Origin of the sequence: Stutzerimonas stutzeri (assembly GCF_013522825.1) — a bacterium.
GTDB lineage: Bacteria > Pseudomonadota > Gammaproteobacteria > Pseudomonadales > Pseudomonadaceae > Stutzerimonas > Stutzerimonas stutzeri_AK.
Genome location: NZ_JAAMQZ010000001.1, coordinates 1 through 229,979 on the forward strand (window position 1 = coordinate 1; position 229,979 = coordinate 229,979).

Below are 229,979 nucleotides of genomic sequence, written 5' to 3' on the forward strand. Positions count from 1 at the left end.
TTGTTAAAGAGCGTTTCGATCAAGCCTTTCGTCTCAACCGAGGCCGCGCATTCTACAGCAGCCTTGTATCTCGTCAAGCTGTTTTTGAAGAATTTTTCTTTCTTCTCAACCGCTTATGCTGTCGATCGACTCAGCGTCTCTCGTCAGCGGGAGGCGAATTCTACAGCGTTCAAAACCGCTGTCAACCACCTCTTTCAACCGCTTGCGATCGAACCGACCGAAGCACCAACAGGACTCAACCACCATCCTGTCAGCCCGGCGCATTCTACTTGAATTTGCCGTCCGTGCAAGCCCTTATTTTTAGCTAACTTCTTGATTTACAAGAGGTTTTTCCAAGGGCCTGCGCCGGAGAAGGTGCGCATTATAGGCCCACAGAACGAGCCGTCAAGCGCTTATTACCGTCTAAAGTGATTCGACTCCTCTAGCATCAAACCATAAACATATGGCGGCGCACTGGATGCGACGAGATCAGCTTTCAATACGCTTGTGCCGACGCATCAGGAACTGCACCGGCCCGGATGCTGCATAGGCCAGGAAGATCAGTAGAAGTACACGGGGCGGGTCACTGAAGACAACTGCGAAGACCAGCACTACAACAAGGATGGCCACGAACGGCACCCGCCCCTTGAGATCGAGATCCTTGAAGCTGTAGTACTTGATGTTGCTGACCATCAGCAGCCCGGCTGCCGCCACCAGCAGCGCAAACAGCATGACCAGCGCCAGAGGGAGATCCACACCTTTTACCCCCACCTCATCCAGCGCCCAGACAGCCCATACCGAACCGGCCACCACACCGGCAGCCGCCGGACTGGCGAGCCCGATGAACCAGCGTTTGTCGACCTTACCTATCTGAGTGTTGAAGCGGGCCAGACGTAGCGCAGCACAAGCGACATAGATGAATGCCACGGTCAGCCCGACGTTGCCCAGCTCGGACAACGCCCACTCGTAGGCCAGAATAGCCGGCGCCAGACCAAAAGCCACCATATCGGAAAGCGAGTCATACTCTGCGCCGAAGGCACTCTGGGTATTGGTCAGGCGAGCCACGCGCCCATCGAGACCATCAAGTACCATCGCCACGAAAACGGTTGCCGCAGCGACATAGAAATTGCCGTTTATTGCGGTAATGATGCAGAAGAACCCGGCAAACAGATTGGCGGTAGTGAACAGATTGGGGAGCAGGTAAATACCGCGATGGCGAACTTTGCGGCCTTCGGAGTCCTGGATCTCTTCGACATGCTCATCGATAGGCAGCAGACTTTCCGGCTCGACTGGCTTGTTCGGCTCTTCGGGATGCTCACTCATGTAAATTCACCTTACTGCAGGTTTGAATAAATTCGACAGACCCCGGCACAGCCGGTTCACCTTGCCACCAGCAGCGTTTTATACCAGATTGAACCCGAGCCTAACGAAAGAACGCGGCCCAGGCCGCGTTCTTTCTCAAGCAGAACCGCTATCAGTTCTTGCTCTTGTCGACGATCTTGTTGGCAGCGATCCAAGGCATCATCGCGCGCAGCTTCTCGCCTACCACTTCGATGCCATGGGCAGCGTTGTTGCGACGATAGGCAGTCATCGATGGGTAGTTGGTAGCACCTTCGCTGATGAACATCTTCGCGTACTCACCGTCCTGAATGCGCTTCAGCGCATTGCGCATGGCGGCACGGGATTCGGCGTTGATGACTTCCGGGCCGGTCACGTACTCGCCGTACTCGGCGTTGTTGGAGATCGAGTAGTTCATGTTGGCGATGCCGCCTTCGAACATCAGATCGACGATCAGCTTCAGCTCGTGCAGACACTCGAAGTAGGCCATTTCCGGTGCATAACCGGCTTCGACCAGGGTTTCGAAACCAGCCTTGACCAGCTCGACACAACCACCGCACAGAACGGCCTGCTCACCGAACAGGTCGGTTTCGGTTTCGTCCTTGAAGGTGGTTTCGATGATGCCGGTACGACCGCCGCCTACGCCGGAAGCATAGGATAGAGCAACGTTCTTGGCGTTGCCGGAAGCATCCTGGTAGATGGCGATCAGGTCAGGAATACCGCCGCCCTTGACGAACTCGGAGCGGACGGTGTGGCCCGGAGCCTTCGGCGCGATCATGATCACGTCGAGATCGGCGCGCGGCACGACCTGGTTGTAGTGAATGGAGAAACCATGAGCGAAGGCCAGGGTTGCGCCCTTCTTCAGGTTCGGCTCGATTTCGTCCTTGTACAGACGGCCCTGGAATTCGTCCGGGGTCAGAATCATCACCACATCGGCGGCAGCAACGGCAGCAGCGACATTATCGACTTTCAGGCCGTGGGCCTCAGCCTTGGCGACTGAAGGCGAACCGGCGCGCAGGCCAACGGTGACGTCGACGCCCGAATCCTTCAGGTTGCAGGCATGTGCATGACCCTGGGAGCCGTAGCCGATGATTGCGACCTTCTTGCCCTGGATGATGGAAAGATCACAGTCTTTGTCGTAGAAAACTTTCATGGAATTACCCCAGTTACTGGCCGTTCGGGCCATTCGATAAAACGTGTTTAGATGCTCAGCACTTTGTCGCCACGGGAAATCCCGGTGACACCGCTGCGCACGACTTCCAGGATCGATGCGGTACCGACGGCCTGGATGAAACTGTCCAGCTTGTCGGTCGTACCGGCCAGCTGGATGGTGTAGACGTTGGTGGTGACGTCGACGATCTGCCCACGGAAGATATCTGTGGTGCGCTTGACCTCGGCACGCTGCGCGCCGGTAGCCTTCACCTTGATCAGCATCAGCTCGCGTTCGATGTGCGCGCTTTCAGACAGATCCACCAGCTTGACCACTTCGATCAGCTTGTTGAGGTTTTTGGTGATCTGCTCGATCACCTCCTCATGCCCGACAGTCGTCAGGGTCAGGCGCGACAGCGTCGGATCCTCGGTTGGTGCAACCGTGAGGCTCTCGATGTTGTAGTTACGTTGCGAGAACAACCCAACCACGCGAGACAGGGCGCCCGGCTCGTTTTCCATCAACAGGGAAATGATGTGTCTCATGATCAGGTCCGCTCCGTCTTGCTCAGCCACATGTCGCGCATGGCACCGTCTTTGATCTGCATCGGGTAGACGTGCTCGCTGGTATCAACGGCGATATCGAGGAATACCAGCCGATCCTTCATGGCAAAGGCCTCTTCCATTTTCGGCTTGAGATCCTTCAGATCGGTGATACGCATGCCAACGTGCCCATAGGCTTCAGCCAGCCTGACGAAGTCAGGCAGCGACTCCATGTAGGAGTGCGAGTAGCGGCTGTTGTACACCATGTCCTGCCACTGGCGGACCATGCCCAACGCACCGTTGTTGAGGTTGATGATCTTCACCGGCAGGTCGTACTGCAGGCAGGTCGACAGCTCCTGGATGTTCATCTGGATACTGCCCTCGCCGGTAACGCAGGCGACATCAGCGTCGGGGAAGTTCAGCTTCACGCCCATGGCTGCCGGCAGGCCGAAGCCCATGGTGCCAAGGCCGCCCGAGTTGAGCCAGCGGTTGGGCTTGTCGAACTTGTAGTATTGGCAGGCGAACATCTGATGCTGACCAACGTCCGACGCCACATAGGCCTCGCCCTTGGTCACTTCGCAGAGCATTTCGATGGCGGCCTGCGGCTTGATGATGCTGCCGTCGCCCTTATCGTAGGGGAACAGGCCACGGTTGCCGCGCCACTCGTCGATCTGCTTCCACCAACTGGCGACCGTCTCGGAGTTCGGCGCCTGGCCGATTTCCTTGACGATGGCGACCATCTCGGTCAGTACGCTGCCCACAGGACCAACGATCGGAATGTCGGCCTTGATCGTCTTCGAGATGGACGCCGGATCGATGTCGATGTGGATGATCTTGGCGTTCGGGCAGAACTTCGCCGCGCCATTGATCACACGATCATCAAAGCGCGCACCGACCGCCAGAATCACATCGGAATGGTGCATGGCCAGGTTGGCGGTGTAGCTGCCGTGCATGCCGAGCATGCCAACGAACTGGCGGTCGCTGCCCGGATAGCAACCCAGCCCCATCAGGGTGTTGGTCACCGGCAGGTTGAGCATCTTCGCCAGTTCGGTCAGCTGTGCGGAAGCCCCACCCAAGACCACGCCGCCACCGGCGTAGAGAATGGGCCGCTTGGCCGCCAGCAACAGTTCCGCCGCCTTGCGGATCTGCCCGGAGTGACCGCGCAGCGCCGGACCGTAGGAGCGCAGCTTGGCCTTCTTCGGATAGACGTATTCGTACTTCTCGGCCGGGTTGGTCATATCCTTCGGAATATCGACGACCACCGGACCAGGACGCCCGGACTCGGCGAGGTAGAACGCCTTCTTCATCACTTCGGGGATTTCCGAAGGATGCTTGATCATGAAGCTGTGCTTCACGATGGGCCGGGAGATACCGATCATGTCGGTTTCCTGGAAGGCATCGGTGCCGACCATGTTGCTCGGAACCTGACCGGAGATGACCACCATCGGGATCGAGTCCATGAAAGCGGTAGCAATGCCGGTGATGGCATTGGTCGCACCAGGACCGGAGGTCACCAGCACCACGCCGGCCTTGCCGGTCGCCCGCGCATAGCCATCGGCCATGTGGGTGGCGGCCTGCTCATGACGAACCAGGATGTGCTCGATGGACTTTTCCTTGAAAAGCGCATCGTAGATATGCAGAACGGCACCACCCGGGTACCCGTAGATGTACTTAACGCCTTCGTCGCGCAAGAAGCGGACGAGCATTTCAGCGCCGGATAATAATTCCACGTTGTTCACCTCTAAAACGCCAGATAGCCGCTCCGCGCCGGACCGGCCAGAAATAGGTTTTACTGCTCAGCAGTGCATGAGCGACGGTGGTCGCCGACTACGTCAGCTACTGACTAAGCAAGTACCAGGAAAGCCCCAAAGTATTGCGGGACGCTCCTCCCAGCGCGAGGTAACGCGTTGCGGGTGTAGCAAGTCGGTGCGGGTAGGCACCTTGATATGGTTGATCGAAGACAGGCTCGTGCAATGTCCTCGCAACAGCAAGCATGGAATTGTTCGGATTAGACCGTGCCAAGTCAAGCCTGCTGTTGTCTTCCGACTGTTTTCAGCTGTGATCCAGCGCAGAATGAAGGACCGGAAGTTTTGCGTATAGTACCGCCCTGATAATGCCTCCACAGAAGGGATAAGCATGCGTTCGACTATTCTCGCGGGCTGTCTGCTGCTCGCACTGAGCGGCAATGTCATGGCCGGCCAGATCTACAAATGGGTGGATGCACAAGGCGTTACGCATTTTGGCGCGCAACCGCCTCAGGATCAGGCCGTGGAAATGCTCAATACTGCTGCACCGCCACCCAAACAGGCGCCTGTGGTACCTGCCGAGACTGAAAGAACTGGCGAGGCCGAGCAGCGCGACATTGAGCGCCAGGTCAAAAAACAGGTGGCCGAACAGAACGCCCAGCGCCAGCAATACTGCACGACACTGCGCACGAACCTGGCACAACTGCAGAACAATCCGCGGGTGCGCGTAGAGGAAGAGGGAGAAGTGCGGCGCATGAACGAAGAAGAACGCCAGGCGCGCATCCTCGAAGCCAAGCGGAAAATCGCCGAAACCTGCGACTGAGTTGAATCAGATTCGCCAGCTCCGCCAGTCGGCAAGCATCATCTTTCGCCGCGAGCGATCAGCGAATCAAACTTTGTCAGCGCCTCAAGCAGGCCGGCAACCCTTGATGGAGAATCCCTGTAGACCACCTCCGCCATCGCCAGAATGCCCGAAGCGGCTGGCAATGCCGCGCCACTTTCCAGGATCGCCTTCATGCGCGGCAGAAAAATCCACTGCAACCACTGCTCGAACGACAGCGTATCCACACAGAATGGCTCACGACTGGCAAGGGCCTGCGGGTCAGGCGGCAGGGCTTCCCATGTCCCCAGCGCGCGCAACTCTCGCTCGATCAGCAAGAGTTGCTCGGCCAGCTCCGGCGCCCGGCCATCCATCACAACGAAACCCTGGCGCGCTCGCGCGCCTGCGCAGCTCCGGCGGCATTGCCCTGACGCTCGCGTGCCTGCGCGATCAGTTCCCAGAGACTCGCCTGCAGCGCCGGGCGATCACCCGCGTAGCTCAGCCCCCGCCGGGCGAGCTGCTCAGCCTGCACGGCATCGCCCTGAGCAAGGCGCACCTCGGCCAGGCGGTAAAGCACTTGCGGCTCGCGGGGTGCGATGCGCTGGGCACGTTCGAGGCTGGATGCGGCCCCGTTGAGGTCGCCACCGCCCTGTTGCTGCTGGGCCGTGGTCAGCAGCGCCAACACCGGACCGTCGAGCCGCTCATCGGCAGACAAGCCTCCGTTCGAGGGGATGCCGCTGGGCATTGATTGGCCCTGCACCGGAGCCTGAGGCGCAGGCACGGGAGGCGTCCATGGCTCGGACACACCGGGTACCGGGTCAACCGAACCGCTGAAGGTGGCATCAGGCGCGGGAAAGGTCTGCAGGGGGGCCGAGTTCTGCTGCGGCACCATGACCATTACCCCCGAATCCTCAGGCACAGGCTGCATCCCCGGCGCAGACACAGGCGCGCCACCCGTACGGTAGGCTTGCCGCGCCGACACTTCCTCGGAGACCGGCGCACCGGAGTCGACCACAGGTATCGCGCCCCGATCGACTGTTGCACAGCCCTGCGCCAGCGCTGCGGCTATCAGAACGACCATCCATCGCTTGTTGCTCAACATTCGAACCTCATAATCGTTTCATGCAGCCAACAGTATTGTTTCATGCGCCAGATGTGGCTCAGCGCAACCAGCCGCGAACCCAGTCCATGACCGACTCGGCAGGCGCCTGAATACCACAACCAGGTCCCGCGGCTGGCTCACTGCCACGAATATAGGGCATCTGTACCGCACCAGGGCAATTCTCAGCCGTACCCTGCCCGGTTTGTGCATCGATCCAGGCCATGACGACATTTTCCGGCATGGGCATTTGCAACGGCAGCGGATCGGCGCGACGCATGAAGTCGGCCCACACCTGCAAGGCACCCGTAGCGCCTGTCAGCGAAGTCTTGCCGTTGTCGTCACGTCCCAGCCAGACCACTGCCAGCAGGTCCTGACTGAAACCTGCGAACCAACTGTCACGCGAATCATTGGTGGTACCGGTCTTGCCTGCCAGCGCCAGCGACCTGGGTATCTGGTTGTAAGCCGAACGCCCGGTGCCTTCGAGCATGGCGCGCTGCATGGCGTACTGGGTCAGATAGATCGCACCGGCATCGAAACGCTGCTGAATCTTGAACGGGTAGCGACTCAGCGGCTCGCCATCGGCCGCAACGACGCTACGGATGGCTCGCAACGGCGTGTTGAAACCACCATTGGCGAGCGTCTGGTACATGTCCGCCACCTCGATAGGACGCAACCCGCCCGCCCCCAGCAACATCGAAGGATAAGCCGGCCACTGTGGCGAAGCCCCCAGCCGCTCGAGCGTCTTCAGAACATGCGGCACACCCAGATCCAGCCCCAAGCGGGCCGTGGAGAGGTTGTAGGAATTGGCCAGAGCCTGGTAGAGGTAAACCGCACCGTGGGCGTTACGCCCATAGTTCTGCGGTCGCCATACCTGGCCATCGGCCCCCTTGACCGAGAAGGGCTCATCTTCCAGCAGGCTGGTCAAGGTGTACTGGCTGGGCTTCTCCAGGGCCGCAAGGTAAATCGCCGGCTTGATCAGCGAGCCGATGGGCCGTGAGGCGTCCAGCGCCCGGTTGAAGCCAGCAAAACCTGGTTGACGACCACCCAGCATCGCCTGCAGCTCGCCGGTTTCCGGATTGGTCACCAGCATCGCCCCCTCGACACCTTCGGCGGCCTTGCCGAGCCGCTTGAGCGTCTCGGTCATGGCTCTCTCGGCTTTCATCTGCAAAATCGGATCGAAGCTGGTGAAGACACGCAAGCCTTCCTCGGTCAGGTCCTCGTCGCGATAGTCTTCACGCAGCTGGCGTTTGACTACATCGAGAAACGCCGGATAGGAGCTGTCGGCCAGACTGCCACGCGGCGTCACTCCGAGCGGCTTCTGCTTAGCCGCAACCGCTGCCTCGGAACTGAGCACCTGCTGCTCGACCAGCAGATCGAGAATCAGATTGCGCCGTTCCAGCGCACGCTCCGGATGCCGCCTAGGGTTGTAGTACGTCGGCCCCTTGACCATGCCGACCAGCAGCGCGACGTGCTGCACCTGCAACTCAGCCAGTGGTCGACCGAAGAAATACTGGCTGGCCAGGCCAAAGCCGTGGATAGCCCGCCGGCCATCCTGACCGAGAAAGACCTCATTGAGGTACGCTTCGAGAATCTCCCGCTTGTCGTAGTGCAGCTCCAGCAGGATCGCCATCATCGCCTCGGTGCCCTTGCGGCTGAGGCTGCGCTCATTGGTCAGATAGAAGTTCTTGACCAGCTGCTGAGTCAGGGTACTGCCGCCCTGACGCACCCCGCCGGCGGTCAGGTTGACCCAGGCGGCACGAGCGATGGACTTGGGCGAAACACCGAAATGCTCGAAAAATTCTCGATCCTCGACTGCGACCAGGGTTTCCACCAGATAAGGCGGCGCCTGCTCCAGCTTGATCAGGATGCGATCCTCGTTATGCGCCGGATAGAGGCCGCCGATCACCAGGGGTTCGAGTCGCGCCACCGGCAGTTCGGCATTGTTGGCACGGGTCAGGCCCGCCACGAAGTCGCCGGAGAAACGCACCCGGATACGCTGCGATTCCTCGACGCCCTCGTAGAAATGGAACCCCCGGGTATGCATCTCGATGGTATTGCCGGCAACCGAAACCACGCCTGGCCCATCGATCGCACGTTCACGGCGGTAACCCAGCGCATCGAGCTCCGTGAGGAAGTCATCCTTGTCGAGTTTCTGTCCGACGAAAAGCTCCAGCGGCCTTGCGAAGACCGTTGCAGGAATGGTCCAGCGCTTGCCGGAAAACTTTTCCTGAACCACCGCATCGAGATAGACGGCCACGCCGGCGAGGATCACCAGCGCCACAAGAAACAGCTTTACGGCCCAGCCAAGCCAGGGCCGGAAGCCGCCGGATCGGCGCTTAGAGCGGGAACGAGGAGAGCGTACTTTAGTCATGGCGGCGGATTATACGCACTTTGATCTTCGGGGAATGCGGCCTCCTGGCGGTTTGCAGGTCACTCCCGGATGGACATAATGGTGCGTTTTCAGACTGTGTGAGCTGCGTTCCGATAACCACACGTCCCGCACACCATACTTACAAGGAATGACCGTGAGCCAAGCACTGATCGCCGCATTGCAGAATCCGGCCCTCTATTCCCATCCGGTCGACGGCTTCCGGGTCATCGAAACACACATTTCATGGGTCATCCTGACCGGCACCTACGCCTACAAGATGAAGAAGCCTGTGGATTTCGGCTTTCTCGACTTTACCGACCTGGCTTCCCGCAAGCATTTCTGCGAGCAGGAACTGCACCTGAACCAGCGCATGGCGCCTGACCTGTATGTGCAGGTTCTGCCGATAACCGGCAGCATCGAGGCCCCGATTATCGGTGGTGACGGCGAACCCATCGAGTACCTGCTGCAGATGCGCGAATTCCCGCAGACCCAGCTCATGGCCGAAGTGCAGGCGCGCGGCGAGCTGACCGACGCCCACATCGACGCCCTGGCCGAGCAGATCGCCCACTTCCACCTGGACATTCCGCAGGTGCCCGCAGGACACCCGCTGAACAGTGCCGAGGCGATCGTCGCGCCGATGCGGCAGAACTTCGAGCAGATCCGCCCCCTGCTGACCGAACAGGCCGACCTGCAACAGCTCGATGCGCTGATCGACTGGACGGAAACCAGCATCGAGCGCCTCTATCCCTTGCTGGAACAGCGCAGCCAACAGGGCTTCATTCGCGAATGCCACGGCGACCTGCATCTGGGCAACGCGGCCCTGATCAACAACCAGGTGGTGCTGTTCGACTGCATCGAATTCAACGAACCCTTCCGCCTGATCGACATCGCATCCGACGCCGCCTTCCTGGCCATGGATCTGGAAGACCGCGGCCTGAAATGCCAGGCGCGCCGCTTCCTCAATGGCTGGCTGGAGCGCACCGGCGATTACGCCGCGCTGGAACTGATCAACCTGTACAAGGCCTACCGCGCCCTGGTGCGAGCCAAGGTCAACCTGTTCCGGCTGTATCAGGAACAGGATGCCGTCGAGCGCAAGGTCATCGTCCGTCAGTACCGCGGCTATGCCAACCTGGCCGAAAGCTACAGCGCGATTCCGTCACGCTTCCTGGCCATCACCCATGGCGTTTCAGCCTCTGGCAAAAGCCATGTGGCCCTGCGCCTGGTCGAAGCGCTGGGCATGCTGAGACTGCGCTCGGATGTGGAACGCAAGCGCCTGCATGGCGAGCAGCAGGAGCGATCCGGCGAGCTGGATACCGGCATCTACAGCGCCGAAGCCGGCGAAGCCACCTACCGGCGGCTGCACACACTGGCCGAAGCGGCGCTGAATGCGGGCTTCTCGGCGGTGATCGACGCCACCTACCTCAAGCACCAGCAGCGACAGGCTGCCTGGCAAGTCGCAGAAGCCACCGGCGTCCCTTTCCTGATCATCGATTGCGAAGCCCCCGATGCGGTCATCGAACAGTGGCTTGCGCAGCGTCAGGCCGAGGGCGGCGATCCGTCCGACGCAACCATGGATGTTGTCAGGGCACAACAGGCCTCACGCGAACCCCTGAGCGAAAGCGAGCAACTGCTCAGCCGGCGGCTCGATACGCCCGATGCCGCCAGCCTGGACAATCTGCTGGCCGCCATTCGCCAGCGGCTGCCGGGGCTCTGACAGGCCGCGGCAGAACAGCCGCTGACCGAAGCAGCAACCACAACCCATCACCCTCGCGGGCAGAACCTGGCGTGGCTTCTATACTTGCGTAGGCCTGTCTGCGCGAGTGGGTCGTGGGCAGCTTTGAACGGCGGTGCTGGCTTTGCGGGCCGCTCCACTTCCTCACCGGCCACCCGGTCGATAAGGACGCCATGCACGACGAATTGCTGACGCTGAAAAACCTCGGCAAGACCTCCGCACAATGGTTGCACGCATCCGGCATCCATACCTTGGAAGATCTCCGCCGCCGGGGTGCGGTCGACGCCTATCAGGCGGTCAAATCTCGCGGTTTCAGCGCCTCTCGCGTATTGCTCTATGCCATCGAGGGCGCACTGCGCGACACCGATTGGAAAGCGCTGCCTGCCTCGGTCAAGGATGAACTGAATCAGCATCTGAACACTTCCAGGCGCCCCAACAAGAGCTAGCTCACAACCTGCACGCGATGCAATTTACTCCTCCCCAGCGTGGCGCTTATTGTTGGCACGCCCACCGCTCCCCTTTGTGAGCTCGTTTGTTCAAGGATTACCGTCATGTATCTACTCGGCGAACAACCCGCCTACGCCGATCGCCTGATAAACCGTCTGCAGGAAATTCCCGCCCAGTTGCTGGAAGGCCTGCCACCATGCGGCGAGGCGATTGAAATCGGCGGCTCCGAGGACCTCAGCACAGAACTGCCCGGCCAGCAGCTGTTCATCATCGAAAGCGGGCTGCTGCATGCACTGGTCGATGAGCGACCTTTGTTCTATCTACAAGAAGGTGACCTTCTGGGACTGCGTCAGGGCACAGAGTTTCCCGACTGCCGCTACCGCAGCGATGAATCGATTCGCCTGACCCCCTATTCACGCAACGCCGTATTCCGCCATATCCATGCCGAGCAGCGACGCCAGGAACTTTTTACCCAATACCTGATTGGTCAGACAGCGCTGCTCTGCGATGCACTGGCACGCCTGAAGCAGCCGGAGATTCAAACTGCGATGGGCTTCCAGCACTTCGCGGCGGGCCAGGCACTGATTATCCAGGGCGATGATGCCGAGCATGTCTTCATCATCATCGAAGGTCATGCCGACGCAATTGTCGACGGGCAGAAGGTTGGCGACGTACAGCGCGATGAAATCTTCGGGGCGATGGCCGTGTTCACGCACGAAAAACGCAGCGCCACCGTTATGGCCACGACACCCTGTACGGTCATGGTGATTCCCAAGGACCAGTTTCTCAGCCTGATGCAAAGCAACCCGAAGATCGCCCACAGCCTGATCGAAAGCATGGCTCGACGTATCGACCTGCTGAACAAGGAAGTCACCCAGCTTCGGCTGCCCATCACTGGCTGAGACCAGCTTTCAAAAAGCCGGATTATTTTCAAAATCGCCCATTGACACCGAAATGAGAATTGTTATTATTATCGCAACTGATCGCGAGGTCAGCCGGTAAGTTGAAGGGTCCAGGCAGTCGATCTTTCAGGTTATCTCCTCATCAGGCTAATCACGGTTTTGACCCGGCTCTTGCCGGGTCTTTTTTTTTATCTGCGCGAATCAACCCGCCTTGTCACGCCACTTCGCACAGTGATCCTGCTGCGGCTGTGACGGCGTGAACCAGACGAAGTCAGCCTGCTCGGCCCGCACTGTTTCTCCCACTTCAGCAAGCATCAGCACACGCAGGTCACGCATGCTTGCCTGCCCCTGCAGATACAGCGGCACCCCGAGATCACGCCGGACATGAAAGGCGCCTGCCAGCAACATCGCAGGTTTTGGCGCGGCAGCCAATTGCTGCGCCATGCGCTGGTCACGCTGCTGCTGCACGGCAAGCATCGCCGGCAACTGCGTTTCGGGCAGCATCTGGCAATGCGAGGCCCGAATCTGCTCCAGCAAGGCCGTCTGCACATCCGGTGCAGCTGGGGCGCCGGTCAATGACGGAACCTCGCGATAGATGCTGGATATCTCGGCTCGGTCCAGATTCGCCTGCAACAGCGGATAAGACTGTGCCAGCCCATACTCCACCAGCGGCGCATAGAGCGCCCAGTCCCAGCCCTGTTGCCAGCCCAGCGCGGCAGGCAGATCGGCGGGCCGCTCGCCTTTCCTCATGGAGCGCTGCACCTGGGCAACCTTCTGCTGCTGATCCGGGTTGAGCATCTCCAGCAGGACACTGCCCTGCTCGCGCTGCTGCGCCAGGGCCTGCAGCAGCCAGAGCTGCAGTGCATGATGGTCGGGATTGTCATGGCGCTCCCCCACCAGCACGTGATCGCTGTCGGCCAGTTCGGCCAGCAGCTGTTGCGGAGTGAGTGACGCGCCGTTGCGCAAGTCGATGATCACGCCCAGATCGGCATGCTCCAGCCCCTCGGGGCTCTGCCATGCGGGCAGCGGTGCAACCGACTGGCAGGCGGCAAGCACAACCATTACCAGAAGCAGTAGAAATCGCATCAGTATTCCTCGGCGGACAAAGGCAGCATCGGCAGGTGAACTCGAAAACCACGATATCGACGCTGATCCTGCCTGAAAAGACCAGCCTGGGTAATAATCGCAGCCCAACGGAGGAAACCTGCATGATTCGTTTATGCGCAACCGGCGAGCTCGCCGAAGGCCGCAGCAAAGGCTTCGAGGTCGGCGGCCTGCGCCTGTTCGCCGTGCGCAAGGATGGCGTCGCCTACGTCTATGAAAACCGTTGCCCGCACCGCCAGATCCCGCTGGAGTGGCTTGCGGACCAGTTTCTCGACAGCAGCGGCAGCCTGATCCAGTGCGCGACCCATGGTGCGCTGTTTCTGATCGACAGTGGCGAATGCGTCGCCGGCCCCTGCGCCGGCCAGTTCCTGCGCGCGCGCCCCTGCAGCGAACGCGACGGAATCATCTGGTTGCCATAGTGCGACGCTGCGCCCAAGCGACCATTCGCCTCGTTAGGTATCATGCCCCCATCGTTGCCTGCGAGATGACCATGCGCCGTTTGCTGAGTCTGTTGATCCTGCTGTTCGCCCTTCCCGCCACCGCAAGCCTGTTCGACAGCCGCCCAAGCTCCACGCTGGGCGGTCTGAACAACAGCGCCGACTTTCTCCCGGTGCATGAAGCCTTCCGCCTGAGCCTGGTGGATGCCAACTCGGAACGAATCCAGCTGCGCTTCATCGGTGCCGAAGGCTATTACCTCTATAGGCACCGGTTCCAGTTCAAGACCGACGAGGCCAGCGTGATCATCGGCGAGGCACGGCTACCGGCAGGCGTGCAGAAGACCGACGAGTATTTCGGTGAAATCGAAGCCTACTACGGCGTCCTCGATATCGACCTGCCGGTACAGAACCCCGACAACCGCCCCTTCACACTTCAGGTCGGCTATCAGGGTTGCGCCGACAAGGGGCTCTGCTACCCGCCGGAAACGCAAACCTTCCAGATCGCCGCGGACGGCACCCCGGCGGTCGCCGGTACCCGCAGCGATAGCGACAGCGCCGACACCCTGTCCTGGCGTTCGGTGGCACTGTTCTTCCTCGCCGGGCTGGGCCTGACCTTCACGCCCTGCGTACTGCCGATGCTGCCGATTCTTTCCGGCGTGGTGCTGCGCGGCCAGACCGGCGGCATGCGCAGTTTCCTGCTGTCACTTGCCTATGTCCTGCCGATGGCGGGCGGCTTCGCGGTGCTCGGCGCACTGATGGGCGTGTTCGGCGCAGAGCTGAATCTGCAGGCACGCCTGCAGTCGCCCTGGATACTGGTGCCGTTCGCATTCTTCTTCGTACTCTTTGCGCTGGCCATGTTCGGCCTGTTCGAACTGCGTCTGCCCCAATTCCTGAGCAGCCGCCTCGACCGCCTCGCCGGCAACGCCAAGGGCGGCTCCTTCATGGGCGCCGCGCTGCTGGGCACCGTTTCCAGCCTGCTGGTATCACCCTGCGTATCCGCGCCGCTGGCTGGTGCGCTGCTCTACATCAGCGCCAGTGGCGACGCGCTGGGCGGCGGACTGAAACTCTTCGCCCTGGGCCTGGGCATGGGCGCACCACTGGTTCTGTTCGCCACCGGTGGCGGCGCGCTGCTGCCCAAGAGCGGCCCGTGGATGATCACGGTACGTAACGTCTTCGGTGTACTGCTGCTTGCCGTGGCGGTGTGGATGCTCGAACGCGTGCTACCGGGGTCGCTGGCGCTGGCCTTGTGGGGACTGCTCGCCGCCGGCGCGGCGCTGTTCCTCGGCACCCTGGAATTGACCAGCAAGACACCCCGGCAGAAGCTCGCCCAACTGCTTGGGCTGGTCTTGCTGGTCTACGCCCTGGCAGCCTGGGTCGGCGCACTGCAGGGGGGCTCCGATCCGTTGCGACCACTGCCACGCGCCACACTGGCGGCAGGCGGCGGAGTCATCGAGGCCGAAAGCTGGCATACCCTCTCGACAACTGCCGCGCTCGACGCGCAACTGCAGGCCGCACGCGCCGCCGGCCAGCCACTCATGCTCGACTGGTACGCGGACTGGTGCATCAGTTGCAAGGTGATCGAGCGCGAAGTATTCGCCGATCCGCTGATCGCCCCGCGCCTGGCCGACTACCGCCTGATCCGCTTCGACATCACCGACAGCAATGCCGAGCAGCGCGCCCTGCTGGATCGCTACAAGTTGTTCGGCCCACCCGCCGTGCTGTTCTTCGATGGCAACGGACAGGAAATGGACGAAATCCGCGTCGTCGGCGAAATCACCGCCCGGCAATTCGCTGAACGCCTGAACCGCGCTGACGCCTTGCGCTGACAGCGAACAGCAATCCCTGCGGCAAACTCCAGCCATAATGCGGGCATTTACGCCGATTGCAGCATGACTGGACAGTCAACCCCCGCTTCATGCATAGTTTTTCCCCTTTACGGGTCGGCCCGCCTTTCAAGCGGCACGACCGCGCATAACAACAAGGAACATACATGGCGACCTTTCTGGTCCTTCATGGCCCGAATCTGAATCTGCTCGGCACCCGCGAACCCGGTGTTTATGGCGCGGTGACGCTGGCGCAGATCAATCAGGACCTCGAACAGCGCGCCCGCGACGCCGGCCATCATCTGCTGCACCTGCAATCCAATGCCGAATACGAACTGATCGAACGCATCCACGCCGCGCGCAGCGAAGGTGTGGACTTCATCCTGATCAATCCGGCGGCATTCACGCATACCAGCGTCGCGTTACGTGACGCGTTGCTGGCAGTGAGCATCCCATTCATCGAAGTGCACCTGTCGAACGTGCACAAACGTGAACCTTTCCGCCATCACTCCTACTTTTCGGATGTCGCGGTAGGTGTGATCTGCGGCCTTGGCGCCAGCGGTTATCGGCTGGCATTGGAGGCCGCCCTGGAACAACTCGCTGCCTCCTGACGGGCCTGCGCACAAGCATGCCGGGGCTCGACAAGCGAGCGGCAATACCCTTCGAACTTACCTGGGAGTCAACGCTTCATGGATATTCGCAAAGTCAAGAAACTGATCGAACTGCTGGAAGAGTCCGGGATCGACGAACTGGAGATCCACGAGGGCGAAGAGTCGGTACGCATCAGCCGCCACAGCAAGCAAGTGGCCATGCAACAGCCGATCTACGCTCAGGCGCCCGCAGCCCCGGCTCCGGCGCCTGTTGCTGCCGCGCCGACCGCTGATGCCGCCCCGGCCGCACCGAAGCTGAACGGCACTGTCGTCCGTTCGCCGATGGTCGGCACCTTCTACCGCGCTTCCTCGCCGGAAGCCAAGCCGTTCGCCGATGTCGGCCAGAGCGTCAAGAAAGGTGACATCCTGTGCATCGTCGAAGCCATGAAGATGATGAACCACATCGAGGCTGAAACCAGCGGCACCATCGAATCCATCCTGGTGGAGAATGGTCAGCCGGTCGAATACGACCAGCCGCTGTTCACCATCGTTTGAACCGCGGAGAGCCAGCGATGTTGGAAAAAGTACTGATCGCAAACCGCGGTGAAATCGCCCTGCGGATCTTGCGAGCCTGCAAGGAGCTGGGCATCAAGACCGTCGCGGTGCACTCCACCGCCGACCGCGAACTGATGCACCTGGCCCTGGCGGATGAATCCGTCTGCATCGGCCCGCCCCTTGCCACCAATTCATATCTGCACATCCCGTCGATCATCGCCGCGGCAGAGGTGACCGGTGCCACCGCCATTCACCCCGGCTACGGCTTTCTCGCCGAGAACGCCGACTTCGCCGAACAGGTGGAGAAGTCCGGCTTCGCCTTCGTCGGCCCGAAAGCTGAAACCATCCGCCTGATGGGTGACAAGGTGTCTGCCAAGGACGCCATGATCAAGTCCGGCGTACCCGTGGTACCCGGCTCCGACGGCCCGCTGCCGGAAGATGAGAAGGAAGCGCTGCGCATCGCCCGCGAAGTAGGTTACCCGGTGATCATCAAGGCCGCTGGCGGCGGCGGTGGTCGCGGCATGCGTGTGGTGCACAAGGAAGAAGACCTGATCAAGTCGGCCAAGCTGACCCGCACCGAAGCCGGTGCTGCGTTCGGCAACCCGATGGTCTATCTGGAGAAATTCCTTGGCAATCCGCGCCACGTGGAAGTCCAGGTGCTCTCCGACGGCCAGGGCAACGCCATTCATCTGGGCGACCGCGACTGCTCACTGCAGCGCCGCCACCAGAAGGTCCTGGAAGAAGCGCCAGCGCCCTTCATCGATGAAAAGGCCCGCGCCGAAGTGCTCAAGCGCTGCACCGATGCCTGCATCGAAATCGGCTATCGCGGCGCCGGCACCTTCGAGTTCCTCTATGAAGACGGTCGTTTCTACTTCATCGAGATGAACACCCGCGTGCAGGTCGAGCATCCGGTCACCGAGATGGTCACCGGCGTGGACATCGTCAAGGAGATGCTCAGCATCGCCGCCGGCAACAAGCTGTCGATCAAGCAGGAAGACGTGGTCATCCGCGGCCATTCGCTGGAATGCCGGATCAACGCCGAAGACCCGGAGAAATTCCTCCCGAGCCCCGGCAAGGTGAAGCACTTCCACGCACCGGGCGGCAACGGCGTTCGCGTCGACTCGCACCTGTACAGCGGCTACTCGGTTCCGCCGAACTACGACTCGCTGATCGGCAAGCTGATCACCTACGGCGCCACGCGCGAAGAAGCCATGGTGCGCATGCGCAATGCGCTGGACGAAATCGTCGTCGACGGCATCAAGACCAACATCCCACTGCACCGGGATCTGGTTCGCGACGAAGGCTTCTGCAAGGGCGGCGTGAACATCCACTACCTGGAAAAGAAACTGGGTATGGATAAGCACTAAGCACCAGCCGAGAAAAACGCTGAAGGCTGGAAGGCCGGACGAAAAAGCGGATAATCCCGCCACCTTTCGTTCAGCCTTCCAGCCTTCAGCCGTTTCTAGACGAGAATTTTATGCCCTGGTTACAACTTCGCCTCGCCATCGCCCCGGAACAGGCACCCGCCCTTGAAGATGCCCTGCTGGGCGTCGGCGCGGTATCGGTGACCTTCATGGATGCCGAGGACCAGCCCATCTTCGAGCCGGACCTGGGCACCACGCCGCTGTGGTCGCATACCCACCTGCTGGCCCTGTTCGAAGCCGACGTGAATGAAAGCGATCTGCTCGTGCATCTGCAATTGCTGACCGGCGGCGAACTGCCCGATTACCAGTTGGAACGCATCGAGGATCAGGACTGGGAACGCAGCTGGATGGATAACTTCCAGCCCATGCGCTTCGGTCGTCGCTTGTGGATCGTCCCCAGCTGGCACACCGCGCCCGAACAGGATGCGGTGAATCTGCTGCTCGATCCCGGCCTGGCCTTCGGCACCGGCACCCACCCCACCACGGCGCTCTGCCTGGAATGGCTCGATGCCCAGCAGCTATGCGGCTTGCAGGTGCTGGATTTTGGTTGTGGCTCGGGCATCCTGGCCATCGCCGCCCTGCTGCTGGGTGCCGAGCAGGCCATCGGTACCGACATCGATATCCAGGCCATCGAAGCCTCGCGCGACAATGCCGGACGCAACGGCATCGACCCGGCACGCTTCCCGCTGTACCTGCCCGAACAGCTGCCGAGCGGTCAGGCCGACGTGGTAGTCGCCAATATCCTCGCCGGCCCACTGGTGGAACTGGCGGGGCAGATTGCCGAGCGCGTCAAACCCGGCGGTCTTCTGGCCCTGTCCGGAATCCTTGCCGAGCAGGCCGAAGAGGTTCGCGCAGCCTATGCGGCGCAATTCGATCTCGACCCCACCGCTGAAAAAGACGGCTGGGTACGGATTACCGGCATTCGTCACCACTGAGCCTCACGGCAGTGACGGGCAACACGCACCACCACTGCCGTTCGACGATATGCATGCGCTAGACTAGCGAGCATTCTTCGCCGGACCTGCGCATGACCAGCTTCGTCACCCAATGCCCGCACTGCCGTACCAGTTTTCGCGTCAGCCGCGCCCAGCTCGCTGCTGCTCGGGGCGTGGTGCGTTGTGGCGCCTGCATGGAGCTTTTCAATGCGGCCCAGCAACTGAGCGACGAGGACAAACTGCGCGCCAGCGCCGCAGAGACGCCAGCCCCGGCGCCCGTCAGCGTGCCGGTCCAGCCTTCGGCGCCCTCGAACAGCGAAGACGATACCCTGTGGATTCACGACGACCTCGATCTGGACAATCTCGACCTGGACGAGGAACTGGCCAGGCTTGAGCGTGAAGAACTGGAGCTGGCCCGCGAACTGCTTCAGCTGGAACAGACACAGCCCCACACCGCGTCACCGGATGATGATGAAGCCTGGGCCGAACGGCTTCTTGGCGCAGAAACGACACAGGCACCCGTGCCCGCCCCGGTTTCCCAGGCGCTTCCCGAGCCGGACATGGAGACGGCGAAGGCACCACCTGACACCGTCATGCCCCCTGCTACGCCGCTGGATACAGCACTGCCACAGCCAGCGGAGCGGCTGGAGCCCTCACTTTCCGAGCCCGAGGAAGCAGACTCCGGATGGCCTGCCGCCGACTCAACGCCAGCGACGCAAGCTCATGCGCGCGAACGCAAGGATCGCGACGCGCCACTGTTCGAGCTTGAAGACGAACCCCTGCAGCTCGACTGGGAGGCCCGCCGCCACCCCTGGGGCCGCTGGCTGGGCTGGGGCGCACTGAACCTGCTCGCCCTGCTGGCGCTTGCAGGGCAATACGTGTTCTATAATTTCGACGAGCTGGCGCGCCAGGATCAATACCGCCCCTGGCTTGAGCAGCTGTGCCCGGCATTGGGCTGCGAGCTGCCATCGCGAGTCGATATCGATCAGATCAGAAGCAGCAACCTGGTCGTGCGTAGCCATCCCGACTTCACTGGCGCGCTGATAGTCGATGCGATCATTTACAACCGCGCCTCCTTTGCCCAACCCTTCCCGCTGCTGGAAATGCGCTTCACCGATATCAGCGGACAGGTTCTGGCAAGCCGTACCTTCAAGCCTGGCGAATACCTCTCCGGAGAACTCGCCGGCCAGCGCCAGATGCCCTCGCAGATCCCCATCCATATCGCCCTCGACATCCTCGACCCTGGCACCAGCGCGGTGAGCTACAGCCTGGCCTTCCACTCGCCGGAATAGCAGACGGGCCGTCGCGAACCTGGGCAACCCGCCGCTCATCGCCCGAGCGTGACAAGCCGGCCTTCGGCTATAAGCTGATGACTGTTCAGATTTTGTTCAACGCATGCTTTAACCTGCCATGCAGAGCGGGTATTATGCACACCCTTTTTTACACCCGATCGCAGGCTCCAGGCAGGGAATCTTCATGTCAGCGGTACGCATCGGTCCTTATATTCTTCCGAATCGATTGATTCTCGCGCCCATGGCCGGCGTGACCGATCAGCCGTTCCGCCAGCTGTGCCGACGCCTGGGCGCCGGCCTGGTGGTCTCGGAAATGGTGACCAGCGACGTGCGCCTGTGGAACAGCCGCAAGTCACGCCTGCGCCTGCAGCATGATGGCGACCCCGAGCCGCGTTCGGTACAGATCGCCGGAGGTGATCCGCAGATGCTCGCCGAAGCGGCCCGGCGCAATGTCGAACTGGGCGCACAGATCATCGACATCAACATGGGTTGTCCGGCGAAGAAGGTCTGCAACAAGGCGGCCGGCTCGGCCCTGATGAAGGACGAACTGCTGGTTGCGCGGATTCTCGAAGCCGTGGTGACAGCCGTGGATGTTCCGGTGACGCTGAAGATTCGCACCGGCTGGGACAGACAGAACAAGAATGGGCTCGGGGTGGCACGGATCGCCGAACAGTCCGGTATCGCCGCGCTGGCCGTACATGGCCGTACCCGCGCCGACCTTTACACCGGCGATGCCGAGTACGAAACCATTGCCCGCATCAAGCAGGCCGTATCGATTCCGGTATTTGCCAACGGGGATATCGACTCGCCGCTCAAGGCGCGCCAGGTGCTGAAGGACACCGGCGTCGATGCGCTGCTCATTGGCCGCGCAGCACAGGGCAGACCGTGGATTTTTCGCGAAATCGACCACTTCCTCGATACCGGCGAGCTGCTGCCTGCGCCGGGCCTGGATGAGATCGAGCGGATACTGCTCGATCATCTGGACGCGCTGCACGCCTTTTATGGCGAAGTAATGGGCGCGCGTATCGCGCGCAAGCACGTCAGCTGGTATCTCGCAACACAACCGGGGGCACGGGAATACCGTAGCCGATTCAATCGTTTGGAAAACAGGGACGCGCAGTGCGCCAGTGTTCGAGCCTTCTTCGAGGAACGCCGAACCAGCCCTGACTCAGGGGATGAAACAGGGGTGGCCGCATGACGCTGTTGAACGAAACACTGGCTATTGGAACCACATCCGTGAGCGACAACGTAAACCTCAAGCAGCATTTGAATACACCGAGCGAGGCAGGCCAGACCCTGCGCGGCAGTGTCGAGAAAGCGCTGCACAACTACTTCGCCCATCTCGAAGGCGCCGATGTCACGGATGTGTACAACCTGGTGCTCTCCGAAGTAGAGGCGCCCTTGCTGGAAACCGTGATGAACTACGTCAAGGGCAACCAGACCAAGGCCTCGGAATTGCTGGGCCTGAATCGCGGCACCCTGCGCAAGAAACTCAAGCAGTACGACCTCCTTTAAAAAGCCGCTGGAGGCTCAAGGCCGGAAGCTGGACGACCAAGCGACACCCTCGTTCCGCCTCCCGCCTCCAGCGTTGTCTACCTTCCGATGGAAACCGTGATGACCGACCAAACTCTCCGCCTTCCCGTGCGTCGCGCACTGATCAGCGTGTCCGACAAGACCGGCGTTGTTGAATTTGCCCGTGAACTCGCTGCCCTTGGCGTCGAAATCCTTTCCACCGGCGGCACCTTCAAGCTGCTGCGTGAAAACGGTATCGCCGCCGTCGAAGTGGCCGACTACACCGGCTTTCCGGAAATGATGGATGGCCGGGTCAAGACCCTGCATCCGAAGATCCATGGCGGCATCCTCGGTCGCCGTGACCTCGACGGCGCGGTCATGACCGAACACGGGATCAACCCGATCGACCTGGTGGCGGTCAACCTCTATCCGTTCGCCGCCACCGTGGCCAAGGCCGGCTGCACCCTGCCGGACGCCATCGAGAATATCGATATCGGCGGCCCGACCATGGTTCGCAGCGCCGCCAAGAACCACAAGGACGTCGCCATCGTGGTCAACGCCGGCGACTATGCCGGTGTCATCGAGAACCTGCGCAACGGCGGCCTGAGCTATGCACAGCGTTTCGATCTGGCGCTCAAGGCCTTCGAGCACACCGCCTCCTACGACGGCATGATCGCCAACTACCTGGGCACCATCGACCAGGCGGCCGAAACGCTGTCCACCGAGGGCCGCAGCCAGCTGCCGCGCACCTTCACCACCCAGTTCGTCAAGGCGCAGGACATGCGTTACGGCGAGAACCCGCATCAGATCGCGGCCTTCTACGTCGAGCACGCCGATGAAGCCTGCGTCGCCACCGCGCGCCAGCTGCAGGGCAAGGAGCTGTCGTTCAACAACGTGGCCGACACCGATGCCGCGCTGGAATGCGTGAAGAGCTTCGTCAAGCCCGCCTGCGTCATCGTCAAGCACGCCAACCCCTGCGGCGTCGCCGTGGTGCCGGAAGACGAAGGCGGCATCCGCCAGGCCTATGAACTGGCCTACGCCACCGACAGCGAATCGGCCTTCGGCGGCATCATCGCCTTCAACCGCGAGCTGGACGGCGAAACTGCGCGCGCCATCGTCGAGCGCCAGTTCGTCGAAGTCATCATCGCCCCGAGCGTCAGCCAGGAAGCCCGTGAAATCGTCGCCGCCAAGGCCAACGTGCGTCTGCTCGAATGCGGCCAGTGGCCAGCCGAGCGCGCGCCGGGCTGGGACTTCAAGCGCGTCAACGGCGGCCTGCTGGTGCAGAGCCGCGATGTCGGCATGATCACTGCGGACGACCTCAGGATCGTCACCCGCCGCGCACCCACCGAACAGGAAATCCATGATCTGATCTTCGCCTGGAAAGTGGCCAAGTTCGTCAAATCCAACGCCATCGTCTACGCCAGGAACCGTCAGACCGTAGGTGTCGGCGCCGGCCAGATGAGCCGTGTCAACTCCGCCCGCATCGCCGCGATCAAGGCCGAACACGCAGGCCTGCCGGTGCCGGGCGCGGTCATGGCCAGTGATGCCTTCTTCCCCTTCCGCGACGGCATCGACAACGCAGCCAAGGCCGGCATCAGCGCCGTGATCCAGCCCGGCGGTTCGATGCGCGACGAAGAAGTCATCGCCGCCGCCGATGAAGCCGGCATCGCCATGGTGTTCACCGGCATGCGCCATTTCCGCCACTGATCGTAAAAAGCCGCTGAAGGCTGATGGCTGATGGCTGGACGAAAAAGCGACACCCTCGTCCAGCTTCCAGCCTCCAGCCTCCAGCCCAACACAGGGTTATAACAATGAACGTATTAGTGATTGGCAGCGGCGGACGAGAACATGCGCTGGCCTGGAAGGTAGCGCAGGACCCACGGGTCAATAAGGTTTTCGTCGCCCCGGGCAACGCCGGCACGGCAACCGAAGCCAAGTGCGAGAACGTCGCCATCGACGTACTGGCCATCGAGCAGCTGGCGGACTTCGCAGCGCAGAACGTGCAGCTGACCATCGTCGGCCCGGAGGCGCCGCTGGTCACAGGCGTGGTCGATCTGTTCCGCTCGCGTGGCCTGGACTGCTTCGGCCCCACCGCCGCCGCCGCACAGCTGGAAGGCTCCAAGGCCTTCACCAAGGACTTCCTCGCCCGTCACAGGATTCCCACCGCCGACTACCAGAACTTCACCGACGTCGAGCCGGCCCTGGCCTACCTGCGCGAGAAAGGCGCGCCCATCGTGATCAAGGCCGATGGCCTGGCCGCCGGCAAGGGCGTGATCGTCGCCATGACGCTGGCAGAAGCCGAAGAAGCGGTGCGCGACATGCTCTCCGGCAACGCCTTCGGTGATGCCGGATCGCGGGTGGTGATCGAGGAATTCCTCGACGGCGAGGAAGCCAGCTTTATCGTCATGGTCGATGGCGAAAACGTGCTGCCGATGGCCACCAGCCAGGATCACAAGCGCGTCGGCGACGGCGACACCGGCCCCAACACCGGCGGCATGGGCGCCTACTCGCCCGCCCCCGTGGTCACTGCCGACGTTCACCAGCGGGTGATGGACGAAGTGATCTGGCCAACCGTCAAGGGCATGGCCGCCGAAGGCAACGTCTATACCGGCTTCCTCTATGCCGGCCTGATGATCGACGGCAACGGCGCGCCCAAGGTGATCGAGTTCAACTGCCGCTTCGGTGATCCGGAAACCCAACCGATCATGCTGCGCCTGCAGTCCAGTCTCGTCCTGCTGGTCGAGGCCGCGCTGGCCAAGGCGCTGGACAAGGTCGAAGCGCAGTGGGACCCGCGCCCCAGTCTTGGCGTGGTACTGGCCGCCGGTGGCTATCCAGGTAATTACGCCAAGGGCGCCGTGATTCACGGCCTGGATGCCGCCGCCCAACTGGAAGGCAAGGTCTTCCATGCCGGCACCGCGCTGCAGAATGGCGAAATCACCACGGCAGGAGGCCGAGTGCTCTGCGCCACCGCCCTGGGTGAAACCGTTTGTGCAGCCCAGCAGAGTGCCTATGCTCTCGCGGCCCGTATCGACTGGAATGGCCATTTCTATCGCCACGACATCGGTTACCGTGCAATCGCGCGCGAGCAAGGCGAAAGCTGAAGTTCCGGCAGGCCAGGTGCGCAACGGTCGATTCCCTTTACCGTTGCGCGCATTACAGCGCCAGTCCCTCACGACTATAATTTGTCGCCAGACCAATGAAGGGACTTCAACCGTGCATCGACTCCGGGTAGCCGTTGCCTTTACCTTCAGCCTGCTCCTGGCTGTAGCAGGCGCTTACCCCGCTTTTGCCGGTACCGAAACGCAAGAGCCTACTCAGCAGGCTGCCCCGCAGAACTGGCGGTTGCTGGTCGACCAGTCGGGGCAGCTCACGCTGAACGAAATACTGGATCAGCGAAGCCTGTTCCAGCGCATCGAAAAACTTTCCCATAGCGCCCCGGCAAGTGATCAGGCCATCTGGCTGCAGGTCAGCCTGCCGACTTTCGCCCAGCCCCACTGGCTGTGGCTGTTCGCCCCGCGCGTGCAATATCTGGATTTCTATCTGCTACGTGACGGACAGCTCGAACGCCATGTCGAAACCGGCGAACTGCGCGCCCCGCAATCACGCCCTTTGCCCGCGCGCGCCTACCTGTTTTCCCTGCCCAATGACGGCCAGCCCCGCGAAGCCTACATTCGCCTGAACTCATCGCATCCAATCATGGCCTGGTTCCAGACCCTCGATGAACGCGGGCTGGTCGAGCAGGCACGCCCCGCCTACCTTTTCGGCGGTCTGCTCAGTGCGCTGGCACTGCTGCTGCTCTATAACCTGCTGCGTTTCGCCCGCACCACCAGCTACAGCAATCTGGGGCTTGCCGTACTGCATGGCGCATTGCTGGCGTGCGTATCGGCGAACCTCGGGCTACTGGCGCTATGGCTGCCAGGGCTGCTGCACAGCCAGGCGCTGATTGCCGATATCTCGGCCCTGATTGCCTGTATTGCCTTGCTGGCCTTCACCCTCGACTTCTTCAGCCAGCGCCGCAAAGCCTGGTTCAGCCGCCTGCTCGCGCTTGAACTCGGCTTCATCAGCGCGCTGGCGGCAACCATCGCTCTCACCCAGCAGCTCTGGGTCAGCTGGTTGATCTGCGCCACGATACTGCTCAGCGCAGTCAGCGTCACCCTCATCGCCCTGCAGTACTGGCACCAGACACCGGCGCGCCTGCTGCTGGCGGGCATGCTGCTGTTCGACGCCGGCTTCATCTTCATGCTGCCCATGCTGCTCGGCTTCAATCAGCTCGATCCCGACTGGTTGTCCGGCGTGGTATTCAGCGTGGCAACAGGTGCCGGTCTGCTCTTCAGCCTTGCCGCACATGAACAGCAGCGCCAGATCCAGGCCAGCCACCGCACCCGGCACACGGCCGAGGCCGTCACCAGTGCCGAACAGAAGACCAAAGCCGATTTCCTCGCCAGTATCAGTCATGAAATCCGCACGCCGATGAACGGCGTGCTCGGCATGAGCGAGCTGCTGCTCGACACCTCGCTGTCGGCCAGGCAGCGCGACTACGTCCAGACCATCCATAGCTCCGGCAATGAACTGCTCAACCTGATCAACGAAATTCTCGACGTTTCCAAACTGGAGTCCGGGCAGATCGAACTGGACGACGTACAGTTCGATCTCAATGCGCTGATCGAGGACAGCCTGGGTATCTTCCGCGCCAAGGCCGAACAGCAGAAGGTCGAGCTGATCAGTTTTATCCAGCCACAGATGCCGCATATCGTTGCCGGCGATCCGACACGCCTGCGCCAGACGCTGCTGAGCCTGCTGGAAAATGCTTTCAGGCAGACCGAGGAAGGTGAAGTTCTGCTGGTGGCCGCAATGGATGAAGCCGACGGCCAGACCCGCTTGCGCATCACCGTTCAGGACAGTGGCCGTCCGCTGGAAGCCCAGGAGTGCGAGGCCCTGCTCAATGCCGAGCTGGACAGCCGCGACCTTCTCGCCGCGACCGGACATGGAGGGCGTCTCGGGCTGATCGTTGCGCGGCAGCTGGTGCAGTTGATGAATGGCGAATTCGGCATCCAGACCGGCGATGTCACCGGCAACACCCTCTGGATCAGCCTGCCGCTTACCGCCAAAGCACTGGAGCAATCCGGCAGTGACCTGAATGGTCCGCTCTTGGGCGCGCGTCTGCTGGTGGTGGACGACAACGAGACCTGCCGCAAGGTGTTCGCCCAGCAATGCAGCAGCTGGGGCATGGAGGTCACCGCCGCCGCATCAGGCAAGGAGGCGCTGGCCCTGCTGCGCACCAAGGCCCATCTGCATGAGTATTTCGATGCGGTGCTGCTCGATCAGGACATGCCCGGCATGACCGGCATGCAGTTGGCCAGCAAGATCCGTGAAGACTTCAGCCTCAACCACGACATCCTGCTGATCATGCTCACCGGCATGAGCAGCGCACCCAGCAAGATCATCGCGCGCAACGCCGGCATCAAACGCATCCTCGCCAAACCCGTGGCCGGCTATACCCTGAAAGCCACCCTGGCCGACGAACTCGCTAGCCATCGCAGCAGCGTGGCACGCCCTTCGCCCCGCGCCGGGAGAGCACTTCCGATACCCAACGACTTCCGCATTCTGGTGGCCGAGGACAACAGCATTTCCACCAAAGTCATCCGTGGCATGCTGAACAAGCTCAACCTCAAGCCCGATACCGCCAGCGACGGCGAACAGGCACTGGCAGCCATCAAGGCACAGCCCTACGACCTGGTCCTGATGGACTGCGAAATGCCGATTCTCGACGGTTTCCAGGCCACCGCGCAGCTACGCGCCTGGGAGGCCGCAGAGAACCGCCCACGCACGCCAGTGGTCGCACTCACCGCGCATATTCTCAGCGAGCACCGTGAACGCGCACGCGAAGCAGGCATGGACGGGCACATGTCCAAACCGGTGGAAATGTCCCAGCTACGCGAACTGATCGAGTACTGGGCTGCGATCAGGGCCGCCACGAATCGTACGCCCCACCCCTGAAGGCAATCCTTCTATGGTGCCGGTAAGGATCTGACGTCACTGATGACAAACAGACTTTCCGGCTGAGCAGGCATTCGAGACTCATCCATGTGCAGATCCTGAGCGGGAACCGTGTAACTCATTCGACGCGTCAGCATGCGCAAAGCGCTCGTCAGCAATGCGATCGCCAGGGGCTCACCTGGACAGCGATGCCCAGTCGCAGCATCACCGCCCCCCTGGGTGATGAAATTGAAAGCGCCCCCCTTCCATTCGGCGAAGCGCTCGGGGCGAAACTGCTCGGGCTGCGCCCAGAGTCTGGCGTCTCGATTGGTGCCATACAGGTCCAGCAGCACGCGGGTGCCCTTGGGGAATCGATAGCCTTTCCATTCAAAGTCCTCGCGCACGCGCGCCGCGGTGAAGGGAAAGAATGCGTGGAGACGACGGACCTCCTGGGCAAAGGGTTCCAGCGCCGCATCTTCCTGCTGTAAACGTTGGCGCCATTGCGGATGTGCCAGCAATTCCAGCGCCGCATAAATGATAAAACGCGCCACCGCCACGGTCGGCCTCAGCAGGTTAAGCATTTCCACAGCCGCAATCCGCTCATCCAGCGGCTGTCCATCCGGCCCGAGATGCCGGGCAACGACGGCCAACGCCCGGCCTTCATCGATCGACAGCCCCCCGTCGCGTACCTGCGCAATCAGCCCGGCCATCCATCTTTCGGCTTCCTTGCGGGCCTTTCGCGCGTGCCAATGGCGGGCGCCGACACCACCCGCACCGTCGATCAGCGCAGCCAACTGATCTCGACGTGTTTCCAGCTCCGCCGGACCGAGTGGAACGCCCGCCCATGTGCATACCGAACGGGTAAGGATTGCTTGCACCTCGGGCAGCAACGTGACGTGATCACAGCGTTGCCACATCCCGATGGCGGCTTGCCAGTTGGCCTCGTTCATTCGCACCAGTTCGGCGACCGCATCGGGGTTGAGCAACGACATGAACAGCTGCTTGCGATGCCGATGAGCAGAGCCGTCGAGGCCCTGCACCCCTCCCTGGCCAAACAGTGTTTTCTGCAACATGCGTGGGGCGGCATGCTCACGCTTGAACAGCTGCTCGTCGTAAAACAGCCTCGCCGCCTCTTCGCCGCTCATGCAGATAGTGTTCTGCAACAGCAGCCGGACCTGGAACAGGTCCGATTGCAACCGCTGACAGCGACTCGGAATGAATGAATAACCTTCACGAAGCAACGCAATCGAACTTTCGACGCCCGGGCTGTGGGGAATATCAGGCATAAACCACCTCGGCAAAGAACGGCAACTGACCAATAGACAGCACCCAGCAGCTTCGGGTGCCTCAACCGTCCGCTTGCATGAAATGAACAAAATGCGATGTCCACTGCCGATAAGAAACGAACACCGTATTATTCCGCGGCCAGATCACCTATTGCCCGAGCCCTGCTTCGAGGCGAATAACCATCGCCAAGGAGCCCATGCATGATGAAGAGAAGCGATGCCGCCTGGACCCTGGTCGGCATCACTGCGGTACTGCTTTGCGGCTATCTGCTCTATCAGGAAATTCGCACGCTCTCGCTGGCCGAGCTCGCCGAAAGCCTCGCGGCCATCAGTTACCGCAACTGGCTGCTGGCAGGGCTGGCAACCCTTGGCGCCTATGTCGCGCTCGCCTGGTACGACCGAATAGCCATCGCCCATCTGGGCAAGCGAATCTCCTGGTGGTTCATCACCCTCTGCTCGTTCACCACCTACGCCCTGGCGCATAACATAGGCGCATCGGTGTTTTCCGGCGCGGTCGTGCGCTACCGGGCCTACCGCAGCAAAGGGCTCACGCCACAGGAGATCGGCGTGCTGATCGTATTCTGTTCGCTGACCTTCTTCCTCGGCACCCTGCTGGCCGGCGGCGCAGTCCTGGTTCTGAAGCCTGAACTGCTGAACCGACTCATCGATGTGCAACCCTGGGTATCGACCGCCATCGGCCTGTCTCTGATGTCCCTGGTCGGGCTCTACGTGACAGGCGCCTGGCGGCAGTTGGCGCCGTTTCGCATCGGCAAATGGCGGATCGAATACCCGCGCCTGCCGATCGTCGGCAAACAACTGATTGCGGCCCCGCTTGAGCTTGTCTGCGCTGCCGCAATCATCTATTTCGCACTCCCCGCAGCGGAAAATCCCGGCTATCTGGTGGTGCTCGGCGTGTTTCTCGCCTCCTTTTCGCTGGCCCTGCTCTCTCATGCACCGGGCGGGCTTGGCGTGCTTGAAGTGACCTTTCTGGCCGCGCTTCCGGAGCTGGACACCGCCGACGTCCTGGCCGCCTTGATCGTCTTCAGGGGCTTTTACCTGATCCTGCCCTTCGCCCTGGCGATTCTCGTCGTCACGGTATTCGAAACCACCCAATGGGCGGAGAAGCGCAAGCGGGGCTCGACACCCGGCCCGTAACGGAGCCGTTGAAAACGCAGGTCTTTAACTGATTGTCACGGAACAGCACATTGGCCCTATAGCCAAGCTCTCAGCGACAGGCGATGATTCCGCCCTTAATCGAAACGAACCGACCCAGATGACCGACTCACATACCCGCCAGCCGACCGAGCACAAGCCCCGCCCCCTGATCGACCTGCTGATAAGCATCCTGATCCCTTCGCTGATTCTCATGAAGCTCAGCGGTGAAGGGCGACTGGGGGCAGACGGCGCACTGGTGCTGGCGCTGGCATTCCCTCTCGGCTGGGGCCTTTTCGAGCTGGTGAAATATCGCAAATTCAACTGGATCGCCCTGCTGGGGCTGATCAGCGTGCTGCTGACCGGCGGCATTGGCCTGTTGCAGCTGGACCCGCAATGGCTGGCCATCAAGGAAGCGGCCATCCCCGGGATCATCGGTATCGCCGTACTGGGCTCGACCCGTACGCGCTTTCCGCTGATCCGCACGCTGCTCTACAACCCCAAGGTGCTCAACGTCGACAAGGTTCACGAGCAGCTCGAACGCAACGGCCAGACGGCTCACTTCGAGATCCGCCTGTTGCGCGCCACCTACTTTCTCAGCGGTACCTTCTTCTTTTCGTCCTTCATGAATTACGTGCTGGCCAAGTGGATCGTCAACAGCCCGGCCGGCAGCGAGGCCTTCAATGCCGAACTGGGCCGCATGACCCTGCTCAGCTACCCGATGATCGCCATTCCCAGCATGGCGATGATGATGGCGATCTTCTATTACCTCTGGCGCACCATCCACGGGCTGACCGGGCTGCGCCTGGAAGAAATCATTGCCACTGGCGCGCAGGACGGACAATCCGACAAACAGCCCTGACTGCCTAATAGAGCAGGGCGATCGGGCTATGGCGTCATTCTGCGATGGGCGTTCGATAAAAGCGCTGGAGGCTGGACGAAAAACGCCATGTGCGCTCGAACCTGGATCGCTTGTCGTTCAGCCTCCAGCTTTCCAGCGCTGTTTTCAGCTCTTTGGCGCATAGCGCGGAGGCTGATTTCAACGCGGCATGATCGGGCGCAGTAATCTGTAAACGCCCTCTCAGAACCTGTTCAAAGTCTCGCGAGCTAGAGCAATGCAAGGCAAAAACAGGCGAGGACGCGGAGTTTACAGCTGTAAATGAGTAGTCCGAGCCTGTTTTTAACGCAGCAGTGCCGACGCGCAGCAGACTTTGGACAGGTTCTCACACCGCCATCAGCCACATCCACAATGGCAAGGTGGCAGCCGACAGCAGAGTGGACAGAAAGACCGCCGAACTGACCGCGCGGGTATCTTCTGGATTGGCCACGAAGGCCAGTACATTGACACCACTCGGGCAGGCGGCCAGCAACACCAGCACCGCACGCGCTTCCTGGCCCAGCCCCGGCAGCAGGCCGCTGAAATACCACACCAGCAGCGGAAAGACGCCCAGCTTGACCAGGGTCAGCACCAGCGCAGCCATATTGGGACGCAGGCGATAACGCGACAGACTGAGCCCCAGCACCATCAGCGCACAGGGCAATGCCGCCTGGGCCAGCCAGTCGGCCATACGCCAGAGCGGCTGCGGCAGATCCAGATTGGAAACGTTCAGCGCCGCCCCCAGCAGTAATCCGACGATCAGCGGGTTGGCCAGGTTCTTCAGCAATGATCGGGCACTGACCTTCTGCCCCGAGCCGAAGGCACTGTAGAAGCTCTGCAGTGAAAACAGAATCAGGCTGTGGAACACCAGAATGGCGAAGACATAGACCAGGCTCGCCGCACCCAGCAGGGTGGTTACCAGGGGAATTCCGACAAGCACATTGTTCGAATAGGCGGCAGTCAATCCCAGTGCGGACGAGCGCCCGAGCAAACGGTGGGTAACCAGCCCGACTACGGCAAAGACCGTCAGCACCGGGCCGAAATAGGCCAGCAACAGCATCGGCGACATGCCATCGCCCAGCTCGGCCCGGGCGATGCCGGTGAACAGAATCGCTGGCATGAACAGCTTGAAGGTGATGTTGGCAAGGCCGGTCGCCGCCTCACCGGCGAGCCAGCGCCGCCAGCCCAGCACATAGCCGAGCATGATCAAGCCAAAGATAGGCACAATCGCCTGAAGTACGCTCACACAGGATTCTCCACAAACGACGCGGCCCAATGTCACGCCGCAAAAAGGTCGCAAGAATACCCCGCGCCGGGGGTGAGATCACCTGATGGCGATGACGTCGGAATGCATTGCCGGCCCGCACTGGCCTTCAGGAGTTCGCCGCAGATACCCTGTGTCCGGCCAGCGTGTCGAGCACACTGGCCAGGTCGTCATGCCAGTTCCGCAGGGCGATGTCGAAGGTCTGCTCGAACTTCGTGCAGTTCAGCACCGACCAGGCCGGTCGGCGCGCAGGCGTGGGGTATTGCACGGTAGTGATTGCCGACACTTGCGGTATTTTCACCAGCAGGCCCCTTGCCGCAGCCTGACGAAAGATCTCCTGTGCGAAGTCGAACCAACTGCACGGCGGATGACCGCTGTAGTGGTAAAGCCCCCAGGCAAGAGTGCCTTTGTGCGCATAGCGCTGAGCCAGTTGCAGCAGGACCTCGGCAAGGCTGCCAGCCTGGGTGGGGCAACCGAACTGATCGGCAACCACCGACAGCGCATCGCGCTGCTGCCCGAGACGCAGCATGGTCTTGACGAAGTTGTGCCCGTGCACGCCATACACCCAGCTGGTGCGCACGATCACATGCCGCTCCAGAACCGCCTGGATCGCGACCTCCCCTGCCCGCTTGCTGGCGCCATAGACACCGGTTGGCGCCACCGGATCGGTTTCACGATAGGCCTCTGGCGTGGTTCCGGAAAAGCCCGTCTCGCCGGAAAACACATAGTCGGTGGAGATATGCAGCAAGGGGATATCGGCCTGTCGTGCAGCCTCGGCCAGCCGGGCCACGCCATCACGGTTGACCGCATAGGCCTGTTCGGCCTGCGTCTCGGCATTGTCGACGTGCGTATAGGCGGCAGCGTTGATGATCAACCCCGGCCTGAACTGACCAACCAGTTCCTCGATCCGATGGCTATCGGTGATATCCAACTGTTTCCGAGTCATGCCCAGCGCCTCGAGACCGTACACGCGGGCTCGGTCTACCAACTCGTGGCCGACCTGGCCACTGGCACCGCATACAAGGATTCGCATCGGGTCATCACCTCATCGAGAGCTCGTCAATAATGGCGAGCTCGGAATTGTAAAGCAGATTCGATTCACGCTCATCAGGCCGCGCTATGCGCTCAAAGAGCCGAAAACAGCGCTGGACAGCTGGAGGCTGAACGACAAGCGATCCAGGTGCGAGCGCACATGGCGTTTTTTCGTCCAGCCTCCAGCGCCTTTATCGAACGCCCATCGCAGAATGACGCCATAGCGCGATCGCCCTGAAGTACCGGCCTAGTGCGGTCCGTGCCTCGTTCAGGCCCGTTTTGAAGGCATTTGTTCCCAGGCAGCAGGTAATTACAGGGGCTGTTTCGATAGCCGGTGAAACTCGCGACCTGCAGTGCGGCCAAAACAGGAACAACCGGAGTCATCATCACGAATCCGCACGAGGATCGATGTCATGCCCAGAGGCGATAAATCCAGCTATACGGATAAGCAGCAGCGCAAGGCCGAGCATATCGAACAGAGCTATGAAGAGCGTGGGGTAGCGCCCAAGGAAGCCGAGGCGCGCGCCTGGGCCACCGTCAACAAGCAATCCGGTGGCGGGGAGCGCAAGGGCAGCTCGGGACAGAAGAAAAGCGAGACGGCCAAGCGCGCCGACCGCAAGGACTCGGCCCATCGCGCGGCACAGACCCGCACCGGCGCCTCCCCCAACAAGGGCTCGGCACGGGACAGGCAATCCGGCAGCACCTCGCTAACCGATCTCAGCCGCGACGAACTGATGCAAAAGGCCCGTGAACGCGATATCCGGGGGCGCTCGAAGATGCGCAAGCATGAGCTGCTGCAGGCGTTGAGCTGAAAGCGAGCCAGGGTCGATGATCACCTAGCAGGTCGGGTCACGCTTCACCGACCCGACAGGCGAGCGGCCAGGCGCGTTAAATGCTGAGGTGTCAGGCATGAATTGTCGGATTACGCTTCGGATCGTCGGATTACGCCTTCGGCTAATCCGACCTACAACAGGCTGCGCCTCGGATATTCGCGGCTGAAGCCGCTCTCACAAGGGATTCCTCTCACGGGCTCGCAACGGCTATTAACGGGGACAGAGCCTAAAAAAAAGCCACCCGAAGGTGGCCTTGAAAAGGAAAGAGAGTACTGCTCAGCCGGCGGCTGCCGGGCGCATGTAGGAGATCGGCGCGGTCTGGGAGTCATCGAAGGTCACCATTTCCCACGCATCCTTCTGTTCCATCAGGGTGCGCAGCAAGCGGTTATTCAATGCATGTCCGGATTTGAAGCCGCGGAATTCACCGATCAGGCTTGTGCCCAGCAAGTACAGGTCACCAATTGCATCGAGAATCTTGTGCTTGACGAACTCGTCCTCGTAACGCAGGCCATCTTCGTTCAGCACCTGGTCTTCGTCGACCACGATCGCATTATCGACACTGCCACCCAGAGCCAGATTGTTCGAGCGCAGGAATTCGATGTCGCGCATGAACCCGAAAGTTCGCGCACGGCTGACTTCCTTGACGAAGGAAGTGCTGGAGAAATCCACGCTGGCAGTCTGGGTACGACCCTTGAATACCGGATGGTCAAAATCGATCTCGAAACTCACCTTGAAGCCTTCGAACGGCAGAAAGGTGGCGCGCTTGTCGCCGTCTTCCACCGTGACTTCACGGATGATGCGGATGAACTTCTTGGGGGCGTCCTGCTCCTGCAGGCCAGCCGATTGGATCAGGAATACGAAAGGACCAGCGCTGCCATCCATGATCGGCACTTCCGATGCCGACAGTTCGACATAGGCATTGTCGATGCCAAGCCCGGCCATCGCCGAGAGCAGATGCTCCACCGTGTCGACCTTGACGTCACCGCTGATCAGTGTCGTCGACATGGTGGTCTCGCCGACATTTTCGGCCCGCGCGGCAATCTGTACCGGCGGATTGAGGTCGGTGCGGCAGAACACGATTCCAGTATCCACAGGTGCCGGCTTCAGGGTCAGGTAGACCTTTTCCCCCGAATGCAGGCCGACGCCCGTGGCGCGAATGATGTTCTTCAAGGTGCGTTGTCTGATCATGGCTTGGTTTCGCTAGTGCGCTGTTGCGAATGGTTTCCAACAAAGGCGGCGATCATAGCAGAAGCCTACTTTGCTGAATACCAATCACGGCGATAGTCCTGATAAACCCAATCAATCAGCCTGACGACGCAGGAAAGCTGGAATATCCAGATAGTCGAGATCCTCCTGGGGATTCAGCTTGGCCGCGGTAGCGGCGGCATGGGCCTGGTTGCGCATGATGGTCGGGCGGTCCAGGTCACGGTAGTTCACCGCAGCCTGATCCTGGCGCGGGGCCGGCGCGGCTTGCGACGCGACAGCGGCAGCCTGCACGGTATTGTCCACGACCTTGACCGGCTTTTCGTTGCGCGGGCCAAGACCGGTCGCGACCACGGTGACATGCAGCTCGTCGGTCATTTCCGGATCGATCACGGCGCCGACCTTGACGGTGGCTTCGTCGGAGGCGAAGGCCTCGATGATTTCACCAACGGCGGCGTACTCGCCCAGGGACAGGTCCAGACCGGCGGTGATGTTCACCAGGATGCCGCGCGCGCCCTGCAGGTTGACGTCCTCGAGCAGCGGATTGCGAATCGCCGCCTCGGTGGCTTCACGGGCGCGGTTCGGCCCGGTGGCGCAACCGGTGCCCATCATCGCCATGCCCATTTCACCCATGACGGTCTTGACGTCGGCGAAGTCGACGTTCATCAGGCCTGGACGCTGCATGATGTCGGAAATGCCACGCACCGCACCGGTGAGAACGTCATCGGCCTTGGCGAAAGCGGACAGCAGGCTGGCGTCCTTGCCGAGGATGGTCAGCAGTTTTTCGTTGGGAATGGTGATCAGCGAATCGACGCACTCGGACAGCTGACGAATGCCCTCGTCGGCGACCTGCATACGGCGACGCCCCTCGAACGGGAACGGACGGGTCACCACGGCAACGGTGAGAATGCCCATTTCCTTGGCCACCGAAGCGATCACAGGCGCCGCACCGGTGCCGGTGCCGCCGCCCATGCCGGTGGTGATGAATACCATATCGGCGCCCTGCAGCACCTCGGCGATGCGCTCGCGGTCATCCATCGCAGCCTGACGGCCGATGTCAGGATTGGTACCCGCACCCAGGCCCTTGGTAATGGCGGAACCCAACTGCAGTACGGTCCGCACTTCGATTTTCTTCAGCGCCTGAGCATCGGTGTTGGCGCAGATGAACTCCACGCCTTCAACGTTGTTGCGCACCATGTGGTTGACGGCATTGCCGCCGCCTCCGCCTACGCCAATCACCTTGATGACTGCACTTTGCGGGGTATGATCTACGAGTTCGAACATGTCCCTCTCTCCTTCCAGCTTTCTAGTTGTGGTACTGCCGCACTGCTCAGAAATTGCCCTGGATCCAGCTTTTCAGCCGCTCCACGACAGATGGTTTGGTTTCTTCGGCGAAGTTGCCGAGACCGGACATGGAGGTGCCATCGGTCTGCTTGCGCATGCCGTACAGCAACAGGCCCACGCCCGTTGAATAGATGGGGTTGCGGACGACGTCCGTCAGTCCCTGGAAACTGTGCGGCGCGCCCAGGCGCACCGGCATGTGAAAGATTTCTTCGGCCAGCTCGACGGCGCCTTCCATCTTCGCCGTACCGCCGGTGAGAACGATGCCCGCCGGCACCAAGTCCTCGTAGCCGCTGCGGCGCAGTTCGGCCTGGATCAGGGTGAACAGCTCGTCGTAACGCGGCTCGACCACTTCGGCCAGTGCCTGGCGCGAGAGTTCCCGTGGTGGCCGGTCACCAACGCTGGGCACCTTGATGGTTTCACCAGGACCGGCCAGTTTGGCCAGTGCACAGGCGTAGCGGATCTTGATCTCTTCGGCGTACTGCGTGGGTGTGCGCAGCGCCATGGCGATATCGTTGGTGACCTGATCGCCGGCGATCGGGATGACCGCGGTATGGCGGATCGCACCCTCGGTGAAGATGCAGATATCGGTGGTGCCACCGCCGATATCCACCAGGCAGACGCCCAGTTCCTTTTCGTCGTCGGTCAGCACCGCATGCGCCGAGGCCAGCTGTTCGAGAATGATGTCGTCCACTTCCAGACCGCAGCGGCGCACACATTTCTCGATGTTCTGCGCGGCATTCACCGCACAGGTGACCACATGGACCTTCGCCTCCAGACGCACGCCGGACATGCCCAGCGGCTCACGGACGCCTTCCTGGTTGTCGATCACATAGTCCTGCGGCAGGGTGTGCAGCACCCGCTGATCAGCCGGGATGGCGACGGCCTGGGCCGCATCCAGTACGCGCTCCAGGTCCGCATTGCTGACCTCACGGTCGCGGATGGCGACGATGCCGTGGGAGTTGAGGCTGCGGATGTGATTGCCGGCCAGGCCGACGAACGCCGAGTGGATACGGCAGCCGGCCATGAGCTGGGCTTCCTCCACCGCGCGTTGAATAGACTGCACGGTGGATTCGATATTGACCACCACGCCCTTCTTCAGGCCGCGTGAGGGATGGGTACCGATCCCGACGATCTCGAGCTCGCCATCGGGCGTCACTTCGCCCACCAGCGCCACCACCTTGGAGGTGCCGATATCGAGACCGACGATCATCTTGCCGCTTTGCACGCTAGACATGTGTTTCATTCCTCAATTCTTCGCAACGACGGATAGATCCGCCGCAGTCGGACTCGGCTCGTGCCAGGCCACGGCCAGGCCGTTGGCATAGCGCAGATCGATCCGCGCAATTTTTTCGCTCTCCTGCGCCAGCGTTTGCTGGTAAATGGCAGTGAAGCGACGCATTTTTTCGATTATCTGATCCCTGCCCAGCAACAGCTCGATACCCTGACCTGTCGTCACGAACCAGCTGCCGCGCGCGCGCAACTCCAGGCGCTCGATGGAAAATCCCAGAGGACGCAACATCTGGCTGAGCATCTGGTACTGCTGCATGACGCGCTGCTGGGCCCGCTTCGGACCATGCAAGTGCGGCAGGTGTTCATAACGGGCCAGGTCACTGGGCGTAAAAGCCTGACCGCTGTTGTTCAACAGTGCCTCCTCGCCCCAACGGGCGATGGGCAGGTGTTCCTCCAGACGTACCGTGACCTGATCCGGCCAGACCCGACGCACCTCGACATGGGCTATCCAGGGCATCTGTTCAAGGTCGTGGCGCAAGCCATCCAGATCAACCTTGAAGAAGCTGGCTTCGACGAACGGCGCCATGCGCTCCTGCACGGTCAACTGATCGACATAGGTCAGGTCACCCCGAACGCTGACCTTGGATATCGGTCGATCGGCATAGGGCGCCAGACGCTCGGCCAGCTCGTAGAGTCCGACAGCCAGCGCCATCAGCAGTACCGGCCAGAGGATGCGTTTCACTGCACCCAGGCTCGGACGCGGCAGACGCGCCGACAGTGGCTCACGCTGCACCAGACGGCTCGCGCCACGCTGCACCGGCTTGCGCGTGGCGCGACCGCTGGCGGGTTGCGAGTGACGCAGCGTGGTAATCATGGGTCAGTTCCCCGCCATGCTGGCATCGAGAATCGCCAGCACCAGTTGCTGGAAATCCAGTCCGGCGGCGCGTGCGGCCATCGGCACCAGACTGTGATCGGTCATGCCCGGAACGGTGTTCACCTCCAGCAGCCAGAACGCGCCGGCGGCGTCCTGCATGACGTCCACCCGCGCCCAGCCGCGAATGCCCACCGCCTCACAGGCGCGCGCGGTGAGCGCCCGCAGTTCCTGCTCCTTGTCCGCTTCGAGGCCGCAGGGAATGCGGTACTGGGTATCACTGGCCAGGTACTTGGCGTCGTAGTCGTAGAATGCGTGCGGCGTGCCCAGCCCGATTGGCGGCAGCACTTCGCCGCGCAGCGTGGCGATGGTGAATTCCGGGCCCTGGATCCATTGTTCGACCAGCACCTGGGCGTCATAGACGCTGGCCGCTTGCCAGGCCTCGATCAGCTCGGCAAGGCCAGCGACCTTCGCCATGCCGATGCTGGAGCCTTCATGGGCGGGCTTGACGATCAGCGGGAAGCCCAGACTGTCAGCCGCGGCCCGGCAATCGGCTTCGCTGGCCAGCACGGCATGCCGTGGCGTTGGCAGGCCGAGGCTCTGCCAGACCTGCTTGGTGCGCAACTTGTCCATGGCCAGGGCCGAAGCAAGGATGCCGCTGCCGGTGTAGGGAATCCCCGCGCATTCGAGCAACCCTTGCATGCTGCCATCTTCACCGCCACGCCCATGCAGGACGATGAAGGCGCGGTCGATGCGTTCGCGACCCAGTTGCTGCAGCAGATCGTCACCGACATCGATACCGAAGGCATCGACGCCCGCCGCCTGCAAGGCCGAGAGCACGGCCGCGCCGGACTTCAAGGAGACTTCGCGCTCCGCGCTCTTGCCGCCGTAGAGTACGGCGACCCGGCCAAATGCCTGGGGATCACGGGTCGATTGCAGGGCAGTCATTCACTCTTCCTCGCGGCGCTTGTAGCGACAAACAGGGGGCTGTTGAGCAGCTGTGGAGCCAACCCGCCGATATCGCCGGCGCCCTGGCACAGCAGGATGTCGCCGGCACGCAGCAGCGGCTTGACCAGCGGCGCCAGCTCGACGCCACGCTCGATATAGATCGGATCGAGCTGGCCGCGCTGGCGAATGCTGTGGCACAGGCGACGGCTGTCGGCGCCGGGAATCGGCTCTTCGCCCGCCGGGTAGACCTCCATCAGCAGCAGCACATTGGCCTCGGCCAGCACCTGGACGAAGTCCTCGTAGAGATCGCGGGTACGACTGAAACGGTGCGGCTGGTAGACCATCACCAGCCGGCGCTCCGGCCAGCCGTCACGCACGGCCTGGATCACGGCGGCGACTTCGCGAGGATGGTGGCCGTAGTCGTCGACCAGCATCACGCTGCCGTCTTCGACCGGCAGCTCGCCGTACACCTGGAAGCGCCGACCCACGCCACCGAACTCCGACAGCCCCTGAATGATGGCGGCATCGTCGATACCTTCATCGGTGGCGATGGCGATGGTTGCCAGTGCGTTGAGCACGTTGTGCTTGCCCGGCATCTTCACCGATACGTCGAGCGGCTCGCAGCCGGCGCGCAGCACGGTGAACCAGGTACGCATGCCTTCCTGGCGGATGTTGATGGCGCGCACGTCGGCATCTTCGCTGACACCGTAGGTAGTAGTCGGTCGGCCAATCTGCGGAAGGATTTCGCGCACCACCGGGTCGTCCACGCAGAGCACCGCCAGCCCGTAGAACGGCAGGTTGTGCAGGAACTCGATGAAGGTCTTCTTCAGCTTGCCGAAGTCGCCGCCGTAGGTACTCATGTGGTCGGCGTCGATGTTGGTCACCACCGCGACCATCGGCTGCAGATGCAGGAAGCTGGCATCGCTTTCGTCCGCCTCGGCGATCAGGTAGCGGCTGCTGCCCAGCTGCGCGTTGGTGCCGGCGGCGGTCAGGCGACCACCGATGACGAAGGTCGGATCGAGCCCACCCGCGGCGAATACCGAAGCCAGCAGGCTGGTGGTGGTGGTCTTGCCATGGGTACCGGCCACGGCGATGCCGTGACGGTAGCGCATCAGCTCGGCGAGCATTTCCGCACGCGGCACCACCGGAATGCGTTGCTCCAGCGCCAGCGCCACTTCCGGGTTGCTGGTATTGACCGCGCTGGACACCACCAGCACGTCGGCGCCGGCGACGTTGCCCGCCTGATGGCCGATAAAGATATGTGCGCCGAAGGTCTGCAGGCGCTGGGTGCTGGGCGACTCCCTGAGGTCGGAGCCGGACACCTCATAGCCGAGGTTGAGCAGCACCTCGGCGATGCCGCACATGCCCACCCCGCCGATGCCGACGAAATGAATGCGGCGGATACGGCGCATACGCCGCACTTCGGCCTTGACGGCGGCTGGGGACTTAGCCATTGGCCACCTCCAGGCAGATATCGACCACGCTACGGGTGGCATCGGGCCGGGCCAGCCGGCGTGCAGCGAGCCCCATGGTCTTGAGTGTTTCCGGCTGCATCATTACCTCGGTCAGCTGCGCGGCCAGCGCGGCAGCATCGGTCTTTGCTTGAGGGAGAAGAACGGCAGCGCCTTCCTTCGCCAGATATTCGGCATTGCGGGTCTGGTGGTCGTCGATGGCATGCGGCAGCGGCACCAGGAACGACGGCAGCCCGGCGGCGGCCAGTTCGCAGACGGTCAGCGCGCCGGCGCGGCAGATCACCAGGTCGGCCCAGGCATAGGCCTGCGCCATGTCCTTGATAAACGGGGCGACCTCGGCCTCGACAGCGTGCTCGGCATAACGCGCGCGGGTGATCTCGGCGTGCTGCTTGCCGGCCTGGTGGAACACCTCGGGGCGCAACGCCTGCGGCACCTGCGCCAGCGTGGCGGGCAGCAGCTTGTTCAGCGGCTCGGCGCCCAGACTGCCGCCCAGTACCAACAGACGCGGGCGACGGCCAGCCAGCGAATCGCGGGGCGTTTCCAGGAACAACTCCACGCGCACCGGATTGCCGGTGGTACGGCGCTTGTCGCTGTTCGCGAAGGTATCTGGAAAGGCTTCGCACACGCGGCGGGCAAAGGGCAGCAGGCTGCGGTTGGCGGTGCCGGCGACGGCATTCTGCTCATGGATGATCAACGGCACACCGGCCAGCTTCGCCGCCAGCCCGCCCGGCCCGGTCACATAGCCACCCAGCCCCAGCACGCACACCGGTTGCAGTTCACGCATCACCCGGCGCGCCTGCCAGAGCGAGCGCAACAACTGGAACGGGGCCTTGAGCAGGGAGCCGAGCCCCTTGCCACGCAGGCCGCTGACCTCGATCAGGTGCAGCGGCAGCCCCGCCGCCGGCACCACTTCGTTCTCGATTCCGCGCGGCGTGCCCAGCCAGTGAACCTGATAGCCACGGCTCTGGAATTCATGCGCGCAGGCCAGCGCCGGGAACACGTGCCCGCCGGTGCCGCCGGCCATGATCAGGACGTTAGCGGCCATGGGCGGCCTCCTTTTTCCTGAGCGCAGGCGCTTCGGCGAAATCCGCCTCGTTGAGCTCGGTATCTTCGCTGCCCAGCACCGTGCGGCTTTCCCACTCGATACGCAGCAGCAGCGCCATGCTCGCGCAGGTCACCACCAGCGAACTGCCGCCATAACTGAGGAACGGCAGGGTCAGTCCCTTGGTCGGCAACAACCCGACGTTCACCCCGACGTTGATCAGGAACTGACCCAGCCAGAGGAAGGCCAGCCCCCAGGCGACATAGGCCGCGAAGAACTGCCGCGAGCGCTCGGCGGCCAGCCCGATATACAGGGCACGTATGCCGACGAAGGCGAACAACGCGATGGTCAGCAGCGCGCCGACCATGCCCAGCTCTTCGGCCAGCACGGAAAAAACGAAGTCGGTATGGGCTTCAGGCAGGTAGAACTGCTTCTGCACACTGTTGCCCAGCCCCACGCCCAGCCACTCGCCACGTCCGAAGGCGATCAGCGCCTGGGTCAACTGGTAACCGGCGCCGTACTGATCGGCCCAGGGGTCGGTGAAGGTAATCAGGCGCTGCAGGCGATACTCCTGGGTCTGTACCAGCACGAACACCGCGCCCACCGCCAGCAGCACCAGCAGGCTGAAGCGGATCAGGCCGACGCCCCCCAGAAACAGCATCGCCACCGCCGCGCCCATCATCACCACGGTGGCGCCGAAATCGGGTTCCAGCAGCAGCAGCGCGGCCATCGGCATCAGCACCAGGAACGGCTTGAAGAACCCCCACAGGCTTTCACGCACTTCCTGCTGACGACGCACCAGGTAGCCGGCGAGATAAACCACGACGAAGAGTTTCGCCAGCTCCGAAGGCTGCACGTTGAAAGCGCCGAAGCCAATCCAGCGCATCGAGCCGTTGACCTCGCGGCCAATGCCGGGGATCAGCACCAGTATCAGCAGCGCGAAGGCGGCGAGCAGCAACATCCAATCGAACCGCTGCCACACGGACAGGGGCACCAGCAGCACCGCCGCCGCCGCGCCCAGACCCAGCACCAGATAAACCAGATGGCGGATCATGTGGAACATCGAGTTGCCGGCGTTGACCGCGGCAACCTCGGACGACGCCGAGGTGATCATAACCAACCCCAGCCCCAGCAGCCCCAGGCAGCCGGCGAGCATCGGGAAGTCAAGGTCCAGGCCACGACGGCTGAACAGCGGCGAAGGCGCACTACGCAGGAAGGCAAGCATCAGTCGAGCCCTCCTACCGCAGCAGCAAACAAACGACCGCGCTCCTCGAAGTTCCTGAACATGTCCAGACTGGCGCAGGCTGGCGACAGCAGCACTGCGTCGCCGGGCCGGGCGCTCAGGGCCGCATGCTGCACCGCCTGTTCGAGCGACTGCACCCGCTGAACCGGCGCCGCGCCGTCGAGCGCGTTCGCCAGCAGCCCGGCGTCACGGCCCAGCAGAATCACTTCCCGACAGTAACGCGCCACCGGAGCATGCAGCGCGGAGAATTCCGCACCCTTGCCATCGCCGCCGGCGATCAGTACCAGCTTGCCGTCGATATCGCTGCCCAGGCCGTCGATCGCCGCCAGCGCGGCGCCGACGTTGGTCGCCTTGGAGTCATCGTAATAATTCACGCCCCCATGCTCACCGACCCACTGGCAGCGGTGCGGCAAGCCGCCGAAGCGGCGCAGTGTCTCCAGCATCGGCACGAACGGCAGGCCCACGGCATGGCCCAGCGCCAGTGCGGCGAGGGCGTTGGACTGGTTGTGCGCGCCACGCATCTTCAACTCGCGCGCGGGCATCAGGGCCACGAACTGGAAGGCCAGATGCTTCTCGCCGTTTTCCTCGATCAGCCCGAAGCCCTTGAAGTCCGGCTTGCCGAGCCCGAACGACCAGACCGGCACCTCTTCGCCTACCAGCGGTCGGCTGAGACGGTCGTCACGGTTGATCACCACCTGACGCGCGCCACGGAAGATCCGGTGCTTGGCCTGATGATAGGCCGGCAACCCGGCGTAGCGATCCATGTGGTCTTCGCTGACGTTCAGGCAGGTCGCCACTTCGGCATTCAGCTGCTCGGTGGTTTCCAGCTGGAAGCTGGACAGTTCGAGCACATAAAGCTCGACATCCTCGCTGAGCAGATCCAGCGCCGGCGTACCCAGGTTGCCACCCACCGCCACCTTGCGTCCGGCGGCCTGGGCCATTTCGCCGACCAGCGTGGTCACGGTGCTTTTCGCGTTGGAACCGGTGATGGCGATGATCGGCGCACGGGCCTCACGCGCGAACAGTTCGATATCGCCGGACAGCTTCACGCCGCGGTCGGCGGCAACCTGCAACGCGGGCGTGCTCAGCGCCAGCCCCGGGCTGACCAGCAGTTCGCTGGCGCGGCAGAGAAACTCGACATCCAGCTCGCCGCAACGCACCTCGATTTCCGGGTACTGCGCCTGGAGAGTGGCCAGCTCCGGCGGGTTCGCGCGCGTATCGACGACGGCGAACGGCTGCCCTCGGCGCGCCAGGTGGCGTACCACGGACATGCCGCTCTTGCCGAGGCCGACAACGATGCGGAACTGGTCGGAAGCGATCAGCACTCTCTATTACCTCAACTTCAACGTGGCCAGGCCGACCAGCACCAGAATCACGGTGATGATCCAGAAACGGACGATCACCCGTGGCTCGGGCCAGCCCTTGAGTTCGAAATGGTGATGAATGGGCGCCATGCGGAACACGCGCTTGCCAGTCAGCTTGAACGAAGCGACCTGGATCATCACCGACAGGGTTTCCATGACGAACACGCCGCCCATGATGAACAGCACCACCTCCTGGCGAACGATCACCGCAATGGTGCCCAGCGCGGCACCGAGGGCCAGCGCCCCGACGTCGCCCATGAAGACCTGCGCCGGATAGGTGTTGAACCAGAGAAAGCCCAGGCCCGCACCGATCAGCGCACCGCAGAACACGATCAGCTCGCCCGCGCCCGGTACGTAGGGAATCAGCAGGTATTCGGCAAAATTCACGTTGCCCGACAGGTAGCAGAAGATACCCAGGCCACCGCCGACCATCACCGTCGGCATGATCGCCAGGCCATCGAGGCCGTCGGTGAGATTCACCGCGTTGCTCGAACCGACGATGACGAAATAGGTCAGGACGATGAAGCCGATGCCCAGCGGAATCTCGATATCCTTGATCAGTGGCAGGATCAGGGTGGTCTCCACCGGCGTCTGCGCGGTCATATAAAGGAAGACCGCCGCGCCAAGGCCGAATACCGACTGCCAGAAATATTTCCAGCGGCTCGGCAGGCCGCGCGAATTCTTCTCGATCACCTTGCGGTAATCGTCCACCCAGCCCACCGCGCCGAACAGCAGCGTGACGGCCAGCACCACCCAGACGTAGCGGTTGGACAGGTCGGCCCAGAGCAGCGTACTGATGGCGATGGCGCTGATGATCAGCGCACCGCCCATGGTCGGTGTGCCAGATTTGGACAGGTGCGATTGCGGGCCATCGGTGCGCACCGACTGGCCGATCTGGCGCATCTGCAAGGTGCGGATCAGCCAGGGGCCCATCCACAGCGAGAGCACCAGGGCCGTGAGCACGCCGAGAATTCCGCGCAGGGTCAGGTACTGGAAGACCGCGAAGCCCTTGTGGAACTGTTGCAGATACTCGGCGAGCAGCAGCAGCATCAGTGTTTCTCCATGGCAGTGTCAGCCAGCGCGGCGACAATCCTGTCCATCGCGGCGCTGCGTGATCCCTTGATCAGAATGGTGGTATTGCCCTGTTCTGCGCGTAGCGCCTCGATCAGGCTCTGCTGATCGGCAAAATGACGACCGCCGGCACCGAACGCTTCGACCGCATGCTTCATCAGAGGGCCGATAGCCAGTAGCGCGTCGACCTTGCCGGCGGCGTAGCGGCCCACATCGGCATGGCTCTGCTCGGCCCAGTCGCCCAGCTCGCCCATGTCGCCCAGCACCAGCAGGGTGCGCCCGGAAAAACCGCCCAGCACATCGGTGGCCGCACGGATGGAGGCCGGATTGGCGTTGTAGCTGTCATCGATCAGACGCACGCCGCTGCCGAGCACCTGCGCCACCCCGCGACCCGCGACCGGCTGCAGGGCCTGCAGGCCGGCGACGATATGCGCCGGCGCGACACCCAGCGCATGCGCCGCAGCGGCGGCGGCGAGGGCGTTGGCGATATTGTGCTGCCCGAGCAGATTGAGCTGCACCGGCAGCGAGGCGCCCGGACCGACAAGGGTGAAATTCGGACAACCACGCGCGTCCCGACTGATGACGGCGGCATGGAAGTCGGCTTGAGCATCCTGCAGGGCAAAGTTCAACACGCGCTTGCCGGCAGCCCGCCGTTGCCACACGGGCCAGGCCGGATCATCCCGGTTGAGCACGGCAATGCCCTGCGCGCCCAGGCCGTCGAGAATCTCGCCCTTGGCCTCGACGATCCTTTCCGGTCCGCCGAACTCACCGACATGGGCGGTGCCGGCGTTGGTAATCAGACTGACATCCGGGCGCGCCAGACTCACCGTATAGGCGATTTCCCCAAGGCCCGAAGCGCCAAGCTCGATGACGGCGGCCTTGTGCTGCGGCGCCAGTTCGAGCAGGGTCAGCGGCGCGCCGAGGTCATTGTTCAGATTGCCGCGCGTGGCCAGCACCGCGTCGGCGCCATAAGCCGCACGCAGGATGCTGGCGAGCATTTCCTTGACGCTGGTCTTGCCGCTGGAACCCGTGATGGCCACCAACGGCCCGGCAAAGGCGGCACGGTTCAGCGCCCCCAGCTGGCCGAGGGCAATGCGGGTGTCGGCGACCACCAGCTGCGGCAGCGCCACATCGACCACAGGCCGTTCGACCAGCGCCGCGACCGCGCCCTTGGCGGCGACTTCGGCCAGATAGGCATGACCATCGAAACGCGGCCCGCTCAGGGCAATGAACAGCTGCCCCGGCTCGATGGCGCGGCTATCAGTGCTGACGGCGGCAAACGCCACGTCATCGCCTGTCAGCTCAGCGGACAGCGGCGCGACCAGCTCGCTCAGGCGCAGGGCTTCAAGCATGGGCATTCTCCCAGGCGGCCAGGGCCTGCTCGGCCTGTTCCAGATCGGAGAAAGGCAGGCGCTCGCCCTTGATCTCCTGGTAATTCTCGTGCCCCTTGCCCGCCAGCAGCACCACGTCATCCAGGCCACGGCCGGCGATGCAGCTGGCGATGGCCTCGGCGCGGCCCGGCTGGAAGAGCACCTGGTCCGGCGCAGCGAAGCCGGCGCGAATCTCGTCGAGAATCTGCTGCGGGTCCTCGTTGCGCGGGTTGTCGTCGGTCACCAACACCCGATCAGCCAGGCGCTCGGCCACTTCAGCCATCAGCGCACGCTTGCCGCGATCACGCTCGCCACCGCAGCCGAACAGGCACAGCAATTGCCCGCGCGTATGCGCACGCAACGCGCCGAGCACCTTCTCCAGGGCATCGGGGGTGTGCGCGTAATCGACCACCACCAGCGGCTTGTCGCCGCCGCCCAGCCGCTGCATGCGGCCAGCCGGCCCTTCAAGCTCGGGCAGCACGGCGAGAATCTCGTCCAGCGGATAATTCATGCCCAGCAACGCGCCAATCGCCGCCAGGGTATTGCTGAGATTGAAACGCCCCAGCAGCGGGCTGCGCAGTGAGCGCTCGCCCTGCGGCGTGACCAGCCGCGCATGAACGCCATCATCGTCCAGTTGCGCCTCGGGGCAGTAGAGATAGGCGTCAGGATCTTCCAGGCTGTAGGTAATCAGGCGCGATTCGCCTTTTTCCGCCGCCAGCGTACGGCCAAAGGCGTCATCCAGATTGATCACCCGGCAACTCAATCCCGGCAACCTGAACAGCCCGGCCTTGACCTCGCCATAGGCCTCCATCGAGCCGTGATAATCGAGGTGGTCGCGCGACAGGTTGGTGAAGACCGCGACATCGAACGCCAGAGCAGTCACACGCCCTTGCGCCAGGCCGTGGGACGACACTTCCATCGCCACCGCCCGCGCGCCCTGCGCACGCAGATTGGCCAGGTTGGCCTGTACGCCGATGGCATCCGGCGTGGTGTGACGTCCCAGCTCCAGCTCGCCATGAAAGCCGGTGCCCAGGGTGCCGATGATGCCGCAACGCTCGCCGAGGCGATCCAGAGCCTGGGCAATCAGGTAACTGACGCTGGTCTTGCCATTGGTGCCGGTCACGCCGACCAGATGCAGGCCGCGGCTGGGCTCGCCATAGAAGCGCCCGGCAATCGCCGACAGCTGCCCGGCAAGATTGCGCACCGACACCAGTTCGGCGCTCGCGGCGGTCATCGGCTGCGCACCTTCGGCCTCGAAGGCCACCGCCGCCGCGCCGCGGGAAATCGCATCAGCGATATGCACGCGACCATCCTGCTGCAGACCGGGCACGGCCAGAAACAAATCGCCTGGTCGAACCTTGCGGCTGTCCAGAGTCAGTTCGCGAATCAGCGTGGCGCTGTCGGCCTGTGGCAATAATTGATTCAACGGCATTGGCATCAGATTCGCCCTCCCTTGCCCTTGGCTGCTTCGGCGGTTTGAATCTCCGCCGCTGGCGGCAGGTTGTCCGGGGTGATATTCATCAGGCGCAACGCACGGGCTGCGACCTTGCCAAATACCGGCGCAGCGACGAGACCGCCGTAGTAACCACCCTCGCTGGGCTCATCTACCACGACCACCACGGCAATACGCGGATTGGAGACGGGCGCCACACCTGCGAAAAACGCCCGGTAGGCGTCTTTGGTATAGCCTCCGGTTCCAGAGACCTTTTTCGCCGTGCCGCTCTTGCCGCCGACGTGATAGCCCGGAACCCTGGCGCGCGAACCACCGCCGCCCTCTTCCTCGACCACCGCCTGCAGCATCTTCAGCACTTTGTTGGATATGTCCCTGTCGATGACCTGGACCCCGGCTTGCGGCTGATCCAGGCGCAGCAGCGACAGCGGCACGTTGCGACCGTCGTTTCCGAGCATGGCGTAGGCGTGGGCCAGCTGAACGGCTGTCACCGACAGGCCGTAGCCATAGGCCAGGGAGGCGGTTTCGGCGTCACGCCACTTGCGATGATTGGGCAGGTTGCCGACACGCTCGCCCGGAAAGCCGAGGCCGGTGGATTGGCCGAAACCCGCCTGTTGCATCACCGCGTAGACAGGCTCGGCGCCGATGTCCAGGGCGATCTTGCTGATGCCGACGTTACTCGACTTCATCAGGATCCCGGTCAGGTTGAGCATGCCGCCGCGCGATACGTCGCGAATGGTGTAGCGCCCGATACGCATCCAGCCCGGCAGGGTATTGATCACGGTTTCCGGCTGGTATTTGCCGGTGCCAAGCGCCGCGGCAATGCTGAACGGCTTGACCGTCGAACCAGGCTCGAACACATCGATCAGCGCACGGTTGCGCATGGCCGCCGGCTGCAGGTTGCGACGGTTGTTGGGGTTGTAGGTGGGCTGGTTGGCCATGGCGAGCACTTCGCCGGTATGCACGTCGACCATCACCAGGCTCGCCGCCTTGGCGCCGTATGCCTGCACCACATTGCGCAATTCGCTGTGCGCCAGATACTGCAGGCGCAGATCGATGGACAGTGCCAGGGCCTTGCCGGCCTTGGCATTCTGAACCACCTGCACATCCTTGATCAGCCGACCGCGACGATCCTTGAGGACCTGGCGCTTGCCGGGTACACCAGCCAGCCATTCTTCATAGGCCAGCTCCATGCCTTCGCGCCCGCGATCATCGATATCGGTAAAACCGATCACGTGGGCAGCGACTTCGCCAGCCGGATAGAAACGACGGAATTCTTCCTGGGCATAGACACCGGGAATGTTCAGGTCCAGCACACGCTGCCCCTGCTCCGGCGTCAGGCCGCGCACCAGGTAGATGAATTCGCGCCCGGCCTGCTCCTGCAGGCGCTTCTTCAGCACACCTGCATCCTGGCCCAACGCTCTGGCAAGTTCGTCCCAGCGAGCCTGGGCGTCCTGCAATTCACGCGGATTGCCCCACAGTGTGGTCACCGGCGTACTGACGGCCAACGGTTCGCCATGACGGTCGGTGATCAGCCCGCGATGGGCCGGGATCGGGATATGCCGCACGCTGCGCGCATCGCCCTGGCCCTTGAGAAATGCCTGATCGAGCACCTGCAGATCGACGATACGCCAGGCGATGGCACCCACCATCAGCGCGAGCAACGCCAGGACGATACGAAAACGCCACGGATAGAGCGCGCCCTGAAGTCTCACTGAGACACCAGCCTGACATCAGCCGCTTCGGGGACATGCATTTTCAGTTGCTCAGTGGCCAGCGCTTCGATGCGGCTATGGGCCGTCCAGGTGCTCTGTTCGAGGATCAGTCGCCCCCATTCGGCCTGCGCCTTGTCACGCGCGCTGAGTTCGCCGTACAACTCATTGAGCAACTGGCGATTCCAGTGCGCGCTGTAAGCAACCAAAATGGCCGAAACCAGCACGGCAACGAACAGCACCAGCATCGTCATGCTGCCGCCGGGCATCGCCCGACCCAGGCGGCTCATCGCAATTTCTCCGCAACACGCATCACTGCACTGCGTGAACGGGGATTGGCCCTGACTTCTTCGGCCGAAGCGTACTGTGGCTTGCCGAGCAACTTCAGGCGCGGGATGAACTTTTCCGGAATGATCGGCAGATCGCGCGGCAGGGTATCCGCCTCGCCCTTGGCATGGCGCCGCATGAACTGCTTGACGATGCGATCTTCCAGCGAATGGAAGCTGATCACCACCAGCCGGCCACCCACCGCAAGCGCTTCGAGGGCGGCGTCGAGACCACGCTCCAGGTCGCCCAGTTCATTGTTGATAAAGATACGCAGGCCCTGAAAGGCGCGTGTCGCGGGATTCTTGCCCTTTTCCCAGGCGGGATTGGCGACGGTCAGCACCTGCGCCAGATCTCCTGTGCGCTCGAAGGGCTTTTCCAGCCGACGCTGCACCACGGCACGCGCCATGCGTCTGGCGAAGCGTTCTTCACCGTAGTCCTTGAAAACACGGGCGATCTCTTCCTCGGGCGCGCTGGCGATCCACTCGGCGGCACTGATGCCGTGATCAGGGTTCATGCGCATGTCGAGCGGGCCATCGTTGAGAAAACTGAAGCCTCGCTCAGGGTCATCGAGCTGCGGCGAAGACACTCCAAGGTCCAGCAGGATGCCGTCAAGAGTACCCGTCCAGCCCCGCTGCTCCATTTCTTCGCCCAGTTCGGCGAAACTTCTTTGCACAACGACAAAGCGGCCATCTTCGGCCGCCAGTGCTTGCCCCGTAGCGATTGCCAACGGGTCCTTGTCGAACCCTAGCAAGTGGCCATCAGACCCAAGCTGCTGCAAGAGCAGCCGGCTATGCCCACCCCGCCCGAAGGTTCCGTCCAGATAGCGACCACCCGCGCGCACGGCGAGCGCCGCGACGGCCTCGTCGAGCAACACGGTCACATGCTTGTAGCTGCTGGTCTGGCTCACAGGATTAGCTCACGCAATGCTTCCGGCAAGGCACCGGGTTGTTTGATGGCCGCCAGATCCGCATCTGCCTGTGCGTTCCAGTCGTCCTCGTTCCACAAACTGAATTTGTTCAGCTGGCCGACCAGCATGGCCCGCTTGTCCAGCCCTGCGTGCTCGCGCAAACGCGGCGGCACCAGTACACGGCCATTGCCATCCATTTCCAGGTCCACCGCATTGCCGATCAGCAGACGCTGAAGGCGGCGGCTCTCTTCGTGCAGCGACGGCAACTCGCGAAGCTTGGCTTCGATTTGCTCCCACTCGGGCAGGGGGTAGATACACAGGCAGGGATCGACAGCATCGATAGTGACAATCAACTGGCCATCACAACGCGAAACGAGCTCGTCACGATACCGGCTGGGCATGGCTAGCCGCCCCTTGGCATCGAGACTTATTGCGTTTGCTCCGCGAAACACGGCTGCGCTTCCCCTGAAATCAGCTATCCATACCCATAAATATCCACTTCATTCCACTTTTCACCACTTATGCGCACTATAGAAATGCAGCAGCCCCACCGTCAAGGTGAGCCGCAGGGGAAAAACCCTTATGTGGCGGGAATTTAGGAGGCAATCACGAGGCAGGCGCCAAATCGCAGACGAGCGAAAACCAACTTTTTCAGGCAGACCAAAAGCCTGCACTCAGAAGTTAAAGTGCTTTCTCAAGAGCAATACTTTTTTGGACTAGAAACGAGGGGATTCTGGAAGTGAATCGGAGAGTCGATCTGTAAGCCGGGTTCTGTCGAGGACAGCCATTCCTCTACGACAGCCATCACTGACTGCCTCTAGCAACCTACCCGGATCCAGCGCGGGCCACGCCAATGGATCCCTATTTGGTCTTGCTCCAAGTGGGGTTTACCTAGCCACGGACTGTTGCCAGCCGCGCGGTGCGCTCTTACCGCACCTTTTCACCCTTACCGGCGCCGAAGCGCTTAGGCGGTTATTTTCTGTGGCACTTTCCGTAGGCTCGCGCCTCCCAGGCGTTACCTGGCACTTCGCCCTATGGAGCCCGGACTTTCCTCCCTCCCTTTTTGCGGAACAAAAAGAGACAGCGACTGTCCAATCGACTCTCCGAGCGCTAGGGTACTTGGCCAGCCCCCGCCCCGCAAGCTGATAAATCCTCCGATCACAAGCGATCGCGCTATACGCTCAAAGGGCCGAAAACAACGCTGGAAAGCTGGAGGCTGAACGACAAGCGATCCAGGCTCGAGCGCAAATGGCGTTTTTTCGTCCAGCCCCCAGCGCTTTTATCGAAGGACCATCGCAGCATAACGCCATAGCGTGATCGCCCCGCCTCCGATCAGCTCTAGCCCTTTTCCTGCAAAGCCAGCTGATACAGCAGGTTCTTGCGAACGCCGGTGATCTCGGCAGCAACGGCGGCGGCGCGCTTGAGTGGCAATTCCGCCAGAAGCAGCTGCAGCACACGCCGGGCGTCGGCATCCACCGCATCATCCCCCTCGGGCGCCTGCCAGCCACCGACCACCAGCACGCATTCGCCACGCTGCTGATTGCTGTCAGCCTCGACCCAGGCGCGCAGCTGCGCCAGCGGCAATCCCTTGAGGGTTTCGAAGGTCTTGGTCAGCTCGCGCCCAAGCACCGCAGCCCGATCCTCACCGAATACAGTTTCCAGGTCCTGCAGGCATTCCAGAATGCGATGCGGCGCCTCGTAGAAGATCAGGGTTCGCGGCTCTTCGCGCAGGTGTTCCAGCCGCGCGCGACGCGCCGCCTGCCTGGCCGGCAGGAACCCCTCGAAGATGAAGCGATCGGATGGCAGACCCGCCGCCGAAAGCGCCGCGACCAGCGCACAGGCGCCGGGCACCGGCACGACACGCACGCCTGCCGCCCGCGCCTGCCTGACCAGATGGTAGCCAGGGTCGGAAATCAGCGGTGTTCCGGCATCAGAAACAAGCGCCACATCTTCCCCAGCCAGCAGCCGCCCGATGAATCGGCCACCCTCGTCCCGCTCATTATGCTCATGGCACGCCGCCAGCGGCGTGCCAATGCCGAAGTGCTGAAGCAATCGCGCCGAGTGACGGGTATCTTCCGCTGCAATCAGCGCCACCTCTCGCAGTATGCGCAGCGCCCGCGCACTGATGTCTTCGAGATTTCCGATCGGCGTGGCAACGACATAGAGCACGCCCGCGGTGGAATTCACGGCATCTGCTGCAGTCACAGGGCGTACCTCACATCACGAAAACGGGCATTGTAGCTCGTTTGACGGCCACAACATCGCGGTGCCGGCAGGGCTTGGGTACAATCAGACGTTCTTTGCCGGTGTTTCCAGGAATGATCACATGATGGCTCGCTTACGCCCGATTCTCTTCATCTGCCTTGCCGCCATCCTGTCGGCCTGCGCCAGTTCGCCCGAGTCGACATTGGGTAAGTTGCCTCGCACGCCCCAGGCTTCGACGCAGCAGATGTTGGAGGAAGCCGATGCCAGCGATCCGGCCAGGGCCGCCTTGCTGCGCCTCTCCGCCGCCGACCAGAGTATTCGCCAGGGCAACCCTGCCCAGGCCCGCCTGATTCTGGAACAGGTCGCAATCGAGCAGCTGCCGCCGGCCCAACAGATTTTCGCAAGCACTCTGAGCGCAGAGCTGGCACTGGCCGACAACGACCCGCAGCGTGCACTGCAGGCCCTGCAACATCCGGCCTTCGAACGCCTCGGGGAATTACCCATCGACCAGCAGCTTCGCAGTCAGCTGACGCGCGCGCAGGCACTTGAAGCCAATGAGCAGCCCCTCGATGCCGCTCGCGAGCGAACCTTTGTCGCCCCCCTGCTGAGCGGGGAAGCCGCGACGCAGAACCATCAGAAAATCTGGTCGCTGGTCTCGGGCCTGCCGACCAGCCAACTGCAGCCTGTGGCCGATCAGGATCTGTCCGGCTGGCTGTCGCTGGCAGCCATGCTGAAGCAGTCCGGCACACTGCCCCAGCAGCAACGGGCCATCGATACCTGGGTGCAGCAGAACCCCAGTCATCCGGCTGCGCTACAGCTACCAGAAGCCCTCGTAACACTGCGTGAACTGGCTGATCGCCCGCTGTCGCACGTCGCCCTTCTGCTACCCATGGACGGCCCACTGGCCAGCGTCTCACGCGCCTTGCGCGACGGCTTCCTTGCCGCCCACCTGGAAGCAGGCCAGGAGCTGAAGATCGAGCTGTTCGACAGCACACGCATCACCTCCATGGACGCCTTCTATCAGCAGGCCGCTGCATCCGGCGTGGAACTGGTGGTTGGCCCGCTGGACAAGACCCTGGTGCGGCAGCTCGCCGACCGTGACCAGCTCCCGATTACCACGCTCGCACTCAACTACAGCGATGCCGACCAGAAACAGCCGCCACAACTGTTCCAGTTCGGCCTGGCCGCCGAAGACGAAGCCCGCGAGGTCGCTCGCCGCGCCTGGGACGACGGCCATCGCCGCGCCATCGCCCTGACGCCCCGCGGCGACTGGGGCAATCGCGTGCTGGATGCCTTTCGCCGGCAATGGCAGGAACAGGGCGGCACGCTGATTGCCGCCGAGCCCCTGGCCGAACCCGTCGCGCTCGCCAACCAGATCGCCGACATGCTGCAAGTACGTAACAGCACAGGCGGCTCCAGCAGCAGTCTGCAAGCACAACCCACACGCCGCCAGGACGTCGACTTCCTGTTCCTGGCCGCCACCCCACAGCAGGCCCAGCAGGTCAAACCCACCCTGATCTTCCAGTACGCCGGCGACCTCCCGGTATACGCCACGTCCCACCTGCATGCCGCAACGGACAATCGCAGCCAGTACCTTGATCTTGAAGGCATCCGCTTCACCGAAACCCCTTGGCTGCTGGACGCCCAACTGCCCCTGCGCCAGCAGATCGAGAACAAATGGCCGCAAGCTCGCGGCAGCCTCGGACGGCTTTACGCGATGGGCGCCGACGCCTACTTGCTGGCACCACGCCTGAACCAGTTGCTGGCACTCCCGGAGACGCAGCTGGACGGATACTCCGGCACGCTCAGCCTGACCCCCGGTCAACGCATCGAACGCCGCCTGCCATGGGCCGAATTCCGCGACGGCACGGTCCAGCCCCTCGGGAACACGCTGCTTGACCAGCACTGACAAACAGACCAGCGGACGCCAGGCCGAAGACCGCGCGCTGCGCCATCTGGAACAGCAGGGCCTGCGCCTGCTGCAGCGCAACTGGCTGTGCCGCTGCGGCGAGCTTGATCTAGTCATGCTCGATGGCGATACAGTAGTATTCATCGAAGTTCGCTACAGACGCCACAGCGCCTGGGGTGGCGCCCTGGAAAGCATCGACCGGCGCAAACAGCAGAAGTTGATCCGTGCGGCTCAGCTGTTCCTGCAGAAGGAAAGTCGCTGGTCCGGATACCCGTGCCGCTTCGATGTCATCGCAATCGAAGCGGTCAGCAACACAGCGACACCCAACTGGCTCCGCAACGCGTTCGATGCCTGACAGGCTGTTGGATAGTTTTAGCGCCGGAGCAACTCGTTTCCGCCATGGCCATACGCACAGCCCGACACTTGAAGGTCAACACATCGATGGATATGCAATCCCGTATACGTCAGCTTTTTCAGGCCAGTATCGAAACCAAGCAGCAGGCGATGAACGTACTCGCCCCAAGCATCGAGCAGGCCGGACAGGTGATGGTCAATACACTGCTCAGCGAAGGCAAGATACTCACCTGCGGCAACGGGGGCTCGGCTGGCGATGCCCAGCACTTCTCCTCCGAACTGCTCAACCGCTTCGAGCGCGAGCGCCCCAGTCTTCCGGCGATAGCCCTGACAACCGACAGCTCCACGCTGACCTCCATCGCCAACGACTACAGCTACAACGAAGTCTTTTCAAAGCAGATCCGTGCACTCGGCCAGCCGGGTGATGTACTGCTGGCAATTTCCACCAGCGGCAACTCCGCCAACGTGATTCAGGCAATCCAGGCAGCCCATGACCGCGAAATGCTGGTCGTTGCCCTCACAGGCCGCGATGGCGGCGGCATGGCCTCGCTGCTGTTGCCGGAAGATGTCGAGATTCGCGTGCCAGCCAAGGCCACTGCGCGCATTCAGGAAGTGCACCTGCTCGTCATTCACTGCCTGTGCGACCTGATCGACAACCAACTGTTCGGGAGTGAAGAATGAATCCGCTCCGCCCCCATCTGCTCGTACTCGCCCTGTGCATTGTCGCCACCGGCTGCAGTTCGGTTCTGACCGCCACACGCGACACCCCGATCGATGACAACCGGGGCACCCGCACCATCGGCAGCAAGATCGATGATTCGCTGATCGAAACCAAGGCCGCAGTGAACATCGCCAAAGCCCACCCTGATCTGGATAAAGGCTCGCATATCGTCGTGGCCAGCTACAACGGCGTCGTACTGCTCGCCGGCCAGACACCTCGCAGCGAACTGAAGCAGACCGCCGAACAGGCGGCAGGCTCGGTCCAGCGCGTCAAGCGCGTGCACAACGAAATACAGGTACTGCAGCCCTCATCCGCCCTGGCCCGCAGCAACGATTCCTGGCTCACGACCAAGATAAAAACCCAGATGCTGGCCAATCAGGACATTCCGGGCTCGCGCATCAAGGTGATCACTGAAAACGGCATCGTCTACCTGCTGGGCCTCGTTACCCGCCAGGAAGGCAACCGTGCGACAAGCGTGGTCCAGGGCGTCTCCGGTGTGCAGCGCATCGTCAAGCTGTTCGAATATATCGATTAGCGGAAAGTCGGACAGAGTCAGGGAGTGCTTTACCCAAGCCCGTGCCAAGCTTTCCTCTGACCCCACCTCCGCTCGTCGGGTCGGTGAAGCATGACCCGACCTACGTGCCGCGGCTTATTTGACGACCTTCAGACTGGGCCGCCCCGCCGAAGCCGGGCGAGGCGCAACGCCAGCATCCGGTGCGGAAGCGCCATCGTCTGGCGTATCGTCACTGGGCGGCTCGATCTCGAACACCATCCCCTGCCCGTTTTCCCGCGCATAGATCGCCATTACCGCAGCAGCCGGCACATGCAGGCTGTGCGGAACGCCACCGAAACGACTCTCGAAACTGATCGCGGCATTGTCCATCTGCAGATGACGCACGGCACTGGGCGCAACGTTCAGCACGATCTGCCCATCACTGGCGAAGCCTGCGGGCACCTGGACACCGGGATACTCGACATCGACCAGCAGATGCGGCGTGCAATCGTTATCGACGATCCACTCGTACAGCGCCCGGACCAGATAGGGACGACTTGAATTCATAGCAACCTCTCTTGGCAGACCCTTGAAACACTACCTGCTAGCGCATGCTGCGTTCAACGGTCGATAGACTGGCCTGAAAGGCCTCACGGGCAAAGTTTACTTCCATATAGTCGAGCAGCGGCTTGGCCGCCTTGGGCAACTCTATCCCGAGCGCGGGCAAACGCCAGAGGATCGGCAACAGGCAACAATCCACCAGGCTGATCTCGTCGCTCATGAAATAGGCTTTCTCGGAAAAGATTGGCGAAACCCCCGTGAGGCTTTCACGCAACTCCTTGCGCGCCTGCTCCCGCGCCTTCTCGGTGGTTCGCCGATCAGTCACGAGATCCACCAGCGCACACCAGTCACGCTGAATTCGATGCACCAGAAGCCGGGTATTGGCCCTTGCCACCGGATAGACCGGAAGCAACGGCGGATGTGGATAGCGCTCTTCCAGATATTCGCTGATCACGCCTGGCTCATATAGCGCAAGGTCACGATCCACCAGTGTCGGAACACTGGCGTAAGGGTTCACTTCACTCAACCTGACCGGGCAGTGAGCAGGGTCGACATCGACTATCTCGACGTTTACACCCTTCTCGGCAAGCACGTAGCGCACCCGATGCGAATAATGATTGGCGGGATCGGAATAGCAGACCAGTCGATTGGTCGCAGCCATAGCGCCCTCCTGATGGGATTTCATGAATGCAGAAAAGCGCGCGCGCCCAATAGGGCGCGCGCAGGGTTGTAGCAGAACAGCGGAGGATCAGTGAACGTCTTTCCAGTACTCGCGCTTGAGCAGATAGGCGAACACGAAGAAGACCGCCAGGAACAGCAACACATAGGTGCCGATGCGCTGGCTTTCCAGCTTGACCGGATTGGCCGAGTAGGCCAGGAAGGTCACCAGGTTCTTGATCTTCTCGTCGTACTCCGCCTCGGTCAGCTCGCCAGTACCGGGAACGACTGTCAGTTGCCCGCAATCCTCATGAGTGATCGGCGTGCCGGTCAGCGGATCGAACTGCTTGCGGCCCTTCTCGACGACCTGGACCTGCTTGCAGGCTACCGACTCGCCTTCAGGCAGCGCGCTTGGCAGAACCTGACGACCCTGCAGCGGCGCCAACACGTGGGGCATGCCTACGCTCGGGAATACCGTGTTGTTGTAACCGTAGGGACGCGCCGGATCCACATAGAAGCCGCGCATGTAGGAATACAGCCAGTCGTTGCCACGCACGCGCGCAACCAGCGTCAGATCCGGTGGAGCCGCGCCGAACCAGACCTTGGCGTCATCAGGCGACATACCGGTCTTCATGTGGTCGCCAAACTTGGCATCGTTGAAGACGATGTTGTCCATCATGACATCTTCAGGAATGCCCAGATCGGTGGCCACACGCTCGTAGCGCTGATACTGCGCGCTATGACAGCCCATGCAGTAGTTGGCGAAGGTCTTCAGACCATCCTGCATGGCCGCCTTGTCGGTCAGATCGATCTCGACCTTGTCCAGAACGACACTGGGGGCAGCGGCAAAACCGAATGCCGGCACCAATGCAAGAATCAATGCAGCAAATTGCTTTTTCATCAGCCATCCACCCTTTGCGGAACTACTTTGGTCTTCTCGAGCTTGGTGTAGAACGGCATCAGGATGAAGTACGCGAAGTAGATGATCGTACAGATCCGCGATACCAGGGTCCGCTCAGGAGTCGGAGAGAGCACACCCAGCACGCCGAGGATGATGAACGAGATGCAGAACAGGATCAGTGCGACCTTGCTCATCCAGCCCTTGTACTTCATGGACTTGACCGGACTGCGGTCCAGCCAGGGCAGCACGAACAGCACGGCGATCGCGGCACCCATGGCGATCACACCCATGAGCTTGTCGGGAACGGCGCGCAGAATCGCGTAGTAAGGCGTGAAGTACCAGACCGGCGCGATGTGTTCCGGCGTCTTGAACGCGTTCGCCGGCTCGAAGTTCGGTTTCTCCAGGAAGTAACCACCCATCTCCGGGAAGAAGAACACGACGGCACAGAAGACGAACAGGAAGACCACTACGCCGACGATGTCCTTGACGGTGTAGTAGGGATGGAACGGAATGCCGTCCAGGGGCACGCCCGCTTCATCCTTGTTCTTCTTGATATCGACGCCCAGCGGGTTGTTCGAACCCACTTCATGCAACGCCAGAATGTGCAGCACGACCAGACCGAGAATCACGATCGGCAACGCGATGACATGCAGCGCGAAGAAGCGGTTCAAGGTGATGCCGGAGATCAGGTAGTCACCACGGATCCACTGGGTCAGGTCGTCGCCGATCACCGGGATGGCGCCGAACAGCGAAATGATCACCTGGGCGCCCCAGTAGGACATCTGCCCCCAAGGCAGCAGGTAGCCCATGAAGGCTTCGGCCATGAGGGCCAGGTAGATCATCATGCCGAAGATCCACACCAGCTCGCGCGGCTTCTGATAGGAGCCATAGAGAATGCCGCGGAACATGTGCAGGTACACCACGACGAAGAACGCCGAAGCACCGGTGGAGTGTAGATAACGCAGGATCCAGCCGTACTCGACATCACGCATGATGTATTCGACAGAAGCGAAGGCGCCTTCTGCAGACGGCTCGAAGCTCATCGTCAGCCAGATACCGGTGAGAATCTGGTTGACCAGTACCAGCAAGGCCAGGGAGCCGAAGAAGTACAGGACGTTGAAGTTCTTCGGTGCGTAATACTTGCTGAGATGGTCTTCCCACATCTTGGTCGCGGGGAAGCGCGCATCAACCCATTCCATGAACTTGCTCATCACGCGCTCTCCTGATCCACGCCGATGACGACTACAGCGTCAGTCTCGTACGAATGAGGGGGAACCGGCAGGTTCAAGGGTGCAGGCTGCCCCTTGTAGACGCGGCCAGCCATGTCATATTTCGAACCATGGCAGGGGCAGAAATAGCCACCAAGCCAATCGGCACCCAGATCAGGCGCCGCCACTTCCGGCCGGAAAGACGGAGCGCAACCAAGGTGCGTGCAGAGCCCGACCACGATCAGCAGCTCCGGCTTGATCGAACGAACCTGAGGATCGACATAGGTCGGCTGCTCGGACGCTTCGGAGTTCGGATCGGCAACCGTATCGGTGAGCTTGCCCAGATTGGCAAGCGCCTCCTCGGTACGGCGCAGGATGAATACCGGCTGTCCGCGCCACTCGGCGACCATTTGCTGGCCCGGCTCGACCTTGCTGATATTCACCTTAACCGGTGCTCCGGCCGCCTTGGCCTTGGCACTTGGGAACCACGATCCCACAAACGGGACCGCGGCTCCCACCGCTCCTGCAGCACCCACTACCGAAGTAGCGGCTACCAGGAAGCGACGCCGGCCAGCATTCACGCCGTCATTGCTCATTCAGTCGTCTCCCATCAGTTTCTTATGGCCTACCGAAAGCAGGCGTCTACTACGTGCGTCTACCGAAAAACTAGGCCGCGAAAAAATTCGCCAAATGGTAAAGAAAACCCCCTCGCATGACAAGGCAATAAGCCGTCACACCTCAGCTGCAAGCCCCTAAAACCGGGACCCCACGCACGCGACACACTGTCGCAGGAGAAAAAATCACCCATAAAAAAAGCGCCCAGATTCTTGCGAAACTGGGCGCTTTTCTTGGAAGCCTGAATTAGCGCTTCGAGTACTGCGGACGCTTGCGCGCCTTACGCAGACCGATCTTCTTACGCTCTACTTCGCGAGCATCGCGAGTAACGAAGCCAGCCTTGCGCAGAGCAGGACGAAGAGTCTCGTCATAATCCATCAGTGCACGGGTAATGCCGTGGCGAATAGCGCCAGCCTGACCACTTACACCACCGCCCAGGACGGTAACGTAGATATCGAACTTCTCGACAGTCTCGGTCAGCTCCAGCGGCTGACGAACGACCATGCGAGCGGTTTCACGCCCGAAGAAGTTGTCCAACTCGCGGTTGTTGATGGAAATCTTGCCAGTACCGGGGCGCAGAAAGACGCGCGCGGTTGCAGTCTTGCGACGGCCAGTGCCGTAATTTTGAGTCGCCGACATAGTGAACTATTCCGTTAAATCTTCAGTTCTTGGGGCTGCTGAGCGGTATGCGGATGGCTGGCACCCTTGTACACCTTCAGCTTACGATACATGTCGCGACCCAGCGGATTCTTCGGCAGCATGCCTTTTACCGCGGTCTCGATCACACGTTCTGGCGCCTTGGCGATCAGCTTCTCGAAGTTGATCGACTTGATGCCACCCGGGAAACCGGAGTGGGAGTAGTACATCTTGTCGGTGGTCTTGGCACCGGTAACACGCACTTGCTCGGCATTGATAACGACGATGTAGTCGCCGGTATCGACGTGAGGGGTGTATTCCGCCTTGTGCTTGCCACGCAGGCGGCTAGCGATCTCGGTTGCCAGACGACCCAGGGTCTGGCCGGCAGCGTCGACGACGAACCAGTCGCGCTTGACGGTTTCCGGTTTAGCAGTAAAAGTCTTCATTCGTTATAGCCTCAGGGGCCGCCCTGAAAATAAGACGGCGAATCTTACTGAATGGTGCTCGTCCTGGCAAGACCAGGACAGCCGGAAACAGACGCTATCGGGGGCTCGGGTCAGCGCGTCCGCTACGGCAGTGATTTGGCAGGCTAGGCATCCCCTGCCTTGGTTTTGTGTCGGCGGGCTAGGCATCCCCAGCGACAGGCTGCGGAATTATCCCGATTACCAGCGAAATAGCAAGCAGCTTCGACCTGCGCAACGCCAGAACATGACAGCAGCGCACAAATACCATCGCCCCGACGGTTTTCTATCCCCAGCAGCAGCTTTCCTCGCACGAACCAGTTCCCGCACGATCGGTCACAATTGCACCACTTATGATCCGTCCACTATCGATAAAGCTCCGCGACGAGGAGAAACAAGGATGATTGCCGCCGAACTGCTCGCACCGTCCAGCCTCTTTCTGGGCTGGCTGCTCTATGCAGCCGGGCTGGCCTGGGCATGCATGCGAGCACCCTGGGTGGAGCTTTTCAGCGATACCCGCCGCCAGCACCTGATGTGCGGCGCGATGCTGGCGATCTTCCTGCTCTGGCTGGTCCGCCGGGATTTCGATTCCGGGCTGTCGGTACACTTCATCGGCCTGACGGCGGTGACCCTGCTGCTGGACTGGCCCCTGGCAATCCTCGCCGCCTTTATCGCCCAGGTCGGCCTGACCCTGATCGGCCATCAGCAGCCAAGCGCGCTGGGCCTCAATGGGGTGCTGCTGGTATTGATCCCGGTTGGCGTCACCTATCTGTGCGCACTGCTGGTCGAGCGCCTGCAGCCACGCAATCTGTTCATCTATATATTCTTTTCGGGCTTCTTCGCCGCAGGTCTGGCAGCGCTGTTCTGCATTCTGGCCGGACTCGGCATCCTGCTGTTCGATGGACGCTACCCGATGCCCCCCTGGCTCGATGACTTCGCCGGCTTCATCTGGCTGCTGATGTTTCCCGAAGCCTTCATCAACGGCACCGTAGTCAGCGCACTGGTCGTGTTCTACCCGGACTGGGTGGAAAACTTCAATCGAAGCCGTTACCTGCAGGCGCCGCCCTGGAATGATGAGTAGGAATCAGCGAGCTGGCGATGCTTACCGCCAACTCGCCCATACGGCAGAAACACCTTTGGCAGGCCGTCAATGCCGGCGTGGCGGCACATCGCCCGAGAACACATCGTCTTCCAGCTCGTCGCCGGGGATCACGTGCTCCTCCGAAGCCCAGGCGCCCAGGTCGATCAGCTTGCAGCGATCCGAGCAGAAAGGCCGGTTCGGGCTCTGCGGCCCCCACTCCACCGGCGCACGACAGGTTGGACATTCAACTACGGCAGTACTCATTCCTGACCTCCTCGCAGCGTCAGATAGAAATTGTGCAGGCGCTCGACCTCAGCCTTCAGCCAGCTCATGTCACTATCATTGAGCAGCACGTCATCGGCATGACGCAGGCGCTCTTCGCGACTGGCCTGAGCCTTGAGGATGGCACGAATCTGCTCTTCGCTGGCCTGATCGCGCCGGGCGGCACGCTGCAGCTGCAGCGCCTCGGGCACATCGACCACCAGCACACGGTCGGCCTGGCGGTATTGACCGGACTCGATCAGCAGCGGCGAAACCATGATCGCATAGGGCGACTGCGCCCTGGCCAGATGCTCGGCAATCTCCTGACGAATCAGCGGATGCAGCAACTGCTCGAGCCACTTGCGCTGCTCCGGGTCCTCGAAAACCAGCCCGCGCAACACCGCCCGATCCAGGCTTCCATCCGACGCGAGGACGCTCTCACCGAAGCGCTGCGCAATCAGCCCCAACGCCGGCCTGCCGGGTTCGACGACCCAGCGCGCCGCATGGTCGGCATCCACCCAGTGCACGCCGAGCTCGCCGAACGCCTCGGCCACCGCACTCTTGCCGCTGCCGATACCGCCGGTCAAACCCAGCACCCATGGCTTCTTCGTCGGACTCATCAGCACATCATCCAGCCAAAAAACGACGCGCAGTAGTAACGCCTTGCAGGGACAGATGCAACAGCCTGCGGAGTCGCCACTCCAGACTCTCCTCGACACATGTGCGCTCGAAAGACAGGCGTCTCTTATTCCAGGTCCACAAGCCGAGCAGCCATCTTCTGCTTGCTGTCCAGTTGAAAGAACAGCGCGGCGGCCAGCATCGACATGCCGCCGATACACAGAAAGGTCATCTGGAAGGCCTGCAGCACGGCCTCGCCATCGCTACCGGGAAGGGTAAAGCCGCCCAGCAAGGCCCCGGCGGCAGCGACGCCGAGACTCATGGACAGCTGCACCACCACCGACAGCAGGCTGTTGCCGCTGCTGGCGTCCTGATAGCTGAGCCCGACCAGGGTAACGGTGTTCATCGCCGTGAACTGCATCGAGTTGACCATGCCGATCAGGCTCAGGTGCAGCAGCAACAGCAGCGTGGGCGTAGCGGCATCGATGGTGGCCAGGCTGGCGATGAGGCCACCCAGCAGCAAGGTGTTGCCAATGAGGATGCGCCGGTAGCCGAGGCGATCGATCAGCGGCTTGGCCAGCGGCTTGATCAGCATGGCGCCAAGCGCCAGCGGAATCATCATCATCCCCGCCTGCGCCGGCGAATAGCCCAGCGCCACCTGTAGCAACAGCGGCAGCAGGAAGGGCAGCGCGCCACTGCCCAGCCGAGCGAACAGATTGCCGAAGATGCCTACGGCGAAACTGCGGGTACGGAACAGCGAAGGACTGAACAGCGGTTTTTCGATATGCCCGGCACGCAGCCAGTAGGCGGTCAGACAGGCAAGGCCGATGACGATCAGAAGCAGCACGCGGGCATGCGGCATATGCATTTCGCCCAGACCTTCCAGCGCGATGGTGATCAGCACCATCGCCGCCCCGAACAGGATGAAACCGAAGGTATCGAAGCGTATCCGCTCGGCGCTTTTCAGGTCGGGCATGAAGCGAAACGCCGCGATGCCGCCCAGCAGCCCCACCGGCAGGTTGATCAGGAATATCCAGTGCCAGGACGCATACTCGACCAGCCAGCCACCCAGTGTCGGACCGATCAGCGGGCCGACCATGCCAGGCAACGCGATAAAGGTCATCACCCGCACGAACTCGCTGCGCGGATAGGCACGCAGCACCACCAGACGCCCCACCGGCAGCATCAGCGCCCCACCCATGCCCTGTATCACACGCGAGATCACCAACTGGTTGAAGCTGGTGGACATCGCGCAGAACAGCGAACCGAGGGTGAACAGCACGATGGCGGAAAAGAAGATACGCCGCGTGCCGAAGCGGTCCGCCAGCCATCCCGACGCCGGGATCAGCAACGCCACGGTCAGCATGTAAGCGATGACCACGCCCTGCATGCGCAGCGGATCCTCGGCCAGATCCCGCGCCATGGCCGGCAGGGCCGTGTTGAGAATGGTGCCGTCGAGGGTTTGCATGAAGAACGCGATGGCGACCAGCCACGGCAGCACCCGGGCGGTGCGGGCGTCCAGCACAGCGGTTTGAGGCATGGGCTTCCCTGATTGAAAAATACATATGGTAGGCCGCGAGCCAGCTCGACACACAGCTCATTTCCGCTCGCGGCGCTTTCCTGAACGCCGCCGCGCGGTCTGATGAACCGGCTCGCAAGGGTGTGACAACTTAACGCAGCGGGATGCTCGTAGCCCTTTTCATCCGCACGCTTGAGCCTGCCGAGCCTTCACCTCAGAGCAGACCCGCCCTATACGTAACAAAGTATTTCCGTCAGAATTGACGCGAATCATTATCGTTAACCCTTGCGGATGCGAGTCTTGCTTCGTCATTCATAACGCTCCTTACGGAGGCTACATGCGTATTCCCGTTACCCTCGCCATCGCATCGCTGATGCTGACGCCCCTCGCCCAGGCCAAGGAATATCCCATCGGTGAACCACAGCAATGCGGCGGCATGGAAGTCGGCGCAGTGTACCTGCAGCCGGTGGAGATGGAGCCGGCTGGCATGATGCGCGCCACAGCCGAATCCGACATCCATCTGGAAGCCGACATCGCCGCCACCGAAGACAACCGCAACGGCTGGCAGGAAGGCAGCTTCGTGCCCTACCTGAACATCAAATATTCGCTGAGCAAGAAAGGCTCGGACGAGAAGATCGAAGGCGACTTCCACCCGATGGTGGCCAACGACGGCCCGCATTACGGCGACAACGTCAAGCTGATGGGCCCCGGCAAGTACCAGCTGACCTTCACCATCCTGCCGCCGGGTGGCGATCACGCCATGTTCGGTCGTCATGTCGACAAGGAAACCGGCGTCGCGCCCTGGTTCGAACGCTGCGAGCTGAACTACGAGTTCACCTACGCCGGCATCGGCAAGAAAGGCGGCTATTGAGCCGGAGGCCAGCCATGCGACGCGCCCTGTTGCACCTGCTGCCCCTGTTCGTCGTCGGCTTTGCCGGCGGCGCCCAGGCTGGCCTGCCCACTTACGAGCTGACCATCCGCGACGGCCATTTCGAGCCGGCGACCCTGGAGGTGCCGGCCCGTCAGCGCTTCAAGATCATCATCAACAACGCCGGCAGCGGCCCCACCGAGTTCGAGAGCACGCCGCTGCGAGTGGAAAAGGTCCTCTCCGCCGGCGTCACCTCGTTCGTCGTGATTCACCCGCTGAAACCGGGCCGCTATCCCTTCTTCGACGAGTTCCACATGGATCTTCCCGAAGGGGAAATCATCGCCAAGTAGTCCCTGTGGCCTGCACGGCTGCGGCCTCGATAGCGAAACCGAGCCCGCCATCAGGCCACCCGACAGGAGAAGCGCCATGGGCCAATCCATGTTCATCGTCTGGCGCGAAAGCGTCGAGGCCCTGCTGGTCATCGGCATTCTGCACGCCTGGCTGAGCCAGCAACCGGATAATCGCCATGCGTTGCGCATGCTCTGGGGTGGCGTGGCCGCCGGGCTTGGGCTGGCGACGCTGCTGGCCTGGGGCATTCTCAGCGCTGGCGACTGGCTGGCCGGCCCGGCGGGCGAATGGTTCCAGTGCGCCATGCTGCTGGTGGCCAGCCTGCTGATCCTGCAGATGGTCGGCTGGATGCACCACCACGGGCGCGACCTCAAGCGCAGCCTGATCGACAACGCCAGCGCACACCTGAGCCAGGGCAGCGGCATCGGCCTGCTGGTGCTGGCTATGCTCGCCGTGGCCCGCGAAGGGAGCGAGACGGTGGTGTTTCTCTATGGCATCGGCCATCAGCAGCAAGGCACGGACCTGATCGGTTTCGCCATCGGCGGCGTGCTTGGCTTCGTCCTCGCGCTGCTCAGCTACGCCGCACTGCAAGCCGGCAGCCGGCTGTTTTCCTGGAAGCGTTTCTTCAAGGTCAGCGAAGCCCTGTTGCTGCTGCTCGGCGCGGCCCTGCTCATGGCCGGGCTCGACCGCTTCAGCGGCCAGTTGATGGGCATGGACATTCCGGAAGTGTTCTACAGCCTCTTCGGCGATCCGCTCTGGGACACCTCCGCCCTGCTCGATGACGGCGGCCCCCTGGGCAGCACCGTCGCGGGGCTCACCGGCTACCGCGCCATGCCATCGCTGGCCGCCGTGGCGCTGATGGGGCTGTACTGGCTGGCCGTCTGGGCCTGGTTGCGAGCGAAACCGGAGGCTCGTCTGGAGGCTCGCGTCGCATGATCACCAACGCTCCCTGGCTGGCGCGCGTCGGTGACCTGCTGCGCCAGCATGCCAAGGCCATCCGGCTGATCCAGTGGCTGGTAGTCGGCTTTTATCTGATCCTGCTGCTGGTGCCAGCCGTCCTCTCACTGCCGCCGTCCGAGGCGCGCATGCTCGACAACATCACGGTGTTCGCCCAGTTCCTGTTCTGGGGACTCTGGTGGCCCTTCGTGCTGCTGTCGATGGTGTTCTTCGGTCGCCTCTGGTGCGGCGTGCTCTGCCCGGAGGGCTCGCTCAGCGAATGGATCAGCTGGCGCGGGCTGAACAAGGGTACGCCGCGCTGGATTCGCTGGAGCGGCTGGCCGACCGTCGCCTTCATTCTGACCACCGTCTATGGCCAGCTGATCAGCGTGTACGACTATGGCCGGGCCGCGGCGCTGATTCTCGGCGGCTCGACCGTGGCCGCGATGCTGGTGGGCTTCCTCTACGGACGTGGCAAGCGCGTCTGGTGCCGGCACCTGTGCCCGGTGAGCGGCGTGTTCAGCCTGCTCGCGCGCCTGGCGCCGGTCCACTACAAGGTGGACGAGGAGCGCTGGCAGGCCAATCAGGGGCCGCACCTGCCCACACCCAACTGCGCGCCGCTGATCGACATCCGCCGCATGCAGGGCAACAGCGACTGCCACGCCTGCGGTCGCTGCAGCGGCCAGCGTGGTGCCGTCGCCCTCGCCGCTCGTTCGCCCAATGAGGAAATCCTTATCGTCGGCGGGCAATCGCAACAGGGCCATTGGGACAGTACCTTGCTGCTGTTCGGCATGATCGGCCTGGCGATGGGCGCCTTCCAGTGGACGGTCAGCCCCTGGTTCATCACGCTCAAGCAGACCGCCGCCGAATGGCTGGTGGATCGCGATATCTTCTGGCCGCTCGAAGCCAACGCGCCCTGGTGGCTGCTGACGCACTATCCGCAGGCCAACGATGCCTTCAGCTGGCTCGATGGCGCGGCGATCCTGAGCTATATCGGCGCCAGTTCGCTGGTGATCGGCGGCGCGCTCTGGTTGCTGCTGCGTGGCGCGGTACGCCTGATGAACCGGGGCGACAACCTGTTCCACCACCTGGCGCTGACCTTGACGCCACTCGGCGGGGCCGGGCTGTTTCTCGGCCTCTCGGCGACGACCATCAAGCTGTTGCGTTATGAAGGTTTCATCCTCGCCTGGGCGCAGCCAACCCGAGCGCTGATGCTGGCCGGTGCGGTGGCCTGGAGCCTCTACCTGGCCTGGCAGGTGATCAGCCGCCACGGCGCCAACGGCCTGCGCCGACTGACCGCCCTTGCCTGTGTGGGCCTGGGCAGCGCGGTCGTCGGCTATGGTTGGTATCTGCAGTTCTGGGGCTGGAGCTGAGGTTCGCGGGATCGAGCCATGCCCTGCTCAACCGCGCAATACGAATGATGGAAACAGCTTGCCCATGCGCTCCCACAGACGCAGCTGATCATGGGGGGCGCGGCTGTCCGGCAGGCTCTCGTCGAGCATCCGGGCGGTGCGCACGCATTGCACGACGAAGCGCTCGACGCCTTGCCTGCGCAGGCGCTGGGCCATCTGCCAGAGCCGATCGGCATCGAACAGGTGCCAGTGCACGGTGGTGCGGCATTCATGGGCGACGCCGCTGTCGAGCAGATGCTCGAGGCTTTTCCAGTTGGCCTGGCCGCTTCCCTCCACACCGGTGATCAGCGTGCTGTGCTCCGGCAGGGCCTTGATGTCGAAACCCACCCAGTCCACCAGCGGCAATACCTGGCGAAACAGCCTGGGTTTGATCCCCGCGCTGTGCAGGCCGATCTTGAAGCCCATGGCGCGCACCTGGGCAATCGCCTCGGGCAAGGCCAGCTGCAGGGTCGGTTCACCACCGCTGAAGACGACCGCTTCGAGCAGGCCGACGCGCTGTTCGAGGAAGTCGATAATTTCCTCCCAGGATCTTTCCTGCGCGCCGCAGGCCGGAATCAGCTGCGGATTGTGACAGTAGCGACAGCGCCAGCCACAACCCTGGCAGAACAGCACGCAGGCCAGGTGATCGGGAAAATCCAGTGTGGTCAGGGGGACCAGCCCCCCGACCCGTAACGTCGCGATCACGCAACCGCTGCCTGCGCGGCGGCTTCGGTGAAGTGCTGCCGCTCGCGGTGCTCGGACTGCTTGCCGGGATTGAACGCGGCGACCGGGCGGTGATAACCCATGACGCGGGTCCAGACCTCGCAGCGCTGGCGCTGGGCTTCGGGTAGTTGAATCGTTTGCTTCATGGTGCTCACTCCGTTGGGTTGGAAAGGGTTCAGGCGCAGCAACTCTGCTGTTTCTGCAGCAGTGCTTCGTCGCACTTGGGACAGAATTCGTGTTCGCCACTCAGGTAGCCGTGCACGGGGCAGATGGAAAAGGTCGGCGTGATCGTCAGATAGGGCAGACGGAAACGCCCGAGCGCCTTGCGCACCAGGTTCTTGCAGGCCTGTGTCGAGGAAATCTGCTCGGCCATGTACAGGTGCAATACGGTGCCGCCGGTGTAGCGGGTCTGTAGCTCATCCTGCAGCGCCAGCGCCTCGAAGGGATCGTCGGTAAAACCCACCGGTAGCTGCGAGGAGTTGGTGTAGTACGGCGCCTCGTCGGTGCCGGCCTGGAGGATGCCCGCAAAGCGCTTGCGATCTTCCTTGGCGAACCGGTAGGTGGTGCCTTCCGCCGGCGTGGCTTCGAGGTTGTAGAGATGACCGGTTTCTTCCTGAAAGCGCACCAGCACCGCCCGCACATGGTCCAGCAGTTCAAGGGCCAGCGCCCTGCCCGCAGCCGTATGCAGGCCCTCGGCATCCTCGCTGAAGTTGCGAACCATCTCGTGCAGACCGTTCACGCCAATGGTCGAGAAGTGGTTGCGCAGCGTGCCCAGGTAGCGCTTGGTGTAGGGATACAGTCCGGCATCCATGTGATGCTGGATGACCTTGCGCTTGACCTCGAGGCTTTCCTTGGCCATTTCCAGCAGTGCATCGAGGTGTTCGTACAAGCCGCGGCGATCGCCCTGATGCAGGTAGCCCAGGCGCGCGCAGTTGATGGTCACCACGCCGAGCGAGCCGGTCTGCTCGGCGGAGCCGAACAAACCGCCGCCACGCTTGAGCAGCTCGCGCACGTCCAGCTGCAGGCGGCAGCACATGGAACGCACCTGGTTGGGCTGCATGTCCGAGTTGAGGAAGTTCTGGAAGTACGGCAGGCCGTAGCGCGCCGTCATCTCGAACAGGCGGTCGGCGTTTTCGCTGTCCCAGGGAAAGTCGTGGGTGATGTTGTAGGTCGGAATCGGGAAGGTGAACACCCGGCCCAGGCCATCGCCGGCCTGCATGACTTCTATATAGGCGCGGTTGATCAGTTCCATCTCCGCCTGCAGCTCGCCATAGGCGAAGGGCATCTCCTCACCGCCGATGTAGGGAATCTGCTCGCGCAGGTCCTCCGGGCAGACCCAGTCGAAGGTCAGGTTGGTGAAGGGCGTCTGCGTACCCCAGCGCGACGGCACGTTGAGGTTGTAGATGAACTCCTGGATGGCCTGGCGGATTTCGCCATAGCTCAGGTTGTCCTTGCGCACGAAAGGTGCCAGGTAGGTATCGAAGGAGCTGAACGCCTGGGCGCCGGCCCACTCGTTCTGCAGCGTACCGAGGAAATTGACCATCTGCCCCAGCGCGCTGGACAGATGCTTCGGCGGCCCCGCCTCGACCCGTCCGGGAATGCCGTTGAAGCCCTCGTTGAGCAGCGAACGCAGCGACCAGCCGGCGCAGTAGCCGGCCAGCATGTCGAGGTCGTGGATGTGCAGGTCCGCCTCGCGATGCGCGGTGCCGATCTCGGGGCTGTAGACCTCGTCCAGCCAGTAGTTGGCGGTGACCTTGCCGGACACGTTGAGAATCAGCCCGCCCAGCGAATAGCCCTGGTTGGCGTTGGCCCGCACGCGCCAGTCCTCGCGGGAGAGGTACTCGTTCATCGAGGAGGCGACATCGACGATGGCCTTGCGGTCGCGGCGCAAACGCCCATGGCGCTCGCGATAGACGATGTAGGCACGCGCGGTGGCGTAGTGGCCAGCCTCCATCAGCCCCCGTTCGACGGCGTCCTGCGCCTGCTCGATCTGCACCACCCGCTGCGGCAACCGCAGCACTACCCGGGCAGCCAGCGCCTGTGCCGTTTCGGCATCGAATTCACCGGTGGCATGTCCCGCCGCCTTGATCGCCTGCACGATCTTGCCCAGCTCGAAAGCCACCAGCCGTCCATCGCGCTTGCGCAGCGAGACCGGTTGATGCAGTTCGGCGACTTCGTTCATCAGACCCTCCAATGCACTACATATAGATTAATTAAACTAAAAAACCACAATATGCTGTGCACATTAGAAGATCATGCCTCGGTGCGAATTGACCATGGTCAATTCGCACCAGGCATTTTCAAACCGGGAGTCCGGTCATTTCGGCAAGCAATCTTGTCAGCGGTCAAGGAGCAATGGGCGCCGGGCCTTTTAGGATGCAGCCTCGAACAATCCTGGACTCGCGCCGGGAGGGAGAAACCATGCTCACCGAAACATCTCTTGTTGCGGAGCTGCGCCGCCACCACCTGTTCAGCCGGCTTCCCGAGGCTGCGATGCAGGAAGTCTGCGCTTCGGCCAATCTCCGTCGCCTGCCCGCCAGCACTGTGCTGTTCCATCAGGGTGACAAGGCTGATCGGTTCTACTTTCTGTTCAGCGGCCAGGTGAAACTGCATCGTGTGGTGTGCGACGGTCAGGAAAAACTGGTGGAAATCATCCGCAGCGGCGAGTCCTTCGCCGAAGCCCTGCTGTTCACCGGTACGCCCAACTACCCGGTCAGCGCCACGGCGCTCAAGGCCAGCCTGGTCGCCAGCCTGCACGGCTCGCACTACCGACGCATGCTCGAAGAACATCCGAGCATCTGCCTGGACATCCTCGCCACCCTGAGCATTCGCCTGCACCAACGCCTCAACGAAATCGATACCCTGACGCTGGCCAACGCCAGTCACCGAGTGGTGCGCTTTCTATACCAGGCTCAGGAAGGCGAGAGCGGTGTGGTCACCCTCGACGTGCCCAAGCGCCTGATCGCTTCCAAACTCGGTATCCAGCCGGAGACCTTCTCACGCATCCTGCATCGGCTGATCGAATCAGGAATGATCAACGTCCAGCGTCGACGCATCGAGATCCTCGACAGCCAGGGTCTGGCCGCCTATCAGGAGTGAACGCGGCACATTGCCGCAGCGTTCTTGATAGCCGTCAAAGCAGGCAGGCGAGGTCGGCAACATACTGCCCTGGACTCGCACCCGAACAGGAGAACGCCATGACCAAGACTCCCCGCCTGCCTCTGGTGTATTCCTGCTCCGGCTGCTCCAACGTGGCGCAACTGGCCAACACCCTCGCGGTACGTCTCGACCGCGCCGGCATTGCGGAAATGTCCTGCATCGCCGGTGTCGGTGGCCGGGTCGGCTCGCTGGTCAACAAGGCCAACTCGGGACGCCCCATCCTCGCCATCGACGGTTGCCCGATGCATTGCGCACGCGCCTGCCTGGCGCAACATGACGTCATCGCCAACGTCCACATCACCCTCAGCAGCTACGGCCTGCGCAAGCGCTACCGCGAAGATTGCAGCGAGGAGGAAACCAACGCGCTGTTCGAGGACATGAAGAGCATCATCGCCAGCGACCGCATGCAGCCCACACATCGCCTGCATTCGGTCTGAGTGCCTGAATATTGATTCGCGGGCGTGGCCCGCTCCACATGGGACGTGCACCTGCGTAGGAGCGGCCCATGGCCGCGAAAGGAACCGCGCAGACGGTCGCCTCAAAAAGCAGGTTCGTGCCGACACCTGACGGGAACATAGCCACGCTATACGGCTGCGGGCTGCGCTCGGCCTGCCTGCGCCACTTCCTCACCCGCCCCTTGCAGAATCTTCCACAGCCAGGGCGGCAGCATGTCCGGGTCGAGACTGTCGATCAGGTTCTTGATCGCCAGCCCCAGTTCGGTGTCGCCCTCGATCACCAGGCGACGACGGAAGAACAGGGTGTCGGGGTCCTCCTGGCGGCTGGCGAGCAGCAGGAACTCGCGCCAGTTGCCACGGATGGTCACCTGCACCGGCGCCTGCTCGGCAATGCGCAGCTTCTGCCGGTCGCAGCTCAGGCACCAGCCCAGCTTGAGGTCGGCCACTTCCAGGCGCATCCAGTTGCCTTCCAGCACCTCGAAGGCGCCATCGGCCAGCGGCTCGGCGAACACCTGATTCAGGCTGCGTTCGAGCGCGATGCGCTGCAACGTGAAGGGCGTGCGCGCCGCCAGCGGCAGCAGGTGCTCACCCAGTTTCAACAGCTGTGCACGTGGCTTCAGCATAGCCCGGCCTCCTCTGCGCGCAGCATGCCCGGCTGGCCGTGCCAGTAGCCGTTGCAGCCCTCGACCGCGAGCGGCGGCAGTGCCCCCTTGCGCACCGCATCGAATGCCGCGACCACCTCGCTCATGCCCGAGGCACGCGGGCTCAGGCGCAGCAGGTCGGCGCCGCTGGCCACCAGCGCCGGGTAGTCGGCCAGCAGGTTGCTGACCGAGGCCGACATGGTCTGGATGCCATTGATGGTGAACAACGCCTCGCCCTCCTGGCTGAGCAGCGGGATGCCTTCCGGGTAGTTCTGGCAGCAGAACTGGCAGTCGTCCTTGGGGCGGTTTTCCGCACGCGCGGTAAAGCAGCGCGCCGAATACGCCAGGGGCAGATGGCCGTAGGCGAATATCTCGATTTCCGGCGGCGTCACCTCGATGCTCGCCAACTGCTCGCGGGCGCTCCTGATCATCGCCCCGGACATCTCCACCGGCGGCACCCAGCGGTACATGCCGCTCTTCACCAGCTCGGCCAGCGCATGGCCGTTGTAGAGATTCAGTGCCGGGCCGCCGACGAAGGGCAGGCGCTTTTCCGACAGGTACTGCACCGCGCCCATGTCGTTGGCTTCGACCAGCAGCTCGCCGTTGTCGCACAGGCGCTTCAAGCCGGACAGCTCCGAGGCGGCTTCGATCAGGGTCAGCCCGGACAGCACGATCTGCGCCGACGATTCCTGGGTCAGCTCCCGGCCCAGCCCGATCCAGTCATCCAGGCCCAGGTCGCGACGCTTGGAACAGACGGTTTCCCCCAGGTAGATGACATCCAGCGGCAGGTTGGCCATGTCGGCGTAGAAGTTCAGCGTCTGCTGACGATCCCAGTAGAACAGCCCGGGGCCGAGACTGAGTTTCATGGTTGGCTCCTCGTTCATTGCCAGGCCCGGTGGTAAGCGCCCAGGGTGGTTTGCGAGCCTTCGGAGAGGCCGTCGAGCACCTCGCGCCAGCCCGGCTGCACGGCATAACGCTGCGGCGCCTGCAGGTAGGCATCCAGCGCGGCGCGCCAGACACGGGTGACCTGCTCGACATAAGCCGGACTGCGCTGGCGCCCTTCGATCTTCATCGCCGTGACACCGATGGAGGCCAGCTCGGGAATCAGGTCCAGGGTATTGAGGCTGGTCGGTTCTTCCAACGCATGGAAACGCTCGCCATTGACCATGAAACGGCCCTTGCACAGCGTCGGATAGCCAGCCGATTCGCCCTCGGCATAACGGTCGATCAGCACATTGTTCAGGCGCGAGGTCAGGCCTTCCGGCTCCTCGCTCCAGCGCACGGCCTTGGCCGGCGAGCAGACGCCGCAGAGATTCGGCGACTCGCCGGTGAGATAGGACGACAGATGGCAGCGGCCCTCGGCCATGATGCACAGGCTGCCGAAGGCGAACACCTCGATCGGCACCGGACTGCTCGCCGCGACCTGCTTGACCTGCTTGAGCGACAGCACCCTCGGCAGCACGGCGCGCTTGATGTTGTAGCGCTGCTGATAGAAGGCCAGCGCCGCAGCATTGGTGGCCGAGCCCTGGACCGAAAGATGCAGGTTGAGCTGCGGGTGACGCTGGCTGGCGTAGCCCAGCACACCGGGGTCGGCGGCGATCAGCGCATCCATACCCATGTCCGCCGCCTGATCCACCGCACGCTGCCAGCGCTTCCAGCCATCGGGCTGGGCGTAGGTATTGACGGCGACATAAAGCTGCCGACCCTTCTCGCGGATCAGCTGCAGGCCCTTGTCGAGCTGCTTGTCATCCATATTGAGCCCGGCGAAATGGCGGGCGTTGGTGTCGTCTCTGAAACCGACATAGATGGCATCGGCGCCCTGCTGGACGGCGGCCTTGAGCGCGGGCAGGCTTCCTGCCGGACAGACCAGGTGCATGGCAACTCCTAGACAATCGGATACATGCGCGCCACGCCACAGGCGACGGCGGCTTTCCGGGGCTGAAAGGAAACAGCCGGCAGTCTAGGTAGATGCCCTTCGGGCAACATTGACAAACATCAAGGAGGAGACCCGTGCAGGAAGCTGAAAGCCCGCCCACAGGTCTGTAAGGCGCACACGGACCAATCTATAGGAGTAGGTCGAATTAGCCGAAGGCGTAATCCGACGGGCAGACTCACAGACAACCATAGAGCCATGGACGGACACGGCTTTCGCTCATAGGCTGTCTGATCGTGCGTTCGTCGTGTCGGTGAAGCATGACCCGACCTACGATACGACCTGCTTCTCGTCCAGCCTTCCAGCCTCCAGCGCTCTTATCGGCTCTTGTGCCTATACCCCTTCATCCCCCTGAAACTCTTCCGTCGCGCGGGCGACCATCTGCCGCCAACTGCCGGATTCCTCGGCCAGCAGGCGCATGGCTTTCAGGCTGGCCTCGAAGGCCGCCCGGTAATGCAGCGGCTGGTTCTCGCTGACCGCAAGGTCGGCGTGCGCCTGCGCCTGCATCAGCAGCGCCTCGAATTCCTGTTGATCCAGAGCCATGAGCTGTCCTCTTCTTGTTATAGAGCTGAAGGATAGACCCTGGCGCAGTACCGACCATTCCCGACAAGCGACACACGGCGCGCAGCCGTCATCACTTCAACTTCAGCCGCCGCGCCAGCTTGTGCAGGTTGCTGGGGTCGACGTCCAGCAACCGCGCGGCCTGCGCCCAGTTTTCGCCGCTGGCCTCCAACGCCCGGATGATGGCCTGGCGCTGGCTGGCATCGACCGCTTCGCGCAGCGGGACAATCGCCATGTCATCGGGCAGCGGCGTCTCGACGGCCCGGGCCAGTGGCGTCAGGTGAGAGCTGTCCAGATCGAGCAGGTCAGGCTCCAGCGTGAGTATCTCGCTGCGCGAGGCACCACGGCTGAGCAGCCGCAGCGCGGCCCGGCTGATCACATGTTCCAGCTCGCGCACATTGCCCGGCCAGGCATAGGCCAGCAGCGCGCGTTCGGCAGCCGGTGACAGGCGCATGCTGCGCAAGCCCAGCCGTGCGCGGTTCAGTTCGAGAAAGTAGCCGGCGAGGATCAGCACGTCGTTGCCGCGCTCGCGCAGCGGCGGAATCGGTGCCGGATAGACCGACAGGCGATGATACAGGTCAGCGCGGAAATTCCCGTCGCGCACGCTTTCGCGCAGGTTGCGGTTGGTCGCGGCGATGATCCGCACATCCACCTGGCGCGGCTTGTCGGCGCCCAGTCGCTGGATTTCGCCATTCTGCAGGGTGCGCAACAGTTTCGCCTGCACCGTCAATGGCAGCTCGCCCACTTCATCAAGCACCAGGGTGCCGCCATTGGCCGCATCGAAACGCCCTGGACGATCCGTGGTGGCGCCGGAAAACGCGCCCTTCATATGGCCGAACAGCTCGCTTTCGGCCAGCGATTCGGGCAACGCCGCACAGTTGACCAGCACCAGCGGCTTGTTGCGTCGCCGTGAGTGACGGTGCAGCCAGCGCGCAAACAGCTCCTTGCCGACGCCGGTTTCACCCAGCAACAGTACCGGCAGCTCGGAGTCGGCCACCACTTCCAGTTCGCGCAGCAGCTCGGCAATCACCCGGCTCTGCCCCAGGATCTCGCCATCGGCAGGCATCCGCATGGTTTCCAGCACATCGCTGCGCGCCAGCCGCAGGCCACGGTTTTCATGTTCCAGCCGGGTGATGCGGATCGCCGCTTCGATCACCAGCGTATAGCGCTGCAGATCGCGCCGGGCATCATCGTCGAAGGTTCCGGCATGCAAGGCATCGAGCGTCAGCGCGCCCCACAGCTTGCCCTCCACGTAGAGGCTGACGCCCATGCAGTCATGCACCGGCAGCGGCTCACCGACATGCTCGTCGAGCAGGCCGTCATAGGGATCGGGCAGACGACTGTCGGGCTCGAACCAGGCCGGCTCACGCTGCGCGAGAATGGCGGCGAGGCGCGGATGCTGGGCGACGACGAAGCGCCGCCCCAGCGCCTCCTGCACCAGCCCGACGGCTGCCAGTGGCCGCAAGGTATCGTCATCGAGTCGCAGCAGCACCACAGCACCACAGCGAAAGCGCTCGTGCAGGGTATGCACCAGCCGTTGCAGGCGAACCGCGCTGGGCAACTCGGCGACAAGATCGGCAAGTAGCGCTTCTTCCATCATGGTCATCTATACCCTCAAGGTTTTTATAACCCTATATCGCTTCGGTATTTTCCACCATGCTTATTTTTATTTTCTTGTTTAACAACAAGTTGGCAATGGCATGCCGATTGCGATGATGAGGTAAAACTTCAACCCGGAAACGCCTCATGACCACTGCACTGACCGAGCAAACCCTGGGCAATCTGGCCTGTCTGATCCCTGGCGCTACCCGCGTATTTCGCCAGTACAAGCTGGATTTCTGCTGTGGCGGCAACACCAGCCTGCACGATGCAGCCCTGCAGCGTGATCTCGATGCCCAGGTGATCGCCGCCGAACTTGCCTTATTGAGCCGGACGTCCGACAACGAGCCGGACTGGCGCAACGAATCGGCAGGCACACTGATCGAACACATCCTCGAACGTTTCCATGAGCGTCACCGCGAACAGTTTCCCGAACTGATCCGCCTGGCCAGCCGCGTGGAACAGGTTCATGGCAACAAGCCCGGCTGCCCGCTCGGCCTCGCCGAGCACCTGTGGGACATGCAGCAGGAACTGGAAAGCCACATGCTCAAGGAAGAACAGATTCTCTTCCCGATGCTGCGACGCGGCATCGAAGTCCCGCAGACCCACGGCCCCATCGCGGTCATGCGCTACGAGCATGACCAGCATGGCGCCGCGCTGGCTCAACTGGCGGCACTCACCAACGACATCACCCCGCCGGCCAATGCCTGCAATACCTGGCGCGCCCTGTATCGAGGGCTGGAAGAACTGCGCGACGACCTGATGCAGCACATCCATCTGGAGAACAACATCCTGTTTCTGAAGACCCCAGCACACTGAGACCCAGCGGGTCACACCGCTCGTGATTCGAAAAACCGGAGGCGATATGAAAGCAGTCATCCAACCTTTGGCCTGGGGCCTGGCGCTGGCTTCGATCCTGGCGCTGGCCAGCGGCGTCGCGCTGGACGTGGTCATCAGCACTGCGCACGCTACGCAAAGCCATCACGACCATGCCAGCCCAGCTGCCGCACCTGCGGCGACCGGCGAGCAATGGGCGACCGACGCGCCGTTGCGCGAAGGCATGACGCGCCTGCAACGCAGCGTCGAGGCGGCCCTGGCCGGTAATCCCGCGCAGCCCATTGGCGAAGCAGAAGCCATCCAGTTGCAAAAGGATGTCGAGACGCACGTCTCGTACCTGCTTGAGAACTGCCAATTACCCGAGCAGGCCGATGCCGCGCTTCACGTGCTGCTGATCGACCTGCTGAAGGGCGCCGAAGCACTGTCCGAGCCGGCGGAGCGCGAACAGGGTATCCAGCGCATCCTCGCCAGCCTGCATCAATACCCCGAGCTGTTCGCGGCGCCGCACTGGAGCGAGCCGGACAGCCACAGCCATTGAGCAATTTCTCAATCCGGTCCAGGCCAGATCGCTATCCAGCGCAACACTGGCCTGTATCAATAAGAAAGCCCGTATTGTTGGGCTAGTCTTCACTGAGTGCTGCCTTTCGGATTGCCCAAGACGATCCAAAGGCATACCGTTCGGGTACGAGCAATCTGCGCCTCACCGTTAATGAAGGTGTATGCGGGTTGCCAATTATTAGAAACAGGATGCCTTGCATGGTGCTTCATCGCGTACACAACCAGATCCTTCGCAGCCACCATCTCTTCGAGCCGCTCAATGACGAGCAGATGGATGAGTTGATGAGCTCCAGCCAACTGCTCAATCTGGACAAGGGCGACAACCTGTTCCACCAGGGCGAGCCGGCGCACTCCTTCTATTTCGTCATCTCCGGCGCCATCAAGATCTACCGGCTGACGCCTGACGGGCAGGAGAAAGTCTTCGAAGTCATCGGCAACCGCCAGACCTTTGCCGAAGCCATGATGCTGATGGACACACCCAACTATGTCGCCTCGGCGCAAGCCGTCTGCCCATCGCAGGTGTACCGCTTCTCCAACACCGCCTACATGCGCCTGCTGGAAGCCAACCAGCGACTGTCCTTCGCCCTGCTCGGCAAGCTGAGCGTGCGCCTGCACCAGCGCATCAATGAGATCGAAACACTGTCGCTGAAGAACGCCACCCACCGTGTGGTGCGCTACCTGATGACGCAACTGGCACGCACCCGCGATGGCAGCAACAGCTTCGAGTTGCCGATGGCCAAGCAGCTGATCGCCGGCCACCTGTCGATCCAGCCGGAAACCTTTTCGCGCATCATCCGCCGCCTGATCGATGAAGCCGTCATCACCCAGGACGGTCGCCAGATCACCATTCTCGATCCCCAGCGCCTCGAACTGTTCGAGTGACAGTCCGGCAGTCAGCCGACGTTGCAACTGCGGTTGATTACCGTCAACCGTGATTGCACGGTCGGCATGGCAAGCTCGCATTGATCGATGAGGACACCGCCATGCCCAAGTGCCTGTACTGCCAGCAAGACAACCCGCCCAGGGATACCGAATGCGGCACCTGCGGCATGCCCCTGCCCGAACATGCCGACAGCGCACCGGAACGCCGCCAGCGACGCTTCCTGTGGTTCTGCATCGGCCTGACGGTATTCTGCGGCGCGATGATCCTCTGGCTGCCGCGCGGCAGCATTGGCTAACAGCCGTCACGCCTTCCTAGCCACCGCTGGCGCACGGCTGCTCAGGCCTGAGACGAGATTATTTCGCTTAAACATTTCTTATGGCTTTATGAGTAGTCATTTAAACTACTTTCATATCAATTTAATCAATACGAGCCGCTCATGGATATCGATCTCGCCCGCACCTTTCTCGAGATCATTCGCAGCGGCAGCTTCATCGCCACCGCCGAGCGCTTGCATATCACCCAGACAGCGGTCACCGCGCGCGTGCGCAGCCTGGAGCTGCAGCTCGGCTGCCGCCTGTTCACACGCAACCGTGCCGGCGCACGACTGACCAGCGATGGCGAGCGTTTCGTCGCCTATGCCACGCAACTGGTACAGACCTGGGAAACCGCAAAGCGCGACCTGCCGCTGCCACGCGGTTACGACAAGCTGCTGTCGCTCGGCGCCGAAGTAAGTCTGAGCAACCCACTGATGCTTGCCTGGGTGCAGCGGCTGCGCCAGGCGCTGCCCGATCATGCCCTGCGCAGCGATGTGGCCAGTGATAACGAACTGCAGAAGAAACTCGAACTCGGCGCCCTGGACGCCGCGCTGGTCCATCAGCCAGCCTACTGGCCAGGCCTGCAGGTCGAGCAGGTGCTGGAAGAAAAGCTGATTCAGGTCGTGCAGTCGGTCAATCCCGAGCCTTACATCTATGTGGACTGGGGACCGGCCTTTCGTGAGCGGCACGACCTCGCCCTGCCGGGCAACATGCGCTCCGCACTGTCCTTCAGCCTGGGTCCGCTGGCGCTGCAATATCTGCTGCAATGCGGAGGGCGCGGCTACTTCCGTACCCGCGTGGTGCAGCGCTATCTGGATGAAGGCATTCTCAAGCGGGTCGAGCAGGCGCCGGAATTCAGCTACCCGATCTATCTGGTGTATGCGCGTGCGGCGCAATCGCCGGCCCTGTTCAGAGCCATCGAACTGCTGCGCGAAGTGGCCGAGGACGATTACGACTGGTCACGCTGGAACTACGAAATCTGAAACCCTCCGACAGATCACTGCAAAGGCTCTGTTGAGGATGGATGCGGCCCTGCAGGAGCGGGCCATGCCCGAACAAGTCCACGCCTCGCTGCGGAACCCTTCACGAGCATGGCCTGTTCCTACGGGATTTCAGGGCACATAGCCCTTGTGCCCCTGCAGCCGTCGATCAATCGGGCAGGTGCTTGAGCCAGTTCCGATAGAGCGCCGCGATCAGATCGGTCTGGGTGATCATGCCCACCAGTCGCTGCTGTTCATCCACCACCGGCAGGCAGTGCAGCCCCCGGTCGGAGAGCAGGAACACCAGATCGACCATGTGTGCATTTTCACGCACCGATACCACCGGGCTGCTCATGATCGCGCGCAGATGGACGCCGCGCAGAAACTTCAACTGACCGAACTTCAGGCGCGCCGACGCCGGCCTGAAATGCTTGAGCAGATCGACCAGAGTCACGATCCCAACCAGCGTGTGGCTGTCGCCCTCGAGCACCGGCAGGGCATGCAGGCGGTGCTCGCGCAGCGTCTGCCAGGCACGCTGGATGGTGCAGCCCGGCGTGCCCCAGTACAGGTCGCGGGACATGATGTCGGCGGCGGTGATCTCGCCCATGCTGCGCCGCAGCGCATGTTTCTCGGTCTGCTTGATCAGCTGCGCAAGGTCATCGCGGGTAATATCCACATACTCGCCGAAATCCTCCAGTGCCCGCTCGACATCATCCTCGCTGAAGCTCATGCGCTCGCTGGGCAGCGCATCCCGGGTGTGATGGGAATTGCCCTTCTGTGGCCTGGCCTTGGGATAGGGATGCCCGGTCAGGTTGTTGTAGATCAGCGCCACCGCAACCAGCAGAAACGAGTTGAACGCCACCGGATAGAGCAATGCATAGCCGGACGCCGCGATCTGCGGGCCGCCTACCACCGCCACCAGCGCCAACGCAGCCCCTGGCGGATGCAGGCAGCGCAGACCGAACAGACTGGCGATCACGAGCCCCGCGGCGATGCCGGCTGCGGCAACCACTGGCATGCCGCTGGCACCCAGCGCCACACCGATCAGCGTCGCGATCAGGTTGCCGGCGATAACCGCCCACGGCTGGGCAAAGGGACTCGACGGGGCAACGAACAGCAGCACAGCGGTCGCTGCCGCAGGCGCCGCCAGCGGCAGCATGGTGGCTGCGCCGAAAACCCAGGCGCTGAGCGACATCACCAATGCCAGCGCCACGCCGACACCCGCCGAGGCACGCAGCCATTCGATTGGCCGGGCGATCAGGGGTTCGGGCACAAAGGATCGACACCAGTCGAAGAGGCGTTCTTGCATGAATTCAACTATGGGATTTGAACGGTAGAGGGCGTAGCTCGCGAAAAAATGTCCTTCCCTGGACCGCGTACTAGCAACGCTTCAAGACCTGGCTGGCGCGAGGAGCAGACACGCCAGCCGAGGGATGCGTCGATTATCGGCATGCCTAACAATGAGCGCAAATGAATAGTCTTGCTTATTTATAGCAATATCTTTGTTGCAAACAGGGCAATTCCTGTTTCGCTCAGTGCACAGGGAGCCCGGGGCGAACGTATCGCCAAGCATGGCCGAATGATCCCGGCCCTACGGGTGGGACCGTGGCGGTTCGCCAAGTCACGTTTCAGGTGAATGCAGGCTCCGCCTGGGCGCTCGCCTCATGCTCGCGCACCACGGTGGCCACGATACGCATCACCTCCAGGTTGGCCTCCTCCATCCGACCGAGGCAGGCGAGGGTCTCGTCCAGCGCCTGGCGGCTGCAGGCCTGGATCGCCTGTTGTCCCTGAGCATGCACGGCAATGTGCGGGCGCTCGATCTGCCGGAAATGATCCTGCTTATGCATGCTGCGATTCGCCTCGCCGTAATACCAGCGACCGAAACGGCATTCGTGTTCGTCCGGCAGCGTCGGCGCGTTCTGCCGGGTGGAGTCCAGAACGTAGTTGTACACCACGAACTTGAGCGAAAGCTCGTCCAGGTTCGCCAGTTCGATACCGGCGCGAAACGACGAACTCTCGATGCCCTGACGCATGCTGCCAGCCAGCTGGTAGAGCCTCTCCATGGCATCGACCGCCATTTCCGTCGTGCGGCTGAAGCCCTTCGCCATGCCGCTTTGCGACTGGATATAGTCATGGACGTTGGCGGTTTCCGCCTGGATCTCGCCGATCTTGCGCACGATGTCGCCAGTGGCCAATGCCGTCTTTTCGGCCAGACTGCGGATTTCACCAGCCACCACCGCAAAACCGCGCCCGGCCTCCCCAGCCCGCGCCGCCTCGATGGCTGCGTTCAGGGCCAGCAGATTGGTCTGGCTGGCGATACCGCTGATGAGATCGACGATGCCATTGATTTCTTGCGAACGCCCGGCAAGGGTGTCGACCTTTGCCGAAGCCTGGTTAAGCCCGTCTTCCATCTCGGCGGCCCTGCCCTGCAACTCGCCGAAGTGCTTCTGATTGCTCAAGGCCGCGTCAGCGACCTGCTCCGCTCGCGCATGGTTCTCGCCAAGCTGCCCGGTGAGGTATTCGAACGAGTCCCCCAGGTGAGCGACGGAGGTGCTGAAGCGAATCAGATTGCCGGCAACGCCACGATAATAGTCGAGTTGCTGCTGGCTATCCCGGCTGCTCGTCCTGGCTGTTGCCAGTTGCTCCTGCAACACGGCGATACGGGCAGCCTGTTCGTCACAGGTCGCCTGCAGGGCGTCGCGCTCCTGCTGTAACTGCCTTGCGGTCTTCTTCCACTTGAACAGCATGCTCGCTCCTGGTTGGAGGGGGATTAGTCAGCGGCTGGTTTCAACGCTGCCTGGTCGAGGGCAGTGATTGCAAACGCCCTTTCAGCTTAGGGTGTAGCCGTTATCCACCACCCAGTCCTGACCATAGACGCCACGCGCGCCCTGGGATAGCTGAAACACAATCACATTGGCCACCGCAGCCGATTCCAGAAAATGCCCCGGCAGCAGGCGCTTGCCCACGCCTTCGGCGACCTGCTCGAACTGCTCATCGCTCAACCCCAGGGTGCCCCAGATCGCCGTCGCGGTCGGACCCGGCGAGACAATATTGATGCGCACATCCATCGGCGCGAACTCCACCGCCAGCGTGCGCGCCTGTGCAAGCAGCGCAGCCTTGCTGGCGATATAGGCGGCCAGCCCCGGGAAGGTGCTGCGTATCAGAAAGGTGCCGATGAATACCACCGAGGCCGGTTTGGCCAGCTCATTGCGCAGCGCCCCGAGGGTATTGAGTGCGCCCGCGCCGTTGACGGCCCACTGGCGGTCGAAAGCGCTCATGTCGAGGCTGTCACCCAGTTCGGCGATACCGGCATTCGGTACCAGATAGTCCACCGGACCAAGCTCGGCTGCGCGCCGGGCCAGTGCGTGCAGGTCATCCTTCGAGGTGACATCACCCGCCAGCCAGTGCAGCTGTTCGGCATAGGTTTCCAGCAACGGGCCCAGCCCGCCCAGGCTGCGCGACATCGCCAGCACGCGGGCGCCGCGCTGGAGCAACGCCGCACACAACGCCAGGCCGATGCCGGAACTGGCACCAGTGATCACCGCGAGGCGATCCTTGAATTCGTTTTTCATACTTCGTCTCCGATGCCGGCATTTTGCCGAGCCGCAGGCTGCCCTCCCGCGCTGGAAGGGCAGCAGTTTTTTCCGATAACGGCCATAGGCCAGGAATGATTTGCCTGATGATCAGCCCGGATGGCCATCGACGCGCGCCGACACCAGCATCGGTGCATAGCGCCAGACGTAGAGCGCCAGTGCCACGGCCCAGCATGCCGCTGCCAGCCAGAGCGAAGCCAGCGGCCAGAGGGTCGAGAAGAACACCCGCGACAATGCGCCCAGGTTGAACAGTACGAAGGCCCAGACGATACCGGGTGGCAGCTCCAGGGGCCGCCCGGTATGACCAAGCGTGACACGTGCGATCATCGCCAGGATCAGCCCGCTCATGGCACCTACACTCAGGGCATGCAGCGAGGGGCTGGGATTGCTCAGCAAAGCGAAGTTCCACAGCGCCAGCCCCACTGTCGCGACCACCAGCCACAACATCGCCAGATGCAGGGACCACAGCAACGGTACGCCCCAGATCCCCTTGTCATACCAGCGCAGCAGACGCAGCAGATGCCCGGCACCGATAGCCAGGAACAGCAGGCCGGTCGCCGCGTTCTGTTGCAGGGCGATTCCACTCGCATACAGCACGGCGATCAGCGCGCTGCCCACCAACAAGCCGACATCCAGCCAGACCCAGGGCTTCACACCTTCGACACGACCCAGGCCACGATGGGTGAAGAACGGAATGACGCGTCCGCCGATCAGCGTCATCAGCGCCGCGACCAGCCAGAGCGCAGCCAATACCCCCTGCCGCTGCAGGCCATCGTTGCCCAGCGCAATGCCGGAAAACACCAGCACCTCGGCGCCGATCATCAGGCTCAGTACGGCCACGATGGGATAGTTGCGCTTCTGTCTGACCACCCAGAGCATGCGCGCCATCAACACCAGCACACCGAGCAGGAACAGCAGGTTGAGCGGAATCAGCAGAACCAGAGGCAAGCCCAACAGCCAGCTCAGGCGGGCAGCCAGCCAGACACCGGCAAGAACCGCCAGCCGGTTGCCGGAAACCCCTGGCTGGCCGGTCCAGGTCTGCCCGGCCGTGAGCAGAAAGCCTGCGACGATGGCCATGGCAAAACCGAACAGCATCTCGTGCCGGTGCCAGGCCAGCCAGCCGCTCGTAGGCTGAAAGCCCGGCCACAGGCCAGTCCAGGCAGCAATCCAGAGCGGAATGGCGAGCATCGCGAAAATGCTTCCGGCGAGAAAGAACGGGCGAAACGCGAGTCGCCACACAGGCGGAATACTCAAGGCTTTTCGCCGATCGAGAACTTGCACAAGGCCTCCTGAACACTTCTTCTGCATCGGGCAGCGAACACTGCGCCGCACCTGATAATGAAAGCTGCCACGATTACGACAGCCAGGTTTACTTTCTACAGCTTAGGGGGCTTCGACAGACTTGATTGCAATCAGATTTTTCAAGAGAGGGCGCTCCAACGACGAGCGGCTACGAAGCGCTTCGTCCTGGAGTCCGTTGGCCTGAACGAGAATGCGAAAGTGATTGCCCGCCCCCTTTCCCCATCCTCCCCTGTCCGCATCAAACCTTTGCCAGAAAGGAAAATATCTTTGCCGCAAGGGGATTTCGCCATCTCCCTCTGCCCTCGGCATCACCGCCCTCAAGCAGTGATGTCAAGATAATGTCATGCAGGCCTGAAGGCGCCATGAATAAAACAGCGCCCACCACACAAGCGACAACTTCATATTCATCGGACAGGTGCAGTATCCATGCGAATCAGAACCCAACTGGTGGGGGGCTTCGGTCTGCTGCTGGCGCTTATGGTCGGCGTTGCGGTAGTGGCCGACCGGGAAGTCAGGCTCATCAATGCGACCATGAGCGAAATCACCGACATCAACGCGGTCAAGCAACGTCAGGCGATCAACTTTCGCGGCAGCGTTCACGACCGCGCGATCGCCTTCCGCGATCTGGTGTTGCTCGATGACGAAGACCAACTGCAACGCACCCTGACGCAGATCCAGCAACTGACCGCCATGTATGACGAAGCGGCCCGGGAGCTGGACGGCATTTTCACCGCTTCGAGCGGCCACCCGGAAGAACGGGCCTTGCTGGAAGCGATCAAGGCGGTCGAGCAAAAGACTCTGCCCATGCTGGCCAGCATCCTGGCCGGTTACGATGCAGGCAGCCTGTCCGCGGCTTCGATGGTGCTGACCCGCGACGCCAGCCCTGCCTTCAGCGAATGGCTGGCGGCCATCAATCGCTTCATCGACTGGCAGGAACGCAAGAGTCAGCTTGAAACCCGCAAGGTCCGCAGCGTCGCTGACAGCTTCACCGTGCTGATGGTGGCCTTCTGTCTCATCGGCCTGTTGATCGGCATCACGGTCGCCTACCTGATCACCCGTTACCTGCTACGCAGCCTCGGCGGCGAACCGGCTGAAGTGGCCGAAGTGGTGCATCTGATCGCCGACGGCAACCTGCACGTGAAAATGCAGACCGATTACGACGAAAGCATCTCGGCAGCGGTCATCGACATGCAGACCAAGCTGCGCGAGATGGTCATGCAGATCGCCACGGCCAGCGCGGACATCAACTCTCAGATCGATCATCTGGGCGTTTCCTCCCGCCAGGTACTGGTGTCTGCACAGGATCAGGCCGCGCTCGCCAGCGCCTCTGCGCAAAGCCTGGAGCGGATGAGCCAGAGCATCGAAGAAGTGTCGCTGATCACCCGCCACACCGAAGAGAATTCCGAAAAGGCCACGCAGTTGGCGGCCAGTGGCGTCGAGCTGGTCCAGGCAGTGGCCAGCGAAATGGACCTGGTAGCCCGCACGGTGGCGGACTCTTCCGAACGTGTCGGCGCGCTGCAGCGCCGTTCCGAAGAAATCTCCGGAATTGCCGGCGCCATCCGCTCGATCGCCGACCAGACCAACCTGCTGGCACTCAACGCCGCCATCGAGGCCGCACGCGCCGGCGACAGTGGCCGCGGTTTCGCCGTGGTGGCCGACGAGGTGCGCCAGCTGGCTCAGCGCACCACCAGCGCGACCGAGGAAATCGCCGAGATGATCGTGCAGATCCAGAACGAGACGCGCGATGCCGTAGCCGCCATGCAAACGACCGGCCCGCAGGTATCGCACGGGCTGGAGCTGGCCAACCAGGCCGCCGAGCGCCTGGAAGACATCCGCAACCAGTCAAACGACTCGCTGAGCAACGTGCGCGACATCGTCCGGGTAACCGAGCAGCAGGTGGCGGCCATTACCGAAATCACCAGCCACGTCGAGCGCATTTCCAGAATGTCCCACGAAACCTCGGCAGCTACTCAAGGGAACGCCAGGGCCACTGAAACGCTGGATCGCACGACCAAGGGGCTGGAGGCGGAAATTCATCGCTTCCAGATCGACTGAGACCTGAGCATGCCGGATCACTGCCTGCTCTTTCACCTGCATGGCCTGCAGGCGCTGCGCGAAACCATGGGTGTAGCCGCCACCGAAGCGGCCACCGCGAAGCTGGACAACGCCCTGCCGGCCATGCTCGACGCCTTGCTGCAGCATCATCGCATCGAGGCGCTGCCGCAAATCCCCGGCCTGCGCCAGGCCAGTGGGCACGCCCCTTTCGCTGCGCTGCGGGTGCCGACTTGCTGAGCGACGATGATTTCGCACGGAGCATTCTGGCGGCGGCCAATGTCCAGGGCGCCGTATTGATGCGGAATATTTTCGGCACGGCCACGGCGCGCCTCGCCGGCCTCGAAGGCAGCCTGCTGCACGGCGCCGACGCCACGGCACTGCGCGCAGGCGAAGCATGCGACGCCCACGGACCGGAGCGTGAAGCCGTCTGCGACGCCGACGAACGCTGCCTGCACGAACTGCTCGACGGCAGCGGCCCGCGCATCTTCCTGCAGCCCCTGGTGCGTCTGCGTGATCGCCGTCTGCTGGGCTTCGAGGCACTGGCGCGCGGCCCGGCGGGCTCCGGACTGGAACGCGCCGACCGGCTGTTCGATACCGCCTACCGTTGCGGCCTCGGTCACGAACTCGAAAAGGCCTGTATCCGGGCCGCACTTGCCTGGCGCAAGCATATCGCCGCGGATCTGCTGCTCAGCATCAATGTCAGCGAACCGGTGCTGGCCGCGTCCGATGTGCAGACCCTGCTGGCACGTCCCGGCGTGCTCGTGGAACTGACTGAACACTTGCCGCTGGGCCAGGCGGCAAAACTGCTCCCGACCAGGGACCGGCTGCATGCCAGCGGCGCGCAGGTAGCGCTGGACGATACCGGCTGCGGTTTCGCCGATCTGCAGGCCGCACGCGAACTGCGGCCCGACTTCGTCAAGCTCTGCATCACCATCGTCAACAGCCTTGGCGAAAGCCCCGCCTTGCTCACCGAGCTGCGGGAGACGCTGGCGACCCTGCACGCCTTGGGCTGCCGAATAATTGCCGAGGGCGTGGAACGGGAAGATACGACGAGTCTGCTGGCCGAACTGGGCATCGAGTATGTACAGGGCTGGCACTTCGGGCGCCCCGCCCCAGCCGCCGAGGCGCTTGAACGGTGGTCGGGCCTGGCATAGCCCGGCCCTATCGGAAGACGCTCCGGCTACCTGAGGAGCGGCAAGAACAATTATGAAAGCCAAAGGGTTGTAGTGCTCGAATGAACCTGCTCACACGCTTCACCATCAAGATCCGCCTGATCGTCCTCGTCGTCTTCGCCGCTTTGCTGCTGATCGCCACCGGCCTGCTGGGATTGACCGGCATGGGCAACTCGAACGACTCGCTCCGCCACATGTTCAGCCACAAGCTGGAGCCCACCGGCCAGATCGGCCAGATTCTGGAGATGATCCATGGCAACCGGGCGCAATTGCTGCTGGCCTTGCAGCATGACCCTTCCGGCCACTTCGAGAGTCTGCATGACCACCCGCTCGACATGCACTTCGAGATGATCGAGCGTAATATCGCGGCCATCAACGAACGCTGGCAGCACTTCATCACTAGCGACCTGAGCGCCGAGGAACGCAGGTTGGCCGAGGATTTCGCGGCCAAACGCCAGGTGTTTCTCGACGAAGGCCTCAGACCTGTCATCGCCGACATGAAGGCAGGCCGCTTTACCAGCGGCAACATCACCCTGCTGAAAGTCGCCAACCCCACCTTCGATGCAGTCTCCGCAGCCGGTGCGCGTCTGCTGCAACAGCAATTGCAGGATGCGCAGACGGAATACGAAGGCAGCCTGGCCAAGTACCAGTTCATCCGTAATGTCGTACTCGCCCTGACAGCGTTTGCCATCGGCCTGACCAGTTTGCTGGCCTGGGCCACCATTACCGGCATCACCCATGCCGTGAAAAGAGTCGACGCTGCCAGTGCCCGGATGGCCGAAGGCGACCTGACCGCCCGCATCGACTATGACGGCCAGGATGAGCTGGCTCATATCGCGACCTCCTTCAACCACATGGGCGAACGCTTTCAGGCCATGGTGCGCCAACTGGCCGACGCCACCAGCCAGCTGGCAGCCGCCGCCGAGGAAACCTCGGCCATCAGCCTCCAGACCAGCGGCAACCTCCATCAGCAGCAACTGGAAACCGATCAGGTCGCGACCGCCATCAACGAGATGAGCGCCACGGTGCACGAGGTAGCGAGCAATACCTCCGGCGCGGCGCACAGGGCCCACGAAGCGAGCCAGGAAGCGGACACCGGGCGCAACGTGGTGACCGGCACCATAGAGGTCATCGAGTCGCTGGCCGGGCAGATCGAGGGCGCCGCCAACATCATTCATCAGCTGGAGGAACACAGCGAACGCATCGGCTCGGTGCTGAGCGTGATTCGCGGCTTCGCCGAGCAGACCAACCTGCTGGCGCTCAACGCCGCCATCGAGGCCGCACGCGCCGGCGAACACGGTCGGGGGTTCGCCGTGGTTGCCGATGAGGTGCGCAAACTGGCGTCACACACCCATGACTCGGCGGTGGAGATTCGCGCAGTCATCGAACAATTGCAGAAAGCCGCCGACGAAGCGGTGGCGGCTATGGAGTCGAGCCGCGACATGGCCAGCTCCGGGGTCGAGCAGGTTACCCGAGCCGGCGCCGCGCTGGACAACATCACTCATGCGGTCACGGCCATCAGCGATCTCAACGCGCAGATCGCCACAGCCGTCGAGGAGCAGAGCGCGGTGACAGAAGAAATCAACCGCAACATCACCAACATCAGCCAAATGTCTGAACAGACCACCGAGGGCGCGCAGCAAACGGCTGGCGCCAGCGAAGAACTGGCGCGCCTGGCAGAACGCCTGCAGGGACTGGTAGGGCAGTTTCGTATCTGACTCCTCTACTGCGCAGTCACATCTGGTCTGCGGCCAACCGAAAACGATACCGATAACGAACAGGCCCCAGCGCTTATCCATGGACGCTGGGGCCGTAACATATTCAACCTCAGGTGAATCATGAAACTATGCTGGAGTCGGGACACAACCTCGGAAAAGGAAATTCTGCGCCTGAAGCAGGCCCTGTCGGAGGCTACCGCCGCGCTTGAAGCCGCCAACCTCCATGTCGAAGAGGCAGAGCGCTCGGCTTCGCTGTGCCGGGCGGACAGGCAGAAAGTCGCCGATCTGGTCACTCATCTCGCAACCTTCTCCCAGACCCTGGAAAAGACCCAGGCTTCGCTTGCCGGCATGGCCTCCAGCATGAGCGAGGAGAAGCAGCGCGCCGTCAATGTCCAGAGCATTTCCCTGGTCAGCCGCCAGGCCATCGACTCGATCGCGGTCGATCTGAAGACGCTCGCCGGGACTTCGCATGAGGCCTCGCTCCAGGTCGGAGAGCTGGATATCCAGGCGCAGAAGGTCGGCGGCATCCTGCAGATCATTCGCGAGATCGCCGACCAGACCAACCTGCTGGCGCTGAATGCGGCCATCGAGGCGGCGCGTGCCGGCGATGCCGGGCGGGGTTTTGCCGTGGTCGCCGATGAGGTACGCAAGCTGGCTCAGCGCACGGCGGAAGCCACTGCGGAAATCACCACGCTGGTGGAAAAGATCCGCGGTGACAGCGCTCAAAGCCGCGACCAGATTTCCATCCTGGCCAAGCATTCGGCCACCTTCAGCCAGGACGGCCAGGCGGCGGCGGAAACCATGCGGCAATTGCTGGAGATGTCATCGGCCACCGAGCTGACGGTCTCCGCCTCGGCGCTGCGCAGCTTCTGCGAACTGGCCAAGATGGACCACCTCATCTACAAGTTTCGCGTCTACAAGGTGCTATTCGGTATCAGCCACGATGAGGAAGGCAGTTTCGCGCCCCACACCCATTGCCGCCTCGGCACCTGGTACTACCAGGGTGAAGGCAAGAACCTGTATGCCCATCTACCGGGCTATCGGGACATCGAGCAGCCCCACCGGATCATGCATGACGCCGCTCTCGCCGCGCTGCGCGCCAACGCCACGGGCGATAGCACGGCGACGCTCAAGGCGGTCGAGAACATGGAAAGCGCCAGCCTTGAAGTGCTCGACGGGCTTGAACGCATGGCGATGAGTGGCGAAACCAACCCCGGCTTGCTGCACCATACCTGACAAACCCACATGGGAGCGGGCCATGCCCGCGAAGCGATGCCGACCATCCGCGCGGCTCCATTCGCGGCCAAGGCCCCTCCAACAGCCCGTGCGCACCGCATACCCTGTGGGAGATTCTATGTCAACGACGGCCTCACCTCCTGTGGTTGGTAGGCCGTCTGCGTCTGCATGAGGGCAAAGGCAATTCGGGCGAGTTTGCGGGCCAGGATGGTCAAAGCTTCGGTTTTCTTCAGTCCGCGTGCTAGATAGCCCAGATAGATTTCCTTCCATCGTTTGGTGCGGGCTGCAGACATGGCGGCGTTGTGCAGTAGCCGGCGGATCTCCGGATCACCTTGCTTGGTCAGCTTCCGTCGACCGCTGTAACGGCCAGACTCCTTGAGCCGCACGTCCAGTCCCAGAAATGCGATGAAGGCGTCGCTGTTGCGAAAGTACCCTCGCAGAAACGCCAGGTTCAGCGCTGCAGCAGTCAGAGGCCCAATACCCTCGATGGCTTGGCAGCGCTTGCTCTGTTCCTTCAGGCCGGCCTCGTCCAGAGTTGTCTGAATCGCCTTCTCCAAACGCCGCTCCAGGACGGCCATACGCTTGAGGACCGGCTTCAGTGCATTGGCCAGTGTGCGGTCCTGAGAGAAGCTCTGACGCAGCGATGTCGCGCTACGAACGAGCGTTGCCCGACGATGTAACAACGTCTGCAAGCGGCAGTACGCCTTGCTCGGCGGTTGCCAGGGATCCAGTTGAGTCTGCTCATGAGACAGGTAACGGGCCAACAGTTGGGCGTCGCTACGGTCGTCCTTGTTTCGCCCACCAATGCCCTTGCGATAGTTGCTCAGGCGGAAGCCGTTAATGACGTAAATCCGGTGCCCCTTGGTATGAGCCAGGGTCGCAACATCCATGTGGTAGATGCCTGTGGCTTCGATAGCGATGGCGCAGCACCCAGGTAGAGTCTTGAGCCAGGCCTTGATCGTGCGACGGTCATTGGCTAGCTCGAACACCTCACCAGACCGCGTATCGCAGACGCTCAGCGTCTCCTTGGCCACATCGATTCCGATAACTGCAACTTGGCTTGTCATGGCGCTCTCCGACGGGGAAGATGAAGATCACCTGTCGGGGCTCACAATGGCGCAGGCTTGCCGGTATTGTCGGTATGAGCAGCCACTCAATCCGATGGATTCCTTATCGGCGCTTGTCGTGAGCGCGTGGATGGGGGAAGTCTCCCACCGTCTGGCTTGCAGAAGCGGACTTTGTCCCTCCACCCCCGACAGGCTCCTACCCTAACGCCATACAAGCGGACTTGTCCGCGAAGAGATGCCCGAACCATCCGCGCGGTTCCGTTCGCGGCTGAAGCCGCTCCCACAGGCCGCTTCCCGCAGGCCGCTCACAGATGCGTGTCTATTTGACCTCGTGCTTGACCGGCTCGGGGGTGCTTTCTCCTTCGCTTACCGATTTGCGAAAGCCGCTTATGGCGCCGCCCAGGTCCGATCCCAGGCCACGCAGGCGCTTGGTGCCGAACAGCATGACCACGATCAGCAGGATGATCAGAAGCTGCCAGATGCTGATACCCATCATTTCATTCACCTCATCGAGTTGTCTGTAATCGCTCAGTGACCGGCATGGTCATGTTCGTGATCGGGCGCTTCGTGCCCCATCCGCTCCATCTGCTGCATGTGCTCCATGTGTTCTTCGTGGCTCATATGCTCCACGCCCGAGGCCTCCTGCAACACCGCCTGGTCGATTTCCTCGAAGCGCAGCACCCGCCCGCCGTGCTCGTCGGCCAGTTTCCGCGCGGCGGCCTCGTCGGCGAAGGAAACCAACACTGCGCCCATGGCGCCCTTGAGCTGGGTGCCGGCGACATACCAGGCCGTCTTGGCGTCGATCAGATAATCATCATCGGGATGCTCCCAGCTGCCATGGGCCATGTCGTGCACATAGAGCCTGGCATCGAGCACGCGGTTCTCCGGCTGCAGCCACCAGCCGATCATTTCGCCGGTGGAGCAGAAGTTCTTCACGCTGCCCTTCTCCACCGCCTGCCCCTTGGCGCCGGGGAAGTCGAGCACGACCATGCCGCAGACATGGCACTCGTCATCGGCGTGGAAGCCCACCGGCTCCAGCGACTGCCGGGGTTGCTCGCTCTCGCCGCATCCCGCCAGTCCCAGCATCAGCAGGGCGACCAGCACGCCAGCAGCCTTTCCATACATCGCTTTCATCATCGTTCAGTTTCCTTCAGCAGCTCACGGGATCAGGTCAGCCGACGGCGGAACACGCCATAGGCGGCCAGCAGCGAAACACCAACCCATACCAGCAGGCACAGCCAGAGCGCCGCCGCCGGCATCGGCAGGTCACTGCCCAGCGACAGCACGCCCATGGCGTTGCCGCCTTCGAAACCAGCCAGGTTGATCAGGCGGTAGATATCGGCGGGGTTGAGCAGCAGCAGCCAGGGCAGCAGTTCGGGGCTGAACTTGCCCTCGCTGAGCACCAGCAGCGCCAGCAGCACCAGGTCGAAGACCAGCACGAAAAGGAACCAGACGCCCAGTGCCAGGCCCGCGGCGCTGGATTTCTCGCTGACCTTGCTGCTGATCACGTAGGCCAGCGCCAGGAATACCCAGCCCAGCAGCGTCGAGGAGATCATGAAGCGACCGAAGGCCCAGACCAGCATGCCCAGCTCGATATCCTCGACCAGCAGCCCGATCGCCACGGCGGCGCAGCCGAAGCCGATCAGCACCGCCAGCGCCAGAATCAGGCCGTGGCCGACGAACTTGCCCAGCAGAATCTGTCCGCGCCCCAGCGGATAGGTCAGCAGCAGCATCAGGGTGCCGCCCTCATCCTCACCGACGATGGCGTCATAGGCCAGCAGCAGCGCGATCAGCGGCATGAGGAAAGTGGCCAGGCTCGCCAGGCTGGCGATGGTCGCCGGGATCGAGGTGAAGCCCAGTTGCCCCGACGCCGCCGCGCCCAGCCAGGCGATGCCGACTGCGAGCACGGCGAACAGCAGACTGATCGCCAGCAGCCAGCGGTTGCGCAGGCCATCGCTGAGTTCCTTGCGGGCAATATTCCAGACCTGATTCATACAGTGCCCTCCGCAACCCGCACGTCACCGGCGCGTTCCATGTAAAAGCGATACAGGTCCTCCAGCGAAGGCTGGTGGATCTCCACATCATCAGGCTCGCTTTCGCCGAGCAGCTCACGCAGCAACGGCAGCTTGTGGCCATTGATGGCGATCACCTCGACGCCATCGGCGCCATGGCGCTGCGCCGCATGGCCGGCGGCGGTCCAGCGCTCCAGCCAGGCCTCGCTGTGGCTGACACCGCTGGCGCGGATGCGCGTCGGCAAACCGGCTTCGCTGCGCAACTGCCTGATGCTGCCAATGGCCTGCATGCGCCCCTTGGCGAGGATCGCCGCACGGTTGATGTGCGCTTCCACGCCGGGCAGTACGTGGGAACAGAGAATCACACTGGTGCCGCTCTGGCGCAGACGGTCGACCAACTGATAGAGGTCCTGAGTGGCTATGGGATCGAGGCCCACCGTGGGCTCGTCGAGCAGCAACAGTCGCGGCTCACCCAGCACGGCCTGGGCCAGCCCCAGGCGCTGGCGCATGCCCTTGGAATAGGTTTTGACCCGACGATCCGCCGCATGAGCAAGGCCGACCTGTTCGAGCAAATCATCGACCTGGCCCAGTGGCGTGCTTTTCAGGCGGGCGAAATGGCGTAGGGTTTCGCGACCGGTCAGCTGCGGATAGAAGGTCACGTTCTCCGGCAGATAGCCCATCTGGCGGCGCACGTCAGTGGTGCGCGGATCGCGCCCCAGCACCTGCACCTGCCCCTCGCTGGCCTGCAACAGGCCGAGGATCAGCTTCATGGTGGTGGTCTTGCCGGCGCCGTTATGGCCGAACAGCCCCAGCACCTCGCCTTCACCCAGGCTCAGGTTCAGATCATGCAATACGGTCATGTCGCCATACCGCTGGCTGACGCCCTGAATCTCTACAGCACTCATGAGTTGGGCTCCTGCGTTGTGTTCATCAGTTTCTCGGTAGGCAGTTTCATCAACGGATGGCTGTCCTGCACCCCCGGCGACTTGATCACCGGAAAGGCGCGTTGCACCCAGCGCAGCACTTCGATGCTGGGGCTGTTCATCAGCAGGCGCACCTGCGGGTACATCCACAGCAGGCGGTCGACGTTGTCGTTGGGCTCGTAGGGAATATCGCCCAGCCCGTCTTCGTTGCGATCCCAGCCCAGGTAGTCGCTCCAGTAGTTGCCGCGCCCGTCGACCGACCATTCCTGGGTGCGTATGGCGACATACTTGACCTGCTGGACGTTACCGACGAAGGCGTTGCCGGTGATGCGGTTGTCTTCGGAGCCTGCGGTCAGGTGGATACCCAGATCGCTGCGCTGGAAGTGATTGTTCTCGATGATGTTGAACAGCGAGTTGTAGATGAACAGCGCCTTGCCCTCGCCACCGCTGATCATGCTGTCGCCACCGGTGTCGCCACGCTCGACATCGGTGACGAAGTTGTCACGCAGCACCGAATAGGTGATGTAGTTCATCAGGATGCCGTAGTTCTGATCCTGCTCGGAGCGATTACCGATCACCGTCAGCTTGCGGCTCTGCATCAGCGCGTAGCCGGTGCGGGTGCGGCGCGTGACGTTGCCGATCACCCGGTTGTCGTGGGAGAACATGTAGTGCACGCCGTAGCGCAGGTCCTCGAACAGGTTGCGCTCGATGCTGTTGCCGTTGGAGTTGTCGATGTAGATGCCGTCACGCGTATGCCAGACATGGTTGTCGAGCACGCGGGCACCCTTGACGGAAAACAGGTGAATGCCGTTGCCGCGGTCCTGAGAGCGCAGGCTCAGCTCACCTTCGATGCGGTTGCCTTCGATCAGCACATTCTGATTGAGCTCGCTCCAGATACCGAAGCCCGCGCCCTGCAGATGGTTGTTGCGGATCACCGCACCAGTGGCGGTGGGTTCCAGAAAAATCGCCGCATTCATGTGGGTCAGGTCGCGGCCCGACTCGCGCAACTCGCAGCCCTCGATGGTCACGTCCGGCGCACGCACGGTGAGGACATTGCCCCGGTCCTGTCCGCGAATCACGGCTCCCGGCGCACAGACGAGCGTCATTGGCTGGTCGAGCAGAAATTGTCCGCTGTATTCGCCGGCGGGCAGCATCCAGCGATTGTCACCCTCTGCCTGCAGCGGCAGAGCGGTAATGGGTTGCGGTTCCGCCAGAGCGGTGCCGCTGGAAAGTATCAGCGCCAAAAGCGCCAGGGGTAGGGTAGCCTGAAATCCGAGCACAGCTAATTACCTTCTTCAGCATCCAGGCGAATAATGCAGCACGGCGACCCTGCAAGAGTCGCCGTGCTGGAAATCGTGGGGCCGATTCGGCGCAAGAGCGTATCGCGCGCCAAACCATTCCCCACGAGTACGGCCCTTGCGTCAGGCCGGTTCGACCATCATGCGACCGACCATTTCCATGTGCAGTGCATGGCAGAACCAGCTGCAGTAGTACCAGTGCAGACCGGGTTTGTCAGCGACAAAGGTGATGGAAGAGGTCTGCTGCGGGCTGATCTCCATGCTCACGCCATGGTTGACCATGACGAAGCCGTGGGACACGTCCTCGATCTGGTCGATGTTGGTGATGACCACGGTGACTTCGTCGCCCTGCTTGACGGTGAACTCCTGCACGCCGAAGGCCGGTGCCATGGAAGTCATGTAAACCCGGACCTTGTTGCCGTCGCGGATGACCTTGTTGTCGGCAGTGAGGTTGATACCGTCTTTCTTGGCCATCTCGACAGTCGGGGCGAAGAACGGGTCGTTGCGGTCCCAGATCTTCTTGGTCTTGATCTGGTCGCGACGGGCCATGATGCAGTCGTGCGGCTCGGCATAGGTCGGGCCGTCATGCACCAGCTTCATTTCATCGCCGGAAATGTCGATCAGCTGGTCGTTTTCCGGGTGCAGCGGGCCGGTCGGCAGGAAACGGTCCTTGGAGAACTTGGACAGTGCTACCAGCCACTTGCCATCGGCTTCGCTGGTTTCACACAGCGAAGCGTGCAGGTGACCCGGCTGATAGTGCACGTCGAGTTTCTGCTTGATGTAGTTGACCTTCTCGCCCTTGTAGGCGCGCACGGCTTCTTCCATGTTCCACTTGACCACCTGGCTGTCGATGAACAGCGTGGTGTAGGCGTTGCCGCGACCGTCGAAGGTGGTGTGCAGCGGGCCGAGGCCCAGCTCCGGCTCACCGACGACCACGTCACGCTCGTCCTTCAGCTTGTCGGCGAACAGGTCGGGCAGCATGCTGATGGCGATCAGCGAGCAGGTTGGCGACAGCTTGCCGTTGGCGATGAAGTACTTGCCATCGGACGAGGTGTTGAGGCCGTGGGGGTTCTTCGGTACCGGCACGTAACGGGTGAACTTGCTGTTCTTGCCGTCTTTCTTGCGGCCATCGAGCACTGGCGTCTTGGAGTCGCCCAGTGTGATGAAGTCACCCGCCTTGACCGCAGCCTCGGCGGCGTGAATATCGAACACCACCACCCAGTCGCGCTCGTTGCGCATCATGCCGCCCAGGTCGAAGGCACGCTCCGAGTTGTAGCAGGTGGCAGCAGTGAAGCGACCGGTGTAGTCCATGTCGGTGTTGTCGAGGTTGCCATCGACGATGATCTGGAACGCCATCTCCATGCTTTCCGCATCGATGGCGTTGTACATGGTGTAGCTGTTCTCGTCCTGCAGATCGAAGACCTTGCCATCGTTCGGGTGCGGAATGATGAACTCGGCGTTGGCGAACACGTACTTGGTGTGCGGAACCTTCTGCAGGCGCAGACCATGGATCGCCTGCACGTTCGGCACGGTGATCATCTTGTCGCACTTCATGATGTCCAGACGGATACGCGCAACGCGGCTGTTGGCCTTGTCGTTGATGAACAGGTACTTGCCGTCGTACTTGCCGTCGGTCATGGAGATATGCGGGTGGTGGCAGTCGCCGTTGAGGAACTTGGCGCTGTCGCCCATGATGTGGCGGCTTTCGTTGGTCAGGCCCCAGCCGGTAGCCGAATCGACGTTGAACACCGGGATACGCATCAGCTCGCGCATCGACGGCACGCCCAGTACGCGCACTTCACCCTGGTGGCCACCGGACCAGAAACCGTAGTAGTCGTCCAGTTCGCCTGGGCCGACATGGATTTTCTGCTTGGACTCCTTGACCGCCTGTGCCCAGGACTCGCGGGTCATTACCGCGCCGCCGAGAGCCGTGGCAGCGACTGCCGCACCGGTTACCGCGCTGGCGCCGAGGAAGCCACGGCGGCTCAGGCCGAGCTTTTCGGGCGCTTGCGGAGTGTTCTTGGAATCTTTTTCGCTCATGGGGTTTCGCTCCTTTGGGACATCTTCAAATACAGGTCTAACAACCAGTTTCGAGCGGCTCGCAGAGGCGCGCTCAGGGTTCCACCACTTGCACGGGGATCAACTGCGGTGCAGCTGGGGCCTTCTTGTCACGCCGGGCGCGCTTGTTCTTCGCAATCAGCGGCGGACACTTGTTCTCGTTGTGATAGGTCATCTGGCAGTCCAGGCAGTAATGGCATTCGTTGTGGTTGATATGTCCATCCGGATGGATCGCCTGCACCTCGCATTCGTTGGCGCAGATCTGACAGGGGTTGCCGCACTCTTTACGCCGCTTGAGCCAGTCGAACAGGCGGAAGCGGCCGGTGATCGCCAGCCCCGCGCCCAGCGGGCAGACGTAGCGGCAGTAGACCTTGCGGGTAAAGATATTGATCACCAGCAGGAACACCGCGTAGGCGACGAACCACCACTGGCGGTCGAACTTCAGCGTGATGGCGGTCTTGAACGGCTCCACTTCGGCGGCCTTCTCGGCCAGCATCATCGATTCCAGCGAGATGCCGAACAGCACCAGCAGCACGATGTACTTGATGGCCCAGAGCCGCTCGTGAACGCCGAAAGGCAGGTCGTACTGGGGAATCTTCAGCTTGCGCGCGGCTTCGTTGATCAGCTCCTGCAACGCACCGAAGGGGCACAGCCAGCCGCAGAACACGCCACGCCCCCAGAGCAGGATGCTCGCGGCGGTGAACACCCAGAGGATGAAGATCACCGGGTCGGTCAGGAACAGCTCCCAGCGGAAGTCCTGCACCAGCGCATGGACGAAGGTCAGCACGTTGACCACCGACAGCTGCCCCAGGGCATACCAGCCGATGAACACCACGGTGAAGATCAGGTAGCCATGGCGCAGCATCTTCAGGAAATTGGGGTGCTTGGCGAACTTGTCCTGCATGAAGAGGATGACGGTCAGCAGCGTCAGGGCGACCAGGATCACGCCGATCTGGAAGCTCTTCTGGTACCAGATGTTGACCCACAGCGGACGGTTGGCTTCCTCGATGGCGGCCAGTTCCTCGGCGGTCAGCGGCGGACGCTCGAAGTAGGCCTCGGGCAGCAGGTAGGGCATTTCGAAACTGGTGAAGATGCTCTCGATCGGACCGACCTGGCGGCGCACCAGCAGCTCCAGGTTCCAGGCCGAGCCTGGATCGAAGCGGTACTGCTCGCGGGCGATGAAGATCGCCATTTCGAAGAACCCCGGCATGCCCTCGGCGTAGACGTCGGACAGACGGATGAAGTCCAGGTCGCGGAAGCTGATGGTGTCGCCGAACTGGCGCAACTGCACCCGATCGAAGATGCCGCCACGCACATAGCCCGAGCCCTTGAATGAATATTCACCGTTGGCCAGCACCGCGAAGGCGTGCTCGCCCGGCTTGAGTTCCTTCATCAGTTCGCCGTACTGGCGCTCGCCCAGCAGGTTGCGACCGATAGTGGGCGGGTTCAGATGGGTGGCATAGAGGTCGATGAAGGTCTCGTCACGCTGCTCCGGCGCGGCCACGTCGATGCCTTCGGCCTCGGTGCCGATGAAGGCGTCGTCCACCTGGCCACGGGTCAGATGCATACGGCGAATGGCGCCGTTGCCGGTCAGTTCGGTCCAGCTGCTCGGCTGATAGAGGTCTTCGTTGACCAGGGCGATCTTCGGTCGCGCACTGGCGCCAGCTGCGACAAGGCCCAGGTCCACGGCTACCGTGTGCGCGGCGCGCATGACGATCTCGTTGATCACCATCACCGTCACGGTGGCGCCGGTCACAGCGTCGATGGTCACCGCGCTCTTGTCGCTCGAACGACCGACCACCACCCGCTGATCGACCTTGATGCCGGCGTAGTGGGCGTTGAAGTCGTGCACCTTCTGTTCGGGAATGCCGATCAGCACGATGGGCTCGTGGTGTTCGAGCATGTAGGCATCGACGATGGCGCCCGCCGGATCGAGCAGGATCTGCATGTTGATCGGCTTGCCGGAGTAAGCCGGCATATCGGTGACGCGGATACTCTGGAAGGCATAGCCGTAGACGGTGCCGACACCATCGGCAAGGGTACGCACCTGATATTCGCCCTCAGGCTCGGAGACATGCGTGGCCTGTGGGAAGAACTCTGCGATGCGCTGCTGCTCGGCCTCGTACTCTCTGGCCTGCAGCGTCAGGCTGGTGAATATCAGGAACACTGCGACCAGCAGATGCTTCCCCCAATTGCCAATAAAAGCAGACGCACTACACAGGGGCTTCATAAACTCCACTTCCAGCAGAAATGTTCGGGGCATGGTAGGTGACGCAAGTAGGGTTTACCCTTGATTGCAATCAACCCCAGCAGCGGAAAGATGATTCCATTGAGCCACATCAATGAAAGCGCAGACGCCGCACCAGAGCGTCCCACAGATTCAATGAAGACTAGATGTTATTGACTGATCGTCCAGAGGTTCAGTGGCGTCCAGGTACTGCCTGAGGGTGTCGAAGTCACCCATTTCGGCCAACCCCGTCACCCACAGCGCGAACGATTGGTAGCGCGGCTGCTGTCGCTGCAGGTTCTCGGCCCATTCGATCAGGTCGCTCATGGCCCCCATCGCCACCAACTGCTCCAGCTCGGCCAAAACCTGCGCCGACGGCGCATCCATGTCCTCGACGGGCGCCGCAACCGACACCTGCACGTGGGCCGATTCCGCCTGGACATCGAGCAGCCGTGCCAGGGTGCCGTGCAGCTCGCCCAGGCTGATCGGCTTCAGCAGGCTGGCATCGAAGCCCTGATCGGCCTGCAACTCCAGCGATTGCATGGTCTTTTGCGTAGCCGAAAGCAGCACGACAGGCACGCCTGGCCAGCGTTCGCGCACGGCGGCCAGTACCGCGGCGCCATCGGCGCCAGGCATCAGGTAGTCGGTCAGCACCAGGGCCGGACGCTCGCAGCGGGAGTCGCGCAGGTGATCGATGAAAGTCTGGCCATCGTCGGCGTCATGCACCACGAATCCGGCCCGGCTGAGTTCGCCGACCAGCAGCTCGCGGATTTCCGGACTGTCTTCCACCACCCAGAGAGGACGACCATTACCCGCCAGCGCTGGCGAGGCATAGGCCGTGTCGAGCAGTTGCGGCGCAGCCAGGTCACGCTCGCTGCCCACCGTCAGCGCCAGGCCGATGGTCACGCGGGTCCCCTCGCCCGGCGTACTGCACAACTGCAGCTCGCCACCCATGCGCCTGGTCCATTCATCGACGATCGACAGCCCCAGCCCGGCGCCTTCGATCGCCACATCCCCAATGCGAAAGAAAGGCTTGAACACCTCCGCCTGATTCTGCGGCGCGATGCCGCAACCGTTGTCGCGGACACAGAATTCCAGGCGTACCTGCTCCGGGTGCGTATCGAGGCGCCGACAGTCGACCTGCAGCTCGACCCGGCCATTGCGGGTGAACTTGGCGGCATTGCCCAGCAGGTTGAGCAGCACCTGACGCACACGCTTGCCGTCCGCCAGCAGCACCGGCGGCAGTTCGTCGCGGATGTTCAGCACGAAGCTGTTGCCGTTGCTGGCCGCCAGCACATTGGCCTCAAGCGCGACCTCATCGAGCAAACCGTGGATATAGAGAGGTGCGATCTCAAGGCGGTCGCTGGATGCGCCACAGGCATACTCGATCAGATCGTTGATCAGGCTGAGCATACGGGTGGCGCTGCGCAGGATGACGCCGACGTTATGCCCCATTTTGGTCGGATCGAGATGCAACAGCTGGGCATAGCCGATGATCGAGGTCAGCGGCGAACGCAGGTCGTGGCTGACCCGAGCGAGAAATTCCGACTTGCCGCGATTGGCCTCGTTGGCTGCAAGCAGGGCCTTGTGCAATTCCAGCGTACGCTGGGCTACCGTCTCCTCCAGCCAGGCATTTCGCTGGCGTTCGCTGGCGAGCGACTCGCGCTGCCATTTGCGCTCATCACGGCGCTTCTGCAGGGCGAACACGGCAATGATGCCAAGGATGGTGCCGATCTTGATAATGATGGCTCCGGTGCCGAAAAGCGCCGTATAGCCCAAGTTCATCAGGTAACTGACGACGAACACCAGACTCTCGGCCCAGTTCAGGGCGAACAGCAGCAACAGTATCTGCCGACAGGGCTCGCCCTTGAGGCGCACGGCCAGCAGCGACAGCGGCCAGAACAGCAGGATCGCCGAGATCACGCCAGCCGCCGCGCCCCTGGCCGTATTGGCTTCGAGCAGCGGCAGTATCGGCACCAGCAGCAGGGCCGTGCCAACCAGCGCCAGATGAATCGCCCGCCACGAACGAAGTCGCCAGAGGTCCAGCAACAACAGCGACGCCAGCAGGAAGGCGGCATTCGACAGAACGCCGAAGCTCGCGCGAAAGAAGAGACCATGCTCGGCCCAGGCGCTGAGGAAATGGAAGGTGATGTAGCCCTCCTTCTCCGCCTCGAAGCCATAGGCCAGCACGACCCAGACACCCAGCAAGGCCTTGCGCTCATCCAGCTGCAACAGCAACACCAGCAGCAGGGTCAGCACGCAGGCGAGCAGTGCCGCATGCAGCACACGGCCATCGCTGTTGTTCTGGATGAAAGCCACCGGCTCCCAGACGTCCAGCGCGACATAGGGCCGGCTGTCGCTGTGCAGGCGCAGCAGCACCTGCCGGGTTTCCCCCGGTGCCAGCGTCAGTGGAAAGATCGTCCGCGCCAGGGGCACCTCGCGCTGCGCTATCGGCTGGGCCAGGCCACCCAGTTGCAGCGACTCCACCGCCATGGCGTCGGGCCGCAACAGCATCAGCTGCACCTCGCTGAGCCGCCAGGGCATGACCTCCAGCCAGCGCGTCAGGGGCAGGTCGCTGCCGTTGTGCAGGGTTCCACGCAACCACAGCGTGGAAAACCGGCGTGGCGCCGCCAGGTTCTGCGGTGTGGCCGGTTGCCAACCTTCGGCCCTCAGCGCCTGTATCGGCTGGAGAGGAGCCGACGCATTTTCTTCGAGAACCTGCAGATGTTCGAGAAAGCTGGCACGGCTTTCGACCCTGGCCAGATCCAGCCCCTCCGGCGCGGGACTCGCCCATGTCGAGGCTGCGCAGAGCAACAGTAACGCGATCAGCAGTTTGCTAGACGCACTCACCCAAGCTCCCAGCCAGACGTGTCTGACGAAATTTCCTGGGCGAGACGCCGAAACGCTCCTTGAAGGCCGTGGCGAAGTTGGCACCACTGGTATATCCCACCGTGAGGCCGATGGCCTGCACGGCCAGGCTGGTCTCACGCAGCAATATGCAGGCCTGCTTCATGCGCTCCTCGCGCAGATACTCGAAGACGGTGACGCCAACGCACTTTCTGAAGGCCTCGTTGAGCCGCTTGCTGTTGGTACTCACCCGCCCGGCCAGTTGCTGCAGGTCGGGCGTATCGGCCAGCGATCTGAGCAAATGCATGCGCGCGGACTGGAACAGGATGTTGTCCAGATTCGATGCGCCGTCAGCGGGATATTCCGGCGCCTCTTCTTCGCTCGCCGCCCCAGCCGTGACGCGCGCGCGAAGGTGTATCGCCAGGCGCAGGCGCACTTCCTCGAAATCGAAGGGTTTGCTGACATAATCCACCGCACCGGCAAGCAAGCCCTGCACCCGCTGCATCGGCATCGCGGCGCCGGTGAGGAAAATCACCGCGATATCACGCATCTCGGGATCGGCCTGCATGATCCTGCAGGCGCTCAGGCCATCGCATACCGGCATCTGCACATCCATCAACACCAGATCGGGTCGAATCAGCCGGACCTTGCGCAGGCAATCCTGGCCATCACTGGCGAGATAGACGCGACAGCCCTGCTCTCGCAGATAGCTTGCCAGCAGCAGGCGCTCGGCCTCCACATCATCGACGACCAGGATGCGAGTGCCTTGCAGGACGTCCAGCCTGAAAGAAATATGCTCGGTGCTCATGGGTCCATTTTTGTCTTTTTTTCACCCGTCCAATAAGACTGCGGACAGTTTTTTCCCGGCAGCAAAAGACCATTCCCCCGACAGCAAAGGCACGGCAATCCCAGCGCGGCAGAATACGTCTACCCCCTCTGGAAAGCTGGCTAGCAAGGTGACTACCAAGGGCAAGGCAGGGATGTTTTGGCGACCGTCGAGTCTGTTAGTGGCTATATAATGGCGCAGGACGAGACGAAATGTCGCAACAGCTTTCGCTTTCAGAAATCCCGGCGGATTACTCGTCATGCTCAAACGTATCGAAGTCTCCGAAGTCGTCATCGGCATGTTCATCCACAAGCTGTGTGGCTCCTGGCTCAAGCATCCCTTCTGGAAAGGTCGCTTCCTGGTCGAGACCGAAGAACAGCTGCAACTGCTGCGCCGTTCGGCAGTGGCCCAGGTCGTAATCGATACCGACAAGGGCCTCGATGTGCCTGCGCCAATGACCAGCGCCGAACAGGTGCCGCAACCACAGATGCAGGAGGCGCCAGCGCCGCAACAGCCTCGCCAGGTCAATCGGGAACAGACATCGTTCATCGAAGAAGCCCGTCGCGCTCAGAAGATCTGTGAAAACACCAAGGCCGCCATCAGCGAAATGTTCGCCGATGCCCGCATGGGAAAGGCCGTCAAGGCGGAGAATGCCTCCGCGCTGGTGGAGGAGATCAGCGACTCCATCCACCGCCACCCACATGCCCTGATCAACCTGGCGTGCCTGAAAACCGCCGACGACTACACCTACATGCATTCGGTAGCGGTATGCGCGCTGATGGTCGCCCTGGCTCGCCAGCTGGGCCTGGACAATGAGCAGGTGCGTATCGCCGGCATTGCCGGGCTGTTGCACGACGTCGGCAAGATGGCGATCCCGGATGCCATCCTCAACAAGCCGGGGCGCCTGAGCGACGAGGAATTCCGTATCGTGCGCGAACACCCGCAAGCCGGTTACCGGATGCTGCTGGAAAGTGATCAGGTCGATCCGCAGGTGCTGGACGTGGTCCTGCACCACCACGAGAAATACGACGGCAGCGGCTACCCGAGCGGCCTGGCGGGGGAAGAGATCAGCCTGCTCGCACGTATGGGCGCGGTGTGCGATGTCTACGACGCGATCACCTCCAACCGCGCCTACAAGGCTGCCTGGGACCCTGCCGAATCGATCCACCGGATGGCTCAGTGGAAAGGTCACTTCGACGAGGAGCTGCTGCAGGCATTCGTCAAGGCCATCGGTATCTACCCCATCGGCGCACTGGTGAGGCTGGAGAGCGGTCGCATCGGCGTGGTGCTGGAACAGCACCCCACCTCGCTGCTCAAGCCCAGGGTCAAGGTGTTCTATTCGGTACGCCTCAGGCAACCGATTCCCATCGAGGTCATCGACCTGGAAGCGCTGGCGGGCAAGGACCGGATCGTCTGCCGCGAGCCCGCCGAGGACTACGGCGACTTCGAGGCGCTCACCTGTGACGACAACCATGCAAAAGCCTACGCCTGAGCGAGCCGCATGCAGCCTCGACAGCCATGAAGGAAGACCGCTCATGCTCTACGAAGCCCTGTTCGAGCATATGCGCGAAGGCGTCATCATTGCCGACAGCACGGGCGCAATCCTGCGGGTCAACCCGGCCTTCAGCCGCCTCACCGGCTACAGCCAGCACGATGTGCAGGGCCGGCGGCTGCAGATCCCGCATAGCGCATTGCAACCGGCACAATGCCATAACCAGATCTGGCGCGAACTGGAAGAGAAGGATCAATGGTCCGGGGAGTGCAGGGGACGGCACAAGGATGGCTACGAATATGAGTCGCACCTGCTGGCACGGATCGTTCGCACTGCCTGCAACCAGATAGCTCACTACCTGCTTTTTCTCAGCGATTTTTCACAGCTCAAGGACCGGCAGAAACGGCTGGAGCGCATCGCCCATTACGATCCGCTCACCGAACTGCCGAACCGGATACTGCTGACCGAGCGCATGGATCGCGCCCTGCTGCATGGCAAGCGCCAGGGCAGATTCGTGGCGGTTGCCTTTATCGATCTGGATGGTTTCAAGGCTGTCAACGACACCCACGGCCATGAACGAGGCGACCGGCTGCTGCAGATCATCAGCTCTCGCCTGAAGGCTGTTCTGCGTGAAACCGACACCCTGGCGCGCTTCGGCGGCGACGAGTTCGTTGCAGTGCTGGCCGACCTGCAGCAACCTGGTGATTGCCGCACGGTTCTCGAACGCATGATCGAGGCAGCCCATGAGCCGGTGCCCGTGGGCGAGATCATCTTCCGGCTTTCGGCGAGCATCGGCGTTGTCCTCGTGCCGCCACACAGCGAGCTATCCGAACAGTTGATCAAAAAGGCCGACCAGGCCATGTACCAGGCCAAGCGCGCCGGCGGGAATCGCTACTGCATCAGCAGCGAATCCCTGCGGGTACCCGCTCCGCTCAGTGGCGACCCGGCGGTGTGAGGTAGGCCGCCGAGGCACCACGACTGGCTTCGCTGGCCTTGATTTCCATCCTGGCGATGCTGCGCAGATGCACCTGGTCGGGACCGTCGGCAAAACGCAGGGAGCGTCCACCAATCCACATGTCCGCCAGCGGCGTGTCCGGCGTCAGGCCCATGGCGCCGTAGACCTGAATCGCACGATCGACGACCTTGGTGTGCATGCGCGGCACCAGCGCCTTGATCATGGAAATCTCCTTGCGCGCGGCCTTGGCGCCGACCTCGTCGATCATCCAGGCGGTCTTCAGCACCAGCAGCCGCGCCTGCTCGATCTCGATACGCGACTCGGCGATCCAGTCGGTGATGTTGGCGTATTGCTGCAGGTATTTGCCGAACGCCTTGCGTTCCTGGCAGCGCTCGACCATCAGCTCCAGCGCCAGCTCGGCCATGCCGATGGAACGCATGCAGTGATGGATACGGCCCGGCCCGAGGCGTGCCTGGGCCATCATGAAACCGTCGCCCTCCTTGCCCAACAGGTTGCCAGCCGGTACCCGCACGTTCTTCAGCAGCAGCTCGCAATGGCCTTCCGGGGCGATGTGATTCATCACCGGAATGTTGCGTACCCGCTCCACACCGGGTGTGTCGAAGGGCACCAGGATCATGCTCTGCTGGTGATGAGTGTCGGCGTCGGGATCGGTCTTGCCCATCACGATCAGCACCTTGCAGTTGGGGTGCGCGGCGTTGGTGATGAACCACTTGCGCCCGTTGATGACGTAATCGTCACCGTCGCGGCTGATCAGCGTCTGGATGTTGGTGGCGTCGGATGACGGCACGTCCGGCTCGGTCATGGCGAAGGCCGAGCGAATCTCGCCTTCAAGCAGGGGCTTTAGCCAACGCTCGCGCTGCTCAGGCGTGGCGAACAGGTGCAGCAGCTCCATGTTGCCGGTGTCCGGCGCATTGCAGTTGAACACCTCGGAGGCCCAGTGCACGCGCCCCATGATTTCCGCCAGCGGCGCGTATTCCAGGTTGCTCAGACCCATGCCCGGCTCGTCCTCGCGCAGCGAGGGCAGGAACAGGTTCCACAGTCCTTCGGAGCGCGCCAGCGCCTTGAGATCGTCCATGAAGGATACGGGATACTGACCGGCGGCGACCTCGGCCTGCCAGGCACCGATGCGCGGCACGATGTGCTGATCCATGAACGTGCGCAGCTGCTGACGCAGTGCCTCCACACGCGGGCTATAGGCGAAATTCATGCGATACCTCTGGGGTTCGGGTGGATGCAGCCACCTTAGCCCCCGACCCCGGAAACGCAATGAAAGTACAGCCGCTGAATCAGGGCCAATAAACGACACGATGGCCCACGCACACCGCATATCCTGCAGGAGCGGGCCATGCCCGCGAACCGATGCCCGGCGCCCCGCTACCAGCGCAGGTAGAACATCGCCTTGGCCAAAACCACGATGCCGATCATCTGCAGAAAAATCGCCCAGTGAATGGCCCGATAACGTGCCGGCGTCATCCGTCCACTTCTCAGCAGCATGGCCACCGCGCCGAAGGTGAAGAAGACACCGATGGCGAGCAGGATCTTCAGCGTCAGCAGCGTGCCGAAACTGCTGGCGAAAGGATCGGCAAGCAGATGCCGATGATGCCAGGCCAGGCCGATACCCGCCCCGTAGACGAACAGCACCACCCAGTGCAACACCACCCGCAGCCGCGCACCCACCGCCTTGTCGACGCGCTGCATCAGGTCCGGCTCGATCTGTTGCCGCACCCTGGCCAGCACGGCCACCTCGACGAACAGCGCGCCGATGAAAAAGATCGCAGCCAGCAAATGAATGACATGCAACAGGGAATAACTCATCTCTGCCCCTTGGGTTGTTCAGGCGGTCAGCCTAGCAGAGCCCGGCCTTCTGTCACCGACTGCCTGAGCAAAGGCTCAATGACTCACCCCCGCCAGGCGGCTGCCGTCACGCTCGACCCGCTGGCCGACCTCGAAGCCATCGGCGGAGGTCCGCAGGCGGCTGGTGTTGCCCTGCTCATCCTTGAGTACATAGAGGTTATGCTCAAGCCCCGCCACGTCCTGCACACCCTGCCCGGCGAAATAGCCCACACCAGCCCCCACCAGTGCGCCAATCGGACCGCCCGCCGCCGCGCCCAGCATGAAGCCGCTGAGACCACCGAACCCGCCACCCACCGCACGGTCTTTCTGTACGGATACCACTTCGTCGGCACTCGCCAGGGTGCTTGCCAGCAGCAGTACACTCGCCATCATGATCGACTTGTTCATGCGAAACGCTCCTTGAAAGATTGGGAATTGCACTCCAGGTCTTTCACGAAGCGTGCCGTCGTTTCTGTTGACACAGATCAACAGGTTAGCCGCACAAAAGTACTATCGACCCTTTCTGAAAGGGTATTTATGACAATCACCAGAGTATTTTTAACCCTGGATTTTCAAGTATTGGAGGCCAGCCATGATCCACTGCAAACGCGCCTATGAAAGCCCAGCTGCGGATGATGGTCGGCGAGTGCTGGTGGACCGCCTCTGGCCGCGCAACTGCCGCAAGGAGGCGCTGCAGCTGGATCAATGGCACAAGGAACTGGCGCCTTCCAGTGAATTGCGCCGCGCCTTCAAGACCGGCGATCTGGGCTTCGAGACCTTCCGCGAACGCTACCGCCAGGAGCTAGCCGCACATCCCGAGCACTGGTGGCCACTGCTGGGCATTGCCGGGCAGGAGCGCCTCACGCTGGTCTATGCCGCACGCGACGAACAGCAGAACAACGCCCAGGTGCTGGCCGAATGGCTGGAAGAACAGCTCGACCGCTACGGCGAGCAGAGTTCGCCGACGTGCTACGCCGGCAGGCGGTTATCCTGAAGCGATTCGGCCCATGCGGTTGAACGTCAGATTCATCTTCGACGTTTATCCAAGCACGCGAACTTTATCTCGCTGGTCGCTTCTACTGACGACACTCGCACAGCCGGCACACCCATGAACGAAGCCGCCCCGTCAGCCACACTGACCGACTGCCTGGTGGTTGGCGCCGGGCCGGGTGGCCTGACTGCCGCGCTTTACCTGGCCCGCTTCCATCGCGATTGCCTGGTGGTGGACGCCGGCGCCAGTCGCGCCTCACTGATCCCCCGCTCGCACAACTATCCGGGCTTCCCGCCCGGCATTTCCGGCGATGCCCTGCTGGCCCGGTTGCGCGAGCAGGCGACCGGCCATGGTGCGCGGATCGAGCGCGGCCACGTGGAGCGGATCGAACCGCATGCCGAAGGATTCACCGCGCACTACGACGGTCGCATCTGTATCGCCCGCCGCATCATTCTCGCCACCGGCGTCGAAGACACATTGCCGCAGATGCCCGACGCGCGGGCGGCCATCGCCATGGGCAGCCTGCGCCTGTGCGCCATCTGCGATGGCTATGAGGTTCATGGCGACAATGTCGCGGTCTACGGCGAGGCCGAAGACACCATCCGCCATGCCGTTTTCCTGCGCACCTTCACCGACCGCGTCACCGTGGTGGTCCACGGCGACCCGCGCGCCTGCGAAGAGGCCATCGCACTGGCGCGCCATTACGATATCCGGCTGATCGACGACTGCGTCGAAGCCCTGCGCCCCTGTCCCACGGGCATCGAACTGGTTACCCGCAACGGCGACGTCCATCATTTCGACATCATCTACCCCAACCTCGGCGCACGTGTTCGCTCCGAACTGGCGACAGGCCTGGGCGCGGCCTGCGACGAACAGGGCGCGCTGATCGTCGATGCCCGCCAGCAGACATCGGTAGCCGGCCTCTATGCCCTGGGCGATGTCGTGACCGGCCTCAAGCAGATGAGCGTCGCCGTCGGGCAGGCCGCGCAGGCCGCCACCGCCGTGCACAACAGCCTGGAAAGCAATCCCTGGGGCGGCCCGTGCCGATAACGCGCCGCGGCGCACAAGGCGAATGCCATCAATCCGGCGAGCAGGCATACTGCGAGCCTCGACCAAAGCCCGAACAGCATGCGCATACACGTTACCTTCATCGACCGCATCGGCATCACCCAGGAGGTTCTCGCCCTGCTGGTGGCGCGCAACCTCAACCTCGATGCCGTGGAAATGGTGCCGCCCAACGTTTATATAGACGCCCCTGCGCTCGATGCCCATGTACTCGACGAGCTGCGCCAGGCGCTACGCGACGTGCATGGAGTACAGGACATTCAGGTGGTCGGCATGCTGCCCGGACAGCAGCGGCGCCTGCAACTCGATGCGCTGCTGCTGGCCATGTCGGACCCGCTGATGGCGGTCGATGGCGACGGCAAGATCCTGATGGCCAACCCTGCGCTGATCAGCCTGGTGGGGCTCGACCCCGAAGGCCGGTTCGTTGGCGAGCTGTTCGATGCGCCTGAACTGCAGGCCGCGATGCTCAAGCAGGGCTTCCGCCTGCCCATGCGCGAAATCATCTTCAACGGCCAGTCGCTGCTGATCGACGTGATGCCGGTTGCCGAAACACTCGTCACAGACGGAACACAACCGGCAGCCGGCGCACTGCTGACACTCTATGCACCCAGCCGGCTGGGCGAGCGCCTGGCCGCGCTGCACCCTCACCATGCGGAAAGTTTCGAGGCGTTGCTGGGCGACTCCACCCCCATCCGCACGCTCAAGGCCCGAGGCGTGCGCGTGGCAGCCCTCGATGCGCCGCTGCTGATCCAGGGCGAAACCGGCACCGGCAAGGAACTGGTCGCCCGCGCCTGCCACGCCGCCAGCCCGCGCAGCAATGCGCCCTTCCTGACGCTCAGCTGCGCAGCCCTCCCGGAAAACCAGGCCGATGGTGAGCTTTTCGGTTACGCACCCGGCACGGCAAACGCCAGCCAGCGCAGCGGCAAGCCCGGCCTGCTGGAGTTGGCCAACGGCGGTACGGTGTTCCTCGACGAAATCGCCGAGATGTCGCCCTACCTGCAGGCCAAGCTGATGCACTTCCTCAGCGAGGGCAGCTTTCGTCGAGTTGGCGGCGAGCGCGAGATACGCGTCGATGTACGCATCCTCAGCGCCACCCACCGCAACCTGGAACAGCTGGTCGGCGACGGCGCCTTCCGCGAGGACCTGTTCTATCGGCTGAACGTACTCAACCTCAGCGTTCCGCCGCTGCGTGAACGCAGCGAGGATATCCTGCTGCTGGCGCGACATTTTCTACTGCAGGCCTGTACCCAGATCCAGCGCCCGCCCTGCCGTCTGGCACCCTCAACCTACCCGGCGCTACTGGGCAATAACTGGCCCGGTAACGTGCGGCAGCTGCAGAACATCATCTTTCGCGCCGCGGCGATGTCCGACAGCAGCATGATCGGTCTCGACGATCTGGATATCGCCAGGACCCGCCTGGCATGTCGGGACGATGAAATCACCAGCCTCAACGAGGCAATGGAAGCCTTCGAGCGCTCGATTCTGGAAAGACTTCATGCAAGCCATCCCTCCACCCGATTGCTGGCGACCCGGCTGAAAAGCTCGCACAGCGCCATCGCCATGCGCCTGCGCAAATATGGTATCGGCAGTCACAGTTGAGGTTGCCGTAAACGTCACCGTCGGAAACATTTACTCATTCATTGTCCGTAATCGCCTCACCAGTACGCGAATTTGCCGAATCACCTGTATCGATTCCAATACATCGTACCGAAATGAGTACGGCAGTCTGGAAGCCGAACATCGGTGCTGGATACGGTTGTTGTATCGAATTCGTTACAGGGCGATTACAAAGCGCGACCAGGAGAATTCATAACCCATTGTTAAACGGACTATTTATTTAAAGCTGGCACCGGTATTGCGTTGTTAGAGAGACTGGAGCCGGAAGGCAACCGCGCTGCCTAGCGAGCAGAGCACCATTTGCCAGCCGGAACCTCAAAAATGGGTGCCTTGTCTTTCGCACACCGACATGCCGTAAACCAAAAAATACAAGCGGAGTCGACATGGAATTTCTGAATAATCTGGTCAACCAAATCAACGCGCTGGTATGGGGACCGCCGATTCTGGTGCTGATTCTCGGCACCGGGCTGTTCCTCATGATCATGCTCAAGTTCATGCCCTGGCGGACCATTCCCCGTGGTTTCCGCCTGATGTGGCAGGGGCGCAGGAACGAGCCCGGCGCCGACGGCGAGATCAGCCCCTTCCAGGCGCTGATGACCTGCCTGGCGGCTACCGTTGGTACCGGCAATATCGCCGGTGTCGCCACTGCCATCTTCCTCGGCGGGCCGGGTGCGCTGTTCTGGATGTGGTGCACCGCCTTGGTGGGCATGGCGACCAAGTACTGCGAAGTGGTACTGGCCGTGCATTACCGCGAGAAGGACGACCGTGGCGAGCATGTCGGCGGCCCGATGTACGCCATCAAAAACGGCCTGGGCAAGAAATGGCTCTGGCTCGGCGGAGCTTTCGCCATCTTCGGCGGTCTGGCCGGTTTCGGTATCGGCAACATGGTACAGGTCAACAGCATGGCCCATGCCATGGAAACCACCTTCGGCGTGCCGATGTGGATCACCGGCGTGGTCTCGATGGCCATTGTCGGCCTGGTGATCCTCGGCGGCATCAAGCGCATCGGCAAGGTCGCGGCAGCATTGGTGCCCTTCATGTGCGTGGCCTACATCATCGCCGCCCTGGTGGTGCTGGCAGTCAACTTCGAGGCCATCCCCGGCGCGTTCGCGCTGATCTTCAAGTCCGCCTTCAACCCGGTGGCGGCCACTGGCGGCTTTGCCGGTGCGGCGGTGATCGCGGCGATCCGCTTCGGTGTTGCGCGCGGCATCTTCTCCAACGAAGCGGGTCTGGGCACCGCCGGCATCGCCCAGGCGGCAGGCACCAGCAACAGCCCGGTGCGCTCCGGCCTGATCGGCATGCTGGGTACGTTCATCGACACCATCATCATCTGCTCGATGACCGGCCTGGCGATCATCTGCTCGGGCGTCTGGACCAGCGGCGAGAGCGGCGCAGCCTTGTCGGCGGCGGCCTTCGAGTCGGCGATGCCGGGCTTCGGCGGCGCCATTCTGACCATTGCGCTGGTGGTCTTCGCCTTCACCACCATTCTTGGCTGGAGCTACTTCGGTGAGAAATGCTGGGAGTTCCTGGTAGGCACCAAGGCGGTCTGGCCGTTCCGGGTGATCTGGGTGCTGGCCGTGCCCTTCGGTGCGATCGCTCAGCTGGACTTCGCCTGGCTGGTGGCCGACACCCTCAACGGCCTGATGGCGATTCCCAACCTGATCTCGTTGCTGATGCTCAGCCCGGTGGTGGTCAAGCTGACCAACGCCTACTTCGCCGAACGCAAGACGCAGGAAGCGCTCGCCAGCATGCCCCGCTGAACAGCGTCTAAGCTGATGGCAGCCCCCGGTCGCTGGGGGGCTGCCATTCTCATTCAGCGAGCGCCCTTCATGTCTCTGAGCACCTTCGATCTGTTCAAGATCGGTATCGGCCCCTCCAGCTCGCACACAGTCGGCCCCATGAACGCCGCTGCGCGGTTTGCCGAAGGGCTGAAACGCGATGGCCTGCTGGCCGCCACCGAACGTGTGCGCATCGAACTGTATGGCTCGCTCGGCGCCACCGGCAAGGGCCATGGCAGCGACAAGGCAGTGATCCTCGGCCTCGAAGGCGAACAGCCGGAGCAGGTCGATACCACCCGCATCCCGAAACGGCTGGCGGCGATCCGCGACAGCGGCAGCTTGCGTCTGCTGGGCGAAAAACCGATCCACTTCGTGGAGCGGGAGCACCTGATGATGATCCGCAAGCCGTTGGACTTCCATCCCAACGGCATGGTCTTCCGCGCCTTCGACGCCGCCGGGCTGCAACTGCGCAGCCGCGAGTACTACTCGGTGGGTGGCGGTTTCGTCGTCGATGAGCAGGCGATCGGCAGCGACCGCATCATCGAGGACCGTACGCCGCTGCCCTTTCCCTTCCACAGCGCCCGCGAGCTGCTGGCGCTGTGCGACGAGTACGGCCTGTCGATCAGCCAGCTGATGCTGGCCAACGAAGCGGCCTGGCGCCCGGAAGCGCAGACCCGCGCGCGGCTGCTGCAGATCTGGCAGGTCATGCAGGACTGCGTGAGCGCCGGCTGCCACACCGAAGGCACGCTACCCGGCGGACTCAAGGTCGAACGCCGCGCCGCCAGGCTCTACCGCCAGCTCAGCGCAAGCCCGGAAGCCAACCTGCGCGACAGCCTGAACGTGCTCGACTGGGTCGATATCTATGCGCTGGCCGTCAACGAGGAAAATGCCGCTGGCGGTCGGGTGGTCACCGCACCGACCAACGGCGCCGCCGGGATCATTCCCGCGTTGCTGCACTATTACGTGCGCTTCGTACCCGGCGCCAGCGACGACGGCGTGGTGCGCTTCCTGCTCACCGCCGCCGCCATCGGCATGCTCTACAAGGAGAACGCCTCGATTTCCGGCGCCGAGGTCGGCTGCCAGGGCGAGGTGGGCGTCGCCTGCTCGATGGCCGCCGGCGCACTCTGCGAAGTGCTCGGTGGCACCCCGCAGCAGGTGGAGAACGCCGCCGAGATCGGCATGGAGCACAACCTCGGTCTCACCTGCGATCCGGTCGGTGGCCTGGTGCAGGTACCTTGCATCGAACGCAACGCCATGGGCTCGGTGAAGGCCATCAACGCCGCGCGCATGGCCCTGCGCGGCGACGGCAGCCACTTCATCTCGCTGGACAAGGTCATTCGTACCATGCGTCAGACCGGCGCCGACATGAAGAGCAAATACAAGGAAACCGCCCGCGGCGGGCTGGCTGTCAACATCATCGAATGCTAGGGTCCTGTTGCCCCGGAGCGGTAAGTGGCGGCGCGAGAGAAAGGCTCGCCACCGGGCCGCTGTTTTACCTATGCTGTCGAACCTGCATTGCCAACATAACAATACCGAATGCCGATGAATAACGGCCCAGAGCCACCCAGTCCGAAGAACACCCAGCTGGCCCGAAGCACGCTGGACTATCCCGTGGTGGGCATCGGCGCCTCGGCGGGCGGCCTGAAGGCGCTGATGACCTTCTTCGAGCACATGCCCAGCGACTGCGGCATGGCGTTCGTGATCATCCTGCACCTGTCGCCCCGGCACGAAAGCAGCGCCGACAAGATCCTCCAGAACGTCACGCGGATGCCCGTGCGGCAGGTCACCGGGCCGGTGCCCATCGAGCGCAACCACGTCTACGTGATTCCGCCGGCGATGGACCTGTCGATGAACGACGGTTACCTGCGCCTGCAGCAGCCCACCCGCGCGCGCGGGCCGCAGGTGGCCATCGACCTGTTCTTCCGCGCCCTGGCCGACGTGCACCACACCCATGCCATCGGCATCGTGCTGTCCGGCAGCGGTGCGGATGGTTCGGTCGGGCTGTCACGCATCAAGGAACAGGGCGGCGTGACCCTGGCGCAGAGCCCGGAGGATGCCGAGCATGACTCGATGCCCCTGCGCGCCATCGAAACCGGCATGGTCGACATCGTGCTGCCAGCGGCGGAAATGCCCCAGCGCCTGATGGAACTGGGCGGCAACCTTGAATCACTCATCGCCCGCAGCCACCCGATGCCGCAGCCTGGCGAAACCGGGCAGGCCGGCACGGACCAGAGCCGGACCGAAGACGAGCCTGCGCGCAGCCAGTCCCGCCCCAACGAACTGGCGTTACGCGAGATCCTCGAACTGCTGCGCAGCCGGACCGGCCATGATTTCCGGCATTACAAGCAAGCCACGGTGCTGCGGCGCATCGAACGCCGCCTGCAGGTCAACGCGCTGCACGACATGCCCGCCTATGCCAGATTCCTGCGTGCTCGGCCCGAGGAAACCACCGCGCTGCTGGCGGACATGCTGATCGGCGTGACCAACTTCTTCCGCGACCGGGAGGCCTTCGAAGCGCTGGAGCGCGACGTCGTCCCGGCGCTGTTCGAGCAGAAGGCCGAAGCCGAGGACAAATCCCTGCGGATCTGGGCCGTCGCCTGTTCGAGCGGCGAGGAAGCCTACTCGCTGGGCATGCTCTTCGCCGACCAGACGCAGCTGAGCGAGCCCAACAGCGAAATCCAGCTGCAGCTGTTCGCCACCGACATCGACGATCGCGCCCTGGAAACCGCGCGCACCGGCATCTATCCCGAAGCCATCGTGACCGATGTGCCGCCCAGCCGCCTGCGCCAGCATTTCATCAAGGAGGCGGGGCACTACCGCATGCGCAAGGAGCTGCGCGAGCGCATCCTATTCGCCCGCCACGACATCCTTCGAGACCCGCCCTTCTCCCGGCTCGACCTGATCTCCTGCCGCAACCTGATGATCTACCTGGACCGGAACATCCAGGTCGAAGTGCTGCGCATGTTCCACTTCGCGCTCAACCCCGGCGGCTACCTGTTCCTCGGTAGCTCGGAGACCGCCGACGCCTGCAGCCAGCTGTTCGAGCCGGTGGACAAGAAGAACCGCATCTACCGCGCCAGGAACCTGGGCTCGGGGGTTCGCACCAGATCCGCCTACCCTTTCCAGGCACTGGTCAGCGCCCCTGCTCGCAAGGCGCCACTCAGACAGCAGCCTAACGGCGACCGCAAGCGCTCGTTCGCCGAGGTGCACCAGCGTGCCCTCGAACAGTACGCCCCGCCCAGCGTGATCATCGATCGCAAGTCGGAAATCGTGCACATGTCCGACCGCGCCGGGAATTTCCTGCGCTACGTCGGCGGCGAGCCCTCGCTGAACCTGATCACCCTGGTCCATCCGCAGCTGCGCTCGGATTTGCGCACCGCGCTATGCCAGGCCAGCCACACCGGCAAGAGCGTCGAGGCGCGGCGGGTGAAGCTGGAGCGTAACGACCGGCACTGCTACGTGAACATGGTGGTGCGCCCCTTCCAGGACAACGAAGCCGGCGACGAGTACATGCTGGTGATCTTCGATGAAGTCGAAGATTGCATGGACGGCAGCACGCTGGAAAATCCCGACCTCAAGAACAGCGTGCTACTCCAGCTGGAAGCCGAACTGCAGCAGACCAAGGAACAACTGCAGGTGACCATGGAGCACTCGGAAACCGCCAGCGACAAGCTGCGCGCCTCGAACGAGGAACTGCAGGCGATCAACGAGGAGTTGCGTTCGGCCACCGAGGAACAGGAAACCAGCAAGGAAGAGCTGCAATCGATCAACGAAGAGCTCACCACGGTCAACTTCGAACTCAAGACCAAGGTCGACGAAACCAGCAAGATCAACGACGACCTGCAGAACCTGATCTCCTCGACGGACATCGCCACCCTGTTCGTCGACCGCGAGATGCGCATCAAGTGGTTCACGCCGCGGGCACGGGACATCTTCAACGTGATCGGCGCCGACGCCGGGCGCTCCCTGCTGGACATCACCCACCGCCTCGATTATCCGCAGCTCTACCAGGACGCCACGCACGCCTTCGAAGCGCTGCATCTGGTCGAGCGCGAGATCTGCAACCGCGACGGCGACCACTGGTACCTGGCGCGCTTCCTGCCCTACCGCACGCTGGATGACCGCATCCAGGGCGCCGTGCTGACCTTCATCGACATCACCGATCGCCGCCTGGCCGAAGAACAGCTGCGCGCCGGCGAGGACCATCTGCGGCTGCTGGCGCAGAGCACCAAGGGCTATGCGCTGATCACCATGGATTGCGACGGGCTCATCACCAGCTGGAATCGCGGCGCCGCCCATATCTTCGGTTACCGCGAAGAAGAAGTGATCGGTCGCAACATAGAGATCATCTACACCGAAGAGGACCGCCTGCTCGGCATAGCCGAAGCCGAGCGCAAACGCGCCCTGGAACAGGGCCAGGCCACCGACGAACGCTGGCACATGCGCCGCGACGGCACCCGGTGCTTCTTCAGCGGCCTGGTCAATCCGCTGGTGAACAACGACGGCCAGACCACCGGCTTCGCCAAGATCGCCCGCGACGTCACCGACGACCGGCAGCGCAGCAACGACCAGCAGAACGAGCTGCAGATCATCCAGGCGGCCAATCAGAAGAAGGACGAGTTCTTCGCCGTGCTCTCCCACGAGCTCAAGCACCCGCTCAACCTCATCCAGCTCAATACCGACCTGATCGCGCGCTCCCAGGCGGCCAAGAACATGCCGAACCTGCTCAAGGCCACGCAGGCGATCCAGAGCGCGGTGCGCAGCCAGTCACGGATCATCGACGACCTGATGGACGTCTCGCGCATCCGCACCGGCAAGCTGAAGCTCAACCTCTCCACGCTGAAATACCAGGATGTGCTCGCCAGCATCGAGGCGGTGTTCGGTCCGCTGGCCCAGGCCGAGGGCGTCACCTTCGAAAGCTTCAGGCCGGAGCAGCCGGTGTTCGTTCGCGCCGACCTGACGCGGCTGGAGCAGATCATCTGGAACCTGCTGAACAACGCCTGGAAATTCACCAAGGCCGGCGATCGCATCTGCATGGAACTCGAGCGCGATGGCGACCAGGCGCGGCTGAACGTGATCGACACCGGCGAAGGCATAGCCGCCGACTTCCTGCCCAAGGTATTCGACATGTTCGGCCAGGCCGATATGCAGCACGCCCAGCGCTCCAAGCACGGCCTGGGCATCGGCCTGGCGCTGGTCAAGCAACTGGTCGAGGCGCACGGCGGTCGTATCGAGGCCTTCTCCGAAGGGCTTGGGCGCGGTGCGCGATTCAGCGTCTGGCTGCCGATACACCTGCAGACCGAACTAGCCCTCGGCGAACAGGCCAACACCAACGAGCTGGGCGCACTGGTCGGCATCGACATCCTGCTGGTGGACGATTCGGCGGAAATCCTCGCCACCCTCTGCGAACTGCTGGAAAGCGAAGGTGCGAACGTGACCACCGCCGACGGCGGCGGTCGTGGCATCGAACTGGCCAGGCAGTCGCGCTTCGATGTGATCATCTCCGACATCGGCATGCCGGACATCGACGGTCACAGGATGATGAGCGAGATACGCAGCGACAGCCTCAATGCCGGCACCCCGAGCATCGCCCTGACCGGCTACGGCACCCTGCGCGACGTGGAGAAGGCCCAGGCCGCAGGCTTCACCTTGCACCTGCGCAAGCCGATCGACCTGCAGGCGCTGATCGACGCCGTGACTCAGGCGGTGCATTGAGCTGACCGCAGCCGCCGGGAGGGCCGCCCTCGTCGCAAAGCTTTCAGGACGTGCAACCCGACCCACCGATGGTTCCCGCGCTCCCGCGTGGGAGCGATCGAAATCTCCCTAGAGGTTCTCAGGCTTCCTTGCCAATGCCGTACTCACGCAACTTGTTGGCGATGGTGGTGTGCGACACGCCGAGCCGCTTGCCCAGCAGGCGGCTGCTGGGGTGTTGTTTGTGCAGGCTTTCCAGCACCGCCTTTTCGAAACGACCGAGGATGACAGCCAGGTCGCCGTCCAGCGAGAAGTCCCCCAGCGGCTGCGCCGCGCCGTAGCCCGGCAGGCGAATGTGCTCGGGCTTGACGGTGCCGCCCTCGCACAGCGAAACCGCCTGGAACAGGGTGTTCTCCAGCTGGCGCACATTACCCGGCCAGTGATAGCCGGCCAGCCGTTCCAGGGCCTGTGGCGAAAGCGTCGGCAACGGGCAGCCGATCTGCCGGCTGGCCTGGTCGATGAAGTGCAGCGCCAGCGGCTGCAGGCCGTCCAGGCAGTCGCGCAGCGGCGGAATATGCAGCGACAGCACGTTGAGACGGTGATAGAGGTCCTGGCGGAATTCACCCTTGGCGCACAGCTCGGACAGGTCCACCTGGGTCGCACAGATTACCCGCACGTCGAGATAGACCTCCTCGTCGCTGCCGACCCGGCGAAAGCCGCCATCCTGCAGGAAGCGCAGCAGCTTGGCCTGCAGTCGCGGGCTCATCTCGCCGACCCCGTCGAGAAACAGCGTACCGCCGGCAGTGAGTTCCAGCAGGCCCAGCTTGCCCTCGGGCCGCGCGCCCTCGAAGGCGCCGGGGCCGTAGCCGAACAGCTCGGTCTCGGCCATGGATTCGGGCAACCCGGCACAGTTGAGCGCCATGAACGGCGCCTGTCCGCGCGGGCTGGACAGATGGCAGGCGCGCGCCAGCAGCTCCTTGCCGGTGCCGGTCTCGCCCTCGATCAGCAGCGGTGCGTCCAGCGGCGCCATGCGCCGCGCCTCACGCACCACTGCGGCCATCACCCTTGAGCTCTGGAAGATGCTGTCAAAGCCGCGCAGTTCCTGCTTGCGCACGTTGTAGATGCGTTCGCCCACCCGGTCGGCGCGATGCAGCGTCAGCACCGCGCCGGCCAGCGCCTCGCTGTCGTCGTGTTCGGATTGCAACGGCGCGATGTCGGCGAGGAACACGTCACCCTTGATCTTCACCCGCAGGCCGTTGATCCGCGCCTTGTTGGCACGCACCAGCTCGGGCAGGTCGAAATCCTCGGCGTAGCGCGACAGGCTCATGCCCGGCACCTCGTCCACCCGCACACCAAGCAGCTGCGCCGCCGTACGGTTGGCCGCGACGATGGCGCCGGTCATGTCGATGGACAGCACGGGAAAATCCAGCGCCCCGAGCAGCGCGTTGAGTTCCAGCGAATGCCGCTCGCTGGGCATGAGTCCGACCTTGCGCACCTCGAATACACCAGGCAGCGCCTCGATCTTTGGCCGCAGCGCCTGCAGCTGCAGGTTCATCAGGTTCGGGCAATACAGATAGATGGCGTTGCCCTGCTCGCCACCCACCTCGCCGCGAGCCACGTTGATGCCGTAATCGACGAGCAGGTTGAGCATGTCGCGCAGGATGCCGACGCGGTTCTGACACAGGACGCGAATACGCATGGCGTAGACCTTTATTGTTGTTATGGCGACCGATACGAAGCGAAGGTCGCAAATTTTCGTCAAGAATATTTGACGACTTCGAGCACCGCCAGGGCGATTTGTTCAGGGCATGGGCAATACGTAACGCATTTCTTACAGAATCGACTGATGCACAGCGGCAAAATGCCGCAGCCACCCTCTCCCAAACGGCCCGGCAACGGGTTCGAATGGGGCATCCCAGAACAACAACGATGCCTCACAGACGCGGCCAGCCGCGTCGACCGGGAGAGCTCAGATGAAAACCACGCGATACGCCGCCCGCGAGCCGGACGGCTACGGCAACATCCACTACCCCGAGCGTGAGCACGAGGTGTGGAACACCCTCATCGAGCGCCAGCTCAAGCTGCTGCCGGGACGGGCCTGTGCCGAGTACCTGGATGGCCTCGACCAGCTCGCCCTCCCCCACGAGCGCATTCCGCAGCTGGACGAAATCAACCGCGTGCTCGCCGCGACCACCGGCTGGCAGGTGGCGCGCGTGCCGGCGCTGATTCCCTTCCAGACCTTCTTCGAGCTGCTGGCAAGCAAGCGCTTCCCCGTTGCCACCTTCATCCGCACGCCGGAAGAACTGGACTACCTGCAGGAGCCGGACATCTTCCACGAGATCTTCGGCCACTGCCCGCTGCTGACCAACCCCTGGTTCGCCGAGTTCACCCATACCTACGGCCAGCTCGGCCTCAGCGCCAGCAAGGAGGAGCGCGTCTACCTGGCGCGCCTGTACTGGATGACCATCGAATTCGGCCTGGTGGACACGCCAGCCGGCCGGCGCATCTACGGCGGCGGCATCCTTTCTTCGCCGAAGGAGACGCTCTATTGCCTCTCGGACGAGCCCGAGCATCAACCCTTCGATGTGGTCGAAGCCATGCGCACGCCATACCGCATCGACATCCTGCAGCCGGTGTACTTCGTCCTGCCGCAACTGCGCCGGCTGTTCGACGTGGCTCACGAGGACATCATGGCCCACGTGCGCAACGCCATGCAGCTGGGCCTGCACCAGCCGAAATTCCCGCCGAAAGCCGCGTAGGGTGGAAAACTGCGAAGCATTTTCCACACGTAGGTTCGGCCGCCACTAACCCGTAGGGTGAATGACGCCGATGGCTCATCCACCGTCCACGACGAGGCCTCTTCACAATGTGGCAGACCTGACGCGTGGACAAGCCTGCGGCGTTGTCCACCCTACGCTGCTTGACTCTTATCAACCTCATCACAAGGACCGATCATGACTTCTCTCAACCAAGCCCATTGCGAAGCCTGCCGAGCCGATGCGCCGAAAGTCAGCGATGACGAACTGGCCGAGCTGATCAAGCAGATCCCCGACTGGAACATCGAAACCCGCGACGGCCACATGGAGCTGGAGAAGGTCTTCCTGTTCAAGAACTTCAAGCACGCGCTGGCCTTCACCAATGCCGTCGGCGAGATCGCCGAAGCTGAGGGCCACCACCCGGGCCTGCTCACCGAATGGGGCAAGGTCACCGTCACTTGGTGGAGCCATTCGATCAAGGGTCTGCACCGCAACGACTTCATCATGGCCGCGCGCACCGACGAAGTGGCGAGCAAGGCGGAGGGTCGCAAGTGAGGCATTTCGGTCAGGTCGAACGGGTACCCGGCGACCCCATCCTGGGCCTGCTCGACGCCTATCGCGCCGATCCCAATCCGGCCAAGCTCGACCTGGGCGTGGGTGTCTACAAGGATGCCGAGGGCATCACGCCGATCCCCCAGGCGGTGAAACTGGCCGAACAGCGTTTGATCGCCACCGAGCTGACCAAAAGCTACATCGGCGGTCATGGCGACCCGCTGTTCGGCGAGCAACTGCTGCGCCTGGTGCTGGGCGAGCATTCGCCTGCACTGAGCGAAGGTCGCGCCGGCTGCACCCAGACGCCGGGCGGTACCGGTGCACTGCGGCTGGCGGGGGATTTCATCGCTAGATGCCTGCCGGGCCGCAGCCTCTGGCTCAGCGACCCGACCTGGCCGATCCACGAAACCCTGTTCGCCGCCGCGCGCCTGCCGGTGCGGCATTACCCCTACGTCGGGGCCGACAATCGCCTGGACGTCGCCGGCCTGCTCGCCACGCTGGCCGAGATTCCGCCCGGCGACGTCGTGCTGCTGCATGCCTGCTGCCACAACCCGACCGGCTTCGACCTGAGCCACGACGACTGGCGCCAGGTCCTGGAAGTAGTGCGCGCACGCGAGCTGCTGCCGCTGTTCGACTTCGCCTACCAAGGCTTCGGCGACGGGCTAGAAGAAGATGCCTGGGCCGTGCGGCTGTTCGTCGAGGCGCTGCCGGAAGTGCTGATCACCAGTTCCTGCTCGAAGAACTTCGGCCTCTATCGCGAACGCACCGGCGCGCTGGTCGCCATCACAGCGGACGCCTCATCGCTGCAGGACGTGCGCAGCCAGTTCGCCGCGCTGGCGCGCAACCTCTGGTCCACGCCGCCTTCCCACGGCTCCGCCGTGGTGGCTACCATCCTCGCCGATGAACAGCTGCGCCAGCTCTGGCAGCGCGAAGTGCAGACCAAGCGCCAGCGCATCGCGGGGCTGCGCCATGGCCTGCTCGAAGCGCTGCAGCCTTACGGACTGGCCGAACGCTTCGCACATATCGGCGCGCAGCGCGGGATGTTTTCCTATACCGGACTCACCGCGGCCCAGGTGCGACGCCTGCGCAGCGAGGATGCGGTGTATCTGGTGGAAAGCGGCCGCGCCAACGTCGCCGGGCTGGATGCCGAACGGCTGGACGACCTCGCGCGTGCCATCGCCCGGGTGGTTTCGGACTGAGCAGCCCAGCGCCGCAGCCGCTACAGCCTCAGATGCGCGCCCGCACCTGCTTGGGGCTGATGCCGAACTGCCGCTTGAAGGCCGTGGCGAAGTTGGCCGGGCTGTTGTAACCGGCCAGCCAGGCGGCCTCGTTCACGCTGACGCCATCGCGCTCCAGCGCCTGACGCGCCTGCAGCAGACGCCGTGTGCGCTGGTACTCGAACAACGTCATGCCATGCAGCGCACGGAACTGGCGCTGCAGCGTGGTGGCATTGACGCCCATCTCCCGGGCGATGCGCTCCTGCGTCCAGTCATCCGCCACGCCGCTGTCGAGCAATTCCACCAGCCGCTGCACGCGCTGATGCTCGTGCGGGCGCAGGTCGCCGCTCGGCAGCGTGTCGCCAAGGCTGACCAGCGCTTCGCAAGTGATATCCAGCGCCCGGCTTTCCAGGTACAGACGCTCTAGCAGCGGATCGTAGCCGGGCGGATTGAGCATCTGCTCGGCCAGGGTCAGCAGGCGCGCCGAGGGTTGCCAGGCGCGCGGCGCCAGGTGGCTCTGCATGAAGCGGTGCGTCGTGCCGCCGATCTCGGCTCCGGCGGCCTCGAACCACTCAGGCGTCAGGCTGATCACCAGTTTGCGGATGTGTCGGCCGCGCCGGGCCTGGCGGCGGAACAGCACCGGCTCGTTCATCGCCAGGGCCACCCCCTCGGGACGGCAGCGGCGGTCCGGCCGACCGAAAGTGAGCGGCAGGTCGCCGTAACTCACCTCGCTCTGCCCGTCGAGAAACAGCACGAACGACAGGCGCGGCCCGACGACGCTCTCGGTGACGAAGTCCTGCAGCTCCTCGTAATCCGACCAGTGCAGCGACAGCCCGTCGCGCAGTTGCAGCCAGCCCACCCGACCATAGAACAGGCGATCGTCGTCGGGCCGCGCCAGGCGCAGTCCCGGCTGGCTGGTGACGGGCAACTCGTCGCGGCGGATGAGGTGATCAGGCTGCTGCATGGCGCATATCCCCGGCAATGGAAGATCGCAAAGCAAATGTTGGCTCGCGCAAAGGCTCGGCCCACGGCGTGGTGGCAGACTACGCGCCGTTACATCTTGATGCAAATCATTATCATTATTGCGATTACGGGGACAGCCGCCAACCTGCCCCGCCACCCGCGACAGGAGCCGCCGCATGGACAGAACCACCCGCCCCTTCCTTTCCCATCGTTCCCGGCACTGGTTGCTCGTCGGCCTGCTCGCGCCCTTCCCGCTGAGCGCCCTGGCGCAGGGCGTCGTGCCGCAAAACGAGCCGGTCCAGCTGGAAAGCATCACCGTCGAGGGCAACCGCCTGTACGACATGCCATCCTCGGAAGAGAGCGGCGGCTATACGGTGGAAGCGGCGACCGTGGGCACCAAGACGCCCGCCGCGCTGCGCGACATCCCGCAGTCGATCACGGTCTACACCGACGATTACATCAAGGACCGGCAGTTCGTGAACCTCGACGACCTGGCCAAGTACACCGCCGGCCTGCGCACCCTGACCAACGACAGCGGGCGTTCGTCGATCTACTCGCGCGGCTACGAGTACGATGAATTCAACATCAACGGCCTGCCCGCACCCATGGCCAGTATCAACGGCACCGTGCCCATGCTGGCGCCGTTCGACCGGGTCGAGATCATGCGCGGGCCATCCGGGCTGTTCAACAGCACCAGCGAGATGGGCGGTATCGTCAACATGGTGCTCAAGCGCCCGACCCGTGATTTCCAGGGCAGTGTCACCGGGCGCTACGGCAGCTTCGACACCAGCTACCTGGAGACGGACCTCTCGGGTGCGCTGACGCCCTCCGGCAACGTGCGCGGTCGCACCGTGCTGGCCCAGGCCGACACCAATGGCGAGGTGGACTACAACGCGAACACCGCGCAGAACTACTACGGCGCCCTGGAGTTCGATCTGAGCGACAGCACCATGCTGTCGCTGGCCCTGCTGCACCAGAAGAAGGACATCACGCCGCACAATGGCTACCCGACCGACGCCTCCGGCAATCTGCTGAACCTGGACCGCGATACCTTCCTCGGCGCGGACTGGAACCATTTCGACGGCAGGACCACCGATCTCATCAGCGAGCTGACCCACCGCTTCGACAATGGCGGCTTCGGTCGGGTCGCCGTGCGCAGCTCGCAGCGTGACACCGAGTTCTACTACGCCTTCACCGGCAGCGCCGCGAATGCCGCCGGCAACGCCACGCTGACCAGTACCGCCCGCGACGTCGAGCAGGATGCCCTGGCCCTGGACGCCAGCTACAGCCAGCCGTTCGAGACCTTCGGCCAGGTCAGCGAGTTCGTCGTCGGCACCGACTACAAGCGCTACGACACCGACTACCGCGCCGGTGCCGCGGCCTCGTCGCTCGGTTCGATCGACGTCAACGACCCCGCCTCGTCCTCGATCCCCAAACCGGCCGTCAATTACCGCCAGCGGGTGACGAGCGATGAGAAGGAGTTCGGCCTCTATTCCAAACTGACCTTCCGCCCGGTGGAGCGCCTGGCACTGATCGGCGGCGCCCGGGTCAGCTGGTTCGATGGCGACACCAGCACCACGACGCTGGCCAACGGCGCCCGAACCAGCGGCGACGTGCGGGAAAACGCCAAGTTCACGCCCTATGGCGGGCTGGTCTTCGACCTGGACCCATGGCACTCGCTGTATGCCAGCTATTCCAAGGTGTTCAAGCCGCAGACCAACGTCGACGTCAACGGCGACATCATCGACCCACGCGAAGGCGAACAATACGAGGTGGGCATCAAGGGCAGCTACTTCGGAGGCGCGCTCAATGCCCGGCTCTCGCTGTTCCAACTGACCGACGAGAACCGCGCGGCGCGTGACCAGAACAACCTCAGCGGCACCTACTACCTGTCGATCGGCGAAGCCCGCATCCGCGGCGGCGAAATCGAAGTCAGCGGCAACCCGCTGCCGGGCTGGGAGCTGATCGGCGGCTACACCTACATGGACACCGACATCATCAAGGGTGACGCCAACGCGATATTCGAGCTGATGCCGCAGAACCAGTTCTCGCTGTGGAGCAACTACGAGCTGCAGGGCGGCCCGCTGGCCGGGCTGGGGCTGGGCGCCGGCATCACCGGCATGAGCCACTTCCAGACCGCGACTGGCATCGAAGCCCCCGGCTACGCCGTGATGGACGCCAAGCTGTCGTATCCGCTCACGCCCAAGCTGACCGCCACGCTCGACGTCAACAATGTCTTCGACCGCGAGTACCATTCGCGCGTGGGATCGGCCACCACCTTCAATTTCTACGGCCCGTCGCGTACCGTCCTGGTCGGCGCCCGCTACGAATTCTGAAGCCAACCCGAGCCGCCGACGTCCCATGAAGCCGGCGGCTTCGCCATGGAGAACAGCCATGCCCCAGTTCCACGCCGTGGTCCCCACGCCACGCGCCTCGCGCAACATGACCCGCCTGTGCAAGCACTTCGCCCACAAGGGCGAGGTGGAGATCGATGAAACCCACGCGCAGGTGGCGTTCGACTTCGGCGCCTGCCGGATGCGCGCCGAAGCCGATCGCCTGCTGATCGACTGCCAGGCCGAAGCCGGTCAGGCGCAGGAGCGGCTGCGCTTCGTCATCGCCGATCACCTCGAACGCTTCTCCGGCGAGGAAGCCCTGCAGGTCGTCTGGCAGGACGGCCCGCTGCCAGTCGCAGGCAGCGCCCTGCCATGAAGCGGCTCGCCCTGGCGACCCTCGCCGCACTGGCTACGCCCCTGGCGCCAGCAGCCGCACTCCAGGACTGGCAGCCGGTGACCCTGCCGCAGGCCGAACAGCGCATCCTGCATTCGACGCATACCGGTCGCGACTACCGCATCTTCGTCTCGCAGCCACGGCACACACCACCACCTGGCGGCTATCCGGTGCTCTACGTGCTCGACGGCAACGCCCTGTTCCCCGCGCTGGCGATCCAGGCCCAGGCACTGGAGGACCGCCCCGACCCGAAGCTGCGCCAGTCGCTGCTGGTGGTCGGCGTGGGCTATCCGGGCAATGCGCTGTACGACCTCAAGGCGCGCGCCAGGGACTACACGCCCGCCGCCGAGGATGGCCAGCGCCTGCCCGATCGCGAGCCGTCAGCCCACGGCGGCGCCGAGCGCTTCCTGGACTTTCTCGAACACGAACTCAAGCCGATGATCGCCGCGCGCCATCCGGTCGATGCGCAGCGCCAGACGCTGTTCGGCCATTCCTATGGCGGGCTGTTCACCCTCTATGCGCTGCTCAACCGACCGCAGGCGTTCAACGGCTACGTCGCGGCAAGCCCGTCGATCTGGTGGTATCAGGGCTATATCGAACGCACGCTGGCAACCTTCGAAGCACGCGCCCGGCAGCAACCGCTGGACGCCCGCCTGCTGCTCACCGTCGGCAGCGCGGAAGAGCCCGCCGCAGACGACCCGCTGACCGACCCACGCCAGCGCCACATGGCCGAGCGGCGCATGATCGGCAACGCGCGGGACCTGGCCGAACGACTGGAATCCACACCGGGACTGAAAGTCGGCCTGCGCATCAACGCCGGTGCCAATCACGGCACCAACGGGCAACTCAGCAGTGTGCAGGCCCTGGAGCTGGCGAGTTCAGGATTGGGGAGCGAGACGAAGGCGGAGAATTGATCGGTTACTGGGCTTAGCGAAGCGCCGGGAGGGTATCGGTTTCGCGGCGTGCGCTAGCCTTGCCCCATCGCACCATGCGAGGTGCCACTCGCCAATTAATGCGCGAGCGTCCGCTCCCTATATCCGGAAGCTGCCTACCAGGTGCTTCAGCCGCTCGGCCTGCTGTTCCAGGTCGTTGCAGGCGCGCAGGGTGGATTGCAGGTTCTCCACGCCTTCCTGGTTGAGGGTGTTGATCTCGGTGATGTCCATGTTCAGCGACTCGATCACCGAGGTTTGCTCTTCGGTTGCCGTCGCCACGGACTGGTTCATGCCGTCGATCTCACCGATTCGCTGGGTGACTTCGCCCAGGCGTTCGCCGGCCCGGTCGGCAATGCTGACGCTGTCCTCGCTCTGCCGCTGGCTGGCGGCCATGTTTTCCACCGAGGCATGCGCGCCGACCTGCAGTTCTTCGATCATCTGCTGGATTTCCTGCGCCGAACTCTGGGTGCGATGGGCGAGGTTGCGCACCTCGTCCGCCACCACCGCGAAGCCCCGGCCGGTCTCGCCTGCCCGCGCGGCCTCGATGGCGGCGTTGAGGGCCAGCAGGTTGGTCTGCTCGGAAATGCCCTGGATCACTTCGAGGATGTGGCCGATGTCCACGGTCTTGGCATCCAGCGCTTCGATCTCGGCGCTGGACGCTCTGATCTTCTCGGACAGCTCGCGCATGGCGGCGATGTTCTGCTGGACGACCTCGCGCCCGTCCTCGGCATCCTGGCGCGCGCCGCTGGCCTGTAGCGAGGCGTCGGCCGCGTTGCGCGCGATTTCCTGGGCGGCGGCGCCCAGCTCGTTGATGGCCGCTGCCACGCTGTTGGTACGGCTGGCCTGCTCGTCGGAATTGACCATCGAGGCATTCGAGGCGTTGAGCACGCGTTGCGCCACTTCGTGGACCGCCTGCGTCGCCGACGAGACCTCGCGAATCGAGCCGTGGATACGCTCGACGAAGCGGTTGAAGGATGTCGCCAGTTCACCGAATTCGTCGCGCGACTGCACATCGAGCCGACGGGTCAGGTCGCCCTCGCCTTCGGCGATGTTGGCCATGGCGCGGCCCATGTCGGTGAGCGGACGCATCAGCACGCGGATGAGCATGCCCAGCGGCACCAGGATGAAGACCACGGCAACCGCGGTCACGATCAGCGCCGAGGTACGGAAACTCGTCAAGCTGGCATAGGCCTTGTCGCGGTCCAGGGAAATGCCGACGTACCACTCCACCGAGGGCAGGCCGGTGACCGGGCTGAAGCTGAGAACACGGGCATTTCCATCAAGGCTGGCCTCGCTGTAGCGACTGTCCAGACTCGGCGTTTCCTGCGGATAGGCCTCGCGCAGGTTCTTGCCCACCATGTCCTGGTCGGGGTGCACCAGAACGTCACCTCTGGCGCTGATCAGAAATGCATGGCCCATGCCGCCGAAGTCCAGCGCATTGATGATCTCGATCAGCGTGTCGAGGGCGAGATCGCCGCCGACGACACCCAGCGTCTGGCCATGGCTACGCACCGGTGTGGCGAGCGTCATGACCAGGCCACCCAGGCCGGCGTCGGCGTAGGGCTCGGTCAGGGTCGAGCCGCCAGCGGACACCGCGTCCTGATACCAGGGCCGTGTACGCGGGTCGTAATCGGTCGGCAGCTCTTCGTCTTCGGGCCGCATCAGGTACTGGCCTTCGACGCTGCCAAAATAGGTGAACAGGAACGTCTCGGTGAAGGCCTTCTGCTCGAACAGGCGCAGGACGCGCCGGGGATCGCTGTCGTTGCCGACGGTCTGCGCCGCGCCTTCGATCAGCAGGAGGCGACCGCTCAGCCAGTTCTGAATGTTGTCCGCCGTGATATCGCCCATCGCCTTCAGGTCGCTTTCGAGACCTGCACGAATGGTATTGCGCTGCTGGTAGTCGTTGTAGAGCGTGAACAGTGCAAACGCAGCGGTTACCACCAGACACGCCGCCAAGAGGATCTTCTGGCTGAACTTGAGACGACTGAACATGGGAGCCCCCGCATACAAACCGATCCGTGTGGTGGCTCCTGCCGACAGTTCTTCCCTGGTTCCAAACTCTTCGGCCGCTCTGGGGATAGCTTTAAAGATCACGTATTACCAAATATTCACAGATTTGATATTTCACGCCTCGGATACAAAAAAACCAGCCGCATACGCGGCTGGTTTTCTGAACAGATGCGGATCAGCTATCAGTCAGGGCCGGCAGCCCCCGTGGCCGCAAGGCCTCGCCAAGCACCGTCAGCAGACCAATTCCGGCAGCGATCCAGTACCAGCGCTGCAGCGGGTCGAAGCCCAGCCAGCCGAGGGCGTGCAGGAACACCATGAGGATCAGCACCGGGCAGACGTAGCGCACCATGTACAGCCATAGCGCGTAGCCGGTCGGCGACAAGCCCAGTTCATCGCGCATGATCTGCGAGCGCAGGCAGTAACCGGCGAGCACGGCGATGAAGATGCCCCCCAGCGGCATCATCCAGCGCGAGGTCAGGTAGTCGAGCCCGTCGAACACGGTGGTCCCGAACAGTTTCCACTCGGCGCCGACGTTGAACGAGAGCATCGCCAGCAGGCTGATGGTCAGCAGCACCGCGCCGGAACTTGCAGCGGCGCGCCTGCGGCTGAGGCCGTATTTCTCGTTCAGATAGGCGACGGTGGCCTCGATCATGGAAATCGCCGAAGTCAGCGCCGCCACCGAGACCATGGCGAAGAACAGCACACCGAAGGCAGTGCCGAAGGGCATCTGCTGGAAGGCCAGCGGCAGGCTCATGAAGATCAGCCCCGGCCCGGCACTCGGGCTCATGCCGTTGGCGAAGATGATCGGGAAGATCGCCAGGCCCGCCAGCAGCGCGACGCAGGTATCGGCAATGACCACGGTGAAGGTGGTCCGCGCGATAGACTGGTCATCCGGCAGGTAGGAGCCATAGGTGAGGATGGCGCCGGAGGCCAGGCTCAGGGTGAAGAAGGCATGCCCCAGCGCGGCCAGCAGTGCTTCGCCGCTGAGCCTGGAGGTGTCGAAGCTGAACAGGAAGGCGAAGCCCTCATCGAAGCCGCCACTGGTGAAGGCATAGCCGACCAGGATCAGCAGCATCACCGCCAGCCCCGGCATCATCCAGCGGAAGGCCCGTTCGACCCCGGCCTGCACGCCCTTGCCGACGATCCACAGCGTCAGTAGCGCCACCAGCACGCTCCAGCCGCCGAGCGCCCAGGGGTTGGCGTTGTGCGTCTCGAACACCTGTGCCAGCCCCTCGACGCTGCTGGCCGCCAGCGAGCCGTCGAGCATCTTGACCGTGTAGGCGAAGGCCCAGCCGGCCACCACCACGTAGAAGCAGAGGATCATGAAGCCGGCCAGCATGGCCATGGTTCCGACCAGCTTCCAGGCCGGATTGCCGTTGTTCTCACGCACCACCCTGGCGATGGCGTCGATGGGACTGCCGCGACCGCGCCGACCGATGGCGATCTCGGTCATCATCAACGGGATACCGATGGCGAAGATGCAGGCCAAATACATCAGAACGAAGGCGCCACCGCCGAATTCGCCGGTGATGTAGGGAAACTTCCAGATATTGCCCAGGCCCACCGCCGAACCGGTCGCGGCCAGGATGAAGCCCCAACGGGACAGCCAGAGGTTTTTCGGTTTTTCACGAGTCATGCGTCACCTGCTTGTTTTTATCTGTGACGGATCGAACCCGCCGCGTTCGTGGCGCGACGGAGTGCACGCAAGGTTGTGGGTAATTCGGTTCGCGGTGTCCTCATGGGTGTTGATGCGCGAAAGCGCAGCCGCTCGCGCGCAGGTCCATTCAGTTCGCGTCTGGCTGCACCTCCGGAGCGGCATTAGCGAAGGCTTCCAGCACCTCGCAGCGGGCAACCCGCGCGAGGATGCGCGGATAGGCATCGAGCGGGCAGTCGAAGCGGCGGGCGTTGTAGACCTGAGGCACCAGGCAGGCCTCCAGGTAGCCGGGGCGCTCACTCATGGACAGGCCGTCGCGGAAGTCGGCCAGCTCCTGCTCCACGGCAGTCAGGCCTTGAGCAACCCAATGCCGGTACCAGGCGGCCTTCGCCTCGTCATCCACACCCAGTTCGCCTGTCAGGTACTGCAGCACGCGCAGGTTGTTCAGGGGGTGGATTTCGCAAGCGATATGCAGGGCCAGGGCGCGCACGCGGGCACGCTCCAGTGGATCGGCCGGCAGCAGCGCCGGCACCGGAAATACCTCGTCGAGGTATTCCAGGATCGCCAGCGACTGGCTGATGCGCGCGCCACCGTTGCCCTCGTCCACCAGCAGCGGCACCAGTTGCTGCGGGTTGAGGGCGCGGTACGGCTCGCCGCGCTGCTCGCCGCCGTCCCTGACCAGGTGCACCGGCACCTGCCGATAGGCCAGGCCCTTGAGGTTCAGTGCGATGCGCACCCGATAGGCGGCGCTGGAGCGCCAGTAGGAGTAGAGCGTCAGCTCAGCGCCCATAGCGCTCGACCTGCTGATCGATGGCACCGAAGATGCTCTGCCCGGCTGCGTCGAACATCTCGATGCGCACCCGGTCGCCGAACGTGAGGAACGGCGTCTTCGCCTCGCCGTGCTCGATCATTTCGAGCATGCGCTTCTCGGCCAGACACGAGGAACCGGCGCTGCGGTCGTAGTTCGACACCGTGCCCGAGCCGATGATGGTGCCGGCGCCCAGCGCACGGGTGCGCGCGGCATGGGCGACCAGGGTCGGGAAGTTGAAGGTCATGTCGGTGCCGGCGTCCGGCTGGCCGAACAGCTCGCCATTGATGTGCGAGACCAGTGGCCGGTGCACCTTGCCGTCCTTCCAGGCTTCGCCCAGCTCGTCCGGCGTCACCGCCACCGGCGAGAAGCTCGACGACGGCTTGCTCTGGTAGAAGCCGAAGCCCTTGGCCAGCTCGCCGGGGATCAGGTTGCGCAGCGACACGTCGTTGACCAGCATCAGCAGCTGGATATGCGAGGCCGCTTCGGCCTGCGTCGCGCCCATCGGCACATCGCTGGTGATCACTGCCAGCTCGCCTTCCAGGTCGATGCCCCAGGCCTCGTCGGCCAGACGGATCGGGCTGTGCGGCGGGATGAAGGTATCGGCGCCGCCCTGGTACATCAGCGGATCGTGCCAGAAGGATTCCGGCATCTCGGCGCCGCGCGCCTTGCGTACCAGCTCCACGTGGTTGACGTAGGCGCTGCCGTCGGCCCAGTGATAGGCGCGCGGCAACGGGCTGTGGCAGGCGCCCTGGTCGAAGGCGAAGGCCAGCGCCTCCAGGCCGTCGTTGAGGCGTTGGTAGACCGCCTCCAGCTTCGGCCTGCAGGTGTTCCAGTCATCCAGCGCCAGCTGCAGCGTGGCAGCGACCTGCGGCACCTTGACGGCGCTGGCAAGATCGCGCGAGACCACGACGAGCACGCCGTCGCGGCCCTGGTTGAGGGATGCGAGTTTCATCAGGATTCCTTGCCCGGCGCACGCCAGGAGTTGACGTATTCGGGAACATCGACGGCGGCGGCCGCCTCGCCGATCTCCAGCGCGCGGCGGGTATCGATCATCACCGCGACCTCGTCGGCGAAGGTCGCCGGGTCGGTATTGGCCTTGTTCAGCGCCTTCGGATGCGGCCCGTGGGGGAAGCCGCAGGGATGGAAGGTCACCATGCCCTGCTCGATGTTGTCGCGGCTGAAGAAGTTGCCGCGGTGGTAGAACAGCACTTCGTCGTAGTCGTCGTTGTTGTGGAAGAACGGCACCTTCAACGCACCGGGATCGGTCTCCACCGGGCGCGGAGTGAAGGTGCAGACCACGAAACCGTTGGCGACGAAGGTGGTGTGCGCCGACGGCGGCAGGTGGTAGCGATGGCTCACCAGCGGGCGGATGTCGCGCCAGTTGAGCCGCACCACGGTGTTGTCGCCATGCCAGCCGACCACGTCCAGCGGGTTGTAAGGGTAGGTTACGGTGGTGATCTGGTTGCGCCGCTTGATGCGGATCTGCCAGGGGTTCTCGTCCTGCTGCGCGCGGAAGGCGTCGTCCAGGCGCGGATGGTCGAGCACGGCGGGGTCGAATATCGCGTGCGGGCCGACCAGGCCTTTTTCCGGCAGCTGGTAGGCGCCGTCGGTGTTCTCGATCAGCAGCATGAACACCGGCTCGCTGGCCTCGATGCGCCATGCGGTGCCGCGCGGGACCATCAGGTAGTCGCCGTCGCGGAATTCCAGGTGGCCGAAATCACAGTAGAAATGCCCGGCGCCCTCGTGGATGAACAACAGGTCGTCACCATCGCTGTTGCGCACCAGATGGCGCATGGCGCCGTTGGTCTTCCACAGGCGCAGCCTGATATCGGAATTGTGCAGCGCCAGCGGCGCCTGCAGCGGGCAGTCGCCCTCGCTGGGAATGTGGTTGAGGTTGAAGGCGTGCGGGCGCAGCGGGCCTTCCCAGTCGATCCAGCCGGTCGGCGGATGCTTGTGATGCAGGTGCGAAGCCGGGCCGAAGAAGCCTTCGCGGCCCATTTCGCGCTCGAAGGTGCCCTGCGGAAAATCGCAGTGCGCCTGACGCGAGCACTGCCCTTCGCGGATGGGAAAACTGATCCATTTGCGGCTCATGTGGCTCTCCTCGTGATGTCTGGCTCCGGGCTTATTCGTCGGCCTTGATCACGCCACGGCGCAGCTGGTCTTCCTCGATGGATTCGAACAGCGCCTTGAAATTGCCCTCGCCGAAGCCCTGGTTGCCCTTGCGCTGGATGATTTCGAAGAAGATCGGGCCGATCACCGTGTTGGTGAAGATCTGCAGGAGGATGCCGTCATCGCCCGACGTACCGACGCCCGGCGCGCCGTCGATCAGCAGATTCAGCTCGCGCAGCACTTCGGTGGGCTCGCCATGGCCGGCGACGCGGCTATCGACCTTCTCGTAATAGGTGTCCGGGGTGCTCATGAAATCCACGCCGTTGGCGCGCAGGCGCCGAACTGTCTCGTAGATATCGTCGGTACTCAGGGCGATGTGCTGGATGCCCTCGCCGTGGTACTCGCGGATGAATTCCTCGATCTGCGACTTGTCGTCTGCCGACTCGTTGATCGGGATGCGGATCTTGCCGCAGGGCGCGGTCATCGCTCTTGAAAACAGCCCGGTGAGCTTGCCCTCGATATCGAAGTAGCGGATCTCGCGGAAGTTGGCGATGCGCTCGTAGAAGCCGGACCAGACGTCCATCTGCCCACGCATGACGTTGTGGGTCAGGTGGTCGATGCATTGCAGGCCGACGGCATTGTCGTTCGGCGTGCGTCCTTCGATGAACTCGAAATCAACGTCGTAGATGCTCTTGTCACCGTAGCGGTCGACCAGATACAGCAGCGAACCGCCGATGCCTTCGACGCAGGGGATGTTCAGCTCGCCGAAGTTAGCATGGCTGCCCACCAGTGTCGCGCCCTGGGATTCGACGTAGGCGGCGGCCTGGGCGGCGTTCTTCACGCGGAAGGCCATGGCGCAGGCGCTCGGCCCGTGCTTTTCGGCAAACTCGCGGACATGCCCGGTGGGGCTGCCGTTGAGCACGATGTTGATGTCGTGCTGCTGAAACAGCCAGACGGCCTTGGAGCGGTGCCTGGCGGTTTCGGTGAAGCCCATCTGGGTGAACAGCGTGCGCAGCTGCTGGATGCCTTCATCGTTCGGCGCGGTGAACTCGACGAACTCGAAGCCGTCGGTGCCGATGGGGTTGTGCTGCTCGATCTTGGTCACGGCGTTCATCTCGCCTCCTGTTGTTGTTTTGGGCTGACCAGGGCGCATAACCCTGCAAGGTGTCGCAGCCATCACAAACCAGCCTGACTACGGTAACAAGCGTCAAAAACGGCCCTATGGCCCGGTCATCAGGCGCAGATGCGTCAGCTTTTCGTTACACGGCCAAAACCACGCCGGGCCGTGGCTGCAGCGCTTTCCAGGCGTAACGAAAAGCTGACAGGGCGATGCGACAAGCTGCCGCACCCTGATCAGAGCAAGGCGCGCAAACCCGCCGCTACCGGCCTATGAGCGTCGGTTTGGCGGGCGCCCCCACAAAACCAGCTCAGTGCAGCGGCAAGCCAAACACACACGACCCGCCAGCTGGCGGGTCGTGAGGTTTGGCTGGGCTGCGAGCCGGAAGGCGCCTGGGGTCAAGCGTGCAGACGCAGCGCCTCCGGCTGGCCGCCCGCTTCGAGCCGTTCGATGGCCAGGCGCTCGGCGATGACCGAGGTCGGCTCGCCACTGGCGGTGGAGCGGGTGAAGATTTCCCTGAGCGTGTCGCCGATGCTGCGTACATGGCTGTCGATCTGCGCCGCGCTGCCGCCGCTGCGCTGGTAGTAGACGTCGATGATGCCGCCGGCATTGATCGCGTAGTCCGGCGCCCAGAGCTGGTTGCGCCGCTGCAATGCTTCGCCGATGGCCGGCGTGGCCAGCTGGTTGTTGGCGGCGCCGGCGATCACCGGCGCGCGCAGCAGCTCCAGGGTCTGTTCGTTGAGGATGCCGCCCATGGCGCAGGGCGCGAACACATCGACGTCCAGGCCGTAGATATCTTGCGGACGCACCACATGCGCGCCCAGCTCGTCCATCGCGCGTTGCAGGTTGGCCTCGAAGACATCGCAGACCCACAGCTCCGCACCCGCGGCCTTGAGCCGGCGCGCCAGGCCCAGGCCGACATGCCCGACGCCCTGGATCGCGACCTTCAGCCCGGCCAGGTCATCACGCCCGAGGCGCTGGCGTACCGCCTCCTGCAGGCCGGTGAACACGCCGAGCGCCGTCGAGGGCGACGGGTCGCCGCTGACGATGCTGCCATCCAGGGTGGTACGCGACGCGGCACCGGCCACGTGCCGGGTGCGCTGGGCGAAGGTCTGCATTTCAGCGTCGCCGGTGCCCGAATCGGCGGCGGTGATGTAGCGTCCGCCAAGGCTTTCGACGAAATCGCCCATGGCATGCAGCAGCGCCTGGCTCTTGCCGGTGTGCGGATCACCGATGATCACCGCCTTGCCGCCGCCGAGTGCCAGGCCGGCCAGCGAGGACTTGAGCGTCATGCCGCGCGACAGCCGCAGCACGTCGCGCAGGGCCTCGTCCTCGCTGGCATAGGGGAACATTCGGCAACCGCCCAGCGCCGGCCCGAGGCGGGTATCGTGGATGGCGATGATGGCCTTGAGACCCGACGCCTGGTCATGGCAGAAGACCACCTGTTCGTGCTGGTCGAAATCGGGATGAGCGAATACGGACATGGTTACCTCGCTGGTCGTTGTCTGGCCCGGCTCCGCGCTCCGGAGCCCTGCATTTGTGACATCCCCATGCTCCGGCGTGGGGACGTCACCGGGGATGCTCCGCGTCCTGAACACTGGAGCGCTCTACAAGCGGTTCCCACGCAGGAGCATGGGACTATCAGCCTTCAGTGGCGCACCCACTCACGCCGCCGGCTGGAACAGCCGCACATTCTGCACCTCATCGCCCCTGTCGAAACGCTCGCGCAGCAATTTTTCCTGCTGCCGCACCTTGGCGATGGCGCGCTCCTTCACCGGGCCATAGCCGCGGATCTGCTCGGGCAGCGCAGCGATAGCGACGGCGGTGCGATAGTTGGTGGGCTTGAGTCGGGCCAGCAACTCATCCACGGTCTTTTCGTAATCGGCGATCAGTTGGCGTTCGACGCACCGATCATGCCCATAGCCGAACGGATCCAGCGGCGTCCCGCGCAGAAAGCGGAATTTCGCCAGCACGCCGAAGGCATCGAGCATCCACGGACCGAACTCGCGCTTGCGTGGCTCGCCGGTCTTGGGGTCGATCCTGGCCAGCCAGGCCGGCGCCAGGTGGAACCGCAGCCGGTAGTCGCCCTCGAACTGCGCCTCCAGTTGCTGACGAAACGCGGGGTCGCTGTACAGCCGCGCCACCTCGTACTCGTCCTTGTAGGCCAGCAGCTTGAAGTAGCAGCGCGCCACCGCCTTGGACAGTGCCAGATCGTCCGCCGTATCGGCCTCGCGCACGCGCTCCACCACCTGACGATAACGTCGTGCCAGGCCGGCGTTCTGGTACTGGGTAAGGAAGTCCACGCGCCAGTCGACGATCTCTTCCAGGGTTCTGCGGATCGGTTCGACCGTTTCCAGCGGGCGCGCCAGCTGCTCCACCTCTTCAGGCTCCAGCACCGCACGCCGGCCCCAGCGGAACGCCTGGCGGTTGAGCTCGGTGGAGGTGCCGTTGAGTTCGATGGCCTTCTCGATGGCCTCGGCGGTAACCGGCAGCAACCCCTGCTGATAAGCGAAGCCAAGCAGGAACAGGTTGGTGGCGATGCTGTCGCCCATCAGTCGCGTGGCCAGCCGGGTAGCGTCGACGAAATGGGTCTTGTCGGCGCCGACCGCATCGGCGATGGCCTGGCGCATGGCCTCGCCGGGCACTTGGGCATCGGGGTTGCGGGTGAACTCGGCGGTGGCCGATTCATGGCTGTTCACTACGGCGTTGCTGATCTGCTCGTTCAGCCGTGTCAGCGACTCATCGCCAGCGGCGACAATCAGGTCGCAGCCCAGCAGCAGATCGGCTTCACCGGCGGCGATGCGCACGGCGTAAATATCACTCTGCTTCGCCGCGATGCGCACATGGGTGGTCACCGGACCGAACTTCTGCGCAAGGCCCGCCTGGTCTAGCACCGTGCAGCCCTTGCCTTCCAGATGCGCAGCCATGCCGATCAGTGCGCCGAGGGTGGTCACGCCGCTGCCGCCAACGCCGGGAATCAGCACGTTCCAGGGCCGCTCCAGCGAGGGATGTTGCGGCTCGGGCAGCGCCGCCGCCTCGATGCCGTGGCCCACCGCCTCGGGCTTGCGCAGCTGGCCGCCATGCACGGTGACGAAGCTCGGGCAGAAGCCCTCGACGCAGGAGTAGTCCTTGTTGCAGGCGTTCTGGTCGATCTCGCGCTTGCGCCCCAGTTCGGTCTCCAGCGGCGACACCGACAGGCAGTTGGATTTCTCGCCGCAATCGCCGCAGCCCTCGCACACGGCGGGGTTGATGAACACGCGCTTGGCCGGGTCTTCCAGCTTGCCGCGCTTGCGTCGCCGGCGTTTCTCGGTGGCGCAGGTCTGGTCATAGATGATCACCGAGACACCCTTGAACTCGCGCAGCTCGCGCTGCACGGCGTCCAGCTCGCGGCGATGGTGGAAGGTCATGATGGGCGCGAAGCCGTCGCGGCTGGGGTATTTGTCCGGCTCGTCGCTGATCAGGGCGATACGCTTGACACCTTCGTCGAACACCTGCCGGCTGAGCTGATCGACCCGCAGTTCGCCGTCGATGGGCTGGCCGCCGGTCATGGCCACGGCGTCGTTGTAGAGGATCTTGAAGGTGATGTTGACGCCCGCCGCCACCGCCGCGCGTAGCGCCAGGCTGCCGGAATGGAAGTAGGTGCCGTCGCCAAGGTTCTGGAACATATGCGGGGTGTCGGTGAACGGCGCCTGGCCGATCCAGTTGACGCCCTCGCCGCCCATCTGGGTGAAGGTCTCGGTGCGCCGGTCCATCCACTGCACCATGTAGTGGCAGCCGATGCCCGCCGAAGCACGGCTGCCCTCGGGCACCTTGGTCGAGGTGTTGTGCGGGCAGCCGGAGCAATAGTGCGGCGTGCGCACGGTGCTGTAGCTGCGCGCGGCGAGGGCCTTTTCCTTGGCATCGAGGAAGGCCAGCCGCGACTGGATCATCTCGCTGGTGAGGATGGGTTCCAGGCGTTTGGCGATGACGCGGGCGATCATCGCCGGGGTCAGCTCGCTGAGGTTGGGCAGCAGCGAACGGCCCTGCTCGTCGAACTCGCCGACCACTCGCGGGCGCTTGTCCACTGGCCAGTTGTAGAGCTGGCCGGTGAGCTGGTCCTCGATGATGCTGCGCTTCTCCTCGACCACCAGGATCTCGTCCAGGCCACGGGCGAATTCGTGCACCGAGACGGGCTCCAGCGGCCAGCTCATGCCGACCTTGAGCAGGCGCAGGCCGATCTGCGCACAGAGTTCTTCGTCCAGGCCGAGGTCATTGAGCGCCTGGCGCACGTCGAGGTAGGACTTGCCGGTGGTGATGATTCCCAGGCGCGGACTGGGCGAATCCAGCATCACCTGGTTGAGGTTGTTGGCGCGGGCGAAGGCGCGCGCAGCGTAGATCTTGAACAGGTTGAGACGCTTTTCCTGGGCCAGCGGCGGGTCCGGCCAGCGGATGTGCACGCCATCCTCGGGGAGCTGGAAATCCAGCGGAATGCGCGTCTGTACCCGCAGCGGATCGACCTCCACCACGGCGGAGGAATCGACGTTCTCGGCGATGGTCTTGAGCGCCACCCAGCAGCCGGAATAACGCGACAGCTCCCAGCCGATGATGCCGTAGTCGAGGATTTCCTGGACGTTGGCCGGGTTCAGCACGGGAATCGAGGCCGCGATAAAGGCATGCTCGCTCTGATGCGGCAGCGTCGAGGACTTGCAACCGTGGTCGTCGCCGGCCAGCAGCAGCACCCCGCCGTGGGGCGAGACGCCGGCGGCGTTGGCGTGCTTGAAGACGTCGCCGGCACGGTCCACCCCCGGCCCCTTGCCATACCACATGGCGAACACGCCGTCGTATTTCGCACCGGGAAACAGGTTGGCCTGCTGACTGCCCCAGACGGCGGTGGCGGCCAGTTCCTCGTTCAAGCCCGGCTGGAAATGGATGGCGTGCTGCTTGAGGTAGTCGCGGGCGTCCCAGAGGCTCTTGTCGAGCCCGCCCAGCGGCGAGCCGCGATAACCGGAAATGAAACCACCGGTGTTCAGGCCTCGGGCCTGGTCACGCTGGTGCTGCAACATCGGCAGGCGGGTCAACGCCTGGGTGCCGGTGAGGTACAGATGACCGGTCGCAAGCCGGTATTTGTCGTCCAGACGGATCTCGGCCAGAGTCATGGGGCGCTCCTGTTGTTGTTATCGGAGTCAGGGCGGCGTTGTACGCACCCGCCTGGCGAAAACCGCAGGGGATCACCCCGCTTTTCGCACCTGTCATGAGTCTGGCCGTGACGGCGGGAGATTTCCTTTCTATTTTTGCGATAGATGCGCGGTTGCGCGCATGATCGATCCACTAAAAACAAGAAAGCAGGAACAACCATGCAGACATCCCTGAGCAGCCTCGACCGCAAGATCCTTCTGCTGCTGCAGCACAACGCCGATTTGTCCGCCGCGGAGATCGCCGAAAAGGTGGAGCTGTCGCAGTCGCCGTGCTGGCGACGCATCCACCGCATGCAGGAGGAAGGACTGATCGAGCGCAAGGTCGCCCTGCTCAACCCGAAGAAGCTCGGGCTGAACATGACGGTGTTCGTCAACATCAAGCTGTCCGCTCACGGGCGCAGCAACCTGGATGAATTCGAGCAGGCCGTGGTCGGCTATCCCGAGGTGATGGAGTGCCACACCATGGCTGGCGAGTCGGACTACCTGCTCAAGGTGGTGGCCAGGGATATCGACAGCTACGAGCGTTTCCTGCGCGACCAGTTGCTGCAACAACCCCACGTGCAGGAAGCGCACTCGCACATCGCCATGAGTGAAGTGAAGCGCACCACCGAGCTGCCGCTGGACTGAATATGGCTAAGAGCCCGGCAAGCCTTTCACACTATCCCCGGCTTCGATCCCGTTTGTCCCGAACCAGCCCCGATTGACCTCCAGCGCATAACGCGCTGGCTTGCGCGAACAGCGGATCGTCTCGCTCAGCGGCTCAAGATCGATCAGATCGACGACGCTCCCCTCTTCATCCAGAAAGGCAGCGGACAGCGGCAGCGGGGTGTTCTTCATCCACAGGCAATGGCGGCGAAAATCATCGAAACGGAACAGCATGCCCCGGTCAGCCGCCAGTTCGGTACGGCCCATCAGACCTCGCTCGCGCTCGGCTGGTGTGTGGGCGTATTCGGCGCGCAGTGGTGCAGTGCCGACCTTCAGTTTGAGCAGGGTTTCGGCATTGGCGAAAATCGGCCAGACCAGGCCGGTGGCGAGCAACAGACGAAAAATACACATCGGGGCTTCACTCGTAGCGGAAAGGCCATGTCCCCATCATGAGTTGCGCGAGGCAGGCGCTTTTGAGGGAGGGGCCTGAGTCTGGCACCACATGAGTGGAACATGACCATCGGAAAAGGCGGAGCATAGACGGCCATGGGCAGCGGCTACCAGTCCAGCTGCAACTGGCTCTCGAAGGTGCGCCGTTCGCCAGTCAACGGATCGCGAAATGCCAGCCCACGCGCCAGCAGTTTCAACGGTTTGTCATAGTCGTCCTGATCACGCCGCGCTCGCTCTATCAGCTCGGGATAGAAAGGATCGTTGCAGATACCAGCGCCCAGCGTAGCCATCTGCAGGCGCAACTGGTGCTTGCGCCCGGTCACCGGGTACAACGCGTAGCGCCAGAACTCACCACGGCGCTCCAGCACCTCGATACGGGTCTCGCTGTTGGGTTCGCCGTCGCCCTTGCACATCAGGAAGAAGGGCTCGCCCTCGACCATGTGCAGCCGCTGCCGGCGCGGGAACTCCAGCGCCGGCAGCGCCGGGCAGATCGCCTCGTAGCACTTGTCGATCCGGCGCTCGCGAAACAGCGCCTGATAGGCGCCACGGCTGGCCGGATGGGTGGAAAACAGCACCAGCCCGGCGGTGAGCCGGTCGATACGATGAATCGGCACCAGATCGGGATTACCCAGCCGCTGGCTCAGGCGCGCCAGCAGGGTTTCGTTGACGTATCCGCCCGCCGGCATCACCGGCAGAAAGTGCGGTTTGTCCGCCACCAGCAGATGTTCGTCGAGGTGCAGGATGCGTTCCTCGAAGGGAATCGGTCGCTCGTTGGGCACCTCACGAAAATAGTGAACCCTCAGCCCGACCTGATAGGCATGCGCCACATCGAGTGCCTGACCATCAGCTCCCAACACGCGGCCACGGGCGAAGCGGTCAAGCCAGATAGCGCGGTCGATGGTCGGGAAGTGAGCGCACAGGCAGTCGAGCACAGTACTCCAGTCACCCTGGGGCAAATGCAGCGTGCTGCGGGCGTTGGAAGCGGACATGGTGACAGGGGCATCGGCGAAAGGGATGCCGATGATAACCGAGTGACCTGAAGCAACGCAGACCTTGCGCCGGCTTCAAGAAAGCTTCGTGGCTGAAGCCACTCCCACAGGTCCGGTATACGCCAACCCATCGTGGGAGCGGCTTCAGCCGCGAATGGGAGCGCCAAAAGCTCGCGAATGAATTCGCTCCCACAAAAGCAGCCGCCTCGTGCAACAGGTCATTGGGCTATGGCCAAGACCTGCCACGCTGGCCATGTACAGACCTACCTGTAGGAGCGGACTTGTCCGCGAATCGATACCCGAACCATCCGCGCGGTTTCGTTCGCGGCCAAGGCCCCTCCAACAGTCCGCGCGCACCGCAAACCCTGTGGGAGCGGACTTGTCCGCGAGCTTTTATGCCCCGGCATCGATCAGTCTTCCTTCTCCTTGGTCATTTCCCCGGTCCGGCCATCCATCTTGAACTCCCACACCTTGCCGTCGGCCTTCATGCCTTCGCCTTCCCAGACATCATCATCGGCGCTGATGGAGTGCAGCTGGGTATAGCCGGCAGACTTGGCCTTCTCTACCGCCTGCTCAAGGGTAATCCAGTCGGCGCCGGGCTTGTCGGCCAGCGCGATCCCGCTGGCGGTTCCGAGAACGACTACGGCAAGGGCAGCGGTCAGTTTCTTGTGATACATGGCTATATCCTTTTTCTGGTTTTCGAGACACGGCTGCGTTGCAGCCCTGCTAGATACGAGCCTTGGCGCCCAACAGGGTTCCTTGCAAGTGTTTCAATTCGTGGCAAACGTCATTCAGCTTCGCGTAAGCCAGGCTTCGTAATCTGTGCCTGTCCAAACCCACAGAGGAACACGAACATGAAGAACCTTACCCTCCTGATCACCGCCGCCACCCTCGCCCTTGGCGCCAACCTGGCCATGGCCCGTGACCTCGGCCCGGACGAAGCGCTGAAGCTGCGCGATGCCGGCACCATCCAGTCCTTCGAAAAGCTCAACGAAGCGGCGCTGGCCAAACACCCCGGCGCCACCATCGAAGAAACCGAACTGGAAGAAGAATACGGTCGTTTCATCTACCAGCTTGAACTGCGTGATGACAAAGGTGTGCAATGGGACCTGGAACTCGACGCCAAGACCGGCGAAATCCTCAAGGACCACCAGGACGACTGATGCGCAACACCCTCCTCACGCTTTCGCTGGCCTTGCTGCTCGCCGCCACCCCGGCGGCGAGTCGCGACCTGGACCAGGACGAGGCCCTGAAATTGCGCCGCGAGGGGCTGATCCTGCCGCTGGAAAGCCTGCTGCAGCAGGCCATGCAGCGTTATCCGGGCGCACGTTTGCTGGAGGCCGAGCTGGAGGAGGATGACGGCATCTACATTTATGAAATCGAACTGCTCACCGCCGACGGCATCGCCCGCGAACTGGAACTGGACGCGCGCGATGGCCGCCTGCTCAAGGACGAGGAAGACTGATGCGCCTGTTGCTGGTCGAAGACAGCGTCCCCCTGGCCGACGAACTGCTGGCCAGCCTTGGCCGCCACGGTTATGCCATCGACTGGCTGGCCGATGGCCGCGATGCCGACTATCAGGCCAGCAGCGAACCCTATGACCTGATCGTTCTCGACCTCGGCCTGCCCGGCAAACCAGGCCTGGACGTCTTGCGCGACTGGCGCGCACGCGGCCTGGCCACGCCGGTGCTGATCCTCACCGCACGCGACTCCTGGGCCGAACGTATCGAAGGGCTCAAGGCCGGTGCGGATGACTACCTGACCAAGCCGTTTCATCCTGAAGAATTGCTGCTGCGTATCCAGGCATTGCTGCGCCGCGCCCATGGCGTGGCCAATCAGCCATTGCTGCAGGTCGGCGGGCTGGCGCTGGACGAAGCGCGCCAGCGTTGCCGCAAGGATGATCAGGACATCGAGTTGACTGCGGGTGAATTCCGCCTGCTGCGCTACTTCATGCTGCATCCTGGCCAGTTGCTGTCCAAAACCCAGCTGGCCGAACACCTCTACGACGGCGAAACCGAGCGTGATTCCAACGTCATCGAAGTGCACGTCAACCGCCTGCGCGGCAAGCTGGGCCGCGCCCTGATCGAAACCCGCCGCGGCCAGGGCTATCGCTTCGGCGGCGGCTCTTGAAGTCGATCCAGCGCAGCCTCAGCCTGGGCCTCGTGGCGGCCCTGCTGATCGTCAGCCTGCTGCTCTTGCAGACCAGCCTCTGGCTGTTCGAAGCCGGTTTGCGGCGCAGCCTGGAAACCGATCTGCGTGAGGAAACCGAAGGCCTGCTGATTGCCGTGGTGCAGGGCACGGACGGCTTCAGACTGGACACCACCCGGCTCAACCCTCGCTACCAGAGGGCCTTTTCCGGCCACTATTTCCGTATCGACCTGCCCGGGCGCAGCTGGCGCTCGCGCTCGCTCTGGGACGCCTCGCCCGAATGGCCGCAGCGCCAGGGCCTGGCCGATGAACTGAGCGAGGGGCCGCAGGGCCAGCGGCTGCTGGCTTACCGCGCCGAATACCAGCGCGACGGCCAGCGCATCGTCATCAGCGTCGCACAGGACTACACGCCAATCCTCGACAGTTTCCTTCAGGTTCGCCTCGGCGGGCTCGGCCTGGTCGGGGTAGCTCTACTGGTGTTCCTGCTGCTGCAGCGCTACGCGGTGACGCTCGCCATGCAACCGCTGGAACGGGCGCGCCAGCAGATTGCGCAACTGCAACAGGGCCAGCGTCGGCAGCTCGATATCCAGCCGCCCCACGAGCTGCAGCCGCTGGTGGCGCAGATCAATCACCTGCTGGCGCATACCGACGACACCCTCAAGCGCTCGCGGCATGCCCTGGGCAACCTCGGCCATGCGCTGAAAACGCCGTTGGCGGTGCTTGGCAGCCTGGTCCAGCGCGAAGAACTGGCAGCGCACCCGGAGTTGCAGGCAGGCCTGTGCGAACAGCTGGCGCAGATCCAGCAACGGGTCACGCGCGAACTGGGCCGCGCGCGCATGGCCGGCGAGGTGCTGCCCGGCGCCCATTTCGACTGTGCGCAGGAACTGCCGGCGCTGTTCGAGACGCTGCAGATGATCCATCCGCGTGAACTGAGTCTGCACTGGCATGCACCAGTCGACTGCCGACTGCCCTGGGATCGTGAGGACATGCTCGAACTGCTCGGCAACCTGCTGGACAACGCCTGCAAATGGGCGCGCTCGCAAGTGCGGCTGGAGATCGAACAGGACGCCGGCGGCTATCGGATCACCATCGAGGATGACGGGCCGGGGATTCCCGAAACGCTGCGTGACAATGTGCTGGCGCGTGGCGCACGCCTGGACGAACGCGCCGAGGGGCATGGACTGGGGCTTGGTATCGTGAGGGACATGCTCACCACCTGGAATGGCCAACTGGCACTGGAGCAGGGTTCGCGAGGGGGACTGCGGGCCAGCATTCAATTGCCGCTGCCCAGGCAGGCCACGCACTGACGGGGTGCTGCCGATAGAAGCCTCGTGGCTTAATCCGCACAGCGCGCAGGTGGCGTGTGATGAGGGTGTGAGGCTACCAACCAGGTGCGTTTGCGCGCTCGCGGGTAATGATGCACCATCGCTGGAATGAATCCTGACCTTCATTTGGAGGCTTTCCGATGCTTCATACCATTCCTGCGGAATTGATGCCGGACGGTTCCATCCGTTTTCTCGAACCACCGCCGGAGCTGACGCAAAAGCCTCTGCGGGTGCTGGTGACGTTCACGGAACCAACGGATGAAGCCTTGTCGGGCCTGGCCTTGAGTACGCCAGCGCTGGCCGAAGACTGGCTGCGGGAAGAAGAGGACGCCGCATGGGCACACCTGCAACCCGCGCGGTAGTCCTGCTGCGATTTCCATACTCGGACTTGTCGTCGAGCAAGTTATGACCGGCTCTGTTGCTTGGCAAAGCAGGGCGTGGCGATTGGGTGCTGTGCCAGATCACCAGTAACCCTTACGCGGATGCCAGCGCCATCAGCCTGGAGGACGAGGACTTCAACGAGGGCGGCTTGCAGCGCACCAGCTACATTCGCCCCAATAAGCTGTTCACGGCCAACGAGGCACTTTTTCAGTCTATTGCCGGTGTGGTTGACGCAGACGTTCACCGGCGCACCGTCGCTGCTCTTATCGAGCTGCTGCAAGGCCCGGCTTCGGCTGACGCTTGAATGGCGCGCTCCCACAGATAAATTCCACTGTTTTGCGGGGCTCAGCCGCGAACGCTACTGCACGCGCGCCAGCTCGTTGCGCATATCTTCCAGAATGGTTTCCACCAGCAGGCCGTTGCCGACCTGCCCGTCCGACACCAGGCGGATGGCCTCGGTGCCCTTGAGCGGATAGCCGATACGTACCACCAGATTGCCGTTGGACTGCGGCTCGACACGGGTCTGGTATTCGGCGGGAAAATTATCGGCCAGGTGGCGGGACAGGGTTTTCATCAGGCATCTCATGAACTGATCCTGTTACAAAGACCCTGTGATTAACTAGGAGATTCCTACCGTTCATCGGCTGACATCCGGCTGTCATGGAACCGCAACTTGCAAAGCTGCGCCACACAAGCGCCGCATCCGAAGCAGCAGGTTCGCCGAAGCCCCGGGCACAGCTCCTATAATGGCCGCGCCGACACCTTCATATCAGAACAGAATTCCTCGCATGCGCCTGATCCACACCTCCGACTGGCACCTCGGCCAGACCCTGCACGGCCAGGAGCGCGACCATGAACACGCGCAGTTCCTCGCCTGGCTGCTCGACCAGCTCGTGGCCCGGCAGCCCGACGCCCTGTTGATCGCCGGGGACATCTTCGACACGGTCAACCCGCCGCTCAAGGCCCAGGAGCGGCTTTACGACTTCATCGTCAGCGCTCATGAAAGGCTGCCACGACTGGACATCGTCATGATCGCCGGCAACCACGATTCGGGCGGGCGCATCGAGCTGCCAGCGCCGCTGATGAAGCGCCTCAACACCCGTGCCATCGGGCGTATCAGCTGGATCGAGGACGGTCAGCTCGACCACCAGCGGCTGCTGCTGCCGCTGCACGATGCCGAAGGCGAGGTGGCCGCCTGGTGTCTGGCGCTGCCCTTTCTGCGCCCCGCCGAAGTCACCGGTTTCGCTGCCGGCGAGGACTATCTGGCCGGCATAGGCCAGGTCCACCAGCGCCTGGTCAGCGCCGCCGAAGCCGTGCGCCAGCCGGGCCAGGCACTGATCGCCATGAGCCACGCGCACATGGCCGGCGGCGCGGTATCGGAAGAGTCCGAGCGCAACATCGTCATCGGCCATGCCGAGGCGCTGCCGGCCAGCCTGTTCACCGAGAGCATCGCCTACGTCGCCCTCGGCCATCTGCACAAACCGCAGCGCGTGGCCGGCCAGGAACGCATCCGCTACAGCGGCTCGCCGCTGCCGCTGTCGTTCGCCGAAGTCAATTATCCGCATCAGGTGCTGCTGGTCGAACTCGACGGCGAGTATCTGGAAAAGATCGAAAGCCTGCCGGTACCGCGTGCCGTGGAAATGCTCCGCATCGGTCGTGCGCCGCTGAGCGAGGTCATCGCCCAGCTCGAAGCCCTGCCTGCGGCGGGCCTGTTCGCCGAACATCTACCCTGGCTGGAAGTACGGGTGCAGCTGGACGAGCCCCTGCCGGACCTGCGCCAGCGCATTGAAACGGCCATCAGCGGCAAGGCCTGCCGCCTGGTGCGCATCGCCAGTGAATATGCCGGCAACCGCGGCGATACGGAGACCGAAGAGCTGCTCGGTCTCGATCAGATCACGCCGGAAGAACTCTTCACCCGCGCCTGGACGGAACGCTTCGGCAACCCACCGGACACCCAGGCACTGGAGGATTTCGCCAACCTGCTGCAAAGCGTCGAACTCTCGACCGAAGAGACAGCTGAAGGAACAGCGAAATGAAGATCCTCGCCATCCGCCTGAAGAACCTCGCCTCCCTGGCCGGCGAGCAGGTCATCGACTTCACCGCCGAACCCCTGGCCAGCGCCGGCCTGTTCGCCATCACCGGGCCGACCGGCGCCGGCAAGAGCACCATTCTCGACGCCCTGTGCCTGGCGCTGTTCGGCAGTACGCCCCGGCTGGCCAGCGTATCGCCGCTGAACAAGGTGCCGGACGGCAGTGACGAGATCGGCGGCGGCGACGAACGCAACCTGCTGCGCCGTGGCTGCGCCAGCGGCCATGCCGAAGTGGATTTCATCGGCGTGGATAACCACCGCTACCGCGCCCGCTGGGAGGTCAAACGCGCCCGCGAGAAAATCGACGGTCGCCTGCAGGCCAGCAACCAGAGCCTGCTCGATCTGGACAATAACCAGCTGCTGGCCAGCGGCAAGAAACGCGAGTTCAGGGAGCTGCTCGAAGCCCGTCTGGGCCTCACCCTATCCCAGTTCACCCGTGCCGTACTGCTGGCGCAGAGCGAGTTCTCCGCTTTCCTCAAGGCCGACGACAACGAGCGCGGCAGCCTGCTGGAAAAACTCACCGATACCGGTCTCTACAGCCGTCTGGGCCAGGCCGCCTTCGAAGCGGCCAAGCACGCTCGCGACACCCTTGCCCAGCTGCAACAGCAGGCCGGTGGTGTGCAGCCACTGGCGCCCGAAGACCGCCAGGCACTGGACGACTGTCACGGCGAGCAACTGAACGAATTGAAAGGCCTCCAGCAGCAACTAAAGACGCTGGAATGGCAGCGCCAGTGGCTGACCGAGCGCGCGCGTCTGCAAGAAGAGCGCGACACCACACAGCTCCAGCTGCAGCAGGCCGAAGGCGAACATGGGCGCCTTGCCGATGCTCGCCGTCTTCTCGCCCTGTCCGAACGACTGGCCCCGCAACGTCACCGTTTTCTGCGCCAGACCGAGCTGCCGCTATTGCTGACGCAGGCCGATGCCACCCGGGCGCGTCAGCAGAGCGCCCACGACACCCTGCAAAAGCGCCTGGACGAACTCGAACAGCTCCAGCAACAGGCCGGCGCGCAGCTCAGGGTTGCCGAACAGACGCGTCTTGATGCTGAACCCGCGCTGGCCCTGGCCCGCCGTGAAGAAGAACGCCTGCACCATCTGAGCGCCGACCTTGCGCAACTGCACGAAGAAAGCCGACAGGCCGAAGACGCCGTCACGGCAGGCGCAAGCGGCCTCGGACAGCTGACCGAACAGCACCAGCACGCCACCGCGCAGCTGGACGAACTGAGCCACCAACTCCAGGCCAGCATCCTGCTGCAACCACTCTGCGCCAGCTGGTCCGCCTATCGGCCACGCCTGCAGCAGTTGGTGCAACTGAGCGCACGCCTGGGTCTGGGCCGCGACGAACTGCCGGCACTGGAGCAGCGTGCCCAGCTTACGAAACAGGAAGAAGGCCAGGCCCGCACAGCGCTGGATGCCCTGCAGCGGCAACTGGGCAGCGAAGTCGGGCTTGCCGAGCAACTGCCCCAGCTGCATCGGCAACTGGACGACTGGCGCCTGGCCGAACGCGAACATGAAAGTCTGCAGCAACTCTGGAAGCAGCAACTCGATCTGCTCGCCGAACAACAGGCCCTGCAGGCCGAGGGGACCCGGCAGCAGGCCGAACTGGACGAACTGACCGCCCTTGGCAAGCAACTACGCAGCGAGCGCGACAGCGCCGAACAGGCGCTGAAGGTCACGCTCGAATTGCTCGATCGTCAGCGCCTGGCGCGCAGCGAAAACGTCGAAGCCCTGCGCGCGACGCTGGTGCCAGGCGAACCCTGCCCGGTGTGCGGCAGCGACGAACACCCCTGGCATCAGGCCGACGCGCTGCTGGCCAGCCTCGCCCGGCAGGACGACAACGAAGCGCAGCGCGCACGCCAGGCCTTGCAGGCCCAGGACCAGCGCCTGCAGGAGTTGCGCGACCGCCACACCACCCTGAACACCCTGATCCGCCAGGGGCAACAACGCCAGACGGCACTCGCCGACGACCTGCAGAAACAGACCCAACACCTGCAAACGCTGCCCAGCCATACGCACCTGTTGCAGCAGCCGCAAACCGAGCGCCAGCACTGGCTGGAAGATCAACTGACCCGGCTCAGGAGCGACATCGCCGAAGCCAGTCAACGGCAACAGACCCTGCTCGACCTCCAGCAACGCAGCCACAGCCTGCGACAGACCTGGCAACTGGCTCACGACGCCTGCAAGGAGGCCAGCCAGCAGCTCGCCCGGCAACACGAGGCGCTCGCCCGTGACAGCCAGCGCCTCGACGAGGAGCTGGCCGAATTCGCCAACCTGCTGCCCACCGAACAGCTACGGCGCTGGCATGAAAATCCTGCGCAGCGCTTTATCGAACTGGACGCGCGGATCGCCGTGCGCCTGCAACAGCTGGAACAGCAGGCCGAACAGGCCGAGCAACTGCGCCACTACGAACAACGGCTGAACGCGGAGCGCCGCGAACAGGCGCATCGCCAGGAAAGACAGCAGGCCTGCGCCGTACGTCTCGCCGAACGTGAAAGCCAGTTGCAGACTTGCCGGCAGGCCCTGCGGCTCAGTCTCGGCGAACAGCCCGGCGCCAGCGTCTGGCAGCAGCAGTTGGACAGCACGATCCAGAACGCTCGCCAGCAGCAGGCGGAGATCGAACGCCAGCTCAACGACGTCAGACTCGAACTCGCCCACCTGGCCAGCGAACAGCGCAATTGCCAGCAGCGCCACGACGAACTGCGGCATGAGCGCGATGAGCTGGCTGGCGAGCTGGCGAGCTGGCGCGCCGCACAGCCCGAGCTGGACGATGCGACCCTGACTCAATTGCTGCACATGGACGACGCCCTGCTCGCCGAAGCGCGCCAGCGCCTGCAACACAACGAGCAAACCCTGACCCGCTGCCGCGAGCGCCTGGAAGGCTGCAGCCAGCGCCTTGCCATGCATCTGGCGCAGCAGGCCGAAGTGCCGGATGCCGAAACGCTGCAACGCTGTCATAGCGAACAGTCGCAAGCCTGTGAGGACAGCGAGCGACGCTGCGCCGAAACCCGCGCCCGGCTGCTGGACGACGACAATCGGCGCAACCGGAGCCAGGCGCTGCTGGCGCAGATCGACGCGGCCATGGCGGAAAACCAGCGCTGGGGCAGGATCGCCGCGCTGATCGGCTCGTCCGATGGCGGCGCCTTCCGCAAGATCGCCCAGGCCTACAACCTCGACCTGCTGGTACAGCATGCCAACGTGCAACTGCGCCAGCTCGCCCGCCGCTACCGCCTGCAGCGTGGTGGCAGCCCGCTGGGGCTGCTGGTAATGGATACCGAAATGGGCGATGAACGGCGTTCGGTACATTCGCTATCCGGTGGCGAAACCTTCCTCGTTTCCCTGGCGCTGGCCCTGGGCCTGGCCTCGATGGCGTCGAACAAACTGAAGATCGAATCGCTGTTCATCGATGAAGGCTTCGGCAGCCTCGACCCCGAATCGCTGCAGATCGCCATGGATGCCCTCGACTCATTGCAGGCCCAGGGCCGCAAGGTCGCGGTGATCTCCCATGTCGCGCAGATGCACGAGCGCATTCCGGTACAGATTCAGGTGCAGCGCATGGGCAATGGCCAGAGCGGCCTGCGCATCACGGACGGCGCAGGCTGAACAACGGCGCCAGAGGCGCCTGTTTCAGCTTCAGGCCTGGGCTTCTTGCCAGCCCATTCGCGACTGAAGTCGCTCCCACGAAAGCCCGTATGCAGCACATAGGGCCAACCCACTGTGGGAGTAGCTTCAGTATCGGCGACGGAAGCGCCTGCGGCGATTCCATCCTACGAAGCATGACCACCACCGTAGCCTGGATTAGCCGAAGGCGTAATCCGGGTCTCCGAAGGCGTAATCCGGGTCTGCCCTGTCTACCAGGACGCAGTCCCGAGCAGCTTGGCCATGTTCTGCTTTTCCTCTTGCTCGCTCGGCTCCAACTGGGGCAGGTAGATTGCCAGCGCCTCGATATCTTCGTCGGAAAGCTGGCTGGCGATACCGAGCATCACCGAGCCAGCGCGGGCCGGATCATTGTTGCGAAAGCGCGTCAGAGCCTTGCGGATATAGTCACCGGGTTGGCCAGCCAGACGCGGCATCGTCTCCATGCCCTGTCCCTGCACCCCATGGCAGCCGACGCAGGTACGCTTGAACAGCGTTTCGCCCTGCCTGCTCAAGGCTTCGTCAACGACTGCTGTCGTCGGCAGGACTTTCTGCTGGCTGAAATAGACCGCGATATTGACGCGGTCTTCCATCGTCAGATTCTTCGCCAGACTCGTCATCACGTAATCCTCGCGCTCACCGCGAGCGAACTGCTCGAATGCGTGGAACAGGTAGATCGGGTTCTGCGCCGCCAGGTTGGGAATATGCGGTCGCTTGCTGTTGCCGTTCTCGCCGTGGCAATAGCCACAGAACAATGCACGCTCGCGTCCGGCTTCGAAGGCCTGCTGGCGCCGTTGTTCATCGGCCATCAGGTAATTGAAGCGGGTCATCGCCTCTTCGTTGGCCCCCGCGAAGGGAGCCAAGAAGCTCAGCAGAAAGCAGACGAAAATGCGCATGTAAGGAGTCCGGAACTGTGAAGGGCGGCGCTGCAAGCAGCTGTTGGGCGGCGGACTATAAATTGCTGAAACGTCGAAAAAGCCGGCACAGGTCAATAAAGCCTTCACAAAGGCGCCTGCAATCACGGTTTTCTGATACCGCCATCACATATGCAAACACCGGACAACTTGCACGTCGGATCGGTAAAGCGTGATCCGACCCACAAAGCTCCCGCCACGATCCAACCGTGCAGCCCAGCGGCTCATAGAACCCGATCAACCCTCACCCACCTGCGACAATAAGCCACACAAGCGACTCGTATTCGACTAAAGTAGCGGCCTTTTTCACCAGCACGAGCCGCACACCATGCTAGATGCACACGCCGAACTGACCATGACCGTACTGATGACTCCGGACAAGGCCAACTTTTCCGGCAATGTACATGGCGGCACCCTGCTGAAATACCTCGACGAAGTGGCCTACGCCTGCGCCAGCCGTTACGCCGGTGAATACGTGGTCACACTGTCGGTGGATCAGGTCACCTTCCGCCAGCCGATTCATGTCGGCGAGTTGGTGACCTTCCTCGCATCGGTCAACTACACCGGCACCAGCTCGATGGAAATCGGTATCAAGGTCGTCACCGAAGATATCCGGCAGAAGACCGTCCGCCACACCAACAGCTGCTTCTTCACCATGGTTGCAGTGGGTGAAGATGGCCGACCGACCAGCGTGCCTGCGCTGCAACCCCACACCCACGACCAGAAGCGCCGCTTTGCCCAGGCCCAGCAGCGCCGGCAGATTCGTCGTGAACTGGAAGAGCGCTATCAGGCCATCAGGAACACCTGACAGGCCGCTGAAACCAGGTCCGATCCACGGCGAAAACAGGTACTCCTTCTGCCCGCTGCGGCGAAGCCGCGGAAGACCCTATACAATCAACGGCCTTTTGCACCATTGAAACCGAGGATCTGCCGTGAGCTTACCGCCCTGCCCCCAATGCAACTCCGAATACACCTACGAGGACGGCCAGATGCTGGTCTGCCCCGAGTGCGCCCACGAGTGGTCCGCCAGCGCGCCGGACGCTTCTGCCGAAGATGAAAGAGTGATCAAGGATTCGGTGGGCAATACCCTGCAGGACGGCGACACCGTCACCGTGATCAAGGACCTGAAGGTCAAGGGCTCTTCGTCGGTGGTCAAGGTCGGCACCAAGGTGAAGAACATCCGCCTGTGCGACGGCGACCATGACATCGACTGCAAGATCGATGGCATCGGTGCGATGAAGCTAAAGTCCGAGTTCGTGCGCAAGGTCTGAGCACTACCCCCCCGCTCATTAATGCAAGCCGGGCTTCCCGGCTTTCGAGGAAACCCGACAAGCGCATTGGTGTGGCGTCATCCGCGATGTTTGACGGAAGCACCTGCGGCGATTCCATCCTACAAGACACCCATAGACCGTAGCCTGGATTAGCCGTAGGCGTAATCCGGTGTCCGAAGGCGTAACCCGACGATACGGGGCGACAGACGCAACCCGGTGAACGCAACGAAATGCCGCGCCCAATCAGGGCGTGAGATACGACGAGCGCGTCAGCCCCAGGCGCAGGGCATCGATGTACTGGGCGCGCTCCCTGGCGCTGAGCCGTGCACTGGATACCTTGTCGCGGTAGTGGGTCATCAGCTCCTCGGGTGACAGGTGCACGTAGCGCAGCATGTCCTCAATGGTGTCATGGGTCTCGATGCCGGCGTGGTGGTAGCTGCCATCCTCGCGCTGGTAGACGTTCACCGAATCGGTGTCGCCGAACAGGTTGTGCATGTCGCCGAGAATCTCCTGGTAGGCGCCGACCAGGAACACGCCGAGGAAATACTCTTCCCCTGCCTGGATCTCGTGTACCGGCATACTGCTCTCGATGCTCTGCTCATCGACGTAATGCCTGATCTTGCCGTCCGAGTCGCAGGTCAGGTCCTGCAGCACGGCGCGGCGCACCGGTTCTTCGGTCAACCGCTGCAACGGCACGATGGGCAGGATCTGGTCGATGGCCCAGGTATCGGGCAGGCTCTGGAATACCGAGAAGTTGCAGATGTACTTGTCCGCCAGCTTGTCGTTCAGTTCGTCGAGCACCGCGCGGTGGGAGCGCTGGCGGGCCTTGAGCTGGTTGTACAGGCGACGGCAGATGGCGAAATAGCTCTGCTCGGCCAGTGCCTTCTGCGCCAGCGACAGCTTGCCCGCGGCATATTGCGCCGAAGCCTCGCTTATATAGTGGGTGGCGCGCCAGTAGGTTTCGGTGACCATTTCCGGGTCGCTGGGCCCGAGCAGATCGACCAGCGACTGGACGATATCCGGCAGCTCGTCGTAATTCTCCACCACAGGCGCCTCGTCATTGTGGCGCTCGAAGTCGGTCACCTGCGTCACCAGCACCGCATGGTGCGCCGTCATCGCCCGCCCGCTTTCGGAGAAGATATGCGGGTGCGGCAACTCCTGACGATCACAGAACTCCTTGAGCATGCCCACCACGGTGCCGGCGTATTCGTCGATGTCGTAGTTGATGGAACTGGCATTGCGCGAATGGGTACCGTCGTAATCGACGCCCAAACCGCCGCCTACATCTATATGGTCAATAGGCAGGCCTATGGCGCGCAGCTCGGCATAATAACGGATGGCCTCGCGGAAACCGGAGCGATAGTCGGCCAGGTTGGCGATCTGCGAGCCCATATGGAAGTGCAGCAGACGCACGCCCTGCTCGATCTCCGCCGCGCGGAAGCGCTCGATCACAGTGAGCAGTTGCGCTGCCGACAGGCCGAACTTGGATTTCTCGCCACCGGTATCGGCCCACTTGCTCGACGCCAGGGACGACAGCCGCACGCGCAACCCGACCTGGGGCACGAGCTTCAGCTCGGCAGCCTCTTCGATCACCAGCTCCACTTCGGACATCTTCTCGATGACGATGAAAACGTTGTGGCCCAGCTTCTGGCCCATCAGCGCCAGGCGGATGAATTCCCGATCCTTGTAGCCGTTGCAGACGATGGTGCCGCCCTTGGGCGCCAGCGCCAGCACGGCCATCAGTTCGGGTTTGGAGCCGGCCTCCAGGCCGATGGCAACGTTCTGCGTGGCGATGATGTTCTTGATCACCGCCTCCTGCTGGTTGACCTTGATCGGATACAGGGCCGTGTAGCGCCCCTGGTAGTCGAGCCGCTCGATGTTGGCGTCGAAAGCACCGGTAAGATGCCGAACGCGGTCCTGCAGTATCCCCGGAAAGCGCACCAGCAAGGGCAGTGTCAGTCCGGCTTCGCGCAACTGCCCGATCAAACGGTTGAATTCGATCGGCTCGCCCATTGGTCCCTGCGGGCGTACCTCGACCTGCCCCTCATCACTGATCGAGAAATAACCCGCACCCCAGTGGCGGATGCCATAGACGCTGCGGCTATCGGCTGCGGTCCACTGGCTGCCATCGTCTTTACGTGTGCGTCGAACGGCCATTCAAGCCTCCTGAAAATGGGTGTGGTGTCTGCGTTTGGACAGCAGATGAGCTAAAAACAGACCAGGCCTTGCGTAGGAACGGCCATGCCCGTGAACGCTCCCGAGCGAAGTGTGGACCTTGCTCGCCAGCATGCCTGCGGGAGTGGCTTCAGCCACGAGACGTTGAGTTTGCCTGCATACAAAGCCCCCGGCGTCGAATTCGGACAAGCTCAACCGCCGGATTTCTTTGCCTTGAATCCGCGCTTTTGCAGTTCATCGAGCAGCAGCTGAACGTGATCGCCCTGAATTTCGATGACGCCCTCCTTGAGCGCACCACCGGTGCCACAGCGGCGTTTGAGGGCGCTGGCCAGTTCCTTGAGCTCCTCTTCGGCAAGCGGCACACCGGCAATGGTCGTCACGGTCTTGCCGCCGCGCCCCTTGCTCTCGCGACGAACGCGGGCGATACCATCACCTTCGGGAATCACCGTTTTCTTGCAGATACAGGCATCCAGTGGCTGGCTGCAATCGGGGCAGTGCCGCCCCGCATCGGTGGAAAACACCAGCCCGCCAAGGCCGGATAAAGAGGTGGTTTTCCTGGCCACACAAGCCTCTTGAGCAAAAAGAAGAAACGCCGAAACTATACCCGTCGAGCCCGCCTTTATCGACACCGGCAACCACCGATTCTGTAGGAGCAGGCCATGCCTGCGAACACCCCCTACGTCCGCCGCAGAACCCTTCGCGGCCATAAGCTAAGCCTGCAGCACAGAATCTTCCTGCTTTCGTGGGAAGGGCTGGGACGCCGAGTCCATGCCCGTGAAGGGAAGCCGCACCAAGCCATGGAGCTGTGCGAGTACAGGCCCCTACAAAACAGCTTGCTGCATCCGCCCCAGCGGGGCATAAGGCGCCGGATCGAGCGTCGGCTCACGCCCGATCATCAGCTCCGCCAGCAACTGGCAGGACGCCGGCGCCAGTACCAGGCCATTGCGGAAATGCCCACAGTTGAGCCAGAGCCCCTCGAAGCCGGGCACCTCACCGATATAAGGAATGCCCTCCGGCGAGCCCGGACGCAGCCCCGCCCAGTGCCTGACCACCTCGGCGTCGGCCAGCGCCGGAAGCAGCTCGGCGGCGGTGGCGCGCAGGCTGTCGAGCGCATCCTCGGTGGGCGTCTTATCGAAGCCGACATCCTCCAGTGTGCTGCCGACCAGTACATGGCCGTCGCGCCGAGGGATCGCATAACGCCGTTTGGCCAGCACCATGCTCGGCAGAAAATCTTCCGCGCACTTGAACAGGATCATCTGCCCCTTCATCGGCTTGACCGGCAACGCCAACCCCAGCGTCGCCAACAGCTCACCGCTCCAGGCGCCAGCGGCGACCACCACCCGCTCGGCACGCATGTCGCCCTGTGCGGTCTGAACACCCAGAATTCGCCCACCTTCACGCACGAATCCCGTCACCGGGCAATGCGCCACGACTCGCACATTGGTCATTCGCGCCAGCGCCTCACGCAAGGCGCGCAACAGGCGCGGGTTGCGCACATTGGCCACACCCGGCATGAACACCGCCTTCGAGAACCCTTCGCCAAGCGCAGGCACGGCAGCCCGCACCCGTTCCATCGCCACCCGCTGCAAAGGCCGCCCCTGCCTCTCGGCCCAGCCCAACGCCTCATCTTCGTCATGCAGATCCAGCCAGTACAGACCGGTCTCATGCACCTCGGGATCGATCCCCGTCTGCTCGTGAAGACTATCGCCAAAACCCGGATAGAAATCCTGCGACCAATGCGCCAACGCCGTAACCGCCGAACTATAGCGCCACGGATACAGCGGCGACACGATACCGCCCCCGGCCCAGGAAGCCTCGGCGCCCGTTTCGCCCGATTCGAGCAGAACCACGCGCAGGCCTGCGCTGGCCAGTTGATAAGCCGAAAGCAGACCGATAACGCCGCCGCCGATGATGATGATTTCCTGCTTCACAGCTGTCTCCCGAGCCTGGTTCACACTTTCGACTGCCACTCCTTGACTTGCAGGGAGCCGCGTTTACAACTGGACCTGCCGGCCTGTCTGCTGGCGTCACACCAATCGGAAACGAACAAAGCATGGCAGCGCCAGGACGGCGCAGCATCATACTTGCAAAGGACCTGCCCATGACGAATCGAGATCAAGGCTTCACGCTGATCGAGTTGCTGATCACCCTGTCAATTCTCACCATTGTCATTTCCATCGCTGTCCCGGCGATGGCCGACCTTATCGCCCGCAACCGGCAGCAAGTCCTGCTGAACCAGGTACAGGACGCCATCCAGAAGGCCCGCGCCAAAGCGGTGCTGCATCGTCAGACAATTGTTCTCTGTGGCACCCGCGATACGACCAGTTGCATCAGTGACTGGCGCAACGGCTGGCTGACTCAGGCGGAAACGACAGGACAGGTACTCGCTGTAACCCAGCTACCCGCCGCCGACGAACTGCGCTGGAGTGGCTTCGGCGATCAACGGATACGGTTTTACGACAACGGCACCAGCCCCTGGAGCAATGGCCGCTTCTACCAGTGCTACAAGCAGCGCATCGCCTGGCAACTGATCCTCAGCCGCCAGGGCCGGCTGAGACAGGGCACAGCCGCCGACAACGCAAGCAAAGCCTCGCTGTGTGCATCCTGATAGACAGCGACAAGACCAAAGCATGGCCCCGATCACGCCGAAGTCCTTCCACAAACCTGATAATCGCGCCGACAGCCGGTCATCCCGACAAACGCACCGGCCATCCCGGCAAAACGGACAATGCGCCCGAGCCGAATCATTATCCGCTCAAGCATTTCAACGGAGCGCACCATGTCACGCCGCAGCGACATGCATGGATTCACCCTGGTCGAGCTGTTGATCGTACTTGCGCTACTGGCCATCGCAGCCGGTATCGCAATGCCCAATTTCGCCCGCCTGGTCGCCAACAACCAGATCGAAGCGCAAGCGCAGACACTCAACAGCCTGCTGCAGTTCGCCCGCTCGCAGGCCGTAGTGCGGCGCACCTCTATCGCCCTGAGTAACGATGCCAATGATTGGCACGTGACGAATGCAGTGGATGACACCCTGCTGCGCCAGGAAACCTTCAATCCCGAGCACGCCACGATCGCCACCGACCTGACGCCTCCCATCGCAATTGCCTTTACTGCGAACGGCTCAGCCGAGGCTGCACGCTTCGTTGTCTGCCGCGACGACAACCCGGCCTTCGCCTACCTGATTACCGTGCAACCCAGCGGCAATACGCGCCTGATGCCCCGTGGCAAGGATGAAAACGGCAACGACCTGCAGGACTGCGAGCCAGAAGAACCATGAAAAAACAACACAACAACCAAGGCTTCAGCCTTATCGAAGTGCTGGTCACCCTGGTGCTTCTCACCATTGGCATCCTTGCATTGGTGGCGATGCAGGGTCGCGGCATCCAGTTCACTTCGGACTCGATAGCCCGCAACAACGCCATCATGCTGGCTACCGAAATACTGGAAACGATGCGCGCCAATCCAGGTTCGCGAGACGGCTATCTGATCGAACAGCTCCAGGCCGACGGCGAGTGCGCCGGAGCCTCCATTGATGCAACCGATGTTGCCGAGCAACTCACCTGCTGGAGCGAAAAGGCACGCACGCTGATGCCCGGCGCCAATGGCGACAGAACTGAGGCACAAGCCGTACGCAACAACTTCTACGTATGCCGCTCACTGCAAGCTGGGGCCTGCGCAGCCGGCGACGGTTCGACCATTGAGGTCCAGATAGCATGGCGTTCCAATGGCGAACATTGCAGCACTGGCAATGACCCTTTCATCTGCACCTTGCGCCTGCGCGGAGAACTTTGACCATGCACAAGCAACATGGCCTTTCGATCATTGAAATGATGGTCGCGCTGGTGATCAGCAGCATCCTGATTATCGGTATCACGCAGGTCTATCTCGACAACCGCGAAAACACTCTGTTTCAGCAAAGCCAGGGACAGAATATCGACAACGCCCGCTTCTCCATCCTTCTGCTGGAACAAACGCTGGCCAAGGCGGGCTATCGCCGCGCCCCTGACGAAACCATGAAAACAGCCTTTCCTAGCGACAATATTGGCGCATGCGGACAGATGAACGCCGGGCAGGTAGTCAAGCGGTTAAGCGACACTTCGTTCTGCATTCGTTATCAGCCAGCCTTTCCAGAGGCCCGTGATTGCGCTGGCGACAACATCGACAACATTCCTGCCCCCTATATATCCGCTGCTCCGGTAACGGAAATATTTGACCTCGCTGATGGCAACCTCACCTGCAACGGCCAGACCATCACTAGCGATATTGCAGAGCTGAGTTTCGTTTATGGGGTAAATACCAGCGAAGAGAAGCGCATCAGCAAATACGACCCCGCACCTGGCACGGACGACAATATTCGCGCAGTGCAATTCTCCATTCTCACTGCAAGCCCAACCGAAGTTGCAAAAAATCCTGGCAGTGCAGCCTATACGTTCTGGTTCGGCGAAGACCCTGACGACAAACGTCTTTACACCATGCTTTCCAGTAGCACCAGCATGAGGAACCTGATGCCATGAGCCGCCCACACTACCCGCTCAACCGACGCCAACAACGTGGTGTCAGCTTGCTGATCGCACTGGTTTTCCTGTTGATAATCACCGTTCTGGCTATTGCCAATATGCGCGAAGTCAGCCTGGAATCACGGATCACCGGCAATATGATCGAACAGAAACAATTGCTGAATATCGCCGAAGCCAGTGTCCGGGATGGGGAGCGCCGCACCCTTCTACATGGCCCTCATGAACCGACAAGCGATTGCCAGGATATCGACCCCGGAAAGCTCTGCCTGCTTCATGGAGAAGCCAAGTACGCAATAAGTACGGATAACACTCAAGTCTATTCACCCGACGACGACACCGAGCTTCCCGGCAACGCTACCTGGTATGCGCAAACTGCTCCTGGCGGTGAGTTGCTAGGCCAAACGGAGAACCCGGAATACGGAAATATGCTGCTTGGTATAGGCGTGTTCCGCTACGAAATAAACGGCATCGCCAACAACAATGATTTGAATAGCGCTGTGCGCTCAACCGTCGCCCTGAATTCAAAGGGAAGGATCGAGCACGAACAATAAGCTTGCTCGTCAAGTCATACAGGGAAAAAAACATGAACGCATCCCCTTTTTTTGCAAGGAGCCTGCTGAGTACGCTGGGCTTTCTTCTCTACTTCTCCGGCACCCTGAGCGCCAGCGCAGCGGCGCTGAGTGTCAGTCAGAAGCCACTAATACTTACTGAAACAGTACCACCGAACATGCTACTGACTCTCGATGAATCAGGAAGCATGTCTTGGGGATACGTTCCTGATTCAGTGGAAAGCAGCGTAATCATCGGCTCCGACATTACACGCCTCTATGCCGCGAATGCATTCAACCCGATGTACTACACCCCTGACACCCAGTACATTATCCCGCCGTTCTTTGATACAAGCGGTAGTGAAGTCCAGCTCTCAACCCAATACACCAATGCTCCTATTAATGGATTCAGGCCTGGAGACGGCACTCTTGACCTGTCCAACTACTATCGACCGACGGGCAAAGAGTACCGAATGCCTAGCGGTAGTCACAATCAGCTCAACGGGCCGACCAACGACTTCCGGGCAACCATTACGTTCAATTCAAACGAAACAAAAAAAGCAACCAGCGCGGCTGGTATAGAATTTGAAGTTACCCGCTCCGGAAATAGTGGGAATCGCAATTACACATGCAAAATTCTTCAATCCGGCCCGGTACTGGACGTCACCGGTTTCTCCTGCGCAAGGAATAACAACGAATACACCGCCAGGACGCCAGCTTACTACTACTCCTTCGACAGCACACTGACAGGCTGCAACAACACCAAGTCAGACACAGACTGCTACAAGCTCGTTTTTGTAGCGGATGACGAAAAAGACAATTTCGCTATCTGGTACTCCTTTTACAGAACCCGCGCCCTAGCAACTTTATCTGCCACCAGTATGGCCTTTGCTCAGTTATCGCCAGCCGTCCGCCTGGGCTGGCAGGATCTTGCACGTTGCACCAAGCTCAATGGTGGAAACGCAGCACTCTGCAAGGATAACAAGTTTCGCCAATACGACTCACTACATAAGGGACAATTCTATAGTTGGCTTAAAGACATATACTTCAACAGCGGAACCCCTCTTCCGGCAGCCATGAAAAGGGCCGGAGAGTTCTTCAAGGAAGATGTCGCCTGGCATAAGTATCCGAACAGCCGAAACACCTCCGAAAAGAACACCAAAGAAAACACTTATGCCTGCAGGGCGAGCTATCACATCCTGATGACCGACGGCATGTGGAACGCAACAACCGATAATCCCAGTTCATTCCGCCATGACAATGCCACTTTTACATTGCCTGACGGAGAGAAATATACAGGCCAACATCCCTACCAAGACAATAAATCAAGTACGCTTGCCGACCTGGCTATGCATTACTGGGCCACCGACCTGAGAAGTGGGACGGGCGGTTTGCCTAATGAACTTAAACCCTATGTCCATACAAAAAACACTGATCCGGATAAACAGTATTGGGATCCACGAAACGATCCTGCCACCTGGCAGCATATGACCAACTTCATCATGGGCCTAGGTCTCACCAGTACTCTGAATAGCCCCGGCATTCCCTGGGCGGGCAGCAGCCATCAAGGCGCAGGCTATGAAGCCCTGACGGCAGGGACCAAAAGCTGGCCGGAAGCATCCAGTGGCAGCGACAACAACGTATATGACTTATGGCACGCCGCCATTAACTCTCGCGGCGAGTTTTTCAGCGTCGATAGCCCCGAAACCATGATCAAGGCGTTCAAAGATATTCTTAACCGCATCGCCGATCGCACCACAACTGCTGCTCGCCCCGCAGTATCAGCGTCGTTCGTTACCGATAACGCTGGCGGCAGTTTGCAAAGCAACGTCTACGCCACCCAGTTCTCCAGCGAGGACTGGAGTGGCGAACTGAGCAAGACCAAGCTGGCCGCCGGTCAGACGGAAAAGCTATGGACCAGCACAACCCAAAGCCCCGAAAACCGTGAAATCTTGATGGCTGGCGCAGAAACAACAAGCAGTAAACTGAAAGCGTTCAACTGGAGCAATCTCGGTGATCTGCAAGGACTGCTCGATATCAATCCTGAAAGCCTGGTGGGTGCGAAGGACAATCGCGGCGCGGATCGCGTGAACTACATCCGTGGCAATCGCAGCCTAGAAGGTGACAGCGAGACAAGTTTCCGTCGACGCAATAGCAGCACGGTAATTGGCGACATCATCAATTCCAGCCCCGTGGTGGTTGGCACGCCTGCCTATCTGGCTTATCTGGCGGATGCCATCGAGGAATCAGACAGAAGCGATTACAAAAGCTACGCATCATTCCGTGAGGCTAACCGGAAAGCGGTCACCGATCCTGATACAGGCGCCGTATCAGGCCGAAAAGAAATGATCTATGTCGGCGGTAACGACGGCATGCTACATGGTTTCAATGCCGCTACCGGTATTGAGGAGTTCGCCTTTATTCCCACCGAAGTGATCAAGAACCTCTATCGCCTCACCGGCAAGAATTACAGCGGCGGCGAGCATCATTACTTCGTCGACGGCACGCCTATCGTTCGCGACGTCTACCTGAGCGACGATGAAGGCTGGCGCACGGTTCTAATCGGCACCCTGCGCGCCGGTGGCAAGGCACTGTTCGCGCTCGACATTACCGATCCGGGAAATATAAAGCTGCTCTGGGAGTTCGACTCAACTACCGATGAGGATCTTGGCTACACCTTTGCACAGCCAGAAATTGTACGACTGCACACTGGTGAGTGGGCTGTATTGCAAGGCAACGGCTATGACAGCACCAACGACAGAGCTGCGTTATTGATCATCAACATCAAGACCGGTGAGCTGATCAAGAAAATCCTGGTGCCTGAAGAAGTTGCCGATAACGGCATCACGCTGCCCAATGGCCTTTCCAGCGTACGCGGCGCGGACAATAACGGCGACGGCCTGGTGGACTACGCCTATGCGGGCGACCTGCAAGGCAATCTGTGGCGCTTTGATCTGGTAAGAGACTTTGCCAGCGAAGAAACATCCGACCCTTTCAGCCGAACCAACCCCGAAGTTGCCAGTACCTCGAAAAATGACTTCAAACTGGCCTATGGCGGGAAACCGCTATTCACCGCCCGCGACAGCAAAGACATCAGCCGTCAGCCCATTACCATTCAACCCTCACTTGTGCGCCACCCGAGCAGCCACGGTTATTTAGTTCTGGTAGGTACGGGTAAGTACTTCGAGCACAGCGACGCCAACGTCGATACCAGCCGCGCCATGACGCTCTATGGCATCTGGGATCGCAATACCAAACGGCAAGCCACGTCTGCCACTACGCTCCGCGCTGAGGAGCGGGATAACCTGCTTATGCAATCGTTCAGCGCGGAGGAAAAGAACGCCGCATTCATGAGCGCAGAAGAAGCCGTTACGGCGACTCGCGATATCCGTCTGCTCAGCAGCGAGGTGCCGCAGTGGTACAAGACGCCGGCGGAAGGCCAACCGCCTCTGGATACCAGAAACGATGTGAACGTCAATCACTGGGGCTGGGCCTTGGACATGGCCGTGGGTAGCAAGCTGGAGGGCGAGATGATCATCAACAACATGACGGCCAGTGGCTCCATCCTGTTCCTCAGCAGTCTGACGCCCAATCAGGACCCCTGTCAGGCGGGCGCTGATACCTGGCTGTATGCAGTCGACGCCTTCAGCGGCGGTCGTACCCGCTTTAATGTACTGGACCTTAACGCTGACAAGATCGTGGACAAGCTGGACCAATACACCAATAACGTTGTCTCCGGCATGCGCTTCCCTGCACTGGGTGGTTTCACTCTAGCCCCCGGCAACCAGGTGTTTGGCAGTGACGGTGCAGCCGACCCTGCAACCGTTGGCGACGACCCCAACAGCAGCGGACGCCAGAGCTGGCATATCGTCCCGGAGAAATATCAATGAGCAAGTTTCAGCAGCGCGGCTTTACCTTGATCGAACTGATGATCGTGGTGGCGATCCTGGGCATTCTGGCCGCTATTGCTTACCCGAACTACACGGAATATCTGAATCGCAGCAAGCGCGCCGAAGGCATGGCGCTGCTGCAGGAAATGGCTGCACGCCAGGAGCGCTTCTATGCGCAGAACAGCGCCTACGTGACATCCAACAACGACATCGGGAAGCTGGTCAGTGATCCATCAAAGGTCATCGGCTCCCGCATCCGCTCGGAAAGCGGCTACTACGATGTAGGGGTCGGCAACGGGGATGGCGGCTACTCCCTGACCGCCACTCCGGTCCTGCCCTTCAGCGACTCCGCCTGCGGCAACCTCACCCTGAATGCCATCGGCATCAAGGGCCGCAGCGCCAGCGGTTCGGATGCCAAGTCCGTAGAGCAATGCTGGAAATAAGGCAGTTCGTAGCCTGGATTAGCGAAGCGTAATCCGGGAAACGTTGCGCCACTGCTCCCGGATTACGCCTACGGCTAATCCAGGCTACAGGCTGGCTGCATTACCGGTATGCATGGAAAAAGCCGACGCGTATGGGTCGGCTTTTTCGCATCAGCGGTTGAATCTCATATCTGCTTGACCCTTAACTCCTTCGGCATCGAAAACGTCACGTTCTCCGGTCGCCCTTCCAGCTCATCCATCCCGGTGGCGCCCCACTCGCGCAACTGATCGATCACTCCACGCACCAGCACTTCAGGGGCCGAGGCGCCGGCGGTGATGCCGATGCGGGCGTTTTCGGCGAACCATTCGCGCCTGAGGTCTTCGGCGCCGTCGATCAGGTAGGCGGGGGTGTCCATGCGCTCGGCCAGTTCACGCAGGCGGTTGGAGTTGGAGCTGTTGGGGCTGCCGACCACCAGCACCACGTCGCACTCGCCGGCCAGTTGCTTGACCGCGTCCTGGCGGTTCTGGGTGGCGTAGCAGATGTCGTCCTTGCGTGGGCCGCCGATGCTGGGAAAGCGCGTGCGCAGCGCGTCGATCACGCGGCTGGTGTCGTCCATGGACAAGGTGGTCTGGGTGACGAAAGCCAGAACCTCGGGGTTGCGCACCTGCAGCTGGGCGACGTCGTCCTCATCCTCGACGAGGTAGATCGAGCCGCCGTTGGCGGTATCGTACTGGCCCATGGTGCCTTCGACTTCCGGATGGCCATGGTGGCCGATGAGGATGCATTCGCGCCCTTCTCGACTGTACTTGGTGACTTCCAGGTGCACCTTGGTGACCAGCGGGCAGGTCGCGTCGAATACCTTCAGGCCACGTTTATCCGCCTCCATTCGCACGGCCTGGGAGACGCCATGGGCGCTGAAGATGACGATGTAGCCATCGGGCACCTGATCCAGTTCGTCGACGAAGATCGCACCACGCTCGCGCAGGTCTTCCACGACGAACTTGTTGTGCACCACTTCGTGACGCACGTAGATCGGCGGGCCGAAGACTTCCAGGGCGCGGTTGACGATCTCGATGGCGCGATCGACACCGGCGCAAAAACCACGGGGATTGGCGAGTTTGATTTGCATGGAGGTGTCTCGGTAGGGAACCTGTGATGCGAGTGTACTGCGAAGCATCTGTGGGAGCGGACTTGTCCGCTCCCACAAGGGTCAGGCGTTCTTGATGTCGATGATCTCGACTTCGAATGTCAGCACCTTGCCCGCCAGCGGATGGTTGAAGTCCACGGTGACCTGGCGGTCGTCGAAGGCCTTGACCACGCCGGGCAACTCGGCGTTTGCGGCATCGTTGAAAATCACCAGCAGGCCTTCGGCAAGCTCCATACCCTCGAACTGGCTGCGCGGCATGACCTGCACGTTCTGCGGGTTGTGCTGGCCGAAGCCCTGCTCGGGCGCAACCTGCAGGGTGCGTTTGTCGCCGGCCTTGAGACCGTACAGCTGCTGCTCGAAGCCCGGCAGCAGGTTGCCGTCACCAACCTTGAAGGTGGCCGGCTTCTTGTCGAAGGTACTGTCGACCACATCGCCGTTTTCCAGGCCAAGCGCGAAATGCAGGGTGACTTCCTTGTCCGGCCCAATGCGCTGTTCAGTCATGCGGATTCTCCGGTTTTGTCGCTTTTGAACATGTCCAGCGCCAGCATCACGGCGCCGACGGTAATGGCGCTGTCGGCGATGTTGAACGCCGGAAAATACCAGCGGTTCTGCCAATGCACCAGGATGAAGTCGACCACGTGGCCCAGCACCACACGGTCGTACAGATTGCCAATCGCGCCACCCAGCACCAGCGCCAGCGCCACGGCCAGCCAGGTTTCACCGGCCTTGAGGCGCTTCATCCAGATCACCAGCACGACACTCACGCCCGTCGCGATCAGTGCGAACAGCCAGCGCTGCCAGCCGTCATGATCGGCGAGAAAGCTGAAGGCCGCACCGGTGTTGTAGGCCAGGGTCCAGGCGAAGTAGTCGGGAATGACGTCTACCTTCTGGTACAGGCTGAAATTGGCCTCGAACCAGTGCTTGGTCGCCTGATCGAGGACGATCACCAGCACGCTGAGCCAGAGCCAGGCGAGTTTGCCGAAACGCGTGGTCATCGCCTGGCTCCAGCTCTCGATGTAACAAACCGTAGGGCGGGTGAAACCCGCGCGGGAAACCCCAGCCCCATAGTGTTGCTCGCACCGGGCCGCAAAATCTCACGGCGGGTTTCACCCGCCCTACGATAAATACCCGTGCCGTCACGCATGGTGACGCACCTCGCCGGCACCTTCGATGTTTTCCAGGCAGCGCCCACAGATTTCCGGATGTGCGGCATGACTGCCGACATCCGGCAGGTGATGCCAGCAGCGACCGCACTTGGCGTGTTCGGTCTTCTTCACCAGCAGCTTGAGGCCGGCCAGCTCGCTTTCCACCGCCTCGGCGGGCGCCTGGGCCAATGGCGCGACCTCGACCGCGGAGGTGATCAGCACGAAGCGCAGTTCGTTGCCCAGTTTGGCCAGTGCGGTCGCCAGCGCCTCCTCGGCGTACAGCGTGACTTCGGCCTGCAGGTTACCGCCGAGGGTCTTGGCGGCACGCTGGGCTTCCAGTTCCTTGTTCACCGCGGCCTTGACCGCCATGACCTGTTCCCAGAACGCGCGATCCAGCTCGGCATCCTGCGGCAACTCGGCCAGGCCCTCGTACCAGGTGTTGAGCATCACCGATTCGTTGCGCTCGCCCGGCAGGTACTGCCAGATTTCCTCGGCGGTGAAGGCCAGGATCGGCGCGATCCAGCGCACCAGCGCCTCGGCGATGTGGTACAGCGCGGTCTGGCAGGAGCGGCGTGGCAGGCTGTCGGCACCGGTGGTGTACTGCCGGTCCTTGATGATGTCGAGGTAGAAGCCGCCCAGCTCCTGCACGCAGAAGTTGTGCACCTTCTGGTAGACGTTCCAGAACTTGTAGGTGCCATAGGCGTCCTCGATTTCGCGTTGCAACAGCAGGGCGCGGTCGATGGCCCAGCGATCCAGGGCGATCAGCTGGTCGTTGGGCAGCAGGTGCTGCGCTGGATCGAAGCCATCGAGGTTAGAAAGCAGGAAGCGCGCGGTATTGCGGATACGCCGGTAGGCGTCGGCGCTGCGCTGCAGGATCTGCTTGGAGACCGCCATCTCGCCGGAATAGTCGGTCGCCGAGACCCACAGGCGCAGGATGTCGGCGCCCATGCTGTCAGTGATTTCCTGCGGCGCGATGACGTTGCCGAGGGACTTGGACATCTTGCGGCCGTTCTCGTCCACGGTGAAACCGTGGGTCAGCAGGCCCTTATAGGGCGCGTGGCCGTCGATGGCCGCACCGGTCAGCAGCGAGGAGTGGAACCAGCCGCGATGCTGGTCGGAGCCTTCCAGGTAGAGGTCGGCGCGCGGGCCTTGGTCATGGCCCATGGGATGCGAGCCGCGCATCACGTGCCAGTGGGTGGTACCGGAGTCGAACCAGACGTCCAGGGTGTCGTTGATCTTCTCGTACTGCTCAGCCTCGGCACCCAGCAGCTCGGCCGCATCCAGCTTGAACCAGGCTTCGATGCCCTGCTGCTCGACACGCTGGGCGACCTCTTCCATCAGTTCGACAGTACGCGGATGCAGCTCGCCGCTTTCCTTGTGCAGGAAGAACGGAATCGGCACGCCCCAGTTGCGCTGACGCGAGATGCACCAGTCCGGGCGACCGGCGATCATGCCATGCAGACGCGCCTGGCCCCAGGCTGGGACGAACTGGGTCTGCTCGATGGCGTCAAGCGCGCGACGGCGCAGGGAGCTGCCATCGTGGGCGACCTTGTCCATGCCGACGAACCACTGCGCGGTGGCGCGGTAGATCAGCGGTGTCTTGTGCCGCCAGCAGTGCATGTAGCTGTGCTGGATGGCTTCGTGCTTGAGCAGCGCGCCGACTTCACGCAGTTTCTCAACGATGGCCGGGTTGGCCTTCCAGATGAACTGGCCGCCGAAGAACGGCAGGTCCGGCACGTAGACGCCGTGGCTCTGCACCGGGCTGAGAATGTCGTCGTTCTCCATGCCGTAGTGCTTGCAGGTACGGAAGTCGTCCTCGCCATAGGCCGGCGAGGAGTGGACGATGCCGGTGCCGGCGCCGGTTTCCACGTATTCGGCCAGGTACACCGGCGAGAAGCGCTCGTAGAAGGGATGGCGGAAGCGGATCAGCTCCAGTGCCTTGCCTTCGCAACGGGCGATGATCTGGCCCTCAAGGCCGTAGCGTTGCAGGCTGGACTCGACCAGCTCCTCGGCCAGCACCAGCAGCCGATCGCCGGTGTCGACCAGCGCATAGATGAAATCGGGATGGACGTTGAGCGCCTGGTTGGCCGGGATGGTCCAGGGCGTGGTGGTCCAGATGACGATGCTGGTCGGCTTGGACAGGTTGGCGACACCGAAGGCGGTCGCGAGCTTGTCGGCATCCTCGACCGCGAAGGCCACGTCGATGGCATCGGATTTCTTGTCCTGGTATTCGACTTCCGCTTCGGCCAGGGCCGAGCCACAATCGAAGCACCAGTTCACCGGCTTCAGGCCCTTGAAGACGAAGCCGCCTTCGACCAGCTTCGCCAGAGCGCGGATCTCGCCGGCTTCGTTGGCGAAGTCCATGGTCTTGTAGGGGTTGTCCCAGTCGCCGAGCACGCCGAGGCGGATGAAGTCGGCCTTCTGCCCTTCGATCTGCTCGGCGGCGTAAGCGCGGCAGCGTTCGCGGGTCAGGTCCGCCGGCTGGTTCTTGCCGAAGGTGGTCTCGACCTTGTGCTCGATGGGCAGGCCGTGGCAGTCCCAGCCCGGTACATAGGGCGCATCGAAACCGGAAAGCGTGCGTGAACGGACGATCATGTCCTTGATCACCTTGTTCACCGCATGGCCGATGTGGATGTTGCCGTTGGCGTAGGGCGGGCCATCGTGCAGGACGAATTTCGGACGACCCTCGCCGATCTGCCGCAGCTTCCGGTACAGGTCGATGCTGTTCCAGCGCTGCAGAATCTCCGGCTCGCGCTGTGGCAGACCGGCCTTCATCGGAAATGCCGTGGACGGCAGATTGAGGGTCGCTTTGTAATCGGTCATTTCAGTCCTGGCTCGTGGTGAAAGGGGTGGCCCGCCAGTATTCGCGGGTGGCGGCGATATCGGCATCGATCGCTGCCTTGAGTGCCTCCAGCGAGGCGAAACGCTGCTCGTCGCGCAGCTTCTGGTGAAAGGTCACGCACAGCAGACGCCCGTAGAGGTCGCCCTGGTAGTCCGGCAGGTGTACTTCCAGATGGGGCTTGCCATCGCTTTCCACCGTGGGTCGCATGCCGATGTTGGCGACACCCAGGCGAACCTGGCCGTCGACATCGGTGCTGACGGTGAACACCCCGCTGAGCGGCGTATTGCGGCGCTTGAGCTGGATATTGGCCGTCGGCGCGCCCAGCTGGCGACCGAGTTTCTGCCCGTGCATGACGCGCCCGGTGAGGCTGAACGGCCTGCCGAGCAGCCGTTGCGCCAGCTGCAGATCGCCATCGGCCAGGGTCTGGCGCAGGCGGCTGCTGCTGACCCGCTCGCCATCCACCTCAATGGTCCTGGCGGCTTCTACGGTGAAGCCCTCGATGGCACCGGCCTTGAGCAGGAAGTCGAAATCTCCGGCGCGGTCGCAACCGAAACGGAAGTCGTCACCGACCTCCAGATGTCGCACGCCCAGCCCTTCGACCAGGGTGGCATGCACGAACTCGGCGGCGCTGAGTTCACGCAGACGTCGATTGAACGCCAGGCACAGCACCAGATCCACGCCCTGCTCGTTCAGCAATTGCAGCTTTTCGCGCAACCGGGTCAGGCGCGCGGGTGCCTTGTCCGGGGCAAAGAATTCGCGCGGCTGAGGCTCGAAAATCACCACGCAGCTGGGCAGCCCCAATTCGGCTGCACGCTCGCGCAAGCGCTTCAGGATGGCCTGATGCCCCCGATGCACTCCGTCGAAATTGCCGATGGTAGCCACGCATCCCCGATGCCGGGGCCGCAGGTTGTGAAGACCTCGAACCAGCTGCATACCGCACTTCTTGCTTGAAAAGTGGCCGATTATACGCATGCACCGGCCATCCCGGACAGGTTTGCCGCATGCGATCCACAACCATCAATGGCGCAAATGTCGTGGCCGCAGGCCCAGCAGCGCCAGCCCCGCCACGAACGCTGCCATTCCTGCCATGACCAGCAGCCCCAATTGCAGCGCTCGCTGCTGCCAATCCCAACCGAACCATTCGACAGACGGCACGTTCAGCCACCAGACCACCGCCACCATCGACGCACAACCGCCGAACAGGCGCAGCAGGAACAACCCCCAACCCGGCGCGAACTGGAACACGCCGATCTTGTATAAGCCCCAGAACAGCAGTCCGGCATTGAGCATGGACGACAGCGAAGTCGCCAGCGCCAGCCCGACATGCTTGAGCGGCCAGATCAGGATCAGGTTCATCACCATATTGGCCACCATACAGATGACTGCCACCCGCACCGGCGTCTTCAGATCCTGGCGGGCGAAGAAGCCGGGCGCCAGCACCTTGATCAGCATGAATGCCAGCACGCCCAGCGAGTAAGCCTCCAGCGCGCGGGCCGACTGCACCACCGCTTCCTGGCTCATTGCGCCATAGAAGAACAGACTTGCAATCAGCGGCTCGGCCAGAATGCCCAGCGCCAGGGCCGCCGGAACCCCAGCCAGCAGCACCATGCGCAGCGCCCAGTTGAGCGTATTGGAAAAGGCCTTGGGATCATCGCCGGCATGCTGGCGCGACAGGCTGGGCAGAATCACCGTGCCGATGGCGATGCCGAAGGCACCCAGCGGCAGCTCCGAAAGCCGGTCGGCGTAGTACAGCCAGGACACGCTGCCGGTCTGCAGAAAGGACGCCAGCACGGTATCGAGCAGCAGGTTGATCTGGCTGACCGACACCCCGAACAGCGCCGGCACCATCAGCAGCATGATGCGCCGTACGCCTTCGTCACCGAACCTGACCCTCGGACGCGGCAGCAGCCCCAGCCTGGCGACGAAAGGCAGCTGGAACGCCAGTTGGGCGAAGCCCGCGATAAAGACCCCCCAGGCCAGCGCCATGATCGGCTGGTCGAAATAAGGCGTCAGGAACACCGCCGACATGATCATGCACACATTGAGCAGAACCGGGGTAAAACCCGGCACCGCGAAGCGCCCATAAGTATTGAGCACGCCCGAGGTGAACGCCGTCAGCGAAATCAGCAACAGATAGGGAAAGGTGATGCGCAGCAGTTCACCGGCCAGCTGCAGCTTGGCCGGCTCACCGTGAAAGCCGGGCGCGAACAGCATCACCAGATAGGGCGAGCCGAGCACGCCCAGCGCGGTGATACCGGTAAGAATCAGACCGAGCATGCCCGCCGTCCGGTCGACCAGCAGTTTGACTTCCAGCTGGGTTCTCTTGGCACGGTACTCTGACAGCACCGGCACGAACGCCTGGGCGAAGGCGCCTTCGGCAAACAGGCGACGCAGGAAGTTGGGGATCTTGAAGGCGATAAAGAACGCATCCGCCGCCGCCCCGGAACCGAAGTAGCTGGCCACCACCATATCGCGTACCATGCCCAGCACGCGGGACAGCAGCGTCATGACACTGACTACCGCACTTGAACGCAGCAATCCGCCTTTTCCGGTTTTTTCGGACATCTGTCTTTCCTGGAATTGCAGCATTGTTCCGGCCAGTCACTTCGCCATCGAACCGATGGTCAGTTACGACCCTGGGCAAGGCCGCGAGTTTAGCGGCAGCCCATCTGCCCGACCAGCATTCAGACGACACAAACAGGCTTGACAAGCATCTGCCACATCGGCATGATTCGCGGCCTTATTTGCTTTGTAATCCCACGTTTTCGAGGAGTTCGACGGTGGCCAACAGCCCTTCCGCCAAAAAACGCGCAATTCAGGCTGAGAAGCGTCGCAGCCACAACGCCAGCCTGCGCTCCATGGTCCGCACCTACATCAAGAATGTGGTCAAGGCCCTGGATGCAAAAGATCTGGAAAAAGCTCGTACTGCTTACACTGCAGCCGTGCCCGTGATCGACCGTATGGCCGACAAAGGCATTATCCACAAGAACAAGGCCGCTCGTCACAAGAGCCGCCTGAACGGCCATATCAAGGCCCTCGGCGAAGCTGCTGCAGCTTAAGCTGAACGTTCTTGAAAAAAACCGGCCTGGCGCCGGTTTTTTTGTGCCTCGCTCTTATGCCGCTAACCGGCACAGCGGCCCCGCTATGGCGTGACCGGCCACGGCAGAACCGGAATTGCCGTTACCGCATTCTGCGGACTGCCCTCGATGATGCGGTCGCTGTAGACGAGGTAAACCAGCGTATTGCGCGCCTCATCGAAGAAACGCACGACCTGCATGGTCTTGAAGACCAGCGAGGTGCGCTCCTTGAACACCACCTCCCCATCCTTCAGCCCTTCACCGATCCGAATAGGCCCAACCTGCCGACATGCAATGGACGCCTCGGCCCTGTCTTCGGCCAACCCCAGCCCACCCTTGATGCCGCCCGTCCTGGCACGCGAGAGGTAACAGGTCACCCCGTCCACCTTCGGATCATCGAACGCCTCGACCACGATCTTGTGGTTCGGCCCCAACCACTTGAACACCGTATCGACCGCACCGATCTGCTCGGCAGCCGCCATGACCGGCACCAACAAGCCCAACACCAACACCGTGGTCATTACGCGCATAGCAGACACCTCAGACCAGAATCATATTGTCGCGATGGATCAGCTCCGGCTCATCGACATAGCCAAGCAGCTTCTCGATTTCATCCGATGGGCGCCCCAGAATCCGCCGTGTCTCGGCAACACTGTAGTTGGCCAGCCCACGCGCAATTTCCTCGCCGTCCGGCCCCACGCAGACCACCATCTCGCCACGGCGAAAGCCGCCTTGAGCTGCCCTGACACCGACCGGCAACAGACTGCAATTGCCCCGCTTCAGCGCCTGCACCGCACCAGCATCCAGAGTAACGGTACCGCGCGTCTGCAAGTGGCCGGCCAGCCACTGCTTGCGCGCCGCATGACGACTGCACTCAGGAGTCAACAGCGTGCCCAGTTGCTCGCCAGCCTTTAGCCGCGCCAGCACCTGCTCGATACGCCCACCAACGATCACGGTATGAGCACCGGAGCGCGCCGCCAGTCGCGCCGCACGCAGCTTGGTCTGCATGCCACCGCGCCCCAGCGCGCCGCCGGTTCCGCCCGCCACGGCATCCAGCGCCGGATCGTCGGCACGGGCCTCACTGATGAGACTGGCTTCGGGATTGTTGCGCGGATCGGCATCGAACATGCCGTCGCGGTCGGTGAGGATCACCAGCAGATCGGCCTCGACCAGGTTGGCCACCAGCGCCGCCAGGGTGTCGTTGTCACCAAAGCGAATCTCGTCGGTAACGACGGTGTCGTTCTCGTTGATCACCGGCACGACATCCAGATCGAGCAGGGTGCGCAGAGTGCTGCGCGCATTGAGGTAGCGCTTGCGATCGGACAGGTCGTCATGGGTGACGAGAATCTGCGCGGTCTGCTGGTCGCAACGAGCGAAACTGGCCTCCCAGGCCCGAATCAAGCCCATCTGCCCCACAGCCGCCGCCGCCTGCAACTCATGCACGGCCCTGGGCCGCGCACCCCAGCCAAGGCGACTCATGCCGGCGGCAACGGCGCCGGAGGAAACCAGCACCAGTTCGACGCCCGCCTCGCGCAGCGCAACCATCTGCTCGACCCAGACCGCCATCGCCGCCTGATCGAGGCCACGCCCATCTGCCGTCAACAACGCGCTGCCGATCTTCACCACCCAGCGCCGGGCACCGCTCACCTTGTCGCGCATCGATCCCGCCTATTCCACTAACCAGCCAAATCATTGCGGTGAGCAGCGACAACCCAGCCCACCGCCCGCAAGCCCCGCCGTTGCGCGAGGCCGAAACACTCAGCGCACGTAGAAGATTTCCGCGCCACCCTCGTCATCGTCGTCATCATCGAAGTCGTCATCGGCCTCAGCAGCCGCCTTGACTCCGGCACGACGCAACGCACGCTGGTCATCGAGCTCCTGCAGCCGGGCGCGCGCCTCATCCTCGATCTGCTGATCGAGCTCGGCCAATGCTTCGGCATAGGCCGGCTCTTCGGCGATACGCAGCGCCCGCTCATCGAGATAGCGCATGATCGCCTGACTCAGCTCTTCGGTGCCCTCGCGCTCCAGCGCCGAAATCACGAACACCGGCCCTTCCCAGTCGAGCCGCTCGATCACCTGCCGCACACGCTCTTCGCGATCCTCTTCAAGCAGCTGATCAGCCTTGTTCAACACCAGCCAGCGGTCGCGCTGAGCCAGTGCCGGGCTGAATTTTTCCAGCTCATCGAGGATGATCTCGGCGGCATCCGCCGGGTCGCTCTCGTCCAGCGGCGCCATGTCCACCAGATGCAGCAGCAGCCGGGTACGCGCCAGGTGCTTGAGGAAGCGAATCCCCAGACCCGCGCCTTCCGAAGCCCCTTCGATCAACCCCGGAATGTCGGCGACGACAAAGCTCTTGTAGCGCCCGACACTGACGACGCCAAGGTTGGGAATCAGCGTGGTGAACGGGTAATCGGCCACCTTCGGCTTGGCCGCCGACACAGAACGAATAAAGGTACTCTTGCCGGCATTGGGCATGCCCAGCAGGCCGACGTCCGCCAGTACTTTCAACTCCAGCTTCAGATCACGCGCATCGCCCGGCTTGCCCGGCGTGGTCTGCCGCGGCGCCCGGTTGGTGCTGGACTTGAAGCGCGTATTGCCCAGTCCGTGCCAGCCACCCTGAGCAACCAGCAACCGCTGCCCCGCCTTGGTCAGATCGCCGATCACATCCTGAGTGGCGGCATCGATCACCGTAGTCCCCACCGGCACCGGCAGGATCAGATCCTCGCCCTTGGCGCCGGTACATTCGGTACTGCCGCCCTTCTCGCCATTGGGCGCATTGAAGCGACGGGTGTAACGGTAATCGACCAGGGTATTGAGGTTCTCGTCAGCCATCAGATAAATGGAGCCGCCGTCACCGCCGTCGCCACCGTTGGGACCGCCTTTTTCGATGAATTTTTCGCGACGAAAACTCATCATGCCGTTACCGCCGTCACCGGCCTTTACAAAAATCGATACTTCATCGACGAATTTCATGGGAACGCCTCCCGCCGCAAGGACGGGCTAGAAAACTGGAATAAGGGTCTTGCAAAAAACCCAGCGAAAACTGAATGAGCACCGAGCAGCTTCTTTGCAAGAGCCTCACAGGATACAGAAACAAAAAAGCCCCGTCGCATGACAGGGCTTTTCCAGCAACGCCGCGATCAGGCCGCGACGACGCTCACGTAGCGACGGCCAAGAGCGCCCTTCACTTCGAACTTGATCACGCCTTCCACTTTCGCGAATAGGGTGTGATCCTTGCCCATGCCAACGCCGTAACCGGCGTGGAACTGGGTACCGCGCTGACGCACGATGATGTTGCCAGGAACGATTTTCTGGCCGCCGTACATCTTCACGCCAAGGCGTTTGGCTTCTGAGTCGCGACCGTTGCGGGTAGAACCGCCAGCTTTTTTGTGTGCCATGAGTTCAATACTCCTATAAGGGGATTCAGGCCCGATTAGCCCTGAATACCGGTGATTTTGACCTCAGTGAACCACTGACGGTGGCCCTGACGCTTCATGTGGTGCTTACGACGGCGGAACTTGATGATGGTGACCTTGTCGTGACGGCCCTGGGCAATCACTTCAGCGGTAACTTTGGCACCATCGACCACCGGAGCGCCGATTTTTACATCATCGCCATTGCCGACCAGCAGAACGCGGTCGAAAGTGACAGCTTCGCCAGTAGCAACTTCGAGCTTTTCAATCTTGAGGTATTCGCCTTCGGCAACCTTGTACTGCTTGCCGCCGGTTACGATAACTGCGTACATCTATGTATCTCCGTTGATCCTGCTCACCCAGCGCTTTGAAATAATGGTTGGTGGCTGGCATGGCTGCATGGGGCCGGAAGTGACGCCCGTGCAATTGCGTAAGGCAGGGAAATGCCCAGGGGGAAGTTCAGGGTCCGCGATTGTACGCATGCGCCCGCACCTGCGCAATAGCCGCAGGTCCTTGCCTTGACAGCCCATGACCCGCCCCCTAGCATGCCGCGCAACCTCCGAGGAGTACCGGCGTCCGATGCAACCCCAGGCCTTTTACCAAGTCGTGGCTGATGATTTTGCCGCCGTCGACGGCATTATCCGCAACCAGCTGACGTCCCGCGTACCGCTGGTGGAAAAAATCGGGGACTACATCACCTCCGCCGGCGGCAAGCGCCTGCGCCCGCTGCTGGTGCTGCTCAGCGGCAACGCGCTCGGCCTCAAGGGCGATCAGTTGCGCCTGCTGGCCGCCATCATCGAATTCCTGCACACCTCGACACTGTTGCATGACGATGTGGTCGACATGTCCGGCATGCGCCGTGGCCGCTCCACCGCCAATGCCCTGTGGGGCAACGCGCCGAGCGTACTGGTGGGCGACTTCCTTTATGCGCGCTCCTTCGAAATGATGGTGACACTGGGTTCGATGCCGGTCATGCGCATCATTTCCCAGGCCACGCGCGTCATCGCCGAAGGCGAAGTGCTGCAACTGTCGAAGGTTCGCGACGCCAGCACCACCGAAGAAATCTACATGGAGGTCATTCGCGGCAAGACCGCCATGCTGTTCGAGGCCTCCACCCATAGCGCCGCCACCCTGGCAGGTGCCAGCGACGAGCAATGCGAAGCCTTGCGTCAGTTTGGCGACCACCTGGGTATCGCCTTCCAACTGGTCGATGACCTGCTCGACTATCAGGGCGATGCCGAAACCCTCGGCAAGAACGTCGGCGACGACCTTGCCGAAGGCAAGCCCACCCTGCCGCTGATCTACACCATGCGCGAAGGCACCGCGGAACAGGCCGCACTGGTGCGCAAGGCGATCCAGAAAGGCGGCATCGAGGACCTGGAAAGCATCCGCAGCGCCGTTCAGGCCTCGGGCGCACTGGACTACACCGCACGCTTGGCGCGCGATTATGCCGACCGCGCCATCGCCTGCCTCGAACTGATTCCTGCCAGCCCCTACCGCGACGCCCTGGTGGAACTCAGCCGCTTCGCAGTCGCCCGCACGCACTGATCCCACTCGAAAAACCGATCCGCTCGTCGGGTCGGTGAAGCGTGACCCGACCTACAAGGCTAATCCAACCTACGGAAGCCGTAGCCTGGATTAGCCGAAGGCGTAATCCGGGTATCCGAAGGCGTAACCCGACGATCAGCAAGCGTAAGCCAAGCGAGCTGCCGCCTCTCGCACCACTTGGACTTCCCCGTCGGATCGGTGAAATATCACCCGTCCAATCCCCCAGCACCTCAAGCATTTACCTCACCGTCGAGCGGGCAGGTGTTTTTGTACTTGCATATTTGCAAATAGTAATTATTCTCATTAACAGAACCAACTGGAGGTGAGCATGACTTATCTGATCGATGCCTGGCTGGACCGACCACAACCCTACCTGCGGATACTCGACCGCAACACCGGTGCGGTGTGCATTTCACTGGAGGGGGAGGCCCTGGACGAACTTCGTGACCAGGGCGATCTGGACTTGCATGAGCTGAGCACCAGTGAACCCTGCGTGCTCAAGGAACAGGTGCGAAATCTGTTCCTGTTCTCCTATGCCAGGGCGTTACGCCCCTGAGGCCGAACGTGTTCGGCCTTCGCACCGGCTGGCCGAATGAGTTCGGCCCTACGGGGCTTACAGAACCGCGAGCAGCTCGACGTCGAATACCAGTACGCTATGCGGCGGAATGCTGCCCACGCCCTGGGCGCCGTAGGCCAGTTCGCTCGGCACATAGAGGCGCCACTTGCTGCCGACGCCCATCAGTTGCAGCGCCTCGGTCCAGCCGGCGATCACGCCACCGACCGGGAACTCGGCAGGCTGGCCGCGCTGATAGGAGCTGTCGAACACGGTGCCGTCGATCAGGGTACCGTGGTAGTGGGTGCGGACCTGGTCTTCAGGGCTCGGCTTGGCGCCGTCGCCGGCGGTCAGCACTTCGTACTGCAGACCCGAAGCGAGTGTGGTGACGCCTTCGCGCTTGGCATTCTCGGCCAGGAAAGCCCGGCCCTCGCCTGCAGCGGCTTCAGCCTTCTGCTGGGCCTCGGCCTGCATGCGCTCGCGGATCACGGCGAAGCTGGCGTTCAGATCTTCCGGGCTGACCTGGCTGGCCGCGCCGGCAAAGGCATCACGGATACCCGCAATTACCGCATCGAGGCTTACACCGGGCGGTGGGTTGTCGCGCAGCTGATCGCCCAGCTGACGGCCAATGCCGTAGCTTACGCGCGTTTCGTCGGTGGACAGATTAATCTCGGTCATGCCTGGGCTCCGCTGGGAAAAAGGTCGTAAAGCCTAGCACAGCTGAGCCGGCAAACCTGCTCGCCACGCCCGAGCGTCCGCCAACGAAGCGGATATTCAGCCATGGCTCAGCTGTGGATAAGAAAATCGAGGTTCCGTCAGACGCTGCGGCGCCCCGCCTATGACCGTGTTTCCCAGCCGCTGAGAAAGCGTGCCTGATTGGCGTTGACCTTGCGTAGTTCGGCGCGCATATGCAGCTGCCAGATCGCCGGTGAGTCCGCCTCGCAGTAACCCTGCTGTTGAAGATTGCTGGCGATGGCGTCGAGCACCGACTCGGCAGCCCGCAGCCCGTGAAATGGGCCTTGCACCCTTATTGCAGTGGGTTGCGAGCCGTCAAGGCCGGCGGCGCAGAGCAGGGTCCACAGACCATTGGCACCTGCCACAGGCCAGATGGCACATTCGATTCGAGTGACCAGACCCAGGCACTGACGGCTCAGACACAGGTTGTTCGGCATGACGGTAACCCTCGCGCTCGGTTGCGCACCGTCATCCTGAACGAAGCAGGCGGGCCAACCGGGTTATCCCCGCACTGTGGATAACCTTGTGGATAGAGAGCGAAGACGCTCTATTTCTCCAGACCCGCCGCGCGCGCTAACGTTCCGTTCAACAACCACTCACTCGTTCAGCCTTTGGCAGGAATGGTGCCCGCCGCCAGTGCCTCGCCCGGTGTCGCCTCGTTCCTGTCGTCTTCTTCCAGGCCGATCTCGGCAATATCGCGCAGGCGCTCGACCACTCGGGCGTTGACGCTGCCCTTGGGGAAGCCGCCCTTTTCATCCGAGGCGCCCACCTCTTCGCCGACCAGCAGGGAAAGCGCCTCATCGACATGACGCACGGCATAGATATGGAAGCGCTCCTGGCGCACGGCCTCCAGTACGCGCTCTTCGAGCATGAGGGTGGTGACGTTGGCGAAGGGAATGATCGCGCCCTGCTCACCCGTCAGCCCGCGCGCCTCGCAGAGCCGGAAGAAACCTTCGATCTTCTCGTTCACGCCACCGACGGCCTGCACCTCACCGAACTGGTTGATCGAGCCGGTGATGGCGAAGCATTGCTTGAGCGGCGTGCGCGAGATGGCCGAGATCAGCGCACAGCATTCGCCGAGCGAGGCACTGTCGCCATCGACATAGCCGTAGGACTGTTCCAGCGCGATGCTCGCCGAGATTTCCAGCGGAAACTCCTGGGCGTAACGGCTGCCCAGATAGCCGGTGAGGATCATCACGCCCTTGGAGTGGATCGGCTGGCCCAGGTTGACCTCGCGCTCGATATCGACGATGCCCGAACCGCCCGGATAGACGGTGGCGGAAATGCGCGCCGGCATGCCGAAGGCCGAGTCGCCGACCTCCAGTACGGTCAGCCCGTTGCACTTGCCGATGGCCGCGCCTTCGCTGTCGATCAGGATGACCCCGGCGAGGATGTCATCGAGAATCCGCGCCGAAACACGCCCGGTCCGGGTGGCCTTGGCTTTGAGAGCACGTTCGATGTGACCGACGTCGGTGACCTCGTCGCTGGCCAGCTGGCGAATGAAATCCGCCTCGCTGACCAGCTGGAACAGATCGCCGATACGCGCCGACAGCCGTCCCTGATGCTCGGCCAGACGCGCACTGTGAGTCGCCAGCCGGGCCACTGCCGCGGCACTCAGCGGCGCCATGCCTTCCTCCGAGGTGCGGGTTTTCAACAGCTGGGCGAACTGTTCCAGGCTGTCCTCGGCCAGCGGGATATCCTCGTCGAAGTCCACCAGCACCCGGAACATCTCCTGAAAGTCCGGGTCCAGGTCCTGCAGGGTGTAGTACAGCTGGCGCGAACCGATGATGACGATCTTGACCTTGAGCGCAATGACTTCCGGCGTCAGGGTGACGGTGGCCAGCCGGCCCAGCTCGGCCAGTGGCGACTCCATTTTCAGCTTGTTCGACTGCAGGGCACGCTTGAGCGCCTCCCAGACGAAGGGCTCGCTGAGCAGTTTTTCCGCTTCGAGCACCAGGAAGCCGCCATTGGCGCGGTGCAGGGCGCCGGGCCGCAGTTGGCGGTAACTGGTATAGAGCGCGCCCTGATCGGTGTTGTATTCGATACGGCCAAAGAGGTTGTCGTAGGTCGGATGCGGCTCGAACACCACCGGTGCGCCGCCATCCTCGGCATGACCGACCACCAGGCTCGGACTGTACTGCTCTTCGAGCAGCTGACGGTTATGAGCCTCGGGGCGGTTTTCATCCACCAGCTGTTCGACCACGGTTTTCAGCAGGTTGACCTGCACCGCCTGCAGGTAGGCTTCGATGCCGGCGTTCTCGGAATACTTTTCCGACAGCGGCTCCAGCAGCGGCTGCAACGCCTGGCTGATGGTCTCGTCGTTGAGCTGGCGCAGCTGATTGCTGGATTCGCGCTTCCATTGCGGCAGACTGGCCAGCTCTTCGTTCAGGCTCACTTCCAGCGCGGAGATGTCCGCGTGATAGCGCTCGCGCTCGGCTTCGGGCAGCTGCGCGAACTCGGCCTCGTCCATGGACTTGCCGTCCTTCATGGGCGTGAAGGCGATGTTGGCGCTGTCGCGATAGAGGGCGATCTCCTTTTCCAGCGCCAGCTTCTCGATCACATCCAGCGCCTTGTCGTAGCGCTGGTTGAAGGCGCGGTCGATGGCGCTCTTCTTCTGCTGGAAGCTGGGATGCTCGAATACCGCCGGGAAGGTCGCCAGCAGGTTGTCGATCAACTGGGCGATATCGGCGATGAAGGCGCAGGCCCCGCCCTGGGGCAGTTCAAGCACCCGTGGCTCGCGCGGCTCGTCGAAATTGTTCACGTAGACCCAGTCCGAGGGCGTATCCAGCCGTTTGCCTTCGGCCCGCAGATAGCGTCGCACGAAGGAGAAACGTCCCGTACCGGACTCGCCCATCACATAGACGTTGTAGCCCGGACGCGGCATCGCCACACCGAACTGCAGGGCCTCGACGGCCCGTTCCTGGCCAAGCACGCCAAGGAAAGGCTCAAGCTCATCGGTGGTCTTGAAGTCGAACTGGCTGGGCTCGAAGGGGCGAGTCAGCGCATCGGGCGCCAGGCGCAGGCCGGCAGCGACAGTCTGGGGCATCGGAGATCCTTGCTGGGTGGCTCACAGGCCACGAAAAGTGCCGCCATTCTGGCGTTGCCTCCGCCGAGCCGCAAGGCTGGCCAAGAGAAGAGACGCTTATGCCCTGTTACAAATCGAGACAGTTTTTCACACCTTCTTCTTCGGCTTCGTTTGATGCAAATCAAGCCAGGCTCTATTCAAATGGCGCCTCCTATAACCAGCCAACACCGATGAGGAAAAAAATGCGATCCACAGCTCCCCTGCTGCTCGGTAGCCTCCTAATGATTGCCGGCAGCGCCCATGCCAACGAACTGCGCGAGCGTGCCAGCGCCATCTTCCAACCGATCCCGGACAAGGTCACCGAGGTCCGTGGCCATAGCGTCAACGAAGATCAGGCGATTCTCGGCCACAAACTCTGGTTCGATCCGCGCCTGTCGCGCAGCCACGTGATCAGCTGCAACACCTGCCACAACCTCAGCATCGGCGGCAGTGACAACGTCACCACCTCCATCGGTCACGGCTGGCAGAAAGGGCCGCGCAACTCGCCGACCGTACTCAACGCCGTGTTCAACGCCGCGCAGTTCTGGGATGGTCGCGCCAAGGACCTGCAGGAGCAGGCCAAGGGCCCGGTCCAGGCCAGCGTCGAAATGAACAACACGCCTGACCGGGTCGAAGCGACTCTCAAGAGCATTCCCGAGTATGTGGCCGAGTTCAAGAAAGCCTTCCCCAATGACAAGGACCCGGTCAGCTTCGACAACATGGCCTATGCCCTGGAAGCCTTCGAAGTCAGCCTGACCACGCCCAACTCGCCATTCGACCGCTTCCTCAAGGGTGACGACAAGGCGCTGGACGCCAAGCAGAAGGAAGGCCTGGCGCTGTTCATGGATGCCGGCTGCATCGCCTGCCACAATGGCGTCAACGTCGGCGGCCAGAGCTACTTCCCCTTCGGCGTGATCAAGAAGCCGGGCGCCGACGTGCTGCCTGAAGGTGACAAGGGCCGCTTCTCCGTCACCAACACCGCTGCCGACGAGTACGTGTTCCGCGCGGCGCCGCTGCGTAACGTCGCACTGACCCCGCCGTACTTCCACAGCGGTGAGGTCTGGGACCTGGAACAGGCCGTGGCGATCATGGGTGACAGCCAGCTGGGCCGTCAGCTCAACGATGGTGAAGTCAAATCCATCGTCGCCTTCCTGCACAGCCTGACTGGCGAGCAGCCGCAGGTTGCCTACCCGGTGCTGCCAGCCAGCACGGCGACCACGCCGAAGCCGGAATAAGCCCCTCCGATTCCCGGCGCGCAATGCGCCGGGAATCGTTTCCTGCCACACCCCCGCCTCAGTGAGCGAACCGTTCATCCCTCAGTCGCTGGACACTTCCCACCCGTTTACTAGTCTCAAGACAAACCAAGCATAACGGCCAGGCACCATGGCACTGAAACATGCACAGTCCGGCGAGGTCATTCGCCCACTCAGCGCAGACCCGTTGCCAGAACTTCGCTCCCAGGCGCTGGTCAGCACTCCAAGCCTCGAAGTCATGCGCCTGGCGCTCAAGGCTGGTCACATCGTTCCCAGCCATGCGGTGGCCGGCCCGATCACCATCCATTGCCTCCAGGGCGTCATCGAGGTGCAGGTAGAGGATCGCTGGCAGGCACTGCATGGCAACGAGCTGATGTACCTGGCCGAGAACGTCGAACATGCGCTGCAGGTGATCGCCGACACCGTCACCCTGGTCACGATCCAGCGCCTGCCTCGCATGACCTGACGGAGCGGCTCGCCCGGAGAAATTGGCACTCATCTCATCATTGGGAGAATGTCGTGGAAAAAACCTTCCGAATACTCAGTTTCGTGGTACTGGCGCTGATGCTCGGCGCCATTGTCTACGCTGTCGGCATCGGCATTTTCTACTGGACAGGCATCGGCGTTTGACCGGTCGAGGCGCTCCCAATGAACAAACGACAAACGCGCTCCTTCGCCATCATCTCCACGGTCGTCGCCTCGCTGGTATTTCTCGGGCTTACGCTGGACAGTCATCGGCAGTTCCCCGAACTGACCAATGCGGCCAGCATCACGCCCGAGGTCACCCGCGGCAAGGACGTCTGGCACGCGAAGAACTGCATCAACTGCCACACGATCTTCGGCGAAGGTGCCTACTACGCGCCTGACCTGACGAAAATCTCCCAGCATCGCGGCGCGCCCTACCTCACCGCCTTTCTCAAGAACCCGGAGAAGTTCTACGACGAGCAGCGCCACCGCCGCCTGATGCCCAACCAGAACCTCAGCGACGAGGAAGTCGCCGCGCTGATCGCCTTCTTCGACTGGGTCGCCAATGTCGACAACCAGGGCTGGCCACCACGCCCGATCCTGGTCACCGGCTCGTCGATTCCCGGCACCGACCTGACCCTGGCGCAGCAGGACGCCTCCGGCCCCGGCCATACGGACGAACAGCTGCCCCCCGGCGCGCGTCCGGTCAGCGGCGCGGAAGATCCCATTGCCCTGGGCGAAGCCGTGTTCCGCACGGCGTCGCCGACCTGCCAGGCCTGTCATTCGATCGCCCCTGGGGTGAACCTCGCCGGACCGACCCTGGCAGGCCTGGCGTCGCGCGCCGAGCAGGCGATGGCCTCGGCGGATTACCAGGGCAGCGCCGACAGCGTCGAAGCCTATATCCGTGAATCCATCGTCGAGCCCAGCGCCTACCTGTATCCCGGTGAGATGTATTCGGCGGGCGGCACCTCCTTCATGCCGACCACCTATGCCGACTCGCTGACGGAAGAGCAGCTCGACCAGCTGGTCGCTTACCTCGCGACATTCAAATAGAAGCGGCTCCGCCACGGGCTGCGGCCCGGCGGAGCGGCACCTTGCAGGGGATTGGCCATGCGTTATAGATCACAGTCAGTCGCTTACTGGTATTTCGCCGTCGCCATGGTGCTGTTCGGCCTGCAACTGGTGTTCGGCCTGCTCTCGGCGGCCAAGTACCTGGGGCCGGACCCGCTGCTGTACATCCTGCCGTTCGACGTCACCAAGGTGATCCACACCAACCTGCTGATCGTCTGGGTGCTCACCGGCTTCATGGGCGCCACCTACTGGATGGTGCCCGACGAATCGCGTACCGAGCTGCACAGCACCAAGCTCGCCTACATCCAGCTGATTCTCTGGACCGGCATGGGCGTCACCGCGATCATCGGTTACCTGTTTCGCTACGGCACCGGCAACAAGCTGCTGGAACAACCGCTGCCGCACAAGATCGTGATCGTCATCTGCATGCTGATCTTCCTCTACAACATCGGCATGACGATCAGGAAGTCCGGGCGCTTCACCACCACCGAAGGCGTGTTGCTGCTGGGGCTGGTCAGCAGCGCCGTGCTGTTCTTCCCGGCGCTGCTGCATTACGAGAACTACACGGTATCGATCTTCTACCGCTGGTGGACCATCCACCTCTGGGTCGAAGGCGTGTGGATGATGATCATGGGCGCCTTCCTCGCCTACCTGCTGATCCGCCTGTCCGGTGCCGACCGCGAGGTGCTGGAGAAGTGGCTGTACGTGATCGTCGGCCTGGTGTTCATCGCCGGCATTCTCGGCACGGCGCACCATTACTACTGGGTCGGTGTGCCCTACTACTGGCTGCCGATCGGCGGTTTCTTCAGCGCGCTGGAGCCGCTGGCTATCGTCGGCATGGCCATGTACGCCTACGGTGCCATGCGCCGCTCGGGGCTGCGCCATCCCAACGTGCTGGCCCTGCACTGGACGCTGGGCAGCACCGTGTTCACCCTGTTCGGCGCCGGCCTGCTGGGCCTGGCCCACACCTGGCCGAGCATCAACAAGTGGACCCACGGTACCCTGATCACCGCCATGCACGGCCATGCCGCGTTCTATGGCGCCTACGCCATGATCGTCCTGGCGATGATCAGCTATGCCCTGCCCTCGTTCACCCACAAGCGTCCCGACCAGGGCACCACCATCGGCTACTGGGCATTCTGGCTGCAGCTGGCGGGCATGTTCGGCATGACCCTGTCCTTCGCCACCGCCGGGATCGGCCAGGTGTATCTGGAGCGGATCATGGGCATGGGCTATCTGGACGTGCAGCTCAAGATCCAGATCCACTTCGTCATGCTGATCTCCACCGCCAGTATCTTTGCCACCGGCGTGGGGCTGTATATCTTCGACTTCTTCCGCTACCGACCGCGTTTCGAGCCGGTGACCGACGAGCGGGCGCTGCACAGCGGCACTGCAGCCGACCGGGCGCTCTGAGGTGGGCATGGATCAGGCCGTGCGCAGTCTGGCTGCCCATCCGGCGACGGAGGAGCCCTGGTATCAACCATCCGGCAATGAAGTGACGCTGTTCGAGCAGTGCCACGCCCGCGGTCTGGCGGTGATGCTCAAGGGGCCGACCGGCTGCGGCAAGACCCGTTTCGTCGAACACATGGCCTGGCGACTGGGCCGCCCGCTGATCACCATTCCCTGCCACGACGACCTGGCGGCCAGCGACCTGATCGGTCGCTACCTGATCCGCCATGACGGCACCGTCTGGCAGGACGGCCCGCTGACCCGCGCCGTGCGCGAAGGCGCCATCTGCTACCTGGACGAAGTGGTCGAGGCACGCCAGGACACCGTGGTAGTGCTGCATGCGCTGACCGACTACCGGCGCACGCTGCCCATCGACAAGACCGGCGAGAACATCGCCGCCGCACCCGGTTTCCAGCTGGTGGTGTCCTACAACCCCGGCTACCAGCGCATGCTCAAGGACCTCAAGCCCAGCACCCGCCAGCGCTTCGTCGCGATGGACCTGGACTTTCCCGCGCCCGAACAGGAGGCGCTGATCGTGCAGCGTGAAAGCGCTGTCGAGCCTGCTGTCGCCAGGGGGCTGGTGAGCCTCGCCGGACGCATCCGCCAGTTGCGTGACCGGGGCCTGGCGGAAGTGCCGAGCACACGCCTGCTGATCGCTGCCGGCGCCCTCACCACCTGCGGCATCCCGGTGCGTGAAGCCTGTTACGCCGCCATCGTCTCGCCACTCTCCGACGAGCCGTCCATGGTCAGCGCCCTGCGCGACCTGGTTGACGGCACCTTCGTCTAGCCAACCGCCATGGCCGAAGCCGAAGAGCTGGTCAGCGACGCGGCGCGCCATGCCACCATTTATGCGCAGAAGCTGTGGCGGCGTTATCGTCCACCGCCCAAAGGCCCGCCGACCGCCGTACTGAGCGACGTCGCCGCGCGCCTGGACCTGCTGATCAGCGCGGTAACCGGCACCAGCTACCCGATCAGAGTCGCCCAGCCGCCGGCCCAGCCGACCTTGCTCGCGCGCGCCTTCCGGCGCGCCCAGTCGCCCTGGCAGCATCGGCCCATTCCCGCCACCGATGGCCTGCGTCTGTGGCTACCGGCAGACTCCGGCCTCAGCGACCTTGAGCACGGCGGCGAAGCCTATCGGGTGATGGCACTGCAGCAGGCACTGCGCGCGCAACGCGGTACTGCCGAAGCGCTTCCGTCCACGTCACCCGCGCTGCTGGCGGACGCCTATCTGCTGCTCGAAGCCTGGGCGGCGGATGAGCAACTGGCACAGTCGCTGCCCGGCATGGCGCCCGCCATCGAACGGCTGCGCCAGCTCTGCCTGCAACGCCGCCCGCCACTTGCGGAGTTCTCGCGCTCACGCCAGCCGCTGGAAGTCCTGCTCAGGCAACTGCTGGGCAGTCGCTGCGGCGATGTACCAAAAGGCTTTCCACTGAGCCAGTCGCCAGCGCAGTCACTGCAACTGGCCGAAGGGCTGCTGGCCGCTCTGGGGCTGTCCGCCGAAGACCGCTCCGGCGGCAATGCCCCGCTGCTCAGGGACTGGTGGACCGGAACCCTGCAGGCGCCCGCGCCCGACAGTGCCAAGGCCAGACTGGCCCAGGAATCGCCGACCGCCGACAGCGCCTCGAACACCACCGCGCCACGCAGCGCCAGCCTGCCCCGCCGCCCGCAGGTGCGCCAGGCGAAGGAAGACGAGGATGACGACGGCGAAGGCCTGTTCATGGTCCAGGCCGACGAGCCGCACCAGCACGCCGAGGACCCGCTGGGGATGAACCGCCCGGTGGACCGGGACGAGGACATCAGCGCCGACGAGTACGGCGACATGCTGTCCGAACTGCCCGAGGCACGCCTGGTCGCAACGCCGGGCAGACCGAAGGAAGTGCTGATCTCCGACGATCCGCCGGACGCCAATACGCTGATGCAACTCAAGCGCGCCAAGGCCGAGGGCCAGGGGCTGCACTATCCCGAGTGGGATTACCGCGCCCAGCATTACCGCCAGCCCGGCGCCATCGTCAGGGTGCTGCCCAACCTGCCCGGCTCCCAGCAATGGGTGGATGACACCCTGGAGGAACATCGCGCCCTGCTCGGCCAGATCAGGCGGCACTTCGAGATGCTCAGCGCCCGCCGCGTGATCCGCAGGCGGCAACTGGACGGGGACGAGATCGACCTGGGCGCCTATATCGACAGTTACGCCGACTTTCGCACCGGCGGCTCGCTGTCCGAGGCGCTGTACCAGACCCGCCGCACGGCGGAGCGGGACCTGGCCATCACCCTGCTGATCGACATCAGCGGCTCGACCGACGGCTGGATATCGGCCAACCGGCGCATCATCGACGTGGAACGCGAAGCGCTGCTGCTGGTCTGCATCGCCCTCGACGGCATGGGCGAACCCTATGCCGTGCAGGCGTTCTCCGGCGAAGGCCCGGACGCGGTGATCGTCCGCGAGATCAAGGGCTTCGACGAACGTTTCAGCAATGAGGTGGCGTTGCGCATCAGCGCACTGGAACCCGAGCACTACACCCGCGCCGGCGCTGCCATCCGCCATGCCAGCAGCGGCCTGCTGCAGCAAGGCGCCAGCCACCGGCTGCTGTTGCTGCTCTCGGACGGCAAACCGAACGACAAGGATGAATACGAAGGCCGCTACGGCGTGGAAGACATGCGCCAGGCCGTCACCGAAGCCTCGTTGCAAGGCATCTCGACCTTCTGCCTGACCATCGACCGCCAGGCCGCCAACTACCTGCCCGGCATCTTCGGTGCCGGGCAGTACGCCCTGCTGCCCCGTCCCGAACTCTTGCCGTCCGTGCTGCTGGACTGGCTCAGGCGGCTGGTAGTGCGTTAGCAGACCGTTGAAAACTACCTGCTAGGGCCGGTTCTGCGCCCGCAGCGCATCACGGATTTCGGTCAGCAGCACCTCCTCCTTGGACGGTGCCGGCGGCACCGATGGCGCTTCGGCTTCCTTGCGCTTGAGATGGTTGATGGCCTTGACTGCCAGGAAGATCGCAAAAGCCACGATGGTGAAGTCGAATACCGTCTGGATAAAGCTCCCGTAGCTCAACGTGACCGCAGGGGCATCAGCCGTAGCCTCCTTGAGCACGATGGCCAGGTCAGAGAAGTCCACCCCTCCGATCAGAATCCCGAGCGGCGGTGTGACCACATCCGCAACGAAGGAAGAAACGATCTTGGTGAATGCTGCGCCGACGATGATGCCCACGGCCATATCGATCACATTGCCCCTGACGGCAAACGCCTTGAATTCGCTGATCAGACTCATATCGAAAACCCTTGTGGTAATGGACTTGCATCGGAGTGCCGCTGAAACTTGGCGAAACGACCGTTGTAGAGCTTAGGCGCTCTACGGATAGCATGCCACGGCAGGCGTATCCGACGACTGGAGCGGGAGGATATCGATCACTTGATCGTCGTCAACCAGTTAATACGAATACAGCCTATATCGTGACGACTTTCCATCTGGAGCAGCTCTCATGCCTATCGAACACTCCCAACTGAACAAAGATTTCCCTGAAAAGAGCGCACAGCTGCAAAAACTCCGTCAGGAAAACCCGGCGTTCGCCCACAAGGCCGAAGAATACGAAGCCGTGTCCCAGCGCATCACCAACGAGGGCCTGGCCCCGACAGCGCTCGAAGCGCTCAAGCAGGAACAGGCCGCACTGAAGAGCGACATCGCCAAGCAACTCAAGCACGCCTCCAGCAGCTGCTGCGGCGGTTGCGGCGGCTAAATCGCCCAGGAACCAGGCCCGCCGCCCCGACGGGCCTGCAACCTCCCCCAAAGGCCGAATCGTAAGACGTAGGGCCGAATTCATTCGGCCACGGTTCGCAAAAGACCGAACAAGTTCGGCCCTACGAGGCCGCGTTTACACCGTATCCGCCTACAACAACCCACCAAACTTGAACCCCGTCCAGATCGTAGGTCGGGTTAGCCGAAGGCGTAACCCGACGCGCAGCCACGAACGGCACGGAGCTTTACCTCATGACATGCCGAGAGCCCGCTCGTCGGGTCGGTAAAGCGTGACCCCACCTACCAAAGCCCGCCAAACCTGAACCCTGCCCCGACCCAGACGAAGGCCACCGCCGTCAGGGTGATCAGCAGGATATGCAGCCCCAGCTGCGGCAAGCGCTGGGCATCCAGCTTCGGAATCAGCGCCAATCGCGCATGCACGCCCAGCAGCGCGGTAAAACCCAGCAGCACCAGCTTGGCCTGCACCAGATGGGCAATGGGCGAGCCGCCAAACCACTGCGAATGCGGCAACCACAGGCTCGCCATCCACAGGCCGGTGACGATCTGCACCAGCAACGCCGGGATACCGATACGCTCGTAGATCTGCTCGAAATTGCGCACCGGTTGCGGATCACGCTGGCGCATGGCCCTGGGCAGCACGCCGAACAGCAACACCAGATGCCCGCCAACCCAGACGCTGGCGCCCAGCAGATGCAGAAACAACAGATGGCGCATGGCAATTCACTCCTGATCGGTTGCTCACAGTCTGGTCGCTCGCACATCGCTTGTGGCTGATGACAATCAAGTCAACCGCTATCATGCGACTCCCCTTTCCTGACCCGGAGTTCCCATGGCCAAGGCCAAGCGCATGTACGGCTGCACCGAGTGCGGCTCGACCTTTCCCAAGTGGGCCGGCCAGTGCGGCGACTGTGGCGCCTGGAATACCCTGGTGGAAACCGTCATCGAAGGCGCCGCGCCACCCTCGGGCCGCGCTAGCTGGGCCGGTGATCAAGCCAATATCAAGACCTTGGCCGAAGTCAGCGTCGAGGAAGTACCGCGCTTCTCCACCGCCTCCGGCGAGCTGGACCGGGTGCTCGGTGGCGGCCTGGTGGACGGCTCGGTGGTGCTGATCGGCGGCGACCCGGGCATCGGCAAGTCCACCATCCTGCTGCAAACGCTGTGCGCCATCGCCCAGCGCTTCCCGGCGCTCTACGTCACCGGCGAGGAATCGCAGCAGCAGGTGGCCATGCGCGCGCGGCGCCTGGACCTGCCGCAGGACAAGCTCAAGGTGATGACCGAGACCTGCATCGAAGCCATCATCGCCACCGCGCGACTGGAAAAGCCCAAGGTGATGGTGATCGACTCGATCCAGACCATCTTCACCGAGCAATTGCAATCCGCGCCGGGTGGCGTCGCCCAGGTGCGCGAGAGCGCGGCGCTGCTGGTGCGCTACGCCAAGCAGAGCGGCACGGCGATCTTCCTCGTCGGTCACGTGACCAAGGAAGGCGCCCTCGCCGGCCCGCGCGTGCTGGAACACATGGTCGACACCGTGCTGTATTTCGAGGGTGAATCCGATGGTCGCCTGCGCCTGCTTCGGGCGGTGAAGAACCGCTTCGGCGCGGTCAACGAGCTGGGCGTGTTCGGCATGACCGACAAGGGCCTGAAGGAAGTCACCAACCCCTCGGCGATCTTCCTCACCCGCGCCCAGGAGGCGGTGCCCGGCAGCGTGGTAATGGCGACCTGGGAAGGCACCCGACCAATGCTGGTGGAAGTGCAGGCGCTGGTCGACACCAGCCACCTGGCCAACCCGCGCCGCGTCACCCTGGGCCTGGATCAGAACCGCCTGGCCATGCTGCTGGCCGTGTTGCATCGCCACGGCAGTATTCCCACCTACGACCAGGACGTGTTCATCAACGTGGTGGGCGGCGTGAAGGTGCTGGAGACAGCGGCGGACCTTGCATTGATGGCAGCGGTGATTTCCAGCCTGCGCAACCGCCCACTGGATACCGATCTGCTGGTATTCGGGGAAGTGGGCCTGTCCGGCGAGATCCGTCCGGTGCCCAGCGGTCAGGAACGCCTGAAGGAGGCGGCCAAGCACGGCTTCAAACGCGCCATCGTACCCAAGGGCAACGCACCCAAGGAGGCGCCAGCCGGGCTGCAGATCATCGCGGTGACGCGCCTGGAACAGGCGCTGGATGCATTGTTCGAATAAGGCCATGCCCCGCTGGTGTCGGATTACGCCTTCGAAACCCGGATTACGCCTTCGGCCAATCCAGGCTACGGTTTAACTTGTAGCAGTCAGGAGCCGTCCAGCGCCGCCAGTTCGCGTTCGAGCAAGGCTTCATCGCCCAGGTTGAGCTCGATCAGCCGCCGCAGATGGCTGATCGAGTCGACATCGATATGCCGGCAGACCAGCCCGATCAACGCGCCATCGGTGCGCGTCATCTCGACGCTCATGCGTACCTCTGCATCGTCGGACAGCCGTATCCGCGCTTCGAGCGATTGAGCGGGCTCGACATCCCAGTCTGCCGGGCGATGCACCAGCAGGCCCTTGAGCGACAGATCATGCAGCTTGACCGCCCAATGTCGCGCCCCCTGTATCAGTTCGGTTTCGGCGTCAAAAGCGAAACGCTGGAAGCGCCGCCGCTCGCTTGATGTAGTGCTCATCAGACATCACTCCTCAATCGCTTGTGTCGCAACCGTCGTCACAACCAACGGCGAACACGTTGGCAATAGTCACCATACGCCTCGCCGAACAGCCGGGTCAGCAGCCTTTCCTCGTGTACGATCACGCCGCGCTGCATGCTGTAAATCAGCACCGGCAGCAGCAACCACGGCCAGAGGCTGCCCCACAGCAACGCGATACCGCAATAGATCAGGCTATCGGCCAGGTAAATGGGGTTGCGCGAAAAGCGGAACGGCCCATCCTCCAGCAGTTTGGCAGGCTGACCGTAAGGGTTGACCGTGGTCTTTCGCCACAGCATCAACAGCCCGGCCCAGAGCATCAGCAGCAGGCCGGCGTCGATCAGCACCCAACCTGAATAGTGTGTCCAGAGATTCTGCCCCAGCGCGAACGGCAACAGCGCATCGAGTATCCAGGCGGCTCCGAGAAAAAGCAGGTAAATCAGCGGTGGCGGCAAGAGCGTTCGTGAAGCGCGTTTGAACATCGAAAGTCATCCTGCGTGTAGGTTGCCGACAGTCTAGTCCCAACGCCCAGGGGCAGGCACACCCCAGACAGCAGAAAGCCCGCCAAGGCGGGCTTTCTGTCGAAGCGGCGAACGGCTTAGTTGCCGTACACCGGCAGCCTGGCGCAGACGGCCTGGACCTTGGCGCGCACTGCATCGACCACGGACTCGTCGCCCATGTTCTGCAGGATGTCACAGATCCAGCCGGCCAGTTCGCGGCACTCGGTTTCCTGGAAGCCACGGGTGGTGACCGCCGGTGTACCGATACGCAGACCGGAAGTGACGAAGGGCGAGCGCGGATCGTTCGGCACGCTGTTCTTGTTCACGGTGATGAAGGCGCGGCCCAGGGCGGCGTCCGCATCCTTGCCGGTGATGTCCTGCTTGATCAGGCTGAGCAGGAACAGGTGGTTCTGCGTGCCACCGGACACCACGTCGAAGCCGCGCTCGATGAATACTTCGGCCATGGCCTGGGCATTCTTCACCACTTGCTGCTGGTAGGCCTTGAACTCGGGCTGCAGGGCTTCCTTGAAGCACACCGCCTTGGCCGCGATCACGTGCTCCAGCGGGCCGCCCTGGGCGCCGGGGAAGACCGCGGAGTTGAGCTTCTTCTCGATCTCCTCGTTCTTCTTCGCCAGGATCAGGCCGCCGCGCGGGCCGCGCAGGGTCTTGTGGGTGGTGGTGGTAACCACGTCGGCGAACGGCACCGGGTTCGGGTAGACGCCGGCTGCGACCAGACCGGCCACGTGGGCCATGTCAACGAACAGGTAGGCACCGACCTTGTCGGCGATCTCACGGAAGCGGGCGAAATCCAGCTTCTGCGAGTAGGCGGAGAAGCCGGCAACGATCATCTTCGGCTTGTGCTCGACGGCCAGGCGCTCGACTTCGTCGTAGTCGATCAGACCGGCATCGGTGATGCCGTACTGCACGGCGTTGTACAGCTTGCCCGAGGAGGAAACGCTGGCACCGTGGGTCAGGTGGCCGCCGTGGGCCAGGCTCATGCCGAGAATGGTGTCACCGGCGCTGAGCAGGGCCAGGTAGACGGCGGCGTTGGCCTGGGAGCCAGCGTGCGGCTGGACGTTGGCGTAGTCGGCGCCGAACAGCGCCTTGGCGCGGTCGATGGCCAGTTGCTCGACGATGTCGACGTACTCGCAACCGCCGTAGTAGCGCTTGCCCGGATAGCCTTCGGCGTACTTGTTGGTCAGCACCGAACCCTGGGCTTCCATGACCGCCGGGCTGGTGTAGTTCTCCGAGGCGATCAGCTCGATGTGGTCTTCCTGGCGCTGGGCTTCCTGCTGCATGGCAGCGAAAAGATCGGCGTCGTATTTGGCGAGGGTCAAATCACGGCTGAACATGGCAGTCCTCTGAGAATCAGCTGGCGGTATGAAAAGTGAGGCGCGGATTCTACCTCATCCACCGGGGTGCGGGTATGAGGCGTGGTCATGTGCAACATGAAGGCGGCGCGCCACGGCCCCCCATGCAGGTCAACACCAACTCCTCGGCCGGCATCGGTCGCCCCAGGAAGAAGCCCTGCATCTCATCGCAGCCATGCTTGCGGAGAAAATCCATTTGCGCCTGGGTTTCCACCCCCTCGGCGATCACCGACAGGTTCAGGCTGTGTGACATGGCGATGATGGCACGGGTGATCTGGCCATCCTGTTCACCTTGCGGCAGGCCATCGACGAAGCTGCGGTCGATCTTCAGCACATCGATGGGCAATTGCTTGAGGTAGTTCAGGGACGAATAGCCCGTACCGAAGTCGTCGATGGCGATCGAGAGCCCCAGACGCTTGAGCGAGTCGAGCATGCCCATCGCCTCGCCGATGTCACGCATCAGAATGCTCTCGGTCAGCTCCAGCTCCAGACAGGCTGGCTCGATACCTCTTGCCTGCAGGATCGCGGCAATGCGCTGGCCCAGCCGGCCATCGATGAATTGTCGCGCAGAGAGATTGACCGACACCCTCGGCACCATCAGTCCGGCGGCATGCCAGGCGGCAATCTGCCGGCAGGCCTCATCGAGCACCCAATCGCCGACATCCACCACCAGCCCCAGCTCTTCCAGCGCCGGGATGAACTCTCCCGGCGGCACCAGCCCACGCGAGGGGTGCCACCAGCGCAACAGCACCTCGACGCCAGTCAGGGTCACCCCATCGGCCAGATACTGCGGCTGATAGTGTAGCACGAACTGGCGCTGCTCGATGGCATGGCGCAGGTCGCTTTCCAGCTCCAGGCGCTCCAGCGCGCTGGCGTTCATCTCGGCCTGGTAGAACTGGAAATTGTTCTTGCCACGCTCCTTGGCGTGGTACATCGCGGTATCGGCGTTTTTCATCAACTGGCTCGTATCCTCGCCGTCCTGCGGACCGAGGGCGATGCCGATACTGGCCGTGACGAAAAACTCGCGCCCCAGGAGCACGAAAGGCTCGGTCAGGCTGGCAAATATCCGTTCGGCCACATGCACCGCACGCGACAGCGCCTCGTCGCGCCCGCCCTCGGGTTGCAGCAGAAAGGTGAACTCGTCGCCGCCCATACGCGCCACCGTATCGCCTTCGTCCACGCAGGACGCCAGGCGCACGGCAACCTCCCTGAGCATGCGGTCGCCGGCGGCATGCCCGAGCGAGTCATTGATCGGCTTGAAGCGGTCCAGGTCGAGGAACATCAGCACCACCCAACTGGCGTGCCGCGCAGCCAGTTGCAGACTGCTGTGGAGCCGGTCCTGGAACAGCGCGCGATTGGGCAGCTGGGTCAGGCTGTCATAGTAGGCCAGACGATGAATGCGATTTTCGCTGGCCTTGCGCTCGCTCATGTCGCTGAAGAAGCAGACATAGCTGACCAGCTCGTTTTCCGCATCGTGCACCGCCGTGATGCCGAGCCAGCAGGGCTGTGCCGCGCCGCTCTTGCCCTTGATCCAGAATTCGCCCTCCCAGCTGCCACTCTCGGCGATCTGGGCAAGGATGGAACCCATCTGATTGCTCTGCTGGTCATCTGCGCCAAGCATCGTTGGCCAGCGCCCCGTCACTTCATCTGCGCTGTAGCCAGTGATGCGATTGAAGGCCGAATTGACCTGAGCGATCCGCCCAGCCGGATCGGTAACCAGAATAGCCGCCGTGGAATGCTCGAATACCGTGGCGGCGCGGCGCAACTCCTTTTCCGCCTGACGCTGTTCACTGATGTCACGGCCGATGCACAGAGCACCATCGAAGCGGTGGTGCTCGTCCCAGATCAGCATGATGCGCAACTCAATGGCAACCATCCGTCCGTCGGCGGCGCGGCAGTCGAAATACAGCGTCTCGCCCCGCAGATTCTGGCCCAGCTCGGCCAGCGCCTGGGTATTGAAGGATGCCTTGCGCACCCGCCGCATCAGCTCGTAGAAACGCGCAGCCTGACGTGGCCGGGTGACCAACTGTTCGAAGCCATGCTCCAGCGCCCATTCCGGACTGTAGCCGAGCACCGTCTGCACCGCCGGGCTGATGTAGTTGATGCGCACCGCGCTATCGGTGGTGAAGATCAAATCGCGCAGGCTGCCGGTGAGCATGCGGTAGCGGCGCTCGCTGTCGCGCAGCGAATGGCTGTGCTCGATATTGCTGGTGACATCGCGGGCCACGCCGATCAGGCGCTGGACCCGGCCCTGCTCGTCGCGCGTCAGTACCTGTTCGCAGATGTTGAACCAGCGCCAGCTGCCGTCACGGTGACGCCAGCGCAGCAACGACTCCTGCTCGGCACCATCGGCCAGCGCGCCGCGCAGCGCCAGCAGCCGCCAGATATATTCGGCGTCGTCCGGGTGGCTGATGCGCTGCCAGAAAGCATTGGCATCGGGGCCGCGCTCCTCCTCGCTGTAGCCCAGCCGGACGGCCAGGTTGCTGTTGCTGAACAGCAGCTGGCCGCTCGACAAATCCTGCACATAAAGGGTATCAGGCACGGCCTGCAATACTTCGGACCAGAAGCGTTCGCGCTCAGCCAGCGCACCCTGCGCCTGCTTCTCACCGGTCACGTCACGCAACACCCAGACGAATCCCGATGCGAGCCCCTCGTCATCCTGACGCAACGCCCCGCGGCTCACGGAAAGCATGCGCCACTCGCCATCCTGCAGCCGCCGCACGATATCCAGACACAGATCGCTATCGGCATTCGAGGCGTCGAACGCCTGTGGGTCAAGGTCCGGCAAAAGCTCCTGCAGGCGATAGCGCGACGCTTCGGCATTTTGCAGACCGAACATTGCTTCGGCACTGCTGTTGAGAAAGCGCAGGCGCCCGCTGAAATCGCTGATCAGAATCCGCTCGTCGATGGCCTGCAGGGCAATCGACGAATAGCGCAGCGCCTGGCAATGGCTGGCCAGGCGACGCGGCAGCAACAGACGCGCACAGACCCGCACCAGCATCCTGCCAAACGCGGATAGCGTGGCGGGTCGGGTTGTCTGCGCTCGTCGAGAGTCGATTACGGTCAAGCGAATCAGGCCTTCTGGGCTGGGGAGAACTCAGGCTGTCATTAACATGACGCCGCACAGCGTCAAGAATACGCACATCAAGGCAAAGTGCCAGCATCAATTGCATAGCCGATGGTTTGCCCTGCCTGGAGCATTCCGGTAGCTTTGCCTGACTGTATTTGACCCGTCCGCCGCGACGGGATTCGCTTCATCCATCCCTTATCTTCGTCACGGGCATTCGTCTCCATGGCTCAATACGTCTACACCATGCATCGGCTGAGCAAAGTCGTTCCGCCGAAGCGTGAAATTCTCAAGAACATTTCCCTGTCGTTCTTCCCCGGCGCCAAGATCGGCGTGCTGGGCCTCAATGGCTCGGGCAAGTCCACGCTGCTGAGAATCATGGCCGGGGTCGATACCGAGTTCGATGGCGAAGCGCGGGCCATGCCCGGGCTGAACGTCGGCTACCTGCCCCAGGAGCCGGAGCTCGACCCGAGCAAGAGCGTGCGCGAAGTCGTCGAAGAGGCGGTCAGCGTCATCAAGGATGCCCAGGCGCGCCTGGACGAGGTCTATGCCGCCTACGCCGAACCCGATGCCGACTTCGACAAGCTGGCCGCCGAGCAGGCCAAGCTCGAAGCCATCCTGCAGAGCAGCGACGGGCACAACCTGGAACGCCAGCTGGAAGTCGCCGCCGACGCCCTGCGCCTGCCGCCATGGGATGCCAGAGTCGAGCACCTGTCCGGCGGCGAGAAGCGTCGCGTGGCGCTCTGCCGCCTGCTGCTGTCGGCCCCCGACATGCTGTTGCTGGACGAGCCGACCAACCACCTGGATGCCGACTCGGTGGCCTGGCTGGAGCGCTTCCTCCACGACTTCTCCGGCACCGTGGTGGCCATCACCCACGACCGCTACTTCCTCGACAACGTCGCCGGCTGGATTCTCGAACTCGACCGCGGCGCGGGTATTCCCTACGAGGGCAACTACTCCGGCTGGCTGGAGGCCAAGTCCAACCGCCTGGCGCAGGAATCCAAGCAGCAGTCGGCCCATGAAAAGGCAATGAAGGAAGAGCTGGAGTGGGTGCGCAAGGGCGCCAAGGCTCGCCAGGCCAAGTCCAAGGCGCGCCTGCAGCGCTTCGAGGAACTGCAGTCGCAGGAATTCCAGAAACGCAGCGAAACCAACGAGATCTACATCCCCGCCGGCCCGCGCCTGGGTGACAAGGTCATCGACTTCAAGAACGTGAGCAAGGGCTACGGCGACCGTGTACTGATCGAGAACCTCTCGTTCAGCATGCCCAAGGGCGCCATCGTCGGCGTGATCGGTGGCAACGGCGCGGGCAAGTCCACGCTGTTCCGCATGATCATGGGCAAGGAGCAGCCGGATTCGGGCAGCATCGAAATCGGCGATACCGTGCAGCTTGCCTGCGTGGACCAGGGCCGCGAGGACCTGGATGGCAGCAAGACCGTCTGGGAAGCCGTGTCCGACGGCTCCGACATGATCCGCATCGGCAATTACGAAGTTCCGTCGCGCACCTATGTGGGCCGCTTCAACTTCAAGGGCGGCGACCAGCAGAAGTTCGTCAAGGACCTCTCCGGTGGTGAACGCGGTCGCCTGCACCTGGCGCTGACGCTCAAGGAAGGCGCCAACGTGCTGCTGCTCGACGAACCGTCCAACGACCTCGACGTGGAAACCCTGCGCTCGCTGGAAGAGGCGCTGCTGGACTTCCCCGGCGCGGCCATCGTGATCTCCCACGATCGCTGGTTCCTCGACCGCGTCGCCACCCACATCCTCTCCTACGAGGACGACGGCAGCGTCCTGTTCTTCGAAGGCAACTACACCGAGTACGAAGCCGACCGCAAGAAACGCCTCGGCGATGCCGCCTCGCAGCCGCACCGGGTCAGGTACAAGAAACTGGCGCAGTGACCGACACGACGAAGCCGCCAGTTCTGGCGGCTTCGTCGTAAAGTCATTGCCGTTTTTCTGCCACGACAAAACAGGAGCGGACTTCTAACCCGTTTGGACTAATGGCAAAGCGCTGGAATATCTGGATAATCGTGCAATTTACCTATCCAGATCATCCGACCGCAACGGACGCATGATTCATTCAGGCGCGAAGGGAAAACCCGCATGGCCGCACTCGGATTGCGTGGCAAGTCTCTGCTGACTCTGCTGTTGACCTGCCTGCTCGCGCTCACGGTCGCCGGCGTCATTGGTCATCAGGTTCTCGACGGTATCCAGAACCGTTTCGGCGAAGCCTATGCGCGCAACCTGGTCCAGCTCAACCGTGAACGCATGTTCGCCCCCGTCTCTCGCGAACTGGCGCTGGCGCAACGGTTGGCAGGCTCCCAGCTCACCCTTGCCTGGCTGAAGGACGAACAAGACCCGCAGTGGCGCGAACTGTTCTTCCGCGAAGCCGCCGGCTTCCAGCAGTCTTTCGGAGATCAGCTTTATTTCGCCGCATCCGCGCAAAGCAATGGCTATTACGCCAACGGCCCCAACCAGGCTCCAAGCCAATCGCCCCGCTATACATTGGAGCCCGCCAGTTCACGTGATGAATGGTTCTATCAGGCGCTCGAATCCGATACGCCCTACCAGATCAACGTCGATCGCTCGGCGGTCACCGGCGAGCTGAAGGTCTGGTTCAACGTCCCGGTGCGCGACGGCGAGCGTACCCTGGGCCTGGTGGGCTCCGGTGTGGACCTGAGTGCCTTCATCGCCCAGCTGGTCGCCTCGGACCGGGCCGGTATCGAATCCATGGTACTCGACGCCCACGGCTCGATCCTGGTGCACCCCAACCAGAACCTGGTGACGCTCAACGCCGATACCTCGCGCGGACGCTCGCTGGCAACCAACCTGCTCGGCCTGCTGGACGACATGAGCGACACCAAAGCACTGCGCCAGGCCATGGCCAGCAGCCGCGAGGCACCCGGCAAGGTCATGACCCTCGAAATCAGCCTCGACGGCAGTCCGCGGCTGCTGGCCCTCAGCTGGATTCCCGAGCTCCAGTGGTTCATGGCCAGCTCGGTAGATCTGGGCACCGCCCAGGTGGTGGAAATCCGTCCGCTGCTGCCGGCAATCGGCCTGTTTCTGCTGCTGATGCTGGCCGTGATCGCCGCTGTGGCCTGGCTGGTGGAAAAGCGCGTGCTCAAACCCTTGCGACATCTGCGCATCAGTGCTCAGGCACTGGCCGCCGGACACTACGGCGCACCCCTGCCCACTGATCGAGATGACGAAATCGGCGAACTCAGCGCCGCCTTCGAGGCCATGGCGCAGCAGGTTCGCCGACATACCACCGAGCTCGAAGACCGGGTCCGTGAGCGCACCCGCGAACTGGAGCAGGCCAACCGTGAAATGGTCGTTGCGCACAAGAAGATCGACGACTCCATCGACTATGCCAGCCTGATCCAGAGCGCCATCCTGCCCAACCGGCAACTGGCAGAGGCCATGAGCGACAACCTTGCGGTGCTCTGGCGACCGCGCGACGTGGTGGGCGGCGATTTCTATTTGTACCGCGCGGATGAGCGAGGCTGCCTGTTCGGCGTCGTCGATTGCGCCGGCCACGGCGTACCCGGCGCGCTGATGACCATGCTGGCCCATGCGGCCATCGACCAGGCACTCGACACGGTCGACCTTGACGATCCGGCGGCTGCGCTGGCCCGTACCGACGCCATTGTGCGTGGCATGCTGCACGAAGGCGGCCAGGCCCACGGCCTGGCGACCAACGTGGACCTGGGCCTGGCGTTTGTCGATATGCAGCAGCGCAAAGTGATCTATTCGGGCGCGAAGATCGCTCTTCACTATTGTGATGGCGGCGATGTGCGGGAAGTCCGCGCCGCTCGCCGCGCCATCGGCGACAAACGGCCTGGCGAGTATCACAACAGCGATGTCGAACTGCTCCCCGGACGCACCTTTTACATGACCACCGACGGCTTTCTCGACCAGGCCGGCGGTGACCGGGGCTATGGTTTTGGCAACAACCGCTTCGCCGCCCTGATCCGTCAGAACACCCACCGACCGCTGGCTGAACAGCGCGAGGCCTTCAGCGTCGCACTGGCCGCTTATCAGGGTGACAATCCACAGCGCGACGACATTACAATGCTGTTTTTCCGGTTCGACTGAGCGAATCCCACACGGAGTGATCCATGGAACCTCTTGACCTGTTTGCCATGCGCGATCGCTACAACCAGCAGCAGATCATGCTGTGTTTCAACGGCCCGATCTCGCGCAGCCTGATCGAGGAAATCGGCAATGCACTGCGCAATTACATGGAAGCCGAACACGCGCATCCCTCTTCGGCGATGGACGTATTCGCCGCCTACATCGAGATGACCCAGAACATTCGCCACTACACCCGCGAAAAGAACTGGTCCGATCAACAGGCCGGCGCCACCGTGGTGGTTTCGCGCAATGAACAGGGCCGCTACGTGGTCTCGGCGGGCAACCTGATCGAATCTGCTGACGGCGCAACACTGCTGACGGCCATCGACAAACTGGCAAAGCTGGACAAGGCCGAACTCAAGGCGATGTACAAGGAGCAACTGCGCAAGCCACGCGACGAACACGTGATTTCCGGCGCAGGCCTGGGGCTGATCGATATCGCCCGTAAATCCAGCGAACCCTTGCGTGCGTCCCTGCAGCCCGTTAGCGACGGGCTCTGTTTCGTCAGCCTCAGCGCCGTCATCTGAATTCGTAGAGTAACGTCATACATGAACGATTTTTCACTTCCAGGCAGTCAATCCACTCCCGCCATCCAGTCCGACTGGGCCGCGGGCAGCGTCTCGATGCAGGGCGATTCCTACCCCGAAAACTCCTATGAACTCTTTCATCAGGTTTTCGAGTGGATCGAACGCTTCCTCGCCGAAGCAGAACGCCCGCTCAGTCTCGAATTACGCCTGCTGTATCTCAACACCAGCAGCATCAAGGCGATGATGGATATCTTCGATCTGCTTGAGGCCGCGCACCAGCAGGGCAAGGCCGTCGCCGTCAACTGGCACTACGACCAGCAGAACGAACGCGTGGTCGAGCTGGCTGAAGAATTCAAGGAAGACTGCACCTTTCCCTTTTCCATCCTCAGCCACAACTAGCGGAAGTCTATATGCGTGGGCCAACTCCGCTCGAACTACAGGTCAGCAAACTCCTCGCCGACGCGCAGCATGAAGGCCACCCGCTGAAAGAAGCACTGAGCCAGTTATGGAGCGTTCACCACGAGCTGATCGAGCGCCTCGAACGCATCGCGCGGGTTTCCGACGGCTATCAGAGTCTCGCCCGCGAACGCGAACTTTCGCTGTCCGCACGGTTCGAGAAGCAACTGCGCCAGGTAGAGAAAATTGCGCGCATCTCCGACCGCTATCAGCGCATGATGCAGGATCTGAATATCTCGTTGCGCGAGGCGTCCACCCATGACGCGCTGACCGGCATCGCCAATCGCCGGCTGCTGACCGAACGCCTGCGCGATGAGGTCGAGCGCGCCAGACGCTATGATCGTCCCCTGTCCATCGCCATGCTGGATATCGACCGTTTCAAGGTGATCAACGATGGCCATGGCCACGAAGTCGGCGACAGTGTGCTGGTGGAGGTGGTGCGCGTGATGGAGGCGGAAATCCGCGAGCAGGACCTGTGCGGTCGCTGGGGTGGCGAGGAGTTTCTCATCCTGATGCCGGAAAGCACCCTTGATACAGCTGAGCGGGTCATGCAGCGCCTGGGCGCCAGCATCGCCTCGCTGGTAGTGCGGGTGAACGACGATCAACTGAGCGTCACCGCGAGCATGGGCGTTGCACAGCTGCAAGGCGAAGAAACCTATTCCAGCACCATCAACCGAGCCGACGCAGCCCTGATGCGCGCCAAGCGGGCTGGCCGTGATCGTTGCGAGCGGGCCGAGTAACCCGGACGTCGTAGGGCCGAACCTGCTCGACCGTTGGGCAGGCGAGGCACTGACCGAATGAATTCGCCCTACGGATCATGTCGCTCCGTGCCGTCTTTACTGAGTACCGCCTTTCGCGCCGCCAGCGCCTGGACGATGCGCTCGACAATCTCATCCGGCGTCATGCGGATATCCACTGACAGTGCTTCGTCCGCCTCGGGTGGCTCAAGTACGGCCAACTGGTCGGTCAGCAGCGCGGGGTCGAAAAAATGCCCTCGGCGGCTACCGACCCGCTCAGCCAGGATTTCAGCCGGCCCGCGCAGGAATACCAGCATCACCTCTGCGACATTTCCGCGCAGCACGTCGCGATACCGACGCTTGAGAGCCGAGCAGGCAAATACGTGATCATTACCCTGGCGAGCCCGCTCGACGATGGCCGCGTGCATCGCCTGTAGCCAGGGCTCACGGTCTTCGTCGGTCAGTGCGATTCCCCTGGCCATTTTCGCCTTGTTGGCCGCCCCGTGATACTGGTCGGCGTCCGAGAAGCCGCATCCCAGGCGGGCTGCAAGCCGTTCGCCGATGGTGGTCTTGCCGCTTCCGGAAACACCCATGATGACAACAATCATTCGTACTGCTCCATGCCGCCAAAAGGCAGAAAACCGTTGACGCCTGCCCCTTTTCAGCGACGTCAAAACAACCTGTTTGCGCTCAGCGGGCAGTGGAAAGTGACACCTTCCGCTCAGCTCGCACTTTCGCCGAGCAAAACTTGTTTGCTAAAGTCGCCGGCCAAAAAAATTTAATGACTGCCTAATGGGCTGTATCCGAGGGCCTTTCAGATGATCGAAACAGTTGATGCCTTTCTCGCCCGGTTGAGGCAACGTGACCCCCATCAACCCGAGTTCCATCAGGCCGTGGAAGAAGTCGTTCGCAGCCTCTGGCCATTCCTCGAAGCCAACCCGCACTACATGCAGGCCGGCATCATCGAACGCATGGTCGAGCCGGAGCGGGCGATCATGTTCCGCGTGCCATGGGTCGACGACCAAGGTCGGGTCCAGGTCAATCGCGGCTTCCGCATCCAGATGAACAGCGCCATCGGCCCCTACAAGGGTGGCCTGCGCTTTCATCCTTCAGTCAATATCGGCGTGCTCAAGTTCCTAGCCTTCGAGCAGGTTTTCAAGAATTCCCTGACCTCGCTGCCCATGGGCGGCGGCAAGGGCGGTTCGGATTTCAACCCCAAGGGCAAGAGCGACAACGAAGTCATGCGCTTCTGCCAGTCGTTCATGACCGAACTGTACCGCCACATCGGTGCCGACCTCGACGTCCCGGCGGGCGACATCGGTGTTGGTGGCCGCGAGATCGGCTTCCTCTTCGGCCAGTACAAGCGCCTGTCCAACCAGTTCACCTCGGTACTCACCGGCAAGGGCCTGGCCTACGGGGGCAGCCTGATCCGCCCGGAAGCCACCGGCTACGGCTGCGTGTACTTCGCAGAGGAAATGCTCAAGAACACTCGCAACAGCTTCGAAGGCAAGCGCGTCTCCATCTCCGGCTCCGGCAACGTGGCGCAATATGCCGCGCAAAAGGTCATGGAACTGGGCGGCCGGGTCATTTCGCTGTCCGACTCGGGCGGCACCCTGCACTTCCCTGACGGCCTGAGTGAAGAGCAGTGGGAATACCTGATGGACCTGAAGAACGTCCGTCGCGGTCGCCTGGAGGAAATGGGCGCCCATTACGGCATCACCTACATGCCTGATCAGCGCCCCTGGAGCCTGCCCTGCGACATCGCCCTGCCCTGCGCCACCCAGAACGAACTGGACGGCGAGGATGCCCGCACCCTGCTCAGGAACGGCTGCACCTGTGTAGCCGAAGGCGCCAACATGCCATCGACGCTGGAAGCCGTGGACCTGTTCCTCGAAGCCGGCATCCTCTACGCACCGGGCAAGGCATCCAATGCCGGCGGCGTGGCCTGTAGCGGTCTGGAGATGAGCCAGAACGCCATGCGCCTGCACTGGACCGCTGGCGAGGTGGACACCAAGCTGCACAGCATCATGCAATCGATCCATCACGCCTGCGTCGCCTACGGCGAAGAAGACGGACGGATCAACTACGTGAAAGGCGCCAACATCGCCGGCTTCGTCAAGGTCGCTGACGCCATGCTGGCGCAGGGTGTGGTTTAAGGCAGCTGGAAGCCTGAAGCTGGAAGCAAAAAGCCCCTGCCGGATCGCCCGGTGGGGGCTTTTCGTTTCTGGAGGCTGGCCAGTGTATGCCAGACCTTACCTCCATCTGTCGGGCCGTTGAAGCGTGACCCGACCTACACGTAGCCTGGATTAGCCGAAGGCGTAATCCGGGTTTCCGAAGGCGTAATACAACGTCCCGCTACCAATAATTTTCCACCGCCACCTGTCCCGGCCTGCGGGTCAGTGCGAGGTTGAGATCGCGGCTCTTGAGCACCTGACGGGTGTCTTCGATCATCTGCGGGTTACCACAGAGCATGATGCGCGAATGTTCGGGCTCCAGCTTCAGATCGGCGGCGCGCTCCAGTTCGCCGGTTTCGATCAGCTTGGTGATGCGTCCATTCAGGGTGCCAGACACCTGCTCGCGGGTGACGACCGGCAGATAGGTCAGCTTGCTGCCCAGCCCTTCCAGGTATTCACGCTCCGGCAATTCGCGGATCAGCTGCTGATAGGCCAGCTCCGACTCCGTGCGCGCGCTGTAGACCAGCACGATGCGCTCGAAGCGCTGCCACACTTCGAAATCCTGCAGGATCGACAGGAACGGCGCCAGCCCCGTGCCGGTAGCCAGCAGCCAGAGATCGCGCCCGTCGGGAAAACGGTCGAGGGTCAGAAAACCGAACGCCTGCTTGTCGATCAACAGCTCGCCGCCGGGTTCGAGACGACTCAGCTCGCTGGTAAACTCGCCATCAGGCACCACGATGGAGAAGAAATCGAGAAACTCATCGTGCGGTGCCGAGACCATCGAGTAGGCGCGCCAGACGATGGAGCCACTGGGCTTGCGCACCCCCAGCCGCGCGAACTGCCCGGCAGTGAAGCGAAAGCCCGGGTCGCGCATGGTACGCAAGGTGAACAGGCTGGGCGTCAGCGTCTGCACCTCGAGCAGACGCTGACGGGTGAACTTCTCTTCGCTGACGGTCATACTTCACTCCCTCTGCAAACACAGCCGGGCCGGCCAATCGCAACCTCCCGACGTCTGTACCCATTGATACTCCAATCCGCCACCGACAAACACCGCCAGTTCCTATGCCTATTCTTGAAACGCCCTTCGCCTGTCTCGACCTGATCCGTCAGCCGGAGCAGGTCAGCGAGCCGCTGCAGGCCTTCGATGCCGCCGACGAATACCTGCTCGCGCACCTGCACCAGCAGCGCCTGGCATCGGACGCGCGGATGCTGGTGCTCAATGACGGCTTCGGCGCGCTGGCCGCCTCGCTGGCGCCCCATGTGCGGGTGACCAGCAGCGGCGACTCCCACCTGGCATACCTGGCCTTGCAGAAGAACCTGGCGCGCAACGGCCTGCCGGACGACAGCGTCGCCTTCGTGCCCGCCAGCCAGGTCGCCAGCGGCCCGTTCGATTTCGTCCTGATCCGCGTGCCCAAGACCCTGGCCCTGCTGGAGGAGCAGCTGATTCACCTGCGGGGCCAGCTGGCGCCTGGCACCCAGGTCGTTGCCGCGGCGATGATCAAGCACCTGCCGCGTGCCGCCGGCGATCTGCTGGAGAAGTACATCGGCCCGGTGCAGGCCTCCCTGGCGATGAAGAAGGCGCGCCTGCTGTTCGCCACGCCCGTGGACAAGCCCGCACCGGTTTCGCCCTACCCGACGCGCTACCACCTGGACGAGCCGCATCTGGAGCTTCTCAACCACGCCAACCTGTTCTGCCGCGAGGGCCTGGACATCGGCACCCGCGCCTTCCTGCCGCACCTGCCCCAGGCGCTGGGCGATCTGCGCGCCGCGGATCTGGGCTGCGGCAACGGCGTGCTGGGCATCGTTTACGCCCTGCACAACCCACAGGCGCAGCTGACACTGGTGGACGAAAGCTACATGGCGGTGCAGTCGGCACGGGAAAACTGGCAGATGATCCATGGCGATCGCCCAGCCGATATCCGCGCCGGCGATGGCCTGGCCGAACAGCCGCCGGCCTCGCTGGATCTGGTGCTGTGCAACCCGCCCTTCCACCAGCAGCAGGTGATCGGCGATTTCCTCGCCTGGCGCATGTTCACCCAGGCCAAAGCGGCCTTGGCCAAGGGCGGCGAGCTATGGATCGTCGGCAACCGCCACCTGGGCTACCACCTCAAGCTCAAGCGGCTGTTCGGCAATGCCGAGCAGGTCGGCGCCACGCCGAAGTTCGTGATCCTCAAGGCCACCCGGACATCCTGAAGATATTGGCGCTTGCTTATGCAGGAGCGGGCCATGCCCGCGAGGCTCTTGCGTTGGCCGGGTTCGCTAGCATGGCTCGCTCTACAGTGGAGCCCCTCAATTACCCTCCGAGTCGGTGCGCAGCAACGCCTGGGTGATGGCCTGCCCGACCTGCTCGAACAGGCGCCCGGCCTCCTTGCTCTCATCGAGCCCTTCGGCGCAGGCCACCACGACGATCGCGCGCGTCTCGTCCCGCGGCTCGATGACGCCGGCATGGCAGGCGCGCTCCAGCTGGGTCCCGGTCTTGTGAATGAAGGGCACGTCTTCGGGCAGTCCGGCTTCGAGGCGGTAGTTGTCGTAGGTATCGATCTTCATGTCGGCATAGAGCACCTCGCGGCTGGCCTCCGAGAGCAGCTCGCCGCGCACGAGTTTCTCCAGCAGCGCGCCATAGGCCACCAGGGTGCTGGAATTCAGCTTGCGCGCGTAGTAGCGCGCATAGGCCTCCTCCATGCTGGCCGCCTTCAGTTCGCTGCGCTCCAGCTGCAGCACCTTGACCAGCGCTTCGTAGCGCGGCTCGCTGAAGCGCGCGCCAGCGAGTTCCACCAACTGGATGTTCTCCAGTTCGCTGGCATCCGGATGCACTTCTCCATAAACGTCGCGGCGTACCTGGGTGAAGGTGGTGATGCGTTCGAAGCCGTCGCCCCCCATGTTCCTGCGCGTACGCTGGTTGAGCTCGTCCTCGCCGAGCAGGCGGATCAGCATGTTGGCCGCCGTGTTGTCGCTTTCGATCAGCATTTCCGTGAGCAGGTCACTCAGCGAATAATCGACGCCATCGTCCTGCCACACCAGGTCGCCGGAGCCGTCCACCTTGTCTCCAGCCTGCAGCGACAGTCGCTCGTCCAGGCTGTGCTCGCCGTCGTCGATGCTCTGCAGCAGCGCGACCGCGATAGGCACCTTTACCGCTGAGCTGAGGTACCAGAAGCGCTCGGCGTTGTAGAGCAGCCGAGCGTCGTCGCCCAGGTGCTTGATATACACGCCGAGATCGCCAGGCGCCTCGTCGTCGATACGCCGCAGTTCCTCCTCGAGGCCGCTCTTCCAGGTCGCCGAAGCCTCGTCGGTGCAGGCCGACAGGCCGCAGCTCAGGACCAGCAGCACCGGCAGCGCGATCAGCCTGTTCATCGGCGTATCAACCCGGTCGCTACCACAGCCTCGCCGGTCCCGCGCAGAGCCCGCTCCGCCTTGGGGGTGGAGGCGACTTCCCGGACGCAGGCGATGACCACCAGGCGTGTAGAGGTATCGGCGGGATCTGTCGAGGGCTGGTCGATCAATCCGGCGTCGCAGATGCGTGCCCGCTGGGTGCCGGTCTTGTGCGCAAAACCGACCTTCGGCGGCAATCCCGCCTTGATTCGCAGGGCGCCGGTCTGTGCACGGCGCATGACGCCCAGCAGGTACTGGGTACTCACCGGATTCAGTGCCGTTCCCGCATCCAGGGCTGACAACAGGTCGCCATAGGCTTTCAGGGTGGCCGAGTTGTACGGCGTCGCGTAGTAGCGCTCGTAGGCTTCGCCCAGGCTGATGGGAACCAGCGCACGCCGCTCCACGCCGAGCAGCCGAGCCAGCAGCGTCAGCCGTCCCGCCTCGCTCGGCTGCCGCTTGAGGGCCAGGAAATCGTTCCCGGACAACCCCTGGGCAGCCGGGTGCAGTTCGCTGTAGACCCGCCGACGGACGTCGGCCAGGCTGGTGATCGGGCCGAACCCCTCGGGCACCAGCTCGCGGGTGACCGCATTGACCCGTTCCAGACCGACCAGGCGAATCAGCATGTCGCTGGCGGTGTTGTCGCTGTGGATCAGCATCTGCTCCATCAGGAAGTGGACGCTGAGCGCCGTGCCCGCTGCGAAGCCGTTGGTCGCGCCGGCGCCGTCGACATAATCGGTTACCAGCAGCGGCACCGTCGTTTCCAGGCTCAGTGCGCCTTCTTCGATCTGCCGCATCACGGTAATGGCGACCGGCACCTTGACGGTGGACGCCAGATACCAGGGTTCCTCGCCATGATAGGAGATGGAGATGCCCGTCTCCATGTCCTTGACGTAGACCCCGAGCCGACCGGGCGTCTGCTCGTCCACCTGGGCGATGCGCGCGAGAAAGGGTTCGCTCCATTCGAAACCTTCCTGCGCAACCGCGCTGGAGGAAACCGTGCCGAACAGCAGCGCCGCCAGGACAGTCCTGGCAGGGATCGCCGGTAAACGAAGCGGACGTCGAAAAAACATGGGATTCCGGGCTCATCTGTTGTCGAACACTCGACATCGGACCATCGACACGGGCAACGGTGCGGAAGAACCGACCGACCGGCACACGCACAACGCTGGCCGCCGGTGCGAGTCGTATGCAGCAATGCCGCACCGACCGACGAGGGAGAGCAGTAGTGCCAAGCAAGGAACATTTCATCGGGCTGGAGTGGCTGCGCTTTCTGCTCGCCATCTATGTGGTGCTGTTCCACACCGCGCACGCCTACGTGGATGACGAACCCTCCTGGCTGGCGGACCTGACCGGTGTGGGCTTCTTCGCCACCAGCAGCTTCTTCGTGCTCTCCGGCTTCCTGCTGGCACATGTCTATTGCCGCCAGGGCGAGATGCGCGAACCGGCCCGCAGCTTCCTCGGCAAGCGCCTGGCCAATCTCTACCCGCTGCACCTTTTCTCATTGCTGTTGACTGCCCTCGTGCTGGCCATCATCGCCAATCTCGGTATCCCGCCGGACGATGCCAAGGCCAGCCTGCGCTTCGTGGTGTACGACACCAACGAGGACCTCGCCGGCGCGTCGCGGGACGCCCTCGAACACTTCATGAACGACCGCGAGCTGGCGTTCAACTTCGTCCTGCAGCTGTTCATGCTGCAGGCCTGGAATCCGCTCTATCTGACCTTCAACCCGCCGCTGTGGTCCATTTCCACCCTGTTCTTCTTCTATCTGACCTTTCCTCTGCTGGCGCCACGCCTGATGCGGCTGCGGCACAAGGGCTGGTGGCTGGTGGCGACCGGATTGCTCTATCTGGTCCCGCCACTCTGGGTCATCCACCAGCAGGCCTACGGCATCCCCCATACCGGCCTGCTGCACCGCATGCCGTTGCTGCGGCTGCCGGAATTCCTCGCCGGTATTCTGCTCTACGGGCTGTTCCGCGAATGGCGCGCGGCTGGAGGACAGCTCGGCGTCACCACCCGCCTGGCGCTGGGGGCATTCGTGCTGGCCTGCTTTCTGGCAACGGTCTGGCTGCTGAAGGGCGAACGCTTCTGGTATTTCCTGCTGCACAACGGTCTGCTGCTGCCTGCGCAGCTCGCCCTGATCTGGCTCTGCGCCCTGATCGCCACGCCGTACGACCGCGTACTCGTGCGCTGGTCGCAACGGCTGGGCGCGGCGGCACTGCCGCTGTTCGTGCTGCACGTGCCGATCTTCATTCTGTTCTCGCGTTCGGAAAAGCTTCTGGGAGTACTCTCCGCAAGCTGCCTGGAAGACTGGACGCAGTGCGCGCAGCAAGCGGGCGAGCAGTCGCTGGCGCTGGGGTTCTATCCGTTGTATCTGGGGCTGACCATCGTACTGTGCGTGGTGGCGCAGGAGCGGGCGATAGTGCCGGTGCGGAAGCTTCTGCTCAGACGGCTGGTTTTACGGGGCGGGGCTTGAAGGGCAAACACCCGCGCCCTCTATTTGCAGAACCGGCACCAATCTGATCAATACGCCCTACCGACCGCCCTCACAACAGTTTGTCCAGCGTGATCGGCAAATCCCTCACCCGCCTGCCGGTCGCATGATAAATAGCATTGGCCACCGCCGCGGCGACGCCGATGATGCCGATTTCGCCCACGCCCTTGGACCCGAGGCCGTTGACCACGCTGTCCTCTTCCTCGACGAAGATCACCTCGATATCGGGAATATCGGTCTGCACCGGAACGTGATACTCAGCGAGGTTGTGGTTCATGTAGCGCCCCAGCCGATGGTCGATCAGCGTCTCCTCCTGCAGCGCCATGCCGATCCCCCAGACCACGCCGCCGACGATCTGGTTGCCGGCGGTCTTGGGATTGACGACGCGCCCCGCCGCGATGGCGCTGACCACCCGCGCGACCCTGATCGTGCCCAGCGCCTCGTCGACGCGCACTTCGACGAACACCGCCGAATGCGTGGCCGTGGCCCATGCCTTGCGCTTCTCGCCGGGCTCGACCCGCGCTTCGGCTTCGAGGGTGCCGTTGCTGCGCACCACCTCGCCGAGGTCGACGTGAACGCTCGGATCGCGCTTGAGCAGCAGCCGGCCCTCGGCGAAGGTCACGTCGTCCAGGCCCCCACCGGCGAAGGGCGAACCGGGGAACTGCTGCACTGCATCCAACACTTTCGCCTGTAGCAGCGCGCAGGCCTGCTGCACGGCGCTGCCCACCGAGGACACCGTGGCCGAACCGCCTTCCAGCGGGGCCTGGGGCAGGCTCGAATCGCCGAGACGGAACTCCACCTTGTCCAGCGGCACGCCCATGGCAGCCGCCGCGATCTGGGTCATCACCGTGTAGGTGCCGGTGCCGATGTCCGCGGTAGCGCTGCTGACCACCAGCCGGCCGTCCGGTTCGAGGCAGGCCTTGGCGCTGGCCGGCATCTGCATGGCTTCCCAGACGCCGGTGGCCATGCCCCAGCCGATCAGCTCATGGCCCTCGCGCATGCTGCGCGGTTCCATCGAGCGGCGCGCCCAGCCGAAGCGTTCGGCGCCCTGCGCGTAGCAGGCGCGCAACTCCTTGCTGGAATAGGGCTTGTCCTGGTTGCCGTTGCGCTCGGCGAAGTTGACCAGGCGCAGCTGCAGCGGATCGATGCCGCTCGCATGGGCCAGCTCGTCCATCGCACATTCCAGCGCGTAGACGCCAAGGGTCGCACCGGGCGCGCGCATGTCGATCGGGGTGAACACGTCGAGCGGCGCGAGGCGGTAGTCCAGCGAGACGTTGTCGCAGCGGTAGAGCATTCCCGACCACTCCACTTCGTGCTCGGTGAAGTCCTCGAAGCGCGAGGTCTGACCGATGGCGCGGTGCCCCACCGCCTGCAATTGCCCGGTCTCGTTGGCCGCCAGAGACAAATGCTGAATGCTGCGCGGGCGGTAGCCGAAGGTGAACATCTGCTGGCGGGTCAGCACCACGCGCACCGAGCGCTTGAGTTTGAGTGCGGCCATCACCGCCAGCGGCAGCTGGTACTGCGGCCGCAGGCCGGAGCCGAAGGCGCCGCCGACGAAAGGCGACAGCACGCGGATCCGCCCCTTGAGGCCGAACACGTCCTCGACATAACGCTGGCAGTTCTGCACACCCTGGGTCTTCTCGTGAATCAGCAGGTCGCCGCCCGGCTGGTAGTGCACCGTGCTGGCGTGCATCTCCATGGGGTTGTGGTGCTCCACCGGGGTGACGTATTCCTGCTCGATCTTGTGCGGCGCAGCGGCGAAGGCACCGGCGAAATCGCCGCGCGGCTCCGGGGTTTCAGCGGGCGCTTCATGGGCCTGGTCGCGCGCGACAAGCAGGTCGGTCTGGTGCGGCTCGCTGTCGTACGCGATGCGCACCAGCGAACCGGCGTGGCGCGCCAGCTCCAGGCTTTCGGCCACCACCAGCGCCAGCGGCTGGCCGCTGTAGAGCACGCGGTCGTTGTACAGCGGGCGGAACGGCGAGCCTTCGGCGGCATCGTCGTCTTCGTAGGGCTCGTCGTAACTGGCGATGGGCGGGCGGTTCTCGTGAGTCAGCACCAGCACCACACCGGGCAGCGCCTCGGCTTCACGGCTATCGATGCTGCGCACACGACCGCGGGCGAGGGTGCTCGACACCACGCTGCCATGCAGCAGGTGCGGCGTGCCGAATTCGGCAGCATAACGGGCCTGGCCGGTGACCTTGAGCGGGCCATCGACGCGATCCAGCGGCTGGCCGACCGGCGAGCTGAAGGTATTCATCGGACGGTTCCTCGGGCGGCCTCGCCAAGCGCACGAATGATGGCGCGGCGAGCGAGTTCGGGCTTGAAGGCGTTGTGTTCGAGCGGCTGAGCGCCGTCCAGCAGCAGGTCGGCGGCGACGGCGAAGCTGGAGTCGTCAGCCGGCTTGCCGCACAGCACCTGTTCGGCGGCCTCGACGCGCCAGGGCTTGTGGGCGACGCCACCGAGCGCCAGCCGCGCAGCCTTGATGGTGGTGCCATCCAGTTCCAGCGCGGCGGCCACCGAGACCAGAGCGAAGGCATAGGAGGCACGGTCACGCAGCTTGAGATAGGCGCAATGCGGCGCGAAGCCCGTCGGCGGCAGCTCCACAGCGGTAATCAATTCGCCTTCGCCCAGGTTGTTGTCGACTTCGGGCCGCTCACCCGGCAGCCGGTGGAAGTCGGCCATGGCGATGCGCCGTTTGCCGTGCGGCCCCTGCACGTGCACCTGCGCCTCCAGGGCGGCCAGCGCCACGCACATATCCGACGGGTGCACCGCGACGCAGGCCTCGCTGGCGCCGAGAATCGCGTGGATGCGGTTGAGCCCGTCCCGCGCCGGGCAACCGGAGCCCGGCTCGCGTTTGTTGCACGGCGTGCCGGTGTCGTAGAAGTAGTAGCAGCGCGTGCGCTGCAGCAGGTTGCCGCCGGTGCTGGCCATATTGCGCAGCTGCGGCGAGGCGCCGGCCAGAATCGCCTTGGCCAGCAAGGGATAGCGCTGCTCGATCTGCCGGTTCCAGGCCAGATCGGCATTGCTCACCAGCGCACCGATCATCAGCCCGCCTTCCGCCGTTTCCTCGATCGCACGCAGCGGCAGGCGGTTGATGTCGATCAGCTGGCGCGGCTGCAGGACGTTTTCCTTCATCAGGTCGAGCAGGTTGGTGCCACCGGCGATGTAGCGGCTGCCTGGCCCGGCCAGCGCCAGCGCCTCCTCGACCCGCTCCGGTCGGGCATAGCTGAAGGGCGTCATGGCGCTTTCTCCTGCAACTGCTGGCGGCTGGCCGGCAGGGCTTCTTCCACCGCCGCTAGGATGTTCGGGTAGGCGCCGCAGCGGCAGAGGTTGCCGCTCATCAGCTCGCGAATCTCGTCCCGATCATGGGCGCGGTTCTCGCCGGCCAGGCCCACCGCCGAACAGATCTGCCCCGGCGTGCAATAGCCGCACTGGAAGGCATCGTGGCGAACGAAGGCGGCCTGCATCGGGTGCAGCTCGTCGCCGTCTGCCAGGCCTTCGATGGTGGTCAGCCGCGCGCCGTCGTGCATCACCGCCAGGGTCAGGCAGCTGTTGATGCGCTTGCCATCGAGCAGCACCGTGCAGGCGCCGCACTGGCCGTGATCGCAGCCCTTCTTGGTGCCGGTCAGGTCGAGCCGTTCGCGCAGCAGGTCTAGCAGAGTCGTCCAGGGATGGACCTCCAACTGATGCTGCTGGCCGTTCAAATGGAGGGAAAGGGTGCAGGTCGCTTCGCTCATGGCAGCCTCACGGTTTAGGCGTATGGATCTAGGGTCTGTTGCCGTTTCAGCGCGTCCGCGCCGGTGCCTGTTTTTGCGCGAGGCAAGGCACGAGGAGCGCAGTTTGGTTGTTCCAAATAAGCGACGAGAAACGCCGCATCGCGCAAAAATAGGCCCGGCCCTTCGGGTTGCGCGGCAAATATCACCATGCGGCGTTGCGGAACTTGGCAAGGGAACCACCATTACCTACGTCCCGCGCCTTGCCTGGTGATATTTGGCGCAGCAACGCGGATTGCGCTGAAACGGCAACAGACCCTAATTACGACTGAAGCGCGGGCGAAAACGTTCAGCGGCCTGCGGTGATCCGGAAATTCAACCGAACGTGCCGCCGGTGTAAGATGCGGGGCTTTTTTGCCACCGGCCCGGCGATGGGCTTTGCTGTGTAGCAGGCAACCACGTTACGCCAATTGCCGAAGCGCACCAGACGCCAGGCCACGACCGGCACACAAGGGGATTCACATGCTGGAAAAGCTGTTCCAACTCAAGGCGCACAACACCAACGTGCGCACCGAGATCCTGGCCGGTATCACGACCTTCCTGACGATGGCCTACATCCTCTTCGTCAATCCGAGCATCCTCGCCGAAACCGGCATGGATCACGGCGCGGTATTCGTCGCCACCTGCCTGGCCGGCGCCATCGGCTCGGTGATCATGGGGCTGGTCGCCAATTACCCCATCGCACTCGCACCAGGCATGGGTCTGAACGCTTTCTTCACCTACACCGTGGTGCTGACCATGGGCTACACCTGGCAGACCGCGCTGGGTGCGGTGTTCCTTTCGGGTGCGATCTTCTTCCTGCTGTCGATCTTCAAGATCCGCGAGTGGATCATCAACAGCATTCCCCTGGCCCTGCGTGCCGGCATCGCCGCGGGAATCGGCCTGTTCCTGGCGATCATCGCGCTGAAGAATGCCGGCATCGTCGTCGACAACCCCGCCACCCTGGTGGGCCTGGGCGACCTCAGCGCCGGCGGCCCGCTGCTGGCCTGCCTGGGCTTCTTCGTCATCGCCGCGCTGGCCTATCGCCGCGTCACCGGCGCGGTGATGATCGGCATATTGCTGGTCACCGGGCTGTCGATCCTGTTCGGGCTGTCGAAGCTGGATGCCGTGGTCTCGATGCCGCCGTCCCTGGCACCGACCTTCATGCAGCTGGATATCGCCGGCGCGCTGGATATCGGCCTGATCAGCGTGATCTTCGCCTTTCTCTTCGTCGATCTGTTCGACACCTCCGGCACCCTGATCGGCGTCGCACAGAAGGCCAACCTGCTGGACAAGGACGGCAGAATGCCGCGCCTGGGTCGCGCCCTGCTGGCCGACAGCACCGCCACCATGGCCGGTGCCGCGCTGGGCACCTCGACCACCACCAGCTACATCGAATCCGCCGCGGGCATCAGTACCGGCGGGCGCACCGGCCTGACCGCCTGCGTGGTCGCCGCGCTGTTCCTGCTCAGCCTGTTCTTCGCACCGCTGGCCGGCGCCGTGCCGGCCTATGCCACCGCACCGGCGCTGCTGTTCGTCGCCGTGCTGATGATGAGCAGCCTGGCCGGCATCGACTGGGACGACATGACCGTCGCCGCGCCGGTGGTGGTCGCCGCGCTGGCCATGCCGCTGACCTTCTCCATCGCCAACGGTATCGCCTTCGGCTTCATCGCCTGGACAGCGGTCAAGCTGCTGGCCGGTCGCTGGCGCGAACTGAGCCCGGCCATGTGGATTCTGTCGATCCTGTTCGTGATCAAGCTGGGCTGGTTCGCTGGCTGACGTTGCCTGCAGATGCCCCTTCATCCATCTGGTCCTGCAGAAGGTGGATGGGAAAGATCATCCACCCTACGAATATTTTTGCCACCTCGAAGAGTTTTCATGAGCCGTCCGCCATTCGACCCCGCCATCTACGACACTCAACTCACCGCCAAGGCCGAGCGGCTGCGCGAGCTGCTGGCGCCCTTCGACGCACCGGCGCCGGAGGTCTTCGATTCGCCGCGCGAGCACTACCGCCTGCGTACCGAGTTTCGCCTGTGGCGCGAGGACGGCCAGCGCCACTACGCGATGTTCGAGCCGGGCGACAATCGCACGCCGATCCTGATCGACGACTTCCCCATCGCCAGCCGTCGCATCAACGAACTGATGCCGCAGCTCAAGGCCGCCTGGCAGGCCAGCGAAACGCTTTCCTTCAAGCTGTTCCAGGTGGAATTCCTCACCACCCTGGCCGGCGATGCCTTGATTACCCTCGCCTATCACCGCCCGCTGGACGATGCCTGGCAGGCCGAGGCCGAGCGGTTGGCGGCGAACCTGGGCGTCAGCCTCGTCGGGCGCTCGCGTGGCAAGCGCATCGTCATCGGTCGCGACTACGTCGAAGAGGAACTGCGGGTGGCCGGTCGCACCTTCCGCTATCGCCAGCCGGAAGGCGCCTTCACCCAGCCCAACGGCGAGGTCTGCCAGAAGATGCTCGACTGGGCTTTCGCGGCGCTGGGCGAGCGTGACGATGATCTGCTGGAACTGTATTGCGGCAACGGTAATTTCACCCTGCCGCTGGCCACCCGCGTGCGCAAGGTGCTGGCCACCGAGATCAGCAAGTCCTCGGTGAATGCCGCCCTGCACAACCTGGCCGACAACGGTATCGACAACGTCAGTCTGGTGCGCCTCTCCGCCGAAGAGCTGACCCAGGCACTGAACGAGGTGCGCCCGTTCCGCCGCCTGGCCGGCATCGACCTGAAAAGCTACGCCTTCGGCAGTGTCTTCGTCGACCCGCCCCGCGCCGGCATGGACCCGGACACCTGCGAGCTGACCCGTCGCTTCGAGCGCATCCTCTACATCTCCTGCAACCCCGAGACGCTGGCGCAGAACATCGCTCAGTTGCACGACACCCACCGCATCGAGCGCTGCGCGCTGTTCGACCAGTTCCCCTGGACCCACCACATGGAGGCCGGGGTGCTGCTCGCCAGGCGCTAGCAGCGCTCACCGCGACAGCTCGCCACGGGTACGCCGGCACGGGATTAAGTTTCGCGTAATCGAAGCGGTCGACAATACGCGCATTTCCTCAACCGGAGTGTGTGAAATGACCGCATCGACCCCAACGGCGCACTATGGTCGCCTGAATATCGCCCTGCACTGGCTGATGGTACTGCTGATCGCCGGCGTCTACGCCACCATCGAGCTCAAGGGCAACTTCCCCAAGGGCAGCGAGCCCCGTGAGCTGCTCAAGCACTGGCACTTCATGCTCGGGCTGACGGTGTTCGCGCTGGTCTGGCTGCGCCTGATTGCGCGCTGGATACATCCGGCGCCGAAGGCGGTCGCCGGGGCCGGTTGGGAACGCGCGCTGGCCAAGCTGATGCAGCTGGCGCTGTACGGTCTGATGATCGGCCTGCCGCTGCTCGGTTGGCTGACGCTGAGCGCGGCGGAGAAGCCGATCCCCTTCTTCGGCCTCCAGCTGCCGGCGCTGATCGGTGCCAACAAGGACCTGGCCGGCCAGTTCAAGGAACTGCACGAAACGCTGGCGTTAGCCGGTTACTGGCTGATCGGCCTGCACGCCGCAGCGGCGCTGTTCCACCATTACGTGCGCCGTGACGGCACCCTGTTGCGCATGCTGCCGCAGCGCCACCAGGCCTGACGCGCAGACACGAAAACGCCCGGTCGACCCGTCATCGACCGGGCGTTTTCATGTATCAGCCGAGCAGTTCGCTGAACGGCAGATACTCCACCGTCTCACCCTCTTCCAGCGTACGGTTGCATTCGACGATGGCCAGCCCTTCGGCCCAGCTGGCCGAGGTGAGCATCGCCGAACCCTGACGCTCATGCAGGCAGACGCGCGTCTGGCCATCGACATTCTCCAGCCGCGCACGCAGATACTGCCGACGACCGTTGGCCTTGCTCCAGTCGAACCCGGCCACCAGCTGCAATGGCTTGGGCAGGACCTCGCGCAGTCCCTGGGCGCGCAGCAGAAAGGGCCGCGCCACCACCAGCGAGGTGATCAACGCCGCCGCCGGATTGCCCGGCAGGCCGATCCAGGGTTTGCCCGCCACCTCGCCGAAGGCCAGCGGCTTGCCCGGCTGGATCGCCAGACGCCACAGATGCAGTTCGCCCAGTTCGCGAATGGCCTGCTTGAGGTGGTCCTCCTCGCCCACCGAGACGCCGCCGGAGGTGATGAGGATGTCCCACTCCGAGGCGGCCAGCGCCAGCGCGTCGCGGCTGGCCGCCAGCTCGTCGACGAGGATCGGATAGTCGTGTACTTCCAGCCCGAGGCTGCGCAACACGCCGAGCAGGCAATAGCGGTTGGAATTGTAGATCTGCCCGGCGCCCAGCGGCTCTCCGGGCTCGCGCAGCTCGTTGCCGCTGGACAGCAGGCCGATGCGCAGACGCCGGTAGACCGCGACGCGGGCGACGCCGCAGCTCGCCAGCAGGCCAAGTTCCTGCGGGCGCAGGCGCTGCCCCGCGTCCAGCACCCGCGTGCCCGCCTGCCGCTCTTCGCCCTTGCGCCGCACATGCTCACCCAGCCTGACCGCCGGCAGCCATACGCCCTCGCCATCGACCCGGCACAGCTCCTGCGGCACGACCGTATCGGCACCGGGCGGCAGCGGCGCGCCGGTGAAGATGCGCACGGCATGACCGCTCGGCAGGCGCTCATCGGCCAGGTCACCGGCGGCGATACGACCAGCCAGCGGCAAACACCCACCCGCTGTCGGCAGGTCGGCGGCACGCAACGCATAGCCATCCATGGCGCTGTTGTCCCAGGCCGGCACGGCAAAGGGCGCCACCAGCGGCTCGGCCAGCACCCGACCTAGGGCATCCGGGAGGGCGACGTGTTCGACCGGCGGCAACGCCGGCGCCCGCTTCAATAATTCGTCGATGGCTTCATCCACCGGGCGCAGATTGTCGCCGTCGCAGCCACAGGGGTTCATGAGCGTGGCCCACAGCAGCGGTCGGGCTGGCCAGCGACCGCTGCCTGCAGGTGCGTGACGAAGTTGCACGGCCCGGTACGGCTGTCGAGCTGTTCGCCGAGAATCCTTTCCCAGGCCGTGCGGCAGGCATTCGGCGAGCCCGGCAGGCAGCACACCAGAGTGCCGTTGCTGATCCCGGCCAAGGCACGCGACTGCAGCGCCGAGGTGCCGATCTCGGCCACTGAAACCTGGCGGAACAGCTCGCCGAAACCATCGACCTGCCTGTCCAGCAGCGGCGCCACCGCCTGCGGCGTGTTGTCCCGCGCGGTAAAGCCGGTACCACCGCTGATCAGCACCACCTGCACCTGTGGATCGGCGATCCAGACAGCGAGCCTGGCGCGAATCTGCCAGATGTCGTCGGTCACCAGCCCCCGCTCGACGAGATGGTGCCCGGCGCCTCGCAGCGCATCGACCAGGGTATTGCCCGAGGTGTCGGTGTCGGACGTGCGGGTATCGCTGACGGTCAGAACGGCAATGCCCAGTGGTTGGAATTGGTCGGTATTGAGGTGTGCCATAAAAGCTCTCCGGGAAGAATCATCGGCCTACAGACTGCACCCGGCGACAGCCAACGCCCACCCCCTTTCGAGGTAACTGCGGCACCAGGCCGCAGCCACGCATCCGGATTACGCCTGCGGCTGATCCAGGCTACACACTGCACGTCTTGTAGGAACGAGCCATGCTCGCGAAAGGCAGCCGCGCCGCTGCCCGAACCGGGCTTCGCGGGCATGGCCCGCTCCCATGAAAGTCGCTGGCATTTTCCCTTTCAACCCCCGCTGGCATTCATGAAGCGCAGCACCTGAACCTCGCCACTGCTGGAGAAGTCATGGCGCAGCGGCTTGCGCTGCAGCGCGGCGTGGATGGCGTCGATCAGCGGCTGGTCGCGGGTCGGGTGACGACGCAGCAGCGCGCGCAGGTCGATGGAATGCTCATGGCCCAGGCACAGCAGCAGACGGCCTTCGACGGTCAGCCGCACGCGGTTGCAGGTGGCGCAGAAGTTGTGCGAATGCGGCGAGATAAAGCCGATGCGCGTCTGCGGATGCTCCGGCAGGCGCACGTAGCGCGCCGGTCCGCCGCTGTGTTCGGCTGAATCGATCAGTGCGTGGCGCGCGGCGATCAGCGCGCGCACCTCGTCGCTGGAGCAGAAGCCCTCGCCACGCGAACGGCCGACCTCACCCAGCGGCATTTCCTCGATAAAACTGATATCCAGTCCGCCGGCGATGGCGAAATCCACCAAGTCGGCGACTTCCCCGGCGTTGCGCCCTTTCATCACCACCGCGTTGAGCTTGATCCGCTCGAAGCCGGCGGCGCGCGCGGCAGCGATGCCGTCGAGCACCTGACGCAGTTCGCCGGTGCGGGTGATGGCGTGGAATCTCGCCGCATCCAGGCTATCCAGGCTGATATTCAGGCGCTTCACGCCCGCCCGCGCCAGGGGGGCGGCGAGCTTCACCAGTTGCGAGCCGTTGGTGGTCATCACCAGTTCGCGCAGCCCCGGCAGCGCGGCGATGCGCTCGCACAGGCCGACGATGCCCTGACGCACCAGCGGCTCGCCGCCGGTGAGACGGATCTTCTTCACCCCCAGACCGACGAAGATCCGCGCGACGCGCTCCAGCTCCTCCAGCCCGAGCACCTGCTGGCGCGGCAGAAAGGCCATGTCCTCGGCCATGCAGTAGACGCAGCGGAAATCACAGCGGTCGGTCACCGACAGGCGCAGGTAGTCGATGGGGCGGTCATGGGCGTCGCGTAGTTGAGTCATCGCAAGAATCCCGGATTGAGCGCTCTTAGGGCTGAAGGCTGAAGGCTGGACGAAAAAGCGGCATCCTCGTCCAGCCTCCAGCCTTCAGCGGCTTCACTGCATCAACGGCGTTTCCGCCCCCTGCATATGGATGCCCTCGATGCTCGCCACACCCACCAGATTCTGCAGGTACTGGGCGACGCCGATCTGCCAGACGCGCTGGTTGAGTTCGGCGCGGATCGAGCCGGCCACCGCCTCGTAGGGCAGTTGCTCGCCGTCGAGGCGCTGGTCGACGAACACCAGATGGTAGCCGTAGCGGCTCTCCAGCGGCTGCTGGCAAAGCCCGAGCGGCAGACGGAACAGCTGGCGTTCGAATTCCGGCACGGTCTGGCCTTTGCTGATCTGGCCCAGTGCGCCGCCCTGCGCCTTCGACGGGCAGGCGGAATGCTGCAACGCCAGCTCGGCGAAGCGCTGCGGCGCCTGCCCCAGTTGCCCGAGCAGCTCCAGCGCCTGCTCGCGAGCCAGGCTGCGCGCCTCGGCATCATCCGCCGGGCAGGCCAGCAGAATGTGCCGCACGGCGAGCAAGGGCGCACTGAAAAAGCGCTGCGCATTGCCCGCGTAATACGTGCGGCACGCCTCTTCTCCGGCCAGCGGCAGCGGTACTTCCCGCTCGATCAGCACACGGATGGCGGCTTCTTCTTCGCTCTCGCCGGTTTCAGTCCTTGCCACCAGGCCCAGCTCGGCGATGCGCTGCTGCAACAGCTCGCGCAGCACCAGTGCCTGGACCGCCAGATAGACGGCCTCGTCGCGGCTTTGCGCCGGGTGATACTGCAACTCCTGGGCGATGGCCTGTGTCGCGATCTCCACGCCATTGACCCGTACCCGTGGCCATTCCTGCTCGCTGCTTGCGATCAGCAACGCCTCATCGGTCTCCGCGTCCCCTGCAGGCAGCAGTTCCTCGAACAGCGCGGCGTCATCCGGCACCTCGACTTCCGGGCGTGCGCCACCACCGCAGCCGCCTCCTCCCGCGCTTCCACCACATCCACAAGCCATGACGATTACCTCACTGAAGTTTTTGCACGTTGGCGCGGATCAGCCATGACGGCGGGCGCACCAGGCGCCAGCCGCCCAAAGCTCATACCGGGCTCTTGCTGTCTGTCGCGGCGTAGCCGGGCACTGCGCTCGGCGTGGTGTTTTCGCGCGCAGGTGCTTCGTAGGTACGCGGACGCTGCGGGCGCGGCGTGGCCGGCTTGACACCCTTCTGGCGGACGATCTGGTAGCGCCGCCCCAGGTACCACACCGGCGCGCTGACGATATGCACTAGGCGGGTGAAGGGAAACAGCACGAACAGGGTGACGCCGAGGAATACGTGCAGCTTGTAGATCAGCGACACCGAGGCGATGGCTTCGGCGGCTGCCACCGGCTGCAGGGTAACGACGCCCTGCGCCCAGTTGCCCAGCAGCACCATCACTGCACCATCCATGTGGCCGGTGGAGGCGACGATGGTCAGCAGCCCCAGCACCAGTTGCGCCAGCAGCACCAGCAGGATCATCACGTCGCTGCGGCTGGAGCTGGCGCGCACGCGCGCATCGGTCAGCCGCCGCTGGAGCAGCATCACCAGGCCGATCAGGCAGAGGATGCCGAAGAAGCCGCCCGAGACCATCGCCAGCAACTGCTTGTCGGCGCTGCTGATGAAGTGGTGATAAAGGGCTTCGGGCATCAGCAGACCGACGAAGTGGCCACACAGGACGAAGATGATCCCGATGTGGAACAGGTTGCTCGCCAGGCGCATGCCCTTGGGTTGCAGCATCTGGCTGGAACCGGCCTTCCAGCTGTACTGCGACAGGTCGAAGCGCGCCCAGCTGCCGATCAGGCAGATGGCCAGGGCGATGTAGGGATAGACCCCGAACAGCAGAAAATTGAAGTTGGACATCAGCGCACCTCCTGGGCCAGCGCGGCGGCCTGCCCGTCATGCTTGAAATCGGTCCAGTGCAGCGGCACCGGGCTTTCCTCGCGGGCCTTGCCCGGCCCGCTCGGCATCGATGGGCAGCGATCCTGCTGTTCGGCCTGGAGGAAGTTCACCTGCTCTTCCTCCCAGACCCGGTCCAGCGCCTCCAGCGAGTCGTCGCGCTCCTCTGCGGCAACCTGCTCGCGCAGACCGGCCAGCGTCTCCTGCAGCGGCTCGCCGGCAATCTGCAGCAACGCGTGGAAACAGGCCGCATGCGGGCTTTCGCGCTCCTCCAGGCGCGCCGCCAGCAACGCCAGCAGATGCGCGACGTCGGCCAGCCCCTCGCGCGCCTCCAGCGCCTCGCGGGTGGCGAGGTATTCGAGGTAGAGCGGGATGTAATCGGGCAGCTCGCGCACGCCGATGGCGAAGCCGGCGGCCTGGTACTGGGCCATCAGGTCGACCATCGCCTGGCCGCGGTCGCGCGACTCGCCGTGCACGTGCTCGAACAGCAGCAGCGACAGCGCGCGGCCCTTGTCGAACAGGTCGGTGTAGCGCTCCTGCGCGTCCATCAGCTCGCCTTCGCTCAGCTCGTCGAGCAGCACCCGCAGCGCGGTACGCAGCTGCGGGCTGATCTCGCGAGCCGCATCGATGGCCTCGGCCAGTTCGGCGCGTGCCTCGCGCAGACATTCATCGGGATAGTCGAGCAACAGGGAAATCACTTTCAGGATCTGCATGTTCAGTCCTCCCACAACTGCACGGTCTTGATCACGTCGCGGCGGTTGGCCTTCTTCGCACCGAACATATTGGTGTCCGAAGCCCCGCTGCAGCCGCTACCGAAACTGAAACCGCAACCGGAGCGTTCGGCGAAGGCGTCGCTCATGGCCTCCTCGCGATGCGCGCTGGGGATCACGTAGCGGTCTTCGTAGTTGGCGATGGCCAGGTAGCGGTACATGTCCTCGACCTGTTCCAGGCTCAGCCCGACGCTTTCCAGAATCGCCATGTCCTTGATGCCCTCGACCTGCTCGGCACGCTTGTAGGCGCGCATCGCCAGCAGGCGCCTGAGCGCGTGCCTGACCGGCTTTTCATCGCCGGCGGTGAGCAGGTTGGCCAGGTAGCGCAGCGGAATGCGCAGGCTGTCGACGTCCGGCAGCACGCCATCCATGCCGATCTGCCCGGCCTGGGCGGCGTTCTGGATCGGCGACAGCGGCGGCACGTACCAGACCATCGGCAGGGTGCGGTATT

General features: G+C 63.0%; 208 protein-coding genes, 1 other RNA gene and 2 pseudogenes (1 of these 211 running past the window's edge). 95 read left to right on the forward strand and 116 right to left on the reverse strand.

Translation table 11 applies throughout. The features are described from left to right. Positions 1-273 (forward strand): annotated as a pseudogene (locus tag G7020_RS00005) (hypothetical protein); the annotation flags it as partial. A 195-nt stretch (positions 274-468) separates the two neighbouring features. Here the strand turns inward: G7020_RS00005 and pssA are convergent. The 4 genes from pssA to G7020_RS00025 all read right to left on the reverse strand — a co-directional run bounded on the left by pssA (position 469) and on the right by G7020_RS00025 (position 4,736). Then, entirely contained in the window at positions 469-1,302 is an 834-nt protein-coding gene (pssA, locus tag G7020_RS00010) for a CDP-diacylglycerol--serine O-phosphatidyltransferase (protein ID WP_181082009.1), read from the reverse strand. Positions 1,303-1,453: 151 nt separating this feature from the next. Then, positions 1,454-2,470 carry a ketol-acid reductoisomerase gene (gene ilvC / locus G7020_RS00015; protein ID WP_181082010.1) on the reverse strand — a complete coding sequence of 339 codons (1,017 nt, stop codon included), beginning with the start codon at positions 2,468-2,470 and terminating at the stop codon, positions 1,454-1,456. A gap of 47 nt (positions 2,471-2,517) precedes the next feature. After that, on the reverse strand, positions 2,518-3,009 hold the full coding sequence (ilvN, locus tag G7020_RS00020; protein ID WP_037026062.1) for an acetolactate synthase small subunit: 492 nt from the start codon (positions 3,007-3,009) through the stop codon (positions 2,518-2,520). A 2-nt stretch (positions 3,010-3,011) separates the two neighbouring features. Further along, positions 3,012-4,736 carry an acetolactate synthase 3 large subunit gene (locus G7020_RS00025; RefSeq protein WP_181082011.1) on the reverse strand — a complete coding sequence of 575 codons (1,725 nt, stop codon included), beginning with the start codon at positions 4,734-4,736 and terminating at the stop codon, positions 3,012-3,014. 406 nt (positions 4,737-5,142) lie between these two features. Here G7020_RS00025 and G7020_RS00030 point away from each other — a divergent pair, with 406 nt between their 5' ends. Further along, positions 5,143-5,574: a DUF4124 domain-containing protein gene (locus tag G7020_RS00030; RefSeq protein ID WP_181082012.1), complete on the forward strand. Its 432-nt coding sequence runs from the start codon at positions 5,143-5,145 to the stop codon at positions 5,572-5,574. A gap of 38 nt (positions 5,575-5,612) precedes the next feature. Here G7020_RS00030 and G7020_RS00035 read toward each other — a convergent pair whose 3' ends face one another. The 3 genes from G7020_RS00035 to mrcB all read right to left on the reverse strand — a co-directional run bounded on the left by G7020_RS00035 (position 5,613) and on the right by mrcB (position 9,044). Beyond that, complete coding sequence (locus tag G7020_RS00035; RefSeq protein WP_181082013.1) at positions 5,613-5,945, reverse strand: YqcC family protein; 333 nt, start codon at positions 5,943-5,945, stop codon at positions 5,613-5,615. Next, entirely contained in the window at positions 5,945-6,652 is a 708-nt protein-coding gene (locus tag G7020_RS00040) for a tetratricopeptide repeat protein (RefSeq protein ID WP_181082256.1), read from the reverse strand. Before G7020_RS00040 ends, G7020_RS00035 begins: the two co-directional genes overlap by 1 nt. 79 nt (positions 6,653-6,731) lie before the next feature. Further along, positions 6,732-9,044, reverse strand: coding sequence for a penicillin-binding protein 1B (gene mrcB, locus G7020_RS00045; protein WP_181082014.1), 2,313 nt, complete (start codon positions 9,042-9,044; stop codon positions 6,732-6,734). A gap of 154 nt (positions 9,045-9,198) precedes the next feature. Between mrcB and G7020_RS00050 the strand changes: the two genes are divergently transcribed. The 3 genes from G7020_RS00050 to G7020_RS00060 all read left to right on the forward strand — a co-directional run bounded on the left by G7020_RS00050 (position 9,199) and on the right by G7020_RS00060 (position 12,125). After that, positions 9,199-10,758 (forward strand): AAA family ATPase, encoded by a 1,560-nt coding sequence (locus tag G7020_RS00050; protein ID WP_181082015.1) that lies wholly within the window; start codon positions 9,199-9,201, stop codon positions 10,756-10,758. Between the two features lie 191 nt (positions 10,759-10,949). Continuing rightward, a complete protein-coding gene (locus G7020_RS00055; protein ID WP_181082257.1) occupies positions 10,950-11,222 on the forward strand; it encodes a TfoX/Sxy family protein in 273 nt (90 codons plus the stop codon). 105 nt (positions 11,223-11,327) lie between these two features. Further along, complete coding sequence (locus G7020_RS00060) at positions 11,328-12,125, forward strand: cyclic nucleotide-binding domain-containing protein (RefSeq protein WP_181082016.1); 798 nt, start codon at positions 11,328-11,330, stop codon at positions 12,123-12,125. Between the two features lie 201 nt (positions 12,126-12,326). Here G7020_RS00060 and G7020_RS00065 read toward each other — a convergent pair whose 3' ends face one another. Then, positions 12,327-13,211, reverse strand: coding sequence for a ChaN family lipoprotein (locus tag G7020_RS00065; RefSeq protein ID WP_181082017.1), 885 nt, complete (start codon positions 13,209-13,211; stop codon positions 12,327-12,329). Between the two features lie 122 nt (positions 13,212-13,333). On the opposite strand from G7020_RS00065, the gene G7020_RS00070 reads away from it, so the two are divergent. The 12 genes from G7020_RS00070 to G7020_RS00125 all read left to right on the forward strand — a co-directional run bounded on the left by G7020_RS00070 (position 13,334) and on the right by G7020_RS00125 (position 27,794). Continuing rightward, positions 13,334-13,648, forward strand: a complete 315-nt coding sequence (locus G7020_RS00070; RefSeq protein ID WP_181082018.1) for a Rieske (2Fe-2S) protein — start codon at positions 13,334-13,336, stop codon at positions 13,646-13,648. 71 nt (positions 13,649-13,719) lie between these two features. Next, positions 13,720-15,492, forward strand: coding sequence for a protein-disulfide reductase DsbD (locus G7020_RS00075; RefSeq protein WP_181082019.1), 1,773 nt, complete (start codon positions 13,720-13,722; stop codon positions 15,490-15,492). Positions 15,493-15,656: 164 nt separating this feature from the next. Next, on the forward strand, positions 15,657-16,100 hold the full coding sequence (gene aroQ, locus G7020_RS00080; RefSeq protein WP_003293162.1) for a type II 3-dehydroquinate dehydratase: 444 nt from the start codon (positions 15,657-15,659) through the stop codon (positions 16,098-16,100). A 78-nt stretch (positions 16,101-16,178) separates the two neighbouring features. Next, positions 16,179-16,634, forward strand: coding sequence for an acetyl-CoA carboxylase biotin carboxyl carrier protein (gene accB, locus G7020_RS00085; RefSeq protein WP_181082020.1), 456 nt, complete (start codon positions 16,179-16,181; stop codon positions 16,632-16,634). Positions 16,635-16,651: 17 nt separating this feature from the next. Beyond that, the gene (gene accC, locus G7020_RS00090) at positions 16,652-18,001 is read left to right on the forward strand and encodes an acetyl-CoA carboxylase biotin carboxylase subunit (RefSeq protein WP_181082021.1); all 1,350 of its coding nucleotides are present in this window, start codon (positions 16,652-16,654) and stop codon (positions 17,999-18,001) included. Between the two features lie 110 nt (positions 18,002-18,111). Further along, positions 18,112-18,993 carry a 50S ribosomal protein L11 methyltransferase gene (gene prmA, locus G7020_RS00095; RefSeq protein ID WP_181082022.1) on the forward strand — a complete coding sequence of 294 codons (882 nt, stop codon included), beginning with the start codon at positions 18,112-18,114 and terminating at the stop codon, positions 18,991-18,993. Between the two features lie 92 nt (positions 18,994-19,085). Beyond that, a complete protein-coding gene (locus tag G7020_RS00100; RefSeq protein WP_181082023.1) occupies positions 19,086-20,285 on the forward strand; it encodes a DUF3426 domain-containing protein in 1,200 nt (399 codons plus the stop codon). A gap of 184 nt (positions 20,286-20,469) precedes the next feature. Then, a complete protein-coding gene (gene dusB, locus G7020_RS00105; RefSeq protein ID WP_181082024.1) occupies positions 20,470-21,483 on the forward strand; it encodes a tRNA dihydrouridine synthase DusB in 1,014 nt (337 codons plus the stop codon). Continuing rightward, positions 21,480-21,800 (forward strand): DNA-binding transcriptional regulator Fis, encoded by a 321-nt coding sequence (fis, locus tag G7020_RS00110; protein WP_181082025.1) that lies wholly within the window; start codon positions 21,480-21,482, stop codon positions 21,798-21,800. The genes dusB and fis overlap by 4 nt, the downstream gene beginning before the upstream one ends. Positions 21,801-21,899: 99 nt before the next feature. After that, complete coding sequence (gene purH, locus G7020_RS00115; protein ID WP_181082026.1) at positions 21,900-23,504, forward strand: bifunctional phosphoribosylaminoimidazolecarboxamide formyltransferase/IMP cyclohydrolase; 1,605 nt, start codon at positions 21,900-21,902, stop codon at positions 23,502-23,504. 104 nt (positions 23,505-23,608) lie between these two features. Further along, positions 23,609-24,898 (forward strand): phosphoribosylamine--glycine ligase, encoded by a 1,290-nt coding sequence (gene purD, locus G7020_RS00120; protein ID WP_181082027.1) that lies wholly within the window; start codon positions 23,609-23,611, stop codon positions 24,896-24,898. Positions 24,899-25,010: 112 nt separating this feature from the next. Next, positions 25,011-27,794: a response regulator gene (locus G7020_RS00125; RefSeq protein WP_181082028.1), complete on the forward strand. Its 2,784-nt coding sequence runs from the start codon at positions 25,011-25,013 to the stop codon at positions 27,792-27,794. A gap of 11 nt (positions 27,795-27,805) precedes the next feature. On the opposite strand, the gene G7020_RS00130 is transcribed toward G7020_RS00125, so the two are convergent. Next, the gene (locus tag G7020_RS00130; protein ID WP_181082029.1) at positions 27,806-29,059 is read right to left on the reverse strand and encodes a cytochrome P450; all 1,254 of its coding nucleotides are present in this window, start codon (positions 29,057-29,059) and stop codon (positions 27,806-27,808) included. 201 nt (positions 29,060-29,260) lie between these two features. Between G7020_RS00130 and G7020_RS00135 the strand changes: the two genes are divergently transcribed. Together G7020_RS00135 and G7020_RS00140 are read left to right on the forward strand one after the other, a co-directional pair. Further along, complete coding sequence (locus G7020_RS00135) at positions 29,261-30,214, forward strand: lysylphosphatidylglycerol synthase transmembrane domain-containing protein (RefSeq protein WP_181082030.1); 954 nt, start codon at positions 29,261-29,263, stop codon at positions 30,212-30,214. Between the two features lie 118 nt (positions 30,215-30,332). After that, entirely contained in the window at positions 30,333-31,073 is a 741-nt protein-coding gene (locus G7020_RS00140) for a VC0807 family protein (protein ID WP_181082031.1), read from the forward strand. Between the two features lie 361 nt (positions 31,074-31,434). Here the strand turns inward: G7020_RS00140 and G7020_RS00145 are convergent, their stop codons facing one another. Both G7020_RS00145 and rfbD read right to left on the reverse strand, forming a co-directional pair. Further along, on the reverse strand, positions 31,435-32,334 hold the full coding sequence (locus G7020_RS00145) for an AEC family transporter (RefSeq protein WP_181082032.1): 900 nt from the start codon (positions 32,332-32,334) through the stop codon (positions 31,435-31,437). Between the two features lie 127 nt (positions 32,335-32,461). Next, positions 32,462-33,385 (reverse strand): dTDP-4-dehydrorhamnose reductase, encoded by a 924-nt coding sequence (gene rfbD / locus G7020_RS00150; protein ID WP_181082033.1) that lies wholly within the window; start codon positions 33,383-33,385, stop codon positions 32,462-32,464. A gap of 412 nt (positions 33,386-33,797) precedes the next feature. Here rfbD and G7020_RS00155 point away from each other — a divergent pair, with 412 nt between their 5' ends. Further along, a complete protein-coding gene (locus G7020_RS00155; protein WP_181082034.1) occupies positions 33,798-34,196 on the forward strand; it encodes a Rho termination factor N-terminal domain-containing protein in 399 nt (132 codons plus the stop codon). A 297-nt stretch (positions 34,197-34,493) separates the two neighbouring features. Here G7020_RS00155 and lpxC read toward each other — a convergent pair whose 3' ends face one another. The 18 genes from lpxC to rsmI all read right to left on the reverse strand — a co-directional run bounded on the left by lpxC (position 34,494) and on the right by rsmI (position 53,976). Continuing rightward, complete coding sequence (lpxC, locus tag G7020_RS00160) at positions 34,494-35,405, reverse strand: UDP-3-O-acyl-N-acetylglucosamine deacetylase (protein WP_181082035.1); 912 nt, start codon at positions 35,403-35,405, stop codon at positions 34,494-34,496. A 111-nt stretch (positions 35,406-35,516) separates the two neighbouring features. Next, positions 35,517-36,704: a cell division protein FtsZ gene (gene ftsZ / locus G7020_RS00165; protein WP_181082036.1), complete on the reverse strand. Its 1,188-nt coding sequence runs from the start codon at positions 36,702-36,704 to the stop codon at positions 35,517-35,519. Positions 36,705-36,750: 46 nt separating this feature from the next. Further along, the gene (gene ftsA / locus G7020_RS00170; protein ID WP_181082037.1) at positions 36,751-37,998 is read right to left on the reverse strand and encodes a cell division protein FtsA; all 1,248 of its coding nucleotides are present in this window, start codon (positions 37,996-37,998) and stop codon (positions 36,751-36,753) included. 12 nt (positions 37,999-38,010) lie between these two features. After that, the gene (locus G7020_RS00175; protein WP_181082038.1) at positions 38,011-38,868 is read right to left on the reverse strand and encodes a cell division protein FtsQ/DivIB; all 858 of its coding nucleotides are present in this window, start codon (positions 38,866-38,868) and stop codon (positions 38,011-38,013) included. A gap of 3 nt (positions 38,869-38,871) precedes the next feature. Then, positions 38,872-39,813 carry a D-alanine--D-alanine ligase gene (locus G7020_RS00180; protein ID WP_181082039.1) on the reverse strand — a complete coding sequence of 314 codons (942 nt, stop codon included), beginning with the start codon at positions 39,811-39,813 and terminating at the stop codon, positions 38,872-38,874. Beyond that, on the reverse strand, positions 39,810-41,267 hold the full coding sequence (gene murC / locus G7020_RS00185) for a UDP-N-acetylmuramate--L-alanine ligase (protein ID WP_181082040.1): 1,458 nt from the start codon (positions 41,265-41,267) through the stop codon (positions 39,810-39,812). The genes G7020_RS00180 and murC overlap by 4 nt, the downstream gene beginning before the upstream one ends. Further along, the gene (gene murG / locus G7020_RS00190; protein ID WP_181082041.1) at positions 41,260-42,330 is read right to left on the reverse strand and encodes an undecaprenyldiphospho-muramoylpentapeptide beta-N-acetylglucosaminyltransferase; all 1,071 of its coding nucleotides are present in this window, start codon (positions 42,328-42,330) and stop codon (positions 41,260-41,262) included. The genes murC and murG overlap by 8 nt, the downstream gene beginning before the upstream one ends. Beyond that, a complete protein-coding gene (gene ftsW, locus G7020_RS00195; protein ID WP_181082042.1) occupies positions 42,320-43,552 on the reverse strand; it encodes a putative lipid II flippase FtsW in 1,233 nt (410 codons plus the stop codon). Before ftsW ends, murG begins: the two co-directional genes overlap by 11 nt. Further along, the gene (gene murD / locus G7020_RS00200; RefSeq protein WP_181082043.1) at positions 43,552-44,895 is read right to left on the reverse strand and encodes a UDP-N-acetylmuramoyl-L-alanine--D-glutamate ligase; all 1,344 of its coding nucleotides are present in this window, start codon (positions 44,893-44,895) and stop codon (positions 43,552-43,554) included. The genes ftsW and murD overlap by 1 nt, the downstream gene beginning before the upstream one ends. Positions 44,896-44,901: 6 nt before the next feature. Next, complete coding sequence (gene mraY / locus G7020_RS00205; RefSeq protein WP_181082044.1) at positions 44,902-45,984, reverse strand: phospho-N-acetylmuramoyl-pentapeptide-transferase; 1,083 nt, start codon at positions 45,982-45,984, stop codon at positions 44,902-44,904. Beyond that, on the reverse strand, positions 45,984-47,357 hold the full coding sequence (locus G7020_RS00210; RefSeq protein WP_181082045.1) for a UDP-N-acetylmuramoyl-tripeptide--D-alanyl-D-alanine ligase: 1,374 nt from the start codon (positions 47,355-47,357) through the stop codon (positions 45,984-45,986). Before G7020_RS00210 ends, mraY begins: the two co-directional genes overlap by 1 nt. Then, positions 47,350-48,813 carry a UDP-N-acetylmuramoyl-L-alanyl-D-glutamate--2,6-diaminopimelate ligase gene (locus G7020_RS00215; protein ID WP_181082046.1) on the reverse strand — a complete coding sequence of 488 codons (1,464 nt, stop codon included), beginning with the start codon at positions 48,811-48,813 and terminating at the stop codon, positions 47,350-47,352. The genes G7020_RS00210 and G7020_RS00215 overlap by 8 nt, the downstream gene beginning before the upstream one ends. Beyond that, positions 48,813-50,540: a penicillin-binding transpeptidase domain-containing protein gene (locus tag G7020_RS00220; protein ID WP_181082047.1), complete on the reverse strand. Its 1,728-nt coding sequence runs from the start codon at positions 50,538-50,540 to the stop codon at positions 48,813-48,815. Before G7020_RS00220 ends, G7020_RS00215 begins: the two co-directional genes overlap by 1 nt. Next, a complete protein-coding gene (gene ftsL / locus G7020_RS00225) occupies positions 50,537-50,827 on the reverse strand; it encodes a cell division protein FtsL (protein ID WP_181082048.1) in 291 nt (96 codons plus the stop codon). Before ftsL ends, G7020_RS00220 begins: the two co-directional genes overlap by 4 nt. After that, on the reverse strand, positions 50,824-51,771 hold the full coding sequence (gene rsmH, locus G7020_RS00230) for a 16S rRNA (cytosine(1402)-N(4))-methyltransferase RsmH (protein ID WP_181082049.1): 948 nt from the start codon (positions 51,769-51,771) through the stop codon (positions 50,824-50,826). The genes ftsL and rsmH overlap by 4 nt, the downstream gene beginning before the upstream one ends. Further along, complete coding sequence (mraZ, locus tag G7020_RS00235) at positions 51,768-52,223, reverse strand: division/cell wall cluster transcriptional repressor MraZ (protein ID WP_181082050.1); 456 nt, start codon at positions 52,221-52,223, stop codon at positions 51,768-51,770. Before mraZ ends, rsmH begins: the two co-directional genes overlap by 4 nt. A gap of 292 nt (positions 52,224-52,515) precedes the next feature. Then, an RNA gene (rnpB, locus tag G7020_RS00240) (RNase P RNA component class A) lies at positions 52,516-52,874 on the reverse strand. Positions 52,875-53,109: 235 nt separating this feature from the next. Continuing rightward, positions 53,110-53,976, reverse strand: coding sequence for a 16S rRNA (cytidine(1402)-2'-O)-methyltransferase (gene rsmI / locus G7020_RS00245; protein WP_181082051.1), 867 nt, complete (start codon positions 53,974-53,976; stop codon positions 53,110-53,112). 121 nt (positions 53,977-54,097) lie between these two features. On the opposite strand from rsmI, the gene G7020_RS00250 reads away from it, so the two are divergent. The 4 genes from G7020_RS00250 (at position 54,098) to G7020_RS00265 (ending at position 57,495) form a co-directional block, all read left to right on the forward strand. Next, positions 54,098-55,885: a penicillin-binding protein activator gene (locus tag G7020_RS00250; protein WP_181082052.1), complete on the forward strand. Its 1,788-nt coding sequence runs from the start codon at positions 54,098-54,100 to the stop codon at positions 55,883-55,885. Beyond that, positions 55,872-56,240: a YraN family protein gene (locus tag G7020_RS00255; RefSeq protein WP_181082053.1), complete on the forward strand. Its 369-nt coding sequence runs from the start codon at positions 55,872-55,874 to the stop codon at positions 56,238-56,240. The genes G7020_RS00250 and G7020_RS00255 overlap by 14 nt, the downstream gene beginning before the upstream one ends. An 86-nt stretch (positions 56,241-56,326) precedes the next feature. Next, positions 56,327-56,920, forward strand: a complete 594-nt coding sequence (locus G7020_RS00260) for a phosphoheptose isomerase (RefSeq protein WP_181082054.1) — start codon at positions 56,327-56,329, stop codon at positions 56,918-56,920. Then, positions 56,917-57,495 (forward strand): BON domain-containing protein, encoded by a 579-nt coding sequence (locus tag G7020_RS00265; RefSeq protein WP_181082055.1) that lies wholly within the window; start codon positions 56,917-56,919, stop codon positions 57,493-57,495. Before G7020_RS00260 ends, G7020_RS00265 begins: the two co-directional genes overlap by 4 nt. Positions 57,496-57,609: 114 nt before the next feature. Here the strand turns inward: G7020_RS00265 and G7020_RS00270 are convergent, their stop codons facing one another. From G7020_RS00270 to rplM, 7 genes are all read right to left on the reverse strand, one after another. Then, on the reverse strand, positions 57,610-58,020 hold the full coding sequence (locus G7020_RS00270; protein WP_181082056.1) for a ClpXP protease specificity-enhancing factor: 411 nt from the start codon (positions 58,018-58,020) through the stop codon (positions 57,610-57,612). A gap of 37 nt (positions 58,021-58,057) precedes the next feature. Further along, positions 58,058-58,675 (reverse strand): glutathione S-transferase N-terminal domain-containing protein, encoded by a 618-nt coding sequence (locus G7020_RS00275; RefSeq protein WP_181082057.1) that lies wholly within the window; start codon positions 58,673-58,675, stop codon positions 58,058-58,060. A gap of 87 nt (positions 58,676-58,762) precedes the next feature. Further along, on the reverse strand, positions 58,763-59,572 hold the full coding sequence (locus tag G7020_RS00280; protein WP_181082058.1) for a cytochrome c1: 810 nt from the start codon (positions 59,570-59,572) through the stop codon (positions 58,763-58,765). Further along, a complete protein-coding gene (locus G7020_RS00285) occupies positions 59,572-60,783 on the reverse strand; it encodes a cytochrome b (protein ID WP_181082059.1) in 1,212 nt (403 codons plus the stop codon). The genes G7020_RS00280 and G7020_RS00285 overlap by 1 nt, the downstream gene beginning before the upstream one ends. Further along, positions 60,783-61,376 (reverse strand): ubiquinol-cytochrome c reductase iron-sulfur subunit, encoded by a 594-nt coding sequence (gene petA, locus G7020_RS00290; protein ID WP_181082060.1) that lies wholly within the window; start codon positions 61,374-61,376, stop codon positions 60,783-60,785. The genes G7020_RS00285 and petA overlap by 1 nt, the downstream gene beginning before the upstream one ends. A 265-nt stretch (positions 61,377-61,641) precedes the next feature. Further along, positions 61,642-62,034 (reverse strand): 30S ribosomal protein S9, encoded by a 393-nt coding sequence (gene rpsI / locus G7020_RS00295; protein WP_181082061.1) that lies wholly within the window; start codon positions 62,032-62,034, stop codon positions 61,642-61,644. A 14-nt stretch (positions 62,035-62,048) separates the two neighbouring features. Continuing rightward, on the reverse strand, positions 62,049-62,477 hold the full coding sequence (rplM, locus tag G7020_RS00300; protein ID WP_168425219.1) for a 50S ribosomal protein L13: 429 nt from the start codon (positions 62,475-62,477) through the stop codon (positions 62,049-62,051). A 415-nt stretch (positions 62,478-62,892) separates the two neighbouring features. Here rplM and G7020_RS00305 point away from each other — a divergent pair, with 415 nt between their 5' ends. Then, positions 62,893-63,573 carry an energy-coupling factor ABC transporter permease gene (locus tag G7020_RS00305; RefSeq protein ID WP_181082062.1) on the forward strand — a complete coding sequence of 227 codons (681 nt, stop codon included), beginning with the start codon at positions 62,893-62,895 and terminating at the stop codon, positions 63,571-63,573. A gap of 66 nt (positions 63,574-63,639) precedes the next feature. Here the strand turns inward: G7020_RS00305 and yacG are convergent, their stop codons facing one another. From yacG to mdtD, 3 genes are all read right to left on the reverse strand, one after another. Further along, a complete protein-coding gene (yacG, locus tag G7020_RS00310) occupies positions 63,640-63,837 on the reverse strand; it encodes a DNA gyrase inhibitor YacG (protein WP_181082063.1) in 198 nt (65 codons plus the stop codon). Beyond that, positions 63,834-64,454 carry a dephospho-CoA kinase gene (gene coaE, locus G7020_RS00315; protein WP_181082064.1) on the reverse strand — a complete coding sequence of 207 codons (621 nt, stop codon included), beginning with the start codon at positions 64,452-64,454 and terminating at the stop codon, positions 63,834-63,836. The genes yacG and coaE overlap by 4 nt, the downstream gene beginning before the upstream one ends. A 125-nt stretch (positions 64,455-64,579) precedes the next feature. Then, positions 64,580-65,992: a multidrug transporter subunit MdtD gene (mdtD, locus tag G7020_RS00320; RefSeq protein WP_181082065.1), complete on the reverse strand. Its 1,413-nt coding sequence runs from the start codon at positions 65,990-65,992 to the stop codon at positions 64,580-64,582. Positions 65,993-66,308: 316 nt separating this feature from the next. Between mdtD and G7020_RS00325 the strand changes: the two genes are divergently transcribed. From G7020_RS00325 to G7020_RS00340, 4 genes are all read left to right on the forward strand, one after another. Beyond that, the gene (locus G7020_RS00325) at positions 66,309-66,842 is read left to right on the forward strand and encodes an iron transporter (RefSeq protein WP_181076756.1); all 534 of its coding nucleotides are present in this window, start codon (positions 66,309-66,311) and stop codon (positions 66,840-66,842) included. A gap of 14 nt (positions 66,843-66,856) precedes the next feature. Continuing rightward, positions 66,857-67,189: a cupredoxin domain-containing protein gene (locus G7020_RS00330; RefSeq protein WP_181082066.1), complete on the forward strand. Its 333-nt coding sequence runs from the start codon at positions 66,857-66,859 to the stop codon at positions 67,187-67,189. Between the two features lie 76 nt (positions 67,190-67,265). Next, positions 67,266-68,123 (forward strand): FTR1 family iron permease, encoded by an 858-nt coding sequence (locus tag G7020_RS00335; protein ID WP_181082067.1) that lies wholly within the window; start codon positions 67,266-67,268, stop codon positions 68,121-68,123. Next, complete coding sequence (locus G7020_RS00340) at positions 68,120-69,496, forward strand: 4Fe-4S binding protein (RefSeq protein ID WP_181082068.1); 1,377 nt, start codon at positions 68,120-68,122, stop codon at positions 69,494-69,496. Before G7020_RS00335 ends, G7020_RS00340 begins: the two co-directional genes overlap by 4 nt. A gap of 27 nt (positions 69,497-69,523) precedes the next feature. Here the strand turns inward: G7020_RS00340 and G7020_RS00345 are convergent, their stop codons facing one another. Genes G7020_RS00345 through G7020_RS00355 form a run of 3 tightly spaced genes read right to left on the reverse strand, consistent with a single transcriptional unit; the run spans position 69,524 to position 72,419 of the window. Further along, the gene (locus tag G7020_RS00345; protein ID WP_181082069.1) at positions 69,524-70,219 is read right to left on the reverse strand and encodes an anaerobic ribonucleoside-triphosphate reductase activating protein; all 696 of its coding nucleotides are present in this window, start codon (positions 70,217-70,219) and stop codon (positions 69,524-69,526) included. Beyond that, complete coding sequence (gene nrdD / locus G7020_RS00350; protein ID WP_181082070.1) at positions 70,216-70,383, reverse strand: anaerobic ribonucleoside-triphosphate reductase; 168 nt, start codon at positions 70,381-70,383, stop codon at positions 70,216-70,218. Before nrdD ends, G7020_RS00345 begins: the two co-directional genes overlap by 4 nt. 29 nt (positions 70,384-70,412) lie before the next feature. After that, positions 70,413-72,419, reverse strand: a complete 2,007-nt coding sequence (locus G7020_RS00355) for a ribonucleoside triphosphate reductase (RefSeq protein ID WP_181082071.1) — start codon at positions 72,417-72,419, stop codon at positions 70,413-70,415. A gap of 239 nt (positions 72,420-72,658) precedes the next feature. Here G7020_RS00355 and G7020_RS00360 point away from each other — a divergent pair, with 239 nt between their 5' ends. Then, positions 72,659-73,336: a Crp/Fnr family transcriptional regulator gene (locus G7020_RS00360; RefSeq protein ID WP_181082072.1), complete on the forward strand. Its 678-nt coding sequence runs from the start codon at positions 72,659-72,661 to the stop codon at positions 73,334-73,336. A 98-nt stretch (positions 73,337-73,434) separates the two neighbouring features. Continuing rightward, positions 73,435-73,833 carry a putative zinc-binding protein gene (locus tag G7020_RS00365; RefSeq protein WP_181082073.1) on the forward strand — a complete coding sequence of 133 codons (399 nt, stop codon included), beginning with the start codon at positions 73,435-73,437 and terminating at the stop codon, positions 73,831-73,833. Between the two features lie 146 nt (positions 73,834-73,979). Here the strand turns inward: G7020_RS00365 and ubiT are convergent, their stop codons facing one another. From ubiT to norR, 5 genes are all read right to left on the reverse strand, one after another. Next, complete coding sequence (ubiT, locus tag G7020_RS00370) at positions 73,980-74,474, reverse strand: ubiquinone anaerobic biosynthesis accessory factor UbiT (RefSeq protein WP_181082074.1); 495 nt, start codon at positions 74,472-74,474, stop codon at positions 73,980-73,982. Further along, positions 74,468-75,358: a U32 family peptidase gene (locus G7020_RS00375; RefSeq protein WP_181082075.1), complete on the reverse strand. Its 891-nt coding sequence runs from the start codon at positions 75,356-75,358 to the stop codon at positions 74,468-74,470. Before G7020_RS00375 ends, ubiT begins: the two co-directional genes overlap by 7 nt. Before the next feature lie 14 nt (positions 75,359-75,372). Further along, entirely contained in the window at positions 75,373-76,368 is a 996-nt protein-coding gene (gene ubiU / locus G7020_RS00380) for a ubiquinone anaerobic biosynthesis protein UbiU (RefSeq protein WP_181082076.1), read from the reverse strand. A 390-nt stretch (positions 76,369-76,758) separates the two neighbouring features. Next, positions 76,759-76,968 carry a hypothetical protein gene (locus G7020_RS00385; protein ID WP_181082077.1) on the reverse strand — a complete coding sequence of 70 codons (210 nt, stop codon included), beginning with the start codon at positions 76,966-76,968 and terminating at the stop codon, positions 76,759-76,761. A 91-nt stretch (positions 76,969-77,059) separates the two neighbouring features. Continuing rightward, entirely contained in the window at positions 77,060-78,586 is a 1,527-nt protein-coding gene (gene norR, locus G7020_RS00390; RefSeq protein WP_181082258.1) for a nitric oxide reductase transcriptional regulator NorR, read from the reverse strand. A gap of 146 nt (positions 78,587-78,732) precedes the next feature. Here norR and ytfE point away from each other — a divergent pair, with 146 nt between their 5' ends. From ytfE to G7020_RS00415, 5 genes are all read left to right on the forward strand, one after another. Then, on the forward strand, positions 78,733-79,404 hold the full coding sequence (gene ytfE / locus G7020_RS00395) for an iron-sulfur cluster repair protein YtfE (protein ID WP_181082078.1): 672 nt from the start codon (positions 78,733-78,735) through the stop codon (positions 79,402-79,404). A 46-nt stretch (positions 79,405-79,450) separates the two neighbouring features. After that, entirely contained in the window at positions 79,451-79,960 is a 510-nt protein-coding gene (locus G7020_RS00400) for a DnrO protein (protein WP_181082079.1), read from the forward strand. Positions 79,961-80,178: 218 nt separating this feature from the next. After that, entirely contained in the window at positions 80,179-80,862 is a 684-nt protein-coding gene (locus tag G7020_RS00405) for a Crp/Fnr family transcriptional regulator (RefSeq protein WP_181082080.1), read from the forward strand. A gap of 101 nt (positions 80,863-80,963) precedes the next feature. Then, positions 80,964-81,158 (forward strand): DnrP protein, encoded by a 195-nt coding sequence (locus G7020_RS00410; RefSeq protein WP_181082081.1) that lies wholly within the window; start codon positions 80,964-80,966, stop codon positions 81,156-81,158. 141 nt (positions 81,159-81,299) lie between these two features. After that, a complete protein-coding gene (locus tag G7020_RS00415; RefSeq protein WP_181082082.1) occupies positions 81,300-82,160 on the forward strand; it encodes a LysR family transcriptional regulator in 861 nt (286 codons plus the stop codon). A gap of 166 nt (positions 82,161-82,326) precedes the next feature. Here the strand turns inward: G7020_RS00415 and G7020_RS00420 are convergent, their stop codons facing one another. From G7020_RS00420 to G7020_RS00435, 4 genes are all read right to left on the reverse strand, one after another. After that, on the reverse strand, positions 82,327-83,466 hold the full coding sequence (locus G7020_RS00420) for an HPP family protein (RefSeq protein ID WP_181082083.1): 1,140 nt from the start codon (positions 83,464-83,466) through the stop codon (positions 82,327-82,329). Positions 83,467-83,785: 319 nt separating this feature from the next. Continuing rightward, on the reverse strand, positions 83,786-84,904 hold the full coding sequence (locus G7020_RS00425; RefSeq protein WP_181082084.1) for a methyl-accepting chemotaxis protein: 1,119 nt from the start codon (positions 84,902-84,904) through the stop codon (positions 83,786-83,788). Between the two features lie 81 nt (positions 84,905-84,985). Beyond that, a complete protein-coding gene (locus tag G7020_RS00430; protein ID WP_181082085.1) occupies positions 84,986-85,729 on the reverse strand; it encodes an SDR family NAD(P)-dependent oxidoreductase in 744 nt (247 codons plus the stop codon). A gap of 111 nt (positions 85,730-85,840) precedes the next feature. After that, positions 85,841-87,031: an NnrS family protein gene (locus G7020_RS00435; RefSeq protein WP_181082086.1), complete on the reverse strand. Its 1,191-nt coding sequence runs from the start codon at positions 87,029-87,031 to the stop codon at positions 85,841-85,843. Between the two features lie 447 nt (positions 87,032-87,478). On the opposite strand from G7020_RS00435, the gene G7020_RS00440 reads away from it, so the two are divergent. The 5 genes from G7020_RS00440 to G7020_RS00460 all read left to right on the forward strand — a co-directional run bounded on the left by G7020_RS00440 (position 87,479) and on the right by G7020_RS00460 (position 93,233). Beyond that, the gene (locus tag G7020_RS00440; RefSeq protein ID WP_181082087.1) at positions 87,479-89,107 is read left to right on the forward strand and encodes a methyl-accepting chemotaxis protein; all 1,629 of its coding nucleotides are present in this window, start codon (positions 87,479-87,481) and stop codon (positions 89,105-89,107) included. A gap of 9 nt (positions 89,108-89,116) precedes the next feature. Further along, a complete protein-coding gene (locus G7020_RS00445) occupies positions 89,117-89,344 on the forward strand; it encodes a hypothetical protein (RefSeq protein ID WP_181082088.1) in 228 nt (75 codons plus the stop codon). Then, positions 89,338-90,261, forward strand: a complete 924-nt coding sequence (locus tag G7020_RS00450) for an EAL domain-containing protein (protein WP_181082089.1) — start codon at positions 89,338-89,340, stop codon at positions 90,259-90,261. Before G7020_RS00445 ends, G7020_RS00450 begins: the two co-directional genes overlap by 7 nt. An 80-nt stretch (positions 90,262-90,341) precedes the next feature. After that, a complete protein-coding gene (locus G7020_RS00455) occupies positions 90,342-91,997 on the forward strand; it encodes a HAMP domain-containing methyl-accepting chemotaxis protein (RefSeq protein ID WP_181082090.1) in 1,656 nt (551 codons plus the stop codon). 120 nt (positions 91,998-92,117) lie between these two features. Next, positions 92,118-93,233, forward strand: coding sequence for a methyl-accepting chemotaxis protein (locus G7020_RS00460; RefSeq protein ID WP_181082091.1), 1,116 nt, complete (start codon positions 92,118-92,120; stop codon positions 93,231-93,233). A gap of 116 nt (positions 93,234-93,349) precedes the next feature. Here G7020_RS00460 and G7020_RS00465 read toward each other — a convergent pair whose 3' ends face one another. The 10 genes from G7020_RS00465 to G7020_RS00510 form a co-directional block, all read right to left on the reverse strand. Beyond that, complete coding sequence (locus tag G7020_RS00465; protein ID WP_181082092.1) at positions 93,350-94,300, reverse strand: IS110 family transposase; 951 nt, start codon at positions 94,298-94,300, stop codon at positions 93,350-93,352. Between the two features lie 319 nt (positions 94,301-94,619). After that, the gene (gene tatA, locus G7020_RS00470; protein WP_181082093.1) at positions 94,620-94,796 is read right to left on the reverse strand and encodes a twin-arginine translocase TatA/TatE family subunit; all 177 of its coding nucleotides are present in this window, start codon (positions 94,794-94,796) and stop codon (positions 94,620-94,622) included. A 32-nt stretch (positions 94,797-94,828) separates the two neighbouring features. After that, positions 94,829-95,434 (reverse strand): nitrous oxide reductase accessory protein NosL, encoded by a 606-nt coding sequence (locus tag G7020_RS00475; protein WP_181082259.1) that lies wholly within the window; start codon positions 95,432-95,434, stop codon positions 94,829-94,831. 32 nt (positions 95,435-95,466) lie between these two features. Further along, entirely contained in the window at positions 95,467-96,294 is an 828-nt protein-coding gene (locus G7020_RS00480; RefSeq protein WP_181082094.1) for an ABC transporter permease, read from the reverse strand. Then, on the reverse strand, positions 96,291-97,217 hold the full coding sequence (locus G7020_RS00485; protein ID WP_181082095.1) for an ABC transporter ATP-binding protein: 927 nt from the start codon (positions 97,215-97,217) through the stop codon (positions 96,291-96,293). The genes G7020_RS00480 and G7020_RS00485 overlap by 4 nt, the downstream gene beginning before the upstream one ends. Next, positions 97,214-98,515 carry a nitrous oxide reductase family maturation protein NosD gene (locus G7020_RS00490; protein ID WP_181082096.1) on the reverse strand — a complete coding sequence of 434 codons (1,302 nt, stop codon included), beginning with the start codon at positions 98,513-98,515 and terminating at the stop codon, positions 97,214-97,216. Before G7020_RS00490 ends, G7020_RS00485 begins: the two co-directional genes overlap by 4 nt. 141 nt (positions 98,516-98,656) lie before the next feature. Further along, complete coding sequence (nosZ, locus tag G7020_RS00495) at positions 98,657-100,573, reverse strand: TAT-dependent nitrous-oxide reductase (protein WP_181082097.1); 1,917 nt, start codon at positions 100,571-100,573, stop codon at positions 98,657-98,659. 73 nt (positions 100,574-100,646) lie between these two features. Further along, positions 100,647-102,821 (reverse strand): transcriptional regulator NosR, encoded by a 2,175-nt coding sequence (gene nosR / locus G7020_RS00500; protein WP_181082098.1) that lies wholly within the window; start codon positions 102,819-102,821, stop codon positions 100,647-100,649. 150 nt (positions 102,822-102,971) lie between these two features. Next, positions 102,972-105,668 (reverse strand): ATP-binding protein, encoded by a 2,697-nt coding sequence (locus G7020_RS00505; RefSeq protein ID WP_181082099.1) that lies wholly within the window; start codon positions 105,666-105,668, stop codon positions 102,972-102,974. Then, positions 105,655-106,473, reverse strand: coding sequence for a response regulator transcription factor (locus tag G7020_RS00510; RefSeq protein ID WP_181082100.1), 819 nt, complete (start codon positions 106,471-106,473; stop codon positions 105,655-105,657). Before G7020_RS00510 ends, G7020_RS00505 begins: the two co-directional genes overlap by 14 nt. Before the next feature lie 277 nt (positions 106,474-106,750). Here G7020_RS00510 and G7020_RS00515 point away from each other — a divergent pair, with 277 nt between their 5' ends. Beyond that, complete coding sequence (locus tag G7020_RS00515; RefSeq protein WP_181082101.1) at positions 106,751-107,983, forward strand: HD-GYP domain-containing protein; 1,233 nt, start codon at positions 106,751-106,753, stop codon at positions 107,981-107,983. 43 nt (positions 107,984-108,026) lie between these two features. Continuing rightward, complete coding sequence (locus tag G7020_RS00520) at positions 108,027-108,938, forward strand: sensor domain-containing diguanylate cyclase (protein WP_181082102.1); 912 nt, start codon at positions 108,027-108,029, stop codon at positions 108,936-108,938. Here G7020_RS00520 and G7020_RS00525 read toward each other — a convergent pair. The 3 genes from G7020_RS00525 to G7020_RS00535 form a co-directional block, all read right to left on the reverse strand. Next, positions 108,916-110,166, reverse strand: coding sequence for an acyl-CoA dehydrogenase family protein (locus tag G7020_RS00525; protein ID WP_181082103.1), 1,251 nt, complete (start codon positions 110,164-110,166; stop codon positions 108,916-108,918). The genes G7020_RS00520 and G7020_RS00525 overlap by 23 nt on opposite strands. Before the next feature lie 167 nt (positions 110,167-110,333). After that, on the reverse strand, positions 110,334-110,774 hold the full coding sequence (locus G7020_RS00530) for a CopD family copper resistance protein (RefSeq protein WP_181082104.1): 441 nt from the start codon (positions 110,772-110,774) through the stop codon (positions 110,334-110,336). Positions 110,775-110,849: 75 nt separating this feature from the next. Then, entirely contained in the window at positions 110,850-111,200 is a 351-nt protein-coding gene (locus tag G7020_RS00535) for a hypothetical protein (protein WP_181082105.1), read from the reverse strand. Positions 111,201-111,384: 184 nt separating this feature from the next. Here G7020_RS00535 and G7020_RS00540 point away from each other — a divergent pair, with 184 nt between their 5' ends. The 6 genes from G7020_RS00540 (at position 111,385) to G7020_RS00565 (ending at position 121,958) form a co-directional block, all read left to right on the forward strand. Continuing rightward, a complete protein-coding gene (locus tag G7020_RS00540) occupies positions 111,385-111,786 on the forward strand; it encodes a DUF488 domain-containing protein (protein WP_181082106.1) in 402 nt (133 codons plus the stop codon). 114 nt (positions 111,787-111,900) lie between these two features. Then, positions 111,901-112,833, forward strand: a complete 933-nt coding sequence (locus G7020_RS00545) for an NAD(P)/FAD-dependent oxidoreductase (protein WP_181082107.1) — start codon at positions 111,901-111,903, stop codon at positions 112,831-112,833. Positions 112,834-112,911: 78 nt separating this feature from the next. Next, positions 112,912-114,447 carry a sigma-54-dependent transcriptional regulator gene (locus G7020_RS00550; RefSeq protein ID WP_181082108.1) on the forward strand — a complete coding sequence of 512 codons (1,536 nt, stop codon included), beginning with the start codon at positions 112,912-112,914 and terminating at the stop codon, positions 114,445-114,447. A gap of 401 nt (positions 114,448-114,848) precedes the next feature. Next, on the forward strand, positions 114,849-116,225 hold the full coding sequence (locus G7020_RS00555; RefSeq protein ID WP_181082109.1) for an alanine/glycine:cation symporter family protein: 1,377 nt from the start codon (positions 114,849-114,851) through the stop codon (positions 116,223-116,225). Between the two features lie 69 nt (positions 116,226-116,294). After that, on the forward strand, positions 116,295-117,671 hold the full coding sequence (locus G7020_RS00560; protein ID WP_181082110.1) for an L-serine ammonia-lyase: 1,377 nt from the start codon (positions 116,295-116,297) through the stop codon (positions 117,669-117,671). A 114-nt stretch (positions 117,672-117,785) separates the two neighbouring features. Further along, a complete protein-coding gene (locus tag G7020_RS00565) occupies positions 117,786-121,958 on the forward strand; it encodes a CheR family methyltransferase (protein WP_181082111.1) in 4,173 nt (1,390 codons plus the stop codon). 118 nt (positions 121,959-122,076) lie between these two features. Here the strand turns inward: G7020_RS00565 and G7020_RS00570 are convergent, their stop codons facing one another. Next, positions 122,077-123,633 carry a sigma-54-dependent transcriptional regulator gene (locus G7020_RS00570; protein WP_181082112.1) on the reverse strand — a complete coding sequence of 519 codons (1,557 nt, stop codon included), beginning with the start codon at positions 123,631-123,633 and terminating at the stop codon, positions 122,077-122,079. 274 nt (positions 123,634-123,907) lie between these two features. Here G7020_RS00570 and phhA point away from each other — a divergent pair, with 274 nt between their 5' ends. The 3 genes from phhA (at position 123,908) to G7020_RS00585 (ending at position 126,441) form a co-directional block, all read left to right on the forward strand. Then, positions 123,908-124,693, forward strand: coding sequence for a phenylalanine 4-monooxygenase (gene phhA, locus G7020_RS00575; protein ID WP_181082113.1), 786 nt, complete (start codon positions 123,908-123,910; stop codon positions 124,691-124,693). Positions 124,694-124,888: 195 nt separating this feature from the next. Continuing rightward, positions 124,889-125,245 (forward strand): 4a-hydroxytetrahydrobiopterin dehydratase, encoded by a 357-nt coding sequence (locus tag G7020_RS00580; protein WP_058075199.1) that lies wholly within the window; start codon positions 124,889-124,891, stop codon positions 125,243-125,245. Continuing rightward, complete coding sequence (locus G7020_RS00585; protein ID WP_181082114.1) at positions 125,242-126,441, forward strand: aromatic amino acid transaminase; 1,200 nt, start codon at positions 125,242-125,244, stop codon at positions 126,439-126,441. The genes G7020_RS00580 and G7020_RS00585 overlap by 4 nt, the downstream gene beginning before the upstream one ends. Positions 126,442-126,469: 28 nt before the next feature. Here the strand turns inward: G7020_RS00585 and G7020_RS00590 are convergent, their stop codons facing one another. Beyond that, entirely contained in the window at positions 126,470-127,423 is a 954-nt protein-coding gene (locus tag G7020_RS00590; protein WP_181082115.1) for a helix-turn-helix transcriptional regulator, read from the reverse strand. 175 nt (positions 127,424-127,598) lie between these two features. Between G7020_RS00590 and G7020_RS00595 the strand changes: the two genes are divergently transcribed. Genes G7020_RS00595 through G7020_RS00605 form a run of 3 tightly spaced genes read left to right on the forward strand, consistent with a single transcriptional unit; the run spans position 127,599 to position 131,063 of the window. Then, entirely contained in the window at positions 127,599-129,758 is a 2,160-nt protein-coding gene (locus G7020_RS00595; RefSeq protein ID WP_181082116.1) for a TonB-dependent siderophore receptor, read from the forward strand. A gap of 58 nt (positions 129,759-129,816) precedes the next feature. Next, the gene (locus G7020_RS00600; protein ID WP_181082117.1) at positions 129,817-130,131 is read left to right on the forward strand and encodes a DUF2218 domain-containing protein; all 315 of its coding nucleotides are present in this window, start codon (positions 129,817-129,819) and stop codon (positions 130,129-130,131) included. Continuing rightward, complete coding sequence (locus tag G7020_RS00605) at positions 130,128-131,063, forward strand: alpha/beta hydrolase (protein WP_181082118.1); 936 nt, start codon at positions 130,128-130,130, stop codon at positions 131,061-131,063. The genes G7020_RS00600 and G7020_RS00605 overlap by 4 nt, the downstream gene beginning before the upstream one ends. Positions 131,064-131,180: 117 nt before the next feature. On the opposite strand, the gene G7020_RS00610 is transcribed toward G7020_RS00605, so the two are convergent. The 8 genes from G7020_RS00610 to G7020_RS00645 all read right to left on the reverse strand — a co-directional run bounded on the left by G7020_RS00610 (position 131,181) and on the right by G7020_RS00645 (position 143,917). Then, positions 131,181-133,073 carry a methyl-accepting chemotaxis protein gene (locus tag G7020_RS00610; RefSeq protein ID WP_181082119.1) on the reverse strand — a complete coding sequence of 631 codons (1,893 nt, stop codon included), beginning with the start codon at positions 133,071-133,073 and terminating at the stop codon, positions 131,181-131,183. A gap of 193 nt (positions 133,074-133,266) precedes the next feature. Further along, positions 133,267-134,727 (reverse strand): sodium-dependent transporter, encoded by a 1,461-nt coding sequence (locus G7020_RS00615; protein ID WP_181082120.1) that lies wholly within the window; start codon positions 134,725-134,727, stop codon positions 133,267-133,269. A 148-nt stretch (positions 134,728-134,875) separates the two neighbouring features. Continuing rightward, complete coding sequence (maiA, locus tag G7020_RS00620; RefSeq protein WP_181082121.1) at positions 134,876-135,535, reverse strand: maleylacetoacetate isomerase; 660 nt, start codon at positions 135,533-135,535, stop codon at positions 134,876-134,878. After that, positions 135,525-136,508: a fumarylacetoacetate hydrolase family protein gene (locus tag G7020_RS00625; RefSeq protein ID WP_181082122.1), complete on the reverse strand. Its 984-nt coding sequence runs from the start codon at positions 136,506-136,508 to the stop codon at positions 135,525-135,527. The genes maiA and G7020_RS00625 overlap by 11 nt, the downstream gene beginning before the upstream one ends. Beyond that, positions 136,508-137,647: a homogentisate 1,2-dioxygenase gene (locus G7020_RS00630; RefSeq protein ID WP_181082123.1), complete on the reverse strand. Its 1,140-nt coding sequence runs from the start codon at positions 137,645-137,647 to the stop codon at positions 136,508-136,510. The genes G7020_RS00625 and G7020_RS00630 overlap by 1 nt, the downstream gene beginning before the upstream one ends. Before the next feature lie 31 nt (positions 137,648-137,678). Continuing rightward, positions 137,679-138,779 (reverse strand): 4-hydroxyphenylpyruvate dioxygenase, encoded by a 1,101-nt coding sequence (gene hppD / locus G7020_RS00635; RefSeq protein WP_181082124.1) that lies wholly within the window; start codon positions 138,777-138,779, stop codon positions 137,679-137,681. Between the two features lie 401 nt (positions 138,780-139,180). Then, a complete protein-coding gene (locus tag G7020_RS00640; protein ID WP_181082125.1) occupies positions 139,181-140,266 on the reverse strand; it encodes a Glu/Leu/Phe/Val dehydrogenase in 1,086 nt (361 codons plus the stop codon). A gap of 180 nt (positions 140,267-140,446) precedes the next feature. Further along, entirely contained in the window at positions 140,447-143,917 is a 3,471-nt protein-coding gene (locus G7020_RS00645; protein ID WP_181082126.1) for an indolepyruvate ferredoxin oxidoreductase family protein, read from the reverse strand. 198 nt (positions 143,918-144,115) lie between these two features. Here G7020_RS00645 and G7020_RS00650 point away from each other — a divergent pair, with 198 nt between their 5' ends. After that, positions 144,116-144,583, forward strand: a complete 468-nt coding sequence (locus G7020_RS00650) for an Lrp/AsnC family transcriptional regulator (RefSeq protein WP_181082127.1) — start codon at positions 144,116-144,118, stop codon at positions 144,581-144,583. 6 nt (positions 144,584-144,589) lie between these two features. Here G7020_RS00650 and G7020_RS00655 read toward each other — a convergent pair whose 3' ends face one another. The 3 genes from G7020_RS00655 to G7020_RS00665 all read right to left on the reverse strand — a co-directional run bounded on the left by G7020_RS00655 (position 144,590) and on the right by G7020_RS00665 (position 146,717). Beyond that, positions 144,590-145,012 (reverse strand): DUF192 domain-containing protein, encoded by a 423-nt coding sequence (locus tag G7020_RS00655; protein ID WP_181082128.1) that lies wholly within the window; start codon positions 145,010-145,012, stop codon positions 144,590-144,592. Between the two features lie 146 nt (positions 145,013-145,158). Further along, positions 145,159-146,040: an RluA family pseudouridine synthase gene (locus tag G7020_RS00660; RefSeq protein ID WP_181082129.1), complete on the reverse strand. Its 882-nt coding sequence runs from the start codon at positions 146,038-146,040 to the stop codon at positions 145,159-145,161. A 410-nt stretch (positions 146,041-146,450) separates the two neighbouring features. After that, positions 146,451-146,717: a PepSY domain-containing protein gene (locus G7020_RS00665; RefSeq protein WP_181082130.1), complete on the reverse strand. Its 267-nt coding sequence runs from the start codon at positions 146,715-146,717 to the stop codon at positions 146,451-146,453. A 177-nt stretch (positions 146,718-146,894) separates the two neighbouring features. Here G7020_RS00665 and G7020_RS00670 point away from each other — a divergent pair, with 177 nt between their 5' ends. The 6 genes from G7020_RS00670 (at position 146,895) to G7020_RS00695 (ending at position 150,198) form a co-directional block, all read left to right on the forward strand. Next, positions 146,895-147,203 (forward strand): PepSY domain-containing protein, encoded by a 309-nt coding sequence (locus G7020_RS00670; protein ID WP_181082131.1) that lies wholly within the window; start codon positions 146,895-146,897, stop codon positions 147,201-147,203. Next, positions 147,203-147,505: a PepSY domain-containing protein gene (locus tag G7020_RS00675; RefSeq protein ID WP_181082132.1), complete on the forward strand. Its 303-nt coding sequence runs from the start codon at positions 147,203-147,205 to the stop codon at positions 147,503-147,505. The genes G7020_RS00670 and G7020_RS00675 overlap by 1 nt, the downstream gene beginning before the upstream one ends. Continuing rightward, a complete protein-coding gene (locus G7020_RS00680) occupies positions 147,505-148,170 on the forward strand; it encodes a response regulator transcription factor (protein WP_181082133.1) in 666 nt (221 codons plus the stop codon). The genes G7020_RS00675 and G7020_RS00680 overlap by 1 nt, the downstream gene beginning before the upstream one ends. Continuing rightward, positions 148,167-149,495, forward strand: a complete 1,329-nt coding sequence (locus G7020_RS00685) for a sensor histidine kinase (RefSeq protein WP_181082134.1) — start codon at positions 148,167-148,169, stop codon at positions 149,493-149,495. Before G7020_RS00680 ends, G7020_RS00685 begins: the two co-directional genes overlap by 4 nt. Before the next feature lie 158 nt (positions 149,496-149,653). Beyond that, complete coding sequence (locus G7020_RS00690; RefSeq protein ID WP_181082135.1) at positions 149,654-149,875, forward strand: hypothetical protein; 222 nt, start codon at positions 149,654-149,656, stop codon at positions 149,873-149,875. A gap of 56 nt (positions 149,876-149,931) precedes the next feature. Beyond that, positions 149,932-150,198 carry a hypothetical protein gene (locus tag G7020_RS00695; RefSeq protein WP_219852520.1) on the forward strand — a complete coding sequence of 89 codons (267 nt, stop codon included), beginning with the start codon at positions 149,932-149,934 and terminating at the stop codon, positions 150,196-150,198. 54 nt (positions 150,199-150,252) lie between these two features. On the opposite strand, the gene G7020_RS00700 is transcribed toward G7020_RS00695, so the two are convergent. Then, complete coding sequence (locus G7020_RS00700; RefSeq protein ID WP_181082136.1) at positions 150,253-150,468, reverse strand: hypothetical protein; 216 nt, start codon at positions 150,466-150,468, stop codon at positions 150,253-150,255. A 214-nt stretch (positions 150,469-150,682) separates the two neighbouring features. On the opposite strand from G7020_RS00700, the gene G7020_RS00705 reads away from it, so the two are divergent. Further along, positions 150,683-151,930 (forward strand): exonuclease SbcCD subunit D C-terminal domain-containing protein, encoded by a 1,248-nt coding sequence (locus G7020_RS00705; RefSeq protein ID WP_181082137.1) that lies wholly within the window; start codon positions 150,683-150,685, stop codon positions 151,928-151,930. Then, complete coding sequence (locus G7020_RS00710; RefSeq protein WP_181082138.1) at positions 151,927-155,580, forward strand: AAA family ATPase; 3,654 nt, start codon at positions 151,927-151,929, stop codon at positions 155,578-155,580. The genes G7020_RS00705 and G7020_RS00710 overlap by 4 nt, the downstream gene beginning before the upstream one ends. Before the next feature lie 248 nt (positions 155,581-155,828). Here the strand turns inward: G7020_RS00710 and G7020_RS00715 are convergent, their stop codons facing one another. After that, positions 155,829-156,509: a c-type cytochrome gene (locus G7020_RS00715; RefSeq protein ID WP_181082139.1), complete on the reverse strand. Its 681-nt coding sequence runs from the start codon at positions 156,507-156,509 to the stop codon at positions 155,829-155,831. 346 nt (positions 156,510-156,855) lie between these two features. On the opposite strand from G7020_RS00715, the gene G7020_RS00720 reads away from it, so the two are divergent. Both G7020_RS00720 and G7020_RS00725 read left to right on the forward strand, forming a co-directional pair. Next, entirely contained in the window at positions 156,856-157,335 is a 480-nt protein-coding gene (locus G7020_RS00720; protein WP_181082140.1) for an acyl-CoA thioesterase, read from the forward strand. Between the two features lie 124 nt (positions 157,336-157,459). Beyond that, positions 157,460-157,798, forward strand: coding sequence for a zinc ribbon domain-containing protein YjdM (locus G7020_RS00725; protein WP_181082141.1), 339 nt, complete (start codon positions 157,460-157,462; stop codon positions 157,796-157,798). A gap of 243 nt (positions 157,799-158,041) precedes the next feature. Here the strand turns inward: G7020_RS00725 and speA are convergent, their stop codons facing one another. From speA to thiO, 3 genes are all read right to left on the reverse strand, one after another. After that, entirely contained in the window at positions 158,042-159,955 is a 1,914-nt protein-coding gene (gene speA, locus G7020_RS00730) for an arginine decarboxylase (protein ID WP_181082142.1), read from the reverse strand. 209 nt (positions 159,956-160,164) lie between these two features. Continuing rightward, positions 160,165-160,536 carry a translation initiation factor Sui1 gene (locus G7020_RS00735; RefSeq protein ID WP_181082143.1) on the reverse strand — a complete coding sequence of 124 codons (372 nt, stop codon included), beginning with the start codon at positions 160,534-160,536 and terminating at the stop codon, positions 160,165-160,167. Between the two features lie 258 nt (positions 160,537-160,794). After that, positions 160,795-161,904 carry a glycine oxidase ThiO gene (gene thiO / locus G7020_RS00740; protein ID WP_181082144.1) on the reverse strand — a complete coding sequence of 370 codons (1,110 nt, stop codon included), beginning with the start codon at positions 161,902-161,904 and terminating at the stop codon, positions 160,795-160,797. A 170-nt stretch (positions 161,905-162,074) separates the two neighbouring features. Here thiO and G7020_RS00745 point away from each other — a divergent pair, with 170 nt between their 5' ends. From G7020_RS00745 to G7020_RS00775, 7 genes are all read left to right on the forward strand, one after another. After that, positions 162,075-162,581 carry a GspH/FimT family pseudopilin gene (locus tag G7020_RS00745; RefSeq protein ID WP_181082145.1) on the forward strand — a complete coding sequence of 169 codons (507 nt, stop codon included), beginning with the start codon at positions 162,075-162,077 and terminating at the stop codon, positions 162,579-162,581. 171 nt (positions 162,582-162,752) lie between these two features. Next, the gene (locus G7020_RS00750; RefSeq protein WP_181082146.1) at positions 162,753-163,253 is read left to right on the forward strand and encodes a GspH/FimT family pseudopilin; all 501 of its coding nucleotides are present in this window, start codon (positions 162,753-162,755) and stop codon (positions 163,251-163,253) included. Beyond that, complete coding sequence (pilV, locus tag G7020_RS00755) at positions 163,250-163,768, forward strand: type IV pilus modification protein PilV (protein ID WP_181082147.1); 519 nt, start codon at positions 163,250-163,252, stop codon at positions 163,766-163,768. Before G7020_RS00750 ends, pilV begins: the two co-directional genes overlap by 4 nt. Before the next feature lie 2 nt (positions 163,769-163,770). Then, positions 163,771-164,490, forward strand: coding sequence for a prepilin-type N-terminal cleavage/methylation domain-containing protein (locus G7020_RS00760; RefSeq protein WP_181082148.1), 720 nt, complete (start codon positions 163,771-163,773; stop codon positions 164,488-164,490). Continuing rightward, positions 164,487-165,044: a pilus assembly PilX family protein gene (locus G7020_RS00765; RefSeq protein ID WP_181082149.1), complete on the forward strand. Its 558-nt coding sequence runs from the start codon at positions 164,487-164,489 to the stop codon at positions 165,042-165,044. Before G7020_RS00760 ends, G7020_RS00765 begins: the two co-directional genes overlap by 4 nt. Positions 165,045-165,076: 32 nt before the next feature. Then, positions 165,077-168,931, forward strand: coding sequence for a pilus assembly protein (locus tag G7020_RS00770; protein WP_258189214.1), 3,855 nt, complete (start codon positions 165,077-165,079; stop codon positions 168,929-168,931). Next, complete coding sequence (locus G7020_RS00775) at positions 168,928-169,374, forward strand: type IV pilin protein (RefSeq protein WP_181082150.1); 447 nt, start codon at positions 168,928-168,930, stop codon at positions 169,372-169,374. Before G7020_RS00770 ends, G7020_RS00775 begins: the two co-directional genes overlap by 4 nt. A 164-nt stretch (positions 169,375-169,538) precedes the next feature. Here G7020_RS00775 and ispH read toward each other — a convergent pair whose 3' ends face one another. The 6 genes from ispH to murJ all read right to left on the reverse strand — a co-directional run bounded on the left by ispH (position 169,539) and on the right by murJ (position 177,053). Then, positions 169,539-170,483 carry a 4-hydroxy-3-methylbut-2-enyl diphosphate reductase gene (gene ispH, locus G7020_RS00780; protein WP_181082151.1) on the reverse strand — a complete coding sequence of 315 codons (945 nt, stop codon included), beginning with the start codon at positions 170,481-170,483 and terminating at the stop codon, positions 169,539-169,541. Between the two features lie 81 nt (positions 170,484-170,564). Further along, positions 170,565-171,002: an FKBP-type peptidyl-prolyl cis-trans isomerase gene (gene fkpB, locus G7020_RS00785; protein ID WP_181082152.1), complete on the reverse strand. Its 438-nt coding sequence runs from the start codon at positions 171,000-171,002 to the stop codon at positions 170,565-170,567. Continuing rightward, positions 170,999-171,496 carry a signal peptidase II gene (lspA, locus tag G7020_RS00790; RefSeq protein WP_181082153.1) on the reverse strand — a complete coding sequence of 166 codons (498 nt, stop codon included), beginning with the start codon at positions 171,494-171,496 and terminating at the stop codon, positions 170,999-171,001. The genes fkpB and lspA overlap by 4 nt, the downstream gene beginning before the upstream one ends. A 141-nt stretch (positions 171,497-171,637) precedes the next feature. Next, entirely contained in the window at positions 171,638-174,469 is a 2,832-nt protein-coding gene (gene ileS, locus G7020_RS00795; protein ID WP_181082154.1) for an isoleucine--tRNA ligase, read from the reverse strand. Between the two features lies 1 nt (position 174,470). Then, on the reverse strand, positions 174,471-175,421 hold the full coding sequence (ribF, locus tag G7020_RS00800; protein WP_181082155.1) for a bifunctional riboflavin kinase/FAD synthetase: 951 nt from the start codon (positions 175,419-175,421) through the stop codon (positions 174,471-174,473). Positions 175,422-175,505: 84 nt separating this feature from the next. Beyond that, positions 175,506-177,053: a murein biosynthesis integral membrane protein MurJ gene (murJ, locus tag G7020_RS00805; protein ID WP_181082156.1), complete on the reverse strand. Its 1,548-nt coding sequence runs from the start codon at positions 177,051-177,053 to the stop codon at positions 175,506-175,508. 215 nt (positions 177,054-177,268) lie between these two features. Here murJ and rpsT point away from each other — a divergent pair, with 215 nt between their 5' ends. Continuing rightward, positions 177,269-177,547: a 30S ribosomal protein S20 gene (gene rpsT / locus G7020_RS00810; RefSeq protein ID WP_181082157.1), complete on the forward strand. Its 279-nt coding sequence runs from the start codon at positions 177,269-177,271 to the stop codon at positions 177,545-177,547. Between the two features lie 83 nt (positions 177,548-177,630). Here rpsT and G7020_RS00815 read toward each other — a convergent pair whose 3' ends face one another. The 5 genes from G7020_RS00815 to rplU all read right to left on the reverse strand — a co-directional run bounded on the left by G7020_RS00815 (position 177,631) and on the right by rplU (position 181,310). Further along, entirely contained in the window at positions 177,631-178,095 is a 465-nt protein-coding gene (locus G7020_RS00815; RefSeq protein WP_181082158.1) for a CreA family protein, read from the reverse strand. 10 nt (positions 178,096-178,105) lie between these two features. Further along, positions 178,106-179,224, reverse strand: coding sequence for a glutamate 5-kinase (gene proB, locus G7020_RS00820; protein ID WP_181082159.1), 1,119 nt, complete (start codon positions 179,222-179,224; stop codon positions 178,106-178,108). Between the two features lie 99 nt (positions 179,225-179,323). Then, positions 179,324-180,538, reverse strand: a complete 1,215-nt coding sequence (gene cgtA, locus G7020_RS00825; protein ID WP_181082160.1) for an Obg family GTPase CgtA — start codon at positions 180,536-180,538, stop codon at positions 179,324-179,326. A 167-nt stretch (positions 180,539-180,705) separates the two neighbouring features. Further along, complete coding sequence (gene rpmA / locus G7020_RS00830; protein ID WP_181082161.1) at positions 180,706-180,963, reverse strand: 50S ribosomal protein L27; 258 nt, start codon at positions 180,961-180,963, stop codon at positions 180,706-180,708. Between the two features lie 35 nt (positions 180,964-180,998). After that, positions 180,999-181,310 (reverse strand): 50S ribosomal protein L21, encoded by a 312-nt coding sequence (gene rplU / locus G7020_RS00835; protein ID WP_019339712.1) that lies wholly within the window; start codon positions 181,308-181,310, stop codon positions 180,999-181,001. 247 nt (positions 181,311-181,557) lie between these two features. Here rplU and G7020_RS00840 point away from each other — a divergent pair, with 247 nt between their 5' ends. Both G7020_RS00840 and G7020_RS00845 read left to right on the forward strand, forming a co-directional pair. Beyond that, complete coding sequence (locus tag G7020_RS00840; protein WP_181082261.1) at positions 181,558-182,526, forward strand: polyprenyl synthetase family protein; 969 nt, start codon at positions 181,558-181,560, stop codon at positions 182,524-182,526. Between the two features lie 328 nt (positions 182,527-182,854). Next, a complete protein-coding gene (locus G7020_RS00845) occupies positions 182,855-183,082 on the forward strand; it encodes a hypothetical protein (protein WP_058077173.1) in 228 nt (75 codons plus the stop codon). Positions 183,083-183,139: 57 nt separating this feature from the next. On the opposite strand, the gene G7020_RS00850 is transcribed toward G7020_RS00845, so the two are convergent. The 3 genes from G7020_RS00850 to G7020_RS00860 form a co-directional block, all read right to left on the reverse strand. Next, entirely contained in the window at positions 183,140-183,757 is a 618-nt protein-coding gene (locus tag G7020_RS00850) for an FKBP-type peptidyl-prolyl cis-trans isomerase (protein WP_181082162.1), read from the reverse strand. 158 nt (positions 183,758-183,915) lie between these two features. Further along, positions 183,916-184,251: a hypothetical protein gene (locus G7020_RS00855; protein ID WP_181082163.1), complete on the reverse strand. Its 336-nt coding sequence runs from the start codon at positions 184,249-184,251 to the stop codon at positions 183,916-183,918. A gap of 167 nt (positions 184,252-184,418) precedes the next feature. Next, entirely contained in the window at positions 184,419-186,860 is a 2,442-nt protein-coding gene (locus G7020_RS00860) for a Lon protease family protein (RefSeq protein WP_181082164.1), read from the reverse strand. 221 nt (positions 186,861-187,081) lie between these two features. Here G7020_RS00860 and G7020_RS00865 point away from each other — a divergent pair, with 221 nt between their 5' ends. The 6 genes from G7020_RS00865 to G7020_RS00890 all read left to right on the forward strand — a co-directional run bounded on the left by G7020_RS00865 (position 187,082) and on the right by G7020_RS00890 (position 193,952). Further along, positions 187,082-188,113: a cytochrome-c peroxidase gene (locus tag G7020_RS00865; protein WP_181082165.1), complete on the forward strand. Its 1,032-nt coding sequence runs from the start codon at positions 187,082-187,084 to the stop codon at positions 188,111-188,113. Between the two features lie 148 nt (positions 188,114-188,261). Next, a complete protein-coding gene (locus G7020_RS00870) occupies positions 188,262-188,597 on the forward strand; it encodes a hypothetical protein (protein ID WP_181082166.1) in 336 nt (111 codons plus the stop codon). A 182-nt stretch (positions 188,598-188,779) separates the two neighbouring features. Next, positions 188,780-189,649, forward strand: a complete 870-nt coding sequence (locus G7020_RS00875; RefSeq protein ID WP_181082167.1) for a c-type cytochrome — start codon at positions 188,780-188,782, stop codon at positions 189,647-189,649. A 57-nt stretch (positions 189,650-189,706) separates the two neighbouring features. After that, complete coding sequence (locus G7020_RS00880) at positions 189,707-191,080, forward strand: cbb3-type cytochrome c oxidase subunit I (RefSeq protein WP_181082168.1); 1,374 nt, start codon at positions 189,707-189,709, stop codon at positions 191,078-191,080. A gap of 7 nt (positions 191,081-191,087) precedes the next feature. Then, complete coding sequence (locus tag G7020_RS00885) at positions 191,088-191,903, forward strand: CbbQ/NirQ/NorQ/GpvN family protein (RefSeq protein ID WP_181082169.1); 816 nt, start codon at positions 191,088-191,090, stop codon at positions 191,901-191,903. Positions 191,904-191,912: 9 nt separating this feature from the next. Continuing rightward, positions 191,913-193,952, forward strand: a complete 2,040-nt coding sequence (locus tag G7020_RS00890; RefSeq protein ID WP_181082170.1) for a nitric oxide reductase activation protein NorD — start codon at positions 191,913-191,915, stop codon at positions 193,950-193,952. A gap of 21 nt (positions 193,953-193,973) precedes the next feature. Here the strand turns inward: G7020_RS00890 and mscL are convergent, their stop codons facing one another. Further along, positions 193,974-194,384 carry a large-conductance mechanosensitive channel protein MscL gene (gene mscL / locus G7020_RS00895; protein WP_181082171.1) on the reverse strand — a complete coding sequence of 137 codons (411 nt, stop codon included), beginning with the start codon at positions 194,382-194,384 and terminating at the stop codon, positions 193,974-193,976. Positions 194,385-194,595: 211 nt separating this feature from the next. On the opposite strand from mscL, the gene G7020_RS00900 reads away from it, so the two are divergent. Next, a complete protein-coding gene (locus G7020_RS00900; protein ID WP_181082172.1) occupies positions 194,596-194,850 on the forward strand; it encodes a YdcH family protein in 255 nt (84 codons plus the stop codon). Between the two features lie 299 nt (positions 194,851-195,149). Here G7020_RS00900 and G7020_RS00905 read toward each other — a convergent pair whose 3' ends face one another. Then, entirely contained in the window at positions 195,150-195,584 is a 435-nt protein-coding gene (locus G7020_RS00905) for a CopD family protein (RefSeq protein WP_181082173.1), read from the reverse strand. A 115-nt stretch (positions 195,585-195,699) separates the two neighbouring features. Here G7020_RS00905 and radA point away from each other — a divergent pair, with 115 nt between their 5' ends. After that, positions 195,700-197,061 carry a DNA repair protein RadA gene (radA, locus tag G7020_RS00910; protein ID WP_181082174.1) on the forward strand — a complete coding sequence of 454 codons (1,362 nt, stop codon included), beginning with the start codon at positions 195,700-195,702 and terminating at the stop codon, positions 197,059-197,061. A gap of 86 nt (positions 197,062-197,147) precedes the next feature. On the opposite strand, the gene G7020_RS00915 is transcribed toward radA, so the two are convergent. From G7020_RS00915 to G7020_RS00930, 4 genes and pseudogenes are all read right to left on the reverse strand, one after another. After that, positions 197,148-197,516: a PilZ domain-containing protein gene (locus G7020_RS00915; RefSeq protein WP_181082175.1), complete on the reverse strand. Its 369-nt coding sequence runs from the start codon at positions 197,514-197,516 to the stop codon at positions 197,148-197,150. 38 nt (positions 197,517-197,554) lie between these two features. Further along, positions 197,555-198,016, reverse strand: a complete 462-nt coding sequence (locus G7020_RS00920) for a methyltransferase family protein (RefSeq protein ID WP_181082176.1) — start codon at positions 198,014-198,016, stop codon at positions 197,555-197,557. Between the two features lie 116 nt (positions 198,017-198,132). Further along, a complete protein-coding gene (gene glyA / locus G7020_RS00925; protein WP_181082177.1) occupies positions 198,133-199,386 on the reverse strand; it encodes a serine hydroxymethyltransferase in 1,254 nt (417 codons plus the stop codon). Between the two features lie 85 nt (positions 199,387-199,471). Continuing rightward, positions 199,472-202,273 (reverse strand): annotated as a pseudogene (locus G7020_RS00930) (EAL domain-containing protein); the annotation flags it as partial. Positions 202,274-202,696: 423 nt separating this feature from the next. Between G7020_RS00930 and ettA the strand changes: the two are divergent. From ettA to siaD, 5 genes are all read left to right on the forward strand, one after another. Further along, entirely contained in the window at positions 202,697-204,364 is a 1,668-nt protein-coding gene (gene ettA, locus G7020_RS00935; protein ID WP_181082178.1) for an energy-dependent translational throttle protein EttA, read from the forward strand. A 204-nt stretch (positions 204,365-204,568) separates the two neighbouring features. Further along, the gene (gene siaA / locus G7020_RS00940; RefSeq protein ID WP_181082179.1) at positions 204,569-206,560 is read left to right on the forward strand and encodes a biofilm regulation protein phosphatase SiaA; all 1,992 of its coding nucleotides are present in this window, start codon (positions 204,569-204,571) and stop codon (positions 206,558-206,560) included. Between the two features lie 23 nt (positions 206,561-206,583). Beyond that, complete coding sequence (siaB, locus tag G7020_RS00945; protein WP_181082180.1) at positions 206,584-207,126, forward strand: biofilm regulation protein kinase SiaB; 543 nt, start codon at positions 206,584-206,586, stop codon at positions 207,124-207,126. A gap of 21 nt (positions 207,127-207,147) precedes the next feature. Further along, positions 207,148-207,525, forward strand: a complete 378-nt coding sequence (siaC, locus tag G7020_RS00950; RefSeq protein ID WP_181082181.1) for a biofilm regulation phosphoprotein SiaC — start codon at positions 207,148-207,150, stop codon at positions 207,523-207,525. Positions 207,526-207,536: 11 nt separating this feature from the next. Further along, positions 207,537-208,322: a biofilm regulation diguanylate cyclase SiaD gene (siaD, locus tag G7020_RS00955; RefSeq protein WP_181082182.1), complete on the forward strand. Its 786-nt coding sequence runs from the start codon at positions 207,537-207,539 to the stop codon at positions 208,320-208,322. A 68-nt stretch (positions 208,323-208,390) separates the two neighbouring features. On the opposite strand, the gene G7020_RS00960 is transcribed toward siaD, so the two are convergent. Next, complete coding sequence (locus tag G7020_RS00960) at positions 208,391-208,927, reverse strand: gluconokinase (protein ID WP_181082183.1); 537 nt, start codon at positions 208,925-208,927, stop codon at positions 208,391-208,393. 210 nt (positions 208,928-209,137) lie between these two features. Between G7020_RS00960 and gdhA the strand changes: the two genes are divergently transcribed. Continuing rightward, positions 209,138-210,475, forward strand: coding sequence for an NADP-specific glutamate dehydrogenase (gene gdhA, locus G7020_RS00965; RefSeq protein ID WP_181082184.1), 1,338 nt, complete (start codon positions 209,138-209,140; stop codon positions 210,473-210,475). A 199-nt stretch (positions 210,476-210,674) separates the two neighbouring features. Here the strand turns inward: gdhA and G7020_RS00970 are convergent, their stop codons facing one another. Then, positions 210,675-211,451, reverse strand: coding sequence for a ferredoxin--NADP reductase (locus G7020_RS00970; RefSeq protein ID WP_181082185.1), 777 nt, complete (start codon positions 211,449-211,451; stop codon positions 210,675-210,677). 104 nt (positions 211,452-211,555) lie between these two features. Between G7020_RS00970 and G7020_RS00975 the strand changes: the two genes are divergently transcribed. Then, positions 211,556-212,686 carry a methyltransferase gene (locus G7020_RS00975; protein ID WP_181082186.1) on the forward strand — a complete coding sequence of 377 codons (1,131 nt, stop codon included), beginning with the start codon at positions 211,556-211,558 and terminating at the stop codon, positions 212,684-212,686. A gap of 96 nt (positions 212,687-212,782) precedes the next feature. Here the strand turns inward: G7020_RS00975 and G7020_RS00980 are convergent, their stop codons facing one another. Continuing rightward, positions 212,783-213,844, reverse strand: coding sequence for a serine hydrolase (locus tag G7020_RS00980; protein WP_181082187.1), 1,062 nt, complete (start codon positions 213,842-213,844; stop codon positions 212,783-212,785). Next, a complete protein-coding gene (locus G7020_RS00985; protein ID WP_181082188.1) occupies positions 213,841-214,932 on the reverse strand; it encodes a serine hydrolase in 1,092 nt (363 codons plus the stop codon). Before G7020_RS00985 ends, G7020_RS00980 begins: the two co-directional genes overlap by 4 nt. 155 nt (positions 214,933-215,087) lie before the next feature. On the opposite strand from G7020_RS00985, the gene G7020_RS00990 reads away from it, so the two are divergent. Continuing rightward, positions 215,088-216,335 (forward strand): acyltransferase family protein, encoded by a 1,248-nt coding sequence (locus G7020_RS00990; protein ID WP_181082189.1) that lies wholly within the window; start codon positions 215,088-215,090, stop codon positions 216,333-216,335. 70 nt (positions 216,336-216,405) lie between these two features. On the opposite strand, the gene G7020_RS00995 is transcribed toward G7020_RS00990, so the two are convergent. Genes G7020_RS00995 through G7020_RS01005 form a run of 3 tightly spaced genes read right to left on the reverse strand, consistent with a single transcriptional unit; the run spans position 216,406 to position 220,090 of the window. Beyond that, entirely contained in the window at positions 216,406-218,610 is a 2,205-nt protein-coding gene (locus G7020_RS00995; protein WP_181082190.1) for a xanthine dehydrogenase family protein molybdopterin-binding subunit, read from the reverse strand. Further along, positions 218,607-219,593, reverse strand: a complete 987-nt coding sequence (locus G7020_RS01000; RefSeq protein ID WP_181082191.1) for an FAD binding domain-containing protein — start codon at positions 219,591-219,593, stop codon at positions 218,607-218,609. Before G7020_RS01000 ends, G7020_RS00995 begins: the two co-directional genes overlap by 4 nt. Next, entirely contained in the window at positions 219,590-220,090 is a 501-nt protein-coding gene (locus G7020_RS01005) for a (2Fe-2S)-binding protein (protein ID WP_181082192.1), read from the reverse strand. Before G7020_RS01005 ends, G7020_RS01000 begins: the two co-directional genes overlap by 4 nt. A 498-nt stretch (positions 220,091-220,588) precedes the next feature. Here G7020_RS01005 and G7020_RS01010 point away from each other — a divergent pair, with 498 nt between their 5' ends. The 3 genes from G7020_RS01010 to G7020_RS01020 all read left to right on the forward strand — a co-directional run bounded on the left by G7020_RS01010 (position 220,589) and on the right by G7020_RS01020 (position 223,730). After that, positions 220,589-221,884 carry an NCS2 family permease gene (locus G7020_RS01010; protein ID WP_181082193.1) on the forward strand — a complete coding sequence of 432 codons (1,296 nt, stop codon included), beginning with the start codon at positions 220,589-220,591 and terminating at the stop codon, positions 221,882-221,884. A 99-nt stretch (positions 221,885-221,983) separates the two neighbouring features. Next, positions 221,984-223,072 (forward strand): tRNA (uridine(54)-C5)-methyltransferase TrmA, encoded by a 1,089-nt coding sequence (trmA, locus tag G7020_RS01015; RefSeq protein WP_181082194.1) that lies wholly within the window; start codon positions 221,984-221,986, stop codon positions 223,070-223,072. Between the two features lie 106 nt (positions 223,073-223,178). After that, positions 223,179-223,730, forward strand: coding sequence for a cytochrome b (locus tag G7020_RS01020; RefSeq protein ID WP_181082195.1), 552 nt, complete (start codon positions 223,179-223,181; stop codon positions 223,728-223,730). Positions 223,731-223,785: 55 nt separating this feature from the next. Here G7020_RS01020 and glp read toward each other — a convergent pair whose 3' ends face one another. The 7 genes from glp to narH all read right to left on the reverse strand — a co-directional run. Continuing rightward, positions 223,786-225,018: a gephyrin-like molybdotransferase Glp gene (gene glp, locus G7020_RS01025; protein ID WP_181082196.1), complete on the reverse strand. Its 1,233-nt coding sequence runs from the start codon at positions 225,016-225,018 to the stop codon at positions 223,786-223,788. After that, complete coding sequence (moaB, locus tag G7020_RS01030) at positions 225,015-225,572, reverse strand: molybdenum cofactor biosynthesis protein B (protein ID WP_181082197.1); 558 nt, start codon at positions 225,570-225,572, stop codon at positions 225,015-225,017. Before moaB ends, glp begins: the two co-directional genes overlap by 4 nt. A 248-nt stretch (positions 225,573-225,820) precedes the next feature. Next, positions 225,821-226,810, reverse strand: coding sequence for a GTP 3',8-cyclase MoaA (gene moaA / locus G7020_RS01035; RefSeq protein ID WP_181082198.1), 990 nt, complete (start codon positions 226,808-226,810; stop codon positions 225,821-225,823). A gap of 93 nt (positions 226,811-226,903) precedes the next feature. Next, positions 226,904-227,842 (reverse strand): peptidylprolyl isomerase, encoded by a 939-nt coding sequence (locus G7020_RS01040; RefSeq protein WP_181082199.1) that lies wholly within the window; start codon positions 227,840-227,842, stop codon positions 226,904-226,906. 82 nt (positions 227,843-227,924) lie between these two features. Further along, on the reverse strand, positions 227,925-228,722 hold the full coding sequence (gene narI, locus G7020_RS01045; RefSeq protein ID WP_181082200.1) for a respiratory nitrate reductase subunit gamma: 798 nt from the start codon (positions 228,720-228,722) through the stop codon (positions 227,925-227,927). Next, complete coding sequence (gene narJ / locus G7020_RS01050) at positions 228,722-229,471, reverse strand: nitrate reductase molybdenum cofactor assembly chaperone (protein ID WP_181082201.1); 750 nt, start codon at positions 229,469-229,471, stop codon at positions 228,722-228,724. The genes narI and narJ overlap by 1 nt, the downstream gene beginning before the upstream one ends. A 2-nt stretch (positions 229,472-229,473) precedes the next feature. After that, positions 229,474-229,979, reverse strand: the 3' end of a protein-coding gene (gene narH / locus G7020_RS01055) for a nitrate reductase subunit beta (protein ID WP_181082202.1). It continues 1,033 nt past the right edge of the window; the window shows 506 of its 1,539 coding nt (coding positions 1,034-1,539); its start codon lies off the right edge, out of view; the stop codon is at positions 229,474-229,476.

Excerpts from the sequence above, each read along its gene's own strand:
- pssA (WP_181082009.1), bottom strand. The coding sequence starts at position 1,302 with ATGAGTGAGCATCCCGAAGAGCCGAACAAGCCAGTCGAGCCGGAAAGT.
- ilvC (WP_181082010.1), bottom strand. The coding sequence starts at position 2,470 with ATGAAAGTTTTCTACGACAAAGACTGTGATCTTTCCATCATCCAGGGC.
- ilvN (WP_037026062.1), bottom strand. The coding sequence starts at position 3,009 with ATGAGACACATCATTTCCCTGTTGATGGAAAACGAGCCGGGCGCCCTG.
- G7020_RS00030 (WP_181082012.1), top strand. The coding sequence starts at position 5,143 with ATGCGTTCGACTATTCTCGCGGGCTGTCTGCTGCTCGCACTGAGCGGC.
- G7020_RS00035 (WP_181082013.1), bottom strand. The coding sequence starts at position 5,945 with ATGGATGGCCGGGCGCCGGAGCTGGCCGAGCAACTCTTGCTGATCGAG.
- G7020_RS00040 (WP_181082256.1), bottom strand. The coding sequence starts at position 6,652 with ATGGTCGTTCTGATAGCCGCAGCGCTGGCGCAGGGCTGTGCAACAGTC.
- mrcB (WP_181082014.1), bottom strand. The coding sequence starts at position 9,044 with ATGACTAAAGTACGCTCTCCTCGTTCCCGCTCTAAGCGCCGATCCGGC.
- G7020_RS00055 (WP_181082257.1), top strand. The coding sequence starts at position 10,950 with ATGCACGACGAATTGCTGACGCTGAAAAACCTCGGCAAGACCTCCGCA.
- G7020_RS00060 (WP_181082016.1), top strand. The coding sequence starts at position 11,328 with ATGTATCTACTCGGCGAACAACCCGCCTACGCCGATCGCCTGATAAAC.
- G7020_RS00065 (WP_181082017.1), bottom strand. The coding sequence starts at position 13,211 with ATGCGATTTCTACTGCTTCTGGTAATGGTTGTGCTTGCCGCCTGCCAG.
- G7020_RS00070 (WP_181082018.1), top strand. The coding sequence starts at position 13,334 with ATGATTCGTTTATGCGCAACCGGCGAGCTCGCCGAAGGCCGCAGCAAA.
- G7020_RS00075 (WP_181082019.1), top strand. The coding sequence starts at position 13,720 with ATGCGCCGTTTGCTGAGTCTGTTGATCCTGCTGTTCGCCCTTCCCGCC.
- aroQ (WP_003293162.1), top strand. The coding sequence starts at position 15,657 with ATGGCGACCTTTCTGGTCCTTCATGGCCCGAATCTGAATCTGCTCGGC.
- accB (WP_181082020.1), top strand. The coding sequence starts at position 16,179 with ATGGATATTCGCAAAGTCAAGAAACTGATCGAACTGCTGGAAGAGTCC.
- accC (WP_181082021.1), top strand. The coding sequence starts at position 16,652 with ATGTTGGAAAAAGTACTGATCGCAAACCGCGGTGAAATCGCCCTGCGG.
- prmA (WP_181082022.1), top strand. The coding sequence starts at position 18,112 with ATGCCCTGGTTACAACTTCGCCTCGCCATCGCCCCGGAACAGGCACCC.
- G7020_RS00100 (WP_181082023.1), top strand. The coding sequence starts at position 19,086 with ATGACCAGCTTCGTCACCCAATGCCCGCACTGCCGTACCAGTTTTCGC.
- dusB (WP_181082024.1), top strand. The coding sequence starts at position 20,470 with ATGTCAGCGGTACGCATCGGTCCTTATATTCTTCCGAATCGATTGATT.
- fis (WP_181082025.1), top strand. The coding sequence starts at position 21,480 with ATGACGCTGTTGAACGAAACACTGGCTATTGGAACCACATCCGTGAGC.
- purH (WP_181082026.1), top strand. The coding sequence starts at position 21,900 with ATGACCGACCAAACTCTCCGCCTTCCCGTGCGTCGCGCACTGATCAGC.
- purD (WP_181082027.1), top strand. The coding sequence starts at position 23,609 with ATGAACGTATTAGTGATTGGCAGCGGCGGACGAGAACATGCGCTGGCC.
- G7020_RS00130 (WP_181082029.1), bottom strand. The coding sequence starts at position 29,059 with ATGCCTGATATTCCCCACAGCCCGGGCGTCGAAAGTTCGATTGCGTTG.
- G7020_RS00135 (WP_181082030.1), top strand. The coding sequence starts at position 29,261 with ATGATGAAGAGAAGCGATGCCGCCTGGACCCTGGTCGGCATCACTGCG.
- G7020_RS00140 (WP_181082031.1), top strand. The coding sequence starts at position 30,333 with ATGACCGACTCACATACCCGCCAGCCGACCGAGCACAAGCCCCGCCCC.
- rfbD (WP_181082033.1), bottom strand. The coding sequence starts at position 33,385 with ATGCGAATCCTTGTATGCGGTGCCAGTGGCCAGGTCGGCCACGAGTTG.
- G7020_RS00155 (WP_181082034.1), top strand. The coding sequence starts at position 33,798 with ATGCCCAGAGGCGATAAATCCAGCTATACGGATAAGCAGCAGCGCAAG.
- lpxC (WP_181082035.1), bottom strand. The coding sequence starts at position 35,405 with ATGATCAGACAACGCACCTTGAAGAACATCATTCGCGCCACGGGCGTC.
- ftsZ (WP_181082036.1), bottom strand. The coding sequence starts at position 36,704 with ATGTTCGAACTCGTAGATCATACCCCGCAAAGTGCAGTCATCAAGGTG.
- ftsA (WP_181082037.1), bottom strand. The coding sequence starts at position 37,998 with ATGTCTAGCGTGCAAAGCGGCAAGATGATCGTCGGTCTCGATATCGGC.
- G7020_RS00175 (WP_181082038.1), bottom strand. The coding sequence starts at position 38,868 with ATGATTACCACGCTGCGTCACTCGCAACCCGCCAGCGGTCGCGCCACG.
- G7020_RS00180 (WP_181082039.1), bottom strand. The coding sequence starts at position 39,813 with ATGACTGCCCTGCAATCGACCCGTGATCCCCAGGCATTTGGCCGGGTC.
- murC (WP_181082040.1), bottom strand. The coding sequence starts at position 41,267 with ATGGCTAAGTCCCCAGCCGCCGTCAAGGCCGAAGTGCGGCGTATGCGC.
- murG (WP_181082041.1), bottom strand. The coding sequence starts at position 42,330 with ATGGCCGCTAACGTCCTGATCATGGCCGGCGGCACCGGCGGGCACGTG.
- ftsW (WP_181082042.1), bottom strand. The coding sequence starts at position 43,552 with ATGCTTGCCTTCCTGCGTAGTGCGCCTTCGCCGCTGTTCAGCCGTCGT.
- mraY (WP_181082044.1), bottom strand. The coding sequence starts at position 45,984 with ATGCTGCTGCTGCTCGCCGAGTATCTGCAACAGTTCCACAAGGGCTTC.
- G7020_RS00210 (WP_181082045.1), bottom strand. The coding sequence starts at position 47,357 with ATGCTTGAAGCCCTGCGCCTGAGCGAGCTGGTCGCGCCGCTGTCCGCT.
- G7020_RS00215 (WP_181082046.1), bottom strand. The coding sequence starts at position 48,813 with ATGCCAATGCCGTTGAATCAATTATTGCCACAGGCCGACAGCGCCACG.
- ftsL (WP_181082048.1), bottom strand. The coding sequence starts at position 50,827 with ATGAGCCGCCTGGGTCGGGCGATGCCCGGCGGCAGCATGACGATGCTG.
- G7020_RS00250 (WP_181082052.1), top strand. The coding sequence starts at position 54,098 with ATGATGGCTCGCTTACGCCCGATTCTCTTCATCTGCCTTGCCGCCATC.
- G7020_RS00260 (WP_181082054.1), top strand. The coding sequence starts at position 56,327 with ATGGATATGCAATCCCGTATACGTCAGCTTTTTCAGGCCAGTATCGAA.
- G7020_RS00265 (WP_181082055.1), top strand. The coding sequence starts at position 56,917 with ATGAATCCGCTCCGCCCCCATCTGCTCGTACTCGCCCTGTGCATTGTC.
- G7020_RS00270 (WP_181082056.1), bottom strand. The coding sequence starts at position 58,020 with ATGAATTCAAGTCGTCCCTATCTGGTCCGGGCGCTGTACGAGTGGATC.
- G7020_RS00275 (WP_181082057.1), bottom strand. The coding sequence starts at position 58,675 with ATGGCTGCGACCAATCGACTGGTCTGCTATTCCGATCCCGCCAATCAT.
- G7020_RS00280 (WP_181082058.1), bottom strand. The coding sequence starts at position 59,572 with ATGAAAAAGCAATTTGCTGCATTGATTCTTGCATTGGTGCCGGCATTC.
- G7020_RS00285 (WP_181082059.1), bottom strand. The coding sequence starts at position 60,783 with ATGAGCAAGTTCATGGAATGGGTTGATGCGCGCTTCCCCGCGACCAAG.
- petA (WP_181082060.1), bottom strand. The coding sequence starts at position 61,376 with ATGAGCAATGACGGCGTGAATGCTGGCCGGCGTCGCTTCCTGGTAGCC.
- rpsI (WP_181082061.1), bottom strand. The coding sequence starts at position 62,034 with ATGTCGGCGACTCAAAATTACGGCACTGGCCGTCGCAAGACTGCAACC.
- rplM (WP_168425219.1), bottom strand. The coding sequence starts at position 62,477 with ATGAAGACTTTTACTGCTAAACCGGAAACCGTCAAGCGCGACTGGTTC.
- G7020_RS00305 (WP_181082062.1), top strand. The coding sequence starts at position 62,893 with ATGATTGCCGCCGAACTGCTCGCACCGTCCAGCCTCTTTCTGGGCTGG.
- yacG (WP_181082063.1), bottom strand. The coding sequence starts at position 63,837 with ATGAGTACTGCCGTAGTTGAATGTCCAACCTGTCGTGCGCCGGTGGAG.
- coaE (WP_181082064.1), bottom strand. The coding sequence starts at position 64,454 with ATGAGTCCGACGAAGAAGCCATGGGTGCTGGGTTTGACCGGCGGTATC.
- mdtD (WP_181082065.1), bottom strand. The coding sequence starts at position 65,992 with ATGCCTCAAACCGCTGTGCTGGACGCCCGCACCGCCCGGGTGCTGCCG.
- G7020_RS00325 (WP_181076756.1), top strand. The coding sequence starts at position 66,309 with ATGCGTATTCCCGTTACCCTCGCCATCGCATCGCTGATGCTGACGCCC.
- G7020_RS00330 (WP_181082066.1), top strand. The coding sequence starts at position 66,857 with ATGCGACGCGCCCTGTTGCACCTGCTGCCCCTGTTCGTCGTCGGCTTT.
- G7020_RS00335 (WP_181082067.1), top strand. The coding sequence starts at position 67,266 with ATGGGCCAATCCATGTTCATCGTCTGGCGCGAAAGCGTCGAGGCCCTG.
- G7020_RS00340 (WP_181082068.1), top strand. The coding sequence starts at position 68,120 with ATGATCACCAACGCTCCCTGGCTGGCGCGCGTCGGTGACCTGCTGCGC.
- nrdD (WP_181082070.1), bottom strand. The coding sequence starts at position 70,383 with ATGAAGCAAACGATTCAACTACCCGAAGCCCAGCGCCAGCGCTGCGAG.
- G7020_RS00355 (WP_181082071.1), bottom strand. The coding sequence starts at position 72,419 with ATGAACGAAGTCGCCGAACTGCATCAACCGGTCTCGCTGCGCAAGCGC.
- G7020_RS00360 (WP_181082072.1), top strand. The coding sequence starts at position 72,659 with ATGCTCACCGAAACATCTCTTGTTGCGGAGCTGCGCCGCCACCACCTG.
- G7020_RS00365 (WP_181082073.1), top strand. The coding sequence starts at position 73,435 with ATGACCAAGACTCCCCGCCTGCCTCTGGTGTATTCCTGCTCCGGCTGC.
- ubiT (WP_181082074.1), bottom strand. The coding sequence starts at position 74,474 with ATGCTGAAGCCACGTGCACAGCTGTTGAAACTGGGTGAGCACCTGCTG.
- G7020_RS00375 (WP_181082075.1), bottom strand. The coding sequence starts at position 75,358 with ATGAAACTCAGTCTCGGCCCCGGGCTGTTCTACTGGGATCGTCAGCAG.
- ubiU (WP_181082076.1), bottom strand. The coding sequence starts at position 76,368 with ATGCACCTGGTCTGTCCGGCAGGAAGCCTGCCCGCGCTCAAGGCCGCC.
- G7020_RS00385 (WP_181082077.1), bottom strand. The coding sequence starts at position 76,968 with ATGGCTCTGGATCAACAGGAATTCGAGGCGCTGCTGATGCAGGCGCAG.
- norR (WP_181082258.1), bottom strand. The coding sequence starts at position 78,586 with ATGATGGAAGAAGCGCTACTTGCCGATCTTGTCGCCGAGTTGCCCAGC.
- ytfE (WP_181082078.1), top strand. The coding sequence starts at position 78,733 with ATGACCACTGCACTGACCGAGCAAACCCTGGGCAATCTGGCCTGTCTG.
- G7020_RS00400 (WP_181082079.1), top strand. The coding sequence starts at position 79,451 with ATGAAAGCAGTCATCCAACCTTTGGCCTGGGGCCTGGCGCTGGCTTCG.
- G7020_RS00405 (WP_181082080.1), top strand. The coding sequence starts at position 80,179 with ATGGTGCTTCATCGCGTACACAACCAGATCCTTCGCAGCCACCATCTC.
- G7020_RS00410 (WP_181082081.1), top strand. The coding sequence starts at position 80,964 with ATGCCCAAGTGCCTGTACTGCCAGCAAGACAACCCGCCCAGGGATACC.
- G7020_RS00415 (WP_181082082.1), top strand. The coding sequence starts at position 81,300 with ATGGATATCGATCTCGCCCGCACCTTTCTCGAGATCATTCGCAGCGGC.
- G7020_RS00420 (WP_181082083.1), bottom strand. The coding sequence starts at position 83,466 with ATGCAAGAACGCCTCTTCGACTGGTGTCGATCCTTTGTGCCCGAACCC.
- G7020_RS00425 (WP_181082084.1), bottom strand. The coding sequence starts at position 84,904 with ATGCTGTTCAAGTGGAAGAAGACCGCAAGGCAGTTACAGCAGGAGCGC.
- G7020_RS00430 (WP_181082085.1), bottom strand. The coding sequence starts at position 85,729 with ATGAAAAACGAATTCAAGGATCGCCTCGCGGTGATCACTGGTGCCAGT.
- G7020_RS00440 (WP_181082087.1), top strand. The coding sequence starts at position 87,479 with ATGCGAATCAGAACCCAACTGGTGGGGGGCTTCGGTCTGCTGCTGGCG.
- G7020_RS00445 (WP_181082088.1), top strand. The coding sequence starts at position 89,117 with ATGCCGGATCACTGCCTGCTCTTTCACCTGCATGGCCTGCAGGCGCTG.
- G7020_RS00455 (WP_181082090.1), top strand. The coding sequence starts at position 90,342 with ATGAACCTGCTCACACGCTTCACCATCAAGATCCGCCTGATCGTCCTC.
- G7020_RS00460 (WP_181082091.1), top strand. The coding sequence starts at position 92,118 with ATGAAACTATGCTGGAGTCGGGACACAACCTCGGAAAAGGAAATTCTG.
- G7020_RS00465 (WP_181082092.1), bottom strand. The coding sequence starts at position 94,300 with ATGACAAGCCAAGTTGCAGTTATCGGAATCGATGTGGCCAAGGAGACG.
- tatA (WP_181082093.1), bottom strand. The coding sequence starts at position 94,796 with ATGATGGGTATCAGCATCTGGCAGCTTCTGATCATCCTGCTGATCGTG.
- G7020_RS00475 (WP_181082259.1), bottom strand. The coding sequence starts at position 95,434 with ATGAAAGCGATGTATGGAAAGGCTGCTGGCGTGCTGGTCGCCCTGCTG.
- G7020_RS00480 (WP_181082094.1), bottom strand. The coding sequence starts at position 96,294 with ATGAATCAGGTCTGGAATATTGCCCGCAAGGAACTCAGCGATGGCCTG.
- G7020_RS00485 (WP_181082095.1), bottom strand. The coding sequence starts at position 97,217 with ATGAGTGCTGTAGAGATTCAGGGCGTCAGCCAGCGGTATGGCGACATG.
- nosZ (WP_181082097.1), bottom strand. The coding sequence starts at position 100,573 with ATGAGCGAAAAAGATTCCAAGAACACTCCGCAAGCGCCCGAAAAGCTC.
- nosR (WP_181082098.1), bottom strand. The coding sequence starts at position 102,821 with ATGAAGCCCCTGTGTAGTGCGTCTGCTTTTATTGGCAATTGGGGGAAG.
- G7020_RS00510 (WP_181082100.1), bottom strand. The coding sequence starts at position 106,473 with ATGAGCACCGAGCATATTTCTTTCAGGCTGGACGTCCTGCAAGGCACT.
- G7020_RS00515 (WP_181082101.1), top strand. The coding sequence starts at position 106,751 with ATGCTCAAACGTATCGAAGTCTCCGAAGTCGTCATCGGCATGTTCATC.
- G7020_RS00520 (WP_181082102.1), top strand. The coding sequence starts at position 108,027 with ATGCTCTACGAAGCCCTGTTCGAGCATATGCGCGAAGGCGTCATCATT.
- G7020_RS00525 (WP_181082103.1), bottom strand. The coding sequence starts at position 110,166 with ATGAATTTCGCCTATAGCCCGCGTGTGGAGGCACTGCGTCAGCAGCTG.
- G7020_RS00530 (WP_181082104.1), bottom strand. The coding sequence starts at position 110,774 with ATGAGTTATTCCCTGTTGCATGTCATTCATTTGCTGGCTGCGATCTTT.
- G7020_RS00535 (WP_181082105.1), bottom strand. The coding sequence starts at position 111,200 with ATGAACAAGTCGATCATGATGGCGAGTGTACTGCTGCTGGCAAGCACC.
- G7020_RS00540 (WP_181082106.1), top strand. The coding sequence starts at position 111,385 with ATGATCCACTGCAAACGCGCCTATGAAAGCCCAGCTGCGGATGATGGT.
- G7020_RS00545 (WP_181082107.1), top strand. The coding sequence starts at position 111,901 with ATGAACGAAGCCGCCCCGTCAGCCACACTGACCGACTGCCTGGTGGTT.
- G7020_RS00550 (WP_181082108.1), top strand. The coding sequence starts at position 112,912 with ATGCGCATACACGTTACCTTCATCGACCGCATCGGCATCACCCAGGAG.
- G7020_RS00555 (WP_181082109.1), top strand. The coding sequence starts at position 114,849 with ATGGAATTTCTGAATAATCTGGTCAACCAAATCAACGCGCTGGTATGG.
- G7020_RS00560 (WP_181082110.1), top strand. The coding sequence starts at position 116,295 with ATGTCTCTGAGCACCTTCGATCTGTTCAAGATCGGTATCGGCCCCTCC.
- G7020_RS00565 (WP_181082111.1), top strand. The coding sequence starts at position 117,786 with ATGAATAACGGCCCAGAGCCACCCAGTCCGAAGAACACCCAGCTGGCC.
- G7020_RS00570 (WP_181082112.1), bottom strand. The coding sequence starts at position 123,633 with ATGCGTATTCGCGTCCTGTGTCAGAACCGCGTCGGCATCCTGCGCGAC.
- phhA (WP_181082113.1), top strand. The coding sequence starts at position 123,908 with ATGAAAACCACGCGATACGCCGCCCGCGAGCCGGACGGCTACGGCAAC.
- G7020_RS00580 (WP_058075199.1), top strand. The coding sequence starts at position 124,889 with ATGACTTCTCTCAACCAAGCCCATTGCGAAGCCTGCCGAGCCGATGCG.
- G7020_RS00590 (WP_181082115.1), bottom strand. The coding sequence starts at position 127,423 with ATGCAGCAGCCTGATCACCTCATCCGCCGCGACGAGTTGCCCGTCACC.
- G7020_RS00595 (WP_181082116.1), top strand. The coding sequence starts at position 127,599 with ATGGACAGAACCACCCGCCCCTTCCTTTCCCATCGTTCCCGGCACTGG.
- G7020_RS00600 (WP_181082117.1), top strand. The coding sequence starts at position 129,817 with ATGCCCCAGTTCCACGCCGTGGTCCCCACGCCACGCGCCTCGCGCAAC.
- G7020_RS00605 (WP_181082118.1), top strand. The coding sequence starts at position 130,128 with ATGAAGCGGCTCGCCCTGGCGACCCTCGCCGCACTGGCTACGCCCCTG.
- G7020_RS00610 (WP_181082119.1), bottom strand. The coding sequence starts at position 133,073 with ATGTTCAGTCGTCTCAAGTTCAGCCAGAAGATCCTCTTGGCGGCGTGT.
- G7020_RS00615 (WP_181082120.1), bottom strand. The coding sequence starts at position 134,727 with ATGACTCGTGAAAAACCGAAAAACCTCTGGCTGTCCCGTTGGGGCTTC.
- maiA (WP_181082121.1), bottom strand. The coding sequence starts at position 135,535 with ATGGGCGCTGAGCTGACGCTCTACTCCTACTGGCGCTCCAGCGCCGCC.
- G7020_RS00625 (WP_181082122.1), bottom strand. The coding sequence starts at position 136,508 with ATGAAACTCGCATCCCTCAACCAGGGCCGCGACGGCGTGCTCGTCGTG.
- G7020_RS00630 (WP_181082123.1), bottom strand. The coding sequence starts at position 137,647 with ATGAGCCGCAAATGGATCAGTTTTCCCATCCGCGAAGGGCAGTGCTCG.
- hppD (WP_181082124.1), bottom strand. The coding sequence starts at position 138,779 with ATGAACGCCGTGACCAAGATCGAGCAGCACAACCCCATCGGCACCGAC.
- G7020_RS00640 (WP_181082125.1), bottom strand. The coding sequence starts at position 140,266 with ATGTCCGTATTCGCTCATCCCGATTTCGACCAGCACGAACAGGTGGTC.
- G7020_RS00645 (WP_181082126.1), bottom strand. The coding sequence starts at position 143,917 with ATGACTCTGGCCGAGATCCGTCTGGACGACAAATACCGGCTTGCGACC.
- G7020_RS00650 (WP_181082127.1), top strand. The coding sequence starts at position 144,116 with ATGCAGACATCCCTGAGCAGCCTCGACCGCAAGATCCTTCTGCTGCTG.
- G7020_RS00655 (WP_181082128.1), bottom strand. The coding sequence starts at position 145,012 with ATGTGTATTTTTCGTCTGTTGCTCGCCACCGGCCTGGTCTGGCCGATT.
- G7020_RS00660 (WP_181082129.1), bottom strand. The coding sequence starts at position 146,040 with ATGTCCGCTTCCAACGCCCGCAGCACGCTGCATTTGCCCCAGGGTGAC.
- G7020_RS00665 (WP_181082130.1), bottom strand. The coding sequence starts at position 146,717 with ATGTATCACAAGAAACTGACCGCTGCCCTTGCCGTAGTCGTTCTCGGA.
- G7020_RS00670 (WP_181082131.1), top strand. The coding sequence starts at position 146,895 with ATGAAGAACCTTACCCTCCTGATCACCGCCGCCACCCTCGCCCTTGGC.
- G7020_RS00675 (WP_181082132.1), top strand. The coding sequence starts at position 147,203 with ATGCGCAACACCCTCCTCACGCTTTCGCTGGCCTTGCTGCTCGCCGCC.
- G7020_RS00680 (WP_181082133.1), top strand. The coding sequence starts at position 147,505 with ATGCGCCTGTTGCTGGTCGAAGACAGCGTCCCCCTGGCCGACGAACTG.
- G7020_RS00690 (WP_181082135.1), top strand. The coding sequence starts at position 149,654 with ATGCTTCATACCATTCCTGCGGAATTGATGCCGGACGGTTCCATCCGT.
- G7020_RS00700 (WP_181082136.1), bottom strand. The coding sequence starts at position 150,468 with ATGAAAACCCTGTCCCGCCACCTGGCCGATAATTTTCCCGCCGAATAC.
- G7020_RS00705 (WP_181082137.1), top strand. The coding sequence starts at position 150,683 with ATGCGCCTGATCCACACCTCCGACTGGCACCTCGGCCAGACCCTGCAC.
- G7020_RS00710 (WP_181082138.1), top strand. The coding sequence starts at position 151,927 with ATGAAGATCCTCGCCATCCGCCTGAAGAACCTCGCCTCCCTGGCCGGC.
- G7020_RS00715 (WP_181082139.1), bottom strand. The coding sequence starts at position 156,509 with ATGCGCATTTTCGTCTGCTTTCTGCTGAGCTTCTTGGCTCCCTTCGCG.
- G7020_RS00720 (WP_181082140.1), top strand. The coding sequence starts at position 156,856 with ATGCTAGATGCACACGCCGAACTGACCATGACCGTACTGATGACTCCG.
- speA (WP_181082142.1), bottom strand. The coding sequence starts at position 159,955 with ATGGCCGTTCGACGCACACGTAAAGACGATGGCAGCCAGTGGACCGCA.
- G7020_RS00745 (WP_181082145.1), top strand. The coding sequence starts at position 162,075 with ATGACGAATCGAGATCAAGGCTTCACGCTGATCGAGTTGCTGATCACC.
- G7020_RS00750 (WP_181082146.1), top strand. The coding sequence starts at position 162,753 with ATGTCACGCCGCAGCGACATGCATGGATTCACCCTGGTCGAGCTGTTG.
- pilV (WP_181082147.1), top strand. The coding sequence starts at position 163,250 with ATGAAAAAACAACACAACAACCAAGGCTTCAGCCTTATCGAAGTGCTG.
- G7020_RS00760 (WP_181082148.1), top strand. The coding sequence starts at position 163,771 with ATGCACAAGCAACATGGCCTTTCGATCATTGAAATGATGGTCGCGCTG.
- G7020_RS00765 (WP_181082149.1), top strand. The coding sequence starts at position 164,487 with ATGAGCCGCCCACACTACCCGCTCAACCGACGCCAACAACGTGGTGTC.
- G7020_RS00770 (WP_258189214.1), top strand. The coding sequence starts at position 165,077 with ATGAACGCATCCCCTTTTTTTGCAAGGAGCCTGCTGAGTACGCTGGGC.
- G7020_RS00775 (WP_181082150.1), top strand. The coding sequence starts at position 168,928 with ATGAGCAAGTTTCAGCAGCGCGGCTTTACCTTGATCGAACTGATGATC.
- ispH (WP_181082151.1), bottom strand. The coding sequence starts at position 170,483 with ATGCAAATCAAACTCGCCAATCCCCGTGGTTTTTGCGCCGGTGTCGAT.
- fkpB (WP_181082152.1), bottom strand. The coding sequence starts at position 171,002 with ATGACTGAACAGCGCATTGGGCCGGACAAGGAAGTCACCCTGCATTTC.
- lspA (WP_181082153.1), bottom strand. The coding sequence starts at position 171,496 with ATGACCACGCGTTTCGGCAAACTCGCCTGGCTCTGGCTCAGCGTGCTG.
- ileS (WP_181082154.1), bottom strand. The coding sequence starts at position 174,469 with ATGACCGATTACAAAGCGACCCTCAATCTGCCGTCCACGGCATTTCCG.
- ribF (WP_181082155.1), bottom strand. The coding sequence starts at position 175,421 with ATGCAGCTGGTTCGAGGTCTTCACAACCTGCGGCCCCGGCATCGGGGA.
- murJ (WP_181082156.1), bottom strand. The coding sequence starts at position 177,053 with ATGTCCGAAAAAACCGGAAAAGGCGGATTGCTGCGTTCAAGTGCGGTA.
- G7020_RS00815 (WP_181082158.1), bottom strand. The coding sequence starts at position 178,095 with ATGCGCGTAATGACCACGGTGTTGGTGTTGGGCTTGTTGGTGCCGGTC.
- proB (WP_181082159.1), bottom strand. The coding sequence starts at position 179,224 with ATGCGCGACAAGGTGAGCGGTGCCCGGCGCTGGGTGGTGAAGATCGGC.
- cgtA (WP_181082160.1), bottom strand. The coding sequence starts at position 180,538 with ATGAAATTCGTCGATGAAGTATCGATTTTTGTAAAGGCCGGTGACGGC.
- rpmA (WP_181082161.1), bottom strand. The coding sequence starts at position 180,963 with ATGGCACACAAAAAAGCTGGCGGTTCTACCCGCAACGGTCGCGACTCA.
- rplU (WP_019339712.1), bottom strand. The coding sequence starts at position 181,310 with ATGTACGCAGTTATCGTAACCGGCGGCAAGCAGTACAAGGTTGCCGAA.
- G7020_RS00840 (WP_181082261.1), top strand. The coding sequence starts at position 181,558 with ATGCAACCCCAGGCCTTTTACCAAGTCGTGGCTGATGATTTTGCCGCC.
- G7020_RS00845 (WP_058077173.1), top strand. The coding sequence starts at position 182,855 with ATGACTTATCTGATCGATGCCTGGCTGGACCGACCACAACCCTACCTG.
- G7020_RS00850 (WP_181082162.1), bottom strand. The coding sequence starts at position 183,757 with ATGACCGAGATTAATCTGTCCACCGACGAAACGCGCGTAAGCTACGGC.
- G7020_RS00855 (WP_181082163.1), bottom strand. The coding sequence starts at position 184,251 with ATGCCGAACAACCTGTGTCTGAGCCGTCAGTGCCTGGGTCTGGTCACT.
- G7020_RS00860 (WP_181082164.1), bottom strand. The coding sequence starts at position 186,860 with ATGCCCCAGACTGTCGCTGCCGGCCTGCGCCTGGCGCCCGATGCGCTG.
- G7020_RS00865 (WP_181082165.1), top strand. The coding sequence starts at position 187,082 with ATGCGATCCACAGCTCCCCTGCTGCTCGGTAGCCTCCTAATGATTGCC.
- G7020_RS00870 (WP_181082166.1), top strand. The coding sequence starts at position 188,262 with ATGGCACTGAAACATGCACAGTCCGGCGAGGTCATTCGCCCACTCAGC.
- G7020_RS00875 (WP_181082167.1), top strand. The coding sequence starts at position 188,780 with ATGAACAAACGACAAACGCGCTCCTTCGCCATCATCTCCACGGTCGTC.
- G7020_RS00880 (WP_181082168.1), top strand. The coding sequence starts at position 189,707 with ATGCGTTATAGATCACAGTCAGTCGCTTACTGGTATTTCGCCGTCGCC.
- G7020_RS00885 (WP_181082169.1), top strand. The coding sequence starts at position 191,088 with ATGGATCAGGCCGTGCGCAGTCTGGCTGCCCATCCGGCGACGGAGGAG.
- G7020_RS00890 (WP_181082170.1), top strand. The coding sequence starts at position 191,913 with ATGGCCGAAGCCGAAGAGCTGGTCAGCGACGCGGCGCGCCATGCCACC.
- mscL (WP_181082171.1), bottom strand. The coding sequence starts at position 194,384 with ATGAGTCTGATCAGCGAATTCAAGGCGTTTGCCGTCAGGGGCAATGTG.
- G7020_RS00900 (WP_181082172.1), top strand. The coding sequence starts at position 194,596 with ATGCCTATCGAACACTCCCAACTGAACAAAGATTTCCCTGAAAAGAGC.
- G7020_RS00905 (WP_181082173.1), bottom strand. The coding sequence starts at position 195,584 with ATGCGCCATCTGTTGTTTCTGCATCTGCTGGGCGCCAGCGTCTGGGTT.
- radA (WP_181082174.1), top strand. The coding sequence starts at position 195,700 with ATGGCCAAGGCCAAGCGCATGTACGGCTGCACCGAGTGCGGCTCGACC.
- G7020_RS00915 (WP_181082175.1), bottom strand. The coding sequence starts at position 197,516 with ATGAGCACTACATCAAGCGAGCGGCGGCGCTTCCAGCGTTTCGCTTTT.
- G7020_RS00920 (WP_181082176.1), bottom strand. The coding sequence starts at position 198,016 with ATGTTCAAACGCGCTTCACGAACGCTCTTGCCGCCACCGCTGATTTAC.
- glyA (WP_181082177.1), bottom strand. The coding sequence starts at position 199,386 with ATGTTCAGCCGTGATTTGACCCTCGCCAAATACGACGCCGATCTTTTC.
- ettA (WP_181082178.1), top strand. The coding sequence starts at position 202,697 with ATGGCTCAATACGTCTACACCATGCATCGGCTGAGCAAAGTCGTTCCG.
- siaA (WP_181082179.1), top strand. The coding sequence starts at position 204,569 with ATGGCCGCACTCGGATTGCGTGGCAAGTCTCTGCTGACTCTGCTGTTG.
- siaB (WP_181082180.1), top strand. The coding sequence starts at position 206,584 with ATGGAACCTCTTGACCTGTTTGCCATGCGCGATCGCTACAACCAGCAG.
- siaC (WP_181082181.1), top strand. The coding sequence starts at position 207,148 with ATGAACGATTTTTCACTTCCAGGCAGTCAATCCACTCCCGCCATCCAG.
- siaD (WP_181082182.1), top strand. The coding sequence starts at position 207,537 with ATGCGTGGGCCAACTCCGCTCGAACTACAGGTCAGCAAACTCCTCGCC.
- G7020_RS00960 (WP_181082183.1), bottom strand. The coding sequence starts at position 208,927 with ATGATTGTTGTCATCATGGGTGTTTCCGGAAGCGGCAAGACCACCATC.
- gdhA (WP_181082184.1), top strand. The coding sequence starts at position 209,138 with ATGATCGAAACAGTTGATGCCTTTCTCGCCCGGTTGAGGCAACGTGAC.
- G7020_RS00970 (WP_181082185.1), bottom strand. The coding sequence starts at position 211,451 with ATGACCGTCAGCGAAGAGAAGTTCACCCGTCAGCGTCTGCTCGAGGTG.
- G7020_RS00975 (WP_181082186.1), top strand. The coding sequence starts at position 211,556 with ATGCCTATTCTTGAAACGCCCTTCGCCTGTCTCGACCTGATCCGTCAG.
- G7020_RS00980 (WP_181082187.1), bottom strand. The coding sequence starts at position 213,844 with ATGAACAGGCTGATCGCGCTGCCGGTGCTGCTGGTCCTGAGCTGCGGC.
- G7020_RS00985 (WP_181082188.1), bottom strand. The coding sequence starts at position 214,932 with ATGTTTTTTCGACGTCCGCTTCGTTTACCGGCGATCCCTGCCAGGACT.
- G7020_RS00995 (WP_181082190.1), bottom strand. The coding sequence starts at position 218,610 with ATGAATACCTTCAGCTCGCCGGTCGGCCAGCCGCTGGATCGCGTCGAT.
- G7020_RS01000 (WP_181082191.1), bottom strand. The coding sequence starts at position 219,593 with ATGACGCCCTTCAGCTATGCCCGACCGGAGCGGGTCGAGGAGGCGCTG.
- G7020_RS01005 (WP_181082192.1), bottom strand. The coding sequence starts at position 220,090 with ATGAGCGAAGCGACCTGCACCCTTTCCCTCCATTTGAACGGCCAGCAG.
- G7020_RS01010 (WP_181082193.1), top strand. The coding sequence starts at position 220,589 with ATGCTGGAAAAGCTGTTCCAACTCAAGGCGCACAACACCAACGTGCGC.
- trmA (WP_181082194.1), top strand. The coding sequence starts at position 221,984 with ATGAGCCGTCCGCCATTCGACCCCGCCATCTACGACACTCAACTCACC.
- G7020_RS01020 (WP_181082195.1), top strand. The coding sequence starts at position 223,179 with ATGACCGCATCGACCCCAACGGCGCACTATGGTCGCCTGAATATCGCC.
- glp (WP_181082196.1), bottom strand. The coding sequence starts at position 225,018 with ATGAACCCCTGTGGCTGCGACGGCGACAATCTGCGCCCGGTGGATGAA.
- moaB (WP_181082197.1), bottom strand. The coding sequence starts at position 225,572 with ATGGCACACCTCAATACCGACCAATTCCAACCACTGGGCATTGCCGTT.
- moaA (WP_181082198.1), bottom strand. The coding sequence starts at position 226,810 with ATGACTCAACTACGCGACGCCCATGACCGCCCCATCGACTACCTGCGC.
- G7020_RS01040 (WP_181082199.1), bottom strand. The coding sequence starts at position 227,842 with ATGGCTTGTGGATGTGGTGGAAGCGCGGGAGGAGGCGGCTGCGGTGGT.
- narI (WP_181082200.1), bottom strand. The coding sequence starts at position 228,722 with ATGTCCAACTTCAATTTTCTGCTGTTCGGGGTCTATCCCTACATCGCC.
- narJ (WP_181082201.1), bottom strand. The coding sequence starts at position 229,471 with ATGCAGATCCTGAAAGTGATTTCCCTGTTGCTCGACTATCCCGATGAA.